Source organism: Lysobacter sp. H21R4, assembly GCF_015277535.1.
GTDB lineage: Bacteria > Pseudomonadota > Gammaproteobacteria > Xanthomonadales > Xanthomonadaceae > Novilysobacter > Novilysobacter ciconiae.
The window spans coordinates 2,361,558-2,592,243 of the sequence record NZ_CP063772.1 but is presented as its reverse complement, the minus strand read 5'-3'; the positions used below and the strand labels follow the sequence as shown (position 1 = coordinate 2,592,243).

Genomic DNA, 230,686 nt, shown 5'->3' with positions numbered 1-230,686 from the left:
AGGCCGCCGAACAGGCGCCCGCCAGCGAGGCGTTGCCGGTACCGCCGCCTCCGGCGATCGTCGGCACCGCGTGGATCCTGATGGATGCCGCCAGTGGCAATGTCCTGGCGGGCGAGAACATCGACGAACCGCTGGAGCCGGCCAGCATCACCAAGGTGATGACCAGCTACGTCATCGCCGCCGAGATGGCCGGCGGCAAGGTCAAGCCGACCGACCAGGTGATGATGACCGAGAACGCCTGGCGCAAGGGCGGGGCGGGCACCGACGGCAGCTACTCGGGCTTCCAGGTCAACCAGACCGCGCCGCTGCTGGAGATGGAAAAAGGCATGGTCGTGCAGTCCGGCAACGACGCCGCGATCGCCCTGGCCGAGCATGTGGCCGGCAGCGAATCCGCCTTCGCCGCGCTGATGAACCAGTACGCCAAGCGACTGGGCATGAAAAACTCCCACTTCGCCAACGCCACCGGCTTGCCGGACGACGGGCACGTGTCTTCGGCGCACGATCTGGCGCTGCTCGGGATCGCCCTGTCGCGCGACTTCCCCGAGACCTACTCCTACAACAAGATCAAGGAGTTCACGGTCGGGCCGATCACCCAGCCCAACCGCAACGTGCTGCTGTGGCGCGACAGCACCGTGGACGGCATCAAGACCGGCCACACCTCCGGCGCCGGCTACTGTCTGATGGCCTCGGCCAAGCGCGACGAGCAGCGCCTGGTGTCCGTCGTCATGGGCTCCACCTCCGAGAAGCAGCGCGCCAGCGACAGCCAGGCGCTGCTCAACTGGGGTTTCCGCTTTTACGAAACCCACAAGCTGTACGACGGCGACACCGAGGTGGCGACCCACAAGCTGTGGAAGGGCGCCGTGGACACGCTGGAGCTCGGCGTCGCCGAGCCGTTGCTGGTGACCGTGCCGCGCGGCCGCTACGAGCAGCTGCAGCCGACCATGGACGTGCCGGCCACGCTGGTCGCCCCGATCGAGAAGGGCCAGGCGATCGGCACGGTGAAGGTGATGCTCGATGGCAAGGTCGTTGCCGAGCGCCCGCTGGTGGCACTGCAGGCGGTCGAGCGCGCAGGCTTCTTCAAGCGCCTGTGGCACGAGCTGCTGCTGTGGTGGAAATCCACCTGAGCCCCGATATCTGACCCCCACCCTGACCCGGACCACAGCGAAGTGAGCGATGGAACTGATATCCGACAACCCCGAGCACGGTTTCCAGTTTCCCGGTGAGTTCGAGCTCAGCGCGATGGGCGCGGCCGACGCTGGGCTGGAGACGGAACTGCCGCAGCGCCTGACCGATGGCGGCATCGAGGTATTGACCGAGCGCATCCACTGGAAGCACTCCAGCAACGGGCGCTACGTGTCGGTGCGCCTGACCTTCCGCGCCGAAAGCCGCGAGCAGTACGACCATGCCCACCAGTTGTTGCGCGATCACCCGGAAGTGAAGTGGACGCTGTAACGCCGGCTGCCACCGCCTCGGAATCCGGCGATGGCGGATTCGCCTTGAACGCACCCGCGCCTGCATCCGCACTCGCGCCCACGCCCACGCCGGCAGCCCCGGTAGGAGCCGCGCGAGCGCTGCCGCACGCCCTGTTGCGCGACCTGGGCCGGCAGCCCTACCAGCCGGTGTGGCGCGCGATGCAGGACTTCACCGATCGCCGCACCGCCGACACGCCCGATGAGCTGTGGCTGGTGGAGCACGACCCGGTGTTCACCCTCGGCCAGAGCGGTCGCGCCGAGCACGTCCTGGCGGCTGGCGACATCCCCGTGGTCCAGGTCGACCGCGGCGGCCAGGTGACCTACCACGGCCCCGGCCAGCTGGTGCTGTATCCGTTGCTGGACCTGCGCCGGGTCAAGGTCGGCGTACGCGACTACGTGGCCCGGGTGGAGCAGGCGGTGATCGACACGCTGGCGGACTGGAACATCGAGGCCGGCCGCCGCGACGGCGCGCCCGGCGTGTACGTGGCCGGGGCCAAGATCGCCGCGCTCGGCATTCGCGTCCGCCGCGGCTGCACCTTCCACGGCCTGGCGTTCAACATCGACATGGACCTGTCCCCGTTCACGCGCATCAACCCCTGTGGTTACGCGGGTTTGCGGGTGACCTCGATGGTAGACTTGGGCGGTCCCTCGGGGCTGCAGGCCGTCAAGCCGGCGCTGGTCGAACACTTCGCCGCGCAGTTTGGCCTGAAGGTCGACGAGGCCCCGTCGCCGGCCCTGCCCACGCTCTGACCGGCACCCCCGCATTCACGTCCCGGATTGTCCATGAGCGATAGCGCCAGCAAGTCCATCCCCCTCGCGATTGTCGGCGGCGACGCACCGGCGTCCCTGCAGCCGGGCGTGAAGCAGCTGGCCGGCGACAAGATCAGCCGCTCGCCGGTGCAGTTCGCTGAAGCGCCGGTGCTGCGCAAGCCGTCCTGGATCCGGGTGCGCATCCCGTCCGGCAACGCGGTCGCCAAGCTCAAGGAAAAGCTGCGCGCGAACCGCCTGGTCACGGTCTGTGAGGAAGCCAGCTGCCCCAACATCCACGAGTGCTTCGGCCACGGCACCGCGACCTTCATGATCTTGGGCGAGGTCTGCACGCGCCGTTGCAGCTTCTGCGATGTCGCCCACGGCCGGCCCAAACCGCCGGACGCCGCCGAGCCGGCCAACCTGGCGCGCACGGTCGCCGACATGGGCCTGAAGTACGTGGTGGTGACCTCGGTCGACCGTGACGATCTGCGCGACGGCGGCGCCGGCCATTTCGTCGAGTGCATCGCCGCCATCCGTGCCCAGAGCCCGGGCACGCGGATCGAGATCCTGACCCCGGACTTCCGCGGCAAGGGCCGGATGGAGCGCGCGCTGGAAATCCTCGCGGCCAACCCGCCGGACGTGTTCAACCACAACCTGGAAACGGTGCCGGAGCTGTATCGCAATGTGCGCCCGGGCGCCGATTACCAGTGGTCGCTGACCCTGCTGCAGAAGTTCAAGGCCCAGCATCCCGACGTGGTGACCAAGTCCGGGATCATGCTGGGGCTGGGCGAGGAGCGCGAACAGGTCGAGCAGACCCTGCGCGACCTGCGCGCCCACGACGTGGACATGATCACCATCGGCCAGTACCTGCAGCCCAGCGCACACCACCATCCGGTGATGCGTTACTGGACGCCGGAGGAGTACAGGCACTTCGAGACGTTCGGTCTGGGATTGGGCTTTACCCACGTCGCGTCCGGCCCGCTGGTGCGCTCCTCCTACCATGCCGACCGCAGCGCGGCGGAGGCGGGCCTGGCGGTTTCAGCCTGAGCCGGACGTCCCTGTCGCATCAGTACCCGGGTGCGGCAGCGGGCGATCGCCGCAGCGATTTGCGCACCTCGTGCGTCGTGCGTACGCGGTCTTCGCATCCACCTGTCTAAGCTTCCGTCTCGGCCTTGCGCGACAAGGCCGTAGCGTTTCCTGACCGTGCCCTGACAACGTGACAGCGCCCGCAACTTTCGGCACTGTCAGGGAGTCCAAGCTGCTTGCAATCTCGATCTTCCCGTACTGCGCCAGTCCGTTGCACCCCCTCCCACTAGTCGGCCGCCCCGCCCCTATTTCATGATCGCCAAGACCCCCCTGCTTGCCCTGCTGTTGACCGCCCCGTTGGCGCTGCTGGCGCGTGCCGACAATGCACCGGTGGTCGCGCCCACCGCGGTGGAAACACCGGCCACCGTGGCCCGCGCCAGCGGCAGCAAGCCGGCGGTGCTGCCCAGCGGCCCGACCGCCGACCAGGCCACCGCGGCCAAGCTGGTCTACGGCCTGCTGTCCGACAGTCGCTACGCGTATCGGCCGCAGCCGCTGGACGACGCGCTCTCGGCGGACATCTACAAGCGTTACCTGGAGGCGCTCGACGGCGGCAAGCAGTTCTTCACCGCCGCCGACATCGCCGGATTCGACCGCTACAAGACCCGCCTGGACGATGCGATCAAGAGCGGCAAGCTGGAGCCCGGCTACGCGATCTTCGCGCTCTACCGCCAGCGCGTGAACGAGCGCATCCGCCACGCCCGCGGACTGCTCAAGCAGGACATCTTCGATTTCAGCGGTGATGAGCAATTCCACTACGACCGCAAGAAGGCGCCGTGGGCGGAAGACACCGCCGAGCTGGACGAGCTGTGGAAGCAGTCGGTCCGCAACGACTGGCTGCGCCTGAAACTGGCGGGCAAGGAGTCCAAAGACATCGCCAGGACGCTGGACAAGCGCTACGCGAACCTGGCCGACAACGTGGCCCAGCTGGAAGGCCAGGACGTGTTCCAGACCTTCCTCAACAGCTACACCAACGCGATCGATCCGCACACCAGCTACTTCACCCCGCGTTCGGCGGAGAATTTCAACCTGTCCATGTCGCTGTCGCTGGAAGGCATCGGTGCGGTGCTGCAGAAGCAGGACGACATCGTCGCGATCCGCGAGATCGTGCCCGGTGGCCCGGCCGACAAGTCCGGCGTGCTTGCTCCCGGCGACCGCGTTGTGGCGGTCGGGCAGGGCACCAGCGGCAACATGGAAGACGTGATCGGCTGGCGCATCGACAACGTGGTCGAGAAGATCCGCGGGCCCAAGGATTCCAAGGTGCGGCTGGACGTGGTGCCGGCGAGCGCCGGCCTGGACAGCGAGCCGGTGCGGGTGGTGATCACGCGTGACAAGGTGCGCCTGGAGGACCAGGCCGCCAAATCCAAGGTGCTGGAGATTCCCGGCATCGGCGATGCGCCGGCCAAGCACGTGGGCGTGATCGAGCTGCCCGGTTTCTACCAGGACTTCGAGGGCCGCCGCCTCAACAACGGCGATTACGCCTCGGCCACCCGCGACGTCGCCAAGCTGCTGGTGGACATGAAGAAGCAGGGCGTGGACGGCGTGGTGCTGGACCTGCGCAACAACGGCGGCGGCTCGCTGAACGAGGCGATCGAGCTGACCGGCCTGTTCATCGACCAGGGCCCGGTGGTGCAGGTGCGCGAGTCCGGTGGCCGGGTCACCGTCAATGGCGACGACGAGCCGGGCGTGGCCTGGGACGGACCGCTGGCGGTGCTGGTCAACCGCGGCTCCGCGTCGGCATCGGAGATCTTCGCCGGTGCGATCCAGGACTACGGCCGCGGGCTGGTGATCGGCGAGAACACCTTCGGCAAGGGCACGGTGCAGAACCTGGTGGACCTGGACCGCTGGCCGGGCGGTGAGGAGGAGCGTTTCGGGCAGGTCAAGCTGACCGTGGCCCAGTTCTTCCTGCCCGGTGGCAGCTCGACCCAGAACAAGGGCGTAGTGCCCGACATCCAGTTCCCGGCGTCGGTGGATGCCACCGAATACGGCGAGAGCACCTACGACAACGCGCTGCCGTGGACGCGGATCGCCGCGGTGCCGCACAAGGTCTACGGCGATTTCAGCCACATCCTGGGCACGCTGGACAAACTGCACACCGCCCGCGTCGCCAACAACCTGGAGTTCCAGTGGTGGCGCGAGGACGTGGCGCGCTTCCGCGAGGAGTCCGCGAAGACCACGATCTCGCTCAACGAGGCCGAGCGGCGCCGCGAGCGCGACGCCAGCGAGGCGCGGCGCAAGAAGCGTCAGGAAACCCGCGAGGAGCTCGGGCTGGCGCTGGATCCGCTGGCGCTGATTTCCGCCGATGACGGGCTGACCGCCAACGAGCGCGACATCGTCCAGGACGCCGCGCGCGAGAAGGCCGCCGAAGACCGTCCCGACCCGTTGTTGCAGGAGTCTGCATCGATCCTGGCCGATGCGATCCACCTGCTGGCCAACGACCGCAAGCTGTCGGCGCTGGTGTTGCCGATCTCGACCCGCGCCGGACACTGGGCCGACTGAGGGCCAGAACCACGGCGGTCGGGCCTGCGGGCCTGTCCCGCTGCAAGCGTCGAACGGGCACCTTCGGGTGCCCGCTTTGTTTCAGCCGTCCCGAAGCGCGACCGTCACCGGCAGGCGCGCGGCGCGCAATGCCGGGAACAGGCCGCCGACCAGGCCGATGCCCAGCGCCCATTTCAGGCCGGTCCACAGCAACTGCGGCGAGACCTTGAACTGGAACACCACCTGGCTGAAGTTGTTGCCCAGCGTAGACACCGTGTAGCCGTTGAAGATCGCCCAGGCGATCAAGCCGCCCAGCACGCCGCCCAGCAGCGCCAGCAGCATCGTCTCCAACATCACCGCGAGCACGACGGGCAGGCTGCGGAAGCCGATCGCACGCATGGTGGCGATCTCGCGCGCACGCCCCGCCACCGCCGCGTACATCGTATTGAGCGCGCCGAACACCGCGCCCACTGCCATGATCGCGCCGATCACCGTGCCAAGCACGTTGATCAGCGTGCTCAGCTGGCCGGACTGCTTGCGGTAGTAGCTGCGGGTGGTCTCCACGTCGAGCTTCAGGCGCGGGTCGGCGTCCATCGCCGCCTTGAGGCGCTGGAAGCCGTCCGCACCCTCGGTGCGCACGGTGATCGACTGATAGGCATTGCGCCGGTAGGTCGAGGCGATGGTCTGCGCGTCGCCCCACAGCTCCGAATCGTAGGCGTCGCCGGAGGCGAACTTGCCCACCACCGTCCACTGCTGGTTGGCGAACTCCAGCGTATTGCCCACTTCAAGGCCGCGGAACTGCGACTGCGCGCCCTGGCCGACCACCAGCTCCTGCAGGCCGGGCTGGAACCTGCGGCCTTCCACCAGGCGCACGCCCGGACGCACCTGCCAGGCTTCCTCGCCGACGCCGCGCAGCTGCGCGTTGGAATCGCTGCCATCGGATCGTGCCTTCAGCGCCACCACCTGCGAGAGCTCGGCGGTCAGCAGCGGCTTGCCATCCGCGTCGCGGGCGATGCCCGGCAGGCTGGAGACCAGCGGCACCTGGTCGCGCAGGATCACCGAGTTGGTTTCCGCCTGTGACCCGCCGCGCAGGATGATCGCGGTGTCGTCGCTGCCGGTCGCCTGCAGGGTCGACTTGAAGCCTTCGCCCATCGCCAGCATCGCGACCAGTACACCGACCACCCCGGCGATGCCGACGATGATCACCGAACAGGCGCCCCACCGCTGCGGCAGGCTGGAAATACCGATCCGCGTGGCCGCCAGGGACAGCCGCCCGCTGCGGGTCAGCACCAGCCAGGTCGCCAGCGCGACGGCAAGGGCAAGCAGGCCCCACCACGGCAGCACGATCCACGCGGCCAGTCCCGCCGCCAGCAGCGCGACGGTCAGCAGGTTCCACAAGCGCTGCCTGTTCACGGCCCGCATCCTCACCTCCCCGCCAGCGCGTCGACGATTTTCAGCCGCTTGGCCCGCAGCGCCGGCAGCAGGCCCACCACTACACCGATGGCGACCATCAGCCCGATGCCCACCAGCCAGGTCTGCGCCGGCACCTGCGGCAGGCCGATCATCCCGCCGCTGGCAGCCGAGATCCCCGGCATCGCCAGCGCGGCCAGGGTGAGCCCGGTCAGCCCGCCGATCATCACCAGCAGCACCGACTCGGCCATCACCAGCCCGAGCATGGTCGAATCGCGGAAACCCAGCGTCTTCAGCGTGGCCAATTCCGGCACCCGCTCGCGCACCGCCTGGGCCATGGTGTTGCCGGTGAGCAGCAGCAGGGTGAAGAACACCGCGCCCATGATCGCGGTGACGATCAGGCCGATGTCGGCGAACTGCTTGGCAAACGACTGCTGGAAGGCCGACTCGGTCTGGCTCTTGGTCTCGTGGTCGGAGTTGGCCGAGAGTGCGTCGATCGCCTGCGCCACGCGCGAGGCCTGGCCCGGGTCGGCCAGCTGCACGGTGAAGAAGCTGACCTGGTTCTTGATGTAGTCGTTGGCCTCGTCGAAGTACTTCCAGTGCATCAGCAGCTGCTGCTCGGCGCCGACGTTGTCGCGGTCGCGCGCGCGGTAGATCGCCTCCAGCTGCAGCGGCCAGTCGTTGCTGCCGCTGCGCGGAAAGATGGTCGCCTGCAGCGGAATGGTGTCGCCGATCTTCCAGTCGAACTTCTGCGCCAGCGCGTCGCCCACCACCGCGCCGGTCTGGTTGGCCTGCCAGGCTTTCAGCTGTTCGGCGGAAAGGTCAAAGTCGGTGTAGACGTCAAAGTAGTTGTCGGCCACGGAGAAGTTGGGGAAGAAGTTCTTCGGATCCTGGTAGATGCCGCCGAACCACATCGCGTAGGTCGCCTTGCGCACGCCCGGCACGCCCTCGATCTGGCGCAGCAGGCGGATCGGCAGCGTCTGCGTGATCGACAGCCGCGAGGCGACCACCAGCCGGTTGGCACCGTCCACGCTGCCGCCGGAATTGAAGGCCACCCGGACCGAGTCGAGCATGCCGAACAGCAGGAAGGCGGCGACCACCGACAGCAGTGTCAGCAGCGTGCGGGTCTTGCTCCGCCGCAATTGGGCCCAAACCAGCCAGAGGTATTTCATCGCCGCCTCAGCGCACCAGTCCGGGCGCGTCCACCAGCTCGCCCTTGTCGAGGTGGACGGTGTGGCTGGCGTATTCGGCCGCCTTCGGGTCGTGGGTGACCATGATGATGGTCTTGCCGTGGTCGCGGTTGAGCGACTGCAGCAGGGCCAGGATCTCCTCGGCGGAATGGCGGTCCAGGTCGCCGGTGGGCTCGTCGCAGATCAGGAAGGTCGGGTCGGACACGATGGCGCGCGCGATCGCGACGCGCTGCTGCTGGCCGCCGGAAAGCTCGTTGGGCTTGTGCGAGGTGCGATCGGCCAGGCCGACCAGTTGCAGGGCGATGCCGGCATTGCGCTTGCGCTGCGCGGCCTTGAGCGAGGTCAGCAGCAGCGGCAGCTCGACGTTCTTCTGCGCCGTCAGCATCGGCATCAGGTTGTAGAACTGGAACACGAAGCCCACATGCCGGCTGCGCCAGTTGGCCAACTGGCCGGCGCCCATGCGGTCGATGCGCTCACCTTCGATCGCGATCTCGCCGCCGCTGGGCGTGTCCAGGCCGCCGATCAGGTTCAGCAGCGTGGTCTTGCCCGAGCCGGACGGCCCCATCAGGGCCACGAAGTCGCCCTCGGCGATGTCCAGGTCGATGCCGTGCAGCACCTCGATCTTCTCCGGCCCGCGCTGGTAGGTCTTGGTCAGGTTGCGCAGGCTGACCAGCGGCGTCATGGCGCCGCGTCCCTGGCCACGCGGACCTTGTCGCCGTCCTTGAGTTCCGCCGGCGGGTCCAGCACGACGGTCTCGCCGGCCTTCAGGCCCGCGAGCACCTGGCGGTCGCTGCCGGTGGTGATGCCTGCTTCCACGGGCCGCAGGGCGACGGTGTCGTTGGTGTCCAGCACGAAGACGACGTCCTTGCCGTCCCGGCTCGCCACGGCTGCCGCCGGCACGCGCACCCCTGGCGGCGCTTCCTCGCCGGCCTTTTCCATGAAGCTGACGCGCACGCCCATGTCGGGCACGATCCGCGGGTCCTTCTCGTCCAGCGCGACCCGCACCTTCACCGTCGCCTTGCCGCGGTCGGCGGTCGGGATGATCGCGATCACCGAGCCGGGAATGCGCCAGTCCGGGTAGGCGTTGAGCACGGCCTCGACCGGCATTTTCGGCGTCACCCGGCCGATGTAGGCCTCGCCGACATCCACCTCCACCTCCAGCGAGTCCATGTCGACGATGGTGCCGATGCCGGTGCGGGTGAAGCCGCCGCCGGCTGACAGCGGCGAGATGATCTCGCCGGGCTGGGCCGCCTTGGCGATGACCACGCCGGTGAACGGCGCGCGCACCACGGTGTTGTCCACGCCGTTGTCGGCGATGGCCAGGCGGTCGGCGGCGACCTGCGCGTTGCGCTGCGCGGTCAGCAGTTGCGAGCGCAAGGCGTCGCGCTCGGCCACGGCCTGGTCGTACTGCGCGGCGGGCACCAGCTGTTGCCGCGCCAGTGGCGCGAGGCGGGCGGCGTTGGCGGCGGCTTCGCTGGATTGGGCCTGGGCGGCGTCGATCTGGCTGCGCGCGGCGGCAAGCTGGGCCCGGGCCAGGCTGCGCTCGGCGTTGGCATCGATCGGGTCCAGCGTGGCCATGATGTCGCCGGCCTCGACCTGCTGGCCCTCCTCGATCATCACCTCGCGCACCTTGCCGGTGACCTTGGAGGACACCGTGGCCATGCGTCGGGCGACGACGTAGCCGGTGGCATCCAGCACCGCCGCGCTGCCGCTCGACATCGGTACCGCGGCCGCGGTGCGTACCTCGATACCGCCCTGGCCGCGCAGGAAGAACCCGGCGGCGAGGATCAGCACCAGCAGCACGCCAGCCGCGACCAGCCAGGGCCAACGTTTCCGTGGCTCCGGCGGAGCCGAGCGGTCGATCTTGAGCGACTTGAGCAGCTCGGCCGAGTCGTTCATATGCGCCCTCGCAGTGGTGGTCGCCCGAGTGTGACGCGCGCCCCGATCACTGCCAACCGCCCTCTATCCGGCCGCCGTCGCGATCATCGCCTGCAGCGCCGCCAGATGGCTGTCGAGGGCGTCGCGTCCGGCCTCGGTAAGGCGGTACCAGGTGACCGGCTTGCGTTCGACGAAGTCGCGCCGCAGCGCCAGGTAGCCGGCGTCTTCAAGCTTGCGCAGCTGCGCTCCCAGGTTGCCATCGGTGAGTGACAGGCTCTGCTTGAAACGCGCGAAGCTGATCTCTTCGTGGCGTGCCAGCAGGACGCCGATCGCCAGCCGCGCGCGGTGTTCAAACGCGCTGTCGAGGCCGTCCAGCGCCTTCATTCCGGATGGACCGGCGACCGCGAGCGCTGGCTGCTGAAACCTGCCCAGGCCAGGGCGATCGCGACCAGCAGACCGGTGGCGGTCCAGGTGTAGGGCCAAGCAAACATCGTCAACACGACATAGGCGGCGAGCATCAGCAAGCCGGTCCACAACAGCGGTCGCTCCAGATGCACGCCGGCCAGCGCGTAGGAAATCGCGGCCACCAGCATGAAGTTGCCGACCGCGGTCTCGATCGGCGCGCCGCGCATCACCGGCAACCAGCAGACCAGGAAGGCGGCGCCCGTCACCAGCCAGTGCAGGCCGTGGCGACGCCCGTGCGCCTGATCCACCGAACCGCTGTGTTTTGTATCCCGCGCCGCCAGCCAGATGCTGACCAGGCCACCGCCGATCCCGAACAGCACCCAGAACGGCGCCGCCAGTTGCGGGGCGAAGTCGGGCAAGGCCCAGCCAACCGCGATGATTGCCGCCCACATGAAGTAGATCGACGGCACGCCTGCGCTGCGGTCGTGCCGGCGTACCGCGCCGACCACGTAATCCAGATCCTGTTTGAGCTGCTCAGCCTGTTGCATGGTCCTGCTCCTTCGGTTGATGGGTGACAAAGTACTCTGGTTTACAGAGTTGTCAAGCGGCAGAATATTCCGCCCCACCAATCAAACGCGCCGTCGCGTCGCTGGAGACCGCGGCTTTATCGGCTCTCGTCGTGCACGGGGCCGCGCGCCATGCTGGCGAACACGCCGTCGCGCCGCACCCATGCGTGGAACAGCGCCGCCGACAGGTGCAGCAACACGGTGGCGAACAGGAGGTAGGCCAGCAGTTCGTGGGCGCCGCGGAGCAGGGCGAACAGCGTCGGCGAATGCGGCAGGATGGCCGGTAGGCTGACGCTGCCGAACATCACGATGGGATAGCCGCCCGCCGAGAGCATTCCCCAGCCGATCAGCGGCATCGACAGCATCAGCGCGTACAGCAACCAGTGCGAGGCGCGGGCGGCGGTCTTCTGGATGGGGGGCAGGTCGGCGGGCAGCGGCGGTGGACGGTGGGTCAGGCGGTTGCCCAGCCGCAGCAGTGCCAGCAGCAGGATGGCGATGCCGATCGGCCGGTGCAGCTCGATCAGCATCGGGCGCAGGGTCAGGGAGGCGACCATGGTGACGCCGACAAACAGCATGGTCAGGATCAGCACCGCCATGCTCCAGTGCAGCAGGCGCGCCAGCAGGTTGAAATGCGCAGGCGGACGCGGGTTCATGGCGACACCGCCTGGTTCATGGCATCGGCGGCCTTGCCGCTGGCGATCTCGCGCTCACGGCGGAAGAAGGATTGCGCGTACACGCCCGAGCGCGCGGCCAGAATCGGGTCATCCGACGCCGCGATGCCGGTGGGCAGGATCAGCGGATCGAAGTTCACGTCGCGGCACGGGCCCGTGGCCTGCGGCTGTGCCTGCTCAAGGCTGAGCGTGCCGACGGTGACCTGGCGGCGCGCTTCGGGCCACGGTTGCGACGGGTCGTCCAACGCATCGCCGGTATCGGGCAATGTCACCACCATGTCCCAGCGCAGGGGGCCCGTCGCCAGTCGGCGGTCGAGCTCCTCGGCGAGGTAGTCGGCGGAGGCCTGCTCGCGCTGCGCCTTGTCCATCTCGACGAAGGGCGCCCGTGGCCGCATCGACCAGCGCACCGGCTGGCGCTCGCCGGCAGCGTTGACGAAATAAAAGGTGTGGACGCCGTTGTAGGCGGTGTTGGCCCAGCTGTCCGACCAGGGGGCCGATTTGGCCCAGGCCTGGAAGCGACGTGCCTGCGGGTATTTGGCCAGAAACGCGGTCATTTTCGCCGGGTCGGGCTTGCCGGTCGCCGGATCCGGGATCCCCGCGCGGGTCTGCTCCATGAAGGCCTGAAGCGTGGGCGCGCCGAAGAACGGAAAACTGTTCATCGCCATGCGCCATTGCTGGCCGTCGTCGGTGCGGATCAGCAGCGCCATGCTGCGCACGCGCGCTGCAGCATCGGCGCCATGCGGATCGCCGCCACCGATCGACATCCGCCCGAGCACCGGTACGGCGGGCTGCGCGAACGCGCGTGCGCTCGACAGGGCCGCGCCGTCCGCGCTGCCCTGGAAGCTGCCGCTGACGCAGACGCCCTTGCTGTGCGCGCGCCGGAAGCCGGGATGGTCGGCGCCGGTCGCCTCGATGGTGTCGACGAACCCCTGCGACGTCAGGCGTCCGCTGCTGCCGATCCAGCCGGCCGCCCAGGCAAACCCCGCGGCCCCGCCGAGGGCAATCAGCCCGATGGCGGCAAGCGGGAGCAAGGAACGTCGTGGCGGGCGCCCGTCGGGCGTGGGGATCTGTGAGGTCATCGCAAGGTCCGGTGGATGCCACCCGTGATACACCCGGACAGCCGGGAACGCCGTGACGAGGAGGTTCGTCCGCCCCAACTACACCAGGTTGTGCGCACGGATCTGTCGTCGGCGCGCAGCGCGCCTGAACGGCTCAGCGGCCGTAGCGTTGCGTGAGCATCGTCCACGCCGAACGCAGCGCCAGCGCCTCGCCGCCCGCCGGGCGTCCCGGTCGATCCTTGTCGTTCCAGGCGTACACATCCAGATGGGCCCACTTCTGGCCCTCGCTGATGAAACGCTCCAGGTACAGCGCCGCCGTGACCGCGCCGGCCATGCGCGAACCCGCGTTGGCGATGTCGGCGATGCTGCTGTCCAGGTAGCGCAGGTACGGTCGCCACAGCGGCATGCGCCAGACCGGGTCCCGGATCGCTTCGCCGGCCTCCAGCCACTGCCGGGCCAGCGTGTCGTCGTTGGCGAACAGCGCCGGCAGGTCCGGCCCAAGCGCCACGCGGGCGGCGCCGGTGAGGGTGGCGAAGTCGATGATCGTGTCGGGGTTCTGCTCGCAGGCGTAGGCCAGCGCGTCGCACAGCACCAGCCGGCCTTCGGCGTCGGTGTTGTCGACCTCCACCGTGATGCCCTTGCGCGTGGTAATGACGTCGCCGGGGCGGAACGAATCGGGGCCGACCGCGTTCTCCACCGCCGCCACCAGCAGGGTGAGTCGCACCGGCAAGGCCTGCGCCATGACCAGCCCGGCCAGGGCGAGCGCGTGCGCGGCGCCGCCCATGTCCTTCTTCATGTTGCGCATGCCGTCGGCGGCCTTCATGTCCAGCCCGCCGGTATCGAAGCACACGCCCTTGCCGACCAGGGCCAGATGGGGATGCTCCGGCTTGCCCCAGCGCAGGGCGATCAGGCGCGGCGCGCGATGCGAAGCGCGACCGACCGCGTGGATGGTCGGAAAGTTCTGCTCCAGCAGGGCGTCGCCGGCGGTCACTTCCAGCGTCGCGCCGTGGCTGTCGGCGAGCTCGCGCGCGGCATCTTCCAGCTGCTGCGGACCCATGTCCTCGGTGGGCGTGGTGACCCAGTCGCGCACCCGCAGGCACGCGGCGATGACATCACGCACTTCCTGCGACGCAGCCGCCGCCAGCTCGGCCGGCGCGCGCCTGGGCTTGCGGTAGCGTGCGAAGCGGTAGCTGCCCAGGCCCCATCCCAGCTGCAGGTTGCTGGCGTCCTCCGCGTTGAGTTCTTCGGCGGGCTTCCACACCGTGCCGGCGGGCAGCGCGAAAGGCGCGTGCGCGTAGCAGTACGCGTCGGCGCGGTCAGCCACGCCGATCACGGCACCCGCGATGCTGCCATCGTCCGCCGACAGCAACGCCACCGAACCGGCGCTGGCATCGAATGCCTGCGCGTCCAGCCATTGGCCATGCGCCGGTGATTGGGCCGCGCGCCACTGCTCCAGCCGGTCAGGGCTGACGATGTGCAGGGGCAGGGCATCGGTGGTGGCATCGGTAAAGCCGGGCGGCAGGCTCATGGGCGGATCGACTCCTTGGAGTGCGTCGCGTCGAGCCAGTCGGCCAACGCGGCAAGTGTGGGGAATTCAAGGTCGGGACGGGGCCGTGCATCGGGCCACGGCGGGAACCGGCCGTGCTCGTCGGCGCGGTTGATCCAGCAGGCGCGCAGTCCGGCCTGGCGCGCGCCGATCACGTCCATGTAGGGATCATCGCCGACGTGCAGGACGTGCTCGCGGGGCAGGCCGAGGCGCTCGGAGGCGGCATGGAAAATGCTCGCGTCCGGCTTGGCGGCGCCGTGCTCGCGCGCGCCGAGCTGGAACTGGAACAGGTGCATCAGGCCGATCGTGTCCAGGCAGGCGTTGCCGTTGCTGACGGCGGCCAGCGGTACCCGCGCCGCCAGGCGCTCCAGCGCGTCGACGCTGTCGGGGTAGTGCGTCACATCGCAGCGGGCGGCGAAGTACGCGTCGTAGGCCGCCTCGGCCAGGGCGACGTCCTCGTCGGCGAGCACCAGCATGCGTTCGATCATCCACCGGCGCTGCGCGGTCATGTCGTGGGCAAGCCGCGGACGCTCGCGGTTGGCCAGTTCACGCAGGCGCTGGCGCTCGCTGGCCGGCCACATCCGTGCCGCGCGGGGCGCGTTTTCCGCCATCCATGCTTCCAGCGCCGCCTCTGCGCCCACGATGGCCGGCGCGATGGGCCAGATCGTGTCGTCGAGGTCGAGGGTGATGGCGTGGACGGGAAAGCTCACGCGGTCATTCTAGCCCGTCGAAAAATGCCGATCATTCCAGCAGGCGCGCCCAGCCTTCCAGGCCCTCGATGCGCGACAGGGTGATTTTCACGCAGACCAGCAAAGGCACCGCCAGCAGCAGGCCGATGATGCCCCACAGCGAACCGAACGCCATCAGCGCCATGATCAGCACCAGCGGCGACAACCGCATCTGCCGGCCGAGAATCACCGGGGTCAGGATCTGACCCTCCAGCGTATGCAGTCCCAAGTAGATACCCGCGGGCACCAGCGACATCCAGGCCTCGTCGAAAGCCACGAACCCCATCAGCAGCATGATGATGATGCCGATCAGGGGCCCGACGTAGGGGGCGAAGTTGAGCACCGCCGCCATGGTTCCCCACAGCAGCGCTTCGGCCAGAGGCACGCCGAGCAGGTAGAAGGACCCGGCCAGCGCCAGGCCGAGCATAAGGTTGATCGCACTGATGGTGAGCACGTAGCGCGATATCTCGCGCTCGATGGACTGCATGATCTCGACGGTGACGCGCTTTTGCTGGCGACTGGGCAGCAGCGAGATGGCATTGCGTTGCAGGTTTTCCCCGTAGACCATGAAGAAGAACGTCAGCAGCACCACCGCCAGCAGCGAGGTCAGCATCATCGGCGTGGCGGTGAGCGACTTGTAGGGGTCGTTGACCTCGGTGCGCACCACGTCGACCTTTTTGCCATCGCCGGCCTCGGTGGCGCGCGCGATGCTTTGCGCCGCCTCGCTGGCGGCGTGGACCGGCTTGCTCATCTGGCGGAGTTTGGGTGCCAGCCGGCTGAGTTCCTTGGGTACCTGGCGGGCCCATTCGGCAGCCGGTTGGGCCAGCTGGTAGCCCAGCGCAAGCGCGGCCGCCAAGCCGCCGAGCAGCACGATGGTCGCGCACAGGACCCGCGGCAGGCGCAGGCGCCGCAGTCCACGGAGGATCGGGTTGCCGATCAGGGCGAAAAACATCCCCAGCAGAATGGGCAGCACCACGCCCTGGGCCAGCCACAGCGTGTAGCCCACGGCCAGGGTGGCGAGCAGATTGAGCGCATGCGACGCGCGTGGACGCACCGCCGAGAGCGGGGGATCGGCGTCTGGCGCAAATTCATCGGTCCCGGAAGCGCTCGCGCCGGGCAGCGTCAGGTCCTGGTCTTCCGGGGCGGCAGGGGACCCGGGTTGCGCGGGTCCCGCGGCCATGGTCAGCCGTTGCCTCCGGCCTGGCGCGCGGCGGAGGCCAGCCGCTCCAGATAGTCCTGGGCGGCGTTGTCGCTCGTTCCGGCGGGCAAGCGGCGCCGCTGCCGGCGCGCCGAGTCGGCGCTCGCCGCTACGCCTGCAGACTCCGCTGCGACCGAGGCAGCTGCGGCGTGCGTTTCCTCCGCGGATTCTTCGGCGGCTTCGGCATCGCTGGCGGCCGAGGCCGCGGTCATGCCGGAGAACAGGGTCATCAGGGTGCTGCTCATGCGCAGCAAGCCGCCGCCACGGGCGACGGTCTGCAGCGGCTCGGCCCGCCCGATCAGGAATCCGCTGGCCAGTCCGACCACGATGATCCGGCCCGGGGACCACATGGCCAGCCACGAGTCCTTCAGCTGGCGCAGGTCAGCGCCCACCCGGCGCTCGTTCGCCTCCAAGGTGTTTTCGGCCTGGTCGACCTTGTTCTTCAGCTTTTCAAAATTCATGAGTTCCGCCTTGGGCCGACGGCGGCACGCGCCGCGCGTCGGTTGCATTTATCGGATTTCATTGGCGGGCTGTTACCGGGAGACCGGATACCTGCCAGCCTCACGTGCCCGCCTGCTCGGTGGGAGGGCGGCGGGTCTGCGCCGCAGCCGGCTCACGCGGCGGCTTGCCCTGCTCCGCATCGCGGGCCGTCTCGGCCGAATCCGGTGAAGGCATCAGCTCCGACAGCTCGCCGATGCCCAGCCGGGCCAATTGGCGACGGGTCGCGTCCAGCCGGGTATGGCCGAAGTAATGCACCGCCGCCCATGTGGCGATCGCCGCCGCCAGCAGGCTGAGGCCCGCCGGGATCAACAGCGCCGCAGTCCAGGTGAGCACGGTCGCTCCGTTGAGGAACACCACCAGCGCGCCCATCAGGAACAGCCATGCGGTGGCGCCGCAGATGATCGCCACCCCGCTCATGGCCAGGGTACGGCCAAGGGCGCTGCGGGCGAGCGAGACATCCGCTGCCACCAGTGCCCGCAACGCCTTGGCCGTGTCGCCTGCGGCGGAGAGACTGGCCCGACCGGTCAAGCCGATCTGGCGCAGGGCCTCCCGCAGCTCGTCGGCCACGGGGGGATCGTCCTCGTAGGGTCGGTCGTCTTCGCCGTGGCTGTGCATTGCGGCGGCTTAGTCGTTGTTGCGGGTGAGCTTGGCCAGCACCCAGCCCGCAGCAAGCGCGGCACCGAAGGCGGCCATCGGACGCTCGCGGATCAGCTCCGACGCGCTGTCGATCAGGTCGCGCCCCTTCTCCATCAGCTCGTCGGCCTGCTCGCGGGCGGCGCCGGCCACTTCGCTGGCTGCGGCTCTGGTCGCCGATGCGCTCTCGGACAGCTCGGACTTGATGCCGGCCTGACCGGTGCGCAACTCTTCGCCGGCGGCCGATGCCGCACCCTTAAGGGTCTGGCCGGTGTGCTGGGCCGCCTGCTTGAGGTGGGTACCGGCTTCGCCGAGGTTGGACTTCATGGACTCGGTGGGCTTGGTGGCAGTGGTGCCGGACGTGCCGCTCGTGCCGGTAGTGCCGGTGGTGCTGCCGCTGCTGCCAGTGGTGCCGGAGGTCTGGTTGGAATTCATGGATGTCGCTCCTGATGGGGGATCGTGGGGTTTATTGCATCTGCAGCACACCGCGTTGATTGCCGCGAACGATCTGCAAGACCAACTGTGCCGGAGGCCGTGTGAAGCCCGTGCGGAAGCCGGCCAGATCCTCGAACGCCCCCGCACTGGACCCCATCACCACGTCACCCTCTCGCATGCCGCTCGCCGCAGCGCGGCTGCCCTGGGCCACCGACTCGACCAGTACGCCCGAGATGCCGGCCTGGCGCAGGCGCTCGGGCAATTCGCTGAAGCCGGCGCCGGCCAGTCGTGGATCCAGGCTCACCCCGGCCAGCGCCCGCGGCTGCTCCCTGAGTTTGGCCGACAGCCGCAGCGGCTTGCCGTCGCGACGGATGTCGAGTTGCACCTGGCTGCCGATGGCGTGCAGGCCTTCGAAGTTGCGCAGCCCGTCGCGGTTGTCGATGCGCTCGCCGTCGGCGGCAATAATCACGTCGCCGGATTTGAGGCCCGCGGCGGCGGCGGCCGAATCGGCGTGCACGCGTGTGACCAGGGCGCCACGCGGGTGATCCAGTCCCAGCGCCCTGGCCAGCCGCGCATCCACGTCCTGCGCGTCCAGGCCGAAGCTGCCCCGACGCACCTCGCCGCTGGTCACCAGCTGGTCCATCACGTTGCGCGCAAGGTTGACCGGGATCGCAAAGCCCAGGCCGATGTTGCCGGCCATGCTGCCGCGCGGGTTGAAGCTGGCCGTGTTGATGCCGACCAGCTGACCGTTGAGGTTGACCAGCGCGCCGCCGGAGTTGCCCGGGTTGATCGACGCATCGGTCTGGATGAAGCTCTGGTATCCCAGCCCGCGCAGGCCGGTGCGGCCGACGGCGGACACGATGCCGGAGGTGACGGTCTGGCCGATGCCGAACGGATTGCCGACGGCGACCACGAAGTCGCCCACGCGCAGATCGCCCGAGTCGGCCAGCGGTATCTGCTGCAGCCCCTCGGCGGGGATGCGCATCACCGCCACGTCGGTGTCCGGGTCGGAGCCGACGAATTCCGCCGCCAGCGTGCGCCCGTCCGCGAGGGTGACGGTGACCTCCTCGGCGCCCTCGATGACGTGGTGGTTGGTCAGCACATAGCCGCGCGTCGCATCGACAATGACGCCCGAGCCCAGTGATTGCTCGATGCGTTCCTGCGGAATGTGGGGAAACATGCGCCGGAACATCGGATCGTTGGCAAACGGGTTGTTCAGCCGGACGCGTTGCTTGGCCTGCACGCTGACCACCGCGGGCGTCACCTGCGCGAGCATCGGCGCCAGCGATGGCAGCGGCTGGCCGGCGACCGCGGAGGGCAGCGATGTGGCCATCGGCGTGATCGCCGGTGCGCTGGACTGCGCGGTCGGCGCGGCCACGGCCGGTGCCTGCAATCCATGCAGGACGGCGGCGGCCACCACCCCGCCGAAACAGGCGGCGAATGCGAGCATCGCCAGCATGCGCATGGAAGGTCGTGGCGGATTCCGATCGGTGCTCATGGGCGGTCCCCGGCAAGGCTGAAAAAGGCAAACACCAAGTGTGGTTCAAGCGCGGTAAATCGTCGATGAAGCCGGGCTTTGCCCGTCCGCGTGGCGCGCCAGGCCCTGCCGTCCATAGCCGCAAATCGCGCGCTCCGCCAGCGTTGACTTGGCCGGGGGGTGTCGGTAGCGTTGACCTCCTTGGCAGCCACAACATGTTGTGGTCAGGCACGCCGGATACGCCCAGCACTTGGGTTCATCCGCTTATGTCGCCAAGGCGTTCGGATCCGTGTCAAGCGGTGCCGGAGGACCCCTGCGAAGCTGACGCGAGTGCGGCGCTGCCGGGTTCCAGGACATCGTCGACACCCATCAACGCGGCGCCGGTCCACCGGTTCCGCACCCGCTTTCCGGCCGCGCCCAGCAGCGGCCACCCAGGAGAAAGATCAGGCATGAGCACGGTGCGCCTCGAGGCAGCAAGCATGGAAACTTCCGGCAATTCCAAGACACCCGGCGTCGACACCCCGGCGGTAATGAAGATCGCCATGCAGCCCGCGTCGCTGGACATCTGGGACAAGAAGTACCGGCTGGTGACCAAGGACGGCACGCCGGTGGACGCCGACATCGACGCCACCTACCGCCGCGTTGCGCGCGCACTGGCCGATTCGGAGTCCACCGACGAGCTGCGCGCCTACTGGCATGAGCGCTTCACCTGGGCGCTGCGCCACGGCGCCATTCCCGCCGGCCGCATCACCTCCAACGCCGGCGCGCTGGAGCACAAGCCGGCGACCAGCACGATCAACTGCACCGTCTCGGGCACCATCGAGGATTCCATGGACGGCATCCTGGAGAAGGTCCACGAGGCCGGCCTGACCCTGAAGGCCGGCTGCGGCATCGGCTATGAATTCAGCACCCTGCGCCCGCGCGGTGCGTTTGTTGCCGGCGCCGGTGCCTATACCTCCGGGCCGATGTCCTTCATGGATATCTACGACAAGATGTGCTTCACCGTGTCCTCGGCCGGCGGCCGTCGCGGCGCGCAGATGGGCACCTTCGATGTCTCGCATCCGGACGTGAAGGATTTCATCCGCGCCAAGCGCGAGGACGGCCGCCTGCGCCAGTTCAACCTGTCGCTGCTGATCACCGACGGCTTCATGCAGGCGGTGGCCGACGATGAGGACTGGCCGCTGGTGTTCCCGGTCAACCTGAAGGAGAAGGGCGACGTCGACGTTGACGATCCGTCCCAGGTGGTCTGGCGCGACTGGCCGACCCACCGCAACTACATCGTCCGCGACGATGGCCTGGTCGCCTGCAAGGTCTACGGCCACATCAAGGCCCGGCACCTGTGGGACATGATCATGGTGTCAACCTATGACTACGCCGAGCCGGGCTTCATCCTGATCGACCGCGTCAACGAGATGAACAACAACTGGTGGTGCGAGGACATCCGCGCGACCAACCCCTGCGGCGAACAGCCGCTGCCGGCCTACGGCGCCTGCCTGCTGGGCTCGATCAACCTGACGAAGTTCGTGCGCAACGCCTTCACCGAACAGGCCAGCTTCGACTGGGACGAGTACCGCGAAGTGGTGCGCGTGTTCACCCGCATGCTCGACAACGTGGTGGAGATCAACGGACTGCCCTTGCAGCAGCAGCGCGACGAGATCATGCGCAAGCGCCGTCACGGCATGGGCTTCCTCGGCCTGGGCTCGACGGTGACCATGCTGCAGATGAAGTACGGCTCGCCCGAGTCCTGCGAGTTCACCGAGCAGGTGGCCCGCGAGATGGCCGTCGCCGGCTGGGAAACCGGCCTGGCGCTGGCGAAGGAGAAGGGTCCGGCGCCGATCATGGACGAGCAGTTCACCGTCGATGCCGAGATGCTGCGCAAACGCCCGGAAATGGTTGCCGATGGCTGGAAGATCGGCCAGGAAGTCGCCGGCAAGGTGCTGCATGCCAGGTACTCGCGCTACATGCAGCGCGTGGCCGAAGTCGCCCCCGAACTGGTTGCCGAGCTGGCCGAGGTCGGAGCCCGCTTCACCCACCACAGTTCGATCGCGCCCACCGGCACCATCTCGCTGTCGCTGGCCAACAATGCCTCCAACGGCATCGAGCCGTCGTTTGCCCACCACTACAGCCGCAACGTGATCCGCGAGGGCAAGAAGTCCAAGGAGAAGGTGGACGTGTTCTCCTTCGAGCTGCTGGCCTACCGCAGCCTGGTCAATCCCGGCGCGATGCCGTTCTCCGATGAGCCGGCCACGCGCCTGCCCGAGTACTTCATCGCCGCCGACGACGTCACGCCCAAGCAGCACGTGGACGTGCAGGCCGCGGCGCAGAAATGGGTCGACAGCTCAATCTCCAAGACCGCCAACGTGCCCACCGACTATCCCTACGAGGATTTCAAAGACATCTACACCTACGCCCACGCGCAGGGCCTGAAGGGCTGCACCACGTTCCGCTTCAACCCGGCCGCCTTCCAGGGCGTGCTGGTCAAGGAAGCCGACCTGGAGAACACCACCTACCGCTTCGAGCTGGAAGACGGCAGCGTGGTGGAGGCCAAGGGCAACCAGGAAATCGAGTACGACGGGGAGATGCACTCCGCCGCCAACCTGTTTGATGCCCTCAAGGAAGGGTATTACGGCAGGTTCTGAGCCACGCATCCCCGCGCGCGGCCCACCCGGGCCGTCGCGTCGTCCACCAATGCACCAGGAGTCTGGCCCATGGCCATCAAGATCGACCAGAAAATCAAGGGTTACAGCGTCGTCAGCGCCGAGGACCGCGTCCGCGAAACCGCGGCGCAGGATGCCGCCCAGGCCGCCGACAGGGACAGCAACGTGGTCCAGATGCACGAGAAGATCGAGCGTCCGGAGACCCTGATTGGAACGACCTACAAGCTGAAGACGCCGTTGTTCGAGCACGCGCTGTACGTGACCATCAACGACATCATCCTCAATGCCGGCAGCGAGCACGAGCACCGCCGGCCGTTCGAGATCTTCATCAACTCCAAGAACATGGACCACTTCCAGTGGATCGTGGCGCTGACCCGGATCATGTCGGCGGTGTTCCGCAAGGGCGGCGACGTGACCTTCCTGGTGGAGGAGATGAAGGCGGTGTTCGATCCGCGCGGCGGTTACTTCAAGGCCGGTGGCGTCTACATGCCATCGCTGGTCGCCGAGCTGGGCAGCATCGTGGAGGAGCACCTCAAATCGATCGGGATGATCCAGGACCCGGAGATGAGTGCTTCCCAGCGTGAGCTGATCGCCGAGAAGCGCGCGGCGTACGCGGCCATGGAGGCCAAAAAAAAAACTGAGGTAACCCCGCTCGCGGAGAAGGTCGCCACCGCCGAGCTGCCGCCGCGGGACGAACTCAGCGGCCACCTGTTTCCCGAGCCGCGGGTCAGCGACACCCCGCGCAGCGAGGATGTCGAGGTCACCGGCGACGGCGGGGTGGCCTTTCCGCCCTCCGCCGCGATGTGCCACAAGTGCAGCACCAAGGCGATCGTGATCATGGACGGCTGCGCGACCTGCCTCAATTGCGGTTATTCCAAGTGCGGCTGAGTCCAGGGCCCTCCCGCGCGCAGCGGCACCGCGCCGATTCGCGCGCGTTTCACGGAATTTTTGGGACGTCTCTGCGAGCATCCCCCGACGCGTAATCCACGCGCGTTAACGGGAAGCCCGCTCGCATGCCGCAATCCACGTTGCCGTCCGGCCGGAAGTCGGGCCTGCTGCGCAGACTCGCGCGCCGGCCCTCCCTGGCGCCGATCGCCGAGGAACTGCCGCTGCGCGATTCGCTGTTCAGTGCCCAGCGCATGGAAGAGCACGGTCGCCAACTGGCCGGCATGCACCAGTTGCAGTCGGCGCTGGAGCCCCATACCGAGTCACTGCTGGAGCGGCTGAGCGAGAACCAGCGCGTGCTGGACCACACCTGCACCATGCTGACCGCATCGGCGCAGGCCAACCGGCGCATCACCCCGGCCAGCGACTGGCTGCTGGACAACATCTACCTGGTCCAGGAGCAGGTCGCGATTGCGCGCCGGCATCTGCCGCGCGGCTACAGCCGCGAACTGCCGCGCCTGGCCAACGGACCCTCGGCCGGATTGCCCCGCGTCTACGACATCGCCCTGAACGCGATCTCGCACGGTGACGGCCGCCTGGAAATCGAAAGCCTGGGCCGCTTCGTGGCCGCCTACCAGGAAGTCGCGCCGCTGAAGCTGGGCGAGCTGTGGGCGATTCCGATCATGCTGCGCCTGGCGCTGATCGAGAACCTGCGCCGGGTCGGCCTGCGCATCGCCGCCGACCGCGTGCACATGGACCTGGCCGACATCTGGGCCGACCGCCTGATCACGGCCGCCGAGGAGCGGCCCAAGGACCTGGTGCTGGTGATCGCCGACATGGCGCGCAGCCAGCCGCCGATGACCCCGGCCTTCGTGGCCGAGCTGGTGCGCCAGATGCAGGGGCAGGGCACGGTGCTGGCGCTGGCGCTGACCTGGGTGGAGCAATGGCTGGCCGACGGCGGCACCGACGTGGAGCAGGTGGTGCATGCCGACGGGCAGACCCAGTCGATCGACCAGATGTCGGTCGGCAACAGCATCAGCAGCCTGCGCTTCCTGACCCTGGTGGACTGGAAAGAGTTCGTCGAATCCTCCAGCCTGGTCGATGCGGTGCTGCGGCAGGACCCGACGGCGACCTATTCGCGCATGGATTTCGCCACCCGCGATCGCTACCGCCACCTCACCGAGGAGATCGCGCGGCGCAACCGGCTGGAGGAGATCGCGGTCGCGGAAAAGGCGCTCGAGCTCGCCCGCCAAGGCGGAACGGAGGCCGGCGGCATCCGCCGCCACGTGGGTTTCTACCTCGCCGATGACGGCCGGGCAACGCTCGAGCACGCGCTGGGCGCGCGACCCACCCTGGAGGCATCGGTGCGCAAGACCGCACGCCGCGTGCCGCTGCTGGCGTACCTGCTGCCGATCATCCTGATCGTGGTGTTCTTCACCCAGGGACTGGTGGTGGAAGCGGCGCGCTTTACCGCCAGCGACGGCATGGTGCTGCTGGTCGGGCTGCTGGGCATGATCGCCTTCAGCGAGCTGGGCGTGGCCTGCGTGAACTGGGGCGCCACCCTGCTGGCCACCCCGCGCACCCTGCCGCGCATGGACTACTCCGACGGGATACCGGCCGAAGCGCGCACCGTGGTGACGGTGCCGACCATGCTCTCGAGCCTGGCCGCGGTGTCCGAGCTGGTGGAGGCGCTGGAAGTGCGCTTCCTGGCCAACCGCGATGCGCAACTTCGCTTTGTCCTGCTGACGGATTTCCTCGACGCGCCCGAGCAGGTGATGCCCGGCGACCAGGCCCTGCTGGACGCGGCGCGCACGCAGATCGCCGCGCTCAACGAGCGCTACGCCAACGGCCACGACCTGTTCTTCCTGTTCCACCGGCCGCGCGTGTGGAACCCGCGCGAAGGCGTGTGGATGGGCCACGAGCGCAAGCGCGGCAAGCTGTCGGCGCTGAACCGTGTCCTGCGCGGCGGCACCCGCGCCGCCTTCATGGAGATCACCGGTGACCTCGCCGCGCTGGAAGGCGTGCGCTATGTGATCACCCTGGACAGCGACACCGACCTGCCGCGCGATGCGGCCCGCAAGCTGGTGGGCACGCTGGCCCACCCCTTGAACCACCCGGTGTTCGACCTGGCGCGCGGCGTGGTGGTGCGCGGCTACGGCATCCTGCAGCCGCGCGTGGGCATCAACATGAGCGGGGAGGTCAGTTCCTGGTATGCCCGCCTGTTTGGCAGCGAGCCGGGCATCGATCCGTATACGCGCGCCGTGTCGGACGTCTACCAGGACCTGTTCAAGGAAGGGTCCTACGTCGGCAAGGGCATCTACGACGTGGATGCGTTCGAGCGCGCCCTGGAAGGGCGGATCCTGCCCAACCGCGTGCTCAGCCACGACCTGCTGGAAGGCTGTTACGCCCGCGCCGGCGTGGTCAGCGACGTCCAGCTCTACGAGCAGTACCCGTCGCGCTACGCGGTGGACGTCAAACGGCGGCAACGCTGGATCCGCGGCGACTGGCAGCTGCTGCCATGGCTGTTGCCGTGGGTGCAGCGCGCCGGCCGGCAATGGGAGCGCAACCCGCTGTCGATGCTGTCGCGCGGCAAGCTGGTGGACAACCTGCGCCGCAGTCTGGTTCCGTCGGCAATCGTGACCCTGTTGCTGATCGGCTGGTTCCAGGCCCGGCTGCCGCTGGCGTGGTCGCTGTGGGTGCTGTCGATCTACCTGATCCCGCCGCTGCTGGGCGCCATCGTCGACTTCGCCCGCCGCCCGCCCGACCTGTCGGTGCGTGCGCACCTGCGCCAGGCGGCGGCGTCCAGCCTGCGCAGTTTCGTGCAGGTGCCCTTGGCGGTGGCCTGCGTGGCGTACGAGGCGGCGTTCAGCCTGGCGGCCATCGCGACCACCCTGTGGCGCGTGCTGGTGTCGCGTCGCCACCTGCTGCAATGGAATCCGTCCAGCGAAGTGGCGCGCAGCCTGCCGGTGGGCGCGTGGGCGACCGTGCGCTCGATGTGGACTTCGCCGGCCGCGGCGCTGGTCGCCGGCGTGGCGCTGGTGCTGGTGCGCCCCGGCGCGCTCGTGGCGGCCACGCCCGTGCTGGCGGCGTGGTTCGTCTCGCCGTGGCTGATGTGGTGGCTGGGTTCGCCGCGCGCCGAGCCCGCGGCCGCGTTGACGCTGGACCAGTGGCGGTTCCTGCGGCGCCTGGCCCGGCGCACGTGGGCGTTCTTCGAGAGCCACGTCACCGCGCAGGACCACTGGCTGCCGCCCGACAACGTGCAGGAATACCCGAGCCATGTGGTCGCCCGGCGCACTTCGCCGACCAACATCGGCCTGTCCCTGCTGGCCGACCTGGCGGCCTGGGATTTCGGCTACGCGACCACGGCCACCCTGATGCAGCGCGTGGGCGCCACGCTGGCGACGATGCAGGCCCTGCCGCGCTATCGCGGCCACTTCTTCAACTGGTACGACACCCAGACCCTGCAGCCGCTGCCGCCACGCTACGTGTCCGCGGTCGACAGCGGCAACCTGTCCGGCCACCTGTTGACGCTGCGCCAGGGTTTGCTGGCGATGGTCGATGCGCCGGTCCACACCGCGCAGTCGTGGCAGGGCGTGGCCGACACCTTGGACGTGCTGCGCGAATCGCTGGGCGACGTTCCGGCCGTGACCGCGATCAGCGCCATGGCCGACGAACTGGACAGAGTCCTGCTGGAACCACCGGAAGAACTGGCCGCGGCTGCCGGTCTCGCCGATCGCCTGCAGGCCCACGCCGCCCAGGTGCGCCAGCATACTGCCGGCAGCGAGGCATCGGCCTACTGGGCGGCGGCGCTGGAGACGCAGTGCACGGCGCTTGCCTCCGAACTGGCGTGGATGGCAGGTGCTGCGCCCTTCCACGCTGCGCCCGGCGCGGCGCAGCCGTCGGCGATCCACGTCGCCGCTCCCATCCCCAGCCTGCGCGAACTGGCGAGCAGCGCGCAGCCGGCGGTCGCCGATCAGGCCAGCGACCGCATCAGCGAACTGGAGCGCCTGGCCCATATCGCCGGCCAGTGCGCGCAGGCCGAGTTCGGCTTCCTCTACGACCCGGCGCGGCGCCTGTTGGTGATCGGCTACAACGTCGACGAGCAGCGTGCCGACAACGGCTACTACGACCTGCTCGCCTCCGAGGCGCGGCTGGCCAGCTTCGTCGCCATCGCCCAGGGGCAGTTGCCTCAGGAGACCTGGTTCGCACTGGGCCGGCTGCTGACCGAGGTCGACGGGGATCCGACCCTGCTGTCGTGGAGCGGCTCGATGTTCGAGTACCTCATGCCGCAACTGGTCATGCCCAGCTACCGCGGCACCCTGCTGGACCAGACCGCACGCAACAGCGTGGAGCGGCAGATCGAATACGGGCGCCAGCGCGGCGTGCCTTGGGGCGTGTCGGAGTCGGGCTACCAGTTGTTCGATGCGCGCATGAACTACCAGTACCGGGCGTTCGGCGTGCCTGGGCTGGGGCTCAAGCGCGGCCTCGGCCATGACCTGGTCATCGCCCCCTACGCCAGCATGATGGCGCTGATGGTGGCGCCTCAGGCCGCGTGCGAGAACCTGCGCCTGCTTACCCGCCAGGGCTTTACCGGCCGCTTCGGCCTGTACGAGGCGATCGACTACACCCCGGCGCGGCTGCCGCCCGGCCAGGACCACGCGGTCGTGCAGTCGTTCATGGTCCACCACCAGGGCATGGGCCTGCTGGCGCTGGACTACCTGCTGCGCGACCAGCCGATGCAGCGCCGTTTCATGGCCGACCCCGAGCTGCAGGCGACCTTGCTGCTGTTGCAGGAACGCATCCCGCGCACCGGCATGCTGCACCTGCATTCGGCCGAGGCGGCCAGCGCCGGCAAGCGCTCCGAACAGGGCGAGACCCGGCTGCGGATCTTCCGCACCCCCAACATGGAGCTGCCGGCGATCCAGATGCTGTCCAACGGCGGCTACCACGTCATGGTGGGCTGCGCGGGCGGTGGCTACAGCCGCACCGACGACATCGCCGTGACCCGCTGGCGCGAGGACGCGGTGCGCGACCACTGGGGCAGCTTCTGTTACGTGCGCGATGTGGAGGACGGCGATTTCTGGTCGACCTCCTACCAGCCCAGCCTGGTGGCGGTGGATGCCTACGAGGCGATCTTCTCCGACGCCAAGGCCGAGTTCCGCGGCCGTAGGCGCGACTTCGAGATGCACACCGCGATCGCGGTCTCGCCCGAGGACGACATCGAACTGCGACGCCTGCGTATCGCCAACCGCGCCAGCACCACGCGCACGGTCGAGATCACCACCTACGCCGAAGTGGTGCTCGCGCCCGCCATGGCCGACGAGCTGCATCCGGCCTTCAGCAACCTGTTCGTGCAGACCGAACTGGAGCGCAGCCGCCAGGCGATCCTGTGCACCCGCCGCCGGCGCGAGCTGGACGAGACGCCGCCGTGGATGTTCCACCTGGTCGCGGTGCACGACGCGTCGGTGGACGCGATCTCCTACGAGACCGACCGCTCGCGCTTCATCGGCCGCGGCAACACGCTGCAGAATCCGGCCGCGCTGACCACCCCCGGCGACCTGTCGGGCAGCGAGGGCTCGGTGCTCGATCCGATCGTCGCGATCCGCTGCCGGATCACCCTGGAGCCGGGACAGGTGGCCAGCATCGACATGGTTTCCGGCGTCAGTGCCACCCGCGCGGACGCCAGCGCCATGATCGACAAGTACCGCGACCGAGGCCTGGCCGACCGGGTGTTCGACATGGCCTGGACGCACAGCCAGGTGGTGCGCAACCAGATCAACGCCACCCAGGTCCACGCCCAGCTCTACGAGCGCCTGGCCGGCCTGGTGCTCTACACCAGCCCCGCGCTGCGCGCCGACCCGGCCGTGCTGCGGCAGAACCGGCGTGGCCAGTCGGGCCTGTGGGGGCAGTCGATCTCCGGCGACCTGCCGATCGTGCTGGTGAAGATCGCCGACGTCGCCAACATCGAGCTGGTCCGCCAGCTGGCCCAGGCCCACGCCTACTGGCGCCTGAAAGGGCTGGTGGTCGACCTGGTGATCTGGAACGAGGACCAGGCCGGCTACCGCCAGCAGCTGCAGGACCAGGTGCTGGGCCTGATCGCCGCCGGTGCCGGCGCGCACCTGATCGACCGTCCCGGCGGCATTTTCGTGCGCCCCACCCAGCAGATGTCGCAGGAGGACCGCATCCTCATGCAGGCCGTGGCGCGTGTGGTGCTCAGCGACCAGCGCGGCACCCTGGCCGAGCAGCTGCAGGTAATCCCGCCGGCGCCTCCGCTCGCGCCGCTGCTGGGCCCGGCACCGGAGCAGTACGAGCTGATGCCGCGCCAGGTCACCGACGGTCCGGCCACCCGGGCGGGCTTCGATGCCTGGCCGTTTGATCCCGGCCCGCGCGAGCTGATCCTCGACAACGGGCTGGGCGGATTCTCCCCGGACGGGCGCGAGTACGTCATCGACCTGGCCGATGGCCAAACCACTCCGGCGCCGTGGTCCAACGTGATGGCCAACGCGCTGTTCGGCTGCGTGGTCAGCGAAAGCTCGCCGGGCTACACCTGGGCCGAGAACGCGCACGAGTTCCGGCTGACGCCCTGGCACAACGATCCGGTCAGCGACCCGGCCGGCGAGGCGTTCTACCTGCGCGACGAGGACACCGGCCACGTCTGGTCGCCCACGCCGCTGCCCTGCCGCGGCACCGGGCCGTATCGCACCCGCCACGGCTTCGGTTACAGCGTCTACGAGCACGAGGAAAACGGGATCATCAGCGAGCTGTGGGTCTACGTGGACCTGCACGACGCGGTGAAATTCAGCGTGCTGAAGCTGGTCAACCGCTCCGGCCGCCCGCGTCGCCTGAGCGCCACTGGCTACGTGGAGTGGATCCTGGGCGACCTGCACGGCAAGACCGGCATGCATGTGATCACCGAGATCGACGGCGACAGCGGCGTGCTTACCGCGCGCAACGCCTACAACACCGAGTTCGAGGGTCGCGTCGCGTTTTTCGACACCGACGCCGGCGGCGACGAGCGCAGCATCACCGGCGACCGCCTGGAGTTCATCGGCCGCAACGGCACGTTGCAGGCACCGGCCGGCCTCACCCGCGAGCACCTCTCCGGCCAGATCGGCGCCGGGCTGGATCCGGTGGCCGCGATCCAGGTGCCGATCACATTGGAGCCAGGCGAGCGCAGGGAAACCGTGTTCCGGCTGGGGATGGGCAAGGACTGGGGCGAGTGCGTGGCCGTCGCCCGCCGCCATCGCGGCAGCGGGGCGGCCCACGATGCGCTCGACCGGGTCCGCATGTACTGGCTGCAGACCCTGGGCGCGATCCAGGTCGACACCCCCGAGCCGGCCTTCAACGTGCTCGCCAACGGCTGGCTGATGTACCAGACCATCGCCTGCCGCTTCCTGGCGCGCAGTGGCTACTACCAGTCCGGCGGCGCCTACGGATTCCGCGACCAGCTGCAGGACTCCATGGCGATGGTGCATGCCGAGCCGGCGCTGGTGCGCGGTCACCTGCTGCGCAGCGCCGCGCACCAGTTTCCCGAGGGCGACGTGCTGCACTGGTGGCATCCGCCGCAGGACCGCGGGGTCCGCACGCGCTGCTCGGACGACTACCTGTGGCTGCCGCTGGCGGTCTGCCGCTACGTGGAGGCCACCGGCGACCGCGACGTGCTTGACGAGCCGGTCAACTACATCGAAGGCCGGCCGGTGGGTCCAGACGAGGAGTCCTACTTCGACCTGCCGCTGCGCTCGACCCTGCGCCAGAGCCTGTACCAGCATTGCGTGCGGTCCATCCGCCGGGGCCTGGAGCTGACCGGCGAGCGCGGCCTGCCACTGATCGCCACCGGCGACTGGAACGACGGCATGAACCGGGTCGGCGAGCAGGGCCGCGGCGAGAGCGTCTGGCTCGGGTTTTTCCTCTACGACGTCCTCCAGCGCTTCGCCCCGCTGGCCGAGGCCCACCACGACCACCGCTTTGCCACCCATTGCCTGCAGGCCGCCGATACGCTGCAGCAGAACCTGGAGAAGCACGCCTGGGATGGCGAGTGGTACCGGCGCGCCTGGTTCGACAACGGTGCGCCGGTGGGCTCCAGGGACAGCGACGAATGCCGGATCGACTCCATCTCGCAGAGCTGGGCGGTGCTGTCGGGGGCGGGGGCGCCGGAGCGCACCACCCAGGCGATGGCCTCGCTGGACAAGCACCTGGTGCGCGAGGAGGCCGGCCTGATCCAGCTGCTGGACCCGCCCTTCGACAAGACGGCGCAGGACCCGGGGTATATCCGCGGCTACGTGCCCGGCGTCCGCGAGAACGGTGGCCAGTACACCCATTCGGCCGTCTGGGCGACGATGGCCTTCGCCCGCAGCGGCCACACCGAGCGCGCGTGGGAACTGATGCGCATGATCAACCCGGTCAACCACGGCGCCGCGCAGTCACTGCAGACCTACAAGGTCGAGCCCTACGTGATGGCCGCCGACGTCTACGCCGTCGCCCCGCATGTCGGTCGCGGCGGCTGGACCTGGTACACCGGCTCGTCGGGCTGGATGTACCGGCTGATGGTCGAGTCGCTGCTGGGGATCCACCGCGAAGGCGGCCGCCTGCACCTGGCCCCGACCCTGCCGGCCGATTGGCCGGGCTTCCGGATGCGCTACCGCTACGGCGACGCCGAATACCGCATCGAGGTGGCGCGCGCCGACGAAGGCGGCGCCACGCGGCTGCTACTGGAGGGCGTGGAACAGCCGGAGATGTCCATTCCGCTGCTGGATGACCAGATCCCGCGAGAGGTCCGCATAGTGCTGGCAGATGGCCCTGGTGTTGCCCCGTAGACAGAAGAACGCCCGCAGCAATGCGGGCGTTCCATTGGGCCGGGGTTGGCAGTGGTTCAGAACGCCAAGGTGATACCCGCGATCGGTCCCTTGAACTCCTGCTCCAGGCCGAGCATGCCGTCGCTGCCACGCTTGTCGACGTCCAGCTTGAACCAGTCATAGCCGGCGTGGATGCCAAAGCGCGGGGTGAAGCGATATTCGACCAGCGCATTGGCCCGGCTCAGGTCGCCGCGGTAGTCACCGAAGCTGCCCCAGGACGCGTTCAGATACTGGCCCTGGGCGACCACTCGCCATGCATCGGCAGGCGCCCAGGTAAAGCGCGTACCGATGACCGGCGCGAAGCCGTCTGAGCTCTCGCGCTCGCGGTAGCTTTCGTCACCCGCCTCGGCGTACACCTTGGCTTCGAGCTTGGCGTACTCCGCACCCAATTGGAGTCCCCAGCTGAAAGTCTCGGTCTCGGCCACCGCGAAGTCGTAGACAACGCTTGCGACTTCAAAATCCACCTCGCCCTTGGCGAAGCTGCCGGCGGGAATGAGGCTGCCGTCGTAGACCACGTCCTCGTCGAGCGTGATCCGGCGATCCTTCTCGTAATTGAAGTAGTTGAACAGCAGGCGGTTGCGCTCGCTGAACCGAAACTGGCCTTCCAGGCGGGGCACGGTTTCCTTGCCGCCAAAATCGAAGTCCTCGCTGAAGCCGATCGAATCGCCGGCAAAACCGGTACGGCCGCGCAACGTGCTCTGGGCATCGGCGTTCATAGCGCCAATACGCAAGGTGAAACGGTCGTCATCGATCGCGTGGGCGGGCAGGGCGAGGGCGACGCCAGAGGCGAGCAGCAGCAGTTGCAGCGGGAAACTCTTTGACATGGTGCTGGTCCGTGGGGAGGGGGCCGTCATGAGAACCGAACCCCGGTCGCGCGGACGTGAATAAGCCGCGGTGCCCGCACTTGGCTTACCGTAGTGCGTTCCGCCGCGTCTGTTTCCGATACCGATGAAATCCGTGCGACTTCTTGCCGTTCTGCTTGGCCTGCTGGTGATCAGCGCCTGTGCCACCGCGCCGCCACGCAATCCGTTGGCGGACTGGCACGCGTCCCCCAATCACGAGCCGCGGCGTGCGCGCATGGTCGTGATCCACCACACCGCGATGCGCAGCGCCGAGGGCGCCCTGCTGGTGCTGCAGACGCGCAACTCCGGTGGCCGTGTCAGCTCGCACTACCTGATCGGTGAGGACGGCCGCCGCTACCAACTGGTCGCCGAACAGGAGCGCGCCTGGCACGCCGGGTCCAGCCGCTGGGCCGGCATGGACGACATCAACTCGATCTCCATCGGCATCGAGCTCGACAACGATGGCAGCGAGCCCTTCAGCGATGCGCAGATCGGGTCGCTGCTGGAGTTGCTGGCCGACCTGACCGACCGCCTGGGCATCCAGCCGCACCTGGTCGTGGGCCATGGCGATGTCGCACCGACCAAGAAAGACGATCCCAGCGTGCACTTTCCCTGGCAGCGCCTGGCCCTAGCCGGTTATGGCTTGTGGCCGCGCGACGCACTTGGTCCGGTGCCGGCGGGCTTCGATGCGTGGGCGGCGTTGCGCCTGGTGGGCTACGACCTGCGCGACCCGCGAGCGGCGCTGGCGGCATTCCATCGCCATTTCCGTGGCCGCGAGGACCGCGAGTGGCTTGAAGGGGATGCCGCGATCCTCCATGACCTGCAGCTCCAGTTGATGGAGCTGCCGCAAGCGACGGCGGAGTAGTTCCATCCGCGCGGCGATATGTCGCAACGCAACAACCGGCGCACTGCAGGGCGCCCTGAACAGGCCGATTCGTGAAGCCCGCGTCGCGAGCCGGTGAGGGTCACGTCAAGGCCGGCCCGGCTCATGGGCGGTACAGCAAAACCGGCGAACCCTCGACCCACACACCACAGGAGATCCGCCGATGAAAACCTCCCGAGTTGATCGATCCGTCCTGCCCGCGCGCGCGGCCGGTCTGGCGTGCCTGGGCCTGTTCGCCGCCGGCATCGCCATTGCCGTGCCGGCCTTCGCCCAGGACCAGAGCTCCACCGCGCTGGACAAGGTGGAGCAGGAGATAGCGCCGCCGCCGGTGATCAGCGACAGCGACAAGACCCTGCAATCGCCCCCGTCCGAGGTGCGCGACGACTTCCAATGGAATGAGCTGGACACCGACGGCGACGGCCGGATCAGCCGCAGCGAAGGCAGCGTCAATCCCGATCTCGACAGCAACTTCGAGATGACCGACACCAACGGCGATGGCTACATCACCCAGGCCGAGCGTGAGGCCCATGACCGGAGCCACGCCGTCGAGCCGGAAGAGACGGACAATCAGGACTGAGTGACAACCACCGGTGGCCGTGCAGGTCGCGGTCGCCGGCGGTGTTTCAGCGCACCCCCGCGCCGCGCCAGTTGATCACGCGCGGGATTTTACGGCGGTGTTCTACGCGTGGGTTCCAAGCAACCGTCCTGCGGTCACTCGGCCGCGGGCGGCGGTGAGAGGCGCAGCAGGCGTCCGCGCCGCCCGTCCTCGAGCAAATAGAGGTCGCCGTCCGGCCCCTGGGCCACCGCCCGGATGCGCTCGCCGATGTCGAAGCGTTCCGCCTCGCGCGTGTTGTCGCCGTCAAACGCGATGCGCACCAGCGACTGGGATGACAAGCCGGAGGCGAATGCACTTCCGGCCCACGCGGGGAAGCGCTCACCGTTGTAGAAGATCAGGCTGCTGGGCGAGATCACCGGGGTCCAGCTGATGGCGGGCGCCCGGAACTGCGGCTGGGTGTCGTGGTCGGGAATCGGTCGACCGTCATAGTGGTCGCCATTGGAAACGATCGGGTAGCCGTAGTTGGCGCCGCGCTCGATCCGGTTGAGCTCATCGCCGCCCTTGGGTCCCATCTCGATTTCCCACAGCTCGCCCTGGGCATTGAACGCCAGCCCGAGCGGGTTGCGATGGCCCAGCGACCACACCTGTGCGGCCACCGGGCCCTCATCGACGAAGGGGTTGTCGGCCGGCACCGTGCCGTCCTCGTTGAGGCGCAGGATCTTGCCCAGGTTGGACGCCATGTCCTGCGCGGGGTCGAACTTCTGGCGTTCGCCGGAGCTGATCCACAGATAGCCGTCCGGCCCGAAGGCGATCCGGTGGCCGTAGTGGCCATCGCCCTGGACCTTGGGAACCTGACGCCAGATCACCTCCAGCCCGGTCAGCTTGCCGCCGCCCTTGCCGTCGACGGTCAGGCGTGCGCGCGCCACCGCGGCGCCGCGGGTATCGCGCTCGCCTGCTTCCGCGTAGCTCAGGTACACCAGCTGGTTGCGGCTGAAGTCCGGATGCAGGACCACGTCGCCCAGGCCGCCCTGGCCGCCGTAGGCAACCTCCGGCAGGCCGGTGATGTCGGCGGAGGTACCGTCCAGGCCGATCAGCTTCAGCTCCCCGCGCTTCTGGGTGACCAGCAGGTGCCGGCCGTCGGGCAGGAAACTCATCGCCCAGGGCTCGTCGAAGCGGGTGATCTCATTGACCACAAACGGCCGCTGGTCGGCGGGGTGCTGCGGCGCGCTGTCGGCGGCGGGCGGCGCCGAAGGGGTGCCATTGCCCGGGCTGCAGGCGACGAGCAGCCCCAGCGCAAGCAGGGTGGGGAGGGAGTGACGCATGGTGGACCTCGGCTGGGACGACGCGGCGGTGATCAAGAGGCGATGATCAAGAGGCGGTGATCTAGAACGGTAGCCGTTCGCCGCCCGCATTGACAATGCCGCGCGTCGCGGCCTCCAGCGTTTCCGGATCGCCGTCGATGACAACCAGGATCTCGCCGGCCTCGATGCGATCCTCGAACTTCTGCCGCACCGGGTCGGGCATGGCCGAACCGAACAGCGCCGCCGCCCAGCCCCCGGCTGCGGCACCGACGAGCGTGGCCGCGGCGGCTCCGGCCAGGGTGATCCCCAGCGGCGGGATGGCGACCGCCGCCAGGCCCGCCAGCAACCCGGCGCCGGCGCCCAGGCCGACCCCGCGGGCCGCCGCGGGCAGCATGTCGGTCTCCGCTTCCTTTCGCTGGTCGGGGATCTGGCCCAGCTCGATGTCCGACCGGGCGACGAGCAGGATCCTGTCGTCCTCGACCCCGGCGGCGCGTGCGGCAGCCATCGCTTCGGCGGCGGCGCTGATGTCGGGCGTGCTGAACACGTAGCGTGCAGTCATGGCGGCTCCCGGTCGTCGGCGGAGATCCGAGCGTGGAACCGACGCGGTTAGGCGTGCGTGACGGGTCAGGCGGGCGCGCGAGGCGGGCATAATCGCGCCATGGCTAAAACGATCGGCATGGTCGGCTTCGATGCCGATGACACCCTGTGGCGCAGTCAGGACTACTTTGACGCGGCCCAGGAGGAATTCGAGCGCATCCTGGGAGCCTGGACGGACCTGGAGCGCAGCGGCGCCCGCGACCGCCTGTACCAGGTCGAGAGCGGCAACATCGGCGTGTTCGGCTACGGCGTCAAAGGCATGGTGCTGTCGATGCTGGAGGCCGCCATCGAGCTTTCCGAGGCGCGCATCAGTGCGGCCGACCTGGAGCGCATCCTCGGCCTGGGCAAGGAGCTGCTGCGCCACCCGGTCGAGCTGTTGCCCGGGATCGCCGAGGCGGTCGAGGCGATCGCCAGCGAGCACCCGGTGGTGATGATCACCAAGGGCGACCTGTTCCACCAGGAGGCCAAGGTCCGTGACTGCGGCATGGCCGACCTGTTCGGCCGCATCGAGATCGTCAGCGAGAAGGACCCGGCAACCTACCGCCGGCTGCTCGACGAGTTCGGGCTGCCCGCGTCCCGGTTCCTGATGATCGGCAACTCGCTGCGCTCCGACGTGCTTCCGGTGCTTGAGCTGGGCGGCTGGGGCATCCATGTGCCCTACCACTCGACCTGGGTGCATGAACGCGCCGCGCCGGTGGCAGAGGGAAAGCGGCGCTTCCGTCAGGTCAACGACGCCGCCGAGCTGCCGGCGGCCGTGGCCGAGGTGGTCGCGGCCGCCCGGCAGGCGGATTAGCACCGCCTTCCGACGGGCATTTCTGAACGGCGATTCCGCGGCGTGAGGGATGTTGGAAATCCGTTCAGTAACGGGCCGGCATGGTCGGAACAGGGCCGGAACGCCGGCGTAACCAAGGAGTAGCCCACATGTCGCATCTTTCCCGCTGGCTCGCCCCGCTAGTGCTCGCAGCCGGTTTCGGCACCATGGCGCTGGCACCGACCGCCGCGCGCGCGGACAGTGGCGATGACCTGGTGCGCGTGCTCGTCGACGTGGCCGATGTGGTGCTGCGAGGCGACCAGCCGTACTACCGCAATGGCAACTACGGTTACAACGACCGCCTGATCCTGGTCCGCGATGATCGCGGCAACCGGCGCTACTACCGCAACGTTCCACGCCGCGCCTACGTCAACAATTACGGTCGTTCGAACTATGGCAGCTCGTCGCGCTACCGCGGCCACGGCGACCGCGAAGTGAAGTGCAACAAGCATGGCAAGTGCAAGGTCAAGACCCAGACCACGTACTACGATCCGCGCTACGACCGCGACCGTCGCGGCAAGCGCCACCACCGCTGGGACGACTGAGCCTGCCGGGCGCCGCCGGGCCTCACCTCCCGGCAATGCGTGCATCCATTAGTCTGGCGGCATCCCCCTTCAGGAGATCGGTCATGCCCCGTCCACAACCTCACACCCGTCTGGCCCCGCTGCTTTTCGCCACCCTGCTGGCCGCTGCAACGTTCCCGGCCGCGGCCGCAGGCAACGCCGATTGCGAGCTGCGCTTCAACCTGTCCGGCTGGTCGGCGTTCTACAAGACCGGCTCAGGCACCGGCACGGTGACCTGCGACAGCGGTGCGTCGATGGCGGTGAAGATCCGCACCAAGGGTGGCGGCATCACCTTTGGCAAGACGCGCATCACCGATGGGCGCGGCGAATTTTCCGGCATCAGCAACATCAATGACGTGCTCGGCACCTACGTGACGGCCGAGGCCCACGCCGGTGCCGGTAAATCCGCCAAGGCGCAGGTCATGACCAAGGGCGATGTATCCTTGGCACTGGCCGGCAAGGGGGAGGGTTGGGACCTGGGCGTGGCCTTTGGCAAGTTCGTGATTTCGCGCTGATCAGGTCCGTTTGCACGACGCACGACCGCCCTGCCTGAACGGCTCCGGCCGAGGCCGGGCGGAGTTCGGCAGGGGTTCACCCCCGGAATCCGAACATGGTCATCGGCCGCTGATCATCCGCGGCGTCGCCATCGAGGTAGCCCATGTCTGTCCAGATCCCCATCGCCGGCAAGTTGCGCACACGCGTGTTCGCGCTCGCGGCCGCGGTTGCCACGCTGGCGGGCGCTGGTGCGGCCAGCGCCCAGGATTTCCGCTTCGACTGGAATCCGCGCAGCGGCGATCCGTGGGTGGACAGCCAGCTGGAGGACGTCAACCGCTACGGCGCGCGCTACCGCCAGTCCTTCATCGATGAGATGGTGCGCTACTACGGCGCGCCGCGGAACCTGGTCGAGACCCTGCTGGAAGACGAGCGCTGGGCGCCGGGGGACATCTACTACGCGTGTGCGGCCGCGGACGTGCTCGGCCGCCCGTGCCGCCATGTGGTGGAGCTTTGGCAGCGCGACCACGAACAGGGCTGGAGCGCGGTCGCCGAACAGCTCGGGATTACGCCCGGCTCGGCCCGGTTCGACCGCATCAAGCGCGGTTTCGTGCCGACCTACGATCGCTGGGGGCGCCCCATCCAGATCGACGAGGACCTCTCGCGTCACTACCCCAAGCGGGCCAGCGCCGCCAGGTAGGCCCGGATCCGCTTGGCGTTGGTGCCGGCGTCGCTCTTGCCGACGCGGGAGACCGAGCGCACATCGATCCGGCTGCCGCCACCTTCGGCTTCCACCCGGATCACGACGTCGTCGGTGAAGCCGAACCACATGGTCGTGTCGCTGGCCTCGATGCGCCCGCTTGCCGGATCGCTGGCGACGATATCCCAGCCCATTTTCCTTGCCGCCTCCAGCGCCTGTTCGAACGCCTGCGCTGGCGGTAGCGCGCTCTTGTACGGCCGCAGTTCCGGGTAGGCGGTCCGCTGCTGCTGGGCGATTTCCGCGCCGCCGTATTCAGCCGGATTGGCTGCATCGGCGCGCAGGGGAAGGATGTCCATGAACTGCGGCGGTCCCGCTGTATCGGTGCTGATGTCGTGAATCGGCGGCACCTGCCTGGCAGCGCGCATCGCGTTCCAGGGCACGAACGCAACGCCAAGGCCGATGAGCAGCGCTCCCGCCAGCACCATTCCCCCCGCACGGCGGACCGAGGGCGCCATCAACAGCAGCACTGCCGCAGCTGCCGCCCCGAGGCCGATGTAGGCCGCCCAGCGCATCAAACCGAAACCGGTGCGGAAGTCCCACAGGCCCATCCTGGTGCCCGGGCCGGCGATCAGCAGCACGAGCACGGCCAGCAGTGCGACGACGAGGACCAGGCGGGGAAGGCGCATGCAGGACTCCATTCGGATGGGCGGCGCGGTGGAGTAGCCTCTCGGACTTCGACCTTAGCCTGCCTTGCCCCAGATTTCCTCCAGCCGCCGATCGCGGCCACAGCTGTAGCGGTAGTACTTGTAGCGCACCGGATTCTTCCGGTAGTAGTCCTGATGGGTGTCCTCGGCCGGATAGAACCTGGCCGCCGGTTCGATCCGCGTCGCGATGGTCTGCTGGCGGAAGCGCGGGTCTGCCTGCAATGCCTTCCTGCTGGCCTCGGCCAGGCGGCGCTGCTCATCGTTGACCGGGAAGATCGCGCTGCGGTACTGGGCGCCGACGTCGCAGAACTGCCGATCCACGGCGACCGGATCGATGTTGCGCCAGAACACCTGCAGCAACTTCGGGTAATCGACCCGGCTCGGGTCGTAGGTGATCTTCACCGCTTCGGCGTGGCCGGTACGCCCGGCGGACACCTGCTCGTAGGTCGGGTTGGCCACGCTCCCGCCGATGTAGCCCGATTGGGTGGACACCACGCCGGACAGCGCGTCATAGGGCGGCTCCATGCACCAGAAGCAGCCGCCGGCGAAAATTGCGGTCTCGGTCGCCGGTGGGGCTGCGGCTGGCGGCGCGGGTTTGTCCGTGACGGTGGCCTGCGCGGAGGTTGGCCCGCTCGCGCGCGTCGTTTCAGCGCCTGCGACGGCCAACCGGGAGGACGCGGTCGCAACGCCTGGGCCGGCGTTCGCGCCGGCACTCGCGCGCGCGCCGGCGTCGTGCTCGGCGCAAGCGGCCAGCAGCAACAAGGCGGCCAGACACCCGGGCCACGCGAGGCGGCGTCGAGAGGCAGCCGAAAACGGGGAAGCAATCATGTTCAACCCCTCAGGGCCGGAAGTGGTTCGGAGCCGGGCACGAAGCGCAGCGCCAGGCCGTTGTTGCACCAGCGCTTGCCCAGCGGAGGCGGGCCGTCGTTGAACACGTGGCCCTGATGGCCGCCGCAACGGGCGCAGTGGTATTCGGTGCGAGGAATCAGCATCACGAAGTCGCGCTTGGTCTGCATGCTGCCGGCGATCGGCTGGGTGAAGCTGGGCCAGCCGGTGCCGCTCTCGTACTTGTGCGCGCTTTCGAACAGCGGCAGGTAGCAGGCGGCGCACACGAACGTGCCGTCGCGCTTTTCCTCGTTCAGCGGGCTGCTTCCGGCGCGCTCCGTTTCGTCTTCGAAAAGCACCCTGAACGCCGCGGGGCTGACCATGTCGCGCCAGAACGCCGGCGCGTGCGCCAGCGAGGTGACCGCCGCGGTGCCGGCCGGGGCTGCCGGCGCGGCCGCGCGGGAACAGGCTGGAAGCAAGGGCAATGCGGCGAAAGCAGCGAGGCCCTGCAATACGGTGCGTCGATTCATGGAGGTCTCCGGTTGCATTGCCGACCTGACGGACTCGAGCATCCGCTTTATCGAGTCGCACGTGGACGCTTCATACTGGGCGTCGTGGGATGGCCGGCGGGTGAACGCGTCCGGCAAGCCCGATCACCACCACTCCGGAGGCAGGATGGACGACCGCGCGTTCCAGCGACGGTGGGGCTGGCTCGCTTTGCTGCTTGCCATCTCGGCGCTGCTGTGGGCCTGGCAAGCGGGGCTGGCCGACCTGCTGACCCTGGAGCAGCTCAAGGCCCGGCAGGCCGACCTGGGCGAGTGGGTCGGGCAGAACCGCTGGCTGGCGGCGGGCACGTTCTTCCTGGTCTATGTCGCGGTTGCGGCCACATCCGTGCCTGGCGCGGCCGTGCTGACCATTGCCGCGGGCGCGCTGTTCGGGCTGCTGGAAGGCACGGTGCTGGTCTCCTTTGCCAGCAGTATCGGCGCCAGCCTGGCGTTTCTGGTGGCCCGGTTTGCCCTGCGCGAGCGCCTGCGGGCGCGCTACGGCGAGCGGCTGAAGAAGATCGACGTCGGCATCGCCCGTGACGGCTGGCGCTACCTGATGACCCTGCGCCTGGTGCCGGTATTCCCGTTCTTCCTGGTCAACCTGCTGGCCGGCCTGACCGCGCTGCCGCTGCGCACGTTCTACTGGGTCAGCCAGCTGGGCATGCTGCCGGCGACCGTGGTGTACGTCTACGCCGGCACCCAACTGGCGCGGATTGATTCGCTGGCCGGCGTGCTTTCCCCCGGCCTGCTGCTCGCGCTGGTGTTGCTGGGTGCACTGCCGCTGCTGGCCAAGGGATTCACCGCGTGGCTGGCGGCGCGCCGGGTATACCGCCGCTACCGGAAGCCGCGGCGGTTCGACTACAACGTGGTGGTGATCGGGGCGGGGTCGGCGGGACTGGTCTCGGCCTACATCGCCGCCACGGTGAAGGCGCGGGTCGGGCTGGTGGAAAAAGACGCCATGGGCGGCGACTGCCTGAACACCGGCTGCGTACCGTCCAAGGCCCTGCTGCGCACCGCGCGCCTGCTGGCAGAGGCAGCTGACAGCCAGCGCTACGGCGTGCGCGGGATGTCCGCGGAGTTCGATTTCGCCGACGCGATGGAGCGGGTGCAGCAGGTGATCGCGCGCATCGCCCCGCACGATTCGGTCGAGCGTTACACCGGCCTCGGCGTGGAGGTCATCACCGGCGCGGCGAGGGTGCTGAGCCCGTGGGAGGTCGAGGTCGACGGGCAGCGCCTGAGTGCGCGCAGCCTGATCATCGCCACCGGTGCACGTCCCCTGGTGCCGCCGATTCCCGGGATGGACGGCGCGTACTACCTGACCAGTGACACGCTGTGGGGCCTGCGCGAACTGCCGAAACGGCTGCTCGTGCTCGGCGGCGGGCCGATCGGTTGCGAGCTGGCGCAGGCCTTCGCGCGCTTCGGCAGCGCGGTCACCGTGGTGGAGATGGCGCCGCGCCTGCTGGGACGCGAGGATGCCGACGCCGCCGAGGCGGTCGCGCGGCAACTGCAGCGGGACGGGGTGCATCTGGCGACCGGCCACAAGGCGTCGCGGGTCGAGGGCAGCGGCGCGGGCGGACGCCTGGTGTGTGACCACGGCGGCGCCGAGGTGGTCTTCGAATACGACGCCCTGCTGGTGGCGCTGGGCCGCAGCGCCAACGTGGAAGGCTTCGGACTGGAGGAGCTGGGCGTGCGCCTCAGCGAGCGCAAGACCATCGATGCCGACCCGATGCTGCGCACCAATTTCCCCAACATCCTGGTCTGCGGCGATGTCACCGGTCCCTATCAGTTCACCCACGTCGCCTCGCATCAAGCCTGGTATGCGACGGTGAACGCGCTGCTGGCGCCGTGGTGGTCGTTCAAGGTCGACTACCGGGTCATTCCTTGGGCCACATTCACCGATCCGGAAGTGGCGCGCGTGGGCCTGTCCGAGGATGAGGCCCGCGATCAGGAGATTGCGGTCGAGGTCACCCGCTACGCACTGGACGGCCTGGACCGGGCGATCGCCGACGGCGCCGATGCCGGCTTCGTCAAGGTGCTCACCGCGCCGGGCAGGGACCGCATCCTGGGTGCCACGATTGTGGGCGCGCATGCCTCCGAGATGCTGGCCGAATTCGTGCTCGCCATGAAACACGGCATCGGCCTGAACAAGCTGCTGGGGACGATCCACGTCTATCCGACTTTTGCCGAAGCCAACAAGCACGTTGCCGGCAACTGGAAGCGCGCCAACGCGCCGGCCGGTGTGCTGCGCTGGGCAAAGCGCTACTTCGCCTGGCGGCGGTGCTGAGCCGTGGGTCCGGTTATGGAGCCAGACACCGTGCTCGCGCCGCTGGCCCGGCTGACCGTCGTGGTCCCGGTGGGTCCCGGCGACAGCCTGTCGCCGCGACTGCGCGAGCAGCTCACCCAGCTTCCGCCGGGTGCGCAGGTGGTCGTGGTGGAATGCGAAGCGGGGCCCGTGCGCCGGGAACAGTCTGCGGTGGCAGCCGTAGATGCGCCTGCCGGACCGCGCTGGCACGCATTGCACTCACCCGCGGGCCGGTCGCTGCAACAAAACGCCGGCGCCGCGGCGGGAGACGGGCAGTGGCTGTGGTTCCTGCATGCCGATGCCGCGCTCGCGCCGGAAACCCTGCCGGCGCTGGCGCGCTTTGTCGCTGAAGGTCGATCGGCGCTGGGTTACTTCGATCTGCGCTTTCTCGGCGACGGACCCGCGCTGATGCGACTCAACTCAGTGGGCGTCTGGCTGCGCAGCCGGGTGCTGCGCCTGCCATTCGGCGACCAGGGATTCGTGCTGCCGCGAAGCCTGTTCACTGCGGTCGGCGGGTTCGATCCGGCGACCAACCGCGGCGAGGACCATCAACTGGTCTGGCGCGTGCGTCGCGCCGGCGCGCCGGTTGTCGCCGTCGGCGCGCCGCTCTACACCAGCGCCCGTCGCTATGCTGCGCGTGGCTGGGCCGCAACCACGATCCGGCACGTCGGCGAGACCCTGCGCCAGGCGTGGCGGTTCTCGCGCACGGAGCAGCCGCGGTGAGCGGTGCACTGGCGATCTTCGTCAAGACGCCGGGACGATCGGCGCTGAAGACACGCTTGGCCGCCGGCACCGGAACGGCCTACGCGCAGCGGTGGTATGAGCTTGCAGCCGAGGCGGTCGCCTCGGTGGCCGCCCAGGCGCGCGAGCAATTTGGACTGACCGTGTACTGGGCCGTGGCTGAAGCCGGCGCAGAAAGTGCGTGGACCGGCCTTCCGACCCTGGCCCAGGGCGATGGCGATCTGGGAACGCGCATGGCGCGCGTGCATTCGGCGCTGGTGGAGCGGCACGGTTTTGCGCTCCTGATCGGCGCGGACGCCCCGCAACTGACGGCGTCGTTGCTCGGCGAGGCGACGCGCTGGTTGGCTGTCGCCGGCGCGACCGAGCCGCGACTGTCGTTGGGCCCGGCCAGCGACGGCGGCTTCTGGCTGTTCGGCAGCAACACGGTGGTCCCGCTGCAGGCCTGGACCCGGGTCGGCTACAGCCAGGCCGATACCGCGAACCGTTTCCACGAATCCTTGCGGCCGTACGGATCCTGGCAAACGCTGGCAACGCTCACCGACGTCGATCGCGCCGGGGACCTGAAGCCTGTGCAACACGCGCTGGCCGCGCTGGCCGCGCCCACCCCCGCGCAGCGCACACTGGCGCAATGGATGCACGACACCCCTGCGATGCGGGACAGGGACGCGAGCCAATGACGCCCGCGCACGCGCCGATTCGCGCCCGCCCACGCGTGCGCCGCCCGAGCTTGCGTTCCACAGTGCCGGCTGCGCCGCAATGAATCCGAGCGACTGGGTGATGCAGCACGAAGCCGCCCTGCGTCTGGGCAGCTTCGTCGCCGTGCTCGGCGCGCTGGCCATCGCCGAGCGCATCTGGCCCGCGCGCGGCGACGCCCGCCCGGCGCGCCGGCAGCTGGCGAACCTGGGCCTGATGCTCATCAACACCGGGCTGCTGCGGCTGGTCTTTCCGGTGCTGGCCGTCGCGGTGGCGATGTCGGTGCACTCACGCGGCGGCGGCTTGTTCGGCCTGCTGGGGTTGCCGGCGTGGCTCGAGATCGGGCTCACGGTGCTGGTGATGGACGCCGCGATCTACGCCCAGCACCGATTGCTGCATACCGTCCCGCTCCTGTGGCGGATGCACCGCGTGCACCACACCGACCTGGGCTTCGACGTCACCCTGGGGGTGCGCTTCCACCCGCTGGAAATGGCCTTCTCGATGGGGATCAAGCTGACCCTGGTCTATCTGCTGGGCGCGCCGGCGCTGGGCGTGGTCGCGTTCGAGATACTGCTCGCGGCCGCCAGCCTGTTCACCCACGCCGACTTCGCGTTCCCGCCGCGCGTCGAGCCGTGGCTGCGCGCGGCCGTGGTGACCCCCTCGATGCACCGCACCCACCACTCGGTGCTGCGCCATGAGACCGACAGCAACTACGGCTTCCTGCTGTCGGCCTGGGATCGACTCTTTGGCAGCTACACGCCACGCCCGCTGCGTCCGGAGCGCGAGATGCCGATCGGCCTGAGCCAATGGCGCACGCCTGACGGGCTCGGGCTGCCCGCGCTGCTGCTGCAGCCCTTCCGCGCCGCGCCGGTGGCCGGACCAGCGCCGGCTCGCTTCGCCGACAAGGAAACCCCCGATGCATGACACCTGGCCGCTGCTGCGCGACAGCGATTTCCCGCGCATCACGCGTGGCCGGCTGCAGACCCTGCAGCTCAACCTGGGCTATCTGTGCAACCTCAGCTGCATCCATTGCCACGTCGCCGCCGGCCCGCGCCGGACCGAGCTGATGGACCGGCCGACGATGGAGCTCGCGCTGCAGGTGGCCGCCCGCCACGGTGTGGGCACGCTTGACGTGACCGGCGGCTCGCCGGAGATGAATCCGCACTTCCGCTGGCTGGTCGAGCAGGCCCGCGATGCCGGCCTGCATGTCATGGACCGGCTCAACCCGACCATCATGGAAGAGCCTGGCTACGACTGGGTGGGCGAATTCCTGGCCCGCCATAGCGTGGAGGCGATCGCCTCGCTGCCCTGTCACAGCGAGCAGAATGTCACCGAGCAGCGCGGCAAAGGCGTGTTCGAGGCCTCCATCCGCGCGCTGCGGACCCTCAACACGCTGGGCTACGGGCAGCCCGGCAGTGGGCTGGTCCTGAACCTCGTCTACAACCCCAACGGTGCGTTCCTGCCGCCCCCGCAGGCGCAGCTGCAGGCCGACTACCGGCGCCTGCTGCAGGACGACTTCGGCATCGTGTTCAACCGGCTCTACACGATGGCGAACATGCCGATCCAGCGCTACGGCTCGTGGCTTGTGTCCAAGGGCGAGTTCGCCCCCTACATGGCGACCCTGAAGCAGGCGCACCGCACGGAAAACCTGGCCGGGGTGATGTGCCGCTCGTTGATCAGCGTCGACTACCTGGGCCATGTCTACGACTGCGATTTCAACCAGATGCTGCACCTGCCGCTGGGCGCGCGCGAACCCTCCGCCCCCGATGCACCCCGGCCGCACCTGCGCGACCTGCTCGGCGGTCCGGTGACCCGCGCGATCGCCACAGCGCAACACTGCTACGGCTGCACGGCGGGACAGGGCTCCAGCTGCGGCGGCGCACTGGTGTAGGCGTCCGGCCGGGCAGGGCGATCAACCGGGCGTCCGGTCAGCGGCCCTCCGGCGCATCTCGCCTGCTCGCGTCCGATCACTCGCCGCCGCTGCGCACCTGGGCGTGGCTGAGCAGGGCGAAGATCAGGCTGCCGCCGACGACGTTGCCGGCCAGGGTGGGCAGGGCGAAGCGCAGCGCGGCGTCGGCAAACGAGGACTCGCCGGCGAACACCATGTACATCGCCTCCGCCGAACCGACCACGATATGGGTGAATCCGCCTATCGCGATCAGGTAGGTGCAGATCAGGATAATTGCCACGCGTGCGCGCTCGGTGGCCTCCATCATCCAGACCATCATCGCGATGATCCAGCCGGCCAAGATGCCCTTGGTGAACATCTCCAGCGCACTGTTCTCCATCAGCTCGTGCCCGATCGCGACGAAGGCCGCCTGCCCGGCGGCATCGAACTGCTGCATATGCAGCAGGCCGAAGGCAAACACGGTCGCCCCGACCAGGTTGCCCGCCAGCACCACCGACCACAGGCGCAGCAGGCGACCGAAATTGTGCGCGCTGGGCTTGGTCATCAGCGGCAGCACGGCGGTGAGCACGTTCTCGGTGAACAGCTGCTGGCGGGCCACGATCACCGCCAGGAAGCCGAAGGTGTAGCCCATCGAGTCGATCAGGAACGCGCCGGGCAACCCCTCCATGTGCCGGTGCAGCACGCCGCGGGCGAGGAAGGAGAACCCCATCGTCAGCCCGGCCGCAAACGCCGACCAGGCCAGCGTGGCGATGTTGCGCTTGAGCTCCTCTTGGCCGGCGCGGCGGATGATCTCGTGCAACAGCGCCGCGCGCGGCGCACCGCGCTCCTCGACGTCGCGCCGCTCCTCGTCCGAGAGCGAGAATCCGCTGTCGGATTCCTCCTTCAGGGTTTCCTCGACCTCGGCTTCGTCACGCGCCTCGGCCGCCTCGTCGTCGCGCTTGCGCGCGTCCTTGTCGATCTCGTCGGGCATGGGTCACCTGGTGCTGGCGCAGTGGCTGCGCCGCACTTTTATCGCACAGGTGGCTGTGACGCCGATGCATCCCCGCGGCGCCCCCGTCGCATGCACGGATGCAATGCGGCAAGGGCAGGGGGGGAGTGGATCATCCATGCAGGATCAACCGCTCAGGGTCAGTCGCCCAGCGTCAGCAGCGAGGCGTTGCCACCGGACGCCGTGGTGTTGATGGTGACGGTCTTCTCGGTGGTGAAGCGGGTCATGTACTGCGGTCCGCCGGCCTTGGGGCCGGTGCCCGACAGTCCCTGCCCGCCGAAGGGCTGCACGCCGACCACCGCACCGATCTGGTTGCGATTGACGTAGCAGTTGCCAACGCGCGCGCGCGCCGCGATCCGGTCCACCGTGGCATCGATGCGCGAGTGCACGCCCAGCGTCAGGCCGTAGCCGGTGGAGTTGATCGCGTCGATCACCCCGTCCAGGTCGTCGGCCTTCCAGCGCAGCACGTGCAGCACCGGCCCGAACACTTCCTTCTTCAACTGGTCGAGCGAGCGCAGCTCGTAGGCGCGCGGCGCGAAGAACGTGCCGTGCGCGGTGTCCTCGTCCAGCTGCACCACCGCGATCGGGGTGGCTTCGCGGTCCATGCGGTCGGCGTGTTTCTGCAGCATCTCCAGCGCGTCGTTGTCGATCACCGGGCCCACGTCGGTGGACAGCAGGCCGGGGTCGCCGACTTTCAGCTCGGCCATCGCGCCGGCGAGCATCGTCACCACCTTGTCGGCGATGTCCTCCTGCACGAACAACACCCGCGCCGCCGAGCAGCGCTGGCCCGCCGAGGTGAAGGCCGAGTTCATCGCGTCCTGCACCAGCTGCTCGGGCAACGCGGAGGAGTCGGCGATCAGCGCGTTCTGGCCGCCGGTCTCGGCGATCAGGGTGCCGATCGCGCCGTCGCGTGCGGCCAGCGCGCGGTTGATCGCGTTGGCGGTCTCGTTGGATCCGGTGAAGGCGACGCCGGCGATGCGGCGGTCCCCGGTCAATGCCGCGCCCACGGTGGCGCCCTCGCCGGGCACGAACTGCAGCACCTCCTCCGGAATGCCGGCTTCGTGCATCAGGCGCGTGGCGGCATAGCCGATCAGGTTGGTCTGCTCGGCCGGCTTGGCGATCACGGTGTTGCCCGAGGCCAGTGCAGCGGCCGCCTGGCCCAGGTAGATCGCCAGCGGGAAGTTCCACGGGCTGATGCAGACGAACACGCCGCGCCCGCCGATCTCCAGGGTGTTGGACTCGCCGGTGGGACCGGGCAGCGGCTCGGGCTCGAACATGATCCGCGCCTGGCTGGCGTAATAGCGCAGGAAGTCGACCGCCTCGCGGACCTCACCGACGCCGTCGGCAATCGACTTGCCCGCCTCGCGCGTGCACATCGCGATGAACTCGCCCATGCGCGACTCCAGCATGTCGGCGGCGCGCTCCAGGATCGCCGCGCGGTCCGCCGCCGGGGTCAGGTTCCACTTGGGGAACGCGGCCACCGCGTTGCTGAGCGCTTTCTCGACCACCTCGGTGCTCGCCGGCAGCCAGTGGCCGACCACCTGCCGGCGATCGGCCGGATTGGTCACCGCGCGGGTGTCGCCCGACGGGGTGGCGCCCGGCACCAGCGGCGCGGCGCGCCATTCCTGGGCCGCGGCGTGGTTGACCTGCTCGGCCAGCTCGCGCAGCCGGTCATCGTCGGCAAGATTGACGCCCATCGAATTGCTCCTGTCGCAATACTTCAGTGAATCGGCGTAACTACGGAAGACATCCACCGGCAGCGGGATGCGCGGGTGGGGGATGCTGTCGAACGCGGCCACCGCCTGCAGCGGATCGCGCACCAGGTCGGCAACGGGCACGCTCTCGTCGGTGATGCTGTTGACGAAGCTGGAGTTGGCGCCGTTCTCCAGCAGCCGGCGGACCAGATAGGGCAGCAGGTCCTCGTGGCTGCCGACCGGCGCGTAGACCCGGCAGGGCACGTCCAGGCGGTCGGCGGGGATCACCTCGGCATACAGGTCATCGCCCATGCCGTGCAGCTTCTGGAACTCGAACTCGACGCGCTGGCCGTCGCGGTTGGCCATTGCGTGCACGGCGGCGATGGTCTGCGCGTTGTGGGTGGCGAACATCGGGTAGATCGCATCGGCCGCCGCCAGCATGCGCCGTGCGTTGGCCAGATAGGACACGTCGGTGTTGGGCTTGCGGGTGAACACCGGATAGCCGGGGTAGCCATCGACCTGGGCACGCTTGATCTCGCTGTCCCAGTAGGCGCCCTTGACCAGCCGGACCGGGATCCGGCGGCCGGTGCGGCGGGCCAGGTCGGCGATGAAGTCGATCACTTCCGGCGCGCGCTTCTGGTACGCCTGGATCGCCAGCCCGCAACCGTTCCAGCCCTCCAGGGAAGCGTCGGTATAGGCGGCGGCAAACACGTCCAGCGACAGCTCCAGGCGGTCGGCTTCCTCGGCGTCGACGGTGAAGCCGATGCCATGGCGCCGCGCCAGCTGGGCCAGCTCGAGCACCCGCGGGGTCAGCTCGGTGAGCACGCGCCTGCGCTGGGCGTGCTGGTAGCGCGGATGCAGCGCCGACAACTTGACCGAGATGCTGGGCGTGGCGAACACGTCGCTGCCGACGTAGCTGGCGCTGCTGCCGATGGCCGTGATCGCGTCACGGTAGGACTGCAGGTAGCGCGCCGCGTCGGCGGCGGTCAGCGCGGCTTCGCCGAGCATGTCGTAGGAGTAGCGGTAGTGGGCGTTGTCGCCCTTCTTTGCCCGCGCCAGGGCCTCGCCGATGGTGCGGCCCATGACGAACTGGTGGCCCATGATCCGCATCGCCTGGCGCACGGCCAGGCGGATCACCGGCTCGCCGAGCCGGCCCACCAGCCGCGAGAACGCGCCGTGCACGTCGCGCTTGGTGCCATCGGCGAGGTCGACCAGCCGCCCGGTCAGCATCAGTCCCCAGGTCGATGCGTTGACCAGCACCGAATCGGACTGGCCGACGTGGCGCTTCCAGTCCGCATCGCCGAGCTTGTCGCGGATCAGCTTGTCGGTGGTGATCGGATCGGGAATGCGCAGCAGGGCCTCGGCCACGCACATCAGCAGCACGCCTTCCTCGCTGCCCAGGTCGTACTGGCGCATGAAGGCCTCGATGGCGCCCTGCTCGGATGCGCGCGCGCGCACGCGACGGACCAGGTCGGCGGCCATCGCCTGCACCGCGGCCTGTTCGGCCGGCGGCAGGGTGGCCTGCTCGGCCAACTGGCGCACGTGGCTGGCCTCGTCGCGCGACCACGCGGCGGCCAGCGCGGCGCGGGAACCGGAACCGGCGGGGGGCAACTCGGGACTGATCAACGGCACAGGCGGCGTCGACAGGCCGGGAAAAGGAGATGGGATGGTCATCGATACCGCTCAGGCAGGGCGACGGAAAGCCGCCAGGAAATGGCAGGGGCATAGTCTAGGGGCAAACCCTGCCCGATGCCTTGCACAGTGGGGCTTTCAGGCCGTCCGGGCGACACCGGCCACGGGCGGTTCAGCTGGGCGTCGACGCGCGTTCAGCGGGCAGACGGCTCGCCGGCGATGATCCGGATCAAGGACACTGCGGCGTGACTCTGGCAGGGGATCGCTTGCCGCGATCCATCCACGGGGATACCCTTCTGCGGACTATCCGTAGCGTCTGCATCGACGTGACGGGCCCCGGGCGGGCTCGCCGGCACCCTTCGACCACCCGCGGCACTCCGGCGCGGACCTCGCAGTGGCTACCCGCGGAGCGGAACAGCATCACCACCTGACTAACAAGCGGATCTTGGGGCTCGAATTGATGAAAGCCGGTCGTTTCACGTAAACCGCCATGGCGCTCGCCGCAATGGCGACTCCGATGTTGGCGTTCGCCCAGAGCGCGGACCCCGTGCGCTGGCAGCTCAACATGGGCCGCGGCGTCACGCCGCTGTCCAACAACGCCTATGACGCGCACATGCTGGCCCTGTGGATCTGCCTGGGCATCGGCGTGGCGGTGTTCATTGCCATGGGCATCGCGATGTTCCGCTTCCGCAAGTCGCGCGGGGCGGTCGCCGACACCAAGTTCGTCCACAACACCCGCCTGGAGATCGTCTGGACCCTGATTCCGGTGATCCTGCTGGTGGCGATGGCCGCGCCGGCGACCACCAAGCTGGTGAAGATGTACGACCACCGCGATTCGGAGATGACGGTCAAGGTGACCGGTTACCAGTGGATGTGGGAATACGAGTACCTGGGCGAGGACGTCAGCTTCGTCAGCCGGCTGGACCGCGAGCACGACCGCATCCGCCAGAGCGGCATCGTGCCCGGCCATGACGAGCACCCGACCTACCTGCTGGAAGTCGACAACGAGCTGGTGCTGCCGGTCGACACCAAGGTCCGCTTCGTGATCACCGCCGACGATGTCATCCACTCCTGGTGGGTGCCGGCGCTGGGCTGGAAGCAGGACGCCGTGCCGGGAATCATCAACGAAGCCTGGGCCGACATCGACACCCCGGGCATCTACCGCGGCCAGTGCGCGGAGCTGTGCGGCAAGGACCACGGCTTCATGCCGATCGTGGTGCGCGCGGTGCCCAAGGAAGAGTTCCAGCAGTGGCTGGCCGCCAGGAAGGCCGGCGCGGATGTCGCGACCGCGGTCCCGCAGAGCGCCCGGCCCAGCACTGAATCCACCACCCAAACCGACCCCGCGGCTGCTGTCGCGGTCGCCCGCTGATCGCCATGCCGGCGTTTGCACCCAACGAATCCCAGAGGTAGGCCATGGCTGCCACGCACCCCGTCACCGATACGCATGACGACCACGCCCACAAGCAGGGTTTCGTCGAACGCTGGCTGCTGTCCACCAACCACAAGGACATCGGCACGCTGTACCTGCTTTTCAGCTTCGTGATGTTCATCATCGGCGGCGCTTTCTCTGTGGTCATTCGCAGCGAACTGGCGCAGCCCGGCCTGCAGTTCGTCGACCCGGAATTCTTCAACCAGATGACGTCGCTGCACGCGCTGGTGATGATCTTCGGCGGCGTGATGCCGGCCTTTGTCGGCCTGGCCAACTGGATGATCCCGCTGCAGATCGGTGCGCCGGACATGGCCCTGCCGCGCATGAACAACTGGTCGTTCTGGATCCTGCCGTTCGCCTTCGCGATGCTGCTGATGACCCTGTTCCTGCCGGGCGGCGCGATGGGCGGTGGCTGGACCATGTACCCGCCGCTGTCGTTGCAGGGCGGCTCCAACGTGGCCTTCCAGATCTTCGCCATCCACATGATGGGCGTCAGCTCGATCATGGGTGCGATCAACGTGATCGCCACCGTGCTCAACATGCGCGCGCCGGGCATGGACCTGCTGAAGATGCCGATCTTCACCTGGACCTGGCTGATCACCGCGTTCCTGCTGATCGCGGTGATGCCGGTGCTGGCCGGCGCGGTCACGATGCTGCTGACCGACAAGTTCTTCGCGACATCCTTCTTCAACGCCGCCGGCGGCGGTGATCCGGTGATGTACCAGCACATCTTCTGGTTCTTTGGGCACCCGGAGGTCTACATCATGATCCTGCCGGCGTTCGGCATTGTCTCCGAGATCATTCCGACCTTCAGCCGCAAGCCGCTGTTCGGCTACCAGGCCATGGTCTACGCGACCGCGGCGATCGCGTTCCTGTCGTTTATCGTCTGGGCGCACCACATGTTCACCGCTGGCATGCCGCTGGGCGGCGAGCTGTTCTTCATGTACGCCACTATGCTGATCTCCATCCCCACCGGGGTGAAGATCTTCAACTGGGTCACTACCATGTGGCGCGGCTCGATCACCTTCGAGACGCCGATGCTGTTCGCCGTCGCGTTCGTGATCCTGTTCACCATCGGCGGTTTCTCCGGCCTGATGCTGGCGATCGTGCCCGCGGACTTCCAGTACCACGACACCTATTTCGTGGTCGCCCACTTCCACTACGTGCTGGTGACCGGCTCGGTGCTGGCGCTGATCGCGGCGGTGTACTACTGGTGGCCCAAGTGGACCGGCCGCATGTACAACGAGACCTGGGGCAAGATCCATTTCTGGTGGACGATGGTGTTCGTCAACCTGCTGTTCTTCCCGCAGCACTTCCTCGGCCTGGCCGGCATGCCGCGCCGCATCCCCGACTACAACGTCGTGTTCGCGGACTGGAACCTGGTCAGCTCGATCGGCGCGTTCGGCATGTTCGTCACGCCGTTCCTGATGTTCGCCATCCTGCTGCATTCCAAGAAGTACGGTGCCAGGGCGGCCATGCGTTCCTGGGAAGGCGCGCGTGGTCTGGAGTGGACGGTACCCAGCCCGGCGCCGCACCACACCTTCACGCTGCCGCCGGTGATCCGCGACGGCGACCTCGCCCACGGCGATGTCACCCACTGATTCGCCCGGAAAATGACCGACCAACGTCCCCAATTGCCCGATGACCTGCTCGCGAGCCGCCGCAAGGCGGCCGTGCGCACCGCATTGTGGATCTGGTTGGTGGCGGTCGTGATCTACGTCGGTTTCATCCTCAGCGGAGTGATCGGCCGATGAGCGGGCAGGATCCAAGCCCGGCCCCGCGCCGGGCCACGACCGGGCTGGCGAAGATGCTGGTGGCCGCTGCGATCGCCTTCGCCTTCAGCTTCAGCCTGGTGCCGCTGTACCGCATCGCCTGCCAGAAGGTCTTCGGCATCCGCATCGACAACACCGCCAGCGACGCGCGCCGGCCGGGCGTGGTGGATGAGGACCGGATGATCACCGTGCAGTTCGACGGCGGCGTGAACTCCAAGCTGCCGTGGGCGTTCAAGCCCGGCGAGGCGAGCATGCAGGTGCGTCCGGGCCAGCAGTACGAGACGACCTACTTCGCCCACAACAAGAGCGACCGCACCATCGTCGGCAGCGCGGTGCCCTCGGTGGCGCCGGCGCGGGCGTCGGGCTACTTCAGCAAGACCGAGTGTTTCTGCTTCACCGCCCAGACCATGGCGGCCGGCGAGTCGCGCGACATGCCGGTGCGCTTCATCGTCGACCCCGGCCTGCCCAAGGACATCAAGACGCTCACCTTGTCCTACACCTTCTTCAAGAACGACTCGCTCACCGCCCAGCAGGCGTCTGCGGACCACCCGGCACCCGTGCCGGTGTCCGCGCCCTGATTGCACCATCGCACCCATTGCATAACGGAACCGCCGCCATGGCCCAAGCCCAAGTCCAAGCACCAGAAGCCTATTTCGTCCCGCACCACAGCCGCTGGCCGATCCTGGGGTCCATCGCCCTGTTCGTGATGATGACCGGCGCTGGCGCCTGGTTGAACCAGACCAGCTGGGGCCGCTGGACGTTCATCGTCGGCGTGGTGCTGATGATCGCGGTGTTCTTCGGCTGGTTCGGCGATGTGATCCGCGAGTCCGTCAGCGGCAAGTACAACCGTCAGGTCGATGTCTCATTCCGGATGGGGATGATCTGGTTCATCTTCTCGGAGGTGATGTTCTTCGGCGCTTTTTTTGGCGCGTTGTTCTACGCCCGGCAGTTGTCGCTGCAGTGGCTGGGCGGCGCGGGCGATGGGATGATGACCAACGCGCTGCTGTGGGACGGGTTCAGCGCGGCGTGGCCGAGCAACGGGCCGGCCGCCATCGGCGGTACCTACCAGACCGTGCCGGCGTGGGGACTGCCGCTGGTCAACACCCTGATCCTGCTGACCTCGGGGGTGACCATCACCGCCGCCCACCACGCGCTGAAGGCCGGCCGCCGCACCGCGCTGCTGGTCGGCCTGGGGCTGACCGTGCTGCTGGGTTGCACGTTCCTGTTCTTCCAGGCCGAGGAGTACATCCACGCCTACTCCGAGCTCAACCTGACCATGGGCTCGGGCATCTACGGTTCGACCTTCTACCTGCTGACCGGCTTCCACGGCGCCCACGTGACCCTGGGCACGATCATGCTGGCGGTGATCTGGTTCCGTTGCCTGAAGGGCCATTTCAGCAAGGACGACCACTTCGGCTTCGAGGCCGTCGCCTGGTACTGGCACTTCGTGGACGTGGTGTGGCTGATGCTCTTCATCTTCGTCTACGTGCTGTAGGCGAGGCGTCCGCGACACGCATCGGAACGACGCGCCGCTGCCGCCCCGAGGGCAGCGCTGCACGCGCAGGCGTCATCCGCCGTCATCACTTGGCGCGCCCGTTAAGCCGACGGTTGGAACCGCGGCCGTCGGCCGCAACGATCGTGGCTACCGTCCCGGCGCGCGGTCTCTCCCGAGCCGGACGCTCAGCCGTTGACGCCGTGAAACTGGATCCAGCCCATCTTGGCGGCGATGACCACCACCAGGATCATCGCGATCGACAGGGCGACGCGGCGGGTCAGGGCGTTGACGGTGCGCTTGCTCTCGCCCTTGTCGACCAACATGTAATACAGGCCGGCGCCCAGGTTCCAGAGAATCAGGATCAGGAAGCCGACGATCACCAGGGTCTTCATCAATATGCTCCAGCGCCGATGCGCCCAGTCCGGCCTTCGGCCTGCGGGTCGACATTATCGCAGCGTGGCGTGGACATGACATGAGTCGCAGGTCGCAGCTTATCGTGGGCTGGTTGCTCGCCCTGGCGGTCATCGCCGGCTTTGCGCGGCTGGGGGTGTGGCAGCTGCAGCGGGCGGTGGAAAAACAGGCGATGCTCGACCAGGCCGCGCAGGTGCTGGCGTCGCGCCAGCCGCTGGGACTGGATACTGCCGCCGATTCGCACTCGCGGGACGGCTACCAGTGGGCGCGCGGCAGCGGCGAGTTCGCTGCGGGCCCGCAATGGCTGCTCGACAACCAGCAGCGCGAGGGGCGCGTCGGGGTCCAGGCCTACCGTATCTTCCGGCCGGACCACGGAATGCCATTGCTGGTCGACCTGGGCTGGCTGCCCCTGCCGGGCGACCGGACGATGCCCTCGGTGGAGCGCCCGGCGGGCCACCTCACCATCGAAGGGCTGCTCTCGCCGCCGCCGTCGGGCGGCATAGCGCTGGGCGCCGGCATGGCCGAGCAGGCCGAGGGCTGGCTGATGCTGCGCGTGGACCTCGCGGCGATCAGCGACGCCGCCGGAACGCCGCTGGCGCCGCGGGTGCTGCGGCTGGACCCGGCCTCGCCGCTGGGATACGAACGCGACCTCGCCCTGCTGCCCAACACCCTGCCACCGGCCAAGCACCGCGGCTATGCGCTGCAATGGTTCGGCCTCGCGCTGGCGGTGCTGGCCACCGCGTTGATCCTCACTTTCCGCACCCCCCGGCGCCGCAGGCGCCTGCCGAACATGGACACCACTGATGAGTAATCCTGAGCCCCCGCCGCCGGTGGATGTGCGCGCACGCAACCGCAACCGCGCGATGCTGGTCGCGATCGGCGTGCTGTTCTTCGGCAGCATGCTGATTGCCGGCGCCCTGCGGTTTTCCGGCTGGCAGCCCGAAGGCCGCAAGAACCACGGCGAGTTGTTGCAGCCGCCGACCGACCTGCGCGAGCTGGTGCCGCAGACGGCCTCGGGCGGCGCGTATCCGTGGAATCCCGGCGAGCGCACGTGGCGGATCATGCTTGCCCCGCCCGACGACTGTGGCAGCGAATGCGAGCGGCTCGCGCACGATCTGGATACGGTCTGGCGCCTGTTCGGCAAGGACGCCGACCGGGTCCACATCCTGTGGGTCTGCGACGGCGCCGCCTGCCTGCCGCCCGGGGATGCGCAGGTGCCGCGGACGCTGCAGGTGGTCCGCGGTGCCGGCCAATGGCGCGAGCGCATCGCTGGCCTGGACGACCCGGCCGGCGTCCCGGTCTACGTGATCGATCCCAACGGGTTCGTGGTGCTGCGCTACGCGCCCGGATTCGACCCCGGCGGACTGCGCGCCGATCTGGCCAAACTGTTGAAGTTGATGTGATCGCGATACTGTCCGCGACACCTTCCAGCCCGCGCCACCGCATGAGACCCGCATGACCGCCGCCCTCCCCGAGCTTCCCTCCGCCCGCGCCGCCATGGTCCGCCCCGCCCGCAACTTCCACCGCCTTGCGTGGATGGCGGTGCTGCTGGCGGTTGGGGTGATCGTGTTCGGTGCGTTCGTGCGCCTGTCCGATGCCGGCCTGAGCTGCCCGGACTGGCCCACCTGCTATGGACGTGCGGCGTGGCCCACCACGGTGGACCAGGGCGACGGCCACGCGGCGCTTGCGATCCGCCCGGTCGAGGTGCACAAGGCCTGGCGCGAGCAGTTCCACCGCATGATCGCCGGCGCGCTCGGTGTGCTGACCCTGGCCTTGGCGCTGCTGGCCGCCCGCCGACGCCAATACGGGATGGCGCAGATCATCGCCGCCTCGCTGATGGTGGCCATCGCGATCCCGCTGTACATGCGCGGTCTGCATCCTCCCGCCGCCGCGCTTGCCGTGGCCGGCGAGGCGGTGCTGCTGTTTGCCGCGCTGCGCTGGAGCAATCTGGACCTGGCGCGGGTCGCGGTCGTCACCCTTGCGGTGATCGTGTTCCAGGCGTTGCTGGGCATGTGGACGGTCACCTGGCTGTTGAAGCCGCTGGTGGTGATGGGCCATCTGCTGGGCGGACTGCTGACGTTCTCGCTGCTGCTGTGGATGGCGTGGCGCGCCACCGACCTGCCGATCCAGCTGGCCGATGCGCTGAAGCTGCGCCGCTGGCTGATGGCCGGGCTGGCGCTGCTCACCGTGCAGATCGCGCTGGGGGGCTGGACCAGCGCCAACTATGCCGCGCTCGCGTGCGGCGTCGACTTCCCGACCTGCGTGGGCCGCTGGTGGCCGCCGACCGATTTCCGCGAAGGCTTCGTGCTCTGGCGCGGCATCGGCGTGGACTACGAGGGCGGGGTGCTGGATGGCGCCAGCCGCATCGCGATCCAGATGGCCCACCGCCTGATGGCCGTGGTGCTGGCCGCCTACCTGCTGTGGCTGGCGTGGCGCCTCGCACGGCGGCCGGGGATGCGCGGATGGGCCAGCCTGCTGGGGCTGGCGATCATCGCGCAGGCCAGCCTCGGCATCGCCAACGTGAAGCTGGCGCTGCCGCTGTGGACCGCGGTGTTGCACAACGCCGGCGCGGTGCTGCTGTTGTTTGTCCTCGTCTCCCTGCTGGCGCGGATTCGCGCTCCGGACGCGTGATGGAGCGTACGTTTGCGACGCTGTGTCGGGAGTACTGGTCGCTGACCAAGCCGCGGGTGGTTGCGCTGATCATCTTCACCGCCGCGATCGGCATGTTCCTGGCCGTGCCCGGATTGCCGCCGCTGAAGGAATCGGTGCTGGGCTTTCTCGGCATCTGGCTGGCGGCGGCCTCGGCGGCGACCATCAACCAGTTGCTGGATGCGCGCATCGATGCGGAGATGGCGCGCACCTCGTGGCGGCCGATCGTGGTCGGCCAGGTCACCCCGCGGCAGGCGCTGGTGTTCGCGCTGGCGCTGGCCGGGCTGTCGATGCTGATCCTGCTGGTGTGGGTGAACGTCCTCACCGCGGTGCTGACCTTTGCCTCGATGATCGGCTACGCGGTGATCTACACCGTCTACCTCAAGCACGCCACGCCGCAGAATATCGTCATCGGCGGGCTTGCCGGCGCGGCGCCGCCGCTGCTGGGCTGGTCGGCCGTGACCGGCATGCAGAACCCGTGGGACTGGGCGCATGCGCTGCTGCTGGTGCTGATCATCTTCGTGTGGACGCCGCCGCATTTCTGGGCGCTGGCGATCTTCCGTCGCGCCGATTATGCCAAGGCGCTGGTGCCGATGCTGCCGGTCACCCACGGGGTGGAATACACGCGCTGGCAGATCCTGTTCTACACCGTGTTGCTGGTGCTGGTGACGATGCTGCCGCGGATCATCGGCATGAGCGGCGATCTCTACCTGGGCGGCGCGGCGGTGCTGGGCGCGGCGTTCCTGTATTACGCCTGGCGCCTGATGGACCCGCCCGACGAGCTGTACGCGATGAAGGTGTTTGGGTTCTCCATCGTCTACCTGATGGCGCTGTTCGCGTTCCTGCTGCTGGACCACTGGCTGCTGCCGTTCCTGCAGCCCGGCTCGCCGCTGGAGTTCGTCCCGGTCGGTTGAAGGCCCTGGAAGCCCGGTGGTCGGAGTGCGGCTGCCCGCAGAGCTGTCGCCGCTAGTCGAAACGGGTGCTCAGCAGCGCGCGCAGCTCGGCCTTGTCCTCATCACTGAGGGTTGCCAGCCGGCCCTGCAGTTCGGTCAGGCGCTGGTGCCGGCTCTGCCGGTCGAGCTGGGCGATGGTGTCAAGCAGGATCGTTCGCGGCGCGGTGTCGTCGCCGGGCACCGTGGTTGCCGCCAGCTTCTGCAGCGCCGCGTGCTCCTCGCGGCCTTCGAAGTGGGCGACCAGAGCGCCGGTGGTGATGTCGGGCCGTTCGAAGATCACCCCCAGCACGTCCAGCAGCAGGTCCACGCCGGGCTGCTGCAGGCTGGCAAACGGGAAGGGCGGCTCGAGTTCCATCGCCAGCGCTGGCTGGTGCAGCAACAGCATGATCGCCGTGCGCACCAGGCTGCGACGCGGTGCCGCCACGCCATGGCTGTTGCGGCTGCGCAGCGCGGCCGGTCGCGGCGCAGATGCCGGCTCGCGTGCGCCTACCCCGGTCAACGCGGTCAGGCGCTGCTGCATCAGGTCGGCGAAGGCGCCGTCGGGGATCTGCGCCAGCAGCGGTTTGGCGCGCTCGGCCAGCCGGCCTTTGCCCTCCAGCGTGGTCAGGTTGGCGTCGACCGACAGCGAATCAAACAGGAACTGCGACAGCGGGGTGGCCGCGGCCAGGCGCTTGTCGAACCCGGCGGCGCCTTCGGCGCGCACGATGCTGTCGGGGTCCTCGCCGTCGGGCAGGAACAGGAAGAACGCCTGGCGGCCGTCCTTCATCCGCGGCAGGATCGATTCGACCGCCTTCCACGCCGCGGCGCGGCCGGCGCGGTCGCCGTCGAAACAGAAGAAGACGTCCGGAGCGTTGCGGAACAGCAGTTCGGCGTGATCGGGCGTGGTGGCGGTGCCCAGGGTCGCCACCGCGGTGTCCACGCCGTGCTGGAACAGCGCAACGACATCCATGTAGCCCTCGACCACGATCAGCCGCGGGATCTTGTTGTGCGCTTGGCGCACCTGCCACAGGCCGTACAGCTCGCGGCCCTTGTGGAACAGCTCGGTTTCCGGGGAATTGAGGTACTTCGGGTTGTCCTGGGCATCCAGCACCCGGCCGCCGAAGGCGATCGCGCGGCCGCGGCGGTCGTGGATCGGGAAGATCACCCGGTCGCGGAACTTGTCGTAGCTGCGTCCGCTGTCGTTGCTGGAGAACAGCCCGCCGCGTTCCAGCAATGCCAGCCGGCGCGGATCGGTGCCCAGCGCGTCGCGCAGCGCGGTGAAACTGTCGGGCGCGTAGCCGATCCCGAAGCGCTCGCGGATGCCGGCATCGACGCCGCGTCCGTCCAGGTAGGCCTGCGCCCGTGTGCTGTGGACCAGCTGGCGCTGGAAGAAAGTCGCCGCCGCGCTCATGGCGTCGAACAGGGCCTGCCCGTCGGGGCTGGCGTTGCGCTGCAGGGTGTCGCGCGGGACTTCCATGCCGGCGTGGCGGGCCAGCTCGTCGACCGCGTCGAGGAACTCGAGCCGGTCGTAGTTCATCAGGAAGCTGATCGCGGTGCCGCTGGCCTGGCAGCCGAAGCAGTAATAGAACTGCTTGGCCGGGGACACGGTGAAACTGGGCGTGCGCTCGTCGTGGAACGGGCAACAGGCGGAGTATTCCTTGCCCTGGCGCTTCAACGGCACCCGCGCGCCGATCACCTCGACCAGGTCGGAGCGGGCGAGCAGGTCGTCAATGAAGGCGTCGGGAATACGGGCCATACAGGGGTGTCCGGCGTGTCCGTCGGACATCCGTCTCGTCAGGAAGGGGACGTTAGGATGCCACCGACGCCGTACCGGTGCGCGCCGGCTGGGCTCAGGCAGTGGGGGCGTGGTTGGTCGCCGCCGGATCCGCCGCGGCGGTCGCCTCGGCGGCGTCGCCGGCTGCGTGCTCGTCGGCCAGTCGGCGCTTTACCCGCGCGTGTTCATCCAGCATCGCGGTGATCAGCGCGCCGACCAGGAACACCACCGCGCAGTAGTACAGCCAGACCAGCATCACCACCAGGCCGCCGGCCGGGCCGTAGGCGTTGCCCAGCGTGGACTGGCCCAGGTACAGGCCGATCGCCCAGCGCCCGACCATGAACAGCGCCGAGGTCATCGCGCCGCCCAGGAGCGCCCGTCGCCGGCTGACCGGGCGGTCCGGCAGCAGGCGGTAGATCAGCGAGAACACGACCGTATAGAGCAGGAACGACACCAGTTCCGCCAGCACCGGCATCAGGTCGGGCAACCAGCGCAGCATGATCGCCAGCGCCGCCTGCGCGGCCATCGAGACCACCAGCAGGAAGCCCACCCCCAGCGCCATGCCGAAGGACAGCAGGCGCTTGCGCAGCCAGGCCAGCATGCCGCCCAGTCGCGCCGCATCGCTGCGGAAGACCCGGTTCAGCGCCACCTGCAGCTGGCCGAACACCATCGATGCACCCACCAGCAGCGCGATCGCGCCCAGGCTCGCCGCCAGCGAGCCGGTGCCGGGCCGCTCCTCCGCATTGGCGACGATCAGGCGCGCGGTCTGCTCGACCTGCGGGCCGACAAGCAGGCCGATCTGATGGAAGAACTCGCCCTGCGCGGCGGGGTACAGCGAGGTCGTCAGCCACAGCAGCATCACCACCAGCGGCGCCAGCGAGAGCAGCGTGTAGAACGACAGCGCCGCGGCGAGGGCGAGGATGTCGTAGGCGATGAACCGCTGGACAAACTTCGCCGGCCAGCTTTGCTGGAGTCGCTCGGTGAGCTCGCGGATGCGCATATGACGGTCCGTCATGGCTTGGTGGTCGGTTGCCGCAAGACGCGCTTACGCGCTCAGGCGCTGCTTCACCAGCTTCGACACCAGGCCCATGTCGGCCTGGCCGGCGAGTTTGGGCTTCAGCACGCCCATCAGCTTGCCGATGTCGGCCGGCCCGGTCGCACCGGTTTCGCTGACGGCCGCGTCGATGGCGGCGCTGATCGCCGCTTCGTCCAGCTTGGCCGGCAGGTAGCGCTCGATCACCAGGATCTCCTCGCGCTCGATCACGGCCAGGTCCTCGCGCGCGGCCGCTTCGAACTGGCTGACCGAGTCGCGCCGCTGCTTGACCATCTTGTCCAGGATCGCCAGCACCTGGGCGTCGTCCAGTTCGATGCGCTCGTCGACTTCCTTTTGCTTGATCGCCGCCAGCATCAGGCGGATCACGCCCAGATCGTGCTTGGCACCGCTCTTCATCGCGGTCTTCATGTCGTCGGTAAGCTGTTGTTTCAGGGGCATGGCGGGTTCTCGGCGGGAAATCGGCGAACACAAAAAGCCGGCGGCGCATCGTGGCGCGGCCGGCTTGCTGCTTGAGGCCCGGACCGCGGCGTTGCCGACGGGGTCAGGGTAACTGGGTCGAACGGATTCTGATCAACAGCGCCTTCACAGCGCCGGATCGGATCCATTCGACCAGGCGATCAGTACAGGCGCTGACGCTTGGTCACATCGCGGGCGACGCGACGGGACTGGCGCTTGACGGCGGCTGCGGCCTTGCGCTTGCGCTCCTGGGTCGGCTTTTCGTAGTACTCGCGCTTGCGGGTCTCGGCGAGGACGCCGGCCTTTTCGCAGGTGCGCTTGAAGCGACGCAGGGCAAACTCGAATGGCTCGTTTTCGCGGACTTTAACGGCGGGCATGCGGGATCTCGGTTCGGGTGAACTGCCCGGCAAGTCCGGGCGAGCCGCATATGATAGCGAGACAGGCATCGCCAGTGCAAGTCGCCGCCCGGGCGCGACCCGGATACGTCCCGTTGTGGTGGCTGGAGTACCCTGCTGGCATCCCCGATTGCGGTCAGGCCGCATACCGCCAATGAAAGTCCTGGGCATCGAAACCAGTTGCGATGAAACCGGCGTGGCCGTCTACGACACCCGCGACGGCCTGCTCGCGCATGCGCTGTACAGCCAGATTTCGCTGCACGCGGAGTATGGCGGCGTGGTGCCCGAGCTGGCCAGCCGCGACCACGTGCGCAAGCTGCTGCCGCTGATCCGCCAGACGCTGGACGAGGCGGGCATGGCCGTGTCCGACATCGACGGGGTGGCCTACACCGCCGGTCCCGGTCTGGTGGGCGCGCTGCTGGTGGGCGCCGGTGTCGCCCGGTCGCTGGCCTGGGCGCTGGACAAGCCGGCCATCGCCGTCCACCACATGGAAGGCCACCTGCTGGCGCCGCTGCTGGAGGACGACCCGTTGGGCCGGCCGGAGCCGCCGTTCGTGGCCCTGCTGGTGTCGGGCGGGCACACCCAGCTGATCGCGGTGGAGGCGATCGGCAGCTACCGGCTGCTGGGCGAGACCCTGGACGATGCCGCCGGCGAGGCCTTCGACAAGACCGCCAAGCTGATGGGCCTGCCGTATCCCGGCGGGCCGCAACTCGCCGCGCTCGCGGGCCAGGGCACGGCCGGGGCGTACCGTTTCCCGCGGCCGATGACCAATCGCCCGGGGCTGGATTTCAGCTTCAGCGGGCTGAAGACCCAGGTCATGCTGGCCTGGCGCGACAGCGACCAGTCCGGCCAGGCCCGGGCGGACATCGCGCGCGCGTTCGAGGAGGCGGTGGTGGACACGCTGGCGATCAAGTGCGAGCGCGCCCTGGAAGCGGCCGGCTGCGAGACGCTGGTGGTCGCCGGCGGGGTGGGCGCGAATGTGCGGCTGCGGGAGAAACTGCAGGCCATGGCCGTCCGGCGCGGCGGCCGGGTCAGCTTCCCGCGGCCGGCGTTCTGCACCGACAACGGCGCGATGATCGCCTTCGCCGGCGCGCTTCGCCTGCAGGCCGGCCAACACGGCGATGCCGCCGTTCAGGTCTGGCCGCGCTGGGACATGGCGACCCTGCCGGCGCTCTGAGCGGCGGTACGACGGGGTATCGACCGACCGCGCCCGCGCGCATCTCCACGCGCACGACGCCCAATCTATTTTTTTCATGCACTGCTCGATCGCGCAGTTGACACACACAGGTAACCGTTAATGGACAAGGTATTCATCGAAGGGCTGCAAGTGGAGGCCCTGATCGGCATTTACGACTGGGAACGCCGGATCCGGCAGCCGCTGGTCTTCGACGTCGAGATGGGCTTTGACAACCGGATTCCGGCCGCCAGCGATGCCATCGAGGACACCCTCAACTACAAGGCGGTCAGCAAGCGGATCATCGCCTACGTCGGCGAGTCCGACTTCGGCCTGGTCGAGACCCTGGCCGAGCGCGTCGCGGCGCTGATCCTGGAGGAGTTCGGGGTGGCCCATGTGCGCCTGAAGCTGGGCAAGCCCGGCGCCGTGCGCGGTGCACGCTCGGTCGGCGTGATGATCGAACGCTCGGCCGCTAGGGTGGCGCCATGACCCTGCTCGAAAACCTGGCCTTCCTGGAGCCGCTCCAGGCCTACCCCTACACCTACACCGTGCTGCAGCTGGCCGGCCTGGCGCTGGCTGCGTGGCTGGCCAACTGGCTGACCCGGATGATCCTGGTCCGGGTCGTCACCCGCGTGGTGCAGGCCACGCCGATGCGCTGGGACGATGCGCTGATGTCGCCCAAGGTGCTGGCACGGCTGGCCAATATCGTGCCTGCGCTGATCATCGCCAGCGGCATCGCCGCGATCACCGACCTGCCCGCGGGGTTGGAGACGGTGGTGCGCAATGTGGCCTGGGCGTTCGTGGTGCTGACCATCACGCTGGCGATCAGCAATGTTCTGGACGCGGTCAACGAGCTGTACGTGAGAGGCAGCAGCCGCGCCAACGAGCGGCCGATCAAGGGCTACCTGCAGGTCGTCAAGCTGGTGGTCTACGTGTTTGCGGTGGTGGTCATCATCGCCACCCTGATCGACCGTTCGCCGCTGCTGTTGCTGTCGGGCTTCGGCGCGATGAGCGCGGTGGTGCTGCTGGTGTTCAAGGACACCATCCTGTCGCTGGTCGCCAGCATCCAGCTGGCCAACAACGACATGCTGCGGGTGGGCGACTGGATCGAGATGCCCGCCCTGCAGGCCGATGGCGACGTGATCGACATGGCGCTGAACACGGTCAAGGTGCAGAACTGGGACAAGACCGTCACCACCATCCCGACCTACCGCCTGATCAGCGACAGCTTCAAGAACTGGCGCGGCATGCAGGAGTCCGGCGGGCGGCGGATCAAGCGCTCGCTGCTGATCGACCAGTCCTCGGTGCGCTTCCTGGAACCCGAGGAGCGCTCGCGCCTGCGCCGGATCGCCCTGATCGACGAGTATCTGGACGACAAGCGCCACGAGCTGGAGGCCTACAACGAGAACCTGCTGGCCAAGGGCAAGGACCCTGTCAACACCCGCCGGGTGACCAACATCGGTACCTTCCGCGCGTATGTCTATCACTACCTGCGCGCGCATCCGGGCATCCACCAGGACATGACCCTGCTGGTGCGACAGCTGGAGCCGGGGGCAACCGGCCTGCCGCTGGAGCTCTACTGCTTCACCAACAGCGTGGCCTGGGCGGTGTACGAGAACACCCAGTCGGACATCTTCGACCACCTGATCGCGATGCTGCCCGAGTTCGGCCTGCGCCTGTACCAGGCGCCCAGCGGCGCGGACGTGTCGGCGCTGGTGACGGGTCGGCAGTCGCCGATGGCGGATGCGATCGATCCGGGCATCGGTGCCAGGCTGGACCAGCCCGACGGGGATGACGAGGCGGCCACGGACGAGGGCGACGGCGCGCCGCGGGCATTGCGGCCCCACGCCGGTACGTCGGACAACCTGGAATCATGACCGGAGCGCCGGCGTGAGCCGCGCCTACCTCAGCCTGGGCAGCAACCTGGAACCGGTGCTGCACCTGCGCCGCGCGGTGCAGGAGCTGCGCGAGCGCTTCGGCGACATCGTCCTCTCGCCGGTGTACCGCACCCGCGCGGTGGGGTTCGAGGGCAATGACTTCCTCAACGCTGCGGCGGTGATCCAGACCGACCTCGACCCGGTGGCCCTGCACGACTGGCTGCACGCGCTTGAGGATGCCCACCTGCGCGATCGCAGCGGGCCGCGGTTCGGCGATCGCACGCTGGACGTCGACATCGTGCTGTTCGATGACCGCGTGCTGTCCGGGCCCGGCAACCTGCGCATCCCGCGCCCGGACCTCCAGCACGCCTTTGTGCTGCGTCCGCTGGCGGACATTGCCCCGGAGGTGGTGGTGCCCGGCGATGGCCGCACGCTGGCGCAGCTGTGGCAGATCCACCCCGATCGCGACCTCGCCCTGGCGACGGTTGCGCTCGCCCCCGCGGCGGCGATTTGATCGTGCTCAAGAACGCGGCGGCGCATTAGGGCACGATGGATGCATCGACACCGCCACAAGGAGGCGCGCGATGCATCCGATCCTGGTTGAACTGTTGACCAAGCCCGTGGGTTGGCTGTCCCTGGGCGGCTCCATCTTTTTGCTGGTGATGGTGCCGCTGGGCATCCACCTGTTCCTGCGCCGGCAGATCCGCAACGACGAAGGCGGGGAGGAGGCGAAGGCCTACGAGCTTCGCCGCCGCGCGCGGATGACCCCGGGCGAGTAGCCCGGCGTCAGCCGGCGAGCATCCGGCCACCGTCCACGTGCACGACCTGGCCGGTGCAGTAAGCCGCATCCTGCAACAACCAGCGCACCGCCTCGGCCACCTCGGCCGGGGTTCCCGTGCGCTGCAGCGGCGTGCGCGCCAGTTTTTCCGCCTGGTCCGCCGTGGTGGGCGGGGTTTGGGACCCGTGCGCGGCGGCCGCGGAGTCCTCGGCGGTGGCGTCGTGCGGCCAGAGGATCGCGCCGGGGGCAACGGCATTGACCCGCACCTGCGGTCCCAGTTCCAGGGCCAGCGAGCGGGTCGCCATCAGCAGCGCGGCCTTGGCCATGCAGTAGATCGTGTGGCCGGCCAGCGGGCGCTCGGCGTAGATATCGACCATGTTGACGATCGCGCCGCCATGGACCGCCAGATGGGGCGCGGCGGCCTGGGCGAGGAACAAGGGCGCGCGTGCGTTGCTGGCAAACAGCGTGTCCCACTGCTGCGGCGTCGCCTGGCCGATCGGCGTTGCGGTGAACCCGGAGGCGTTGTTGACCAGCGCGTCCAGTCGGCCGAAGTGGCCGACGGTGCGGGCGATCATTTCCGGAAGCCGGTCGAACTCGCCCAGGTCGGCCTGCACGATCAGGGTGCTGCCGGGACGCGCCGTCTCCAGTTCCGCCGCCAATGCCTCCATCTCGGCGCGCGAGTGGCGGTAGTGCAGCGCGAGGTCGTAGCCGGCGGCGTGCAGGGTGCGGGCGATCTGCGCGCCAATGCGTTTGGCGCTGCCGGTGACCAGGGCGACGGGGCGGGGCATGGCGTCTTCCTTAAGGCACGAGCCGTTATCCTGCGCGACTGCCCACCGCAATGCCAATGCGAGCGATCCCCGTGAGCCACGCCTCTTCCAACCCGTTCGACCTCCCGCCACCGGCCGCCGAAGCGCTCGCTCACAGCGCGCAGCTGCAGGCCGTCATCGAGCAGCAGATTGCCGACAACGGCGGCGCGATCCCGTTTTCCCGCTTCATGGAGCTGGCCCTGTACGCCCCCGGGCTGGGTTATTACAGCGCCGGGGCGAGCAAGTTCGGCGCCGAGGGCGACTTCATCACCGCCCCGGAGCTGGGGCCGATCTTCGCCGCCTGCGTGGCCGAGTCGATTGCCCCGGTCATCCAGCAATGCGGGCCGGAGGCACGCATCCTCGAGCTGGGCGGCGGCACCGGCGCGTTTGCCGAGGTCGCGCTGAAGCGATTGATGGAGCTGGACGCGCTGCCCGACCGCTACGCCGTCCTGGAGCCCAGCGCGCAGCTGCGGGAACGCCAGCGCGAGCGGCTGCGCGAGTCGCTGATCGGGCCGGTCTTCGACCTGGTGGACTGGCTGGACGGCCCCTTCGACGATGACTGGGACGGGGTGGTGTTTGCCAACGAGGTGATCGATGCCCTGCCGACGCCGCGCTTCGTGCTGCAGGACGGCCAAGTGCACGAGGAGCACGTGGTGGCGACCGCGCTGGGGTTCGCCCGCGAACTGCGCCTGGCCGACGCCTTCCTCGCCAGCGCGGTGCAGCATGTCGGCGTACGCCTGCAGGAGCCCTTGCCGGACGGCTACCGCTCCGAGGTCCTGCCGCAGCTGCCGTACTGGATCCAGGCGGTCGCCGGCGGCCTGCGCCGCGGCGCGATGCTGTTTGTCGACTACGGCTATCCGCGCGGCGAGTACTACCAGCTGGAACGCAGCGACGGCACCCTGCGCGCCTACTACCGTCACCGCATGCACGCCGATCCGCTGCTGTGGCCGGGCCTGCAGGACATCACCGCGTCGGTGGATTTCACCGCGCTGGCCGAAGCGGGGGATGCGGCCGGTTTCGATTTTGCCGGGTACTGCAGCCAGGCCAGTTTCCTGCTCGGCAACGGCATGGCCGGCGTGCTGGAGCGCATCGAGTCGATCAAGGACGATGCGCTGCGCCAGCGCCGGATCAACGAGGTCAAGCGGCTGACCCTGCCCAGCGAGATGGGCGAGCGGTTCCAGGTAATGGGCTTCCAGAAGGACGTCGAATTCGGCGCCGCCTTCCTCGCTGGCGACCTGAGTTTCCGTCTGTGACCACGGCGCCGCAGCATCTGTCGGTGATGCGGCCGTTCCGGCGGCCGTGGCTGTGGCTCTCGCTGTGGCTGCTGCTGTTCGTGCTGGTGGCGGTCGGTTCGCTGATGTCCCCGGACAAGCTGCCGCCGGTGGATATCTCCGGCTTCGACAAGGTGCAGCACTTCGTCGGTTATGCGGTGCTCTCGGCCGGTGCGGTCGCGCTGTTCGCACGCCTGCGCACCCAGGCCCTGATCGCACTGGTCATCATCGGCTTCGGCATCGGCCTGGAATTCGCCCAGGCCAGCTTGACCACTGACCGGATGGGCGATGTGGCCGACGCGCTGGCCAATTCGCTGGGCGTGCTCGGCGGGCTGCTGCTGTCCTCGACGCCGGCTGCCCGGTGGCTGCAGCGGCTGGACGCGCGGTTGCCCTGAGCCGCAATCGCGAGCGCCGGGGGGCGGCTTCTAGGGGCGCTTGCCGGTCGCGGCGGCCACTGCCGCGATCCGCGCCTCACGCATCGCCTTGCCGATGGCCGGGCCGGTGAGGCCTTCGGGCAGGGCGTCGGTGCGCACGGCCCGTGCCGCCGCATGGGCGGCGCGCAGGCTCTCGCCCTGCGGGTAGGGGTCTTCGGCATGTCCCGTGCGACCGCGCTTGTCGGCCTCGCAGACGGTCGCGAGCTGGTCGATCCGGCCCGGTTTGCGGAAGCCGTCGCAGCGCTCGATCAGCGCCACCACGGTGCTGGCGCGCAACTCATCAAAACGGTGCACATTGAGATGCTCGCGGCAGGCGATGGCCGCCAGCTGGTGATGCTCGGTCGGGACTTTCAGGCGTTCGCACAGCGCACGCAGCGGCGCGATGCCGGCCTGCTCGTGGCCGATGTGGCGCGGCAGCACGTGCGCGGGCGTCAGTGCCTTGCCCAAGTCGTGGGTCAGCGCGGCAAACCCGATCAGCTCGTCGCCGGGCGCCAGCCGGGCGGCCATGTCGCAGACCAGTTCGACGTGCACGCCGGTATCGATCTCGGGGTGGAACTCGGCCCGCTGCGCGACCCCATACAGCGCGTCGACTTCCGGCAGCACGACCGCCAGTGCGCCGGCCTCGTACAGGGTGCGCAGGAACGCGGAAGGGCGCTGGCTGGCGAGCGCGCGGCGCAGTTCCTGCCAGACGCGCTCGGGCACCAGCTCGGCCAGCTCGCCGGAGGCGGTGATCTCCTCCATCAGGGCCATGGTCTCCGGCGCGACGGTGAAGCCGAGCGGGGCAAAACGGGCCATGAAACGCGCGGCCCGCAGCACCCGCAGCGGATCCTCCACGAAGGCCGGGCCGACGTGGCGCAACACCCGCGCCTGGATGTCGGCGACGCCGCCGTGCGGATCGACCAGGTCGCCCTGGGCATCCTGGGCAATGGCGTTGATGGTGAAATCGCGCCGGCCCAGGTCTTCCTCCAGCGATACCGATGGATCGGCGTCGACCACGAAGCCGCGGTAGCCACGGCCCGACTTGCGCTCGGTTCGCGCCAGTGCGTGCTCCTCGCCGGTGTCGGGATGCAGGAACACCGGGAAGTCGCGGCCGACCGGTTTGAAGCCGGCCGCTTCCATCGACGCCTGGGTCTCACCGACCACCACCCAGTCGCGGTCGCCCGCCGGCAGGCCGAGCAGGCGGTCGCGGACCGCGCCGCCAACCAGGTAGATCTTCATCGGCTCACCGGTTGCGCCTGTCGTGCCGTCACCCGGCTCACGAGCGGCCCGCCGCCGGCGTGGGGCAGGCGAAGGGCTTGCGCGCTGCGTTGGTGCGACCGTGCATGCGGTCCTCCAGGCGCAGGGCATCGCCGTCCAGACGCCAGTCATAGATGACGCTGAAGGCGAGCACGCGGGCAACGTATTCGCGCGTTTCCTTGTAGCTGATGGTCTCGATCCAGAAGTCCGCGTCCATGTCGGGGCGCTGGGTCTGCCAGCGCGTCAGCGGGGCCGGACCGGCGTTGTAGCCGGCGATGGCGAAGTAGGGCTTGCCGCCGTACTGATCCAGCATCTGGCGCAGGTAGGCCGTGCCCAGGACGATGTTGGTGTCCGGGTCATACAGGCTGGAAGCGCCGCCCCAGCCGCGGCCGATGCGGCGCGCGACCGCCTCGCCGGTGCTCGGCAGGACCTGCATCAGGCCCATCGCGTTGGCGCCGGAACGCGCCTTAGGGTTGAAGATGCTCTCGGCGCGGATTTCCGCGGCGACCCAGGCAGGATCGATATTGTTGCGCCCGGCCTCACGCCGGATAGTTGCGTCGTGGTGCAGCGGAAAGCGCATGTCGTAAAGCTGCAGCTCCCCGGGCGCCTTGCCCAGCCAGAACACGGCCCGGTCGAACCAGCCGTTGGCCTGCCCTATCTGCACCGCGACCTGGCGCTGGGTGTCGTTGAAACCTGCCACCGCGTCGGCCCATTCCTTCGCCGCCCAGCCGCTGCGGCCGAGCAGGTGCAGGCCGATCGCGCGCTGCAGCGCCGGGTTGGCTGCCACCGCGGCGCGGGTGGCCGCATCGGCCTGGACGGTCGCCGGACACAGCGCATAGGGCTGGTCGATGCGGTCGGCGGCAAGGAAGCCGTGGAACTCGGGAAAGCGCGCGGCCTCGCGGTACTTCGCCTGCGCGGTGGCCTTGTCGCCGGCCAGCTCGGCCAGGCGCGCCTCGAAATAGGTGTAGCGCGAATCGCTGCGCTGCTCGGCGCCCATCTTGCGGATAGCGGCCAATGCCGCCGGCCAGTCCGAGCGCGCCAGCGCGTTGCGCACGCGCCACTCGTGCAGGCGCGGGTCGTAGCTGGCCGTCGGCACCGCGTTCAGGCGGCGCGCCGAATCGGGCAGATACGACGCCACCGTCCACAGGGCGATCTGGTACAGCACGCGGCCGCGATCGGCTTCGCTGAAGTTGAGCGCGCGGGCGTATTGCGGCAGCAGCGACTCGGCCCGATCCGGGTCGGCCTTGCCCAGCTTGGCCAGGCCCTGCGAGGCGACGCGGCGGCTGCGGTCGGTCTTGGGCCATTGCAGCGCGCGCGGATGCGGGGTATCGATGAACGCCGCGTAGTCCTCGGCCAGCCCGCGCTCGGCGGCGGGCAGGCCCCGTGCAATCGCGCGCATGACCGCGCCGTCCCATTCGTCGGCGGCCAGCTCCAGTCGTTGCCAGCGCAGCGACGGGGGCAGCTCGCCGCGGCTCTCCAGGGTTGCAAACACGGGGTCGCAGGCATCGAGCAGGGACTTGCCGGTGCTGGTCCACACCGCTTGCGCCTGCTGCGTCCAGTCGGTGTCCACCCGGCCCAGCGCGTGGCGCGCATCCAGCCACGCGCAGCGCAGGGCCGTGCTCTTGATGTCCTCGCTCCACGCCGAAAGCACGGCGGATGGATCGTCGCGACGGTCGCTGGCGGCCAGCCACGCCTGGCGGAATACCCCGGCGACGGCGGTGCCCTGGTGCTGCTTGAGGAAGGCCTCGGCGCGCGCACGTGGCAGCGTGTTGATGTCGCGCGCGATCGCCGCGTATTCCACCCACGGGAACAGCGGATGGCCGGAAAGATCCGCGTATAGGGCCGCACTGAACTGGCCACGCTCGGCGGCGGCAATCGCGCTGCCGATGCGCTCGCGTTGCGGGTCGACCTGGACCGCGCCAGGCGGCGTCGCCACCGGTCGGGACACGCCGGGCCCGGCCGCGGGTCGGACGGCGGCGCTGGACTGGGTGAACGCGGCCGACGGAATCGCGAGCGCGGCGAGAAGCACGGGCAGGAGCAGGGTCTTGGGTCGCATCGGGCGACTATATCCGAGCGTCGATGAACTCCGCGGGCCGCGGCAGAAGCCGGTTGCGCCGCACGCGGTAGGCGGAACCTGCCGGATGCGACGCGCGGCTGTGTTCCACTATCGGCACTTGATGACGGGAAGTGCGATGAGCGCGTGGTGGCTGTTGTTTCCCCTGTTGGGCGTCGTGGCGGGCGTGCTCGCCGGCCTGCTGGGCGTGGGCGGCGGGCTGGTCCTCGTGGCGGCGCTGGTGTACCTGCTGCCGCTGGTGGGGGTGCCGCCGGAAGCGGCGATGCACGCCGCGCTGGCCAGTTCGCTGGCCAGCATCATCCTTACCGCGGCCGCGTCCGCCCGTGCCCACGCACGCCGCGGCAGCGTGCTGTGGCCGACGGTGGCGTGGATGGTGCCGGGGCTGTTGCTGGGCGGCTGGCTGGGCAGCGGGGCGGCGGTCCAGATCGGTGACGACGTGCTGCGCTGGATCGTCGCCGGCTACTGCCTGCTGGCGGCGGCGCAACTGCAGTTCGGCCGGCCGCGACAGGAATCCGCAACCGGGCAGGCGGCGCCGCGAGGCTGGCCCATCCTCGCCGCCGGCGGGGGCATCGGCGCGCTGTCGGCAGTGGTCGGGATCGGCGGCGGCAGCATGACGGTGCCGCTGCTGGTGTGGCGCGGCGTTGCGCCGGTGCGCGCGGTCGGTACCTCGTCGGCGTGCGGCGTGGCGATCGGATTCGCCAGCGCGGTGGGTTATGCGATGCACGCGCCGGCCGGGGCCTTGCCCGCGCATGCCATCGGCTATGTCTACCTGCCGGCGGCGATCGGCGTGGCCATCGCCTCGATCTTTGCCGCGCCACTGGGCACGCGGCTGGCGCACCGCCTGCACGGGGATGCGCTGAAGCGGATATTCGCGGTGTTCCTGGTGGTGGTGGCGGTGAGCCTGCTGGTGACCGGCGCAATTTGAGTTGGGACACCTCTCGACCGCTCATGCAGGTTCCGGCGGAAAGCTTTGCAGCTTGTGGCGGGCCCCGGGATTGTTTACAACAGTGCCTCGTCGCAGACAGGGGTGTGGCGCTTCGAAACATTCTTAGGGAGAGAGAAGTCGATGAACGCACCTTGTCGCCGCCCACTGGTGGCCGCTGTCGCGCTGTGCCTGTTGGGCGCATCGCTGCCCGCCGCCGCGCAGCAACCCCCAACCGCCGACGGCCAGCAGGACGGCCGCAGCGCGACCACCCTGGACAGTGTCCAGGTCACCGGTACCCGTATCCGCAAGGCGGAGATTGAAAGCCAGACGCCGGTGCAGACGCTTACCCGAGAGGACATCGACCGCACCGGCCTGACCTCGGTGGGCGACATCCTGCAGGAGCTGACCGGCTCGGGTTCGGCGCTCAACACCAAGTTCAACTCCTCGGGCAACTTCGGTTTCTCGCCCAATGGCGACGGCGTGGGTGCCGGCTCGTCCCAGGTCGACCTGCGCAATCTGGGCGCCAAGCGTGTGCTGGTGCTGGTCGACGGCGTGCGCTGGGTCAACGAGTCCTCCGCGTCGGGGGTCGGCGCAACCACCGACCTGAACACGATCCCGCTGGCGCTGGTGGAGCGCATCGATGTGCTCGAGGACGGCGCGTCCTCGCTGTACGGCTCGGACGCGATCGCCGGGGTGGTCAACATCATCACCCGGCGTGATTTCGACGGTGGGCAGGTAACCCTGAACTACGGCCAGTACGGCAAGGGCGACGGCACCCAGAAGGGGCTGGACCTGGCCTGGGGCATGAACACCGAGCGCAGCAATTTCTTCATCGGCGCCAGCCGCGTGGAGCAGGACCCGATCTACGCCAGCACCCGCGAGCAGTCGCGCTTTCCCACCCCGGGCACCGGGCTGACCTTTGGCAGCTCGGGCACGCCGCGCGGGCGATTCATCCTGATCGATCCCAACACCGGCGCCGAGCTCGACCTGACACCCAACCAGGGCGACAACGACCCGTTCTACGACCCGGCCCAGACCGGCTGCGATCGCACCGACGGGTTCCACTGCTTTGCGACCGCCGACCGGTTCAACTTCGCCGAATACAACATGCTGCTGACGCCGTCCACGCGCACCGGCGTGTTCGGCCAGTACCGCTTCTACTTCAACGACAGGGTGCAGGCCTACGCCAAGGTGCTGGCCAACCGGCGCGAGTCGGTCAACCAGGCCGCGCCGGAGCCGCTGTTCCTGGGCGCGGATGCCGGCACCGGCAATGCGATTGCTGACGGCATGTTCGTGTCGGCGGCCAATCCGTACAACCCGTTCGGCTTCGACCTGGTCTCGGTGGATGATCCGAACACCCCGCAGAATGACATCAACCTGGTCATGATCGGCCGGCGCCCGGTCGAGGGTGGACCGCGCGTCTACGAGCAGAACGTCGACACGCGTTACTTCGCTGCCGGGCTGGAAGGCCGGTTGGACGCGGGCGATCGCTCGTGGTTCTGGGACGCCAACTTCTCCACCGCCAAGAACGAAGCGCGCCAGACCAACTACGGCAGCTACGACATCCGCAACATCGCCATCGCCCTGGGTGACCCGGCGGTCTGCGCGGCGACCCCGGGCTGCGTGCCGCTGAACGTGTTTGGCGGGCCGGGCACACTGACTCCGGACATGCTGGCCTGGATCCAGCCGGTGGTGCGTGATCGCAGTGAGCAGACGCTGGACGTGTTCAGCGCCAACATCTCCGGCGACCTGGCGGAGCTGTGGGCCGGTCCGCTTTCCTTCGCCGCCGGCGCCGAGCACCGCCGTTACGAGGGGTCCTACCAGCCCGACGCGCTGACGGTCGCGGGTTTCTACAACGGCGTCCCGTCGCTGCCGACGTCGGGGGACTACAACGTCAGCGAGGCCTATCTCGAACTCAACGTGCCCCTGCTCAAGCCCGACACCTTCGGCAAGAGCCTGGAGCTGAGCCTGGCGGGGCGGTACTCGGACTACTCGACCTTTGGCAGCCAGTTCACGCCCAAGTACGGACTGCGCTGGCAGGTCGCCGACGAGCTGCTGCTGCGCGCGACCTATGCCGAGGGGTTCCGGGCGCCGTCCATCGGCGAGCTGTTCGGCTCGGCCAGCCGCGCCGACCTGCAGATCAGCGATCCGTGCCTGATCGGCCTGGATGGCAGCGCGCCGCAAGGCAATCCTGCCAACTGCGCCGCGCTGGGCGTGCCCACCGGCGCGGTGCAGGCCAACAGCCAGATCTCGGTCACCACCGGCGGCAACCGCGACCTGGAGCCGGAAACCGCACGCAGCTTCACCACCGGGCTGGTGTTCAGTCCCGGAATCGCCAGCGGCGCCTCCTGGTCGGACCGGCTCGACCTGGAGCTGACCTACTACCGCCACAGCCTGGAGGGCGCGGTGCAGGCCATCGACGCCCAGACCCAGCTGGACCTGTGCGTGCAGACCCTGGACCCGCTGTACTGCGATGGCATCACCCGCTCCTCGATCGGCGGCATCAACAGCTTCAGCAACCGCCTCACCAACCTGGGATCCATCAAGACCGACGGTTGGGACGCGAACCTCTTCTGGTCGTTGCCGGAGACCGCGGCCGGACGGTTCAAGCTGTCCTGGCAGAACACGCTGGTCACGCGTTACGAGGCAGTCGGTGCCGCCGGGCAGGTGCAGCCGCGCGCGGTGGGGATCGAGGTCAATGACAGCGCGATTCCCGACTGGACCTCGACGGCGCGGCTGGATTGGCGCCGCGACCAATGGAACGTCTCATGGAGCGTGCGCCACATCAGCGAGCTCAAGGAGGACTGCGGCGATGCGGTCGCCTTTGCGGTATGCAGCCATCCGGCTGACGGCACCAACACCCTGCCGGCCACCACCTACAACGACCTGCAGGTCGGCTACCGTTTCGACTGGCAGCAGGGCCTGCAGTTGACCGCAGGCGTCAACAACCTGGCCGACAAGGATCCGCCGATCTGCCTGTCGTGCTCGCTCAACGGCTATGACGCGTCGGCCTACGACATCCCGGGCGGCCGTTATTTCTATCTGCGTGCCGACCTGAGGTTCTGACCGCGCGCAATGCGGCCGCGGCCGGACAACCGGTCGCTGTCGCTTCGTCGGAAGGACTTGATGGTCGCCAGCGCGACAGCGGCTCAGCGCAGCGCCGCGTCCGGCACGTCGAGCTCCAATGACAGCGCCAGATGGTCGGACTGTGCGGCGGGCATCGCCTGTGCGCCCGAGCAGCCTAGGCCGCTGCTGATCAGGATGTGGTCGATCGCGCGCTGCGGCTGCCAGCTGGGGAAGGTGGGCACCGCGCAGGCGGGTGGTTGCAGTCGGGTGTTGCGGAACAGGGCCTGCATTTCCGGACGCTCGACCGCGCAGTTGAAGTCGCCCATGAGGACCGCGTGGCGGTGGTCCTGCAGCAGCTCGGCGATGAAGCCCAGCTGGGTGCTGCGGGAGTTGGCGCCCAGCGACAGATGGGCGATGGCGACCACCAGGCCGTCGTCGCCTTCGCCGAAACGCGCCAGCAATACGCCGCGGCCGGAAATTCGCCCGGGCAGCGAGTGGTCGGTGACCTCGATCGGCTGCAGTTTGCTCAGCAGGCCGTTGGCGCTGGACGCGACGCCGCCCATGCGCCGGTTGGGCTGGTGGCTCCAGTAGTCGAAGCCGCCATGCCGTGCCAGGTACTCGGTCTGGTTGGTGAAGCCCGAGCGCAGGCTGCCCGGATCGGCCTCGTTGAGGCCCACGATGTCGTACTGGCCGGCCAGTTTGGCGATCAGGTCCAGGCTGCCGCGCTTGTTGCCGGCCGGCAACACGTGCGACCAGCTGCGTGCCACGTAATCATGATACCCGCGCGTGCTGGAGCCGGCCTGGATGTTCGCGCTGAGCAGCCGCAGCCGCCGCGAACCCGCCGGCGGGCCGGCGTCGACGGGGGCGCCGTCTTCGGTCGGGCGGTTGGGGTCGGGAGCGGGCATGGCAGGCAAGGCGGGCGCGGATCAGTCCTGGTCGGTCGCGGCGTCCGCATCGACCGGGGCGGTGTCACCGCCCGCACCGGCGGTGGACCTGGCGGCCCGTTCGGCGGCAATAAGGTGCTCGGCGATCTCCAGGTTCTGCTCCCAGCTCTTGCCGGTGATGCGGTACTTGCCGTCGACGACGAGATTCGGGGTGGAATCGACCCCCGCGCCCTGGATGAACTTGCGCGCGCGGCTCATCTTCGCCTTCACGCCGAAGCTGGCCATGGTGTTGGCGAACTGCTTGGGGTCGGCGCCGAAGCGGCTGTAGAACTGGGCAATCTGGTCCTCTTTCGCGTCCGGCGCCAGGCTGCGCTCCAGGTGGACGGCATTGAACATCGCGTCATGGCTCTGGGTGAGCAGTCCGTTGGACTGTGCGGCGTAGAAGGCCTTCGCAAACGGGTCCCAGAAGCCGCCGAACGGCGCCGCCAGCGGCGTGAACTGCACGTCCTCGGGCAGCTTGGCGGCCCACGCGGTCACCAGCGGCTCAAAGCTGGCACAGGCCGGGCAGGTGTAGCCGAACACTTCCACCACTTCGATCTTGTTGGTGCCCGGCTGGAACGGCTCACCGTTGGGGATTTCCACGTAGTCGACTCCCGCAACGGGCGCCGGACCCCTGGGAGGGACGATCGGACCCGGAGTGCGCACCAGGGTTTCCGAGCCGCCGGCCTGGGCGTTTCGCGGCGCGGTCTGGGTACCCGTCGCGCCACCGCCGTTGGCCGCGGAGGTCGCGGTGGACGGCGAGGCATCGCTGCCGGCGGTCTGCGCGGGCGTCGCCGCAGGCGCGGCATCGCCGTTGGCACCGGAGGGCGCCTGCGATGAGCAGGCCGAAAGGGCGAGCAGGGCTGCCAGGGTCAGGCCGAAGCGGGGCAACAAGGACATCGGTGATTCTCCAGAAAATAACGTGACGGTCGCGAGCGCGGCCGCCCGGTTACGGTGTCAAAAGCCTATTTCTTTTGCCGGACCAGCGCGGCGCGCTCGCGGTTGACCAGCGCGTCGGTGATGCGCAGGACGTCATCGGAACTCTTGCCCATCACGCGGTACTTGCCAGCCACGATCAGCGTTGGCGTCCCTTCCACCTCACTGCGCGCAAGGAAATCCCGCGCCGCGACCAGTTTTTCCTGGACCGGCTTGCCGGTCATCGCGGCGGCGAAATCGTCCGCGTCCACGCCGTAGCCGGCGTAGAACTTCGCGATGACCTGCGGGGTGGCGCCGCCGATCGGCAAGCGGTGCTCCTGGTGGATGGCCCGGAACAGGTCGCGGTGGGTGCGCTCGACCAGGTTCATCGATTGCGCGGCGTAGAACGCCTGCGCGTAAGGGATCCAGTACCCACCGAAGGGTGCCGGTACCGACACCACGTTGACATCGGGCTTCTGCCGCTGCTTCCACTCCTGCAGCGCCGGCTCGAAATTCGCGCAGTGCGGGCAGGTGTAGCCGAAGACCTCGACCACTTCGATCTTGCCCGGGCGTGTCTCGAACGGCTTGCCATCGGGGATCACGGCGTAATCGGTGCCCGCGACCAGCGCATCCGGCGCGGGCGGCGCCGCGCAGGCGAGCAGGGGGACGACGGCAAGCAGGACGGTGGCGGCCAGTCGGGCAAACCGGGCGCGGCCGGAGGTGGGCAGGGTGGGGCAGAACTTCATGGACAGATTCCCTCAAACAAGAACGCCGACCGTAACGATACGGCCGGCGCGATGAACGACAAGCGCAGAACTCGGGAGTCGGGCTCGCAAGCCTCAGCCCTGGGAGTCGTCCGGCTTGGCGTCGGTGGCGGGCGCAGCCTCGGTCGCCGGTGCTTCGGTCGTCGGCTCGGGAGCCGCTTCCGGCGCCGTTTCCGGCGCGCTTCCATCAGCACTGGCGTCGGCGTCGGCGTTCGCTTCGGCGCCAGGCGCTTCAGCGCTGTCGGCCGCGGCGACGGGCGCCGGCGCCACGGCCACGGCCTTGGGATCCACGCCGATGTCGTCAGCGGTCGGATGCAGGCCCTGCATGTAGCTGGCCAGACTGCCGATTTCCTCATCGGTCAACGGCTTGGCGATGCTGGCCATGATGTTGAACAGGCGCGGATCTGTGCGCGAGGTGGTGCCGGCACGGTAGAGCTCCAGCCGCTGCTTGGCGTAGTCCGCATGCTGGCCACCGACGTGCGGGTATGCCGGGCCGGGGTTGCCGCTGCCGGCCGGGCCGTGGCAGGCCATGCAGGCGGGAATGCCGCGGGCGGGATCGCCGCCGCGGAACAGTTTCTCGCCGATCTCGTAGAACTTCTTGTCGGCATAGGGACCGCTGGTCACCAGGGTGTCGTCGGCAACGCCGGCGCCGGATTTCTGGGTCGCAAAGTACGCGCCCAGGTCATGCGCGTCCTGCGCGCTGAGCATGTCGGCGAAGGGCTTCATCACCGCGGCCATGCCGGCGTTGCGCTCGCCGCTCTTGAACAGGGCCAGCTGATGGGCGGTGTAGCGCTCGCTCTGGCCGGCCAGGCGGGGGTACATCGGAATCTCGGAGTTGCCGTCCAGCCCGTGGCAGGCGGCGCACGTGCCCGCGAGGGTCTGGCCGTTCTGGGCGTCGCCCCAGGTGGCGTGCTCGGGCGCTGCGGGTTCCAGCGGAGAGGTCTCCACCGGTGCGGCGTCGGGGACCGGGGTCACGGTGGTCTGGGCATAGGCAACGGCCGCCGCCGCGAAGACGACAAGACCTGCGATACCTAGGACGCGGGCGTGGCTCATGGGGCTGGGCTCCGGAAAACGCTGAAGTGGCGGTCTGTTAACGGCCGCCGAACTGCAGAATTATCATCGGGGCGACGCATGGGGTCAACGCGAGTGCCGGTGGCGCCAGCATTTCGCCGCCGTTGGCCGCACGATACCCACGCGTGGGACGGTGATTCCCGCACGTCGTCGCCCCGGCCATGCGATCCTAGCGCCATGGCCAATCCCCTTATCCGTGCGCAGTACCTGCTGGCGGCGCACACGCCGGCGCAACTGCCGCCTGACGGCGGCTACGAGGTCGCGTTCGCCGGCCGCTCCAACGCCGGCAAGTCCAGCGCGCTCAACGCGATCTGCCAGCAGAACGCGCTGGCGCGGGTGTCCAAGACCCCGGGCCGCACGCAGCAACTGGTGTTTTTCGAACTCCCGCCGAGCACCGACCGCTTCCTCGTCGATCTGCCCGGCTATGGCTACGCCAAGGTGCCCAAGGACCTGCAGGCGCACTGGCAGGCGTTTCTTGACCGCTATTTCCGAACCCGCGAGGCGCTCAAGGGTCTGGTGGTGGTGATGGACATCCGTCATCCGCTGAAGGAGTACGACAGGCAGATGCTCGGCTACGCGGTCAGCCGTGGCCTGCCGGCGCACGCGATTCTTACCAAGGCCGACAAGCTCAGCCGCGGCGCGCAGGGCACCGCCCTGCTGGAGGTGCGCAAGGCGCTCAAGGCCGAGCATGGCGATGCGGTCACCGCGCAGCTGTTTTCCGGCGAGTCCAAGCTCGGTGTGGACGAGGCGCGGCGCGTGATCGAGGGCTGGCTGGAGCTGTGACCGGGACGCTCCGCGCCCGGACCGTCGCGCGGCGGTCATTGCAATGCAGGCCTGATCCCGCACATTCGGCAGTGCAATCCCCCAGAGCAAAGACGAGGTGCAAGTGTCCGGTCCCAGTCATGTAGAACAAGCCGTGATCGAATCCCGCAACCAGTTGGTGGATTACCTCAGCTCGGGCGTTCGCGAGCGCGACGACTGGCGGATCGGTACCGAGCACGAGAAGTTCGGCTTCCATTTCGATGACCTGCGTCCGCCGACCTTCGACGGCGAGCGCGGCATCGAGGCGCTGCTCAAGGGCCTGGTCCAGTTTGGCTGGGCGCCGGTGGAGGAGCACGGCCGGGTGATCGCGCTGACCCGCGATGCCGCGTCGGTGTCGCTGGAGCCGGCCGGGCAGCTGGAGCTCTCCGGCGCGCCGCTGGAGAACCTGCACGAGACCTGCCGCGAGGCGTCCTCGCACCTGCGCGAGGTGCGCGCGGTGGCCGAGCCGATGGGTCTGGGCTTCCTGGGCATGGGCTTCCAGCCCAAGTGGCGCCGCGACGAGATGCCGTGGATGCCCAAGGGCCGCTACAAGATCATGCGCGAGTACATGCCCAAGGTCGGCAGCCTCGGCCTGGACATGATGACCCGCACCTGCACGGTGCAGGTCAACCTGGATGTCGCCTCCGAGGCCGACATGGTGAAGAAGTTCCGCGTGTCGCTGGCGCTGCAGTCGATTGCGACCGCGCTGTTCGCCGACTCGCCGTTCACCGAAGGCAAGCCCAACGGCTTCCTGTCCTACCGCTCGCACATCTGGACCGACACCGACAACGATCGCAGCGGCATGCTGGATTTCGTCTTCGAGGACGGATTCGGTTACGAGCGCTACGTCGACTACCTGCTCGACGTGCCGATGTACTTCATCCAGCGCGGCGACAACTACATCGATGCGGCCGGCCAGTCGTTTCGCGACTACATGGCCGGCAAGCTGCCGGCGTACCCGGGCCAGCTGCCGACGCTGCAGGACTGGGCCGACCACACCACCACGGCGTTCCCCGAGGTGCGGCTGAAGAAATACCTGGAGATGCGCGGCGCCGACACCGGGCCGTGGAACCGGATCTGCGCCCTGCCGGCGTTCTGGACCGGCCTGCTGTACGACGACAGCGCGCTGGATGCCGCCTGGGACCTGGTCAAGGACTACAGCCTGGAGGAGCTGCACGCGCTGCGCAACGGCGTGCCGCGGCAGGCGTTCAAGCTGCCGTTCCGCAAGGGCACCGTGCTGGACGTCGCCCGCGAGGCGCTGCAGATCTCCGCCCACGGACTGGCCCGCCGCGCGCGCCTGAACGATGTGGGCAGCGACGAGACGATCTTCCTGTCGCCGCTGATGGAGCTGGTCGAGGCCGGCGAGACGCCCGCCGAGCGCAAGCTCGCGCTGTACCACGGCGTCTGGGGCGGCAGCGTGGACCCGGTATTCCGCGAGTTCGCCTACTGAGTCGGCGTGCATCTTGCCCGGCGCGCACGAAATGATGCACCGCAACACCAGCTGCGTTAACGTGGCTGGATGAGCACAGACAACGATTCCACTACCGCTACCAACGACGATTCGCTGCGCACGGTGACGTTCGCGGCGGTCGATACGTTCCTGCGCGAGGACGTCAACCTGCTGGGTGGCATGGTCGGCAGGATCCTCGCCGAGCAGCGCAGCCCGCACTTCCTCGCCGAGGTGGAAGCGCTGCGCCGGGCCGCGATCAGCCGGCGCGAGAACGACCAGCCCGTCACCGAACTGGCCGAGGCGCTGGCCGGCCACGAGTTGCAGAAGGCCAGCGATCTGGGCCGCGCCTTTTCCACCTATTTCCAGGCGGTGAACCTGGCCGAGCGCGTGCACCGCATCCGCCGCCGGCGCGACCACGAGCGCGCCGAACAGGGCGCCCAGCCCGGCGGCTTGCTGGACGTGATCGGCTCGCTGGCCGGGCAGGGTGTGGAGGCCGCCGAGCTGGCCGACCTGCTGCCGCGCATGCGCATCGAGCCGGTGTTCACCGCCCATCCGACCGAGGCCGTTCGCCGCGTGCTGCTGCACAAGGAGCGCCAGATCGTGCGCAGCCTGGTCAACGACATCGACCGCAACCGCACGCCCGCCGAGCGCCGCGCCGACCACGGCCGCATCCGCATGGCCCTCACCGCCAGCTGGCAGACCGTCGAGGCGCCGGCGGCCAAGCCCAGCGTCGCCGACGAGTTCGAGCACGTCGGGTTTTACCTGTCCGAGGTGTTGTACCGGGTGCTGCCGGTGTTCTTCGAGCACTTCGAGACCGCGTTGCGCGAGCACTATGGCGATGCGGTCGAATTGCCCGACGTGCTGGGTTTCGGCAGCTGGGTCGGCGGCGACATGGACGGCAACCCCAACGTGGGCGCGGACACCATCGCCGACACCTTGGCCGGACAGCGCGCGCTGGTGCTGGCCGCCTACCGCCGTGACATCGCCCGCCTGGCCGACCTGCTCAGCCAGTCGCTCAGCCGGGTGTCGGTGAGCGATGCGGTGATCGGGCAGGTCGCCGCCTACCGCGAACTGCTGCCCGAGGCGGCCGCCGAACTGCACCCGCGCCACGCCGACATGCCGTACCGGAACCTACTGATGCTGATGGCGGCCCGGCTACGCGCGACCAGCCACGACGAGGCCAGCGGTTATCCCGACGCCGCCAGCTTCGTCGCCGACATCGAGTGCATCCACGCCAGCCTGATGGCCAACCGCGGCGAACATGCCGGCGACTTCGTGCTGCGACGCCTGCTGCGGCGCGCGCGCTGCTTCGGCTTCCACCTCGCCAGCCTCGACCTGCGCCAGGACTCGTCCGTGCACGACGCCGCGCTGGCGGCTCTCCTGCAGGATCCGCAATGGCCCGAGCGCAGCGCGCAGGAGCGGGCCGACCGCCTGCATCGGATCATGGCGGGCGATCTGGTTCCCGCCGACGCCGACGCCAGCGAGGCGGTGCGTACCCTGGATGTCTTCCGCGCCGTGGCCCGGTTGCGGCCGCGCTACGGCGAGCGCGTGTTCGGTCCCTACATCATCAGCATGAGCCGCAGTGCCGCCGATGCGCTGGCGGTGTTGGCGCTGGCGCGCGTGGCCGGTTGCGTGGAGCCCCCAGACGCCGGCGCGGACGCGGCGCCGGTGGTGCCGCTGGACGTGGCGCCGCTGTTCGAGACCGTGGCCGACCTGGAGGCGGCCGATGCCACGATGCGGGCGCTGTTCGGCGACCCGGTGTACCGCGCCCACCTGGCGGCGCGCGGCAACCGCCAGCTGGTCATGCTGGGGTACTCGGACAGTGCCAAGGACGGCGGCATCATCGCCTCGCGCTGGGCGCTGCAGCAGACCCAGGTGGCGCTGACCGCGCTGGCCCGCGAGAGTGGCGTGCGCATCGTGTTCTTCCACGGCCGCGGCGGTTCGGCCAGCCGGGGCGGCAGCAAGACCGAGCGCGCCGTAGTCGCCGCGCCGCGTGGATCGGTGGATGGCGTGCTGCGCCTGACCGAGCAGGGCGAGGTGATCCATCGCAAGTACGGCACCCGCGCCATCGCCTTGCGCAACCTGGAGCAGGCGGCCGGCGCGGTCATGCGGGCCACCCTGAGACCGCGGCCTTTGGATGCGCGCGCGCCGCGCTGGCGGGCGCTGGCGGCCGAGCTGGCCCGCGATTCGAGCGCCCACTACCGGGCACTGGTCCACCAGCATCCGGATTTTTCCGCCTACTTCCGCGCCGTCACCCCGATCGATGTGATCGAGCGGCTGCGGATCGGCTCACGCCCGGCCAAGCGCATCGGCAGCGGCGGGGCGGAATCGCTGCGGGCGATCCCGTGGGTGTTTTCGTGGTCGCAGAACCGCTCCGGGCTGACCACCTGGTACGGCGTGGGCACCGCTCTGGAGCGCGGCCTGGAACGCCACGGCACCGACGCATACGCCGAGCTGGCGCGCGACTGGCCGTTCTTCGCGACCCTGATCGATGACGTGGAGATGGTCCTGGCCAAGTCGGACCTGGGCATTTTCGAGTGCTATTCGCAGCTGGCCCGAGACACCCCGTCGGTCACCGGCAAACCGGACGTGCACGCGCAGATGTTCCCGGCCATCGCCGCCGAATTCCGCCGCACCCGCGACGCCGTGCTGGCGATCAAGGGCGAGGACGAGCTGCTCAACGGCGACCAGCGCCTGCAGCAGTCGATACGGCTGCGCAATCCCTACGTGGACCCGATCAGCCTGTTGCAGGTCGACCTGCTGAAGCGCTGGCGCGCGAGTGGGCGCGAGGATGGCAAGCTGCTGCAGGTGTTGATGGCGACCGTCAACGGCATCGCCGCCGGGATCCAGAACACCGGTTGAGCCCGCGGCGAGCGCGGCGCCGGGTTCATGGCGGAAAAACCGTACCGATGAAACGCGGAACCGGCAGGCGACAAGCCCGGCCGGTTCCGCGAACTGTCAGCGCCGACGCGCCGCCCGGATCTGCGCGTCCACCGCCGCGATCGCGGTCAGGTTGACCACCCGGCGCGAGGTGGAGTCGTTGGTGAGGATGTGCGCCGGCTGGTCCAGGCCCATCAGGATCGGACCGATGGCGACGCCGTCGGTGGCCACCCGGAACATGTTGTAGGTGATGTTGGCCGCGTCCAGGTTGGGCAGGACGAACAGGTTGGCGCGCCCGTGCAGCGTGGTGTTGGGGAAGACCCGCTTGCGCAGCGCCTCGTTCCACGCGGTGTCGGCCATCATCTCGCCGTCGACTTCCAGCTTGGGCGCGCGCGCGCTGAGGATCTCGCGGACCCGGCGCATCTTGCTGGCGGACGGATTGTCGTGGCTGCCGTAGTTGGAGTGCGACAGCAGCGCGACCTTGGGTTCGACCCCGAACAGCTTCAGGCGATAGGTTGCCTGCAGGGTCGCCTCGGCGATCTGCTCCGCGCTGGGATCCAGCTGGACGTGGGTGTCGAGGAAGAACCAGGCGCCGGCGTCGTTGATCACCCCGGTCATCGCCGAGGTGCCGGTGATGCCGCGGTCGAAGTCGAACACGCTGCGCAGGTAGCCCAGCTTCTTGTTGAAGCGGCCGACGATACCGCAGATCATCGCGTCCGCCTCGCCGCGCTCGACCATCAGCGCCGCGATCAGGGTCGGGCGCGAGCGGATCAGCGCCTTGGCCGCCTCGATGGTCACGCCGCGACGCTCGGTCAGCGCGTGGTACTGCTGCCAGTACTCGTGGAAGCGCGGGTCATCGTGGATGTTGGTCAGCTCGAAGTCCACGCCCTGGCGCATGCGCAGGCCCAGGCGTTCGATGCGGTGCTGGATCACGTCCGGGCGGCCGACCAGGATCGGCGTCGCCAGGCCTTCGTCGATCACCGTCTGCACCGCGCGCAGGACGACTTCCTCCTCGGCCTCGGCGTACACAATCCGCTTGCGGTCACGGCGGGCGCGGTCGTAGACCGGCTTCATCAGCAGGCCGGTGCGGTGGACGAACTGGCCCAGCTGCTCCTCGTAGGCGGCCATGTCGGTGATCGGCCGCGAAGCCACGCCCGAATCCATCGCCGCGCGGGCGACCGCCGCCGACACCATCACCATCAGGCGCGGGTCGAAGGGGCGCGGGATCAGGTACTCGGGGCCGAAGGTCGGCACCTCGCCGCCGTAGGCAGACGCCAGATCGCCAGCTTCCAGCCGCGCCAGCTGGGCGATGGCATGCACGCAGGCGAGCTTCATCTCCTCGTTGATCACCGTCGCGCCGACATCCAGCGCGCCGCGGAAGATGTAGGGGAAGCAGACCGCGTTGTTGACCTGGTTGGGGTAGTCCGAGCGGCCGGTGGCGATCACAGCATCCGGGCGCACCGCCTTGGCGTCGTCGGGCAGGATCTCCGGGTAGGGGTTGGCCAGGGCCATGATCACCGGGCGCTCGGCCATCGTGGCGACCATCTCCGGGGTGAGGATGCCGCCGGCCGACAGGCCGAGGAACACGTCCGCGCCGTCGACGATTTCCGCCAGCTCGCGCAGCTTGGTGTCGCGCGCATAGCGGGTCTTTTCCGGGTCGAGGTTCCCGCGGCCGGTGTAGAGCACGCCATCACGATCGAAGGCGAGGATGTTCTCGGGACGCGCGCCCAGCGCCACCAGCATGTCCAGGCAGGCGATGCCGGCGGCGCCAACGCCGGTGGTGGCGATGCGCACGTCCTGGAACTGCTTGCCGACCACTTCCAGCGCATTGAACACCGCCGCGCCGACGATGATCGCGGTGCCGTGCTGGTCGTCGTGGAAGACCGGGATCTTCATCCGCTCGCGCAGCTTGCGCTCCACGATGAAGCACTCCGGCGCCTTGATGTCTTCCAGGTTGATGCCGCCGAAGGTCGGCTCCATCGCCGCGATCATGTCGACCAGCTTGTCGGGATCGCGCTCGTCCAGTTCGATGTCGAACACGTCGATGCCGGCGAACTTCTGGAACAGCACGCCCTTGCCTTCCATCACCGGCTTGCCCGCCAGCGGCCCGATGTCGCCCAGGCCGAGCACCGCGGTGCCGTTGGTGATCACCCCGACCAGGTTGCCGCGCGCGGTGTAGTCACGGGCCGTGTTGGGGTCGGCGACGATCGCTTCGCAGGCGTAGGCCACCCCAGGCGAGTACGCCAGCGCCAGATCGCGCTGGGTCACCATCGCCTTGGTCGGTGCGACCTTGATCTTTCCCGGTGGATTCTGGCTGTGGTAGTCGAGGGCGGCTTGCTTGAAATCGTCGTGAGTGGCCATTGCGTACGCGAGGCGGAAGAAGCCATCGATTCTATCGCTCTGCGCCGGCGGCGCCACCGGCGCCGGCTAAACCGCCCATAACGCGGGGTTATGGACGGGCCGCGTTTTATCAGTGTCGCCAGCGCAGGTGCTGACCTATGGTCGAGTGCACTGCATCGCATCAGGGGGTTTGCGCTTGCCACGCTTTGCTGGATTTACCGTCGCCCGTCTGATTCGCGTCGCCGTCATTGCGGGCGCTTTGGCGGCATGCGCCCACGGGCCCGCGCCAGAACTGCCGCAGGCGGACCTGCTGATCGTCGGCGGCTCGCTGCATGACGGCGGCACCGGCGCGATGCGCCAAGCCGACGTCGCCATCGTCGATGACCGCATCGTCTGGGTCGGACCGGACGCAACGCAGCGTTATCGGGCCGCGCGCACCATCGAGGCCGCCGGGCAGGTGGTCGCACCGGGCTTCATCGATCCGCACTCGCATCCCGATACCTACATCCGTTCCGACGACCCGGCGCAGCGGCGCAACGCGCCGTGGCTGTACCAGGGCGTGACCACGATCGGGATCGGCGTCGACGGTGGCGGCAGCCCGGATATCGCCAGGCAGCGGGCGTGGTTCGACCGCCACGGGGTGGGGACCAACCTGGTGCCTTACGTCGGATTTGGCGCTGTGCGCTCGCGGGTGCTTGGGCAGAGCGCGCGTGCGCCCGACGCGGCCGAGCTGGCGCGGATGCGCGGGCTGGTCGCATCGGCGATGTGCGAGGGCGCGTTCGGCCTGTCGAGCGGGCTTTTCTACGTGCCGCAGAGCTACGCGAGCACCGACGAGGTGGTCGCCGTCGCCGGCGAGGCCGCGCGCCGCGGCGGGCTGTACGACACCCATCAGCGCGACGAATCGTCCTACGGGGTCGGCCTGGTCGAGTCGACCCGCGAGGCGATCGAGATTGGCCGCCGCGCCGGGATGCCGGTGCACATCGCCCACATCAAGGCGCTGGGGGTGGACGTGCACGGCAAGGCCGCCGAGCTGGTCGCGCTGGTCGAGCAGGCGCGCGCGGACGGCCAGCGGGTGACCGCCGACCAGTACCCGTGGCTGGCCTCCGGGACCGGACTAGCGGCCGCGTTGCTGCCGCCGTGGTCACGCGAGGGCGGGCGCGAGGCGATGCTGCAACGCTTCGCCGACCCCGCGCAGCTGGCTGGCATCCGCGAGGAAATGGACGACAACCTGCGCCGCCGCGGCGGTGCCGACGCGATCCTGCTCACTTCCATCGGTGAGGAATGGACCGGGAGGACGCTGGCGGAAGTCGCTGCCGACTGGCGCGTGTCCGCCATCGATGCCGCACTGCGCATCATCGGCCAGGACCAGCGTCCTCCCGGCGTGCGCAGCAGCGCCTCGATCGCTTCCTTCAACATGCGCCAGGACGATGTCGACCTGCTGATGCAGCAGCCCTGGGTGGTGACCAGCTCGGATGGATCCAACGGCCATCCCCGCCAGTACGGCAGTTTCCCGGAGAAGTTCGCCCGCTACGTGCGCGAGCGCGAACTGCTCGACATCGCCACTTTCATCCACCGCTCCACCGGCCTGAGCGCCGATATCCTCGGCCTGCAGCAACGCGGTTACCTGCGGCCGGGCTACTTCGCCGACGTGGTCGTGTTCGATCCGGCGACGCTGGCGGCGCGGGCCACCTACGTCCAGCCGCGCGAGCTCTCGGTCGGGGTCAATCACCTGATCGTCAATGGCGTGGTCGCGATCAGCGACGGCGCGCAGACGGATGAGCTGGGCGGCCGGATGCTTCACCATGTGCCAACCGAAGGCACTTGTCCGTGACTGCGGATGCGCGTTTGATCACCTTTCACAACCAAGGGAAGAACCCAATTGCTTCAACTTGACGCGGTGGAAACCGTCGCCCTGGGCGGCTTGGCTCTTCTTGGTGGGTACGCGCTGTGCCGCGCCATTCCGGTTTTCCGGCGCTACAACCTGCCCGAACCGGTGGTCGGGGGGCTGGTGATCGCGCTGATCGTGCTGTTCGCGCACGGCCAGGGCACGACCCTGTTCGAGCTCGACACGACCCTGCAGACGCCGCTGATGGTGGCGTTCTTCACCACCCTGGGGGTCAACGCGAGCCTGGCCCTGCTGCGCATCAGCGGACGCCAGGTCGGCATCTTCCTCGCGCTGGCGACCGGTTTTGTCGTGGTCCAGAACCTGGTCGGTCTCGGCGTGGCCTCGATGTTCGGACTGCATCCGCTGTTCGGCGTGCTGGTGGGCTCGGCGACGATGGCCGGCGGGCCGGCGACAGGCCTGGCGTTCGCGCCGTTGTTCGAACAGGCCGGTCTGGCAGGCGCGGAATCGATTGCCATCACCTCGGCCATGGCCGGCATCGTCTGCGGCGGCATCGTGGGCGGCCCGGTCGCGACCGTGATCATCCGCCGCTGGCGGTTGAAGACGCCCGGCGGCCATCCCACCGAGGTCCCGGACGTGACCGAGTCCAAGGTGGATCCGCCGCAGACCGAGGGTCAACGCGAGTTCAGCGCGCTCAAGAGCATCATCTTCATCATGGTCGCGATGTGGCTGGGCGCCTGGATCGGCAAGGGCTTCGAGGCCCTCGGCCTGACCCTGCCGGCCTACATCGGCGCGATGCTGATCGGCGCCGTGGTGCGCAACGTGGACGACGTGACGGGCTGGATCGGGCTTCCGCTTCGGACCATCGACCTGATCGGTAACATCTGCCTGGCCCTGTTCCTGTCGGTGGCCCTGATGAACCTGAAGCTGTGGGAGCTGGCCGGCATGGCGCTGCCGCTGGCGGTGAACATGGTCGTCCAGGTCGCCATCGTCGTGGCCTTCTGCGTGGTGGTGTTCCGCGCGATGGGCAAGGACTACGACGCGGCGGTGATGGGTGGCGGCTTCATCGGTTTCATGCTCGGCACGACGGCCAACGCGATGGCCGTCATGCGCACCTTGGTGCAGCGCTACGGCATGGCGCCGCGGGCGTTCCTGGTGGCGCCGCTGGTGGGCGCGTTCTTCATCGACTTCACCAACGCCCTGATCATCACCGGGTTCATGAACTTCGCCCGCTAGCGGTCTTTGCGCGGATCTGCCGTCAGCGCCAGCGCCTGCTCGCTACTGGGCGACGGCGGCGGCGCCCGGACGGCGCGGATCCGCGGCGCCTTCCACGCCGTGCTCGCCCACCGACAGGATCTGGGTGCTGCCGATGGTCTCGCCGGTCTCGATCCGGTGACCACGCTGCTCCAGCAGCCGCAGCGTGTCGGGACTGATGCCGCGCTCCACCCGCAGCACGCCGTCGCTGTCCATCTCCTGATGGATGCGCGGCAGGCTGGTGGCCTCGGCGATGTTCAGGTCGAAGTCGACGACGTCCACGATGCTCTGCATCACCGTGCCGGGGATGGTGTTGCCGCCCGGGCTGCCGGTGACCATCCGCAACCGGTCGTCCTTGAACAGGAAGGTGGGCGCCATGCTGGAGACCGGGCGCCGGCCCGGATGCAGTGAGTTGGGCGGCTCCGGCTGGCCGGATTCGCGCGCCTGCAGCTGGGCGCGCATGGAGAAGTTGCCGACCAGGTTGCCGAGCAGGAAGCCGGTGCCGTCGACCATCACCCCGGAGCCGAAATCCGAACCGAGCGTGTAGGTGATCCCGACCGCGTTGCCGTCCCCGTCGATGACCGAGAGATGGGTCGTCTGCGGGCTCTCATGCGCCCATGGATCGCCGCCGGGCACCTTGGATGCCGGCTTCGCGCGGCGCGGCGAGATGCGCTTGGCCCGTTCGGCGGCGTAGGCCTTCGATACCAGCCCGCGCAGCGGGAGGTCGACGGCGTCCGGATCGCCCAGGTGCAGCCGGCGGTCCGCCCAGGCCAGCTTGATCGCCTCGCTCATGTAGTGGATCGCATCGGCGGAACCGGCGCCGTAGCCGGCCATGTCGACGTTCTCCAGGATGTTGAGCATGCCGATGATGCCGGCGCCACCACCGCTGGCCGGTGACATGGTCACCACCTCGTGGCCGCGGTAGCTGCTGCGCAGCGGCTCGCGTTCGGCGGCCCGGTAAGCGGCCAGGTCGTCCTTCCGGATCAGGCCGTCATTGGCGATCATGCCCGCGACCAGCCGCTCGGCGATTTCGCCCTCATAGAAGGCCTTTGCGCCGTGCGCGGCGATCTGCTTCAGCGACCAGGCGAGATCGGTCTGCACCAGCCTCTCGCCGGCCCGCAGGGCGCTGCCATCGGGATGCAGGAACACCTTCGCGCCGGCCGGACTCAGGGCCAGGCGCTTGCGTCCCCAGTCCAGCGCGAAGGCCTCGTCGCGGCTGAGCACGATGCCGTCCTCGGCCAGGGCGATCGCCGGCTGCAGCAGCTGTGCCCAAGGCAGGCGACCGTACTTGCCGTGCGCGGTGGCCAACCCGGAGACCGTGCCCGGGATGCCGGCGGCCCTGTAGCCCTGCTTGTCGCCGGCGATCGTGCCGTCCTCGCCGATGAAGCGGTCCAGCGTGGCCAGCGCCGGCGCCTTGGAGCGGAAGTCGATTGCCACCGTCCGCTTGTCGCCGGCCAGGTGCACCAGCATGAAGCCGTCGCCGCCGATATTGCCCGCGCGCGGCAGGGTCACCGCCATGGCAAAGGCCGTCGCCACCGCCGCGTCCACCGCATTCCCGCCGTCGCGCAGGATCTGCGCGCCGACTTCGCTGGCGGCCTCGTTCTGGCTGGCGACCATGCCCTTCTCGCCGTGGACCGGCTTGTGGATCGCGGCGTAGTTCAGCAGTTGCCGGGTCTGGGCGGTGGCCTGCACGGAGCAGAGCGCCAGCGCGGCACTGACGAGTAGGGCGACCAGGGCGCGCGACGTAATCGCCTGAGACGTTTTGAAGGTCATTGCGGGATCCTTTTCTATGGCCAACGCCCCGCGCGCAGACAGCGTGCGCAAGGGCGGAGTGCTCCCGAGCATGCCGCCGCGTCAGGCCGATGTCCCACAGTTTCTTTGGGCCATCCCATAACCCCAGGCTATCCCCTGGCAAAGCATTGGTGGCCTTGTGCGCTCACCGCCGTGGCTACCATCGGGTCAGGCGTTGCCAAAGTCAGCCGCTCTCCGGGGGATACACCAAAGATGAACTACGCACCCAAACGCACGATTCTCAGTGTGATGCTCGCCTCGGCGATGCTCATTGAGCCGGCCACCGCGCTGGCCCAGGACACGGCCCAGACGGCCGCCACGCCGGTTGCGACGGACGCGTCCCCGGCAGCGGCCCAGCCAGCGGAGGCCAAGGCCAAGGAGCTCGATCGCGTCGTCGTGGTCGGAAGCCACCTCGCCGGCAACAACGACACCGGCATGCTGCCGGTGTTCGTGGTCTCGGAGGAGGACGTGGCTGCCACCGGCGCCGTCTCCGGCGAAGACCTGCTGCAGTCGCTTCCGCAGGTCGGCGACATGATGTTCGACAACACCGATACCGCGGGCAACCTCAACGCCGCGCGCGGCGACGTCGGCTCGGTCAACCTGCGCAACCTGGGCACCGGCAACACGCTGATGCTGGTGAACGGTCGCCGCATGGTCAACCACCCCGGCACGCAGACGGAAACCTATGTGCCGCGCCAGACCGCCAACATCAACGCCATCCCGCTGTACGGCGTGCAGCGCATGGAAACCCTGCTGGGCGGCGCCTCCGCGCTGTACGGTTCCGATGCCGTGGCCGGCGTGATGAACGTGGTCATGGATACGCACTTCCAGGGCCTGCGCGCCCAGGCCCAGTACGGCGGCTCGGAAGGCACCGATTTCCGCCAGGGCAATTTCAACGTGAAGGCCGGCCGGTGGTTCAACGACGGCCGCACCCGGGTTTCCCTGCTGGGCGGCTACACCTACCGCAGCATCTTCGAGAACTCCGAGCGCGATTACGCCGCCAGCCAGGATCACCGGCCGTTCTTCGAAGGCACGCAGTGGGAAGGGATGACCGCGTTCGATGACCGGATGACCGCCAGCGCCTGGGGCGCCTTCCAGACGGTCGACCGGGTGCGCGTGCGCCAGGACGGCAAGGCGATCACGACCGCCGCCGGCAGCTTCCACATCGAGCCCATCGCCAACGGCTGCGTGACCGCGCTGTACGAGGACGTGTGCATCCAGACCGGACTGCAGAACAGCACCATCGACCGGCCGCTGCGCTTCAACGCGAACTCGCAGCGCTACCTGATGGGCGGCGTCGACCGCGGCAACCTGTTCACCACCATCGAGCACGACCTCAACGACGACTTCGTCGCGTTCGGCGAGGTCAGCTACTACACCTCGACCTACGAGGGCATGCGGGAGCAGGCTGCCTCGCTCGCCGCTGCGCCGATGATCGTGCCGGGATCCAACTACTGGAACCCGTTTGGCGCCAAGTACCTGCCCGACGGAAGCCTCAACCCCAACCGCCTGCCGGGCATCGATGCGCCCGACGAAGGCCTTGACGTGCGCATCAGCAGCTACCGCGCCACCGAGACCACCCGCCCCTACGAGGTCGATGACACGTCGTATCGCGTCCTGGGCGGCGTCCGCGGCGACGTGGGCGGGTTCGATTGGGAAAGCGCGGTGCTCTACTCGCGCGCCCGCACCGTGGATACCCAGTTCGGCACCATCAGCAACACTTTGTTCGCCGAGGCCCTCGCCCGCGCTGACGAGAGTGCCTACAACCCCTTCACCGGCGGCAACCTGGACGACTGGAGCCAGCCGCCGGCGATGACCAACGCCGACACGGTCGCCGGCTTCCTGGTGCCGGTGGTGCGTCGTAGTACCGCCTCGCTGTTCCAGGTGGATACCCGTTTCGCCCGTCCCGACGTGTTTGAATGGTGGGCAGGCGATGTTGGGCTGGCGTTCGGCGCCGAGTGGCGTCACGAAAAGCTCGACGACCAGCGCGATCCGCGCCTCAACGGGCAGATCGGCTACACCAACCCGCTGACCGATCTCCCGACCAGCGACGTGCTGGGGGCGAGCCCGTCGGGCAACAACGGCGGCTCGCGCTCGGTGGCCTCGGCCTATGCCGAGATAGCGGTGCCGCTGGTGTCGCGCGAGATGGCGATTCCGCTGGTTCGCTCGCTTGATCTGCAGATCGCCGGTCGCTACGAGCGCTATTCGGATTTCGGCAGCGTGGCCAAGCCGAAGGTCGCGTTTGCCTGGGACATCCTCGATGGCCTGATGATGCGCGGCAGCTGGTCGGAGAGCTTCCTGGCGCCCAACATCCTGCAGATCCATTCCGACGGGACCGTGGTCAGCAACACACGCCTTGACTACTACCAGTGCGAGGCGGACCTGCGCGCCGGCCGCATCTCCAGCTTCAGCGCGTGCGGCAAGTCCTTCAGCACCCAGGCCGTACGCGAGGGCAACCTCGACCTCAAGCCGGAAACCTCCGAGGCGACCTCGGTCGGTCTGGTGTTCCAGCCCCGCTTCCTGCCCGACGCCATGGGCGACTTCACCTTCACCGCGGACTACTGGAAGATCGACCAGGAGCAGATGATCGCCATCACCGGCGAGCAGACCCACCTGGCGCTCGACTACCTGATGCGCATCCAGGGCTCGTCCAATCCCAACGTGATGCGTGACGATCCCAGCGACGAGCAGATCGCCAACTTCGCCGGCACCGGGCTGGAGGCGGTCGGCAACGTGCTGCAGGTGCGCGACCAGTACACCAACCGCCTGCCGCGCCGGACCCGGGGCATCGACTACGGCATCTCGCATCGCCTGCGCACCGCCGACTGGGGCACCTTCACCACCAACCTCAACGGCAGCCGGCTGCTTGAGCAGATGCAGATGCCGTCGGACCTGGAGGATCTGGTGATGAACGCCCAGCAGGACGGCGTGATCAATGACGGCTTCACGATCCGCAACGCCGGCAGCCTGCTGGGCATCAACGGCACGCCGGAATGGCGCGCGACCCTGAGCAGCAGCTGGCGCTACCGCAACTGGAGCCTGGGCGCGTTTGTCCGCTATGTCGGCCCGTTTGATTCAACCGGTGCCAGCTTGCCTGACGGCACGCTGTTCCGCGTGCCGTCCTGGACCACGACCAACCTGTGGGCCGAGCACCGCTTCAAGAAGACCGGCAACGTGTTCGAAGACACGACCGTGCGCTTCAACGTCCGCAACATCACCGATCGTGATCCGCGCCTGGCGCCGCGGAGCCTGGGCTTCTACTCGGGCCTGCATAACGCACTGGGCCGGGGCTACTACCTGACTGTGACCAAGACGTTCGACTAGGCAGCATTACTCCGCAACAGCTGACAGGCCCCGCGCGGGGTCTGTCAGCTGTTCGGCCGGTGCTGCACCTGGCCGCGAATATTGAAAGATCGACTCCACCACGCATCGGAAACAACGTGCTTCCCATGATCAAGATACTGCGGTCGGGCACCGTGCCAGCCCCGCTGAAGGCCCGGCTCTCCTTCGATAGACGGCTGCCGCTGGGAGTGCTGTTGCTGACCGCGCTGCTGGGCGCCTGCCAGACCACGCCCGAACCGGTTGCCGACGACGTCCGGACCAGCGCCGTCGTCGTCGCGGCCAACCCGCTGGCCGTCGATGCTGGCACCGCCGTCCTGCGCCGCGGCGGCACCGCGATGGACGCCGCGGTCGCGGTGCAGCTGATGCTCGGCCTGGTGGAGCCGCAGAGTTCCGGTATCGGTGGCGGCGCGATCATCATGGCCTACGATGCGCGCAGCCAGGCGGTGACCAGCTACATCGGTCGCGAAGCCGCGCCGGCCCTGGCCGACGGCAGCCTGTTCCAGGACGCGGACGGCAAGCCCTTGTCCCGCGCCGACGCGATGCTGTCGGGCGGATCCACCGGCGTGCCGGGCGCGGTCGCGGTGTTCTCGCAGGCCCAGCGCGAACACGGAAAGCTGGCCTGGGACCAGCTGTTTGCAGAGACCATCGAGAAAGCCGAGCAGGGCTTTCAGGTCACGCCGCGGCTGGAGCAACACATCGATGGCGCCTTCCCGCAGGCCTCGGCGCCCGACGTGCGCCGGTTTTTCTCCCACCCCGATGGGCGCCCGATGCGGACCGGGGATCTGGTGCGCAACCCGGAATACGCCGCGACCCTGCGCAAGCTGGCGCAAGGCAACGCGTCGGCGTTCTATCGCGGCGAGCTCGCCGAGGCGATCGTCGCGCGCACCCACGCGGCGCCGCGGCCCGGCCGGCTGAGCACGCGTGACCTCGCCGGCTACGCGCCCGAGAAGTCCGAACCGCTGTGCCGCCTGCTGCGCACCTACATCCTCTGCGTGCCGCGGCCGCCGACCAGTGGCGTCGGCCTGCTGCAGCTGATGGCGATGCTGGACGCGACCGACATCGACCGGCGCGGTCCGGAGGACCCGCAGTCGTGGTTCCTGTTCGCCGAGGCCAGCCGGATCATGTACGCCGACCGCGACCAGTACGTCGGCGATCCGCGTTTTGACGAGGTGCCGGTCGACGGCCTGCTGGCGGCGGCCTACGTCGACCAGCGCCGCGCACTGATCGGCAAGACGGCAGCCCCTTCGCACGCGCACGGGCAGCCTGCAGGAGCCGCGTCGCACGGTCCGGACCGGACCGAGGAACCCGGCGGCACCAGCCATTTCGTCGTCGTCGACCGGTGGGGCAACGCGGTGTCGGTGACCACCACGATCGAGTCCTTCTTCGGCTCGGGGCGGATGGTGGACGGCTTCTTCCTCAATAACCAGCTGACCGACTTCTCCTGGTCCAGCGGCAGCGATCCGGACGCCGCCAATGCGATCGAAGGCGGCAAGCGCCCGCGCTCTTCGATGACCCCGGTCATCATCCTCGACCGCGACGGGCGCTTCGTCGGCGCGCTCGGCTCGCCTGGTGGTTCGGCGATCCCGGCGTATATAGCCAAGACCCTGGTCGGTCTGGTCTATTGGGACCTGTCGCTGCAGGACGCCGTGGCGCTGCCCAACCTGGTCGCGCGGGGGCAGCGGTTCAACGGCGAGGCGTCGCGGTTCGCCCCGGACATGCTGGACGCGCTGTCGCAGCGTGGCATGACGGTCCGCGCCGGGTCGGGTGAGGACTCGGGCCTGCACGGTGTCTTCTACCGCGATGGCGTGCTGGAATGGGCCGCCGACCCGCGCCGCGAAGGCGTGGGCAAAGAGGTCGTCCAGTGATGAGCACCGTTGAAGCTTCCCATCCGACCGACGGTGTCGACGATGCCCTCGTCGATGTGACCGTGATCGGTGCCGGCGTGGTCGGCATCGCCACGGCCTACGCGGCGGCGCGCCGCGGGCTTTCGGTCCGGATCATTGATCGCGCGGCGGGCCCGGCGATGGGTGCGTCCTTCGCCAACGGCGCCCAGCTCAGTTACGCGTACACCGAATCCATGGCCAGTCCCTCACTGTGGAGCAAGCTGCCCTCGATCGCCCTGGGCAGGGACCGCGCGCTGTCGATGCGCTGGTCGCTGGATCCGGATTTCCTGCGCTGGGGCGTCGCGTTCCTGCGCAATGCCACGTCGGAACGGTTCCGCGAAAACACGCTTGCGGTGCTCGAGCTGGCCACGGAATCGCGCGGCGCGATGGACGCCCTGCTGCGGCAGCACAACATCGAGTTCCAGCACACCGCACCGGGCAAGATGCACCTGTACCGCGACCCGGCTGCGCTCGACGATGCGGCGGCCATGGTGGCGGTCAAGCGCGAATACGGCGTCCAGCAGAGTCTGCTGAGTCCCCGCGAGGCGGTCGCGCTGGAGCCGGCGCTTGCCGGTGCCACCGGCCTTGCCGGCGTGGTGCATTCCCCGGCCGAGGAAGTCGGCGACCCGTTACGCTTTTGCATCGGTCTGCTGGCGATCCTTCGGGCCGATTACAGTGTAACGACCTGCTTCAATTTCGAGGTCGCCAGCGCGACTCAGGCAAGTGACGGCTTGATGCTGACCTCGCGCGACGGGTGGCAGCTGCGCTCGCGACAACTGGTGTCCTGCGCCGGCGTCGACGCCGTTGCGCTCTCGCGCCGCAACGGTTTGCGGCTGCCATTGATGCCGGTCAAGGGCTACTCGTTCACCGCCGCGCCGGGATCGCTGGCGCCGGTGGTCAGCATCACCGACACCGACCGCAAGCTGGTGTTCTGCCGGCTCGGCGACAAACTGCGTGTCGCGGGGCTGGCCGAGGTTGGCAACCACAGCGCCGCGGTCGATCCGCAAAGGGCGCAGCGGCTGGTGGCGATGGCGCGGGAATCCCTGCCCGACGCCGCCACCTACGACGCGATCGAAAGCACCTGGGCGGGTCTGCGCCCGATGACCCCAAGCTCGGTCCCGATCATCCGGCGTGTCCGTCCAAACGTGGCGGTCAACGTCGGCCACGGCATGCTGGGCTGGACGCTGGCAATGGGATCGGGTGAGCGCGCCGTGGATGCGCTGCTGGCGAAGTAGGCCGGGTCGGCGGCTTTCCTCGGCGCTACGCGGTTCGCGCTTTGTCGTCCGTCAGAGCGGTAGCCTAAGATCAGCGCATGCGCCTCCGCCAAATTGAAGTCTTCCACGCCGTCTACACGACCGGCTCGATCAGCGCGGCCGCGCGGGCGTTGCACGTGTCCCAGCCCTCGGTCAGCAAGGTGCTCCACCACACCCAGTCCAAGCTCGGCCTGAAGCTGTTCGCGCTGGTGCGCGGACGGCTGGTCGCCACCGACGAAGCGCACGCGCTGTTTGTCGAGGTCAACGAGATATTCGAACGTCTCGGCTCCCTGCAGAAGACGATCAGCAACATCAAGAACATCGGGGGCGGCCACATCCGCCTCGGCGTGGTGCCGTCGCTGGGCCTGCACGTCGCGCCGCTGGCCATTGCGCGCTTTCGCCGCTTGCATCCGGAAGTGACGTTCGATGTTCAGACGCTGCACCACGACGAGCTGTTCCAGGCGCTGTATGAGCGCACCTGCGACATCGCGATCGCCTACGCGCCACCCTTGCACCCGCGAATGAAGCGGCGACTGCTGAAGACCGCGCAGATGGTGCTGCTGTTCCAGCACGGAGACATCCCGGACGTGGGCGATTCGGTATCGCTGTCCCTGCTGGACGGGCGCGACGTGGTCGGCATGACCGCCAGCGGCCCGGTGGGCGACGCATTGGCCCGCGAGATGGTGAGACGAAAAGTCGAGGTCCATGAGGTGGTTTCCAACCAGACGTTCTACACCGCCGCCGCGCTCACCAGCCACGGCGCCGGGATGACCGTGGTGGACGAGTTCACCGCACGCGCCTCCGTCCACCACGGCGTGGCGTTCCGACCCTTCGCGCCGCCGATCCGGTTCAACGTCGACTGCGTGTTCCTGGAAGATCGCCGGCCATCCAAGGCCGCTGAGGAGTTCATCAGCCTGTTCAAGTCGGTTATTGGCGAGATCCAGGAGGGGACGGGCGGAACGGAGAATGCGGACGAGTCTCCGGCTTTGTTGGCCGGCGGAATCTAACGGCTGACCGCTTGCTTACGGGTCGACGCGGAAGGATCAAATATCCGCAAAATCCGTATCGTCGATCGTATCCAGCCGGATCTGGTTGGCGAAGAGCGAGAACGCGAGCATGCCGCCCAAGCCGTTCGCCCGCGCCACCCAGCTCGGCAACCAGCGCGGCGGCACCAACACGCCGGATTCGAACATCGGCGCCAGGCGCTGCACGTCTCCCAAGGTCATCTTGCCGGCAAACAGCCAACGGCACAGGCGCAGTTGCTGCCGGCGCAGGGCCCAGCGGAAGAAGGTGTGCACGCCGATCAGGCCGCGCAGGTAGACGGTGTCCTTGGTGAAGGCGTGGCCACCGGTGGTCGGTACGCCGCGGAACACGCGCTGGGCGGAAGCGAAGCCCTCGTGCGGACTCTGGCCGGCGTCGAGGAACAGGCGGAACACCTCGATGAAATCCGCGCCGTCCAGGGCGCAGGCGATGGCCTCGATGCGCAGGCTGAGGCGCTTCATGCGGGCGATGTCGATGTTGCCGGTGATCTGTTCGGCGAAGGTCGCCATGCCTTCCTGGGTCGCGGTCGCGCGAGGCGATGCCAGCGCAAGGCTGCCGAGCACCGGCTGCTCGCGGCCATTCAGGGCGCTGAGCGAGTGGACGAAGGCTTCGTGCTGCAGCAGCTGTTGGCGATCGTAGTCGGTGAAGGCGGCGCTGGTGCGCAGGCGGATCCGGGTCGCGCCGGCCGCGGCCTTGGCGATCAGGTCCGGGTCCAGTACGACCTCGATCACGCGCTCCTTGAAGTAGTCGTCCAGATCGCGCTGCAGTTGCAGTTGCAGCGCAGTGGCGGATATCTCCACTTGTTCGGCGGGGGAGGCCAGCTCATGGTCGAACTGGTCGGCGATCGCGATGAAGTGCTGCGCCGCCACGCGGGCGCTGGGGCCGTTGCCGGGCAGCGGGGCGTCCACGCTGCCGTAGAGCTGTTGCGAGAGGTCACTGACCGCGGCCGTGCCCAGAGCTTCGCACAGGCGGGCAGCGGTATCCCAGCTGGCGGTCGCGTCGATCAGGTATTGGCCCAGCGGGTGGCTGGCGTCCGCTTCGCGCGCAATCGCCGCCAGCTCGGCGCGTGCCTCGCGGAAGTCGTGCTGCGGGTAGTCCACATGCGGCAGCCGGGTCACCCCGCGGGCATGGTCGGCGAGGAAGGCCGCGCCGTGATTGGCCGGCCAACTGGCCAGCGTCAGCACCTTGATCCCGCGTGCGGCCTGGACCATGCGCGCATCCAGCGCGGCGTGATGGACGATGTCGGGTTCAGTCCTCGCCGTAGTCATCGTCGATCCGCGGTCGTTGCCGCGACGGCTTTCCGGGTGCTTTCTCCACGGGCTTGCGCGTCGGGCGGGCGGGCGCGGGTGGCGCAGCGGTTCCATTGGTTGTCGCGGCGGCGTGCTGGGTCTGCCGCTCGGCCAGCTTGTCGGCGGCGCCGGCGACTTCGTCGTGCAACTTCACGTAGTTGGCGAAGCGGCGCGGGTCCAGCTTGCCGTCCTCGATCGCGGCGCGGATCGCGCAGCCCGGCTCGGTGGCGTGGCGGCAATCGCGGAACCGGCAGTTCGCGCCCAGCGCATCGATGTCGCTGAAGTTCTCCGCCACGTCCTCCTCGCCGGTCGGCTTGAGTTCGCGCATGCCGGGCGTATCGATCAGGCAGGCGCCACTTTCCAGCGGGATCAGCGCGCGATGGGTGGTGGTGTGGCGCCCGCGCTCGTCGCTCTCGCGCACCGCGCCGGTTTTCATGCGTTCGCTGCCAACCAGGGTATTGGTCAGGGTCGATTTGCCCGCGCCGGAACTGCCTACCAGCACGGCGGTGGTGCCCGGCCGCAGCCACGGGTTGAGGCTGGCGACGCTGTCGGGGTCGAGCGCGTTGACCGCGCGCACGGGCACGTCCTGCGCGGCCAGGTCGATCAGCGCCTCCAGCGAGCCGGGCACGTCATCGGCCTGGTCGAGCTTGGTCAGCACCACGACGGGGACGGCGCCGCTGCCGCTGATCAGCAGCAGGTAGCGCTCGATCCGGCGCGGGTTGAAGTCCGAGTCCAGCCCGCACACGACGAACACCGTGTCCACGTTGGCCGCGATCAACTGCTGCTTGTAGTGCTCGCCGGCCGCGCCGCGCTTGATCGCGGTGCGCCGCGGCAGCAGGGCGACGATCTGGTCCTTGGTGACTATCGCATCCTCGGGCGCGGGCTCCACCAGCACCCAGTCGCCGACGCCGGCGCGCTGCTCCGTCGGGGTCGCGCCTTTCTTGTAGCTGGGCGCGCGCTGCCAGTGCGGCGGCGATTCCACCGCGACGCCGTCTTCGGGCCCGACCGCAACCACGTAGCCGGTGCGGTGCTGTTCCACGACACGGGCGGGGTAGGCGGTGGGGAAGTCCTCCAGCATTTCGCGCCAGGCTGCAACGGCGGGCCGGCCGTGCTCGTCCAATGGCCAACCGATCGCCTGCAGGGCGTGGTTATCGTTCATGCAAGAGGCGGGCACCGGTCCATGCCGCGATTCTACATAGCGGGGCGGCAAATCCGGCATGCCGGCCGCTGTCCGTGGGCGGCGAATCGGCTACGCTGGCGGCCCCTACGTCGCTGTTCCCTATCAGAATGTCGTCAAACCGCCTGCAGACCCGTGCCCGCCTGTCCGAAGTGCGCTACGAGATCCGGGGTGAGCTCGCCCGGCGTGCGCGTGACCTGGAAAGCCAGGGTCGGACGCTGATCAAGCTCAATATCGGCAACCCCGGGGCGTTTGGATTCCGCGCGCCCGAGCACCTGCAGCGCGCGATCACCGAAGGCATTTCCGGCACCGATCCCTACACCCACCAGCAGGGCCTGCCCGCCGCGCGCGAGGCGATCGCCGCGTTCCATCGCGACCGTGGCACCGACGTGACCGCGGACCAGGTGTTCATCGGCAACGGCGTCAGCGAGCTGATCGACTTGTCGCTGCGCGCGCTGCTCAATCCCGGGGATGAGGTGCTGCTGCCGTCGCCGGACTACCCGCTGTGGTCGGCCTCGACCATCCTCAACGACGGCCGTCCGGTGTATTACACCTGCGCGCCGGAAAACGCGTTCATGCCCGATCCGGCCGAGATCGAGGCGCTGATCACCCCGCGCACCCGCGCGATCGTGCTGATCAACCCCAACAACCCGACCGGCGCGACCTATCCGCGCGCACTGCTGGAGCAGATTGTCGACATCGCCGCCCGCCACGGGCTGCTGCTGATGTGCGACGAGATCTACGACTCGATCCTGTACGACGGCGCGACGTTCCAGCCGCTGGCGCCACTGGCCGGCGACGTGCCGTGCCTGTCGTTCGGCGGACTCTCCAAGGTCCACCGCGCGTGCGGTTGGCGGGTCGGCTGGGCGGTGCTGTCGGGTGATCGCGCGCGCACTGGCGACTTCCACCACGCGATGGACCTGCTGGGCGCGCTGCGCCTGTGTTCCAACGTCCCGGGCCAGCTGGCGATTGACGCTGCCCTGCATGGCGCGGACACGATCTCCGCGCTGTGCGCGCCCGGCGGTCGCCTGCACGCCGCGCGCCAGGCGGTGATCGAGGGCGTCGCGGCCAGCGCGCACATGCAACTCGTGGCGCCCGGCGGTTCGATGTTCGCGTTCCCGGCGGTCGTCGGCGCGGCGGCCGTGGGTTTCGATGACCACGCCTTCGCGCTGGAACTGCTGGAAACCGAAGACGTGCTGGTCGTGCCGGGTTCCAGCTTCAACGTGGCGTACCGCAACCACTTCCGTATCACCCTGTTGCCCGAACCGGCGCAACTGGCCGAAGTGTTCCGGCGCATCGAGCGGGTGCTGGACCGGTCCGCCGAACGCGGCCGCGCGGTGCAGGCCGAGGAAATCGCCGAGCCTGCGTCACGGGTGGCGGTGGCCTGAGTGGAGGCGCCCCCGCCCGACGCGCTCCGCTGGCTCGCCCTCGGCGACAGCTACACCATCGGGGAAGGCGTGGCGGAGGACGGGCGCTGGCCGGCGTTGCTGGCCGGGCTTCTGGCTGCTGACGGGTTCCCCGTCGGCCCGCCGCGGATCATCGCCACCACCGGCTGGACCACCGATGAGCTGTCCACCGCCATGGATCTGGCCGAGCCGCTCGGGCGCTGGGATCTCGTCTCGATGCTGATCGGGGTCAACAACCAGTACCGCGGACGCAGCGTCGCCGACTACCGCGGCGAGTTCCAGGCCTTGCTCAAACGTGCGATCGCATTGGCCGGAGATCGCCCCGACCGGGTGCTGGTGCTGTCGATTCCCGACTGGGGCGTGACCGCCTTCGCCACCGCCCAAGGCCGCGACGCGGAACAGATCGCCGCCGAGATCGACCAGTACAACGCCGCGGCGGCGGACTTCTGCGCCCGCCACGGCGTCGGCTTTGTCGATATCACGCCGCTCAGCCGGGAGCGCGGCGGCGAGGCGGCCATGCTGGTCGATGACGGCCTGCATCCGTCACAGGCGATGTACGCGCTGTGGGCCGAGGCGGCCTTGCCGATGGTCGCGCAAATGCTGGGTGCGAGACCGGATGCAAACCGGGAAGTCGTGCCCGATGCCGAAACCGGCGGGATCTCCCCGCGCTGATGGCCGTCGTTGGCGCGCCGCTGTCGGCTGACCAGGCGCGCGCGATCGCGGGTGCATTCGCCCCGGAACGCGGCTTCCGCCAGCACTGGGACTACCACTACAGCCTCGCCAAGCTGCGCAGCGACCCGTTGTATCCGGGTGTCTGCGCGGCACTGCGCGGGAGCACGCAGCCGTTGCTGGACCTGGGGTGCGGGCTGGGCCTGCTCGCCCATGCCCTGCGCGCCGACAGCATCGCGCTGGCGTACCGCGGCGTGGACAACGACGCCGGCAAGATCCTCGGCGCAACCCGGGCCGCGGGCCGGCGCAACCTGGACGACGTGGTTTTCGAATGCCTGGACCTCGCCGCCGCACTCCCCCGTCACCACGGCAGCGTGGCGATCCTGGATGTCCTGCAGTTCCTTCTGCCTGACGCCCAGCAGCGCACCCTGGATGCCGCAATCGCCATGCTCGTCCCCGGCGCGCGGCTGGTGATCCGTACCGGGCTGGATGACGGCAGCCGGCGCGCCCGCATCACCCGCGGCGTGGACGTGTTTTCGCGTGCGATTGGCTGGATGAATGCCGGACCGTGCGCCTATCCGGACCCAGACGAGCTGCGCCGGCGCTTCGACGCCGCGGGGCTGAGCTCCAGTTTCACCCCGCTGTACGGCAACACGCCGTTCAACAACTGGCTGGTGGTCGCCACCGCTCCGGGCGACGAAACCGCGTAGCTGCGGTCACTCAGCCAGCGCGCGTCCCAGAACGGGTAATCGCCGACGCGCTGCACGAGGCCGGCGCGCACCGGGGTCATGACAAGGCGGCGCGCGGCGGCCAGTCCGTCGTCCACGCGCGCGGCGTCAAAGTCGCATGCCCACAACCCGGCCAGGCCGGGATGACGTCCGGCCAGCACCCGCTCGCTGCGCAGCTTCAGCCGCGCGACGCAGGCGCCAAGATCGTCAAACCCGCCGAGCGCCAGCAGCCCGTGCCAGCCGTCGGGCATCAACACCCAGGCGATCAGCTGCGAGCGTTGCCACTGCGCCGGTGCCGTCATGACGCGGCACGCTTCGGCGGCCACTGCCCAGTCGGCGAAATGCGGCGCATGCCCGACCGTCGCGATCATGACCTGGTGCAGCCGCGCCGCGCGCCCGACCCGGCGCTGCGGCGCGGGCTCGCTTTCGAACGAAGCAGCAGGAATCGTGATCATGCGAGCCAGCCTGCCGCCCGCACCGGGCTGCGTGGATCAGGAGAAGCACCATCGCGGGGTCGGTAATGAACACCTGCGCACCTGGTCACGCCAGCCGCCAGGCCCCAACAGCCGCGGCTTGCCCCCCGCGCGTTAGAATCACCGGCAGAGATCCCACCTGATGATGAGGCGTGGCCACGGGGCCGCGAGGCGCATGACCCATACCTATGAAAGCCCGCTCAACGAGATGATGCAGAACGATCCGGATCCGACCGAAACCCGCGAGTGGGTCGAGTCGGTCGAGGCGGTCATCCAGCGCGACGGTCCCGAGCGCGCGCACCAGCTGCTTGAGCGCATGGTCGAAGTCTCGCGGCGCGCTGGCGCGCACATGCCGTTCGAGCCGACCACCGAATACATCAACACCATTCCCACCCAGCTGGAGGCCAAGAGCCCCGGCGACCATGCGCTGGAGTGGAAGATCCGCTCGATCATCCGCTGGAACGCGATGGCGATGGTGGTGCGTGCCAACCGCAAGCCGGGCGACCTGGGCGGCCATATCGCCACCTTCGGTTCGTCGGCGACGCTGTACGACGTCGGCTTCAACCATTTCTGGCGTGCCCCGTCGGAGGACCACCCGGGCGACCTGCTGTTCATCCAGGGCCACGGCTCGCCGGGAATCTACGCCCGCTCGTTCCTGGAAGGCCGCTTCACCGAAGACCAGCTCGACAACTTCCGCATGGAAGTCGATGGCCGTGGCATCAGCTCCTACCCGCATCCCTGGCTGATGCCGGACTACTGGCAGACCCCGACCGTGTCGATGGGCCTGGGCCCGATCAGCGCGATCTACCAGGCGCGCAACTTCAAGTACCTGGAAGGCCGCGGGCTGATGCCCAAGACCGACCGCAAGGTCTGGTGCTTCCTGGGCGACGGCGAGACCGACGAGCCCGAATCCCTCGGCGCGATCTCGGTCGCCGGCCGCGAGGGCCTGGACAACCTGGTGTTTGTCATCAACTGCAACCTGCAGCGTCTGGACGGGCCGGTGCGCGGCAACGGCAAGATCATCCAGGAACTGGAAGGCCAGTTCCGCGGCGCCGGCTGGAACGTGATCAAGAACATCTGGGGCAGCTACTGGGATCCGCTCCTGGCCCGCGACACCTCCGGCAAGCTGCGCCAGCTGATGATGGAAACCGTCGATGGCGAGTACCAGAACTGCAAGGCCTTCGGCGGCGCGTACACGCGCGAGAACTTCTTCGGAAAGTATCCGGAGACCGCGCAGCTGGTCGCCAACCTCAGCGACGAGGACATCTGGCGGCTGAACCGTGGCGGCCACGACCCGCACAAGGTCTACGCCAGCTACCACGAGGCGGTGAACACCAACGGCATGCCGACGGTGATCCTGGCCAAGACGGTCAAGGGTTACGGCATGGGCGTGGCCGGCGAGTCGCTGAACCCGGCGCATGGCACCAAGAAGATGGACGATGACGACGTGCGCGCGTTCCGCGACCGCTTCAACATCCCCATCAGCGACGCCCAGCTCAAGGACGGCAAGGTGCCGTTCTACCACCCGGGCAAGGACTCGCCGGAAATCGAGTACATGCTGGAGCGCCGCAAGGCCCTCGGTGGCTTCCTGCCGCAGCGCCGGCGCAAGGCCAGCCAGGAGCTGGAAGTGCCGCCGCTGGCCAACTTCGAGCGCCTGCTCAAGTCCACCGGCGAGCGCGAGATCAGCACCACCATGGCCTTCGTGCAGATGCTCAACATCGCCCTGCGCGACAAGCTGACCGGCCCGCGGCTGGTGCCGATCGTCGCCGACGAGGCGCGCACCTTCGGCATGGAAGGCCTGTTCCGCCAGATCGGCATCTACGCGCCGTTCGGCCAGAAGTACAAGCCGGTCGACCGCGACCAGCTGATGTATTACCGCGAGGACACCGCCGGGCAGGTGCTGCAGGAAGGCATCACCGAGGCCGGCGCGTTCGCGTCATGGCTGGCGTGCGCGACCAGCTACAGCACCAACGACTTCGCGTTGATGCCGTTCTACATCTACTACTCGATGTTCGGTTTCCAGCGCGTCGGCGATGCCGCCTGGCAGGCGGGCGACATGCGCGCACGCGGCTTCCTGCTGGGCGCCACCGCGGGTCGCACCACGCTCAACGGTGAAGGCCTGCAGCACGAGGACGGCCACAGCATGGTCCAGGCCGGGCTGATCCCGAACTGCCGCAGCTACGATCCGACCTTCAGCTACGAAGTGGTCACCATCATCCAGCACGGCATGCAACGCATGCTGGCCGAACAGCGCGACGAGTACTTCTACGTCACCCTGATGAACGAGAACTACGCCCACCCCGACATGCCCGAGGGCAGCGCGGAGGGGATCATCAAGGGCATGTACCTGTTCAAGGATGCCGGCAAAACGAAGAACGGCGAGCTGCGCGTCCAGCTGATGGGCAGCGGCACGATCCTGCGCGAGGTCATCGCTGCGGCGGAACTGCTGGAGAAGGATTTCGGCGTGACTGCCGACATCTGGTCCTGCCCCAGCTTCAACGAGCTGGCCCGCGACGGCGCCGACGTGGAGCGCTACAACCGCTTCCACCCGGAGGCCAAGAAGCCGCGCAAAGCACACATCACCGCGTTGCTGGAGGGACGGGCCGGCCCAGCGATCGTCGCCACCGACTACATCCGCGCCTACGCCGAGCAGGTCCGCGCCTATGTGCCGATGACCTACAGCGTGCTGGGCACCGATGGCTACGGCCGCAGTGACACCCGCGCCAACCTGCGTCGCCACTTCGAGGTCGACCGCTACTACGTCGCCCACGCCGCCATCGCCGCCCTGGCGGAGGACGGCAAGATGACCGCGAAGGACGTGGCTCGGGCGATCAAGACCTACAAGATCGATGCGGAGAAGCCGAATCCGCTGGGGGCTTGAGACGGGTCATGCAGTAAGGAAAAGGCGGCCGCTGGTCGCCTTTTTCGTTCCTGCCGCTCGTATGGCCGGCAGAGCATAGCGCTGGCGTTGCGGGTCCGCCGCCAGGCATCTGCTGCGCTCACGGCGAAGACGCACCCTCATCCGGCATCGCCGCCAGTTGCTTGAGGATGTCGGTAAAGGTCTCCACGCCCTGCGCACCGCTGACCAGGTGGCGCTGGTTGAAGATCACTGCGGGCACGCCACGGATACCCTGGTCGGTCCAGAACTGCTCGGCTTTGCGCACGTCGTCGGCAAACCGCTGGTCGGCGAGCACGGCCAGCGCTTCTTCGCGATCCAGTCCGATTTCCGCCGCGACGTCGGCCAGAACGGCATTGTCCGAAAGGTTGCGACCGTCGGTGAAGTGCGCGGTGAAGAACGCCATCTCCAGATCGTGCTTGCGGCCCTGCTGGTCGGCCCAGTGCATGAGCTGGTGCACCTTGAAGGTGTTGTGCATCCGCATGTCGTTGGTGAAACGGAACTCGAATCCCAGCTCGGCGCCTGCCCTGGTCATGGCCTCGCGGTTGGCGTTCGACTGCTCGGTGGTGGAGCCGTATTTCTCGGCCAGATGCTCACGCATGTTCTGGCCCTCGGCCGGCATCTGCGGATTCAGTTCAAACGGGTGCCAGCGGATCTCATACGGCGTGCCGGTGTCTTCCAGCGCCTTTGCCAGCTGCTTGTAGCCGATGACGCACCAGGGGCACATCACGTCGGAGACGATGTCGATCTGAAGTTTTTCTGGTTCGGGAGTCATGGTGTTTCCCTTGGGTTGAAGTGGGCGTGCCGCGCGAACGCAGCGCTGAGGGCGGGATCCGGGCGCGAACGGGCCTGGAGGGCAAGCGTAACGCCGGCGGTTGAAAGCCTCCGGCAAGGGGAGGCGGCGGACGCGGTTGGGGCATCAGTAGAATGGCCGCTCCGCCCGCTCGCGACGCTCGCCGCCATGCCCTTCAACCTTGCCGCCCGCTCTCTGGTTTTCGCGATTTGTCTGGCTGCGGCCTCGCCAGCCGTTGCGCGGGAAGCCACGACGCCGACGATCGGCGAGCAACGCGAAGCGGTGCTGTTCTGGCCGCAAGCGCAGCGCGAAGCCGAGTTCCGCGACATGGGTGCGCGCTTCCCCAGCGACCGCGCGCAGGCCGGCCCGCATGTGCGCGAGTTGCCGGAGGGCGAAGCGCTGAGTCTGGCGGACGCGGGCAAGGGCCCTTGGCTGGACGCCTACATGGCCGAGCACCACATCGCCGGCGTGATGGTCCTGCACAAGGGCCGCGTCAGCATGCAGCAGTACGCGCTCGACTTCGGCCCGGCGCAGCGCTGGGAGTCGTTCTCGGTCGCCAAGTCGGTCACCTCGGTCCTGCTCGGCATCGCGTTGCAGCAGGGCCACATCGCCAGCCTGGACGACACCCTCGTCACCTACATCCCCGAGCTCGCCGACAGCGCCTACGCCGACGTCACCGTGCAGCAGTTGTTGACGATGACGTCCGGGGTGAGGTGGAACGAGGACTACGCCGATGACCAGTCGGACGTGGCCCAGATGTATCGCGGCGCCTGCGTCGACGGGAAGGCCCACGTGCTGTCCTACCTGGCCCGGCTCCCACGGCAATGGCCGGCCGGCAGCCACTGGAACTACAACACCGCCGAGACCGACCTGCTCGGGATCGTGGTCGAGCGCGCGACGCGTCGTTCGCTGGCGAGCTACCTTTCGGACACGATCTGGAAGCCCTACGGCATGGCCGCCGACGCGTTCTGGATCCGCGACGAGTGCGACGGCAGCAACACCGGCGGCAGCGGTCTGTCGGCAACGCTCGCCGACTACGCGCGGCTGGGCCAGTTCATGCTCGAGGGCGGCCGCATCGATGGCGAGCCGGTGATCGCCGAGGCCTGGCTGCGCGGGGGAACCCGCGAGCAGGCCAGCACCGACGCGCCCGAGCGTGGCTACGGCTATCTGTGGTGGACCGATACCGACGGCAGCTACGCGGCGGTCGGCATCTTCGGCCAGATGGTGTACATCGATCCGGCGCGCGAACTGGTCATCGCACAGGTGGCGGCGTGGCCGAAGGCGACGTCCAACGAGCTGGTCGCCGCGCGGCGCGACCTGGTCAACCGGGTGAAGCAGGCCATCGACGCGGAACAGGCACCGGTCGACGACCGATCATCAGGATCAGGGCGCGTCGATCTCGTAACCCAGCGCCCGCAGGCGGGCGACGTAGCCGTCGGGCGCGACCAGGTCTTCCAGCGGCAGCACGGCAAACGTGGTCGTGTTTTTCGCCAGTGACGCTTCGGCCGCCCGCAACCACTCGTCGCGGGTGCTCGCGCGGATGTCGGGGATCCCCCACTTGCGCGAGAACTCCGCGTTCGAGAACACGTCAGCGCAGGTGTTGTTGCGCCGATCCAACTGGTCGAAGCGGATCTGCGCCAGATCGCCGGTGGCCCACGCATTGGCGTTGGTGATCATCCGCGGCAGCAAGCGGTCGATCGCATCCAAGGTCGCTTCCAGGCACGCCGAGTCGTTGAGCGACATCCTGCGGACGTCCTTGATCGCTCCCGCCGGGTCCTCGATTTTCACGCTGACCTTCGGGGTCGTCTCCTTGATGCCATCGGCCTGCGTCACCGCGCGGATCGGAGGGCTGATGATTTTGGGAAAGCCCAGGCCGGCCTCGCCAATGGCGGCGAGGAAGACTTCCCGCGCGGCCACCATCGGACGCTTGCGTTCGATCCCGCGATCGCGCGGCAGGTAGCGCTGCTTCGCGGCCGCCCAGCGGGCATACAGCTCCGGCGAAAGCACGTCCTCCAACGTCGCGCCGTCCGGATTCTTCTCGGCCTTCAGCATCCCGTAGCCGAGCGACAGCTTGCGAAAAAAACCGACGTCGGCGTCGACCACGAACCTCGGTCCCCAAAGCACCTCCTGCGACTGGCCGACCAGGTCCACCACCGAATCGGCGTTCCAGGTGATGCCCTCGGGGAGCGGCGACAGCGCTCCAAGGATCCACAGGTCGTGCTCGCCCCTGGAGACCCGCCACAGTCCCGGTCCGGGCTGCGGGCCGGACACGGTGAGCGGATCCAGATTGACGATCCCGGCCGCGGGCTGGGTGGGGCCGGTCGCGCCGGACACCGGAACCGCTTGCGCGTCCGTCTGCACAGCGGCGCCGCAGGGAGCGGAGAGAAGGGCGGTGAACACGCCGGCCAAAATGAGCGTCCTGATCATCGTTATCCCTTCTCGGTCCATTGAAAGAAGACGCATCCTAGGGCCTCTCCTGTCGAGTTGTGTTCGCTTTTCGTAAGCCGGATGCCGTCTCTGTTGGCCGTGCTGTTTACGGTTTCTTGATGAGGCGTTAATCCGCGCCGGCGCAGCGTGGAATTTCGGTCCGCGGGCGGTCCCGGACCCAGTCGGGAGAATGGAAATGGCTTACATCGATGGCTTCGTCATTGCAGTGCCGACCGGCAACAAGCAGGCCTTCATCCAGCACGCAGAGCAGTTCGACCCGCTGTTCATGGAGTACGGCGCGCTGCGCTGCGTGGAATGCTGGGGCGATGATGTCCCGCCGGGCAAACAGACCGATTTCAAACGTGCGGTGCAGGCCACGGATGAGGAGGAGGTTGTGTTTTCCTGGATCGAATGGCCCGACAAGGCGACCCGCGATGCCGCGATGGAGAAAATGATGAAGGACGAACGGATGGATCCCCAGGCCAATCCAATGCCCTTCGACGGCAAGCGGATGATCTACGGCGGCTTTAAGCCTGTCGTCTCGTTTGGATCGGACGGGGGTACGCCGGCCGGGGCGTGAGCCGTCCCATCGCGGGCGGCGATGAAGGGTGACACCGGGTCGCTGGCGGGAAAGGTCTCCTCCAGCGCCTCGTCCTGGTTGTCGCTGTCGTGCTGTTTCCTGTCCGGCTCGCGAACCGGCTGGCCCTGTGCGCCGCCGGGCTCGGTAACTGGCGCATCCGGCCCGGTTCCGGGCACCGGCGGATCCCGTCGGTCCTCATTGGGCGGACCCTGATCGGGTGGGGGCTGGATGGGTGGGCGGCTCATTGCGGTCTCCACGATACGTCGGTCCTCACCGTCGCCCATGTGCCGTTAGCGCGTCGTTGACAAGCTGTTTGAAAGCACCACAGCGGGCGCGTCGCCATGGCGGTCCTTGCCTGAACCCTTCGCATAATCGTGACATTTCTTGCACGCGGTCACGACGCGGACGGTGTCAATTTCGGCTGACCAGCGGCGCTGCCGCGGCCACCCCCAACGAGGACACACCATGACGAAGGACCCCAACGAATCCCGTGACATGAACCGCGATCCGATCACCAAGGCGCCCGGATCCCATCCAGTCGGCGTGGGCGTGGGCGGGCTCGGCGGCGCCGCCGCGGGAGCCGGAATCGGCGCCCTGTTTGGCCCGATCGGCATGCTGGTCGGCGGCGCGGTCGGCACGCTCGCCGGTGCAAGCGCTGGCAAGAGCGTTGCCGAGAGCATCGACCCGACCGGTGAGCACGAGTACTGGCGCAACGAATACAGCAACCGCCCGTACGCCAACCCGCAGTACAACTACGACGATGACTATGCGCCGGCCTACGAGTACGGCAACACCGTGCGCGCCCAGTATGCCGACCGCCAGTGGGACGACTCGCTGGAGCAGGACATCCGCAGGGGCTGGGAGAAAGCCAAGGCCAAGTCCCGCCTGACCTGGGAGGAAGCGAAGGACGCCGCACGCGACGCGTTTGACCGCAGCGACCGCACCTACCGCACCTATAGCGCGACCGACAACTACTACCGCGACCAGTACAAGAACGCGGTGTATTACAAGCCCGAGTACGACTACGACACCGACTACCGCCCGGCGTACCGCTACGGCACCCAGGCGCGCAGCGCGCATCCGGGTCGCGAGTGGAATGACGAGCTGGAGTCCGATCTGGGCAACCGTTGGGACAACGCCAAGGCCACCTCGCGCATGAGTTGGAGCGAAGCCAAGGACGCGGTCCGCGACGCCTGGCACAACGTTGAACGCGCCCTGCCCGGCGACTTCGACCGTGACGGTCGCTGATCCAGACGAGTAATCCCGCCCCCGCCTCGTGCGGGGGCTTTCCCGCTGACGGAGAAGGAGGAAGTCGAAATGTCCCGCGGAGACAAGTCCAGCTACACGGACAAGCAGAAACGCCAGGCCGAGCACATCGAGGAAAGCGAGAAGAAGGAAGGCCGGAGCGAGAAGGACGCCGAGCGCATCGCCTGGGCGACGGTCAACAAGCAGGACGGCGGCGGCAAGAAAGGCGGCTCGAAAAAGAGCGATGACTGAGCCGTCATGACGCCACCACCTCGACGGAGGGTCTGCAGTGGATGACAAGGTCGACCCCCTGGAGTGGGGGCGGGTACTGCTCGGCCCCTATCCGCCGCTTTTCTACGCGGAGATAGCGGTACGCATCCTGATGCTGCTGGCGTTGTTGCTGCTCGTGGTGCACATCCTGGGCAAGCGCGGCCAGCAGAACCTGAGCCCGATGCAGCAGCTGTTGCTGGTGGCGCTGGGCTCGGCGGCAGGCGACGTGATGCTCTACCCGGAGCTGTCCATCGGCTACGCGGCGATGGTGCTGGTCGGCGTCACCCTGCTCACGATCGGGATCGAGAAGTCCGCCAACCATGCTCGATGGTTCCGCGACTACCTGGAATCGCGTCCGTGCGTACTGGTGCAGGACGGTGAGATCGACGTGGCCGTGCTGAAGCGCGAGCGCACGACGCGCCGCGAGCTCTACGCCATCCTGCGCCAGAACGGCGCAACGGCGCTGTCGCAGGTCGAGCTGGCGGTACTGGAAGTCACCGGCGACGTCAGCGTCATCCTCAACGATTCCATACCGCTGGAACGCGACCTGATCGAGTACCTGAAGGTACGCAAGGTGGGCGATGTCGCCGCCCCGCCACACACCGCTTCAGCCTGACCACGTACAGCCCTTTCCCCACCACGCATCACCACCCTGGAGACCACCATGGCAGCCGATATCCTCAAGACCCTGAAAGACGAGCACGACCAGCTCCGCGAGCTGTTCAAGGAGATGGAAGGCACCACCGAACGCGCCGAGAAAGGGCGCATGGACCTGCTGGAGAAAATCAAGCAGGGCCTGATCCCGCACGCGGTGTGGGAGGAAGAGGTGTTCTACCCCGAGTTCAAGAAGCGCGCCGATCGCGACGGTCGCAAGACCCACGCCGAAGCGGTGGCCGAGCATCGCGCGGTCGAGTTGCGGGTGCTGCCGGATCTGGAAGCCGCCTCGCCCACGACCACCGAGTTTGCAGGGCGTGCCAAGGTGCTCGGGGAGTTTGTGAAGCACCACGCGACTGAAGAAGAAGACACGATGTTCAAGATGGCCCGCAGCATGTTCAGCGCCGAAGAAAGGGCGCAGCTGGACGAGCAGTACAAGAACTGGAAAGGCACGCCGGCGGCTGCGCAGGCGATCGAAAAAGCGTTGCTGAAGGGCGCGGAGGCGAACAAGGCCAATCCACCGCCTGCGGCGTGATTGGGGGGTGCCGTGCGACCGCGAGGTCGCACGGTTCTTTAAGCGTTTACGGCTCCAGCAGCCGCCGGTAGCCCTCCAGCCCGAGTCGCTCCAGGCTGGCGATGTTGCGTTCGACAATCTCCTCCGGGTCCGGGAAAGCCGCCACGGCGCGGTCGATGCTCTCTTCGCGCAGCAGGTGAAGCATCGGGTAGGGCGAGCGGTTGGTGCAGTTGGCGACATCGTCAAAGCCGCTGCCGGCGAACCGGTAATCCGGGTGGAAGCTCGCCACCTGGATCTCGCCCTCCAGTTCCAGGGCATCGATCGCGGCGTCGACCGGATCGAGGAAATCGTTGTAATCCTCAAAATCCATGAGCACGCGCGGATGGATCAGCAGGGTGGTATCGACCACCTCCGGATCGGCCTCGTGCAGCCACAACAGCTCATCGGCCAGGTCGGCCAGCAGCGCATCGGGCGTGTCCGCCTCGCTGACCACGTAACGGATCTGATCCTTCACCTGCACCGCCTTGGCGAACGGGCACAGGTTCAGGCCGATCACCGCGCGCTTCAGCCAGCGACGGGTCGCGGCGATCGGGTCCTCGGCAGGCATGGACTCAGTCGCGGAAGTTGTCGAACTGCAGCGGACGCTCGAACTCGCCGCCCTTCAGCAGCGCCATCGCGGCCTGCAGGTCATCGCGCTTCTTGCCGTTGACACGCAGCTTGTCGCCGTTGATCTGGCTGTCGACCTTGATCTTGGATTCCTTCAGCGCGGTCTGGATCTTCTTGGCCAGTTCGCGCTCGATGCCCTGCTTGACGCTGATCTTCTGCCGCGCGCCGGCCAGGTTGGTCTCGATATCGCCAAACTCCAGGCAGCGCGCGTCGATCCCGCGCGCGATCAGCCGCGCGCGCAGGATGTCGGTCATCTGCTGCAGCTGGAAGTCGCTGGGCGCCGACATCGAGATCACCTCGTCCTCCAGGCTGAAACTGGCGTCCACGCCCTTGAAGTCGAAGCGCGTGGTCAGCTCACGGCTGGCCTGGTCGACCGCGTTGGTGAGTTCGTGGTTGTCGACTTCGGAGATGACGTCGAAGGAAGGCATTGCGGTACTCCGTGGGTGGAAGCAGGCGTGGGGTGGAAGCAGGTGTGGGGGGCAGGCAGGTTTGTCCCATCAAGGGTAGCGCAGACGCCGTCGCGCACGCCGTCTGGCCGCGCGCGATGGTGATCGTCGCTGCGGACAGGCGGGTCTACACTGGCCAACCCACGCCGATGCGAGCCATTCCATGCTCAAGACCCCCGCCTACGCCGCCCCCGACGGCCAGTCGCCGCTGGCGCCCTTCACCATCGAGCGTCGCGCGCCGCGTGCCGGCGAGGTGCTCATCGACATTCTGTATTGCGGTGTCTGCCACTCCGACCTGCACCAGGTGCGCGCGCAGTGGGGCGGCAACGGGATCTTCCCGATGGTGCCCGGCCACGAGATCGTCGGCCGCGTCGCCCAGGTGGGCGAGGGCGTGGAGCGGTTCAAGGTCGGCGATGCGGTGGGAGTGGGCTGTTTCGTCGACTCCTGCCGCCACTGCGCGCAGTGCAGGGCGGGCGAGGAGCAGTACTGCGCCGAGGGCATGACCGGCACCTACAACTCGCGCGAGCGTGACGGCGGCGCGCCGACCTACGGTGGCTATTCGACCCGCATCACCGTCAGCCAGGACTTCGTGCTGGATATCCCCGGCGCGCTGCCCCTGGACCGCGCCGCGCCGCTGCTGTGCGCCGGTATCACGACGTATTCGCCGCTGCGCCAGTTCGGCGTCCGCGCCGGTCACGACGTGGCGGTGGTGGGCCTGGGCGGCCTGGGCCACATGGCGGTCAAGCTGGCGGCGGCGATGGGCGCCCGGGTGACCGTGCTCAGCACCTCGGAGTCCAAGCGCGAGGCGGCGCTGGAGCTGGGCGCGCACGACTTCGAGGCGACCCGCGAACCGGGCACGTTCAAGAAGCTCGCGCGCCGTTTCGACCTGATCATCGATACGGTCTCCGCCCCGCACGATTACAACGCCTACCTGGGCCTGCTGAAGTTCGACGGCTCGATGGTGCTGCTGGGCATCCCCGACGAGCCGGTCCCGGTCGCGGCGGGCGCGCTGATCATGCAGCGGCGCAAGCTCTGGGGCTCGCTGATCGGCGGCATCCGCGAGACCCAGGAGATGCTCGACTTCTGCGCCGAGCACGGGATCGCGGCGGATATCGAGCTGATCAACATCGACCAGATCGAGACCGCCTACGAGCGGATGCTCAAGGCGGACGTGCGCTACCGCTTCGTCATCGACATCGCCAGCCTGCGAGAATGACCGCGGCCGCTGCGCCGACGCCGGTGGCGCGTCCATGACGGGGGCGCTCCCGGTCCGGGTGCCGGCGCCGGTGATGATGCTGCTGGCGGTGGCGACGTTTGCGTTCATGGACGCCGGGATGAAGGCATTGGCCGGGACCTATCCGGCTATGCAGGTCGCGGCGCTGCGCGGTGCCGCTTCGCTGCCCTTCATCCTGGTCTGGGTGATGGCGACCAGCGGCCTGCGCCCATTGCTGCGGGTGCGTTGGCCCTTGCACCTGCTGCGCGGCGCGATCGGCATTGGCATGACCGCATCCTTTGCGTTTGCGCTGCGGACGCTGCCGCTGACGACGGGCTACTCGATCTACTTCGTCGCCCCGCTGCTGATCACCGCGTTGTCGGTGCCGGTGCTGGGCGAGAAGGTGGGGCCGCGGCGCTGGACCGCGATTGCCATCGGCATGGTCGGGATGCTGGTGCTGCTGCGACCGAGCGGCGAGGGCATGTTCAGCTGGGCGGCGCTGGCGGTGCTGCTGGCGGCGACCGGCTACGCGGTCAGCGCGATCACGGTGCGGGTGCTGGCACGCACGGACTCGAATGCCTCGATGATCGTGTGGTTGCTGGTGATGCTGTCCATCGGCGCCGGTGCGCTGGCGTGGCCCAACTGGGTGCCGCTGCGGGCCGAACATGCGTGGATCATCGTGGGAACCGGACTCGCAGGCGCGATCGGCCAGTACGCGATCACCGCGGCATTCCGCTCCGGCTCCGCATCGCTGCTGGCTCCGCTGGAGTACACCGGCCTGGTATGGGTCGTCCTGCTGGACGTCACCATCTGGGGCGTGTTGCCGGACGCGATCACCTGGCTGGGAGCGGGCATCATCGTCGCCAGCGGGCTTTACATGCTGCGCCGCGAGCGCGTGCGCGCGGAAGACACACACAACGACGGGCCCGAAGGCCCGCCGCGGATCATGCGCTGACGCCCGGGACCCCGACGGTCCGGAACGGCAGCGGCACGATCAACCCATAACGACTGGATTGGTCTTTTTCGGGAACGCCTTAGAAGCGCACGCCCAGGCCCAGGCCGACCACGACCGGGTTCAGCTTGGCATTGCCGACTTTGTCGCCGTTGACCTTCACGTCGGAATCGCCGTGCAGGTAACGCAGGTCGGCGCGGGCGAACCAGCTCGGGCTCAGGGTGACGTCAACGCCGGCGGTCGCCATGGCACCCTTGGCGGTCTCCACGCCGATGCGCTGGCGGGCGAGCGGGCCGGTCGGCTCGGGCGTCTCGTTGTCGAAGTTGCTCTCGTAGTAACCCAGGCCCAGGAACGGACGCACGATCTGCTCGCTGTTGCCGAAGTGGTACTGGGCGCTCAGGGCATACGGCTGCGACTCAACGCTGCCGATCTTGTAGTTGTTGGCGTCGCGCACGCGATGGTCGAACTTGTCCGCCGCGCCCCAGGCCTCGACGGCGAAATTCTCGTGGAAGTACCAGCTCGCGCTCAGGGTCGCGGCGGTGCCGCCGTCGAACTGCGTGCTCGCGCCGGCAATGGTGGGATCGCTGGTCGGCTCGCTGACGGCAAAGCCGCCAACCACGGCGAAGCGCTTGCCGTCATTGGTCGAATCGAAATTGCTGTCCTGGGCGAAGGCGGCCGGGGCAATGGCCAGGGCGCCCAACAGGGCAACACTAAGATGGCGGAAACGGATCATGGGGAACTCTCCAGGCTTCTTTTGACTTGTGGGGGAACCGGCCGGTTGCCCGGCAGGCGTGGCCACCCTAGCCACCGGAAAATGAATGCGGCTTGTGCGAGCTCACCTGTTCCGCGGAACTTTCAGCGATGACGGCGGCGCAACGACGCCGCGCGCGTGCCGGAGCGGTGGTGAAAGTCGCGTTGACGCCGATTTTGCCGACGAATAACGATGCTAATCAGTGGCTTGCGACACTCGCGCGGACTCTTTGCGGTCCGGCAAGGGCCTGGGCGCCGAAGTGCACCGGGCAGCTGAACAGATCCCGAGCCGCCAGCTGCGCCATCGCCGCCGGTCTGTGCCGATGACAGTGCGAGGGTGCCAAAACGCCGCGCCTTCGCAAGCCGGCGCTATTGGCGCGTCCCGTCGCCAGCGGCCACAATAGGGTTTTGGTGCTAGTCGGAGCCGCACATGGCTGAGTTGAAGGAAGCGCGCGTCCCGGATATCGGCGGATACGATGGCGTGCCGGTGATCGAGGTGCTCGTCGCGGTCGGCGATACGGTGCAGCTGGACCAGGGCCTGGTCACGCTGGAGTCCGACAAGGCGACGATGGAGGTTCCTTCCCCGTTTGCCGGCGTGATCCGCGAACTGAAGGTGGCCGTGGGCGATGAGATCGCCGAAGGCAGCGTGGTCGCGATGATCGAGCCGGAAGCCGCGGACGAGCCCGCCGCCCCGGACAAGGACGCGGCAAAAGGCGACGGTAAATCCGCTTCGGGGTCTGCGGCCAAGGGCACGGCTGATGCCGAGCCGCCGCGCGCGCAGCCCGCTGCCGCCTCCGAGGAGACGCGCACTGCAGAAACCGCCACGGCCGTGGAGCCTGACCACGTTGGCACTCCCAACAAGCTGGCGCAGCGTGAAATCGCCCGCGCTGGCGGCGATGCCTCCGGCGAAGCAGCCACCGCTGATGATGCGGCCGGCCCGCATTCCCCGCCGGTGAGCTTCGACGCCGACGAGCTGCTGCCGGGCAAGGTGCCCTACGCCAGCCCCGCCGTGCGCCTGTTCGCGCGCGAGCTTGGCGTGGACCTGATGCAGGTCGAGGGCAGCCAGCGCGGCGGCCGGATCAACAAGGACGACGTGCAGAAGTTCGTCAAGCAGGCGATGCAGTCCGGTGGCGCCACCGCGGCGGCCCCCGGTGCCGGCGGTGCCGGACTGAGCCTGCTGCCGTGGCCGAAGGTCGACTTCTCCAGGTTCGGGCCGGTCGAGACCCGTGAACTGAGCCGGATCGAGAAGATCTCCGGGGCGAACCTGTCGCGCAACTGGGCGATGATTCCGCACGTCACCCAGTTCGAAGACGCCGACATCACCAAGCTGGAAAAGCTGCGCGTCGAGCTCAACAAGGAAAACGAGCGCGCCATCGCCAAGGGCGGCGCGACCAAGCTGACGATGCTGGCGTTCCTGATGAAGGCCAGCGTCAGTGCCTTGAAGCAGTTCCCCGACTTCAACGCCTCGCTGGACGCGACCGGCGAGAACCTTGTCCTCAAGCAGTACTTCCACATCGGCTTCGCGGCCGATACGCCCAACGGGCTGGTCGTACCGGTGGTGCGCGATTGCGACACCAAGGGCGTGATGGAGATCGCCATGGAAACCGGCGAGCTGGCGGCCAAGGCGCGCGAGGGCAAGCTGGGGCCGGCGCAGATGAGCGGTGGCTGCTTCACCATCAGCTCGCTGGGCGGCATCGGCGGGACCAAATTCACCCCGATCGTGAATGCGCCGGAAGTGGCCATCCTGGGCGTGTCGCGCGCATCCATGCAGCCGGTCTGGAACGGCGAGAAGTTCAAGCCGCGCCTGATGCTGCCGCTGTCGCTGAGCTACGACCACCGCGTCATCGACGGTGCCGCCGCCGCGCGATTCACCACCTACCTGGCCCAGTTGCTGGCGGACATGCGGCGGGTGCTGCTGTGATGCGAGCCGCGCTCGCACTGGTGGCGTTGCTGGCCTTCTCGCCCTTGGCGTTGGCCAAGAGCGAGTGCCAGGTCGATCTCGGCCAGGGCTGGCCGCCGGCCACCCGCAACCACGGGACCGCGGTGGAAGCGCTGTTTGCCGCCGGCGATACGCCGGTGTTGAGCCTGGTGCGGCTGCCCCCGCGCGGCAAGGAGACCGGCGTGATGCTGGTGCGCTCGGCCGATGGCCGGACCTGGACGGTTCGCTCCGCGGTCGCTGCCGAGCGCGTGGACGCGATGACCACGATTCCCGGCGGCATCGAGCGCACGCTCAAGGTCGACAAGCCGGCGAAGCTGCGCGAGTCCGTCATGCCGGCAGCGCTGGCCGAGCGCGTGGTCGCCTCGTGGGGACGCGCGCTGACCGCGGTCGTTCCCGAAGACCGCGCCGCCGCCTTCCAGGAAAACGAATTGCTGGTGTTCGCCGTCAATGACCGCCGCGTCAGCGGCACCGAGCCGAGCTGCGGTCCCAGCCGTCTGCTCGCCCGTCAGGCGCAGGTGCTCATTGACGCGGCCGACTCCAAGGACAAGCACCTGCCCAAGCGCTGGAGCGCGCTGGTCAAGCTGCTCGACCAACTCGACACCCAGCTCGCCACCGCCCCTTAAGCGGAGGCGAGCGCCGGGCAAATCCCACACCGTGGCCGCCCGCCGGGCGCCCGGGTCCCGCTACCGTCGCTGCACCCCTGCAGGTGCGCGACCCCAGGAGGCACAGGCATGGCAAAGATCGAGATCAAGGTTCCCGACATCGGCGACTACGACGGCGTACCCGTTATCGAGGTCCTCGTGGCGGTGGGCGACACCGTGGAGGTCGACCAGGGCCTGGTCACGCTGGAATCGGACAAGGCCACCATGGAGGTGCCCTCCAGCGCCGCCGGCGTGATCAGCGAGTTGCACGTCAAGGTGGGCGACACGGTCGCCGACGGCGCGGTGATCGCGGTGCTCGAAACCGCCGACGCCGGGGCGACGGGGGACAAGCCGGCCGCAGACGCCGAGGAGGCCGGCGCCGCCGCCCCCGCAAAGCAGGACCAGGCTGCCAAGGCCACAAGCGACAAGACCACAAGCGACAACGCTGCGAGCAAAAAGAGCGCCGACGACAAGGCTGACGCCGGAGACGAAAAACCGGGCAAATCGCCATCGGATGGGCGCGGTCCGGCGAGCACCGATGACGCCGCAGGCAAACACGCCGCCCAGGGCCCCCAGCCCGCAGCGGCGAGCGGACGCAAGGCCGATATCGAGTGCGGGATGCTGGTGCTGGGCGCCGGTCCCGGCGGCTACACCGCCGCGTTCCGCGCCGCCGACCTGGGCCTGGACACCGTGTTGGTCGAGCGCTACCCGGATCTGGGGGGCGTTTGCCTCAACGTGGGCTGCATCCCGTCCAAGGCGCTGCTGCATGCCGCAGCGGTGATCGATGGCGCCAGCCATGCCGGCGAGATGGGCATCGAGTTCGGCAAGCCGAAGATCGCCCTGGACAAGCTGCGCGACTACAAGAACAAGGTCGTCGGCCAGCTCACCAAGGGCCTGGGCGGCATGGCGCGCCAGCGTAAGGTGCAGGTAGTCACCGGCGTTGGCCGCTTCCTCTCCGCCAATGAGCTGGAAGTCACCGGCGAAGACGGCAAGACCCAACTGGTCGCGTTCCGCCAGTGCGTGATCGCCGCCGGCAGCCAGGCCGTCAAGCTACCCGGCTTCCCCTGGGACGACCCGCGGGTCATGGATTCCACCGACGCGCTGGAGCTGGCCGACGTGCCAAAGAAGCTGCTGGTCGTGGGCGGCGGCATCATCGGATTGGAGATGGCGACCGTCTACAGCGCGCTGGGCAGCGCGGTCACCGTAGTCGAGTTCATGGACCAGCTGATGCCCGGCACGGACAAGGATCTGGTCAAGCCCCTGGCCGACCGGCTGAAGAAGCAGGGCGTGGAGATCCACCTGCAGGTCAAGGCCGCAGGCGTGGAAGCACAGAAGAAGGGCCTGAAGGTCACTTTCGAGCCGGCCCAGGACGGCGGCAAGGCGCCGGATGCGCAGTTGTTTGATCGCGTGCTGGTGGCCGTGGGCCGCGCGCCCAACGGCGGCAAGCTGGACGCTGAGAAAGCCGGCGTCAAGGTCACCGAGCGTGGCTTCATCCCGGTCGATCGACAGATGCGGACCACCGCGTCGCACATCTTCGCCATCGGCGATCTGGTGGGCAATCCGATGCTCGCCCACAAGGCCAGCCACGAGGCCAAGCTGGCCGCAGAAGTCGCCTCGGGTGAAAAGAAGGAGTGGGTCGCGCGCGTGATTCCCTCGGTGGCCTACACCGATCCGGAAATCGCCTGGGTGGGCGTCACCGAGAACGAGGCCAAGGCGCGCGGCCTCAAGGTCGGCGTCGGCAAGTTCCCGTGGGCGGCCTCGGGCCGGGCGATCGGCATCAGCCGCACCGAAGGGTTCACCAAGCTGCTGTTCGACGAGGCCAGCGGCCAGGTCATCGGCGGCGGCATCGTCGGCGTGCACGCGGGCGAACTCATCGCCGAGATCGCGCTGGCCATCGAGATGGGCTGCGAGGTGGGCGACATCGCCCACACCATCCACCCGCACCCGACCCTGTCGGAATCGGTCGCGATGGCGGCGGAGATGTTCGACGGCACCATCACCGACCTCTACGCGCCGAAAAAGAAGGCCTGAGCGGGGCGCGGACAAGAGGAAGCCCCGGCGGATCAGGCCGGGGCTCCGGACCCGCCGCTTGCCGTTTGCCTTGACGAGGAGAGAGGGCGACGGGGGTCAGGAACATTGACCCGTCCGCCGCGGCAAGGTTCCCGGCCGATCGAAATAATCAGTGCGCACTTCAGGTTGGTTCAGCTGCGCGACCCTGAACAGCGCGCGACGGTTGCCGCCGGCGTCGCTGCAACCTATAATTCGGCGGCTTCATTGGGCGTTTATCTGCCCACCCTCCAAAACCGACGAGCCGAGCGTGCACGATCCCATGTCCGCAGGCCGCCGGTTGGCGTTTCGCGCGATCGCCTTCCAGGCGGGCGCAACGGCGTTGACCGCGTTGGCCTTCCTTGTGCAGGGTGCGGATTCCGCACTGGCGGCACTGGTCGGCGGGTTCGCACTGGTGGCCGGCGGTGGATTGTCGGCGCTGGTGTCGCTGGGTGGCGGTGTAAAGCCCGCGGGCTCGGTCATTGGCCTGATGCTCGCCGGTGTGCTGGTGAAGTGGTTGGTGGTATTTGCCGTCCTCGCGGTTGGTCTGGCGGGGTTCCAGTTGCCGCCGCTGCCGATGCTGGCAGCGGTCGTGGCAACCATGCTGGCCTACGTGCTGGCTCAAATCCTGAATCGAGAAGGTGTCCTTCGTGAGTGAACAGACCGGCTCTGGCGGCCTGAACGAATACATCCAGCACCACTTGCAGCAGTACGCCATCGATTTCGGTGGCGGCACCTTCCACGTCGATACGTGGGTGGTGTCACTGTTCTGCGGCCTGGTGTTTATCGGATGGTTCGGCTTTTACGCCCGCAAGGCGACCTCCGGCGTGCCCTCCAAAGGCCAGGCCTTTGTCGAGATGGCGATGGAGTTCGTCGACAACCAGGTGAAGGACAACTTCCACGGCGACCGCAGCTCGATCACGCCGCTGGCGATCACGATCTTCATGTGGGTCGTGCTGATGAACGGCATGGACCTGCTGCCGCTGGACACGCCCGGGGTGGCCATCCAGGCCGTTGCCGGCGCTGACGTCGCCGCGCATACGTTCTTCCGCTGGGTGCCGACCGCGGATCTGAATACCACCGCGGCCATGTCCGTCGTCGTGTTCTTCCTGATCCTGTACCACTCGCTCAAGGCCAAGGGCGGCTTCGGCTTCGGCAAGGAATTGCTGACCTCGCCGTTTGCCGCCGAGAACCCGGTGACCCGCGCGGTGCTGATGCCCGCCAACCTGGGCCTCAACATCATCGAGTACTGCGTCAAGCCGGTATCGCTGGCCATGCGACTGTTCGGCAACATGTACGGTGGCGAGCTGGTGTTCATGCTGATCGCCGGGCTGCTGGGTGGCGGGCTGCTGATGTTCGTTCCCGGCGTGATCTTCAACCTCGCCTGGGCGATCTTCCACATCCTGATCGTGCTGCTGCAGGCCTTCATTTTCATGATCCTCTCGGTCGTCTACATCGCCGGCGCCTACGAGAGTCATTGATCGCGTCATCGCTCCACGTTGCACCGTTTTTCACCGCTTCATCCTTCCGCCAATCAAACCAACGTTTCAGTAGGAGAAAACCATGGAATTTATCGCCAGTGTGCAGGGCCTGACCGCGATCGCGATCGGCATGATGGTCGGTCTGGGCTCGATCGGCGCGTGCCTCGGCATCGCCATCATGGGCGCCAAGTTCCTCGAGTCGGCCGCGCGTCAGCCCGAGCTGGTGCCGATGTTGCAGGGCCGCATGTTCCTGCTGGCCGGCCTGATCGACGCCGCGTTCATCATCGCGTTGGCCGTCGGCCTGCTGTTCGCCTTCGGCAACCCGCTGCTGGCCGCACTGAACGCCGGTTGATCGACTTGTTTGAATCCGCGTGCCCGGAGTTCCGGGCGCGCTTCCCGGGCGCCCGCGCCCGCAGCCCGCATACGGAGCTGTCATGAATATCAACATGACCTTCTTTGGTCAGATGATCTCGTTCGCGTTGCTCATCTGGTTCACCATGAAGTTCATCTGGCCGCCCATGAACCGGGCGATTGAAGAACGCCAGAAGAAGATCGCCGACGGACTGGCGGCTGCCGAGCGCAGCCAGCACGACCTGGCCCAGGCCCAGCAGAGCGTGGACGCCGCGATGCGCGAAGCGCGGACCAAGGCCAACGAAGTGATCGACCAGGCGCACCAGCGCGCCAACCAGATCATCGAACAGGCCAAGACCGACGCCATGGTGGAAGCCACCCGCCAGAAGGCGATGGCCGATGCCGAAATCGTTGCATCGCAGAACCGCGCCCGCGAGGACCTGCGCAAGCAGGTGTCGTCGCTGGCCGTCAGCGGTGCCGAGAAGCTGCTGCGCCGGGAAATCGACGCCAACGCCCACAAGGCGCTGCTCGATGAACTCGCCGCCCAGCTTTGATCCAGCCAACGACCGGATGCCCTGAGCAATGAGCCAGACCATGACCCTCGCCCGACCCTACGCCCGCGCTGCGTTCGCAGCGGCCAGCGGGGCCGGCCAGGTGGCCAGCTGGTCGCAGGCGCTTGCGCTTGCCGCCCGCGTCGCCGCCGATCCTAAGGTGGAGGCGCTGCTGAAGCATCCGCAGCTGTCGACCACCGAGGCCGCGTCGCTGCTGGCCGTCGACGGTGCCGGCGAGGACTTCGGCCGCTTCATCGAGCTGCTGGCGTCCAACCGCCGCCTGCCGTTGCTGGCGGAGATCGCCGGCATGTTCGAGCAGCTGCGCGCGGAAGCCGAGCACGTGGTCAAGGCGCGCGTCACCTCCGCCAGCGAAATGCCGGCCGCCGAGCTGGAGTCGATCCGCGTTGGCCTCAAGCGCCGCTTCGGCCGCGAGGTCGAGCTGGAAACCGCGATCGACGAGTCGCTGATCGGCGGCGCGGTGATCGATGCCGGCGACGTGGTCATCGACGGCTCGCTGAAGAGCAAGCTCTCGCGCATGCAGTCGGCGCTGGCCGGCTGACCGGCTCCAATCGACGATCCGAATCATCTACTTCCGGCGCCCGCGCCGGGTACCAGGGAAACACCCATGCAAACCACGCTCAACCCGTCCGAAATCAGTGAACTGATCAAGACCCGCATCGAGAAGGTCAAGCTGTCCGCAGAGTCGCGCAACGAGGGCACCGTGACCTCGGTGGCCGACGGCATCGTGCGCATCCACGGCCTGGCCGATGTGATGCAGGGCGAGATGATCGAACTGCCCAACAGCATCTTCGCGCTGGCCCTGAACCTGGAGCGCGACTCGGTCGGTGCCGTGGTGCTGGGCGGATACGAGAACCTGCGCGAAGGCGACGTGGCCAAGACCACCGGCCGCATCCTGGAAGTGCCGATCGGCAACGAGCTGCTGGGCCGCGTGGTCAACGCGCTGGGTGAGCCGATCGACGGCAAGGGCCCGATCGACGCCAAGCTGACCGCCCCGGTGGAGCGCGTCGCTCCCGGCGTGATCTGGCGCCAGTCGGTCGACCAGCCGGTGCAGACCGGCTACAAGTCCGTCGATGCGATGATTCCGATCGGCCGTGGCCAGCGCGAGCTGATCATCGGTGACCGCCAGACCGGCAAGACCGCGATGGCGATCGATGCGGTGATCAACCAGAAGAACACCGGCATCAAGTGCGTGTACGTGGCGATCGGCCAGAAGGCGTCGACCGTTGCGAACATCGTGCGCAAGCTGGAAGAGAACGGCGCGCTGGCCCACACCATCGTGGTTGCCGCGACCGCGTCCGAGTCGGCGGCGATGCAGTACATCAGCGCCTACGCCGGCTGCACCATGGGCGAGTACTTCATGGACCGCGGCGAAGATGCGCTGATCGTCTATGACGACCTGTCCAAGCAGGCCGTGGCCTACCGCCAGATCTCCCTGCTGCTGCGCCGCCCGCCGGGCCGCGAAGCGTATCCGGGCGACGTGTTCTACCTGCACTCCCGCTTGCTGGAGCGCGCCGCGCGCGTGTCCGCGGACTACGTGGAGAAGTTCACCAACGGCGAAGTGACCGGCAGGACCGGCTCGCTGACCGCGCTGCCGATCATCGAGACCCAGGCCGGCGACGTGTCCGCGTTCGTGCCGACCAACGTGATCTCCATCACCGACGGCCAGATCTTCCTGGAAACCGACCTGTTCAACGCCGGCATCCGGCCTGCGGTGAACGCGGGCATCTCGGTGTCGCGCGTGGGTGGCTCGGCGCAGACCAAGATCATCAAGAAGCTCTCCGGCGGCATCCGTATCTCGCTGGCGCAATACCGTGAGCTGGCGGCGTTTGCCCAGTTCGCGTCCGATCTGGACGAGGCGACCCGCAAGCAGCTCGAGCGCGGCCAGCGCGTGACCGAGCTGATGAAGCAGAAGCAGTACAGCCCGATGTCGATCGCCGACCAGGCGCTGTCGATCTACGCGGTCAACGAAGGCTTCCTCGACGACGTGGCCGTGGCCAAGATCCTCGCGTTCGAGGAAGGCCTGCACGCGCACTTCGCCAACACCCAGGGCGAGCTGATCGGCAAGATCAACAGCAGCGGCGCGTGGAACGACGAGATCGAGGCGGCGTTCAAGCAGGGAATCGCAGAGTTCAAGCAGACCGGCACCTGGTAAGGCGGAAAAGACGATGGCAGGCGGACGTGAAATCAAAACCAAGATCAAGAGTGTGCAGAACACCCGCAAGGTGACGCGCGCGCTCGAGATGGTCTCGGCTTCCAAGATCCGCAAGGCGCAGGAGCGGATGAAGGTCTCGCGCCCGTATGCGCGGGTGATGAGGCAGGTCATCGGACACCTGGCCCAGGCCAACTCCGACTACCAGCATCCGTACATGATCGAGCGCGCCGATCCCAAGCGCGTGGCCTACGTCATCGTGTCATCCGACCGTGGCCTGGCCGGCGGGCTCAACAACAACCTGTTCCGCAAGCTGCTGGGCGAGATCCACAAGTGGCAGCAGCAGGGCGTCGAGGTCGACGTGGTCACCATCGGCCAGAAGGCCTCGGTGTTCTTCCGCCGGATCAAGGTCAACATGCTCGCCACCGTCACCCACCTGGGCGACCAGCCCCGGGTGGAGCAGCTGATCGGGGTGATCAAGGTCGTGCTGGACGGTTACAGCGCCGGCAATATCGACCGCGTGTTCATCTGCTACAACGATTTCATCAACACCATGGTCCAGCGCGCCGCGTTCGACCAGTTGCTGCCGCTGCCGCCGTCCGAGGAGGCGATGTCGCGCCACGACTGGGACTACATCTACGAGCCGGACGCCGAAACGGTCCTGGACCATGTGATGACGCGCTACATCGAGTCGCTGGTCTACCAGGCGGTGCTGGAGAACGTGGCGTCCGAGCATGCCGCGCGCATGGTCGCGATGAAGTCCGCGTCCGACAACGCCAACAACCTGATCGGTGACCTGCAGCTGGTCTACAACAAGGCCCGCCAGGCCGCGATCACCCAGGAAATTTCCGAGATTGTCGGCGGCGCGTCTGCGGTCTGACCGCGGCACCGCCGGCTTCCGTCCGGAACTCCACACCCCAATCCCGCGGCCGCGATGTGCGATCCGCAAGCAGCTTCAGAGATACGAGGAAACATCATGAGCCAGGGCAAGATCGTTCAGATCATCGGCGCCGTCGTCGACGTCGAGTTTCCGCGCGACGCGGTCCCGCGCATTTACGACGCGCTGAAGGTCGACAACACCGAGATCACGCTGGAAGTGCAGCAGCAGCTGGGCGACGGCGTGGTGCGTACGATCGCGCTGGGCTCCACCGACGGCCTCAAGCGCAACCTGGTGGCCAGCAACACCGGCAAGGGCATTTCGGTGCCGGTCGGTCGTGGCACGCTGGGACGCATCATGGACGTTCTGGGTCGCCCGATCGACGAGGCCGGCCCGGTGGAAGCCACCGCGCAGTGGGAAATCCACCGCGAGTCGCCGAGCTATGAAGAGCAGGCCGCGGCCAACGCGCTGCTGGAAACCGGCATCAAGGTCATCGACCTGATGTGCCCGTTCGCCAAGGGCGGCAAGGTCGGCCTGTTCGGCGGCGCCGGCGTCGGCAAGACCGTCAACATGATGGAACTGATCAACAACATCGCCAAAGCGCATGAAGGCCTGTCGGTGTTCGCCGGCGTGGGCGAGCGCACCCGCGAGGGCAACGACTTCTACCACGAGATGAAGGACTCCAACGTCCTCGACAAGGTCGCGATGGTGTACGGCCAGATGAACGAGCCGCCGGGCAACCGCCTGCGCGTTGCGCTGACCGGCCTGACCATGGCCGAGTACTTCCGCGACGAGAAGGACGAGAGCGGCAAGGGCCGCGACGTGCTGTTCTTCGTCGACAACATCTACCGCTACACCCTGGCCGGTACCGAGGTGTCCGCGCTGCTCGGCCGCATGCCGTCGGCGGTGGGTTACCAGCCGACCCTGGCCGAGGAAATGGGGGTGCTGCAAGAGCGCATCACCTCCACCAAGACCGGCTCGATCACCTCCGTGCAGGCCGTGTACGTGCCCGCGGACGATCTGACCGATCCGTCGCCGGCGACCACCTTCGCCCATCTGGACGCCACCGTGGTGCTGTCGCGTGACATCGCCTCGCTGGGCATCTACCCGGCGGTCGATCCGCTGGATTCGACCTCGCGCCTGCTGGATCCCAACGTGATCGGCCACGAGCACTACGACACCGCGCGCAAGGTCCAGGCCACGCTGCAGAAGTACAAGGAGCTCAAGGACATCATCGCGATCCTGGGCATGGACGAGCTGTCGGAAGAGGACAAGCAGGCCGTGTCGCGGGCGCGCAAGATCGAGCGCTTCTTCAGCCAGCCCTTCCACGTGGCCGAGGTGTTCACCGGCTCGCCGGGCAAGTACGTGCCGCTGAAGGACACCATCCGCGGCTTCAAGGGCATCGTGGACGGCGAGTACGACCACCTGCCCGAGCAGGCGTTCTACATGGTCGGCAGCATCGAGGACGCGGTCGAGAAGGGCAAGAAGATCATCGGCGAGGCCGCCTGATCCCGCTCCTTCTTCCGTTGGCGGAAGAAGGACGCCCCACCTTCGATCCACGCAGAGAATTCTATGGCTAGCACATTCCGTTGCGACATCGTCAGCGCCGAAGAGGAAATCTTCCGCGGCGACGCCACCATGCTGGTGGCGACCGGCGAGATGGGCGAGCTGGGCATCGCGCCCAAGCACGCCCCGCTGATCACCCGCCTGAAGCCGGGCAAGATCGTGGTGACCCTGCCCAATGGCGAGCAGCTCGACTTCGCCGTCACCGGCGGCATCCTCGAGGTGCAGCCGCAGGTGGTGACGATCCTGGCCGACACCGCGATCCGCGCCCAGGACATCGATGAGGCCGCGGTGCGTGCCGCCAAGGAAGAGGCCGAGCGCATCCTCGCCCGTCGTGCCGAGCCGATGGAAGTGGCCGAGGCGCAGGCGCGCCTGGCCGAGGTGACCGTGCAGTTGCAGGCGCTGGAGCGCCTGCGCCGGAACATGAAGCACTGACGTACGCTGCGCACACGCGGCACCGACGACGCCGGCCCCGCGCCGGCGTTGTCGTATCTGCGCTTTCCATCTCTGTGCTGTCGAGGCGGGCGCGTCAGCGGCGGTATACCCAGTGGCGCGACAGCACGAAACCGACGCCGCCCAGGGCGATTTCCACCGCCGGCTTTGCCAGCCACGCCCACTTCAGGCCGCCGAGGTGGTTGATCGCGCCCATGGCCCACGTGCTGATCGCCGTGGTCAACGCCCACATCAGCACGAAGCGCAGCAACTGGCGGCGGCCGATCACGGTGTCGTCGCCGGCAAACGTGATGCGCCCGTTCAACCAGAAGCCGATCAGCGCGCCACTGACCCGGCCAGCGATGTTGGCCAACTCGACCGACAGCCCGTAATGGCTCAGCGCGACCATCACCGCCCAGTCCAGCAGCCACTGACCCAGCCCGATGACCAGGTAGTGCTGCCCCTGTCGGGGCAGGTTCATGGTGACCACGCCACTGCTTCGCGTGGGATGCGCCACCACTGGAGCTCGTCCACGGTCAGCTCGAGGCCGAAGAAACAAACTCCCGCGGCCGCCCAGATCAGCGCTTGGGCAAGCATTGGACTGCGCGAAGAGGCAGCAGGGCGGGGCACCGCGGAATCCTAGCAGATGGCCGGGTGGCCGGAAGGGGAGCGTGGCGGGCGCGTCGGCACAAACCAGCTACTTATCGAGTCCTGGATTTCCCGGTCCTTTCAGGAACGATCTAGAATCACTGGCGCGAGAACAAGTTCCCCGAGCTCGCCCGCGCCCATCCTGTTTTGTCGCTGTTTCCGGAGTCCGCATGCCCGCCCCCCTGCACGTCGTCATCCTCGCCGCCGGCGAGGGCAAGCGTATGAAGTCAGCCTTGCCCAAGGTGCTGCAGAAGATCGCCGGGGTCCCGATGCTGGGCCACGTATTGGCTACCGCGCGTGCGCTGGAGCCGGCCGGCATCCACATCGTCTACGGGCACGGCGGCGAGCAGGTGCGCGATGCGTTCCGCGACCATTCCGGCCTGCTGTGGACCGAGCAGACCGAGCGGCTCGGGACCGGCCATGCGGTGCGCCAGGCGATGCCGGCGGTGCCGCAGGACGCGCGTCTGCTGGTGCTCTACGGCGATGTGCCCCTCATCCGCGCGGAGACGCTGCAGCGGTTGCTCGAGTCCAACGGCCGGGTGGGCGTGCTGGTCGCCGATCTGGAGGATCCCACCGGGTACGGGCGCGTGCTGCGCGATGCGCAGGGCATGGTCGCGCGCATCATCGAGCAGAAGGATGCCAGCGAGCAGGAACGCGCGATCCGCACGGTCAATACCGGCATCCTGGTCGCCGACGGCGAACCGCTGCGACGCTGGCTGGAGCGGCTGGAGAACAACAACGCCCAGGGCGAGTACTACCTGACCGATATCTTCGCCTCTGCCGCAGCGGAGTTTGCGCCTGCCGGCATGGTCCACGTCGACGATCCGGTCGAGGTCGAGGGCGCCAATGACCCGTGGCAGCTCGCCCAGCTGGAGCGCGCCTTCCAGCTGCGCGCGGCCCGGGCACTGACCGTCGCCGGAGCGCGCCTGGCCGACCCGGCACGGGTCGACATCCGCGGCCAGGTCACCGTCGGCCGCGATGTGGAGATCGACGCCAACGTCGTCCTTGAGGGCCGCGTGGACCTGGGTGACGGCGTCCGGATCGGCCCGTTCTGCCGCCTGCGCGACGTCACCCTGGGCGCGGGCACCGAGGTGCGTGCGCACTGCGACCTGGACGGCGTGGTGGTCGAAGGCGCCGCCGCGATTGGTCCCTACGCACGCCTGCGACCGGGCACGGTGCTGGCCGATGGCGCGCACGTGGGCAACTTCGTCGAGATCAAGAACACCCGCATCGGGGTGGGCAGCAAGGCCAGCCACCTGAGCTACCTGGGCGACGCGGTCATCGGCAGCGGGGTGAACATCGGCGCCGGCACGATCACCTGTAACTACGACGGGGTCAACAAGGCGCGCACCACGATCGAGGATGGCGCGTTCATCGGCTCCAACAGCTCGCTGGTGGCGCCGGTCAGCATCGGCAGGGATGCGACGATCGCGGCGGGCTCGGTGATTACCCGGCCCGCGCCGGAGGGCCGGTTGAGCGTCGCGCGCTCGCGCCAGTCGGTGGTCGAGGGCTGGCAGCGGCCGGTCAAAAAGCCGCGCAGCTGAGCGCTACCGCTGCGGGTCGGACCTCACGCCCTCAGCGGGGCAGCACCATGCTCACGCACAACCCGCCGCCTTCACGGTTGAGCAGCGCAATGCGGCCGCCGTGGGCCTCGGCGATCTCGCGTGCCAGCGCCAGGCCCAGCCCGGTGCCGTGGCGCTTGGTCGAGTAGAACGGCAGCAACGCGTTGGCCAGCACGGCCTCGTTCATGCCGGTGCCGCGGTCGAGGATGTCGATCCGCCAATGCGCCGGCAGGCGGCGTACCGCCAGGCCCACACCATCTGCGGGCGATCCCGACTCGTGGGCGTTCTTGAGCAGGTTGATCAGGCACTGCTCCATCTGCGCGGCGTCGCACCTGACGGTGTCGTCGGCCGGGATGGCCTCGGCAACGAACTCGACCTGGGAGCGCAAGCGTTCCACGAACGATGACCACGCCACCGGCTGCAGCCGCGGCGCCGGCAGCTTGGCGAAGCGCGCGTAGTCGCGGATGAAGCCTTCCAGATGGCGGGCGCGCTCCTCGATGGTGGACAGCGCAACGGGCAGTCGCTCGAGCTGGCCACGCCGCAGCAACTCGGCGCTGGAGTGCGCCAGCGAGGCGATCGGCGCCAGGGAATTGTTGAGTTCATGGCTGATGACGCGGATCACCTTCTTCCAGGTCTGCACTTCCTGGCGGCGCAACTCGGCGGTGAGCAGGCGCAGCAGGACCAGCTCGTGGCGGCGCCCGTTGAGGCGGAACTGGCGTCGCGACAGGTGGTAGGTGTCCTCGATGCCGTGCTCGATGTCGTTGGCGTCGCCGACGGTGAACAAGCCGTCGCCGCCCCGGTCCAGCGCTTCGCGCATCGCCGCCGGAGCGTTGTCGACCAGCTGCTCGAAGGACTGGCCCTCCAGCCGGCGCCCGCCGCCCAGCATGCTGCGGGCGGCCAGGTTGGCGTGGACGATCCGCCGCGACGGGTCGATCAGGACCATCGCCACCGGCGTGTTCTGGACCATCGTGTCGAGCAGCAACTCGCGCTCCACCAGGGCCTGACGCTGCTCGCGCAGGGTGTCGCCCAGGCGGTTGTGCGCGGCCACCAGTTCGGCCAGTTCCCCGTGCACGCTGGACGAGAGGCCGAAGTTGTAGTCGCCGTCGCGGTAACTTGCGACCGTGCCGGCCAGGGCGCGGAACAACGAGCGCATCGGCGCCAGCAGGCGCTGCACGTGATAGACGAGCAGCGGCAGGTCGATCGCGACCGCAGCCGCCCAGGCCATCCACGGCTGCGCCAGCCATTGGCTCAGCGCCAGCGCCAGCGCCGCGACACCGGCGACGTGCAGCAGGGCCAGCGCAGTGAATACGAGGCTGATCGGCAGTCGGCGCAGCCAGCTCATGCCGTCAGTCGCGCTTGATGCCGAGGCGGTCCAGACGCCGATACAAGGCCTGGCGCGACAGGCCCAACTCGCTCGCCGCCTGCGCCAGCACGCCGCCGTGGCGGTGCAGGGCGGCTTCGATGCGCTCGCGGTCGGGCTCATCGACCGCCCCGGCGGCCGGCAGGCGTGCCACGGCGCCGGTTGAGGCCGGCGGCAGGCCGAGGTCGGCGGCGCCGATCCGCTCGCCGCGACCCAGCAACGCGGCGCGCTGCAGCGTGTTGCGCAGCTCGCGCACATTGCCCGGCCAGGCGTGGGTGAGCAGCGCGCGCTCGGCTGCGCCATCAAGCTGCTTGCCCGGCGGCAGGAAGTGGCGTGCCAGCGGCAGGATGTCCCTGGGCCGGTCGGCCAAAGCGGGCAGTTTCAGCTCGATCGCATTCAGGCGGTAATACAGGTCCTCGCGGAAGCGCCCGTCGGCGATCAGCGCCGGCAGGTCAGCATTGGTCGCGCTGATGATGCGCACCTGCACGCTGCGCTCGCGGTTGCCGCCCAGGCGCTCGAAGCGGCCGGTTTCCAGCACGCGAAGCAGCTTGACTTGGCCGGCCGGGGACAGCGTGCCGACCTCGTCCAGGAACAGGGTGCCGCGGTCGGCGGCCTCGAATTTGCCCTCGCGCGCACGCGTCGCGCCGGTGTAGGCCCCGGCCTCGGCGCCGAACAACTCCGCCTCGATCAGCTCGGCGGGCAGCGCGCCGCAGTTGAGGGCGACAAACGGACCGTCGCGCACCGCCGAATTGGCATGCACGATCTGCGCGAACTTCTCCTTGCCGGTGCCGTTGGGCCCGGTAATCAGTACCGGCAAATCCGAACGCGCCACCTGGCAGGCCAGCACCAGCACGCTCTCGCTGGCGGGGTCAGCGTAGACCAGCCCGCACAGGTCGTACTCGCGCGCCAGCGCATCGCGCCGGCGGCGCTCGCCCTGGCGGTGGCGCTCCAGCTCGCGCCGCGCCTGCGACAGCTCCAGCAGGTTGTTCACGGTGAGCAGCAACTTGCGGTCGTCCCAGGGTTTGGCCAGGTAATCGGCAGCGCCGGCCCTGACCAGGTCGACCGCCGACTCCAGGTGGGTCCAGGCGGTCAGCAGGATCACCGGCAGGTCCGGGTGCCGCGCGCGGATCTGGCCGAACAGCGCCATGCCCTCCGCGCCGGAGGTGGTGTCGGCGCGGAAGTTCATGTCCTGCACGACCAGGTCGATGTCCCCGCTTTCCAGCGCGGCGAGGCCGGCCTCCGGGCTGGTCGCCGCGCGAGTGTCGATGTCGTGCAGCGAGAACAGCACCTCCAGCGCGGTGGCGACGGAGGGGTTGTCATCGATGACGAGGACCGTGGGCATCCGGAAAACTCTACACGCTGCGCGTGGCGACGGCGGGCGGCACGGCGGCGGCGCGGCGCGCGGGTCCGAACACCGCGACCTGGCCCAACACCCACAAGGCCACCGCCCCGACAGGCAGATACAGCGCCGGCAGGCGGGCGAGCTCGTAGTGCTCCATCAGCAGCAGGTTGATGCCGTAGGCGAGCGCCATGCCTAGCGCGATGCCGACCGTGGCCAGCAGGAAGTTCTCGGTCTGGAAGTAGCGCAGGATCTGGCCGCGGGTCGCGCCCAGCGCCCGGCGCACGCCGATCTGCTTGGTGCGCTGCTGCACCCAGAAACTGGCCAGCCCGACGATGCCCAGCGCGGTGACCACCAGCAGGCCGACGATCACCGCCACCAGCAGCCACGCCATCGAGCGTTCGCGCTGGTAATAGGTCTCGCGCAGCGCCTGGAAGGTCGTCGTCGCGTCCTCCAGGACGATCCGCTCCGGTCCGTTGCCTCGAAGCGCGGCCACTGCGGCGGCCAGGACTTCTTCGCGCCGGTCCGGGTCGGTGCGAAGCACGTAGTTGCCACCAAGGCTGTAGGCCGGCCTGAGCGGCAGGATCATCGAATATTCGCGCGCCTCGGGTCCGCCCTGGCGGCTGGGTCGAACCAGGTGCTCGACCACGCCAACGATCCGGATCGGTTCATCGCCCCAGCTGTAGAAGGTCTGGCCGACCGCATTGCCGGCGGGGAACAGCCTGTCGGCCATGCTGCGGGTGATGATGGCAGCGGGAATGACGCCGGGGGAGTCGGGACGGCTGACCACCGAGTAATCAGCGTACTCGTCGGCGGTGAAATTGCGCCCGGCAACCAGGTTCAATCCAAAGGTGTCGATAAACGCGCTCTCGGCCATGTACACCGTGGCGCTCAGCGTTGGTTGCCTCTGGTCTTTCTGCAAATTGACGCTGCTGTTCCAGGAGGAATTGAGGAAAGGCACCTGGTTGACGACGGTTGCCTGTCGGACGCCGGGCAGGCCGCGCAGCGCGGCCAGGTCGGACAAGGTCTGCGCATCGGCATTCGCGTTCTCGCCGATGCCGGCCAGTTGCACGCGGACCAGCTCGTTCTCGGCCAGGCCGCTGATTTCGTTGATCTGGGTGATGCGCGTACCGATCAAGAACAGGGCGTTGCAGATGATCGCGCAGCTGAGCGCGATCTCCAGGACGATCAGTGCGGCCGCGGTCTTGTGGCGCAGCAGGGTGGAGAGGATGGGGCGGATGTTCATCGTGTTCTCCGTCGGCTTATTGCGACTTGAGTTGCATGGCGGGCGACACCTGCATTGCGCTCCATGCAGGCAACAGGCCCGCCAGCAGGCTGGCGAGGATGGCAATCACGAAGGTGGTGACGAGCATCGCCGGGTCCAGATGGGCAAGATCGGCGTAGTCGGTCGGTTGCTGCCGCACCGCCCACAGGCCCAGCCACGCCAGCAGCAGCCCGAGCAGCCCGCCGGCCAGGCCGACGGTGCCCGCTTCGGTCAGGCCCTGCAGGAAGATGTCCCGGCGCGATGCCCCCAACGCGCGCCGCACGCCGACCTCGCCGCTGCGCCGCATGAACTTGGCCAGCAGCAAGCCCACGGTGTTGACCAGGCAGACCAGCAGGAATCCGAATGCCAGCCATACCTGCATCACCACATCACGCGGCACCACCTTGTTGAACGCCAGCCATTCGCTCACGTTGCGCAGGCGCACGTTGGTGGGCCGCTGGAACCGGCCGGCGGCACGCTGCTGGTCGGAGTAATTGGTCAGATACTGGAGATACGCATCGGCATCCTCCGGTGAGTCCAGTTCCACCCAGTACTGGATCCAGGTGCAGGGCGCGTTGAGCGAATCCTGGCCTTCACGGCTGTCGCCCCAGCAATCCATGCTGCCGTTGCGGTCCATGTCCAAGTCGCGCGAGGTGGAAAACGGCAGGAAGACCTGGTCGCTTTCGCCATAGCCGCTGTTGCCGTACATGTCGTAGAACTTCGGCGTGGGACGCCATTCGTCGAGCACCCCGACGATCTGGAAGGTGCTCTTGTCGATCCGCAGGGTCTTGCCGGTAGCGTCCGTGGCGCCGAACAGCTTGTCCTTGAGCGCCTTGGTTATCACCGCGACCCGCGCGCTGGCCTCGTCTTCGGCGGCGCTCCAGCCACTGCCCGACAGGAACGGCATCGCAAACATCGGGAAGATGTCCGCGCTGGAGTAGCGGGCGTCGACCCGGAACGGCGGCAGCTGGCTTTGCCCCGGTTCGATGGAGACGCTGCCGCCGGTCATCATCGCCTGGCGAACGCCGCGCTTCTCGCGCAACAGCGTCTCGGCATCCAGGCGCGTCATCTGCCCGTTGGGTTCCTGCCCCGGCGTGTAGCCGGTCATCTCCGCCGGGTCGAGTTGCGGATAGAACAGCACCGCGCTCTTGCCCGGGATGGGGTCGCCCGACAGCACGTGCAGGACGGTCAGCGTCGTCATGCTGGCGCCGATGCCCAGCGCGATCGCCAGCACCATCAGCGCGGTCAGGACCTTGTTGCGCCGGAAGCTGCGCAGGGCGAGGTCGAAGTAGTAGCCGAACATGGCGGTGCTCCGGGTTTGTATGGCGGCGGAAATGGGCGCCGACGAGCGGCGTGGGCGTGTCAGGGCGCGGCGGCGGTGGCCGGTTCATCGTGCGGACGCAGCAGCGGTGCCCCGGCCGCCAGGTCGGTGGCCATGCCATCGACGATGTGGACGTTGCGCTGCGCGCGCGCGGCCAGCTCCGGATCGTGGGTGACCATCACCACGGTCGTGCCGGCGGCGTTGATCTCCTCGATCAGCTCCAGCACGCTGCGCGCCATCTGCGAGTCGAGGTTGCCGGTGGGCTCATCGGCCAGCAGCAGGCGCGGGCTGCCGGCGAGCGCGCGCGCGATGGCGGCGCGCTGCTGCTGGCCACCGGACAACTCGGCGGGAAAGTGCTTCATGCGCGATCCGAGGCCGACCTTCTCCAGCGCCTCCTCGATGCGCTGCTTGCGCTCGGCCGCCGGCATCCTCCGGTAGCGCAGCGGTACATCGACGTTGTCGAACAGGTTGAGGTCGGGAATCAGGTTGAAGCTCTGGAAGATGAAGCCGATCTTGCGGTTGCGCAGCCGGGAACGGGCGTCATCGGACAGCGTGCTCACGTCTTCGCCGTCCAGCCTGTAGACGCCGCCGGTAAACGGCTCCAGCAGGCCGGCGATATTGAGGAAGGTGGTCTTGCCCGATCCGGACGGGCCGGTAACGGCGACGAACTCGCCTTCGCGCACATGCAGGTCGAGTGCGCGAAGGGCGTGCGTCTCGACCAGTTCGGTGCGGTAGACCTTGGTGACCTGGCGCATGTCGAGCATGGGGTTGTTCCTTGTGGTTGGTGAAGGGCGGTGTGGGATGGGGCTCAATTGACCCGAACCCGTTCGGCATCGCCGAACTGGTCGGCGCCGGAGACCACCACGCGGTCGCCGACGCCCAGGCCGTCGACGATCTCCACCTCGCCCAGGCTGCTGGCCCCGATGCGGATCGGCCGGCGGACTGCGACGTTGCCGTCCATGACGTAGGCGACGCTGCCGTTGCCCTGTTCCACGAACGGGCCGCGCTCGACCATCAGCACGTTTTCGCGGGTATCCAGCACGACGCGCGCGCGCATGCGCTGGTTCTGCCGCAAGCCAGCCGGTTGCCGGTCGGCAAAGCGCAGGCGCGCGGTGACCTCGCCGTTCACGACCTCGGGCGACACCGCCGAGACCGTCGCCGCGAGCGGTTGACCTCCGCTGCCGCTGAGCTGGGCCGACATGCCGATGGCCAGGTCGCGCGCGAAGCTCTCCGGCACCTTGATTTCCACCTCGAAGCGGGACAGGTCGACCACGCCCAGCACCGGCGCATTTGCCGCGACGTTGGCGCGCTGGTCCACCAGCACCTGGCCGACCTGGCCGTCGAACGGCGCGCGCAGGGTCAGCAGGTCCACCTGCCGCTGCAGTTCGCTCACCACCGCGCGCTGGCGATCGGCCAGCAATTGCTTGTTGCGGCTGTCGAGCGTGGCGCCCTGGCCCTGCAGGGAAAACTCGCGACGGGCGTGGCCGAGGCCGAGCTCGCTCTTTTTCAGCGCGTCCTCCGCGCGGGCGACGTCGATCTGCGAGACCGCGCCGCCTTCAAATCCCCTCCGGTAGCGCTGCAGATCGCGCTCCGCCGCCTGGCGGTCGACGCCGGCCTGGTCCAGAGCGCGACGTGCAGCCGAGCGTGCGACCTGCGCATCCAGCGTCGCGCGTCCGGCTTCGGCTTCCGCACTGGCCAGGGTCGCCTGCTCCTGGGCCAGGTTGCTGAGCAGTTCGGGACTGTCGATCACCGCCAGCGGCTGGCCCTTTTTCACCACGTCGCCGGCGACCACGTTGAGGGTGACCGTGCCACCGGCGATGGCATACAGGGTCGGGCTGTTGGCCGCGATCACCCGGCCGTCGGCGGAAATGTCACGGACCAGATCGCCGCGGGTGACCGTCGCCACGCGCAGCCGGTCCCCGGCAAACGAGCGGCTGCCGGCGCTCCAGTCGGCCACCAGCCAGCCGCCCAGCAGCAGGACGCCGAGCGCGATGGCGCCAGCCAGCAACCAGCGACGGCGCTGGCGCACTTTTACTGATGGCGCGGCGATGGATTGGTCCTGGCCGGAGGTGTCGCGGATGCTCATCGGGGTCCTGTGCTGATCAATTTGCGCACGAAGAACACAGCAATAACCGTGCCAAAGCGCAAGCCATTGATTTACATAAGGTCCTGTCGCTGCTCGAGCGTCCGCCGGTCGGTTCCGGGTGTCCGTCCGGACGCTGCGACCAGGCGGCAGGCGAAACCGGTTGACCTTCCCGGCTAAACTGTGGGGCTACCTGCAGGAGTCCGAGTCATGTGTGGAATCGTTGGTGCGATCGCCGATCGCGATGTGGTCCCGGTCCTGATCGAGGGACTGAAGCGGCTGGAGTACCGCGGCTACGATTCCGCCGGCATCGCGGTGATCAACGATCAGCAGGTGCAGCGCGTGCGGCGCACCGGCCGGGTCTCCGAGATGGAGGCCGCGGCATTGGCACAGGGCCTGCAGGCCCGGCTCGGCATCGGCCACACGCGCTGGGCCACCCACGGCGGCGTGACCGAGGCCAATGCCCATCCGCATGTGAGCGAGGGCGTGGCGCTGGTCCACAACGGCATCATCGAGAACCACGACCAGCAGCGCGAGAAGCTGATGGCCATGGGTTACGAGTTCGAGTCACAGACCGACACCGAGGTCATCGCCCACCTGATCCACTCGTTCCTGACCCACGGCGCAGACCTGCTGACCGCCGTGCAGGCCGCGGTGCGCGAGTTGCACGGCGCCTATGCGCTGGCCGTGGTCAGCCGCAAGGAGCCGGGCAAACTGATTGCCGCGCGCATGGGCTGCCCGTTGCTGATCGGCGTCGGCGAGGGCGAGAACTTCATCGCCAGCGACGTGTCCGCGATCCTGCAGGCGACCCGCAACGTCATCTTCCTGGAAGAGGGCGACACCGCCGAGATCACCCGCGACAGCGTGAACGTGTTTGGCGCGGACAACCAGCCGGTCGAACGCGCGATGCACCAGTCCGACGTCTCGCTGGCCTCGCTGGAGCTCGGCCCTTACAGCCACTTCATGCAGAAGGAGATCCACGAGCAGCCCCGTGCGGTCGCCGACACCATCGAGGGCGTGATCGATGCCGGCGAGTTCTCCGCCGAGCTGTTCGGGCCCGATGCGGCGGAGGTGCTGGAGGGCATCGAAGGCGTGCTGATCCTCGCCTGCGGTACCAGCTACTACGCCGGCATGACCGCGCGCTACTGGATCGAAGGCATCGCCGGGCTGCCCTGCTCGGTGGAGATCGCCAGCGAGTACCGCTACCGCGATGCCGTGGCCAATCCGAAGACGCTGGTGGTGACGCTGTCGCAGTCGGGCGAGACCCTGGACACGATGGAGGCGCTGAAATACGCCAAGTCGCTGGGCCAGGAGCGCACTCTGTCGATCTGCAACGTGCCCGAGAGCGCGATCCCGCGCGCCAGCCGGCTGGTCTACTACACCCGCGCCGGGGCCGAGATCGGGGTGGCCTCGACCAAGGCCTTCACGACCCAGCTGGTGGCGCTGTTCACCCTGACCGCGACCCTGGCCAAGCTGCAGGGCCGCCTGGACGAGGCCGGCGAGGCGGACTACATCGACGCGTTGCGCCGGTTGCCTGGCAGCGTCCAGCACGCGCTCAACCTGGAGCCGCAGATTACCGCCTGGTCGGAGCACTTCGCGCCCAAGGAGCACGCGCTGTTCCTCGGCCGCGGCGTGCACTACCCGATCGCGCTGGAGGGCGCGCTCAAGCTCAAGGAAATCTCCTACATCCACGCCGAGGCCTACCCGGCGGGCGAGCTCAAGCACGGCCCACTGGCGCTGGTCACCGACGAGATGCCGGTGGTGGTGATCGCGCCCAACGACAGCCTGCTGGAGAAGGTCAAATCCAACATGCAGGAAGTGCGCGCGCGCGGTGGCCAGCTGTTCGTGTTCACCGATGCCGACAGCAACTTCCATCCCAGCGAGGGCGTGCATGTGATCCGCGCCGCGCGCCACGTCGGCGTGCTGAGCCCGATCATCCACACCATTCCGGTCCAGCTGCTGGCCTACCACGTGGCCCTGGTGCGCGGCACCGACGTCGACAAGCCGCGCAACCTGGCCAAGAGCGTCACGGTCGAATAGCACCGCTTAAAAGTGCTATTCAATGGGTAAAAGCGCGTGCTAGTCTGCGCGCTCGAAGGGGAGTAGCTCCCACACGCTGTACCCGTCAATACGAGCCCCGGCTCCGGCGCAGCGGCATGGCCACCACGGCATGTGAGCAAGACCTTCGCGAGTCACTGCAAGACGCCTGACGGCTTTTGCAGTGGCGACCGACCAGACGCTGGCATTCCGCCAGCCGGTCGGCAACGCGAAGGAATAATCCGATGGAACTGCTCGCCAATCCCGAAGTGTGGGTCGCGCTCGCCACCCTCACCGCCCTGGAACTCGTCCTGGGCATCGACAACATCATCTTCATCTCGATCCTGGCCGGCCGCTTGCCGGTGCAGCAACGCGATCGCGCGCGCAAGCTGGGAATCCTGCTGGCCGCGGTGACCCGGCTGGGGCTGCTGTTCACCATCGCCTGGATCATCGGCCTGACCGCGCCACTGTTCACCGTATTCGGCCACGCGTTTTCCTGGCGCGACCTGATCCTGATCGGCGGCGGCTTTTTCCTGATCGCCAAGGCTACCCACGAGATCCATCAGAGGGTGGACGGTGCACCTGTCCACGTCACCGCGGCGGCGGCGGCGACGGCAACCTTCGGCGGCGTGCTGGCGCAGATCATGGTGCTGGACATCGTGTTCTCGCTGGACTCGATCATCACCGCGGTCGGCATGGTCGAGCAGCGCTGGGTAATGGTGACCGCGATCGTGATTTCCATCGTCTTCATGCTGGCCTTTGCGCGGCCGATCAGCGAGTTCGTCGAGCGCCATCCGACGGTCAAGGTGCTCGCGCTGAGCTTCCTGCTGATGATCGGTCTGGTCCTGATCGCCGACGGCTTCGGGCTGCACATCCCGAAGGGCTACGTCTATGTGGCGATGGCGTTCTCGGTGTTCGTCGAGCTGGTCAACCTGTGGATCCGGCGGCGGGAGCGGGCGGCGGAGGCGACGGGAGGCGAGCCCGCGTAGTTCCAACAGGTGCGCTACCCTGATCCCACGATGATGCGCATGCCCTTTCATTCACGCCGTTCCGGACGAACGCTGCGCCTGCTGGTCTGGCTGGTGTTCGCGCTGGGCGTGGTTGTCCAGCCGGTGATGGCGGCAGCGGGGGAACTGCACGAGCTGGCGCACGACCCTTCTGGCAGCCATACGCATGCCCCGCACGGTGTCATCGCGGATCCCGTGGCCGCTCCCGAAGGCGCATCCGGGACGCGGGAGAATCCATCCCTGCACCTGCTTCTGGATCTGGCCCATTGCTGCGGAGGCGCGGTGGCCGTGCTGCCGATGTCGAGGGTCGTCGTGATGGCCCCGGCCGAGGCTCAAGACCTGGCCCTGGGAACGGCCGCAATGCTGCTCACAACGCGACTGTCCTCGCCGTTAAAGCCTCCGATCGTCGGGTGACTGTGCAGCCGGCCGCGCGCCGGCAGTCCGCAATCCCGCATCATCCGGAGCTTTCCCATGCGTTTTTCTTCCGCGGCCCTGGCCGTGCTTGCTGGCGTGTCTGCGGTGGCGATTCCCGCACGCGCGGCCGAGCTGTTGACCCTCCAGGACGCGTTCACCCGCGTCGCCTCCAGCCATCCGGCGCTGCGCCTGTTCGGCAACCGGGCCGACGTGCTTGCGGCCGAACGGGACATCGCCTCCCAGCGTCCGCCAATGCAGTTGGCAGTGGACGTGGAGAACGTCCTGGGTACCGGCGAACAGAACGGCGTGGAGCAGGCCGAACTCACCGTCAGCCTGGCCTCGGTGCTGGAGCGCGGTCGCAAGCTGGACGCCCGCCGCACGCTGGTGCAGAGCCGGATCGACGCGCTGGCGATCGAGCGCGAGACGCAGCGTCTGGACCTGCTGGCCGATGTCGCCCGACGCTACGCGCTGGCCGTTGCAGCCCGGCGCGAGGACGCGATCGCAACGGAGGACGTGGCACAGCGCAAGCGCGCAGTCAGTGAGGCGCGCAGGCGATGGCAGGCCGGCGCCTCGCCCGAATCGGTGGTGTTCTCCGCCCAGGCCGCGCTGGCGCGGGCGGAGATGAGCCAGGCGCGCGCGCAGGCACAGGCCGCTGCCCGGCGGCAACACCTGGCAGCCCTGTGGGGCGAGCGCGCACCGGAGTTCACACTGGGCAGTGCCGATGAATCCACCCTGCCGGCGCTGGCCGGGTTTGCGCAACTGGAACAGTGGTTGGAGCGCACGCCGGAGATTGCGAGGTTTGCCGATGAACTGCGCATCGGCGAGGCGCGATTGCGGCTGGCCCGCGCAGAAGCCAGAGCGGACATCGACTGGCAGGTCGGTATACGCCACTTCCGCGACAGCAACGATGCGGCACTGATCGCCAGCGCGTCGATGCCCCTGGGCGCCAGCCGCCGGGCGCAGCCGGCCATCCACGCCGCCCGCGCTGGCCTCGCCGGACTGGAGATAGAGCGTGAGAGTGCCGCTCTTGCCTTGTACTCGACCCTGGCCGAGGCACACGGCCGTTACGAGGTGGCGCGGATCGAGGCTGCGCGCCTGCACGACGAAGTGCGGCCACGCCTGGCGCAGGCCGAGCAGGCGACCGCGCACGCTTACCGGGCCGGCGCGGCGAGCTATCTGGAGTGGGCCGCGGTCCAGGCGGAGTACATCGCCGCGCGCGAGGAGGAGGTCGACGCGGTGCTGCGGGGCGAGCTCGCCCTGATTGAGATCCAGCGATTGACCGGACAGCCGCTGCTTGCCGTGTCGGGTTCACCGACCCTGGGGGCGCAACAATGAAGCCATACGCACTGTTGCCGATGCTGCTGGTGATGCTGGCATTGGCTGGCTGCAGCCGCGGACCTGATGGCCGTGGACCGGGCGGGAACGACGTTGCCGACCACGCCCACGAGTCGGCCGACACGCACCCGCCAGCACCCGGTGACGCGCACGGCGCTGGTCAGGAGGACATCAGGCAGACCACCATTCCCGCAGCGACCGCGGCCGCATCGGGCATTCGGGTAGAGCCTGTCGGCGCGGGCGTGATCGCCGACGAGCACGAGGTGCGCGGGCTGGTGCGCCCGATCGATGGCCGGGTGGCGATGGTTGTCGCGCGCTTTCCCGGCGCGATCCGGTCGCTGTGCGGCGAAGTCGGCGACGCCGTACGCGCCGGGCAGGTGCTGGCGACGGTGGACAGCAATCTCAGCTTGAGCACCTACAGCGTGCGCACGCCCATCGGCGGAGTGATCACCGCGCGCAATGCCTCGCTGGGCGGCGTGGCCGGCGAGGGCGCTGCGCTGTTTGAAGTCGCCGATCTGTCGCAGCTGTGGGTCGACCTGCACATCTTCGGCGCCGATGCGGGCCACATCGGACCGGGCGTGCCGGTGTCGGTCACCCGCATCAGCGACGCCCTGACGGTGCAGACCACGCTGGAGCGGGTCCTGCCCGGCATGGTGAGCGCCAGCCAGAGCGCGGTGGCACGGGCGACGCTGGACAACGACGACGGCCTCTGGCGGCCGGGCGCCGCGGTCAAGGCGCGGATCACGGTTGACCGGCAACCGGTGAAGCAGATGGTGCCCTTGGCCGCGCTGCAGACGATGGAAGGAGAAGAGGTCGTCTTCGTCCAGACAGGCGAGGTCTACCGCGCGCGCGAGGTTGAGACCGGCGTGCGTGACGCCCGCAACGTGGAGATCCTGTCCGGCCTGGAAGAGGGCGATCTGGTCGTGGTCGGGGAAAGCTACCTGATCAAGGCGGACATCGAGAAATCCGGTGCGGCACATGACCACTGAGCCCGGCCTGGGCAAAAGCGGGGGCGTGCTCGCGGCAACCGTCCGCTTCGCGATCCGCCATCGCTGGCTGATGATGGTGGCCACGTTGGCGTTGATCGGTTTGGGAATATGGAGCTTTTCCCGCCTCTCGATTGACGCCACCCCGGACATCACCAACGTGCAGGTGCAGATCAACACCCATGCGCCGGGCTACTCGCCGCTGGAGTCCGAACAGCGGATCACCTACCCCATCGAGACCGCGCTGGCGGGATTGCCGGGCCTGGACTACACCCGGTCCCTGTCCCGCTATGGACTGTCGCAGGTCACCGTGGTGTTCGAGGACGGCACCGACGTGTATTTCGCACGCGAGCAGGTCGCGCAACGCCTGCAGCAGATCCGCGGCCAGGTTCCGGCCGGGCTGGAGCCGCAGATGGGACCCATGTCGACCGGTCTGGGCGAGGTCTTCATGTACACCGTCGGCGCGGCGCCGGAGGCACGCAAACCCGACGGCAGCCGCTGGACAGCGACCGACCTGCGCACCCTGCAGGACTGGGTAATCCGTCCGCAGATGCTCGCTACGGCCGGCGCCACCGAGGTGAACACGCTGGGCGGATTCGAACGGCAGATCCACATCACCCCGGACCCCTCCCGGCTGGTCGCGCTGGGGTTTACCTTGCAGGACATCGTCGAGGCGGTCGCGGTCAACAACCAGAACATCGGCGCCGGCTATATCGAGCGCAACGGCCAGCAGTACCTGGTGCGGGTGCCGGGTCAGCTGGGTGAAGCCGGCACCGACCTGCTGGACGAGATCGGCAGCATCGTGCTGGACCGGCGCGAAGGGATGTCCATCCGGGTTGGCGACGTCGCCGATGTGGGCGAAGGGCCCGAGCTGCGCACCGGGGCAGCCACGCAAGGCGGCGAAGAGGTCGTACTGGGGATCGTGGCGATGCTGGTCGGGGCCAACAGCCGCGATGTCGCCCGCGAAGCGGCCGAGCAATTGGAGGTCGCCAATCGCAGCCTGCCGGAAGGGGTGGAGGCGCGCGCAGTGTATGACCGCACCGCGCTGGTCGGCCGCACCATGCAGACCATCTCCAGGAACCTGCTGGAAGGCGCTTTGCTGGTAGTCGTGGTGCTGCTGCTTCTGCTGGGGAATTTCCGCGCGGCGCTGATCACCGCGGCCGTCATTCCCCTGGCGATGCTGCTGACCATCACCGGCATGGTCCGCGGCGGGGTGTCGGGCAACCTGATGAGTCTGGGCGCGCTGGACTTCGGGCTGATCGTGGACGGCGCGGTGATCATCATCGAGAACTGCCTGCGGCGCTTCGGCCAGATGCAGCAGAAGCTTGGGCGGATGATGACGGCTGATGAGCGCAACGAATTGACGGCCACGGCGACGGTCGAGGTGATCCGGCCCAGCCTGTTCGGGCTGTTCATCATCGCCGCCGTCTACCTGCCGATCTTTGCGCTCACCGGCATCGAGGGCAAGATGTTCCACCCGATGGCGATCACGGTGGTGCTGGCCATCACCGGCGCGATGGTGTTGGCGCTGACCTTCGTCCCGGCGGCGATCGCGATCTTTCTCGGCGGCCGGGTCAAGGAGCGGGAGAGTCGGGTCATCGCGTGGTGCAAGGCACGTTATGCCCCGGCGCTGGCGTGGTCGTTGCGACGCCGCGGACCGGTGCTCGGCGGGGCCCTGGTGCTGGTGCTGGTGAGCGGCTGGGGTGCCACCCGCCTGGGCGGTGAGTTCATCCCCAGCCTGGACGAGGGGGATATCGCCATGCACGCCCTGCGCATCCCCGGCACCGGGATCGAGCAGGCGGTGAAGATGCAGCTCGCGTTGGAGCGGCGGCTGATGCAGGTGCCGGAAATCGAGCGCGTGTTCAGCAAGATTGGTACCGCCGAGGTGGCCAATGACCCGATGCCGCCCAACGTCGCCGACACCTTCTTGATGATGAAGCCGCGCGCGGCTTGGCCCGATCCGCGCAAGTCCAAGCAGGCACTGATCGAGGAAATCCGTACCGCCGCCGAGGAGGTGCCCGGGAACAATTACGAGTTCACCCAGCCCATCGAGATGCGCTTCAACGAGTTGATCTCCGGCGTGCGCGCGGACGTCGCGGTCAAGGTGTTCGGCGATGATCTGGACACCTTGGCGCGGGTCGCCGCGCAGATCGAGGCGGTGGCGGGCCAGGTCTCCGGCGCGGCCGATGTCCAGGTGGAGCAGGTCGCCGGCCTGCCGATGTTGAGTGTAGAGCCCGATCGCGAGGCGTTGGCCCGCTTCGGCCTCAATCCCGGGATCGTGCAGCAGACGGTGGCGACCGCGGTGGGCGGGCAAGTCGCCAGCCAGCTGTATGAGGGCGACCGACGCTTCGATATCGTCGTCCGCCTGCCCGAGTCGCTGCGCGTGGATCCGGCTGCGTTGCAGGACCTGCCTATTCCGCTCGGCGGACCCGCCGCGGCAGTTGCCGGCGATGCCTGGAGCCGCTCACCGCAGACCATACCGCTGCGCGAGGTGGCGACGATCCGGACCGTGACCGGGCCCAACCAGGTCAATCGGGAGAATGGCAAGCGCCGCGTGGTGGTGACGGCCAACGTCGGCGATCGCGACCTGGGCGGGTTTGTCAGCGACCTGCAGGAGCAGGTCCAACAGCGGGTGGCAGTGCCTGATGGCTACTGGATCACCTACGGCGGAACGTTTGAGCAGCTCACATCCGCCAGCCGACGTCTCGCTGTCGTGGTGCCGCTGACCCTGCTGCTGATTTTCGGATTGCTGTTCATGGCGTTCGGCTCGCTGCGCGACGCGGCCATCGTCTTCAGCGGTGTTCCGCTGGCGCTGACCGGTGGGGTTCTGGCGCTGGCGCTGCGCGGCATCCCCCTGTCGATTACCGCCGGGGTCGGCTTTATTGCGCTGTCGGGCGTGGCGGTGCTCAACGGCCTGGTCATGATTGCCTTCATCCGCAGTCTGCGCGAGTCGGGATCGTCGCTGGACGCGGCGATTGTCGACGGCGCCATGGGCCGGCTGCGCCCGGTGTTGATGACCGCGCTGGTGGCGTCCCTGGGTTTTGTGCCGATGGCCTTCAACGTGGGTACCGGCGCGGAGGTGCAACGACCGTTGGCGACGGTGGTGATCGGGGGAATCGTCTCCTCGACCCTGCTTACCCTGCTGGTGCTGCCGGTGCTGTATCGGTGGTGGCACGGCGGAGCGGAGGCGCTGCCTTCGGTCCGGCCCTGAGCCAGTGGCGCTGGCCGGGCAGCTTGCGCCTCCTGCGTGCCCGAGCGCGGAAGCCGGCACGCTTGTGCAAAAAAGGAAACCGGCGGGATGTGCCGCCGGTTCCGGTGTTGCATCAGAGTCGGCGCCGCAGCGCCTGCGCACTTACTGGCGCGGGGTCCAGCGAAGGGTCAGGTGCCATTCGCGACCGGCCTGGTTGTAGTAGGCGGCGGTGCGGTAATCGCGGTCGAACGCGTTGGCCAGCTTCGCCTGCACGCTCAGCGCGTCGGTGAGCGCGTACTCGGCGCGCAGGTCGAGGGTGGCATAGCCCGGCAGCGACACGGTGTTGGCGACGTCGTCGTAGCGCGAGCCTTCGGCAATCCCGGTCAGGCCGAAGCGGAAGTCGCCGAACGCGCGGTCCAGCGAGGCCCGTGCGCTCTTGCCGGCGCGGCGTGGCAGCTCGTTGCCATCCTGGAAGCCGCCGCTGCGGTTCTCGGTATCAACGACGCTGAAGCTGGCATCCATCGTCCACTCGGCGACCTCGCCGCGGACGCCCAGCTCGGCGCCACGCATGCGCGCGCGGTCGACGTTGCCGGGCAGACCGATGGCGCCGTCGAAGGCGATCAGGTTGTCGACCTTGGTGTGGAACGCATCCAGGTCCACGTTCCAGCCGTGCCCGCTCCAGCCCAGGCCGATCTCGGCCGTCTCGGACTCCTCGGGCACCAGGTCGGGGTTGCCGAAGTAGGGGTAGTAGAGATCTAGGAAGTTGGGCGCCTTGAACGCGGTGCCCCAGCCGGCCTTGATGCGCCAGCCGCCGGCGATGTCCATTCCCCAGCCCAGGCCGCCGGTGGTGTGGCCGCCGAACTGGTCATTGTCATCGCGGCGCACGCTGGCCTCCAGGCGATGTGCGCCCAGGCGGGACTGGACCTGGGCGAAGGCGGCGCGGTTGGAGCGCGAATCGACCTCGTAGGCGGTGTCGCCGGAGACCTGGTCACGCGACCAGTCCGCGCCCAGCGTGAGCACGTGGGCGGGGGCGAGGGTCAGGTCGGCCTGCAGCGTCGCGCTGTCGCGATCGGTGCTGAAGCCCCCCATGAAGGCCTCGTCCTTGTACTGGTCGGAGGAGTCCACGTTGCGGCCGGCGGTCAGGCTCACTTTCGCGCGCTCGCTGGCCTGCCACGACAGGCTGCCGCCGACCACCTGCTGCACGGTCTCGGCGTAGTTGGTGTAGTCGCCGTCGTACTCGTTCTCCCCTTCGCTGCGCATGGCGTGCAGTTGCAGCTGCCAGGCGTCATTGAAGTCGTAGCCGCCGCGCAGCGAGATCGCATTCTGGATGTAGCCATCCTTGTCAGGCTCGGGCGCCGCAAGGCCGCAGCCACCGAACGGGCTGGGCGCGGGGTCGCAGGCATTGAAGCCCTCGGTGCGCTGGAAGGCATAGTCCGCGCCGAACCAGCTGCGCTGCGTCCGCCCGCCAAAGCCGGTGCCGAACTCGTGGGCGCCATTGCTGCCGCCGCCCACGTGCATGCGCGGGGCGAAGCCGGCGTCGCCGTCGCGGCGGGTGAAGATCTGGATGACGCCGCCGATCGCGTCCGCGCCGTACAGGCTGGAACGCGGCCCGCGCACGATCTCGATGCGCTCGATCAGCTCGACCGGCAGGTTCTGCCATGCCGCAAGTCCCGAAGTCGAGGAGCCGATGCGCACGCCATCCACCAGCACCACGGTGTGGTCGGAATCGGCGCCGCGCAGGAACAGGCTGGTCAGCTTGCCGGCGCCGCCCTGGTTGGAGATCGAGATGCCCGCGCGGCCGCGCAGCAGGTCGGTCACGGATCGGGCCTGGCTGCGCTCGATGGCGTCGCGGTCGATCACCTCCACCGGCGCCAGGACATCGGCGACCGGGTTGACGGTGCGGGTGGCGGTGACGATGACCTGGTCCAGGTCGGTGGCCTGCGCCAGCGGCGCGGGCGTGGGCGCCGCGTTGGCGGCGGGGGCGAAGGCGGCTACGGCCAAGCCGGCCGCAATGGCTGCGGCAAGCGCGGTGGGGGTGGATCGCATGGGTGGTTCTCCTTGCGCATGCCCCTCCGTCCCCGGGGTGGCGATGCGTTGCATTGCGGGAGTCGCAACGCGGGAACCGGGCAGCAGGCGGGCGCAGGGCGCAATCTCGCCGCCGCCATGCCCTCCGCATCGCAACCAGTCGACTTCGTGGCCGGTCTCCGGACTTGCGGGGTGTCAGAACCACGACACCAACCACGGCGCCTTCCCATGCCGGAGCACAGTGGCGGTGAGCCGTGACGGGACCTGCCAATGTGGCCGATCCCCTCGCTTACCGTTGCGGGGGCAGTGCCGGCATGGCCGCTTTGGCGACGTCACCGGCTTCCCGTTTCAACCCGTTGGCATGAAGCCGTCAGGTCACCTCGAAGCGGGCGCATTGTACGCCATCGCGCAGCCGCTCAGTCGGGATCGTGATCGTCGGGGCGCGGGGCGACGGTGTCGGCGGTCAGCACCGTGGTGGTGACCGGACCGGCGGGCGGCGCATGGCGCGGCGGCGGCAGCTCGTCGATCGCGGCCTCCGCGGCGGCGACCAGTTCGCTGCGCCGTGCCAGCGGCACGTCCTGCCAGTGGCACTCCTGCAGCGCCCCTTCCAGCGCATACAGCAGGTTGAGCGTGGGCCGGAAACCCGCGCGCTTGACCCGCATGAAGGCCTCGACCGGGCCGGTCGCCACCAGCTCCTCGCGGCTGCGCAGGCCGACCTGATGCAGCCACGCAGCGGACTTGGGCCCGATGTTGCGCAGCTTGTCCTTCAAGCCAGCGAGTCCACGAAAACGGCGGCGAGCGTCTCCAGCCCGTGCTGGTCATCGGCGTCGAAGCGGTTGAGCTGTGGACTGTCGATATCGAACACGCCGATCAACTCGCCACCGGCGACCAGCGGCACGACAACCTCCGAGCGCGACGCGGAATCGCAGGCGATATGGCCGGGGAAGGCGTCGACGTCCGCAACGCGCTGGGTCTGCCGGGTACTGGCCGCGGCACCGCACACGCCCTTGTCCAGCGGAATGCGGACGCATGCCGGCTGGCCCTGGAACGGCCCGACCACGAGCTCGTTCCCGTCATAGAAATAGAACCCGACCCAGTTCAGCGCGGGCAGCGCGTGATAGACCAGCGCGGACAGATTGGCGGCGTTGGCAATACGGTCGCGTTCGCCGGCGAGCAGCGAGCGCGCCTGGGACGCCAGCTCGGCGTATTGCTCCGGCTTGCTGCCGGAAAGCGTGGTGGCTGTAAACATGGCAACCAGTCTAGCTGACAATAAAAAACCCGGAGGCTTGCGCTTCCGGGTTCGTTCTTACCGCCGGGGCGGGAAGCGGGCCAGTCTTACTTGGCCTTGGAGGCCTTGCCGGCGCCCTTGGCGAACGACTGGCTCTTCTCGTTGACCGCATTGGCGACCTGCTCGGCGCTGGACTGGGCGGTCTGCGCGGCCGAGGCAAGCTGCGACTTGGTGATGTCGGCGATCTGCTCGTTGGTCTTGCTGCTGTGCTCCATCACCTTCTGGCTGACGGCAACGCCGCGCTCGAGGTTCTCGCGCGCCACCTGCACGCCCTTGGGCCAGATGTTCTTGATGCCGTCGGCGTCGCGCACTTCGGCCGCTTCGCCCAGGAAGGCGAACGTGGCGTTGGCGCGGTCCTGGATGGCGGCCAGCTGCAGGGCGAAGATCGACTCGGTGCTTTCGATCGCCAGGCGGTTGACCTGGGCGGCGGCATCGGCGAACTCGCGGGTAGCGGCGGCAAACTGCTCGTTGAATTGGCTGTACATGACGGACTCTCCTGTGATTCTCGACAAGAGGTTTGTCGATTTGTGCGTTGCAGCATATCGCGCGGTATGGTGCGATGCAACATATGGCGTTCAGGTCCGTTCAGCAAGGGTTTCAGCGGTGTCAGCGAACTCGCAGCAGCAATCAGCCGCGGTAACGACACCCCGAGGTGCAGGTCTCATGCACGACCACTTCACTGAGCAGGGGCAGCGCCGGCTTCAGGCGGTCCCAGATCCACAACGCAAGACGCTCGCTGGTCGGGTTCTCCAGCCCGGGCACCTCGTTGAGGTAGTGGTGGTCGAGCTGGTCATACAGCGGCTGGAACGCGGCCTTGATGTCGGAGAAATCCATGATCCAACCGGTGTGCTCGCCGGGCTCGCCTTCCACGTGGATCTCGATACGGAAGGAGTGGCCGTGCAGGCGCGCGCACTTGTGCCCTTCCGGCACGTTGGGCAGGCGGTGCGCCGCCTCGAGGGTGAAGCTCTTGAAGATGTTCATGGCGCCATTGTATCGGCAGGACGCCGCGCACCCGGTTCCACACGCTGAACTGGCGAGCAGGGCGATTCGTCGCGCGCGCCGGTGTGGTGGCAAGATGAGCGCACATGGAAACCCTATCCAAGCCGACCGCGGTCATCGACCTGGCCTCGCTGCGCCATGGTTGCGCCCAGTGTTCGCTGCGACAGCTTTGCCTGCCGGCGGGAATCGGCGCCGGCGACCTGCAGCAGCTGGACGAAATCGTGAAACGCCGGCGCCCGGTAGAGCGCGGCGACTTGCTGTTCCGCGCCGGCGACCGGCTCGGGGCGGTGTACGTCGCCCGTAATGGCGCGTTCAAGACCGTCAGCACCAGCGAGGAGGGCGACGCGCAGGTGGTCGGGTTCCATATTGCCGGCGAGCTGATCGGCCTGGATGCGCTGGGCGAGGGGGTCCACCGCTGTGATGCGGTGGCGCTGACCGCGGCCAATGTGTGCGAGGTGCCGTTCGAGCAGTTGACTGCCGTGGCTGCCCAGGTGCCAGGCCTGCAGCAGCAGTTGATGCGGGTCATCGGCCACAGCATGTCGCGCGACCAGGACCACCTGCAGATGCTGGTGCGGCGCCAGGCCAACGAGCGCATTGCGCTGTTCCTGGTCGGCCTGTGCGAGCGGTTGCGCAACATCGGCGAATCGGCCACCCAGTTCCGGCTGCCGATGCGCCGCGAGGACATCGCGCATTTTCTCGGGCTGGCACTGGAAACCGTCAGCCGCGGCTTCAGCCGGCTGCAGGACGATGGCGTGATCGCCGTGGTCGGGCGCAAGGTGGAAATCCTCGATGCCGCGGAGCTGCAGCGACTGGCGCAGGGCGGCGAGCTGCCATGCCCGGTGAAGCGGGGCGCGACCGGCTGAATCGATTGCCGGAGGCTTCGAGCGGGCGTTGCGCGCGGGCGATGTCCCGGATAGCTACACGGTGCGCGGCAGGCATCCCAGCGCGCTCAGCAGCCCGTGCAGCGCCGGCAAATGCATCAACCATGGCGAGGCGATGGTGAGCAGGCCGGCGGCAAGCACCAACAGGCCCGCGCCCATGCGCCATCCGCCGCGCTGCAGACGCTGGCCCAGCCGTGCACCCGACCAGGTCAGCGAGACCATCAGCGGCAGCGTGCCCAGGCCGAAGGCGGCCATGGTCAAGGCGCTGTTGCGCGCATCGGCCTGCAGCCACGCCGCGGCGAGCATGGTGGTGCTCAGGCCGCACGGCATCCAGCCCCACAGCATGCCCAGGCCGATCCGCTTGGCACTGGTGTTGGCCGGCAGCAGGCGGCGCTGCAATGGCCGCAGCTTCGACCACAACGTCCCCGTGCCGGGGCCTGACAGGAATGCCAGGCGCCCCTTGCGATCCAGCAGGCGGATGGCGACCACCACCAGCACCAGGCCGACTCCGGCGCGCAGCGCCATCGCGAGCCATTCCACCCGCGCCAGATCCAGGATGCCGTGGCCGAAGCCACCGACCAGCGCGCCGGCCAGGGTGTAGCCAAGGACGCGGCCGAGATTCGGCTCGACCGCGTATTTCCAGCTCGCCCGCGGTCCCATCGCCGAGAAACCCGTCGCGATGCCGCCGCACATTGCGGCGCAGTGGACGCCGCCCATCAGGCCGGTGAGGAGGGCGGCGCCCAGCGTCAGCCAGTCCAGCGGCATCGTCAGTCGATCCGGTCCTGCGCGGCGGCGTCCCCGTCGGCACCGGCACTGGCCAGAGGCGGCGCGGCGGCAGACGTCCCTGCGCCCGGCGGATGAGTCTTGTCGGTGCGCGGACCAGCAACCGGCCGGTCGTGCTCGTCCTCGCGCAGGATGTCCAGCGCCGGGGTATCCATGTCCTCGAACTGGCCGCGCTTGACCGCCCAGATGAAGGCCCACAGGGCCACGCCCAGCCCGAGCATGCTGACCGGAATCAGGAACAGCAGGATGTTCATGGGCGACCCTCCGCGGCCGTCAGTCGGGGACGCGGCAGCGCCGGTGCGCTGGTCGGCGCGCGGGTCAGGCGCAGTGCGTTTGCGGTCACGATAAGCGAGGACAGCGCCATGCCCAGCGCGGCGATCCATGGCGTGACCATGCCTGCCGCCGCCAGCGGCAGGGCGAGCACGTTGTAGCCGATCGCCCAGGCAATGTTCTGGTGGATGATGCGGCGCGTCCGCCGGGCCACCGAGATGGCCTCCGGGATGCGCGACAGCGAGGATCCGGTCAGCACCAGGTCGGCGGCGCGTTGGGCCAGCGCGGCGCCTTCGCCGATCGCCAGCGAGACATCCGCGCCGGCGAGCACGGGCGCGTCGTTGAGGCCGTCGCCGATCATCGCCACGATGCGTCCTTGGGCCTGCAGCGCGCGGGCGTAGGCGAGCTTGTCCTCCGGGCTCTGCCGCGCATGCGCGTCCTCGATGCCGACCTGGTGGGCGAAGCGCTCCACCGCGCCGGCGGCGTCGCCGCTGGACAGGTGGACCGAGAGTCCCAACCCGCGCAGCGATGCCACCGCGACGCGGGCGTCGGCGCGTTCGGACTCGGCCAGCTGGAAACGGGCCACGGCCTGGGCACCGTCGCCGAGCCAGAGCCAGCCGTCGTCGCTGGCACCGGCGGCGAAACCCGCCTGCCCCAGGCGCCACCGCCGGCCGTCGACCACGCCCTCGATGCCCTGGCCGGGGACCGCGCGTACCTCGCGGGCCAGCGGCGCGTGCTCCACGCGTGCGAACGCGCGCGCGATCGGATGGCCGCTGTCGCGCTCCAGCGCCGCGGCGATGCGCAGCACCTGGCTGCGATCCAGATCGGCGGATACCTCGACCGCGGCCAGCGCGGGCTTGCCGTCGCTGAGGGTGCCGGTCTTGTCGAACACGATGTCGGTGGCGTCGGCCAGCCGGTCCAGGGCGTTCTCGCGCACCGCCAGCACGCCAAGTTTGGCCAGCGCGCCGTGCGCTGCCGCCAGCGCGGCGGGCACGGCCAGTGACAACGCGCACGGGCAGCTGATCACCAGCAGCGCCAGGGTGACCTCGAAGGCGCGCGACGGGTCGTAGGCGCGCCAGCCGACGTACACCGCGACCGTCGCCAGCAGCAGGCCGCTGACGAAATAGTGGGCGATCCGCTCGGCGGTGCGGGCCAGCGCCGGGCGCTGCGCCTGCGCCTGTTCGACCAGGCGCGCCAGTTGCGACAGGCGGGTGGCGCTGCCGGTTTCGGTGACCGCCAGCCGGGCCGGGTGTTCGCGGCAGACGGTGCCGGCGTACACCGGATCGCCCGCGGACTTGTCGACCGGGCTGGACTCGCCGGTGAGCAGCGCTTCCTCGAAGCGTGCGTGGGCATCCAGCAGGCGTCCGTCGGCGGGAACGACCTCGCCCACCGCCACGCAGGCGATGTCGCCGATCACCAATGCCGGCAACGGGATCGACTCCCGGCTGCCATCGGCCAGCTCGCGCGTGGCGAACGCCGGACGCGCGCGGGCCAGCGCATCGACCTGGGCGCTGGCGATGTTGCGGGCCCGTTGCTCGAGCATCCGCGCGATCGAGAGCAGGAACACGAACATCACCGCGGCGTCGTACCAGACGTGTTCGCTGCCGCGGACGGTACCGACCACGCTGGCGAAATACGCCAGCAGGGTGGAGCCGGCGATCAACGTGTCCATGCCGAGCTGGCGGTGGCGCAGCTCGCGCCAAGCGCCGTTGATGAACGGCCAGCCCGCGTAGAACACCACCGGCGTGGAGACCAGGAAGGTCAGCCAACGGAAAAAGTCACGGGTCGGGATCGGCATCGAGCCGGTCGTGTCCAGGTACAGCGAGCCGGCCAGCATCATCGCCTGCATCGATCCCAGGCCGGCGACGCCGATGCGGATCAGGTCGCGGTTGCGCTGGCGCCGATGCGCGCGCTCACGCGCCTCGCCACTGGCCAGATAGGGCCGGTAGCCCAGCGCCACCAGCCGCTCCAGGGGTGCCGACAGCGCGGTTTGCGCCGGATCCCAGGCCACCCGGATCCGTCCGGTGACCGCGTTCGCGCCGGCCTCCAGCACGCCGGCCTCGCGTGCCAGCACGCGGTCGATCAGCCACGCACAGGCCGCGCAGCGCATGCCGTCGGTGAGCAGGGTGATCTCGCGGCCGCCGGGGATGTCGTGGGCGTGTTCGGCGAGCAGCTCGTCGCGGTCCCAGACCGCCAGGTCGACGGGATCGGCATCGACCCGGCCGGCGTGCTGGCTGCGCAGCTGGTAGTAGTCGCCCAGGTCGGCTTCGCGGATCCACTGCGCGGCCGCGGCGCAACCGTCGCAGCAGAACCGGCGCGATGAGCCATCCAGTTCAACGCGTGCGGGCGCTGCCGGAAGTTCTTCGCCGCAGTGGTAGCAGCCGTCGGTCTCCGCGAGCAGCGAATCGTTGCGCCCGCTGGCGCCTGCGCTCATCGCCGCAGCCATCGCACGGCTACTCGGCCTGCAGGGAAGGCCGCAGGTTGGTGGCCTGCTGGCCCTTGGGGAGACGCCCTTTCAGGCGCCAGTGCGCGTCTTCCGGTCCCAGCTCGACCTTCCAGTCGTGGCTGTCGTCCAGCCTGGCGTCGACCCGCCAGCCCAGCTCGCCCGGGGCAAGCAACAGCACGGTATCGCGCGCCGAGTCGGCCGGGTGGGCGAGGGTCAGCCGCAGCGGTGCGGTGTGGTCGAAGCTGCCACTGACCGGGAGCACTTCGATGAAGCCGCCCTCCAGGTCGGTACGCACGATCGCGCTGAGCTTCTGCTCACCGGCCACCGCATCCGCGCTCAGGTCGGCGGTCTGGATCTGCGCGGTGCGCTGGACATCGTCACGGACCACGTCATTGCCATCGCCGCCGGCGATGAAGATCAGGCCGATGCTGGCAATCACCACGACCGCGGGCAGCGCGATCACCAGCCAGACGATCGGCATGCGCCAGGGCGATTCGGGCTTGTCGCCGCCGTCGACCGGCGTACCGCGTTTTTCCGGGGAGTTGCTCATGGGTTGGGTCCAAAGAAGCTGCTGTCGGCGACCTGGCGGATCTTGCCGTCGGCGGACTCGATGATGAACCGCACCTCGTGGCGGCCGTGCACGCTGGACGGTGCGGTCACCTCCACCGGCACCGATGCCACCTGCGCGCCGAGCACGTGCACGTCGGTGCCCGCCTCGCGCAACTGGATCCCCGGCGTGTCGGTTTCCAAGGTGATGCGGTACGCCTGCTCCAGGTCGGTCTTGTTCACCAGCTTCAGGGTGTAGCCGTTGTCGACCCCGTCGGCGGTGACGCGATAGAGCGCGTTACGGTCGCGCAGCACGTCTACGATCAACGGACTGCGCGCGGCGATGCCCCAGGCCCAGGCGCCGACCAGGACCAGCAGCAGGGTCGCGTAGACGAACACGCGCGGGCGCAGCACGCGGGCCGGCTTGCCATCGATCGCGTTCTGGGTGGAGTAGCGGATCAGGCCTCGCGGGTAGCCCATCTTGTCCATCACCTCGTCGCACACGTCCACGCAGGCACCGCAGGCGATGCAGTCGTACTGCAGGCCGTTGCGGATATCGATGCCGGTCGGGCAGACCTGCACGCACAGGGTGCAATCGATGCAGTCGCCGGCCAGCTCGGGATCCGGACGCGGCAGGGCGACCTCCAGGCTGGCGCCAAATTCCGCGTCGTTGGGCAACCCGGCATCGGCGCGCGCCACTTCCATGGCGTTGCCGGCGGCGTCGTGGCCACTGGCGCGGAACACCAGCTCGTAGGCCAGCACCTTGTCGAGCAGCCCGCGGCCGCGCGAGACCACGTCGCCCAGGCCACGACGTCGCGGCCCCCGCGGCTCGCCGCGCATCGGGTCGTAGGCGATGATCAGCGTGTCGCGGTCGAACATCGCGCTCTGGAAGCGCGCGTACGGGCACATGTAGCGGCACACCTGCTCGCGCAGGAAGCCGGCGTTGCCCAGCGTGGCCAGGGCGTAGAAAAACACCCAGAAGGTCTCCCAGCCGTTCCAGCCAAACGGCCAGATGCGCTGGCCGAGGCTGACGATCGGCGTGAAGAAGCCGACGAAGGTGAAGCCGGTCCACAGCGCGAACACGATCCACAGGGCGTGCTTGCTGCCCTTGCGCAGGATCTTGTTGCGGTTCCACGGCCCGGCATCAAGCTTCATGCGCTTGGCGCGGTCGCCCTCGGTCCAGCGCTCCATCCACAGGAACACTTCGGTCCAGACGGTTTGCGGGCAGGCGTAGCCGCACCAGATGCGTCCGGCCAGGGCAGTGACGAAGAACAGCACCATCGCCAGGATGATCAGCAGCATCGCCAGGAAGGTGAAATCCTGCGGCCAGAAGGTCAGCCCGAAGACGTAGAACTTGCGCGCCGGCAGGTCGAACAGGACCGCCTGGTGGCCGTCCCACTGCAGCCACGGGAACACGTAGTACATGCCCAGCAGCCAGAACACCGCGGCCTTGCGCAGGCGGTCGAACCGGCCGGTGACATCGCGCGGATAGACCTTCCGCTCCTTGACGTAGACGGAGCTTCCGCTGCCGTCGTCAAGGAGGTCGATGTCGATTTTCTTGCTCACCGCAGACTGCCTGTATTGGATTTACTTCGGGGGTAACGACTGGTTGAACCGGCTTGCGGGCCGCAGCAGCAGCCAGGTGAAGAGGCTGGACGACGCGGTCGCCAGCCAGAACATGAAGAAGCCGATCGTGTAACCCAGGCCGGAGGTGATGGACACCTCCGGGAAGGTCATGTCGCGCAGCTGCAGGGGATCGACGAGGGCGAAAAACACCATCGTGGCGACTCCGGCGGCAAAAAAGCTCGGCCACAGGATCGCCCCCACCCGCTGCGCCATCGGGCGTGGCGGGTGGTCCATCGGCGTGGGCTGCGCGTACCGGCTCATGGCGCGGTCGCCGCCGGTTTGTTGGACAACGACCACACGTAGGCGGCGACCAGACGCGTGCGGGTCTCGCCCAGCAGGTCACGGTGCGCCGGCATCACGCCATGGCGCCCGTTCGCAATCGTCTCGTAGAGGCTTTCCTTGCTGTCGCCGTACATCCAGTAGTCGTCGGTCAAATCGGGCGCGCCGAGTGCCTGGTTGCCCTTGCCCTCGACCCCGTGACAGGCCACGCAGACACCGTCGTAGAGCTTCTTGCCGCGCGCGGCCATGAAGTCGTTGCGGGTTGACTGGTCGGCGGTGCCGAGCGCGCGGACATAGGCGATCACGTAGTCGACCGCGTTCTCGCCGCCCATGCCGGTCAGCACCTTGCCCCATTCGGGCATCACGCCTTCGCGGCCGTCCAGGATCGTCTCCAGGATGGTCTCCGGCTCGCCGCCCCAGTGCCAGATGTCGTCGGTCAGGTTCGGGTAGCCGATCGCGCCCTGCGCGGAGGAGCCGTGGCAGGTCGCGCAGGTGTTGGCGAAGATCGAGCGGCCCAGGTTGAGCGCGACCGGATCACCGGCAAGCTGGTCGATCGGCTGGCCCTCGTAGGGACGGAAGGTTTCGGCCAGGGTCTCGTCCCAGACCGCCTTGTCCTGGGCGTGTTCCTGGGCCGAGCTCCAGCCGCTGAAGCCGGGGTACTTGCCCAGGCCGCCATACCAGAAGAAGTAGGCCAGACCGAACACCAGGCTGATGTAGAAGCCCTGGATCCACCAGCGCGGCATCGGCTTGTTGTACTCGGTGATGTCCTCGTCCCAGTAGTGGCTGGTTTCCTCGGGCTTGGGGTCGCCGGGGCGCCGCTTGGAGGTCCACCACAGCAACCACGCGATACCGATCAGGTTGAGTGCCGCCAGGGCAATGACATACCACGACCAACTGGTGCTCATGCGTCCTGTTTCCTTGCATGGTGGGCAGCGACGCCAAGGTCGTCCGGTTCGTCCTCGAGGGCGAGGCGGGCGGTCTCCTCAAACGACGCCTTGTTCTCCGGGCGCCAGGCCCAGATCCAGATGCCGATGAAGACCAGCATCAGGAAGACGGTGATGAATCCGGAAAGCATGGCTCAACCTCCGCGCGGCGCATGCAGGCCGAGGCCCTGCAGGTAGGCGACAACGGCGTCCAGTTCGGTCTTGCCGGCGACGTCCTCGGCGGCACTGGCGACTTCCTCGTCGGTGTACGGGTCGCCCAGGCGCTGCAGCGCCTTCATGTGCCGGGTGATCTTGGCGCCGCTGACCTCGTTCTTCGCCAGCCACGGGAAGGCCGGCATGTTCGACTCGGGCACCAGCGCGCGCGGGTCGACCATGTGCACGCGGTGCCAGTCGTCGGAGTAGCGCCCGCCGATCCGGGCCAGGTCCGGCCCGGTGCGCTTGGAACCCCACTGGAACGGGCGGTCGTAGACCGACTCGCCGGCCAGGGAGTAGTGCCCGTAACGCTCGGTCTCGAAGCGCAGCGTGCGGATCATCTGCGAGTGGCAGTTGTAGCAACCCTCGCGCACGTACACGTCGCGCCCGGCCAGTTGCAGCGCCGGGTAGGGTTTCACGCCGGGCAGCGGCTCGATCGCCTCGGCCTGGTACATCAGCGGCACGATCTCCGCCAATCCTCCCAGCGAGACCGCCACGGCGACCAGCACCGCGAGCAGGCCGACGTTTTTCTCGATTTTTTCGTGTCCGATAGCCATCTTTTCGTCCTCAGCCCTGTGCCTCGGCCGCATGCGGCGGCAGTACCGGGTGTGCAGCAGGAACCTGCACGCTCTGGCGCGTACGCCACATGTTCCACGACATCAGGCAGACGCCCGCCAGCACCATGACCCCGCCGAGCAGGCGGCCCAGGTAGTAGGGGTAGGTGACGGCCAGCGACTCGACGAAGCTGTAGGTCAGCGTGCCGTCGGCGTTGGTCGCCCGCCACATCAGGCCCTGGGTGATCCCGGCGATCCACATCGAGGCGATGTAGAACACCACGCCGATGGTGTGCAGCCAGAAGTGCGCGTCGATCCACTTGATCGAGAACATCTCCTTGGCACCGATCAGGCGCGGATACAGCGAGTACAGCGAGCCAAACGAGATCATCGCCACCCAGCCCAGGGTGCCGGCGTGGACGTGGCCCACGGTCCAGTCGGTGTAGTGGCTGAGCGAGTTGACGGTCTTGATCGACAGCAGCGGGCCTTCAAAGGTCGCGATCATGTAGAAGCTGATGGCGACGATCAGGAACTTCAGGATCGGGTCGGTGCGCAGTTTGTGCCACACGCCCGACAGGGTCAGGATGCCGTTCATCGCCCCGCCCCAGCTGGGAGCCAGCAGGATCACCGAGAACACCATGCCCACCGACTGCGCCCAGTCGGGCAGGGCGGTGTAGTGCAGATGGTGCGGGCCGGCCCACATGTAGACCGAGATCAGCGCCCAGAAGTGCACGATCGACAGGCGGTAGGAGTAGATCGGGCGCTGGGCCTGCTTGGGGACGAAGTAGTACATCATCGCCAGGTAGCCCACGGTCAGCAGGAATGCCACCGCGTTGTGCCCGTACCACCACTGCGCCATCGCATCCACGGCGCCGGTGTAGAGCGAGTAGGACTTGAACAGCCCGGCCGGCATGGCCAGGTTGTTGACGATGTGCAGCATGCACACGCCGATGATGTAGGCGCCGTAGAACCAGTTGGCGACATAGATGTGCTTGACCCTGCGCTTGGCGATGGTGCCGAAGAACAGCCAGCCGTACGCCACCCAGACGACCGCGATCAGGATGTCGATCGGCCATTCCAGCTCGGCGTATTCCTTGCTCTGGGTGATGCCCAGCGGCAGGGTGATCAGCGCGCTGACCATGGCCAGCTGCCAGCCCCAGAAGACGAAGCTGGCGAGCCTGTCCGACAGCAGGCGCACATGGCAGGTGCGCTGGACCACGTAGAGGCTGGTGGCAAACAGCACCGAGCCGCCGAAGGCGAAGATCACCCCGTTGGTGTGCAGCGGACGCAGCCGGCCGTAGCTGAGCCACGGCGTGTCGAAGTTGAGCGCCGGCCAGTACAGCTGGGCGGCGATGAACACGCCGACCGCCATGCCCACGATGCCCCAGAACATTGTCGCCACCACGAACTGGTGAACCACCTTGTCGTTGTAGTAGCCGCGCGGAGCGGCAGCCTCGGGCACGCCGGGAGCGCCCGGCCTTGCCATGGCATCGTGATGCACAGTCATGAATGGACCTTCATTTGCGTTAGCACCTATTTTCCCGAATGCAAGCTGTCGGGTACTTGATCTGGATCAATCCGGTGGGGTGTGGTCGGTGGTAGGGGTGCCTGCGGGATGCCGGGGCCGACCACTTTCCGATGAGTCCGTGGCACGTCTTGGCGCGCACCGGCATCAGCACGGAGGAACGCATACCGCATCGCCGTGATGGACCGGCTGGGCGCATTGACTGCCCGCCTTCCTGCCGCCGCTGGAGACCAGCGCTGCGCGCGGCCAGGTACGGACATTGTAGATGATCGCGCAGAGGAAGCGCAGCCTCGCGCGCCCCGCGCGGCGGCGGGCCGTGGCGAAATAGGCGCCACCTGCGGCGGGCCCGGGTGGCGCGGGGTTTACCTGAGGGCCTTGCGCACTGCCTCGACGAACTCGGGGTCCGGCTTGCTGCCCATCTTCTCGGTACGCGCCAGGATCCGGCCTTCGCCGTCGAGCAGGACCAGGGCGCTGGTGTGGTTGAACTCGCCGTCGGCCAGCGCGCGATAGCGGATGTTGAGCACGCCGGCCACCGATCGCACGTCCTCGGCCGCGGGACTGGCCAGGGTCCACTGCGCCGGATCGAGCTTGCGCTGGGTAGCGACCTTGGCGAGCGCCTGCGGTGTGTCCCGGGCCGGGTCCATGCTGATCAGGGTGATGCCGAGCCGAGCGCGCTCCGCGTCGCTGAGCTGCTTCTGCACCGCCTTGCCACTGTCGATGATCAGCGGGCAGATGTACTGGCAGGAGGTGTAGAACATCGACACCAGCTGCGGCTGGCCGCGCCTGTCGCGCCACGCGCTGGTGCGGCCGGCCTGGTCGGTCAGTTGCACATCCAACTGGTAGACCGAATTGCCCGGCAAGGGCATCTTCGGCATCTTCTGCGAGGCGGGGGAGGCGGCGATGGCCGAAGCCGGGATCGCCACCGTGCCGCCGGCCAGCACGGCCATGGCGATGGAAAGGGCCAGTGATTTCATGGTGAGTCCTTGACGCAGCGGAAACCCAGGTTGGCGGTGGTCGCCTCGGCGCTGAGCGAGGACAGCATCGCCACGCGCATCAGTACCGCGTAGTTGTCACGGTCGTTCATGGACAGCGCGCCGGCGCCGCAGAAGCGCGCGTTGTCAGGGTCGCCCTGGTTGCGGTTGTCGGCGTCCATCAGCATCGATGAGAAATCCTCGGTCCACTCCCAGACCAGCCCGTGCAGGTCCTGCACGCCGTAGACGTTGGCCGGTTGCAGGCCGGCGCGGGGCAGGGCGGTGTTGGAGGGACGCGAGTACCAGCGCAGGATGCGCTCGCGCCAGATGCGGTCGCTGCGGGCGTCGCGCCGCGTCTCATCGGCGGCCGCGGCGTATTCCCATTCCGTCCAGGTCGGCAGGCGCGCGCCCTGGGCAGCGCAGTAGGCATCGGCGGCGAACCAGCTGACCTGAACCACCGGCTGCCCAGGCTTGGCGGTATCGCCCAGCTCCAGCGGACCGGCCCAGTGCGAGAGGTAGCGCTTCTCGGCCATGACGGTCGGGGCGCGGCCGCGCTGCCACTTCGGGTTGGCCTTCACGAACGCCAGGTACTCGGCGTTGGTGACGGGGGTGCGCATCATCGAGTAGGCCGCGACCGGCTGTTTGCCGGGCGCGTCTTCGTAGTTGAGTGCACTGGCAAACCGTCCGGCGGGTATCGGCAGGTAGCTCCCTTCGCCGGCGAGCACGCCGACGAAAGGGCTGGCCACCAGTACCGCGGCGGCGATTACGCGGATCACGTCAGTGGCCCGCCGAGGCGTTGGCCGGCTTCTGCTTGCGGATTTCGGCAACCTCGTCCTTGCTGATCTTGCCGCCCGGATTGTTCCAGCTGTTGAGCACGTAGGTGGAGATGTTGGCCACCTCGTCGTCGGTGAGCTGGTTCATCGGCGGCATGATCGAGTCGTAGTCCTCGCCGTTGACGGTGACCTTGCCCTGCAGGCCGTGCAGGATCACCCGCGGCAGCGATTTCGGATCGGCCTTGATGTAGTCCGACGCCGCGATCGGCGGAAACACACCGGCCATGCCCTCGCCGTTGCCCTGGTGGCAGGTCGAGCAGGTGCCCATGAACAGCTCCTTGCCGGCCGCGATCTGCTCCTCGACGGTCAGCTCGCCACTGGCCTGGGCCTTGGCCGCCACGGCCACCGCACCCAGGCTGTCGCCGGCGCGATCGCCGATGTACATCTCGTCGACTTCCAGGCCCGAGTAGATCGCCTTGTTCTCCGGGCCGTCGGCCTTGAGGATCGCCAGCGCGCCCTTGTTGAACGCGCGGAATATGCTGTGGTCGACCAGCACGTAGCTGCCGGGGACTTCCAGGTGGAACTCCATCATCGCCGCGCCGCCCGCCGGGATCAGCGTGGTCTGCACGTTTTCCTGGTAGTTGGTGCCGCCCTCGTACCAGACCTTGTCGAAGATCTCGCCAATGACGTGGAAGCTCGACACCAGGTTGGGGCCGCCGTTGCCGACGTACATGCGCACGGTCTCGCCGACCTTGGCGGTCAGGGAGTTGTCACCGGTGGTGGAACCTTCCGAGCCGTTGAACAGGACGTAGGTCGGGTTCTCGTCGATCGCCTTTTCCATGTCGAAGGGCTGCAGGCCCTTCTCGCGGTACTTGCCGGTGGTGTAGAAGTCGCCCTGCATCACGTAGTACTCGCGGTCGACCTCGGGCAGGCCCTCCGGCGGCTCGACCAGGATCATGCCGTACATGCCGTTGGCGATATGCATGCCGACCGGCGCGGTTGCGCAGTGGTACACGAACAGGCCGGCGTTGAGCGCCTTGAAGGTGAACTGGGTGCGGTGACCGGGCGCGGTGAAGCTGGATGCGGCGCCGCCGCCCGGACCGGTCACGCCGTGCAGGTCGATGTTGTGGGGCATCTTGCTGTCGGGCATGTTGCGCAGGTGGAACTCGACCGTATCGCCCTGGCGCACGCGGATGAAGCTGCCCGGCACGGTGCCGCCGAAGGTCCAGAAGGTGTAGTCCACGCCCTCGGAGATCGGCATGACCTTCTCGATCACGTCCAGCTCGACGATCACCTTGGCCGGCGCGGTGCGCCCGGTGGCCGGCGGCACCATCGGCGGGCTGGTCAGGATCGCGTTGACCGGCTCGCCCTGCGGCGGACCGAAGTCGCCCTTGCGCGAGCCGACGATCCTGTCCTGGCTGGTGCCGGCGGACGCGTTGTCGGTGGCGGGGCCGGAGCGGTCGCAGCCTGGCAATGCCAATGCCAGAGCCGCCAGCAGCGGTATCAAGTAGATGGTCTTGCGCTTCATGCAGGGCTCTCTGTGCTGGACGATGGATGTGCGCGTTGCCGGTCCGCTGGCGTTCCGGCGGCTCGACGTTGGGTTCGCGCTAGGGTCGCAGCAAGCGCGCCGGGTAATTTGATCCGGATCAAATTTGCACCCGTGGGACGCGCGTATCCGCCCGGTTCTTGACCGGGGTCACGTGGCGGCGTTTTCCTCGCCGCTTGGCTGGCAAACCCGGCGCGCGAGCGTAAAGTGACCGGCAAGGACCGGCTGGGCGCATGTCGCCGGTGCGGTCGCGCCGCCGCACCGCACCGCGGTCACGTACGGATACGTACGGCGGAGTGCATTGATGCCGGTCAACACATTTGTTTCGCCAAACCGGCAGAATCCAAGGTTTCCCCTGCGCTGTGTGACTACATGAATCGACCTTCTTCCTTTGATCGCGAGCAGTTGTTGTCCTGCGCCCGCGGCGAGATGTTCGGCCCCGGCAACGCGCGACTGCCGGCGCCGCCGATGCTCATGTTCGATCGCATCACCGAGATCAGCACCGAGGGTGGCAAGTACGGCAAGGGTTTCGTGCGCGCCGAGCTGGATATCCGCGCGGACCTGTGGTTCTTCCCGTGCCACTTCGAGGGCGATCCGGTCATGCCCGGCTGCCTTGGGCTGGACGCGATGTGGCAGCTGTGCGGGTTCTACCTGCCGTGGCTGGGCGCCCCCGGCCGCGGTCGCGCGCTGGGCGTGGGCCAGGTGAAGTTCAGCGGCCAGGTGCTGCCCGATGCGAAGCTGGTGACCTACGAACTGGACATCCGCCGGGTCATGCGCGGCAAGCTGGAACTGGTGATCGCCGACGGCCGCACCCTCGTGGACGGGCGCGAGATCTACGTGGCCTCGGACCTGCGGGTGGGGCTGTTCACCTCGACGGAGGGGTTCTGAGCATGGGCGGTGTGGCAAACAGGCGCGTGGTGGTGACCGGCATGGGCATCGTGTCCTGCCTGGGCAACGACCAGACCAGCGTGACCGCGGCGTTGCGCAGCAGCAGCCCGGGTATCCGCTTCATCCCCGAGTACGCCGAACTGGGCCTGCGCAGCCAGGTCGCCGGCGAGCCGCAGATCGACCTGAGCGAGGAGATCGACCGCAAGGTGAAGCGCTTCATGGGCGACGCGGCCGGGTTCGCCTACGTCGCGATGCGCGATGCGATTGCCGATGCCGGGCTCAGCGACGACCAGGTGCGCGACGTGCGCACCGGGCTGATCGCCGGGTCCGGTGGTGGATCACCGCAGTGGCAGATCGAGACCGGCGACCTGCTGCGCAACCGCGGGGTGCGCAAGGTCGGTCCGTACATGGTGCCGCGCACGATGGGTTCGACCGTGTCGGCGACGCTGTCGACCGCGTTCGGTATCCGCGGCTTGAGCTATTCGATCTCCGCCGCCTGCGCGACCTCCGCGCACTGCATCGGCGCCGGTGCGGACCTGATCCGCCACGGCGCGCAGGACATCATCATTGCCGGCGGCGGCGAGGAACTGCACTGGGGCATGACTTCGCAGTTCGATGCGATGGGCGCCCTGTCGACCAAGCGCAACGACACTCCGGAAAAGGCCTCGCGTCCCTATGACGCGGACCGCGATGGCTTCGTCATCGCCGGCGGTGGCGGCATGCTGGTGCTGGAGGAGTACGAGCACGCTGTCGCCCGCGGCGCGAACATCATTGCCGAGCTGGTTGGCTACGGCGTGACCTCCGACGGCGTCGACATGGTCGCCCCGTCGGGCGAAGGGGCCGTGCGCTGCATGCAGATGGCCATGGCCGGCATCCACGGCACCCCGGTCGGCAAGGTGGACTACCTCAACACCCACGGCACCTCCACGCCGGTCGGCGACGTGGTTGAGCTGCAGTCGATCCGCACCGTGTTCGGTGACGACGTGCCGCCGCTTTCGTCGACCAAGGCGCTCAGCGGCCACTCATTGGGCGCCGCCAGCGTGCACGAGGCGATCTACTGCCTGTTGATGATGCGCGAGGGCTTCATGGCCGGCTCGGCCAACATCGACTACCTGGACCCGCGCGTGGAGGGCTTCCCGATCGTGCAGCAGAGCCGCGACGCGACGCTGGACACGGTGATGTCCAACAGTTTCGGTTTCGGCGGTACCAACGCCAGCCTCGTGTTCGCGCGGGTCTGATTGCGCCCCCGTTTTTCAAGGAGATGGATCGTATGAAGACACAGACCACTTTGGCCGTTGCGCTCGCTGCCGCGATCGGACTCGGCGCGGCAATCGCGCCGTCGGCGGCCCAGGCGCAGGACAATACGCACAGCCACGCCCAGCACGAGCAGGCCAAGCCTGTGACGGCGGCGCACGCGCATGGCAGCCACGCGCAAGACACCCACGCGCACGACCCCCAAAAGCACGACACCCACGCCCATGCCGACCATCACCCCGAAGCGGCGGTGATGCCGATCCCGGCCGACCACGTCAAATGGGAGCCCGACGCGCCGCTGATGGAAGGCATGCGCCGCATGCGCGAGGCGATGGCCGGCCTGCATCACCACCAGATGGGACACCTGAACGATACCCAGGTTGATCAGCTGGCCACCCAGGTGGACGAGGCGGCGGCGTACATGTTCGCCAACTGCAAACTGGAGGCGGAACCCGACGTGGCCCTGCACGGCGTCCTCGCGCGGCTGATGGCGGGCGCCGAAGCCCTGCACGCCGACCCGGCCGATCCGGCACCGGTCGCCGACATGAGCGCGGCGCTGGCGGACTATCCGCGGCTGTTCGACGATCCGGGCTTCAGCGATGCGAAGTCCGGCGGGGAGCACGTCGAGCACTGAGTGCTTCGACGCGGGCCCGGGCTTTGATCGGCCCGGGCAGGCCTAAGCCGGCCCGATAGTGGCGCGCCGCCGTCAGCTGATCGGATGCCACTCGCCGGTGGCCAGCGTGGCGCGCAACGCGACCTGCGCCGGGGCCGGGTCGATGCCGTTCTCGGCCAGCCACGCCGGGTCGTACAGCGTCTGGTCGTAGCGCTCGCCGGGATCGCACAACAGGCTGACGATGCTGCCGCGCTCGCCGGCGGCGCGCATCCGCGCAGCCAGCTCCAGGCACGCCACCAGGTTGGTCCCCGACGAGCCGCCGTAGCGACGGCCCAGCTGCTCTTCCAGCAGGTGCATCGCGGCCACGGAGGCGGCGTCGGCCACCTCGATCACCTCGTCCACCACCTCGAACAGGAAGCCCGGCTCCACCCTCGGCCGGCCGATGCCTTCGACGGCGGTCGGCTGGCTGGCGATCGCGCTGCGGTTGCGCGTGCGCCAGCCGTGCACGAAGGCGCTGCCGGCCGGTTCCGCCACGCACAGGCCGGTCTCCAGCGCGCGGTAGCGGATGTAGCGTCCGATCGTTGCCGAGGTGCCGCCGGTGCCGACGCCGCAGACGATCCACGCCGGCTGCGGGTGCGGTTCGCAGGCCAGCTGGCCGATGATCGACTCGGCGATGTTGTTGTTGCCGCGCCAGTCCGTCGCGCGCTCCGCGAGGCCGAACTGGTCCAGGTGGCACGCGCCGTTGGCGGCATGCCAGGCGGCGCGCTCGTGCACCTGCGCGGGATCGTCGACCAGGTCGCAGTGGCCGCCCAGCGCATGCACGTCGGCGATCTTGCGCGGTGCGGTCGCGGTCGGCATCACCGCGGTGAAGGGCAGGCCGAGCAGTCGTGCGAACCACGCCTCGGAGATCGCGGTGCTGCCCGAGGACGCGTCCACCACAGGCTGGCCCGGGCTGAGCCGGCCATTGCACAGCGCATACAGGTACAGCGAGCGGGCCAGCCGATGCTTCAGGCTGCCGGTGGGATGCGCCGCCTCGTCCTTGAAGTAGAACTCGATGCCCGGGAAGCCAGGAAACTCCAGCCGCAGGAGGTGGGTGTCAGCCGAACGGGCCGCCTCCTGGCGCAGGCACAACAGGGCCCGCGCGGTCCAGCTGCGCATCGTCGCGCTGTCACAGACGGCGGCCGGCGGCTTGGCCGCGCTGGCCGGGAGGAAGTCATTGCCTGGATGGAATGCGTCGGGACTCATGGGCTTGGGCTCCCCAGCAACGCCCGGATCCGTCGGCCCAGGTGTGCCAGATACAGGTCGATGTAGCTGATGCCGTTCTCGTGATCGATCAGATACGGGTTCATCAGGGTGTGACGCAGGATCACCAGCCGATCGGCATCGGTGTCCTCGTCGTCATCGACCAGTGTCGCAGGGTCCAGCTGCAACTGCCTCAGGATCCGGTTCATCTCCGTGTCGCCGAGCGCCTCCGGGCGCAGCGTGGTCATCGAGCCGAAGAACTGCTTGAGCTGGAGGGGCTGGCTGGCGTCGGCGCGCAGCTCATCGTGCAGGCGGCGGACGAAGGCGTTGGCCCGTGCCAGGTCCGCGTTGCCGGCGGGGTTGATCGCCACGCAGACCAGGTTGCTGTCGGGCGCGAAGGGCACGGTGACGCGGGCGATGCCGTCCAGTTCGACGGCGAGCCGTTCGGCGCGGGCGTGGAAGGCTTCGGCGGCAAGCACCGTCTGCCGCGGCAGACGACCGAAGTTGGCGTGGTCCAGCGGCAGCACCTTGTGGGTGACATACACCGCCGCCGCGGCCGCGCCGGATTTGGAGCCTTCCGGGACGAACTGGCCAAGTCGGCGGTAGCGGCTGAGGTAGTCGGTGGCGCGGGTGTCGTGGAAAACGTAGTCGGCGGCCTCCGCCAGCAGCGCGGTGGCGCGGTGGTCGCGGCAGATGAACGCGCCGGCGCCATAGGGCAGGTAGCCCAGCTTGTGCGGGTCGACGGTGACCGAGTCGGTGCGGCCCAGTGCAGCAAAGGCGGCGTGTACTTCGGGCTGGGGAAAATGGGCGAAGCCGGCGCGGACCTCGTCGATGCCGCGCAGGCTGCCGTCGGGGTTACGGAACAGGGTCGCCAGGTAGCCGCCCCAGGCGGCATCGATGTGCACGCTGAAGCCCAGCCCTTGGGTCTGGAACAGATCGCGCAGATCGACCACCGCATCCACCGGGTCCACGGTGCCGTACTCGGTGGTGCCCAGCACGGCGACGGTCATCAGCACCGGCTGGCGCTCGCGCCGGCACTGCTCCAGGGTCTGCTCCAGCGCCTGCGCATCCAGACGCATGCCTTTTTCCGGCAACAGGCGCAGTTGTTCCCGGCCCAGGCCGAGCAGCTTCAGGCCCTTGCTCCAGGAGTAGTGGGCGGTGATCGGGGCCAGCACCAGCGGCACCCTGAGCTCACGGTGGCGGGCAAAGAACTCCACCATCCCCAGATGCTCCAGCCGCTGGGTCTGCACCGCATCGCGCCACCGCCGGCGATCGCGCGCGGGTTGCCCGGCCAGCCACAGCTGCCACTGGCCGAGCAGCTCGATGCCGGCGTCCGGACCGAGGTTGAACGCCTTCCAGTCATCGTCCGGCAACGCCAAACCCGGCACCTGGGCAGCGCGCAGGGCGACGGGAAACGCCTTCAGTGCCAAGGCCAGGCGCAGCGCCTGGTAGTTCGCCACGGTGCCGCCGGAGGTCAGATGGCCGAACGCGCAGTCGGGGCGGTCGGTGTCATCGGGGTAGCCGAGCATCCGCGCCAGCTGCAGCCCGACCTGGACTTCCAGATCGATGGTGACGGGGGCCGCGTCCTCGCTGACGTTGTTGGGGTTGTAGGGCAGGGTGAGGATCTGCGCCGCCAGGCCGGGCAGCAGCAGGTCTGAGGCCATGTGACCGATGTAGCGCGGGCTGTGGAAGGGCACCGAGCGCTTCAGCGACGCGGAGAGCTGGTGCAGTTCCCGACGCAGGCGCGACTCGAACGCCTTGTAGTCGGGGTGCTGGGCGGCGTGGGTCGGGATCGCCGGCGGGTCCTCGGGGTGGAAGTTGCGCCGCCAGTAGACGTGGTCGCGCAGGAACTCCACGACGAGCTTTTCCAGCAGGGTGTCGTTCTCGCCGTAGGGGCCCAGGAACAACGCATCGAGCATCGGCCGGTCCGGATCGGCGACCCCGGGGGTGCCGGCGGCGAGGGCCAAGGCGTTGCCGGACACCGCGGCAGCGGCGCGCTCAGCCGAGGAAGGCATTGAGGAACCCCCACGGGCTGTGCGCGCGCGCAATCGAATAGACCATGCCGAACGTGAGCAGGGCCGCGACGTAGAAGCCCGCCTTTGCCAGGCGGGTGCGGCCGCGCTTGATGGCGAACACGCCCAGCACGATGTAGACGACGAGCAGCAGCAGTTTCACCGTCAACCAGCCGTTGGCGAACATCGCGCCTGGCAGCATGGTCAGCAGCATCAGCGCGGCGGTCAGCAGCGCGGTATCCACGGTGTAGCTGGTCCAGCGCACCGGCAGCCAGTGCGGCCACCGCATGCCGGCCAGCACGCCAGCGCCGCGCAGGGCAAAGACCAGCCCGCTGGTGATGGCCATGGCGATGTGGATGCTTTTGATTTGCGGGTAGAACTCGATCATGGGGTTTCCGGTGCGTGACTCAGCCCGGACGGCCGTCGGAGCGCGGGGCCAGGTAGATCCGCCCAACATGCGCGACCCAGGGCAGGAAGGCGACCAGCCAGCCCACCGCAGCGACCGCCTGCCACGCCGTGCTGTCGGGAAACACCTCTGCCGCCACGCGGATCACCGCCACCAGCTGGATCGCGACGAAGGCGAACCAGGCCACGGGGTACATGGTCAGTGGCCGGCCGGCGTGACCCTCGGTGACCCGGGTGACCATCGCGATGAGGATGCTGCCGAAGAAGCCGATGAACAGCGCATGCGCCGGGCCGCGACCGAGCCAGTACACGCCGGTCAGGACATAGCTGATGCTTTGCGCCGAATACAGCGCGAATGCCAGCGGCAACCACGACAGGCCGACAAACAGCACCGACAGCAGGCCCGGATTCTTTCCGCGTGGCCACCAGCGCCACACCATCGTCGCCGTCAGCGCCAGCAGGGGCAGGTCGACCAGCCACAGCCAGCCGTAGAAATGAAACAGCTCCAGCAGCAGATGACCGATAAACAGCGGCCAGGCCGCCGCCAGCAGCCACATCGGCCGCCACGGCTGGTAGCCGGGCACCACGCGGCTGGCGAAGAACGGGAACATCCGGTGGGCCACGGTGAAATACACCGGCAGCAGCAGCCCGAAGCTGCCGATCTTGATGCTGGCGAACACCCAGACCGGCGAGGCGCCCAGGACGTAAGCACCCCACGCCAGCACGCCGAGGAAGCCCAGACACAGCGCGGCGAAGCACGAACGCGCATGCCAGGTGGTGCCGCTCTCGCGCCACAGCAGCGGCGCCATTACCGTCAGGCCGGCGAGCCAGCCCGCGGCGGTCATCAGGACCCCGACGATGATTCCGGCCTCCCAGCCCAGCGCACCCAGCAGGGTCGCGATCTGGCCGCCAAAGATCCCCAACCCGACCGGCACGTAGCGCCAGCGGTCGATGTCCGGCAGGCCCAGCCATTTCGGGAAGGTGGTCAGCAGGAAGCCGAAGAAGAAGCTCGGCAGCACCTGGTACTGCATCACGAAGGCGTGCACCCAGCCGGTATGCAGCGGTGCCTGCGGTATGGCCAGATCGGGCCAACGGGCACCCACCAGCCAGGCCGCCCACCACGCCATGGCGATCAGCAGGTTCATCGAGCCGATGAAGAACAGCAGGCGGTGCGGTGCGGTGGCTAGCCGGCCCGGCGAGAGCGCAGCGGGCCTGGGTTCGGGATGATTGTCCATGGGTGTCAGTGTGCCTTTGATGGGTGCTGGCGTTATTGACCTGGGTCAGCCGGACGGCGTGCATGAGCGCGCTTGCATGAGCGTGCAGATACAGGCAGGCGCATGAAACCACGCGCATGAAAAAGGGGCGGCCTGAGCCGCCCCTTCCCTTGTCAGCAGTCGGGCCGGGTCAGAGGCTCGACTCGGTCTCCAGCACGCCGGCGACCGGCTCGCGTGCCCGCCGTGGCCCCAGCCACAGCGAGAGCACGAACAGGGCGATCATGAAGGCACCGGCGGCGAACACCGTATCGCCCGGCACCCGCAGCCAGACCAGCACGTCGATGATCGGACGGGTCATGAACTCGGCCGAACGTGCGTACCAGTAGCCGTTCTCCAGGTTGGCTTCCAGCTGCAGCACGCCCATCGGCAGCAGGGTCAGGGTCATCATCAGCAGCAGGCCGATGTTGAGCGCCCAGAAGCCGCTGCGCAGCAGGCCCTCACGCCAGACCAGATCCGGCTTGAGGCCACGCAGGCAGTACAGCATCAGGCCGATGCCGAGCATGCCGTACACGCCGAACAGCGCGGTATGGCCGTGGGCGGCGGTCAGGTTGGTGCCCTGCATGTAGAACAGCGCCAGCGGGGTGTTGATCAGGAAGCCCAGCAGGCCCGCACCGATCAGGTTCCAGAAGCTGACCGCCAGGAAGAACATGATCGGCCACTTGTACTGCTGCATCCATGGCGTGGCGCGGCTGCTCTTCCAGGTCTCGTGCGCCTCCAGGCCGATCAAGGCCAGTGGGACCACCTCCAGCGCGGAAATGCTCGCACCCAGCGCGATCACCCCGGTGGTGACACCGGCGAAGTACAGGTGGTGGAACATGCCCAGGACGCCGCCGGCCATGAACACAATGGTCGCGAACAGCACGTTGATCGTCGCCGAGCGCCCGCGCACCAGGCCGAGCTTGACGAAGATGAAGCTGATCACCGCGACAGCGAACACCTCGAAGAAGCCCTCCACCCACAGGTGGACGATCCAGAACTTCCAGTAGGTGACGATCGAGATGTGGGTGTTCTCCTTCCACATCAGGCCGGCGGCGTAGAGGATGCCGATGGCCACGGTAGACAGGAACAGCAGGCCCGCGATCGAGGACGTCTGGTTCTTGGCCCGCATCGCCGGCCACAGGGCGCGACCGACCAGGGTCAGCCACAGCATCAGGCCGATGAACAGGTAGATCTGCCAGAAGCGACCGATGTCGACGTATTCCCAGCCCTGGTGGCCGAACCAGAAGTTCGGGATCTTGCCCAGCTTGCCCATCACCGCCATCCACTGGCCGGCAAACGCGCCCACGACAATGATGATCAGGCTGATGAAGAGGAAGTTGACGCCGAATTTCTGGTATTTCGGCTCATGCCCGGAAATCGCCGGCCCCAGGTACAGGCCGGTGGCCAGCCACGCGGTCGCAATCCACAGGATCGCCAGCTGCGTGTGCCAGCTGCGGGTGACCGCATACGGCAGCCACTCGGAGAGGGCGAACCCGTAGGCCTCCTGGCCTTCGACCTGGTAGTGCGCGGTGGTCGCGCCCATCAGGATCTGCACCAGGAACAGGGCCATCACCAGCCAGAAATACTTGGCGGTGGCGCGCATTGACGGGGTCACCACGATCGCCCGCGCGGGATCCTGGGACGGCGGCGCCAGCGGCTTTTCCTTGCCGTGATACGCGGCGTAGTGCCACGACAGCAAGCCGATGCCGGCGATCATGAACAGGATCGAGAACATCGACCACATGAAGCTGCTGGACGTGGGCACGTTGCCCACCAGCGGTTCGTGCGGGAAGTTGTTGGTGTAGGACTTGACGTCGTCCGGGCGGTTGGTGACGGTCGCCCACGAGGCCCAGAAGAAGAAGCCGGTCATCAGGCGGCGGCTGTTCTCGTCGGGCACCGGGTTCTCGCGGATCGCGTAGGCCTCGCGCAGTTCCTGCGTGGCCGGATCGTTGGAGAACACGCTCATGTAGTGGGCGGCGACCTGCGAGATCGCCTGCGCGCGCTCGTCGCTGACCACGATGGAGCCGGTCTGGGGATCGTAGGTGTTGGCCCGGATCTCGGGCTTGATCTCCGCGTGCAGCTTGGCCTGCTCGCTCTCGTTGAGCTGCTCGTAGGGCATGCCGAACTCGATCCGCGAACGGATGTCGAGCATCGCCACGACTTCCTTGTGCAGCCACTCGGCCGACCAGTCGGGAGCGACGAGGGCCCCGTGGCCCCAGATCGAGCCGCTCTGCTGACCGCCCATCTCCTGCCAGACGCGTCGTCCGGCCTCGATGTCAGCCCTGGTGTAGAGCACCTCGCCACTGTCGGTGACCACCTGCTCGGGCATCGGCGGCGCCGTCTGGTACAGGTCCTTGCCGATCCACAACATGATTCCGAAACTGACGATGAGCAGGGCCCCCAGGCCCAGCCATAGTCGCCTCGTTATCTGCACGCTCTTTGGTTCCATCGATGCTTCTCCCGGATAATGGCCGTCATAGTGGCCAGTCGGAGTTCAGGTCTCGTTGACCTGGATCAAGCACCCAACCCGCGATCCACGCGCGCTCGCCTCCCGCTCACGTCCAGCAAGGCCGGACGCCCGTTGCAGCGGATTGAAAACCGCGCGTGGATCGGGAGTTCGGGCACAGCGTCCTTTCTTCCCGCGCCCAACCGTGCCGTACGGTCGCCGCAGGCGCAACCCCGCCGCTCGCATAGTGCGACCGGCGTGCGTGGTTCAGTCGCGTTGCGTGATCCCCTTCGGGAAAACGCACGCGCGGAGGCGGTGCCTCAGCGGTGCAGGATCGGGTCGGCGAGCGCGGCCAACTGGTCGCGGTCCAGCAGTTCCACTTCGCGGCGATCGACCATCAGCAGGCCGTCCTTCTGGAAGCGGCGCAGCACGCGGCTGACCGTTTCGGGTGCCAGGCGCAGGTAGTTGGCGATGTCGGTGCGCGCCATCGTCAACTGGAAGCGGTGCGACGAGAAGCCACGCGCCGCCAGCCGCCGCGACAGGCCGATCAGGAACGCCGCCATACGCTGGTCGGCCGACCAGTCGCCGGCCAGCAGCGCGGCGCGGCCGATGTCGCGGCTCAGCAGCCGGAACAGGTGGCGCTGCAGTCCCGGCAGTTTGGTCGCCAGCACCGCGATCTTCGGGAACGAGAACCGGCACAGCATCGCCGTATCCAGCGCGACCGCGTTGCACGGGTAGGTCTCGCCGTCGATCGCGTCCAGGCCGATGACCTCGCCGGGCAGGTGGAAACCCAGCACGTGCTCGCGGCCGTCGCGGTCGATCATGTACGTCTTGACCGTGCCGGCGCGGACCGCGGCGATCGCCTCGAACGGGTCGCCCTCGCGGAAGATGTGCTCGCCGGCGTGGAAGGGACCGACGTGCTCGACGAGCACGTGCAGGTCCATCAGCGAGCGCTTGTCCATGCCCTCGGCCAGACAGGCCTGGGAGAACGCGCAGGTCGAGCAGAACGTCAGCTCATCGCCGTCGTCCGCCATCGTGCTCGCGTCCTGGCGCGGGAACGCGGTCGGGCTCACGCGCGCCTCCACGCCGCGTCTAGATGGCGCGGGAGAAGCGGGGCGAGGCGGTCGGTTGGGTCAGGTAGTGGTCGAAGCACATCGCTATGTTACGCAGCAACAGGCGTCCGCGCGACGTTGCGGTGATGCGGGACGGCTCCACCTTGACCAGCCCGTCGGCGACCAGTGGCTCCAGCTGGGCGATCGCGTCGGCGAAGTAGTCGTGGAAGTCGATCAGGTAGCGCCGTTCCAGCGCGTCGATGGGGATCTCGCCCTGGCACATCAGGCGCTGGATGACGTCGGCGCGCAGCTGGTCGTCCTCGCTCAGGCGCATGCCGCGGAACACCGGCAGCCGGCCCTCGTCCAAGGCGATCTGCCAGCTCGGCAGGTCGCGCGGGTTCTGGCTGAAGCTGTCGCCGATATGGCTGATGGCGCTGACGCCCAGGCCGATCAGGTCGGTATCGGAATGGGTGGTGTAGCCCATGAAGTTGCGGTGCAGCCCGCCACGGTCCTGCGCGGTCGCCAGGTCATCCTCGGGCAGGGCGAAATGGTCCATGCCGACATAGGAATAGCCGGCGTCGGTGAGTTTCTCGATGGCCAGTTGCAACAGCCCCAGCTTGACCTCCGGCGAAGGCAGGTCCTCGGCGTTGATCTGGCCCTGGGCCTTGAACAGGTCGGGCAGGTGGGCGTAGCTGTACACCGCCAGCCGGTCCGGACGCACCTTGATGACCGTGTCCAGCGTTTTGGAGAAGCCTTCGAGCGACTGCTTGGGCAGGCCGTAGATCAAATCCACGTTGACCGAGCGCATGCCACTCTGACGACAGGCATCGATGATCGCGACGGTCTCCTCGACCGACTGGATCCGGTTGACGGCCTGCTGCACGGCCGGGTCGAAGTCCTGCACGCCCAGGCTGGCGCGGTTGAAGCCGATCGCGGCCAGTTCGGCGATGTCGGCGGGTTTGACGAAGCGCGGGTCCAGCTCGATCGAGAGGTCGCGCTTGGGCGAGTCGGAAAAATGGAAATGGCTGCGCAGCGAGTCCACCACCTCGCCCAGCTGCGCCGGCGAGAGGAAGTTCGGCGTGCCACCGCCGAAGTGCAGCTGGATGACCTCGCGGTCGCGGTCGAACATCGCCGCCGTCATCGCGATCTCGCGGTACAGGCGCACCAGGTAGGTCTCCCCACGCGCCAGGTCGCGGGTGATGATCCGGTTGCAGCCGCAGTAGAAGCACGGGCTCATGCAGAACGGCACGTGCACGTACAACGACAGCCGGCGCGGGATCGGATCGCCATTGCTCGCCAGGATGGCGTCGCGCAGCGCCTCCTCGCCGAAATCAGCGGAGAATTGCGGCGCGGTCGGGTACGAGGTGTACCGCGGACCGGGCCGGTCGTAGCGCTGCAACAGCGACGCGTCGAATTGGAGGGGGCTGGACATGACGCTCAGGCTATCGACGGCCGCGGGGGTGCGCCTTGATCGGGGTCAAACGCGGTCGTGCCGCATCCACGGTCGTCCGGCCGCGCGTGCGCCGCTAGTGGGAGGTCATCGCCCCCATTAATCTTGTAACTAGGCGCGATCGCGCCTGTTAACGTAGTGCGCCCGCCCACGAATAGTGCGCCCGCCCACGAACGCCCCGGGAGAGGCTGGAGCAAGGAATGGATAGTTCAGTCAAACCCTGGGTGATGGTCGTCGAGGACGACCTCGAGCTGCGTGAACAAGTTATTGTCCCGGCGCTGACGCAAGCGGGGTTCCACGTCGCCGCGGCGGGAAGCGCGTTGGAGATGTACCGCGCCATGCTGACCCAGCAATTCAACTTTTTCGTTGTCGATGTGGGTCTTCCCGACGAGAACGGATTCAACGTCGTGCGTCATCTACGCGGTGTGACCCACGCGGGAATGATTCTTCTGACCGGCCGCCATGCGCCCGCTGATAAGGTGCATGGCCTTGAAATGGGCGCGGACGCATATCTGACCAAACCTGTGGATCCCGCTGTTCTTGTGGCCACGGTGCGGAGCGTCGCCCGCCGGGCATTCACCGAGCCGGTCAATACGCCGACCGTTCCGCAGCTGCCCCGTGTTGGCGGGTGGACATTCGACCTCGATCGCTGGCGTTTGCTCACGCCCGACGATTCGACCGTCAAGCTCTCCATTGCCGAGCGCGAGCTGTTACGGATATTGCTCGACGCCTCCGGGCAGGTCGTCCCGCGCAAGCGCATCATCGAGGGCCTAACCGCGAAGATCAGCGATTTCGAAGAAGAACGGCTGGAGATGCTGGTGTTCCGGCTCCGTCGCAAAGCCGAGGCTGCCGCGGCAGGAGAGTCGCTGCCCCTTCGAAACGTTCGTGGCGTGGGATACGTCCTGTTGGGCTAGCGGGCCCAGCGGCACCGCCTTTCGTTTAATTTCAAAAGCTTTCGCTTTATATCCAACGCTTCGTGTTTCGCAATGAAGCGCGAGTGTTTTTCGTGACGCCCGTCTATATGCTGCGCCCCCAATCGGGTGGGTTTGCGTTTTGCAGCGACATTGAGTGCGCGTAGTTTCCACGCGCAGCCGAGCCGACCCTAGTTACCAGACATTCTGCGGGCCTTCCGGCTCGCCGGGGCGGGCGTGTTCGTGCGCGCCGTGACGAAAGCAGGGCGAGCGCAAATGGTGTTTATCCAGGTAGCCCCGCTCTCCCATTTCAGTTGGGCCAGCGGCGATCCCACGCATCGCGCAGCGTGTCGTACAGCGGGCTCTCGCATCCCTATTTCGAATCACTGAGAGGAATTCAGATTGAACAAGATCCATAGCAAAGTTTGGAGCAGGAAGCTGGGCCGGATGGTAGTGGCTTCGGAGCTCGCCAAAGGCGGCGGCGGTGCAGGTACGTTGCACGACGGCACCGCCGGAAGTGGACGGCGACCCGGCGCGCTTGCGTTGGCGATCGGATTAGTGCTGGGTCTGACGGCGTTGGCTGGCATGCCGGCATTTGCCCAGCATGCGCCGAGCTGGACCGTGACCGACGGCAGCAACGGCGCCGTGATCGGTGATAGTGGGACGGTGACGTTCCAAGGCGACAGCAACATCCATGTCGCGCAGTCGGGAGCCGATGACGCCGGCGTCATTGAGATCACCCTCGGCGACGATATTGATCTCGGTGCCGATGGCAGTGTCACGATCGGCGACACACGGGTGGACAACACCGGCGTGGCGATCGGCAGCAATGTCGTGCTTGACAACGCCGGCCTCACCATCAGTGCAGGCCCCAGCGTGACCGCCGCGGGCATCGATGCCGGCGGCAAGGTGATCACCGGCGTGGCCAGTGGCACCGCCAGCGACCACGCGGTGAACTTCGGCCAGCTCAGCACCGTCAGCGCCGCAGCTTCGGTCGCGCAGTCCACGGCGACCAACGCGGCGGCTGCTGCGGCTGCCGCGCAGATTGCTGCCGATGCAGCAGGCTGGATCATCAGCGACGGAGCCACTACTACCGATATCGGCTCCGGTGGCACCGTGACTTTCCAGGGCGACGGCAATATCAGCGTGGCGCTCACCGGCGTTAACGACGACGGCAAGGTGACCGTCACGCTCGACGAGAATCTGACGGTAACAAGCATCACGGCAGGCAATGCGACCCTCGATAATGGCGGACTGACCTTCAGCAGCGGCGGTCCCAGCGTCACCGCCTCAGGGATTGACGCCGGTGGCTTGCGGATTACCGGCCTCGCCGAGGGCGCCCTTACGGCGACCAGCAGCGACGCGGTCTCCGGCAAGCAGATCTTCGACCTGTTCATCGAAGAAGGTGCCGGTGGCGTCCGCTATTTCCGCGCCCGTTCGGCACAGCCTGACTCCCAGGCCATGGGCGATGAGTCCATCGCCATCGGGCCCAACACCGTGGCGGAAGGCGTCAGCAGCTTCGCAGCCGGTGACGGTGCGGCCACCACCGCAAGCGCTGAAAGTGCCATCGCGATCGGGCAGGGTGCGACAGCTGGGGGTGAGCTGACCGGAGGCGAAGCCGCAATTGCCATCGGCCGTGACAGTGAGGCAACGGGCAACAGCTCGGTGGCACTCGGTGACAACGCCAACGCTGGCGGTGCCAATGCCACGGCGCTGGGCGCACGAGCAGCAGCGGGCGGTGCCGGAGGAGTGGCGCTGGGCCAGGATGCGGTGGCAGCAGCGACCAACAACATTTCGATCGGTAATGCCGCGGGGCAGGGCACCGGCCAGGTCCTGCCTGGCGATCAATCCCACAACATCGCGATCGGCAACCAGTCCGGCCAGAACGTGGCCGGCCAGTTCAACGTGGCAATGGGCGATGGCGCCGGCAGCAACGTGGATGGCGACGACAACGTGGCCATGGGGCGTGGCGCGGGTGTGGGCATTGCCGGTGAGCAGAACGTCAGCATCGGCCTGGACGCGAACAGCGGGGTAACTTCGAATCGCGCCGTCGGCATTGGTCAGTCAGCCCGAGCGGAGACCGAAGGCGTGGCAGTCGGCTTCAACGCCTCTGCCGGCAACACCGGCGTCGCGCTGGGGCGGCAGACCACGGCGCTTGGGACAGGAACGGCGATTGGCCCCAACGCCCACGCGGACAGCAATTTCGTCGCCTTGGGTCTCAACTCGTGGGCGACCCAGAGCGACGTGTCGGGGAGCAGTGAGTTTACCAACCGGACGTTCAACGGCAGTGCCGTTTCCGTCGGCAGCAGCCAGAGCGGCGCCTCGTTCACGCGCCGAATCGTCAATGTGGAAGACGGTGCGAATGACACCGATGCAGTCAACGTCCGCCAGTTGAAGCAGGCCGTGTCGGGCATCGATCTGAGCGACATCGACTTTGCCGGCGGGGTCATCGCCAATCTCCAGGACCAGATCGACCAGAACATGCTGAACTACGTCAGCATCAATGACGGCGGCATCGACAAGGGCAACAAGAACAACAACGGCGCCGATGCTGCCGCCGTCGACTCGGTCGCGATCGGCCCGGACGCAACGACCAAGAACCGCGACTCGATCGCCATCGGCCATCAGGCTGGCGCCGAAGGCGATTCCGCGGTGGTGCTGGGCCACAACATCAAGGGCCTGGGCAAGAACTCGACCACCATCGGCAACTCGCAGTCCGAGGCACTCGGTGAAAGTGGCATCGCCATCGGCACGCGCGTGGAGAGCCGTGACCAGAATTCGATCGTGATCGGTCGGGATTCCTATACCAACCGCCAGGCCAGTGGCCCGGCAGTCGATAACTCGATCGTCATCGGCACCCAATCGTCCTCGACCGCGGTCGAAGGCATTGTCATCGGCAAGGACTCCTTGGTGAATGCACCCCGGGGCATTGCCCAGGGCAGCGGCGCGCATTCGACGGCGAGTGACGCCACGGCGTTGGGTACCCGCGCCAGCGCGAGCGCGGCAAGTGCGCAGGCCAGTGGAACCGACGCAAGGGCTAGCGGCGTCAACGCCATTGCCACTGGAACCGGCGCCACCGGCTGGGCCAATGACGGCATCGCCATGGGCACGGGCGCGGTGTCCGGTTTCAACGACCCTGCAAACCTGCAGCCGCGCCGCAACATGGGCGGCGTCGCCATCGGCCAGAGCACGCTGGCGGACAACTACCATGCGTTGGCGATTGGCGTGGAGGCCCGCGCAACCGATGAATCGGCTACCGCCATTGGCGACGCTGCCGAGGCCTCCGCAGAAGATGCGTTGGCAATAGGTTCCAGCGCACGCGCCAGCGCGGAAAATGCGGCCGCGTTCGGTCAGGACGCCACGGCCGAGGCGGAAAATGCGCTCGCGGTCGGATCCGGCGCACGCGCCTCGGCCCGGAACGCGTCCGCATTCGGCCAGGGCGCGCAGGCGTCGCATGCCGGCTCGGTCGCGCTTGGCAGCGGTGCCATCACCGCAGCGCCCATCGGTACCGCCAGCATTTCGGTCGACAAAAACACCTACAACTTCGCCGGCACCAGCCCGGTGGCGACCGTCAGTGTCGGCGCCGCGGGTGCCGAGCGCACTCTCACCAACCTTGCAGCGGGCCGCATCAGCGCCACCAGCACCGACGGTATCAACGGCAGCCAGCTGCACGGCACCAACATGGCGCTGGAATCGCTGGCCGATGACCTGGATGCCGCAGGCGACTCGATTGCCGACGTGCTGGGCGGCAACGCCGTATACGATCCCAACACGCATCAGGTCACAATGAGTAATGTCGGGGGCACCGGAAAGGGCACGGTGCATGACGCGATCGAGTACGCCGCGCAAGGCTGGGCGGTAGCGGCAAACGGCGAGGTGACGGGCGCCAACGTAGCACCAGGCGGTTCGGTCGACTTCAGCAACACCGACAGCAATATCATCATCGCGCGCGACGGCACCGACCTCACCTTCGACCTGGCCGAGAACATCGACTTGGGGGCGAACGGTAGTCTGACCACCGGCGACACCGTGGTGAACAACGACGGTCTGGCGGTGGACGACGGCGTAGGCAACAGCACTACCGTGGGTGCCGGTGCGATTGCGGTGACCGACGCTGCCGGCACAACGACGATCGGTGGCAACGAGATCTCGGTGGGTGGGGCCAACCCGATCGTGATCAACGGCGACGCCGGCACCATCGGCGGGCTGACCAACACCACGTTCGACCCCAATGCCCCCTACACCGGAGGCATTGCAGCCACGCAGGAGCAGCTGGGCCAGGTCAACAACGACCTGACCGCGGCGGGTCTGGACTTCGTGGGCGACGATGGCCGGGTCGTGCATCGCGACTTGGGGGAGCAGCTCTCGATCACCGGCGGTGCGACGGGCACCTTGTCCGAAGGCAACATCGGCGTGACGCGAAATGCGGATGAAGACGGTCTGGTGATCGAACTGGCCGACAACATCGCGCTGACGGAAGACGGCAGCCTCGCGATCGGCGACGGTGCCGATGGCAGCACGCTGGATGCCGACGGTCTGGCAGTGGTTGATGGCGACAACGAGACGGTGGTGGGTGCCGGCACGATTGCAGTGACCGACGCAGCCGGCACGACGACGATCGGCGGCAACGAAATCTCGGTGGGCGGGGCCAACCCGATCGTGATCAACGGCGACGCCGGCACCGTCGGCGGGCTGACCAACACCACGTTCGACCCGAACAACTACACCAGCGGCCAGGCAGCCACGGAAGACCAGCTCAAGCAGGTCAGCGACGTGGCCAATGCGGGCTGGAATGTCAGCGCGCAGGGCGCAAACGCCACCAACGTGGGCGTCAACAGCCCGACTGGCAATTCGGTCGACCTGAACAACGCCGACGGCAACATCGTCATCACCAAGGCCGACGACAGCAACGACGTCACCTTCGACCTGGCCGAGAACATCGACCTGGGCGCGAACGGCAGCCTGACCACCGGCGATACGGTGGTGAACAACGACGGTCTGGCGGTGGACGACGGCGTAGGCAACAGCACTACCGTGGGTGCCGGCACGATTGCAGTGACCGACACTGACGGCACGACGACGATCGGCGGCAACGAGATCTCGGTGGGCGGGGCCAACCCGATCGTGATCAACGGCGACGCCGGCACCATCGGCGGGCTGACCAACACCACGTTCGACCCCAATGCCCCCTACACCGGAGGCATTGCAGCCACGCAGGAGCAGCTGGGCCAGGTCAACAACGACCTGACCGCGGCGGGTCTGGACTTCGTGGGCGACGATGGCCGGGTCGTGCATCGCGACTTGGGGGAGCAGCTCTCGATCACCGGCGGTGCGACGGGCACCTTGTCCGAAGGCAACATCGGCGTGACGCGAAATGCGGACGAAGACGGTCTGGTGATCGAACTGGCCGACAACATCGCGCTGACGGAAGACGGCAGCCTCGCGATCGGCGACGGTGCCGATGGCAGCACGCTGAATGCCGACGGTCTGGCAGTGGTTGATGGCGACAACGAGACGGTGGTGGGTGCCGGCACGATTGCAGTCACCGACGATGCCGGCACGACGACGATCGGCGGCAACGAAATCTCGGTGGGCGGGGCCAACCCGATCGTGATCAACGGCGACGCCGGCACCGTCGGCGGGCTGACCAACACCACGTTCGACCCGAACAACTACACCAGCGGCCAGGCGGCTACGGAAGACCAGCTGAAGCAGGTCAGCGACGTGGCCAATGCGGGCTGGAATGTCAGCGCGCAGGGCGCAAACGCCACCAACGTGGGCGTCAACAGCCCGACTGGCAATTCGGTCGACCTGAACAACGCCGACGGCAACATCGTCATCACCAAGGCCGACGACAGCAACGACGTCACCTTCGACCTGGCCGAGAACATCGACCTGGGCGCGAACGGCAGCCTGACCACCGGCGATACGGTGGTGAACAACGACGGTCTGGCGGTGGATGATGGCGCCGGCAAAATGGCGAGCCTGACGGTGGAGGGTGCTTCGGTAAGTGACGACGAAGGCAACGTGACCACACTCGCCGCCGACGGAACCACGGTGGAAAACGCCGACGGCAACAGCACCGTTGTGGGTGCGGGCTCCGTCGCGGTGACCGACGCAGCGGGCACGACCACCATCGGCGGCGGTGCCATCGTGGTGGGTGGCGCCAGTCCGATCCTGATCAGCGGTAACGCCGGTACGATCAGTGGCCTGCAGAACCAGACAATCAACTATCCGGGGTTCGCCGATGGTTCCGGTCGTGCGGCGACCGAGGAGCAACTTGTTCTGGTAAACCAGACGGCCACCGCGGGGTGGAATTTGACCGGCGCGGGCGTCGATCAGGTCAATATCGGGCCAAACGGTTCGGTGGACTTCCAGGGTGACCAGAACATCACCGTCGCCCAGACAGGCGATGACCAGGACGGCGTGATCGCCGTCACCCTTAACCGTGATGTCGACGTGGACAGCGTCACCGTTGGCGATACCGCTATCGACACCTCCGGCGTTGCGGTCGGCGGCGACGTGCACCTCGGCAACACCGGCCTGGTGATCAATGGCGGGCCAAGCGTGACAATGAGCGGTATCGACGCGGGCACGTTGGTAATCACCAACGTGGCGGCGGGTGATGTCAGTGCCACCAGCACGGATGCGATCAACGGCAGCCAGCTCCACGGCATGGGTCAGTCGATCGTGAACGTGATTGGTGGCAACGCCGGGCTCAACCCGGACGGCACCATCACCACCAGCGACATCGGTGGCACCGGTCACGACAATATTGACGATGCGATCCGATCGGCGAACGAGGCCGCCAATGCGGGCTGGACGGCGACCGATGCCAACGGCAATGACGCCAACATCGGCCCCAACGGCACGGTGAACTTCACCGGCGACCAGAACATCACCGTAGCCCAGACCGGCGCGGACAACCGCGGCCAGATCGAGATCACCCTCAACCGTGACCTGGACGTCGACAGCCTCACTGCCGGCGACACCGTGGTCGATACCGACGGCGTGCACGTGGGCGACGACGTGCACCTGGGCGATACGGGCTTGGTGATCGAGGGTGGCCCGAGTGTGACCACCGATGGCGTTGATGCCGGCGGCCAGGTCATCGGCAACGTCGCGGCGGGTGTGGCTGACACCGATGCGGCCAACGTGGGACAGCTCAACGACCTGGCCTCCAGCATCGTCGACAACAGCAGCCGAGTGACAAACCTGGAGGAGGGTGCGACCGGTCCGTTCCAGGTCAGCCAGGAAGCCCCGATCGTCCCGCCGACCCCGACCGGAGCCAACTCTGCGGCCGGCGGCAGCGGCGCGGACGCCAGCGGTGACAACAGCACCGCGCTGGGTAACCAGGCCGTGGCCGCCGGTTCCAACAGCACCGCGGTCGGCCAAGGCGCAAAGGCCACGCACGACAACAGCGTGGCGCTGGGCCAAGGGTCGGCGACGACCGTGGGCGCCCAGTCCGGTTACGACGCGGCCTACGTGGGCACCAGCAACTCGTCGGGCGAGGTCAACGTCGGCAACCGCACCATCAGTGGGGTCGCTCCGGGCGTGGCCGGCAACGACGCCGTCAACGTCAACCAGCTCAGTGCCGGAGTGGACCATGCGGTCGTTACCGCGAACAACTACACCGACCAGCGGTTCAGCCAGATCCACGGGGATGTGTGGGACCTGGGCCAGCGGATCGACGGGCTCGAGCGTGACCTCAACGCCGGCATCGCGACCGCAATGTCGATGCGGCAGGCGCCTTACGTGGCCGGGGCGACGACCTACTACGCAGGTTTCGGAGCCTACAAGGGTGAAGGCGCTGTCGGCGTCAGCCTGCGGCGTACCGCCGACAACGGACGCTGGAGCCTGGAGGGCGGCTTCTCGTCCAACCGCGAAGGCACCGGCGGCTACGTCGGCGTGAGTGGCGTACTGGGCGGGAAGTGACGCAGCGCCGGCCTTCCGAAACAAACGGAAGGCTGGCAGCGAATCCAATCGGAACAAATCAGGAATGACACACATGGTAATCAGGAACATGCTTCGCGGAGCCCTCGCCACCTCCGTTTGTGCGCTGTTGTCTGTCCCGGCCGGGGCTTTGGCGCAGGATGTGGGGCTTCCCTCCACAGCGGTGATGCCGGTGCAGGGCGTGGTGGGCGATACCGATTTTCCGGAGGCCTCCCGCAGCCGGATCCGGAATGGCGACTTCGTCAACGTCGACAACCTGCGTCAGATGGGGCGCGGACTCGGCAAGAGCCAAGTCAGACGACTGCTCGGTAATCCGCACTTCAGTGAGGGGGTCGCCGGTGTCTCGCGCTGGGACTACGTCTTCAACTTCCGGACCGGGATCGACACCCACGTCACCTGCCAGTACCAGGTCAACTACGAGCGCGCCAACGGAAACTACGTGGTCGACTCGATGCATTGGGATGGGCCGGCCTGTCTGGACGCATTGAATGACCGGCCGGACCCGGTTGTTGGGCCGGACCCGGTTGTTTCCACGGCCGCACGGGCAGTGCATACCCTTTCGGCCGATGCGTTGTTCGCGTTTGACGGTTCGCGTCCACGGGACATCCTCCCGCAGGGGAAGGAAGAGATCGCGGCACTGGCACAGGAGCTGTCCCGCTCGGGAGCGGAGCAGATCACCGTCGTCGGCCACGCCGACAGGCTGGGCAGCCATAGCTACAACCAGGCGCTGTCGGAACGGCGGGCGGCAACGGTCCGGCAGTTGCTGGTCGAACAGGGCCTGCCCGGAGCCGGCATCACCGCAGCCGGGCGCGGCTCTTCGGAGCCGGTCACCAGCTGCGACCGGTCCTTGCCACGGGCCGAGCTGATCGAATGCCTGAAACCTGATCGACGGGTGGAGATCCGGGTGGCCGGAACGCACTGATACGGCGAAACAAGAACGGGGCGGCTTGCGCTGCCCTTCCGTTTTGTCCGGCCATTTGTCACACCCGGACCCGGTCTCCAGCACGCTGGCGACCGGCTCGGGTGCCCATGCCGAGCGTGCCGTATACGCCGAGCAGCGCGGTATGACCGTGGGCCCCGGATACGACGCCTACCATCAACCTGGTGGGCAGCTACTGACAGGGGAAGGCGGACGCCGCGCGCGCCTGGAAGGGTGCCGCGGCGTGCAAGCCCGAACGGCAACGGATGACCGCATCGCGCGGCCGCGCTAGCCTATGGCGCTTCGAGGTTGGCGCGAGGTGGGCGCTCGCCGCATCCACTGCCATCCGAGCCGCTTATGGAACCTGTTGCAACGTCTGAGGCTGCCATCGTCAGGTCTGCCCGACTGCCGCCGTGGCAGGCGTTGATGCGATGGCTTCGCGACGTGCCTGTGGCCGACCCGGTCGACCGGCGCAACGCGCCGGTCCTGCAGGTGGTCATGCTGGTCATTCTCGGCACGGCACCGCCGATCTGGGCGTACCGGTTCAGCCTGCTCAAAGACGTCCCATGGCGCGAAGACGAGACGCTCGGCTTTGCCCTGAGCATGGGCTTCTATGCGTTGGCGGGCTTCAGCCTGTATCTCGTGCGTACCGGCAGGTTCCAGTGGGCGGTCAGGCAGCTGATGGTGGTGACGGCGGTGCTGATGCTGGTGTCCCACTCAAGCGTGGGTTTCACAGGCAACCGGTTCGAGCACCCGTTGCTCACCGTCTGGATCGTCACCACCGGGCTGATGATTGGCCGGGCAGCCGTCTGGACGATGTGTCTCGCCGTTCTGGGTGCGTTCGCGCTGGGCGTGCGGGTGGATGTCATGGCCGGCGAGCCCGCGAGCGGGATGGTGACCGACGGGATCATCAGCGGTCTGATGTTCGTGCTCATCACGGCGGTGGTGGACCGGGCCGCGACAGCGCTGCGCGAGAGCCTTGCCGCTGAGAAGCTCCGCAGCGATCAACTTGTGGTGTCAAACGAGCAGCTGGAGGCGGAAATCCGTGAACGAGAGCGCGTGATGGACCAGCTCGTCCACGCCCGCAAGATGGAGGTGGTGGGACGACTGTCCAGCGGACTGGCGCACGATTTCAACCATCTGCTCGGACTGGTGCAGGGATACGCCGGGAAAGGGCTGCAGAGTGCGGAGCCGGCTGCCATGCGTGAAGCACTGCAGGGTGTGGATGGCGCATCGCGTCGGGCCGTCGCGGTCGCCACCCGCTTGCTCGACTTCGGGCGCGCGGATGCCCGCTCCCTGGAAACGATTGACGTCGCAACTGCGGTCAATGACCTGCGGCCGATGTTGCGGCAACTTCTGAGCCCCGACATCGCGATCGATATCGAAGCGCCGATGGTCCCGGTCCATATCCGGTTCGACCCGGCGCAGTTCGAATTGATGGTGTTGAACATCGCCGCCAATGCCGGCGACGCCATGCGTGAGGGCGGGCACTTCAGCATCTCCGTGGATGCCAGCGACGGGCACGCGCGGATCCGTTTTTCCGACACGGGTATCGGCATGAGCGAGCCCGTTCGCCGCCAGGTGCTGGAGCCGTTCTTCACCACCAAGGCGCGTGGAGAAGGAACCGGCCTGGGCCTTGCCCTGGTCTCCTCGATGGTCGGCGACGCCGGCGGGAGGATCGATGTCAGCAGTGCCCCCGGCGAGGGGACCGACTTGGTCATCCGAATCCCGGCGATCGCACCGGACACCCCCACGCGTGCGCGGCGCGAGTTGGCCGGGAGTGCCGGTTAGGGACCGCTTGATTGCGCGCCATCCCGTCGCGTACCGGCTCCCGAACCGCTACAGTACGGTGATGACTCCAAGGGCGAACCTGCATTTCCGCAATGCCGACACCGGTTGGCGATGGTCGCTTGTCGCCGTCGTTCCCGATCCGTCGCATCCCCAGGAAATGCCGCATGTCCCCGCCAGACAGTCCGCAGTACCAGCAATACCAGCAGCACGTCGCTGACGGTCACACCCGCATCCCGGTGGTGCGCGAGGTCCTGTCTGACCTCGACACGCCGCTTTCGGTCTACCTGAAGCTGGCCGACGGGCCGCACACCTACCTGTTTGAATCCGTCGAAGGCGGCGAGCGCTTCGGGCGCTACTCGATCATCGGCCTGCCGGCGCGCCGCGTGTACGCGTTTGCCGGCAACACCCTGTATGTCACCGAGCACGGCGAGCGGGTCGAGGCGCGCGATGTGGCCGATCCCTTCGCCGAGGTCGAGCGCCTGCGCTCGCAACACTCGGTGCCGCGCATCGACGGCCTGCCCGGTTTCACCGGTGGCCTGGTCGGCTGGTTCGGCTTTGAGTGCATCCAGTACATCGAGCCACGGCTGAGCGGGCCCGGCGCGGACGGCCAGGCCAAAAACGACGAGCTGGGCACCCCCGACATCCTGCTGATGCTCAGCGAGGAAGTCGCCGTGTTCGACAACCTCAAGGGCCGGCTCTACCTGATTGTGCATGCCGACCCGGACGAGCCGCAGGCGTGGGCGCGCGCCAACCGGCGCCTGGACCAGCTGGTCCACCGCCTGCGCAACAGCGGCACCGCGTATCCGGAAACCCTGGATTCCTATGGTCTGGACGAGGCGGACTTCGTCTCCGGTTTCACGCGCGAGGGCTTCATCACGGCCGTCGAGCAATCCCAGCAATATATCCTCGATGGCGACATTTTCCAGGTCGTCCTCAGCCAGCGCCTGAGCGTCCCCTTCAAGGCGCGTCCGGTGGACGTCTACCGCGCGCTGCGGGCGCTCAACCCGTCGCCCTACATGTACTTCCTCGACGTCGGCGACATGCAGGTGGTCGGCTCCTCGCCGGAGATTCTCGTGCGCCTGCACTTCGACGAGGCCGGGCAGGGCACGGTGACGGTGCGGCCGATCGCGGGCACGCGCCCCCGTGGCGCCACGCCGGCCGAGGACGAGGCGCTGGAAGCCGAGCTCCTGGCCGATCCCAAGGAGCGCGCCGAGCACTTGATGCTGATCGACCTGGGCCGCAACGATGTCGGCCGGGTCAGCCAGCCGGGCACGGTGGAAGTCGGCGAGCAGTTCGTGATCGAGCGCTACAGCCATGTCATGCACATCGTCAGCGAAGTGACCGGCACGCTGAAACCGGGGCTGTCCTATGCCGACGTGCTGCGCGCAACCTTCCCGGCCGGCACCGTCAGCGGCGCGCCGAAGATCCGCGCGCTGGAGGTCATCCGCGAGCTGGAGCCGGTCAAGCGCAACGTCTACGCCGGCTCGATCGGTTACCTGGGCTGGCATGGCGATGCCGACACCGCGATTGCGATCCGCACCGCGGTGATCCAGGACGGCCGCCTGCACGTGCAGGCCGGCGCCGGCATCGTCCACGATTCTGACCCGCAAAAGGAATGGGAAGAGACCATGAGCAAGGGCCGGGCGCTGTTCCGCGCGGTCGCCGAAGCGGCAAGGGGGCTGTGACGTGCTGCTGATGATCGACAACTACGACAGCTTCACCTGGAACCTCGTCCAGTACCTGCAGGTGCTCGGCGCGGAGGTCAAGGTCGTCCGCAACGACGAGCTGTCAGTGGCCCAGATCGAGGCGCTGGCGCCGGAGCGGATCGTGATCTCGCCCGGCCCGTGCACACCCGATCAGGCCGGCGTCTCGCTGGCGGTCATCCGTCAGCTGGGCCCGAGCACGCCGCTGCTGGGCGTGTGCCTGGGTCATCAGGGCATCGGCCAGGTCTACGGCGGGCAGGTCGTGCGCGCCGGCCGGATCATGCACGGCAAGACCTCGCCGATCCGCCACCTCGGCACCGGCGTGTTCGCCGGGCTGCCCGATGGCTACACCGCGACGCGCTACCACTCGCTGGTGGTCGACAAGGCGAGTATTCCGGACTGCCTGGAAATCACCGCATGGACCAACAACCAGGACGGTTCGATGGAGGAGGTCATGGGCCTGCGCCACCGCGAGCACCCCGTGCAGGGCGTGCAGTTCCATCCCGAGTCGATCCTGACCGAGCACGGCCACGCCCTGCTGAAGAACTTCCTCGACGGCTGAGGCCGCGTCCACCTCGACAACACGAGCCAGCAATGCCCATCACCCCGCAAGAAGCCCTGCAACGCACGATCGAACACCGCGAGATCTTCCACGACGAGATGGTCGAGCTGATGCGCCAGATCATGCGCGGCGAGGTCAGCCCGCTGATGACCGCGGCGATCATGACCGGCCTGCGGGTGAAGAAGGAAACCGTCGGCGAGATCGCCGGCGCGGCGCAGGTGATGCGCGAGTTCGCGGTTCCCGTCGAGGTCGCCGACCGCACCCATCTGGTCGATATCGTCGGCACGGGCGGCGATGGTGCCAACACCTTCAACATCTCCACCGCGAGCATTTTCGTCATTGCCGCGGCCGGCGGCCGGGTCGCCAAGCACGGCGGTCGCAGCGTGTCCTCCAAGTCCGGCAGCGCCGACGCGCTGGAGGCCCTGGGCGCGGCGATCGAGCTGAGCCCGGGGCAGGTCGCGCAGTGCATCGCCGATACCGGCATCGGCTTCATGTATGCGCCGATGCACCACCCCGCGATGAAGGTGGTCGCGCCGGTGCGCCGCGAGATGGGCGTGCGCACCCTGTTCAACATCCTCGGCCCGCTGACCAACCCGGCGAGTGCACCGAACATCCTGATGGGCGTCTTCCACGAGGACCTGGTCGGCATCCAGATCCGCGTGCTGCAGAAGATGGGCGCCGAGCGGGCGCTGGTGGTCTGGGGCCGCGACGGCATGGATGAGCTGTCGCTGGGCGCCGGCTCGCTGGTTGGCGAGCTGCGCGACGGCAAAGTGCGCGAGTACGAGCTGCACCCGGAGGATTTCGGCATCGCCATGTCGGCCAGCCGCAACCTGCGCGTGGACAGTCCGCAAGCGTCCATCACCATGCTTTCCGAGGTGCTCGACAACCGGCCTGGCCCGGCGCTGGACATCGTCGCCCTCAATGCCGGCGCCGCGCTGTATGTCGCCGGCGTGTCCGAATCCATCGCCGCGGGCGTGGAACTGGCCCGTGCAGTGCTCGCCTCGGGCGCGGCGCGGCGCAAACTGGACGAGTTCGTGGCCGCAACGCGCGCGCTGGCGAAGCCGTGATGTCCCCCATTTCCGGAGTTCGTTGCACACCATGAGTGACATCCTCGACACCATCCTCGCCCGCAAGCACGAGGAGATCGCCCAGCGCAGCCAGATCCGCACCCTGGACAGCGTCCGCGCGCGGGCCCAATCGCAGCCACCCACGCGCGGCTTCGTGGACGCGCTGAAGCAGCGGCACCTGGCCGGCGAGGCGGCGGTGATCGCCGAGATCAAGAAGGCCAGCCCCTCCAAGGGACTGATCCGCAAGGACTTTGATCCGGCGGCGATCGCACGCAGTTACGAGGCCGGCGGTGCGGCCTGCCTGTCGGTGCTGACCGACGTGGATTTCTTCCAGGGCAGCAACCGCTACCTGGGCGAGGCACGCTCGGCCTGCTCGCTGCCGGCGCTGCGCAAGGATTTCATCGTCGATCCCTACCAGGTCTACGAGGCGCGGATGATCGGCGCCGACTGCATCCTGCTGATCGTCGCGGCGCTGGAGGACGGGCCGATGATCGAGATGGCCAACCTCGCCCACGAACTGGGCATGGACGTGCTGATGGAGGTCCACGACATCGACGAACTGGAGCGCGCGCTGCAGACCGACTGCGAACTGATCGGCATCAACAACCGCAACCTGCGCACCTTCGAGGTCTCGCTGCAGACCAGCATCGAGCTGAAGGCCGCGGTGCCGCCGGACCGCATCACGATCACCGAAAGCGGTATCGCAACACGGGATGATGTGGCGAAAATGCGCGCCGCCGGCATCGACACCTTCCTGATCGGCGAGAGCTTCATGCGCGAAGCCGACCCGGGCGCGGCGCTGCGGCGGATGTTCCAGGGGTGAGCAGCGCCGTTCCGCCAGTCGCAGGCGATTCCCCGCCGCTGGTCGTGTTCGACTTCGATCACACCCTGTACGACGGCGATTCTGGCAGCCACCTGTTTGCCTGGATAATCCGGCGACGCTGGTGGCGGATAGCGCTGGCGCTGCTGCTGGCGCCGCTGTTCGGGCCGATGGTCGCGTTCCAGCCGACCCGGCGTGTCGGCATCTCCGGGTTCGTCTGGGCCGGTACCGTCGGTCTGCACGGTCCGCGCGAACTGGATGCGTTGATCGACCGCTATGTCGAGCTGCACGCCGAGCAGATCCGAGCGCGCCTGCTGCCGGTCGCGCTGGAGGTGTTCCAGCAGCACCGCGTTGCCGGCGACCAGGTCGTGGTGGCCACCGGTGCCCCGCCCGAACTGGCGCGCGCGATCCTGGCCTTCGTCGCACACGAGGACGTGCCGGTGGTGGGAACGCTGGTCGGTCCGCGCCTGGGCGGGCTGGGAGCGGCGCGCCACTGCCATTTCCAGATGAAGATGACGATGCTGCGCGAGGCAGGCTTCACTGCGCCTGTGGCGGTGGCCTATTCCGACAGCAGCGCGGACCTGCCGCTGCTGCTGGCGGCGGAGCGGCCGGTCGTGGTCAACCCCAAGCAGGCCAACGTCGCGATGTTCCGCAAGGTGCTGCCGCCGGCCACGCCGATCCTCAACTGGGGTTGCCGGGGGCGGGCCGGCGAACCGGTGCCCCGGTCAGTCGAAACCGCGCCTCAGCGCGTGCCGTAGAGCACGATGGTCTTGCCGCGGGCGTGCAGCTTGCCGTCCGCTTCGAGCTTCTTCAGGACCCGCCCGGCCATCTCGCGCGAGCAGCCCACCAGCCGCGACAGTTCCTGACGCGAAACCCGCAACTGGGTGCCGTCGGGGTGGCTCATCGCTTCGGGTTCCCGGGCCAGGTCGTGAAGCGCGCGGATGATGCGGTCGGTGACGTCCAGGAACGCCAGCCGGCCGGCCTTGCGGCTGGTGTCGAGCAGCCGCTGGGAGATCTGCGAGGCAATCGAATACAGCAGCTTGGGCGCATCGTCGGCCAAGCGCGTCAGCATCAGGTCGTACAGGCGCTCGTGGCCGATTTCGGCCAGTTCGCAGGGCGTGCGGGTGCGCAGGATGACCTCGCGCTGCTCGCTTTCCACGAACAGGCCAAGCTCGCCCACGAACTCGCCGGGGCCGAAATAGCCCAGCACCAGCTCGCGGTCCTCGTCCTCCTCGGCGATGATGCTGACCGATCCGGAGATGATGTAATAAAGCGTGCTGGCAGGATCCCCGGGCCGGAACACGTCCGTCCGCGTCGGGTAGCGACGACGGTGGCAGTGAGCCAGGAAGCGTTCGATCGTGGGGCCGTCAGGCGTCAAGGGGCTGTTGAATTTACGCAAAGCATTCAAATTGATCCACCGGGATGGCGTGATGTCGGAAAATTCGTATCCGGGCAGCTTAGGGTGAATGGGCGCTGAGTGGCAAACTCTGCCATTTCGCGGCATGTCGGGTGAACCGTCGCTGGACGCGCATTTTCAACCGGCGGCCAATTGCCGCATAATCGCGCCTCTTGTCATTGTCCGGATAAAGCCTAGTGGTCAAGCCGTTGCCGCGTCTGAGGTTGCAGGGGTTCAACAACCTCACCAAAGCGCTCTCGTTCAACATCTACGACGTCAGCTTTGCCTACTCCGAAGAGGAGCGGCAGCGCTACATCGAGTACATCGACGAGGAATACAACGCCGATCGCCTGACCCAGATCCTGACGGATGTGGCGGACATCATCGGCGCCAACATCCTCAACATCGCCCGCCAGGACTACGATCCGCAGGGCGCGTCGGTGACGATCCTGATCTCCGAGGAGCCGGTGGTCGACAAGTCCGATGCCAAGGGCGTGATCTCCGAGGCGGTGGTCGCGCACATGGACAAGTCGCACATCACCGTGCACACCTATCCGGAAACGCACCCCGACAACGGCATCGCGACCTTCCGCGCCGACATCGACGTGGCGACCTGCGGGGTGATCTCACCGCTGAAGGCGCTCAACTACCTGATCGAGACGCTCGAGTCAGACATCGTGGTGATGGACTACCGCGTGCGCGGCTTCACCCGCGACGTGAAGGGCAAGAAGCACTACATCGACCACCGCATCAACTCGATCCAGGACTACCTGGCCAAGAACATCAAGTCGCGCTACGAGATGCTCGACGTGAACGTCTACCAGGAAAACATCTTCCACACCAAGATGCACCTGAAGGACTTCGACCTGGACCAGTACCTGTTCGAGGAGAAGGCGCGCAACCTGTCGTTCAAGGAGCGGATGAAAATCGAGGCGCGCCTCAAGCGCGAGATCGAAGAGCTCTACCACGGGCGCAACCTGGTCGACTGATCGGGCTCAGACCCGGTAGGCAATCGCCTTCATTACCCGCGAGGCGGCCGACATGATCGACGGCACCGGCGGCGGCAGGATGCGCGCGCCGGCGGCCTGGGCATTGTCCGCATGCCGGGCCTCGTCCTCCTTCATCACCTCCAGGATCGCCCGGCTGCGGGAATCGGCCGCTGGCAGCGAGGCGAGGTTTTCGTCGATATGGGCCTCGACCTGGCGCTCGGTTTCCACCACGAAGCCCAGGTTCCAGCCGTCGCCGCGCAGGCCGGCCAGCACACCGATCGAGAAGCTGCTGGCGTACCACAGCGGGTTGAGCAGGCTGGGCCGGTCGTGCAACTCGACCAGGCGGTCGGCGCACCAGGCCAGGTGGTCGGTCTCCTCCTGCGCCGCCTCCAGCAGGTGGGCACGGGTGGCCGGGTCGCGCGCGACCGCCGCCTGGCCGCAGTACAGCGCCTGCGCGCAGACCTCGCCAACGTGGTTGACGCGCATGAGGCCAGCGGCATGGCGCCGCTCGCTTTCCTCCAGCACGACGTCCGGTTGGCCGTCCGCCGGGTTGGGGCGCATGGCGGCGGGGGAGCCCAGGACGGTTTCCAGCGCACGCTGGGCATCGTCGAGGATGCGGTCGATCCGGCTGAGACGGCGGGTGGTTTCCATGCCGCCAGTTTAGCGCGCGGCGCGGGCGCCCGAGGTGTCGAGGTGCGGGTCAACGACATCCTGTCGAATCAACGCCTCGGCGAGGAACTCCAGCGGGTGCTGCACCGGCAGCGCCGCGCCGTTGCCCAGGTGCAGGCGACAGCCGATGTTGGCGCTGAGCAGGCGCGTCGCGGCAATGGTGGCCAATTGATCCAGCAACGGCTGGCGGTACTCGCCGGCGCGCGCCGGGTCGGTCAGCATCTGGTTCCCCGCCGCGCCGCAACAGCCGAAGCCGGCATCGATCTCGATCACCGTTAGTTCCGGTATCCGGGCCAGCAGGCGACGCAGTGCCGGCACGCTGCCGCTGGCATTGCGCTGGGTGCAGGGCAGGTGCAGGGCGACGCGTTCGGGTTTTGACTGGAAAGTGAGCTCATCGCCGCGCGCGTCCAGCAGCGCGAGCGCGTCCATCGCGGTGCCGTCGATCGCAGCCGCGACGGCCCTGTGGCAGCCGCTGGCGAGCGTGAGCACCGTCGCGTGTCCGGCAAACGCCTCGCGATTGCGCGCCGCCAGCTGCGCCGCGCCGTCGAGATGGCCGGCGTGGGCGTGCAGGGCGCCGCAGCACGTCTGCGCGTCCGGCACCGCCAGTTGAATGCCCGCCGCGGCACAAAGCCGGGTCAGCGCGTCCCGGGCCGGACCCTCGTAGGAGCCCGCAATGCATCCGATGAAGAGGGCGGCCGATGGCGTCGACATCGCAGGTTGCGCCGCCGTTGCGTCGCCCGCCGGAAGCATGCCGTCGCGTGCGAGTGCCGGCGGCGCGGGCAATAGCTGCAGTCGGTGAGGAAGGAGGCTGCGGGTGCGGCGGTAAAGGCCCACAAGTGCGCCCAGCAGTTGGGGCCGGACCACCAGGCTTTCCAGCGCCTTTTGAAGCACGCTGGCACCGCGCCGCTGGCGTTGCCGGCCGCGCGCGGACACCAGTAGCGCGTCATACTCAACGCCGGCCGGGCAGACCGCCTCGCAGTTGCCACACCCCAGGCAGTGGTCCAGATGGGCATCGCCCAGCGGCCCCGCCTCGATCGTTTCAAGCGCCCATGCCCGGGCCAGCGCGATGCGCCCGCGCGGCGATTCGGCTTCCATCCGCTCGCGGCCGTAGGTCGGACAAACCGGCAGACACAGGCCGCATTGGACACACCGGTCAGCCAGTGCGACCAGCGGGTCGGAGGCAAGCGGACGGCTGGCAGCGGGCATTTCGGGATGCTAGCATGTGCGGCTCGATGGCTTGCGCTGCGTTGCGGCGACCGTTATCATTCCGCCTCTTTACGCTCCATAGCGCATCTTTCACCACAACGCGTGGCGAAGTTCCGGCCATCTCCCTTCCCGGGACATGGGCGCAACAAGCCCGGCAAGGTACCCAAGAAGATCAGTCATGAAGACATTTAGCGCCAAGAACGAGACCGTCCAGCGTGACTGGTACGTGGTCGACGCCTCCGGCAAGACCCTGGGCCGCCTGGCCGCCGAGCTTGCCCACCGCCTGCGCGGCAAGCACAAGCCGGTCTACACCCCGCACGTCGACACCGGCGACTACCTGGTAGTCATCAACGCCGAGAAGATCGTGGTCACCGGCAACAAGCTGGCCGACAAGAAGTACTACCGGTTCACCGGCTACATCGGCAACCTGAAGTCCGAGACCCTGGGCCAGGCGCTTGAGCGCCATCCCGAGCGCGTCATCGAGATCGCGGTCAAGGGCATGCTGCCGAAGAATCCGCTCGGCCGCGCCATGTACCGCAAGCTCAAGGTCTATGCAGGCCCCGAGCATCCGCACACTGCCCAGCAGCCGCAGCTGCTGGAACTCTAAGGTCAACGACATGGCAATCCAGCAGAACTACGGCACCGGCCGCCGCAAGTCCTCCACCGCTCGCGTGTACCTGCGCAAGGGCGAGGGCAAGATCACGATCAACAAGCGCAGCATCGAAGAGTTCTTCGGTCGTGAGACCGCTCGCATGATCGTGCGCCAGCCGCTCGAGCTGACCAAGTCCACCGACAAGTTCGACGTCAATGTCACCGTTGCCGGCGGCGGCACCACCGGCCAGGCCGGTGCGATCCGCCTGGGCATCTCGCGCGCCCTGGTCGAGTACGACGAGTCGCTGAAGAGCGAGCTGCGTCAGGCTGGCTTCATGACCCGCGACGCCCGCGAAGTCGAGCGCAAGAAGGTCGGTCTGCACAAGGCACGCCGCGCGACCCAGTTCTCCAAGCGCTAAGATTCCTTGCGTTACAATCCGCTTTATAGCCCCGTCGCCAAGCGGTAAGGCACCTGACTCTGACTCAGGCATTCGGTGGTTCGAATCCATCCGGGGCTGCCATACAACGAAGAACCCGCCCACGTGGCGGGTTTTTTGTTGCCTGCGCGCCAGCGGTTACAATTGAAACCATCGCGCCGCGGCGCCGTTATAAGGAGTTCCCGATGAAGCTTGGTTCCCTCAAGGAAGGCGGCCGCGACGGCACCCTGGTGGTGGTTTCACGCGACCTGACCCGGGGCGTCCGCGCCACCGGTATCGCCGACATCCTGCAGCGCGCGCTGGAGGACTGGAGCAACATCGCTCCCCGGCTGAATACCCTCTACGAATCGCTGAATGCCGGCAGCGCCCAGGGCGCCTTCGACCTCGACGTGGCCGCACTTGCCGCGCCGTTGCCGCGTGCCTACGAGTTCGTCGATGGCAGCGCCTACCTGCCGCACGTGGAGCGCGTCCGCCGCGCGCGCGGTGCCGAGGTGCCGGAGAGCTTCTACACCGACCCGTTGATGTACCAGGCGGTCAGTGCCGGCTTCATGGGGCCGCGCGATCCGGTGCGGGTGACCAGCGAGGAATTCGGCATCGACCTGGAGGCCGAGCTGGTGGTCATTACCGATGACGTGCCGATGGCGGTGTCGCCCGAAGCTGCAGCCGGGCACATCCAGCTGGTGGGCCTGGTCAATGACGTGTCCCTGCGCAACCTGATCCCGGGCGAGCTGGCCAAGGGCTTCGGCTTCCTGCAGGCCAAGCCGCGCTCCGCGCTCAGCCCGGTGTTCGTCACCCCGGACGAGCTGGGTGACGCCTGGTGCGACACCAAGCTGCACCTGCCGATGCTCACCCACGTCAACGGCAAGTGGTTCGGCGCCCCCGAAGCCGGCGTCGACATGCAGTTCAACTTCGCCCAGTTGGTCGCCCACGCCGCGCGCACCCGCCCGCTGTCGGCAGGGACGATCGTCGGCTCGGGCACCATCGCCAACGAGGACACCTCGCTGGGCGCCTCGTGCTTCGCCGAGCTGCGCACGGTGGAGGCGCTGCGCGACGGCAAGCCCAGCACCCCGTTCATGTCCTTCGGTGATACCGTCCGCATCGAGATGCTGGACCGCGACGGAGCCAGCATCTTTGGCGCCATCGAGCAGCGCATCGAACGCCAGGACGGCTGACCCGCATACGCCCAGGAGACAGGCATGACCGAGCAGTTGACGCTGTATTCGTACTGGCGCTCGAGCGCGGCGTACCGCGTGCGGATCGGTCTGAACCTGAAGGGGCTGCCCTACAGGACCGTCCCGGTGCACCTGGTCCGCGACGGCGGCCAGCAGCACGCCGAAGCCTACCGCCAGCTCAATCCGCAGGAACTGGTGCCGGTGCTCATGCACGGCGACCGGGTCATGCGACAGTCGGTGGCGATCCTGGAATACCTCGACGAGACTTGGCCCTCACCGCCGCTGTTGCCGGCGGCGAGCCGCGACCGGCAGCGCGCCCGGGCGATCGCCCAGGTGCTCGCCTGCGACATCCATCCACTCAACAACCTGCGCGTGCTGCAGTACTTCGACCGGACCTGGAGCGTGCCTCAGCCCGAGCGTGAGGAGTGGGTCAGGCACTGGGTGACGGAGGGTTTCGCGGCGATCGAGACGATGCTCACCGACCACCCGTCCACCGGCGTGTTCTGCGAAGGCGACATCCCCGGCCTGGCCGATTGCTGCCTGATACCGCAGATGTACAACGCGCGCCGGTTTGCGGTGGACCTGACGCCGTATCCGACCCTGGTCAGGGTCGAGCAGGCCTGCCTGGCGCTGCCCGAGTTCGACGCGGCCCGGCCGGAAAACCAGCCGGATGCGCCTGCGCCGGAGCCCGCGCCCGCCTGACAACGCCCGGCGGCGCGGCTGGCCCTGATCACAGGGCCGACGCGGCTCAGAACACCGACGCGTACTGGTCGTGTTCGGCGTCGGCGCCTTCGGACAGGCGGAACTTCAGCGCCAGCCCGTCGCGTGAGTCGGCCGCGCGCAAGGCCTCGTCGATGTCGATCTTGCCCTGCTTCTGCATCCGGAACAGGCACTGGTCGAAAGATTCGATGCCTTCCTCCAGCGACTCCTCCATCGCCTGCTTGATCTCGTGGATCTGGCCGCGCCGGATCAGATCGCGGATATGCGGGGTATTGATCAGAACCTCCGCCGCAGGCACCCGGCGCCCGTCCACGCCCACCACCAGGCGCTGGGAAATCACCGCCCTCAGGTTGAGCGACAGGTTCATCAGCACGTTCTTGTGCGCCGCCTCGGGGAAGAAGTTGAGGATGCGCTCGATCGTCTGGTCGGCGTTGTTGGAGTGCAGGGTGGCCAGGCACAGGTGGCCGGTCTCGGCAAACGCGATCGCCGCCTCCATCGTCGACTGGTCGAGGATCTCGCCGATCAGGATCACGTCGGGCGCCTCGCGCATCGCGTTCTTCAGCGCGCTGCCGAAGGCGTGGGTGTCCAGGCCGACCTCGCGCTGGTTGACCAGCGAACGCTTGTGCCGGTGCAGGTACTCGATCGGGTCCTCGATGGTGAGGATGTGGCCGGAGACGCTGCTGTTGCGGTGATCGATCATCGAGGCCAGCGTGGTCGACTTGCCCGACCCGGTGGAGCCGACGATGAGGACCAGGCCGCGCGGCTCCAGGATGATGTTCTTGAGCACCTGCGGCAGCTGCAGTTCCTCGATCGAGGGGATCACGCTGCGGATCGCACGGATCACCATGCCGACTTCGCCGCGTTGCCTGAACACGTTGATGCGGAAGCGGCCGGTGTCGGGCAGCGAGTACGCCATGTTGAGCTCCAGCTCTCGCTCGAACTGCGGCACCTGGCCTTCGCCCATCAGCGAGTAGGCGATCTTCTTGACCATGCCGGGTGGCAGGCCGGTATTGCCCAACGGATGCAGCCGGCCCTCGATCTTGATGTACACCGGCGCGCCGGTGCTCAAGAACATGTCCGACGCGTTCTTCTCCGTCATCAGCTTCAGAAAATAGCCGATGTCCATGCACCCACTCCCCTTGACGGACGCCGTCGTTGCAACCTTGACGCCGGATTGCCCACAATGGCCGGGCGATACACCTCCGCCACGGCTCCCCATATGCATCCAAGCTTCGCACAATTCCGCCATTTGCTCGCGTGCACAGTTCTCGCTTGCGTGCTCGGCGCATGCGCCACCTTGCCGCCGCCGACCAGCGAGTTGGCCGATGCACGCCAAGCCGTGTCCAGGGCGACCGATCTGGACGCGGACCAGTACGCCAGCCAGCCGCTCGCTTCGGCGCGCGATGCCCTGGGCCGGGCCCAGGCGGCGATGGCGGAAGGGCGCAACGACGCCGCACGCGCGCTGGCCCACGCCGCCAGTGCCGATGCCGACCTCGCGATCGCCCTGAGCGCCAAAGCCAAGACGTCCGCCGAGCTCGCCCAGCGCCGCAGTGAAGTGCGCGAGTTGCGCGACCGCTTCGAGGGAGGGAACATCCGATGAGGATTTCCACCGATATCCGCTGCCTTGCCATCGGCCTGTTGCTGGCGGCGTCCATCGTTCCGGTCCACGCGCAAAGTCGCACCGATGCCGGCGTTGAAGCGCTGGGTCGCAAGCTGGTCGCACTGGATGCCAATCCGGACTACGCCAATGCCGCGTCCTTCGAGCGCCTGCAGGCGCGCAACGCGGTGGATGCGCTGGCCAATGCCCGCCAGAGCCAATACGAGGCGGCGTACTACGTCGCCGACCGCCGGGTGCAGATCGCCGAGGCGGCGGCCGAAACCGCGGCCATGCAGCAGGAAATCCGCGAGCTGGGCCGGGAGCGCACCGAGCTGCTGCTGGAAGCCAGCCGCCGCGATGCCGCCGCCGCACGCGCCGAAGCCGAGCGCCTGCGCATCCAGGCCCAGGTCCGCGCCGAGGAGGCCGAGCGCCTGCGCATGCAGACCCAGAGCGACGCCGACGCCATGGCCGACGTGGAGACCGCGTTGAAGGACGTCGCCGGTGCCCAGGCGGCCCGGCTGAAAGCCGCCCGCGCCCGCCAGGCCGAACTGGCCCGCCAGGAAACCGAGCTGATGGGCGGCAAGCCCGACGAGAGGCCGAAGAAGAAGTAGTTCGGCCTCGCCGTCGCGGCGATTCGTCAATAAATCGTTGGTTGTCAGCGGTTTAACTACGCAGAGCGTGTCCTGGCAAGGGCCGTGCCGGTTTCCGGCATGCGCGCCGGCAGCCGCCATACGAACGCGTGTTGCCGCCCCTGGATGCGCGGAGTAGGGTCGATTCACCGGGCGATCGATTCCCGCCCGGCGGTATCCATGCGCTGAAGGAGGCTTCAATGTTCGATGATCAACCCCAGCCCGAGATCGATGCCCTGATCGACTCCAACCGCGAGTTCAAGCAGCTGTACCAGCGTCACAAGAAGCTCGACAAGAAGGTGATGGACGCCGAGTTGGGCGTGTTGCCGATCGACCCCACCACGTTGGCCCAGATGAAGCGCGAGAAGCTCGCGGCCAAGGACCAGCTGGTCAGGATGTACGCCGCCCAGAGCACCTGAGCCGCGCTGCGCTGCCGACGCCGGCTGCCACTTACCCGGCCGCCGGTGCCGGCATCCCTTAGAATCCCCGGGTCAGCCGCGATTGCGGCGCCAGAAGCCCGTTACCCGCATGCCAATTGCCAGCTCCGTACTCGACCTGATCGGCAACACGCCGATCGTCAAGGCGCAACACCTCGATACCGGTGTGTGCGAACTGTATTTCAAGCTGGAATCTCAGAACCCTGGTGGCTCCATCAAGGACCGCATCGGCCTGCAGATGATCGAGGCCGCCGAGGCGCGCGGCGATATCGCTCCCGGCGACACCCTCGTGGAAGGAACGGCGGGCAACACCGGTCTGGGATTGGCGCTGGTCGCCCAGCAGAAGGGCTACAAACTGGTGCTCGTGGTTCCCGACAAGATGAGCCGGGAGAAGATCTTCAACCTCAAGGCGATGGGCGCGCAGGTGGTGCTGACCCGCTCCGATGTCGCCAAGGGCCATCCCGACTATTACCAGGACCTCGCGGCGCGCATCGCCAGCGAGACGCCGGGCGCGTTTTTCATCAACCAGTTCGGCAACCCGGACAACCCGGCCGCACATGAGCAGGTCACCGGCCCTGAGATCCTCGCCCAGATGGCCGAGGTCGGTGGCCTGGATGCGATCGTGTTCGGCTGCGGCAGCTCGGGCACCATGACCGGCCTGTCGCGCTGCTTCGCGGAGAAGTCCCCGCACACCGAACTGATCCTGGCCGATCCGGTGGGCTCGATCCTGACCGAGTACATCAACGAGGGCACCCTCAGCGACAAGTCCGCCAGCTGGATGGTCGAGGGCATCGGCGAGGACTTCCTGCCGTCGATCTCCGACTTCAGCCGGGTCAAGCAGGCTTACGCCATCAGCGACAAGGAGAGTTTCCTGACCGCACGCATGCTGCTGGAGAAGGAAGGCATCCTCGGCGGATCCTCCACTGGCACCCTGCTGGCGGCGGCGCTTAAATACTGCGCCGCGCAGACGGTCCCCAAACGTGTGCTGGTGCTCGTCTGCGACACCGGCAACAAGTACCTGTCAAAGATGTACAACGACTACTGGATGCTCGACAACGGCTTTCTGGAAGCCGAGCGCCACGGCGACCTGCGCGACCTCATCCTGCGCCCGTTCTCGCGCCGCGACACCGTCGTCATCGGCCCCGACGACCTGCTGGTCACGGCCTACCAGCGCATGAAGCTCTATGACGTCAGCCAGCTACCGGTGATGCGCGACGACGAGTTGGTCGGCATCATCGACGAGTCGGACCTGCTGCTGCATGTCTACGGCAATGAAGCGGGTTTCCGCGACCCGGTGTCCACGGCGATGGTGGGCAAGGTGAACAAGATCGATAAGGACGCGACGGTCGAGGCGCTCCTGCCGGTGTTCGAGCGCGGGCATGTGGCGGTGATCGTGGATGGCGGCAGCTTTTTGGGGCTGATCACACGGATTGACTTGCTGAACCATTTGCGGCGGCGGGTGGAGTAGGGGGGGGGAGCGCGGCCGTGGCGCGCCGCTTGGTCGTCCGCGCGCGCCCGTCGCGATGCGGATTTTCCAGTTGACGATCGCGGACAGCGGTGAGGGACCCTTCAGCCGACGGTGATAAACTTGCCGGCTGATTCGTTGCGGTTATGGGAGTGCCTACAATGAGCGGTGACAATTCCGATGGCGCTAGCCGAAAGCCGGGCTTGGGCACTCTCGCCATACATGCGGGACAGTCGCCGGACCCAAGCACCGGCGCGGTGATGACCCCGATCTATGCGACGTCCACCTATGTGCAGTCCAGCCCGGGCGTGCATCAGGGCTTCGAGTACTCGCGCAGCCATAATCCGACGCGCTTCGCCTACGAGCGCTGCGTGGCCGCGCTGGAAAGCGGCACGCGCGGGTTCGCGTTTGCGTCCGGCTCCGCCGCCAGCTCGACCGTGCTGGAGCTGCTCGACAGCGGCAGCCACGTCATCGCGATGGACGATGTCTACGGCGGAACCTATCGCCTGTTCGAGCGCGTGCGCCGCCGCAGCGCCGGGCTGGACTTCAGCTGGGTCGACCTCACCGATTGCGCGGCTTTCGAAGCCGCAATCCGGCCCGAAACCAAAATGGTCTGGATCGAGACGCCGACCAACCCGCTGCTGAAGCTGGTCGACATCTCAGCCATTGCGGCCGTCGCGCACAAGCACGGACTGATCGTGGTGGTCGACAACACGTTTTCCTCACCGATCCTGCAGCGACCACTGGAGTTGGGCGCCGACATCGTCGTTCACTCCGCTACCAAGTACCTCAATGGCCACTCCGACATCGTCGGCGGCATCGTTGTGGTGGGCGCTAACGCCGAACTGGCCGAGCAGGTCGCGTTTCTGCAAAACGCCACCGGGGCTGTGCAGGGGCCGTTCGACAGCTTCCTCGCACTGCGGGGTCTGAAAACGCTGCATCTGCGGATGAAGGCGCATTGCGAGAACGCGCATCGCCTGGCGGAGTGGCTGCAAGGTCATCCGGCAGTGGAGAAAGTCCTCTACCCCGGTCTGGAATCGCACCCGCAGCATGAGCTCGCAAGCCGCCAGATGGACGGCTTTGGCGGCATGATCAGCTTCTACCTCAAGGGTGGTGCGGCGGCCGCGAGCCGGTTCTGCGAGCGGACTAAGCTGTTTGCGCTGGCCGAGTCACTCGGCGGCGTGGAGAGCCTGGTGAATCATCCGGCGATCATGACGCATGCGTCGGTGCCGGCGGAAAGGCGGGCGGCGCTGGGCGTGACCGACAATCTCGTGCGGCTGAGCGTGGGGGTCGAGGCGGTGGCGGACCTGCGGCGGGACCTGCATGACGCCTTGATCGAATGAGCCATCGTCTCGGTTCAGCTGCGTGAGTTCGTTGATGAAGCATTCCGGCACTGGTTTGGCGCTGTTGAGTCTTTCCGCTTGGCTCCGGCAGCAGAAATGGCTCAGATTTTTCTTTCAGCACCTTCCACAGGGGTTACGCGATCGTGTTTCGGCCTTGCTCGCCGCGCGCGCACTCGCGAGCGCGCGTTTCGCGCGTACGCCTGCTTGGGACCGTTTCGTCGTGCCCGCCCCCTCCAAGTCTAGGGAACCTGCCGGCCAGGTCGGCGTCAACATTTTGGGTTATCTTCGTGGTCAATTTGGTCTGGCAGAAAGCGCCCGCATGTACGCGCGTGCACTGATCTCTGCCGGCGTGCCTGTCTCACTGTTCGACATCGACTTGAAGCTGCGCCACGGTTGGAATGACCGATCACTCGATGCCTGGATTGGCGACGATTTGCCTCATCCGATCAGCATTCTGTTCGTCAACCCCGACATGTTGCAGCCGGCCCTCCAGCACATCGGGCAGGCGCGTCTGCAGGGCCGCTACCTGATCGGGTGCTGGTTCTGGGAATTGGAGACCGTGCCCGCCGAGTGGCTGTCGGCCATCCAAGAGGTGGACGAAATACTTGTGGCCTCAAAGTTCGTGGAGGATGCGTTTCGCCGTGTCACAGACAAGCCGATCCTGCGTGTGCCGCTGCCCTTGAGCTATGTTGCGGACAGTGGCCTGCAGCGTGCGGACTTTGGCCTTGAGGAAGAGTGCTTCACCTTCCTCTGCACATTCGACTTCAACTCATGGATTGCGCGCAAAAATCCGTTCGCAGTGGTTGAGGCCTTCCGGCTTGCATTTGCTAACAAGGGCGACAGTGTCCGTCTACTGATCAAGACCAGTAACGGCTTCCGGCACCCAGAGAAGTTCCATCAACTGCTCGCTCTGATTAACAGGGACCGCCGTATCATGGTGCGCGATGACATCATTGATGGTGACCACGTACGCGCCTTGCACCGTTGCTGCGATGCCTACATATCACTGCACCGCGCCGAGGGCTTTGGTCTGGGGCTCGCCGAGATGATGCTGGCAGGCAAGCCGGTGATCGCGACCCGCTGGTCGGGGAATCTGGAGTTTATGGACGACGACAACAGTTGTCTGGTTGGCTGCCAAATGGTGCGGGTCGCGGAAGGTGATTATCTGGGGAGCACCGACCAGCAATGGGCGGAAGCCGACACGGCGGAAGCGGCTGAGTGGATGTGTCGTCTGGTGACCGAGCCAGGCTTGGCTGCCCAGCTCGGAGCGAAGGCAAGAGACAGTGTGCGACGCACCCTGTCTCCGGAACATGCAGCTGAGACGATTAGCAACCATCTAGCCCTGATCCGCCAGCGACTGCCGACGATCCCCTATATCCACGCGCCCGCAAAAGTCTTCCGAGGCCGCTCATGAAAGACATGTTCCGGGCCGCATGGGCCTATCGCTACTTCATCTTCTCTTCGATAAAAAACGACCTGAGACTCCGCTTCATTCGAAGCAAGCTCGGCGCGCTGTGGATGGTTATTCATCCGCTGATGCAGGTGCTGATTTTCGCGACGATCCTGTCCGAGGTACTGTCCGCGAAATTGCCCGGCGTCGAGAACAAGCATGCCTATGCCCTGTACCTGATGGCAGGAATTCTGTGCTGGACGCTTTTCGCCGAAACTATCTCGAAGTGCCTCAATCTTTTCATTGATAGCGGTAATTTGATGAAGAAGATGGCGTTCCCGCGTATATGCCTGCCCTTGATCGCCGCAGGCACGATGCTCGTTAACAACCTGCTCCTGTTGCTAGCGATATTCGGAGTCTTCGCGGTCATGGGACACTATCCGCCCGTCGAGGCGCTATGGCTTCCGGCATTGATACTGCTGACAATCGCATTTGCAATGGCGATTGGCCTCTTGCTGGGCGTGCTCAATGTGTTCATGCGCGATATTGGGCAGGTGGTCCCGGTTATCCTACAAGCCATGTTCTGGCTGACACCCATCGTCTACAGCATGACGATCCTGCCGGAACGTGTACAGCACTTATTCAAGTTCAATCCCATCTATCCCCTCGTCGCCAGTTACCAGAACGTACTGCTATTCGGCCGTCCTCCAATGTGGAGCGAGCTCCTGATGCTTGTGGCTGGTTCCATTGGCATCGCCGCCGTGGCGCTGGTGGTGTTCCGGAGGGCCAGCCCGGAAATGGTGGACGCACTATGAGTGGAGAAATGCGTGTTGGGGGCGTTGGCAAGGCGTACCGCGTTTGGCGCAGCGAATGGTTGCGCGCCGCATCCTGGTTCGGACTGCCGGTCCACCCCATGGAGGAACACTGGGTTCTGCGCGATGTCTCGTTCACGATCGCACCCGGAGAGGCGGTGGGCGTAATCGGTCAGAACGGTGCCGGCAAGAGCACCCTGCTGAAACTCATCACCGGGACGTCGCAACCGAGCGAGGGCCGGATCACCCGGAGCGGGCGGGTGGCGGCGATCCTTGAGCTCGGGATGGGCTTCAATTCCGACCTGAGCGGGCGGCAGAACGCTTTCCACTCCGCTGGGCTGATGGGCTATTCGCAGAATGAGATTGAGGGAGTGATGCCGGAAATCGAGGCGTTCGCCGAAATTGGTGAGTACTTCGACGAACCGGTGCGTACCTATTCAAGCGGCATGCAGGTGCGCGTTGCATTCGCAGTGGCCACCGCATTCACTCCCGACTTGTTGATCGTGGATGAGGCTCTTTCAGTCGGCGACAGCTACTTCCAGCACAAGAGCTTCGAGCGAATGCGCAGGTTCCGTGAGCAAGGCACGTCCATCATGCTTGTTTCGCACAGCATGTCGGACGTTAAAGCCTTGTGCGACCGCGCGATCTTGCTTGAAAAGGGGAGGGTCCTCCGGGATGGCACCCCCGACGAGGTCGTCGACTACTACAACGCGTTGATCGCGAAGAAGGAGAACGAGAGTCTCTCCCTCGAGCAGCGGCGCACCAAACAGGGTTGGGTTGTGACCCGGAGCGGCAGTGGCCAGGCCAAGGTCCAGTCGCTGCGGCTGGTGGATGCGGGGACGGGACAAGACGTCGCGATGGCGAAGGTCGGGCAGAGGCTCCGACTGGAGCTGCACGCCGGCGCCGAACAGCCGATCGAGAATCTCGTGCTTGGCTTCATGATCCGCGACAAGCAGGGGCACGTCGTCTGGGGCTCCAACACCTGGCACACCGGTCAGGTCCAGCGGAACATTGGGGGCGGAGAGAGCGTGAGGTACACGCTTGAATTCATGTGCCGGCTCGGGCCGGGGTCCTACTCAGTTTCGCCTGCTCTCGTAAGCACAGAGACGCATCTGGTCGACAACTTCGAATGGGTGGACAACTTCCTCGTGTTCGATGTCATGAATGCAAGCGAGCCCACGTTCATCGGGTCGAACTGGCTGGATGCTCGGTTCTCAATAGAGCGGGATCCGGCGGCCTCGGCCGGCAAGTCGCTTCCAGACCAGATCGAATGAGCGAGCACATGATCCAACTCATTTCCTACGCACAGAACTTCGAGGACATCATCCTCTGGCGCGCGCTCGGCCACGTGGAGGAGGGGTGCTATGTCGACATTGGAGCGCAGAGCCCGGATGCCGATTCGGTTAGCCGCGTGTTCTTCGAACACGGCTGGCGCGGCTTGCATGTCGAGCCGACCGCGCAATATGCCGCGGAGTTACGCGAGCGGAGGCCTGACGAGACTGTGCTGCAGGCGTTGATCGCTGAAGACGCGGGTGTGTCGCGCTTCTTCGAGATCACAGGGACCGGCCTGAGTACGATGGACGAAGCGATCGCGAACACGCACAAGTTGGCGGGTTTCGAAGTCCGCGAATCGCTGGTCCCGGTGATGACGATGGATACGCTGCTGCCGCAGGTCGGCGATCGCGATATCCATTGGCTGAAGATCGATGTCGAGGGCGCGGAGCTGGCCGTCCTGCGTGGTTGGAAGACGGCGCCGCACCGGCCGTGGGTCCTTGTCATCGAGAGCACGCGTCCCTTGAGCCGCGAGCAGACACATCAGCAGTGGGAGCCGTTGGTACTGGAGAAAGGCTACAAATTCGCGCACTTCGATGGCCTTAACCGCTTTTACGTGTCGGTCGATCGGCCCGAGTTGCTTCCTGCATTCGAGTCCGGGCCGAACGTGTTCGACGGTTTCAGCTTGGCCCCCACTTCGGAGTTCTGCGCGAGCGTGAATATCGCTTATCACGCCCTGGAGCTGCGCCGCGAGGCCGAGGAACAGGCGGCCCATGCCAGCCTGGCCGAGATTCAGGGGCATCTCGGCGTCGCGGATGCGGAGATCGGGCGCCTGGGCGCGGAGAAGCTGGCGCAGCAGGCGGAGTACGAGGCACTTGCCCAGGCGGAACAGCAGCGCGCCGAATCAGCGCTGCGACGCGTAGACGAGCTCGAGATGCGCTGTGCCGAGCACTTGCGGCGCGAGGAGGAGCTGACCGAAGAGATCGGTCTGCGAGAAGCCGAGGTCACCAAGCTCTCCGCGCAGGCGCGAATCGAACAGGCGAGGATCTCGGGCCTTCGGGACGCGCATATGGCGCAGATCGACAGGTTTCAGACCCACGTCGCCTGGCTCGACGGGGTGGCCGAGGGTTACAGGCACGACAAGCAGGCGGCCCAGTCGAAGGCGGATGACGCCAAGCACGAGGCGCATCGCTGGTGGGTCGAGGCTGAGCAGCTTCGTCACGAGTTGGCCCAGATCAAGGGCAGTCGCTCCTGGAGGTCGACTGCGCCATTGCGGACCGTACGACGCCTAGCCAGCACCCTCGTCCGCTCGCCGATCCAGGGCGGCAAGCACGTGGCACGTCCGCTCGTTGTCCGGTGTATGCGGGCTGTCCTAGGCGTCGGACCCCTGCGCGTGGTGATGCTCCGCGCGCTTGATGCACATCCCGGCCTGAAGTCCAGGCTTCGCGACCTGGCGCAGCGTGCTGGACTGATCGAGGCACCGGCCGGGGGGCTCGTTGCGATACAGCACGCGCTGCCGTCAAGCGTTGCGCGCGCCCACGCCATACCGAAATCCGTCCTTCAGGTTCGCGCGGATCAGGTCCTCGCCGATCTTCGGCACGCAATACAAGAGAAGCACGGCTGATGCGCATCCTCATTGACCTCCAGGGCGCCCAGACCGAGAGCCGGTTCCGGGGCATCGGCCGCTACTCGATGTCGCTGGCGCAAAGCATGGCGAAGGAGGCTGGAGACCACGAGGTGTGGGTCTGCCTGAATTCGATGATGCCCGAGAGCATTGAGGCCGTCCGCCAAGGGTTCGAGGGATTAATTCCGCCGTCGCGTATCGTCACGTTCGACTCCCTTGTCCCCGTGTCGTGGCCGGACCCCAACAATGCCTGGCGCCGCAGCGCGGCCGAGTTGATGCGGGAGGCGTTCATTCACGGATTGCGACCCGATGTGGTCCACGTCTCGAGCCTGTTCGAAGGCGCGCAGGATCCAGCGATGCTCTCGATCGGAAAATTCGCGCACCGGCCCCGGACCGCGGTAACACTCTACGACCTCATCCCGCTCCTAAATCCGGAGGATTACCTGAATTCGGACTGGACGCGGGACTGGTACATGGACCGGGTGGCGTCGTTGAAGCGCTCCGACATCATGTTATCGATTTCCGAGCATGCGAGAGAGGAGGCCATTGGCGCGCTGGGAATCGAAGGTTCCCGCATCGTCAACATCTCGTCCGCGATCTCGGACATATTCGTCCCGCGCCATATCGGTGCCGCCGAGAAGGATATTCTACAGTCGCGCTTCGGGATCCACGACCGCTATGTCATGTACAGCGGAGCGATGGAGTCGCGCAAGAACCTCGAGCGTCTGCTTGAGGCGTTTTCGCTGTTACCCGCTGCGCTCCGCGCTGATCACCATCTCGTGATCGCCGGAAACGTCTCCGACACACATCAGGAGCAGTTGTCACGGGCGGCGCGGCATCTTGGCATCGCCGACCGGCTTGTGCTCACCGGCTACATCTCCGATGACGAGCTGATAACGCTATACAGCGCTTGTTCGCTCTATGTTTTTCCGTCGCTGCACGAGGGGTTCGGACTTCCCGCGCTGGAGGCGATGGCGTGTGGCGCACCGACGATCGGCTCCGGCACGACCAGTGTGCCTGAGGTCATCGGGCGGGATGACGCTTTGTTTGATCCCACCGATTCGGTCGCGATTTCTACCATCATCCACCGAGCCTTGGTGGATGACGATTTCAATCGGACGTTGCGTGAGCATGCTCCCGTCCAAGCCGCGAAATTCTCGTGGACGGAAAGTGCCAGACGTGCAATCCAGGCGCTCGAAGAAGTTCATGCCCGCGACAAGCGGTCCGGAATGACGGCTTGGTCGACGCTGCAGGTCGAACGGCAATCCGACTATCGCGACCTCATCGAGGCGGTCGCGGGCATACCACACGAGCCGTTGTCCCCGAGCGACGCAGACCTGGTCGCGACAGCTGAGGGCATCGCGCGCAATCTAGTCGAAACGGACCTCGCGACTCGTCCCGGGGACTTGCCGGAACACATCACGTGGCGAGTCGAGGGACCTTTCGACAGCACTTACAGCCTTGCGCTGCTGAACCGTGAGACGGCCAGGGCGCTGGATGCGCTTGGCCACCACGTCGTTCTGCATTCCACGGACGGGCCGGGGGACTTTGACGCAAACGCAGGATTCTTGGCGGCAAATTCCGACCTGGCCGAGATGCACGACCGGGTGGCTGGCATTCCTCCAGCGCAGGCGGACGTCACGAGCCGCCTCTTGTATCCGCCCCGTGTGGCTGACTTGTGTTCGAGACTGAATCTCTTGCATCACTATGCTTGGGAAGAGTCGAGCTTGCCCCAGGAGTGGGTGCTCGAGTTCAACGAACACCTGCAGGGGATGACCTGCCTGTCGCGTCATGTCGAGAAGATCATGATCGACAACGGGGTGTCGGTGCCTCTTTCGGTGTCTGGATGCGGAGTGGACCATTGGGAGCGCATCGTCGGCGACAGCGACTACCGCATCGTCGCCAAAGACTTCCGTTTCCTCCACGTGTCTTCGTGCTTCCCCCGCAAGGGAGCCGACGTGCTATTGCGCGCGTACGGGCAAGCGTTCACGAGTTGCGATGATGTGACGCTGGTGATCAAGACTTTCGCTAATCCGCACAACGAGATTCGCGCGTGGCTGGAGGAGGCGCGCGCCGGTCGCGAGGATTACCCGGATGTCGTCATCATTGAAGACGACGTATCCGATGCCGAACTCAAAGCGCTCTACGGACAATGCCAGGTGCTGGTATCTCCCAGCAGGGCGGAGGGCTACGGTCTGCCCATGGCGGAGGCGATGTTGTCGGGCCTCGGCGTGATCACCACCGGCTGGGGCGGGCAGCTGGATTTCTGCTCGCCGGAAACCGCATGGCTGGTGGACTACGCGTTCTCGCCGGCGCAAACCCATTTCGACCTGTTCAACTCCGTGTGGGCGGAGCCGGACGAGGACCATCTGGCACAAGTCATGCGCGAAGTCCAAGCGTTGCCGCTGGATGCAGTGCGGGCCCGCTCCGACGTGGGACGAGCCACGCTGCTTGCCGATTCAACCTGGACGCACGTCGCCGGTCGCTTGGTCGAGTCCGCGCGCAGATTCGCCAAGCTGGAGGCGCCGCGCGATCCAAAGATCGGTTGGATCACGAGCTGGAACACGAAGTGCGGCATTGCTACCTATTCGGCACACCTCATCGATGCGATGCCCGAGGCCGACCTGATGATATTCGCAGCGCGCACCTCCGCCCAGACCGAAGCGGATGCTGCGAACGTCGTGAGGTGCTGGGATACCAGTGATGGCAATTCTCTCGACGAGCTCGCCATTGCCATCGAGGTGAGCGGCGTGTCGACGCTGGTCGTGCAGTTCCAGTACGGGTTCTTCGACTTCGACCGCCTCGCGACCTTCCTACTCGGTCAGAGGAAGGCCGGTCGAGTCGTGGTGCTAATGATGCATGCGACGACGGATGCGCCCGAGACGCCACACAAATTGCTTCGCAACCTTGCCGCGCCTTTTGCGCAGTGCGACCGCCTGTTCGTACATTCCGTTGGCGATCTCAACCGGCTCAAGGGCATTGGTCTGGTAGAGAACGTCTCACTGTTCCCGCACGGCGTCATCGACGTTCCGATCCGCGAGCGCGAGGACCATGGGGGACCATTTGTGATCAGTTCCTACGGCTTTCTCCTGCCTCACAAGGGATTGCTGCAGCTGATCGAGGCGACGTCCCACCTTGTGCGGCAGGGGCGTAATGTGCGCCTGCGCATGATCAATGCCGAATACCCGGTGCCGCAATCCAAAGCCCTGCGCCAGGAAGCGTGCGCTATGATCGCCGCGCTCAGTCTAGGAGATCGCGTTACGCTCATGACAGACTTCCTACCCGATCACGAAAGTCTGGCCGCACTGGAAGAGGCCGACCTAATCGTATTCCCTTATCAGTCGACCGGGGAATCGGCCAGTGGGGCCGTCCGGTATGGCTTGGCGACAGGAAAGCCGGTCGCGGTTACCCCGTTGCCCATTTTCGACGACGTACGCCGCGCCGTATGCGAACTGCCGGGCCAGACGCCCACAGAGATCGCCGAAGGGATTGCCGCTATCATGGACGAGGGCATGCCCCCAAACGACGCGGAGCGGTGGCGCGACGCGCATCGTTACTCGAAACTGGCACAGCGTCTCCAGGCGGTGCTGACGCAGCTGACATATCGTCGTTCGCTGGGGTGATCTTTCCCTACTCTACCGACCTGTTTAGGTCCTCCGGGCTGGTTTCGGTTTTTCGTCGAATTCGGTCGCCAATTCCACCTAAATCATCAAAGCGGAAGCCATGAAGAAAGCAATTATCACGGGGATTACCGGTCAAGACGGCGCCTATCTGGCGGAATTTCTTCTCCAGAAGGGCTACACCGTCTACGGCACTTATCGCCGGAGCAGTTCTGTCAATTTCTGGCGGATCAACGAGCTAGGCTGCCAAGCCCACCCTAATCTGCATCTGGTCGAATACGATCTGACGGATCTGGGGTCCACGATCGGCCTGATCCAGAAAGTGCAGCCGGACGAGATCTACAATCTCGCTGCACAAAGCTTCGTGGGAGTGAGCTTCGACCAACCGACGGCGACCTCACATATCACCGGGATCGGGGCTCTGCATCTGCTTGAAGCCATTCGACTGGTGAACCAAAAGATCCGGTTCTACCAGGCGTCGTCTTCCGAGATGTTCGGCAAGGTGCAGGCCATCCCCCAGAATGAGAACACACCGTTCTATCCACGCAGTCCGTACGCGGTGGCCAAGCTTTACGCGCACTGGATTACCGTCAACTACCGCGAAAGTTATGATATTTTCGGATCGAGCGGCATCCTGTTCAACCACGAAAGCCCGCTCAGGGGCCGAGAATTTGTCACCCGCAAGATCACCGACAGCGTTGCCAAAATCAAGCTGGGACAGTTGGATTGCCTCGAACTGGGCAACCTCGATGCGAAACGGGATTGGGGATTTGCCAAGGAGTACGTCGAGGGCATGTGGCTGATGCTGCAGGTCGACGAGCCCGATACATACGTCCTCGCCACCAATCGTACCGAGACAGTCCGGGACTTCGTCAGGATGGCGTTCAACGCCGCCGATATCGAAGTCGACTTCCGCGGCACCGAAGACAGCGAGACTGCTGTCGACACGGCCACCGGCCGTACGGTGATGAGGATCAATCCGCATTTCTATCGTCCGGCGGAAGTCGAACTGCTGATCGGGGACCCTGCGAAGGCCAAGTTGAAGCTCGGTTGGTCGCCTTCGACCAATTTGGAACAGCTCTGCACGATGATGGTCCAGGCTGACCTGGGCAGGAACAAGCGTGGCTTCTCCTTCTGACCTAGCTGGCAAGCGAGTTCTGGTCACTGGGTCGTCCGGGTTTACTGGGCGCTACGTGATGCAGGCCTTTGCTGAACAAGGCGCAATCGTCGTCCCGTTCGGGACCGGCGACGGGCGTTCCGTTGACCTCCTGAACCGAGGCAGGGTTCAGTCCGCGGTAGCTGCCGCCCAAGCGGACATCGTTGTTCACTTAGCCGCGATCTCTTTCGTTGCGCACGGCGATGCGGAAGAGATCTATCGGGTGAACATCGTGGGTACGCGGAACCTGCTGGAAGCGCTCGCGCAACAGGACCTGCGGCCAGCACACGTGGTGCTGGCAAGCAGTGCGAATGTGTACGGAAACACCGAGGGCATGCTCGAGGAATCATTGCCTGCGGCGCCAGTGAATGATTACGCTGTCAGCAAGTATGCGATGGAGTTGATGGCCCGCCAGTTTGCCAATTCGTTGCCGCTTACAATCGTACGCCCGTTCAACTACACAGGCGTCGGGCAGGTGGATCGCTTCCTCATCCCGAAGATCGTCGGGCATTTCAAGCGGCGTGAGCCGCGGTTGGAGCTGGGAAATCTGGAGGTTTCCCGTGACTTCAATGATGTGCGCAACGTAGCCGGCTGCTACATCAGGTTGGCGACGCTGCCGGGGCAAGGCGAGGTATTCAATGTTTGCTCCGGAATCGAAAACACGTTGATGGACGTGGTCGAGATGATGCACGAGATCTCGGGATACCATCCGGAGATCGTGGTGAACCCTGCATTTGTCCGCACCAATGAAGTCAGAACGCTCGTGGGAAATCCCGGGAAGCTCCGTTCGGCAATAGGGCCCGTTGAACAGTGGACATTGCGCGAGACGCTTCGTTGGATGTACGAGAAGGCATGAGTGGTTAACCTGGGTTGGACAACGGGGAAGTGGTGATGCAGAGTCGGAAAGCGTTGGGTGTGGACTACGTGGCCGATGCCATCGAAGTCGCGGCAAGGATCGGTCGTGGGGTGCTGGTCGCCCTTTTCGTGGTCAGCCTAGTCGCGTTGGTCTATTACCTGTTCAAGGGCTACATCCCGGAATTCCACACCGACTCAGCGGTAAAAAGCCTTCTGGCTGAGGAGGCGATACGCCAAGGGTCGTATTTCCCGCCAGAGTGGAACTATGTCAACGGGGATCTTTGGGTCTTGTTCGGCCAGATCTTCATCATTCCCCTGTTGCCTTTCTTCAAGAACAGCTATTGGCTCCACGCCATTTCCGGGCTGATCTCCTCGGCCATCGTGCTGACATCGCTGTGGTGCGTATCCGGCATGGTGGTGCGTTCTCGCTGGATGCGTCTTCTCACCGTGACCATCTTCGCCGGCGGCGTGTCCTGGTTCGTTGCCGAAAACCTGTTTGGCCAGGTTTCGTATGGCAACGTCCTCTATCTTGCGGTGTTCACCCTTTACTTCGCCTGGCGCTGGTTGGAAAGCAGCCGCCGCCGTGGGCGTATTGGCTGGGCCCTTGCCCTGTTCGTACTGAGCGCGCTCACCGCGTGGGGCAATCCCCAGCGGGCGGCCGCCTACAACCTGGCGCCGATGCTCGCTGCTATCCTGGCTTGGGCCTCCACACGTGACGCGTTGCTGGTCTGGGTCCCTGGCGCGCGCCGCTGGCAGCTCACAGGCGACAGCTGGCGCATTGCCGGCCTGCTTGCCATCCTGTTCGGCGCGATGGTGGTGGGCGTCACGTTGCACTCCATTGCCATCGCGCATGTTCACAACAACGCGGGCGCCGGTTCGGCCCGGTGGCTGAGTTTCGAGGCGGCTCGCGAGAACCTGTGGTTCACGCTCCAAGGGATCCTCGGCATGTTCGGTGCCTTGCCGAGCCCGGAGCGGTCTGTGATGTCTCTTGGCGGTGCCTATGAGGGGGCAAGGTTGCTGGGAATCCTGGTGATGCTGGTGATGCTCCCGGTTGCGTGCTGCATGGCGCTTCGCGATCTCCGTCCCTCGGCGCGGATGCTGGGTGCGTTTGCCGCATCCGGACTCTGCATGTTCGTATTCCTGCAGGTTACCACCACGACCCCGGACATGACCGGGCCGAGCATCAGCGCCCGTTACATGCTACCGTCCCTGATACTGGGCGTGGTGCTGCTGGTGGGATACGCGGAGAATCGTGGCGTGCGCCGGCCAGGGGGCATCATTGCGTGGGGCGTGTTGCTCGTGCTGCTGAGCAGCATGCTCTACGCGGGCAATTCGTTCACCCGGATCTACAGGGGTACGCCGCCTTCCGTCCATGTACAGACGATGGAAGCGCTGAAGGCCGCGGGGCTTCAGTACGGCTACGCGTCGTACTGGAACTCGGGTGTGATAACCATCCTCAGTGGCGGCGACGTCAAGGTCCGACAGATCGATTTCCTGCGCGGCCTTCCCGTGCCCCGTCCGCATTTGGCATCCAATACCTGGTACCGCTCGGATGCGTGGAAGGGAGAGAGCTTCCTCATGCTGACCAGCGAGGAAGTGGCGCAGGTGGACAAGGCGGTCATGTTCGCCTTTACCGGCGAGCCACTACGGCAGTTCATGGTCGGCGGCTTCTTGGTGCTGGTGTTCAAGGACAACATCGCGACGAAATTGCCCGGTTGGGGCGTCGAGGCCGCCCAATCGCGGCACATCGGCGAGCCGCTCGGGATCACCACCCAGCATGAGATCGGACGCTTGGAGAATGAGGGTGGGCGGCTTCGCCTCCTGGCTGCCGAGGGAGAGACCGGCTTCCTTCACTTCGGGCCCTACGTGAAGCTGCAGACCGGCGAGTACCGCGTCGATGTCGATGTCGTCGCGCCTGGCTCTGGAGAGGTGGGATACGTGGATGTGGTGAGCGGCCTGGGGGCAAAAGTGCTCGGCAAGAGCCCGATCACCGGCGGTGCCGCGAGCCCGGTCAGCCTGCGGATCGCAACCGCCGAGGACCTGGAGAACGTCGAGGTCCGCGTGTACACTAATGGATCGAGCGCCATGACGCTGAGCAGCATCACCCTGGCGCCCGCTGACGCGGCCAAGCTTCCCGAATAATCACTGAATCCCTTCCCTGGGGAGGTAGGTGTGGTGTCCTGGCGACGCGTGCACCTGCTCACGTCAGGAGTGTGCGCCGCCACGTCCAGCCCGGACGGCGGTGGCTCGGCGCGCGGGGCGCGTCAGCGTGTCCGGCGCAGCCGTGGCCCGCCGATCTGGGCAGGCTGGTCAGATGGCCGGCTGCTCACGCATGGCCCAGCGGGAGAGGGCGAAGGCCAGTGGGAAGGTGAGCACGATGCTGAAGGCCATCCCCAGCCATTCCGGCATCGCCAGCCTCTCGATGCACACGCGCAGGATCAGCATACCCATCAGGAACTGGACGAGGTAGATCAGCGGAAAGAGTATCGCCGATCGCCGCGTTATGGGCTGCTTGAACACCACCAGTGAGTTGATGACGTACGAGAGCACGATTCCGGCCACGTAGGCGATGAAGTACGCGACGTCGTAGCTGAGCCAATACAGCAGGACCACGTAGACCAAGTAGCTGACTACGGTTGATGCCACGCGCGCGGCGATGAACTTGACGACTTCGGACACGAATTACTCAGGTCAACGGATCAAGGGTGTGCATCATGCGCGGGCATGGACGTAGTACTGCGCACCGAGTGGCAACCACCACAGCGATCGCTCGGCCGAACGCAGAAACGCAAGCGTCTTGGGGAAGAAGACGATGTAGCGGGCCCGTACCTCGTTGAATGGCTGGCCGACCAGATCGAGCAGCTCCCTGCGGGGGAGCAGAATGGCGTCTTCGTCGAACGCGCAGTCGCGAACGACTTTCATAGTGAGGGGGTTCAGCATGTTGTGCTCGAAGACCAGGATATGGCCACCCGGCTTGAGCACGCGGTGAATCTCGGTCGTCCAATGTCCGCGCTGCTCCACCGGGATATGGTGATAGACGCACGCGACGAACACCATGTCGAACGAGGCATCAGCGTAGGGTAGTTTGTCGTCGGCGATCACCGAAAATATCGCGTGGTCGCCATGCCGCTCCTGTGCCATGGCCACGCTTTCCGATGAAATATCCGCGCCATGAAGCACGGCATTGGGGAGTGCGCGCCGCAATGGGCCGATCGAGCCGCCGATGCCCGTGCCGAAATCCAGCACGCTGATGGGGGCTTGCGCCGCCTCACCCAACTCGACCATAGCGACTTTCGCCTTGTACTCGGCGAAGTACTTGGACTCTTCGCCGCTGGCCGCGATGCTTGCGTTGTGCAGTTCGCGATATTGCGTTGCGTAGCGATCGAACTCAGGCTGCTCGTTCTTGTTGTCCATTACGGTTCTCTGGCAGGGCACTCCAACGACTATGCCGGGGTGGTGGCTTGTACGGCGAACGCAGGCTTCTTGTTGGCCACACCCATCAGTCGCCCGATGTACTCGCCGACGACGCCCAGGATGACCAGCTGCACGCCGCAGGTGAACAACACCACGGACATCAGGGAGGCATATCCGGGATTGGTGATGCTGCCGGTGAGATGCGCTATGACGATGTAGGACAGATACAGGAAGCTGATCGCGGCGATGGTGGTGCCGAAGTAGGTGGCCATCCGCAGAGGAAGGTGCGAGAACGTAATAAAGATGTTCAGCGCATGCGAGATCAGCTTGCGGAGGGTGTAGGCGCTCTCTCCATGACGGCGGGCGCCGTGTTCCACCTGAGCCGTCGCCACGCTTGCGGTCAGCCAGGACAGCATGCCGTCCAAGTATGGCCTGCTCAGTTCGAATGCGCTCAACTGCTCTGCCAGGACATGATGGATGCATCGGAACGAGGTGTAGCTGTCGTTGAGATCTGGAAACGAGACTTTGAGCGTCTTGCGCATCAACTCTGAGCTGATGTTCCGGTACCAGGCGTGCGTCCGAACGGGAAATACGCCATAGACTAGGGGCGTTTCCTGGGTACAGGCGGCCAGCATGGTGGGGATGCTTTCCGGCGGGTGTTCCAGGTCATCATCCATGGTCACCACGGCATTGCCACGCGCACGCACGATGCCACACAAGGTGGCGGCGTGCTGGCCGAAGTTCCGCGACAGCCGGATGCCTTTAACGTTGGGGTCGGTCGCTGCAATCGACTGGATGGTCGCCCACGCACGCTTGTCGCCCCGATCGTCCACCAGGATGACTTCGTAATGCAGCCCTTCCCCCGTCAGACAGGAACCGACGCGCTTACACAATTCGGAGAGCGCGGTTACGCCACCGTAGACGGGGACCACTACCGACACGTCCAAAGCGGAAGCATCAACCATAATATTTCTGCAGCACTTTCCTGGCGTATTCGTCGCCGCCGTCGAGGCCAAGCCCCAAGCGGTCCGCGACGGCAAGCGCCGTCGTTGAATCCACATTGAACGCCTCATCGCGCGGAATGACCCGGGCGTGCGCCGCTTTTTCCAGTATATCTTCCAACAGAGACACCAGCTTCGGTACCGCTACCGGATAACGGGCTGCGATGCTGGTAACGCGGGCCACCGACAGGGGGTCTGCAAGCAGTTCAGGCACGATCGCAACGATGTCGTCGACGTCCACCAGATTTCGCTGGGCGCCGCTGTAGATGGTGAAGGGCAGGCCTTCACGGATATGCGACGCGAGGTAATTGGTCAGCGTATTGGGGTTCCCGGTACGTCCGACCACTTGCGGCAACCTGAATACGACGCCGTGGGGCGAAGCCAGCACCAGCGCCTCCATCCTTGCCTTGTGCGCGACGTACGGCGACGGGGCAACCGCCTGCAGTCCGACCACGCAGCTGCTGAAGTACACAAAACGGCCAGTGGCAGCGGCGAGACCGGTCGACAGTGCTTCGCGTTCCCGCGCGAATGCCAGCACGCTCGTCTCCGACGAGTTGGACACCCCTGACGCATGGATGGTGACGGTGGGATCGCTGCCATAGCGCGGACGAAACGCCTCCGCCAGCAGGCCTGCGCCAACGATCATTCAGCTTGGTTTCCGCGACGGACAGGGGCGCACAATGTTTCCATGGGAGTCGATGCCTTCAATGCCGGGATGGTGTGCCTAGTGGACGGGCCCGACACAGTGTATTCGTTGACGCGATCCCAATGCTAGGGAGGTTCCTGCGGGGCGCCTGCCGGTAGCTGGGTGGCGTGATTGACGTCATAATTGCGGCCATTCACGGCGCCGCAGGACGGCAGGACGGGGGGATGAGCCTCAAGTATAGGGCGGATATCGATGGACTGAGGGCCATCGCCGTCCTCGGCGTACTGCTGTATCACCTAGATGCAGGATTGGTTCCAGGAGGGTATGTCGGCGTCGACGTGTTCTTCGTGATCTCCGGCTTCCTGATCTCAAAGATCATCTACGGCGAGATTGAGGCCGGCACCTTCTCCATCACCCGCTTCTACGTACGTCGTGCCCGGCGCATCCTGCCGGCGTTGCTCTCGGTCGTCCTGTTCACATCGGTCGCGGCGATGGCGGTGCTTTATCCCACCGAGCGGATGGAGTATGCAAAGTCCGCTGTCGCCTCGATGCTGTTCTCGGCGAACTTCTATTTTTTTGCCACGCTGAACTACTTCGCCCCGGCTGCGGACGAGATCCCGCTGCTGCATCTGTGGTCGCTAGGTATCGAAGAGCAGTTCTACATTGTATTCCCCGTGCTCGCCCTGTTGTTGACGCGATTGCGCAGGCGCCTGTTCACGCTGGCGCTCGGGGTGCTTTTCCTGGCTTCGCTCGTGGCGTGCATCAAAACACTCCACGTGGATCCATCGCGCGCGTTCTACTTGTTGCCGTTCCGCGCCTTCGAACTGCTGGTGGGCAGCCTGGCTGCATTGGTTCCGGCAACGTGGCGCCCGCAGCGTCTTGGCGCCAGCAGTCTGTCGTGGCTGGGTATCGCGGCGATCGGAGGCGCCATGTACGGATTCGACAAGGACACCCCTTTCCCGGGGGGGCTGCACTGCTGCCCTCCGCCGGCGCGGTCTTGCTGATCTTGGCACATGGCCACGGGCGGGTGGGGCATGTCCTGTCCTCAGCGCCGATGATATGGATAGGGAAGCGATCCTATTCCCTGTATCTGGTCCATTGGCCGATCATCGTATTCGCACACCGCCTGCAGCCCGAAGCGGCCACCTTGGCGTGGGCGCCGGGTCTGGGACTGGCGGCGCTGCTGTTAGCACACCTTAACTACCAGCTTGTGGAGCAGAAGCTTCGCAGTGCAAAGCCGCTGTGGTCCAGCCGCAGGGTTCTGGGGGCGTCCGCGCTCTCGGTCCTACTATTTGCCGGGGCGGGCATAGGGATCGTCCAGCAGAAGGGCTTCCCCGGGGCGCCGGATTCGGATGTAGCCCATGTCTTGGCATCGCTGGATTACGATCCCAGCGTGGATTACCGCTCTAGGACGTGCTTCCTGGATCCGGACCAGGGGCCGGAGCAGGCCGATGTATCTTCCTGCTTGCCTGCAAAGGGGCGTTTGATTGCCATGTTGTGGGGAGACAGCCACGCCATCCACTTTCTGAAGGGGTTCCAGCTCACGTTCGCGAAGAAGGGCTACGAGGTCGGCGCGCTGACGGCATCGGCGTGCCCGCCGCTGGTCGGGGTGCAAATCGGCGAGCGGCCCCACTGCAAGGCGTTCAATGATTTTGCGCTTACAAGGCTGGTGCAGGAGAAGCCCGAGGTGGTGATTCTGTCTGCGCTCTGGTACGCGGATCCGGCCTGGATGCCGGCTTTGGACAAATCCATCACAGCACTGCAATCTGCGGGCATCCGCGTCGTGGTACTGGGAATCTCACCAATGTTCAAACAGCGAGTACCGTTGCTTGTTGCCAACAAGATGCGCGCCGGCAGCGATCCGTATTATTCGGCCGAGGATCTGGATCCAAAGTGGTACGAGGCACCGGAGGCCATGATGAAGGCGCATTTCGCCGATCGCGCAGACGTTACATTCATCTCCGTCATGGACCACGCGTGCGTGGCGGGACGCTGCCTACTGTTGGATGGCAAGCAGCGTCCGCTATATTACGACATCGCCCACCTGACCCCGGAGGGGTCGCGGTATTACGCCGAAATGCTTACGCCCATGATCATGGACTGACTGTGACTCGGAAGTTCCGGACGTCACGCTTTCTCAGCTCAGCCGGCTACGCGGCCGTACTGGTCTTCGAACCGAACGATATCGTCCTCACCCAGATAACTGCCCGACTGCACTTCGATCAGTTCCAGCGGCAGCTTGCCCGGGTTCTTCAGTCGGTGGGTCACACCCAGCGGGATATAGGTGCTCTGGTTTTCCGTGAGTAGGATGACTTCTTCGCCGCGCGTGACCTCGGCCGTTCCGCTGACCACGATCCAATGCTCCGCGCGATGATGATGCATCTGCAGGCTCAGCGTAGCGCCCGGTTTGACGGTGATGCGCTTGACCTGAAACCGGTCGCCGTTGTCAATCGAGTCGTAGGCGCCCCAAGGTCGATAGACCTTACGGTGTGCCGCCGCTTCGCTGCGGCCGTCACGCTTGATCCGGTTGACGATCTCCTTGACCTCCTGAATGCGGTTGCGGTGGCCGACCATTACCGCGTCGTCGGTCTCCACGACCACAACATCCTGCAATCCCACCATGGCGATCAGGCGCGAGCCATGGGCATAGGTGTTGTGGCAACCGATTTCGATGACATCGCCATGGTGGGCGTTGCCATTGGCATCCTTGTCCGACACCTCCCACAGGGCGGCCCAGGAGCCGACATCGCTCCAGCCTGCATCAAGCGGCACGACGGCCGCGTCGCGCGTCTTCTCCATAACCGCATAATCGATAGAGTCGTTCGGGCTCTGGGAGAATGCCTCTGCGTCGAGCCTTATGAAGTCCGTATCGCGGGAGGCTTTCGCGAGTGCCTGCTCGCAGGCGGATAACATAGCCGGCTGCAGGGTGCGCAGTTCATCCAGATAACGGGAAGCTTTGAACAGGAACATGCCGCTGTTCCAGAAGTAGCCACCGGATGCAAGGTAATTCTCAGCCGTCGCCAGATCGGGCTTCTCGACGAAACGTTCGACCGCACGCACTCCCTGTCCGGCGGTCGCCTTGATATACCCGTAGCCCGTTTCCGGCGCGGTCGGCACGATGCCGAACGTAACCAGCTTGCCGTGCTGCGCAGCCGTTGCAGCCTCGTGCACTGCGTCATGGAAGGCGGTGTCGTCGCGTACGACGTGATCTGATGGTAGAACAAGCAGCAGCGCGTCCTCGCCTGCGGCCAAGGCCTGGAGTGCAGCGATCGCGATGGCCGGGGCAGTGTTGCGTCCGACCGGCTCCAGGATCAAGGCGGCAGGAGTGACGTCGCATTCGCGCAACTGTTCGGCAGCCATGAACCTGTGCTCCTGGTTGGCCACCACGATGGGTGCGGTACCGGCAATGGCAGCCACGCGCTTCCAGGTAGCCTGCAACATCGTGGCATCGCCCACCAGCGGCAGAAACTGTTTGGGATAGGCCTCACGCGACAACGGCCACAGGCGGGTACCGGAGCCGCCGGAAAGGATCACGGGAAGAATCGGGAGCATGGGAACGGTCCTGGGATCAATGTTGGGGAGCGCTGCCGCCGATCAGGGCGGACAGCTCGTCGGTACGTGCCTTGAGCAGCGCCGTGTCCGCACGGGTCTCGACATTGAGTCGCAGCAGCGGCTCAGTGTTGGAGGTGCGCAGGTTGAATCGCCACTGGCCAAAATCGGCGCTGACACCGTCGGTATGGTCGAGAATAGGGTCCTGCTGCGCGAAGTGTTCGATTACACGGGTCACTGCTGCTTTGGCATCATCGACAACGAAATTGATCTCACCGCTGCAGGGGAACGCCCGCATACGGTCAGCGACCAAATCGGTCAATGATGTACCACTGCGTGACATCAGTTCGGCGATCAGCAGCCACGGAATCATGCCCGAATCGCAATAGGCGAAATCACGGAAGTAGTGATGTGCACTCATCTCGCCGCCATAGATGGCGTCTTCGGCGCGCATGCGCTCCTTGATGAAAGCATGTCCGGTCTTGCACAGAACGGGGATGCCACCAGCTTGTTCGACCATGTCCACGGTATTCCAGACCAGGCGCGGGTCGTGGATCACCTTGCCGCCAGGGCTTTTGAGCACCAACGCACTGGCCAGCAGGCCAACCAAGTAGTAACCCTCAATGAAGTCGCCCTTGGCATCGAAAAAAAAGCAGCGGTCGAAATCGCCGTCCCACGCGATGCCGAAGTCGGCGCCACTGTCACGCACGGCATCGGCAGTGGCAGCGCGGTTTTCCGGCAATAGCGGATTCGGGATTCCATTGGGAAACGTGCCATCCGGCTCGTGCTGGATGCGCACGAACTCGAACGGCAGATGCCGGGCGAGCTCGTCGACCACGATGCCAGCGCCGCCATTACCGGAGTTTACGACGATCTTGAGCGGCTTCAATGATGGTCGATCGATATAGGTCAGCAGGTGATCGATATAGGCCTGCTTGTTCGGCGCGTCCCGGCGGGCGGCGTCAGCCAGTGCCGGCGGTTCTTCAGTGCCGGCGGCAAAATTGCGGATGTCCAACAGACCGGTGTCGCCACTGATCGGCTTGGCGTCCTCGCGTACCAGCTTCATACCGTTGTAGTCCATTGGATTATGACTGGCGGTCACCATCACGCCGCCGGCTGCACCCATATGCGCGGTCTGGAAATAGACCTCTTCAGTTCCACACAACCCGATGTCAATCACTTCTCGACCCGCGTGGCGAAGGCCGCTTTCAAGCGCGCTCTGAAGTTCATGGCTCGTCAGACGGACATCCCGACCCAACACGACGGGGCCTGGACCCAGTAGCATCGCCATGCCGAGACCAATCCGACGCGCAAGGGGGGGGTTAAGTTCAGTCGGTACGCGACCACGGATGTCGTAGGCTTTGAAGCAGGGAAGATGCATTGCGATTCTCGAAGTCGAGGTGGCTTTAAGACAAGGCGGCTTCCAATTCCGGCAAAATCTGGAACAAATCCCCGACCAGCCCGATGTCCGCAACCTCGAAGATCGGCGCATCGCCGTCCTTGTTGATCGCCACAATCGTGCCCGCATCCTTAATGCCGGTCAGGTGCTGGATGGCGCCGGAGATGCCGATGGCGACATACAGCTCCGGCGAGATGATCTTGCCGGTCTGGCCGACCTGCATCTCGTTGGGGCAGTAGCCCGCGTCCACCGCTGCGCGCGAGGCGCCGACCGCGGCACCGAGCTTGTCGGCGAATTCGTAGACGATCTTGAAGTTCTCTTTGGAGCCCACGCCACGTCCGCCTGACACCACGCGCTTGGCGCTCTGCAGGTCGGGACGGTCGGAGCTTGCGCCGGCCAGTCCGATGAAGCGGGTGTGCTCGGGCAGAGAGGCTTCCACGGACACGGCTTCAACTGGAGCCTCCCCTCCCTGGGCGGCCTCCGACCAGGAGGCGGTGCGGATGGTCGCGACGACGGTGTCGGCGGCGGGCGCCTCCACGGTGATGATCGCGTTGCCGGCGTAGATCGGTCGCCTGAAGACGTGGCTGGACTCGATTTCCATCACGTCCGACACCTGGGCGACGCCGAGCAGGGCCGCCACGCAGGGCATCAGGTCCTTGCCGAACGTCGTGGACGGGCCGAACACATGGGTGTAGCCATCGGCCAGCTTGGCGATCTGCGGCGCCAGGGTCTGCGCGATGGCCTGCGCGTTGGCGGCATTGGCCACGGTCAGGACACGGGTGACGCCGGAGATGGTGGCCGCCTGTTTGGCGACGTCGTCGGGCGAATCGGACAGCACGACGATGTCGATGGACTCGGGCGACAGCGCCTGCGCAGCGGTGACGCATTTGGCGGTGGCCGAGTTGAGCGCGCCCTCGTGATGCTCCGCGATGATCAGTACCTTGCTCATTACAGCAACCCCTTCGACTTGAGTGCGGCGACCAGTTCGGCCGCATCCTTGACCATGACGCCCTTGCTGCGCTTGGCGGGCGGCGCGTAGTGGGTGGTCTTGAGCAGGTTGCCCGACTCCACACCCATCTCGGCAAACGCGATGGTCTCCATCGGCTTGCTCTTGGCCTTCATGATGTCAGGCAGCTTGATGAAGCGCGGCTCGTTCAGGCGCAGGTCGGTGGTGACGACGGCGGGCAGGTCCACTTCCAGGGTCTCAAGGCCGGCGTCAACCTCGCGGGTCACGGTCGCTTTGCCGTCCGCAATCTCCAGCTTGGAGGCGAAGGTCGCCTGCGGGCGGTTCCAGATGGTCGCCAGCATCTGGCCGGTCTGGTTTGCGTCATCGTCGATCGCCTGCTTGCCCAG

The 230,686-nt window shown here is 67.4% G+C and carries 196 protein-coding genes, 1 tRNA gene, 2 pseudogenes and 1 riboswitch (2 of these 200 only partly in view); of the genes and pseudogenes, 111 read left to right on the top strand and 88 right to left on the bottom strand.

Features of this window, described 5'->3' with window-relative positions:
• The 5 genes from INQ40_RS11785 to INQ40_RS11765 all read left to right on the top strand — a co-directional run.
• Window positions 1-1,124 carry the 3' portion of a D-alanyl-D-alanine carboxypeptidase family protein gene (locus INQ40_RS11785; RefSeq protein ID WP_193984796.1) on the top strand. It extends 112 nt beyond the left edge of the window, so only the last 1,124 of its 1,236 coding nucleotides appear in the window; its start codon lies off the left edge, out of view; it ends in the stop codon at window positions 1,122-1,124.
• Between the two features lie 49 nt (window positions 1,125-1,173).
• Complete coding sequence (locus tag INQ40_RS11780) at window positions 1,174-1,452, top strand: DUF493 family protein (RefSeq protein ID WP_193984794.1); 279 nt, start codon at window positions 1,174-1,176, stop codon at window positions 1,450-1,452.
• Window positions 1,453-1,571: 119 nt separating this feature from the next.
• On the top strand, window positions 1,572-2,222 hold the full coding sequence (gene lipB / locus INQ40_RS11775) for a lipoyl(octanoyl) transferase LipB (RefSeq protein ID WP_228482212.1): 651 nt from the start codon (window positions 1,572-1,574) through the stop codon (window positions 2,220-2,222).
• Between the two features lie 33 nt (window positions 2,223-2,255).
• Entirely contained in the window at window positions 2,256-3,269 is a 1,014-nt protein-coding gene (lipA, locus tag INQ40_RS11770) for a lipoyl synthase (RefSeq protein ID WP_194340575.1), read from the top strand.
• Window positions 3,270-3,560: 291 nt separating this feature from the next.
• Window positions 3,561-5,804: a carboxy terminal-processing peptidase gene (locus tag INQ40_RS11765; RefSeq protein ID WP_194340574.1), complete on the top strand. Its 2,244-nt coding sequence runs from the start codon at window positions 3,561-3,563 to the stop codon at window positions 5,802-5,804.
• Between the two features lie 81 nt (window positions 5,805-5,885).
• Here INQ40_RS11765 and INQ40_RS11760 read toward each other — a convergent pair whose 3' ends face one another.
• From INQ40_RS11760 to INQ40_RS11690, 15 genes are all read right to left on the bottom strand, one after another.
• Window positions 5,886-7,205, bottom strand: a complete 1,320-nt coding sequence (locus tag INQ40_RS11760; RefSeq protein WP_194340573.1) for an ABC transporter permease — start codon at window positions 7,203-7,205, stop codon at window positions 5,886-5,888.
• 2 nt (window positions 7,206-7,207) lie between these two features.
• Window positions 7,208-8,365: an ABC transporter permease gene (locus INQ40_RS11755; protein WP_194340572.1), complete on the bottom strand. Its 1,158-nt coding sequence runs from the start codon at window positions 8,363-8,365 to the stop codon at window positions 7,208-7,210.
• 7 nt (window positions 8,366-8,372) lie between these two features.
• Window positions 8,373-9,065 carry an ABC transporter ATP-binding protein gene (locus INQ40_RS11750; protein ID WP_194340571.1) on the bottom strand — a complete coding sequence of 231 codons (693 nt, stop codon included), beginning with the start codon at window positions 9,063-9,065 and terminating at the stop codon, window positions 8,373-8,375.
• Window positions 9,062-10,282: an efflux RND transporter periplasmic adaptor subunit gene (locus INQ40_RS11745; RefSeq protein ID WP_194340570.1), complete on the bottom strand. Its 1,221-nt coding sequence runs from the start codon at window positions 10,280-10,282 to the stop codon at window positions 9,062-9,064. Before INQ40_RS11745 ends, INQ40_RS11750 begins: the two co-directional genes overlap by 4 nt.
• Window positions 10,283-10,345: 63 nt before the next feature.
• The gene (locus INQ40_RS11740; protein ID WP_194340569.1) at window positions 10,346-10,645 is read right to left on the bottom strand and encodes a transcriptional regulator; all 300 of its coding nucleotides are present in this window, start codon (window positions 10,643-10,645) and stop codon (window positions 10,346-10,348) included.
• Complete coding sequence (locus INQ40_RS11735; RefSeq protein ID WP_193984776.1) at window positions 10,642-11,214, bottom strand: hypothetical protein; 573 nt, start codon at window positions 11,212-11,214, stop codon at window positions 10,642-10,644. The genes INQ40_RS11740 and INQ40_RS11735 overlap by 4 nt, the downstream gene beginning before the upstream one ends.
• Window positions 11,215-11,330: 116 nt before the next feature.
• A complete protein-coding gene (locus INQ40_RS11730) occupies window positions 11,331-11,885 on the bottom strand; it encodes a cytochrome b/b6 domain-containing protein (protein ID WP_194340568.1) in 555 nt (184 codons plus the stop codon).
• Complete coding sequence (locus INQ40_RS11725; protein WP_194340567.1) at window positions 11,882-12,982, bottom strand: catalase family peroxidase; 1,101 nt, start codon at window positions 12,980-12,982, stop codon at window positions 11,882-11,884. Before INQ40_RS11725 ends, INQ40_RS11730 begins: the two co-directional genes overlap by 4 nt.
• 133 nt (window positions 12,983-13,115) lie before the next feature.
• Window positions 13,116-14,489 (bottom strand): leucyl aminopeptidase family protein, encoded by a 1,374-nt coding sequence (locus INQ40_RS11720; protein WP_194340566.1) that lies wholly within the window; start codon window positions 14,487-14,489, stop codon window positions 13,116-13,118.
• Complete coding sequence (locus INQ40_RS11715; RefSeq protein ID WP_194340565.1) at window positions 14,486-15,217, bottom strand: HAD-IA family hydrolase; 732 nt, start codon at window positions 15,215-15,217, stop codon at window positions 14,486-14,488. Before INQ40_RS11715 ends, INQ40_RS11720 begins: the two co-directional genes overlap by 4 nt.
• Before the next feature lie 31 nt (window positions 15,218-15,248).
• Window positions 15,249-16,361, bottom strand: a complete 1,113-nt coding sequence (locus tag INQ40_RS11710; RefSeq protein WP_194342555.1) for an AI-2E family transporter — start codon at window positions 16,359-16,361, stop codon at window positions 15,249-15,251.
• Between the two features lie 56 nt (window positions 16,362-16,417).
• A complete protein-coding gene (locus tag INQ40_RS11705) occupies window positions 16,418-16,894 on the bottom strand; it encodes a hypothetical protein (RefSeq protein ID WP_194340564.1) in 477 nt (158 codons plus the stop codon).
• A gap of 100 nt (window positions 16,895-16,994) precedes the next feature.
• Window positions 16,995-17,549, bottom strand: coding sequence for a phage holin family protein (locus INQ40_RS11700; RefSeq protein WP_194340563.1), 555 nt, complete (start codon window positions 17,547-17,549; stop codon window positions 16,995-16,997).
• Between the two features lie 9 nt (window positions 17,550-17,558).
• Entirely contained in the window at window positions 17,559-17,894 is a 336-nt protein-coding gene (locus INQ40_RS11695; protein ID WP_193987374.1) for a hypothetical protein, read from the bottom strand.
• 139 nt (window positions 17,895-18,033) lie between these two features.
• Complete coding sequence (locus INQ40_RS11690) at window positions 18,034-19,500, bottom strand: Do family serine endopeptidase (protein WP_228482020.1); 1,467 nt, start codon at window positions 19,498-19,500, stop codon at window positions 18,034-18,036.
• A gap of 458 nt (window positions 19,501-19,958) precedes the next feature.
• On the opposite strand from INQ40_RS11690, the gene INQ40_RS11685 reads away from it, so the two are divergent.
• The 3 genes from INQ40_RS11685 to INQ40_RS11675 all read left to right on the top strand — a co-directional run bounded on the left by INQ40_RS11685 (window position 19,959) and on the right by INQ40_RS11675 (window position 31,834).
• Complete coding sequence (locus INQ40_RS11685) at window positions 19,959-22,118, top strand: adenosylcobalamin-dependent ribonucleoside-diphosphate reductase (protein WP_228482211.1); 2,160 nt, start codon at window positions 19,959-19,961, stop codon at window positions 22,116-22,118.
• A 69-nt stretch (window positions 22,119-22,187) separates the two neighbouring features.
• Entirely contained in the window at window positions 22,188-23,024 is an 837-nt protein-coding gene (locus INQ40_RS11680) for an NrdJb (RefSeq protein WP_194340561.1), read from the top strand.
• 125 nt (window positions 23,025-23,149) lie between these two features.
• Complete coding sequence (locus INQ40_RS11675; protein ID WP_194340560.1) at window positions 23,150-31,834, top strand: glycoside hydrolase family 94 protein; 8,685 nt, start codon at window positions 23,150-23,152, stop codon at window positions 31,832-31,834.
• A gap of 56 nt (window positions 31,835-31,890) precedes the next feature.
• Here the strand turns inward: INQ40_RS11675 and INQ40_RS11670 are convergent, their stop codons facing one another.
• Window positions 31,891-32,697, bottom strand: coding sequence for a hypothetical protein (locus tag INQ40_RS11670; RefSeq protein WP_193984753.1), 807 nt, complete (start codon window positions 32,695-32,697; stop codon window positions 31,891-31,893).
• A gap of 124 nt (window positions 32,698-32,821) precedes the next feature.
• Between INQ40_RS11670 and INQ40_RS11665 the strand changes: the two genes are divergently transcribed.
• Window positions 32,822-33,580 (top strand): N-acetylmuramoyl-L-alanine amidase, encoded by a 759-nt coding sequence (locus INQ40_RS11665; RefSeq protein WP_194340559.1) that lies wholly within the window; start codon window positions 32,822-32,824, stop codon window positions 33,578-33,580.
• 181 nt (window positions 33,581-33,761) lie between these two features.
• A complete protein-coding gene (locus INQ40_RS11660; RefSeq protein WP_194340558.1) occupies window positions 33,762-34,175 on the top strand; it encodes a hypothetical protein in 414 nt (137 codons plus the stop codon).
• Window positions 34,176-34,309: 134 nt separating this feature from the next.
• Here INQ40_RS11660 and INQ40_RS11655 read toward each other — a convergent pair whose 3' ends face one another.
• A complete protein-coding gene (locus tag INQ40_RS11655) occupies window positions 34,310-35,476 on the bottom strand; it encodes a PQQ-dependent sugar dehydrogenase (RefSeq protein WP_194340557.1) in 1,167 nt (388 codons plus the stop codon).
• Between the two features lie 61 nt (window positions 35,477-35,537).
• Entirely contained in the window at window positions 35,538-36,014 is a 477-nt protein-coding gene (locus tag INQ40_RS11650; protein WP_193984746.1) for a hypothetical protein, read from the bottom strand.
• Window positions 36,015-36,113: 99 nt separating this feature from the next.
• Here INQ40_RS11650 and INQ40_RS11645 point away from each other — a divergent pair, with 99 nt between their 5' ends.
• The 4 genes from INQ40_RS11645 to INQ40_RS11630 all read left to right on the top strand — a co-directional run bounded on the left by INQ40_RS11645 (window position 36,114) and on the right by INQ40_RS11630 (window position 38,618).
• Complete coding sequence (locus INQ40_RS11645; RefSeq protein ID WP_228482019.1) at window positions 36,114-36,845, top strand: HAD family hydrolase; 732 nt, start codon at window positions 36,114-36,116, stop codon at window positions 36,843-36,845.
• A gap of 128 nt (window positions 36,846-36,973) precedes the next feature.
• On the top strand, window positions 36,974-37,408 hold the full coding sequence (locus tag INQ40_RS11640) for a hypothetical protein (protein WP_194340556.1): 435 nt from the start codon (window positions 36,974-36,976) through the stop codon (window positions 37,406-37,408).
• Between the two features lie 83 nt (window positions 37,409-37,491).
• Window positions 37,492-37,941, top strand: a complete 450-nt coding sequence (locus tag INQ40_RS11635; RefSeq protein ID WP_194340555.1) for a hypothetical protein — start codon at window positions 37,492-37,494, stop codon at window positions 37,939-37,941.
• 143 nt (window positions 37,942-38,084) lie between these two features.
• Window positions 38,085-38,618, top strand: a complete 534-nt coding sequence (locus INQ40_RS11630; protein WP_194340554.1) for a hypothetical protein — start codon at window positions 38,085-38,087, stop codon at window positions 38,616-38,618.
• Here the strand turns inward: INQ40_RS11630 and INQ40_RS11625 are convergent.
• The 3 genes from INQ40_RS11625 to msrB all read right to left on the bottom strand — a co-directional run bounded on the left by INQ40_RS11625 (window position 38,588) and on the right by msrB (window position 40,677).
• Window positions 38,588-39,304, bottom strand: a complete 717-nt coding sequence (locus INQ40_RS11625; RefSeq protein ID WP_194340553.1) for a DUF1499 domain-containing protein — start codon at window positions 39,302-39,304, stop codon at window positions 38,588-38,590. The genes INQ40_RS11630 and INQ40_RS11625 overlap by 31 nt on opposite strands.
• A gap of 54 nt (window positions 39,305-39,358) precedes the next feature.
• Window positions 39,359-39,847: a peptide-methionine (S)-S-oxide reductase MsrA gene (gene msrA / locus INQ40_RS11620; RefSeq protein WP_255524257.1), complete on the bottom strand. Its 489-nt coding sequence runs from the start codon at window positions 39,845-39,847 to the stop codon at window positions 39,359-39,361.
• 305 nt (window positions 39,848-40,152) lie between these two features.
• Window positions 40,153-40,677 carry a peptide-methionine (R)-S-oxide reductase MsrB gene (gene msrB, locus INQ40_RS11615; RefSeq protein WP_194340551.1) on the bottom strand — a complete coding sequence of 175 codons (525 nt, stop codon included), beginning with the start codon at window positions 40,675-40,677 and terminating at the stop codon, window positions 40,153-40,155.
• Here msrB and INQ40_RS11610 point away from each other — a divergent pair.
• The 5 genes from INQ40_RS11610 (at window position 40,676) to arsS (ending at window position 46,319) form a co-directional block, all read left to right on the top strand.
• Window positions 40,676-42,976 (top strand): bifunctional TVP38/TMEM64 family protein/FAD-dependent oxidoreductase, encoded by a 2,301-nt coding sequence (locus tag INQ40_RS11610; RefSeq protein ID WP_228482018.1) that lies wholly within the window; start codon window positions 40,676-40,678, stop codon window positions 42,974-42,976. The genes msrB and INQ40_RS11610 overlap by 2 nt on opposite strands.
• Window positions 42,977-42,991: 15 nt before the next feature.
• A complete protein-coding gene (locus INQ40_RS11605) occupies window positions 42,992-43,717 on the top strand; it encodes a glycosyltransferase (RefSeq protein ID WP_194340550.1) in 726 nt (241 codons plus the stop codon).
• A complete protein-coding gene (locus tag INQ40_RS11600) occupies window positions 43,714-44,412 on the top strand; it encodes a DUF2064 domain-containing protein (protein WP_228482017.1) in 699 nt (232 codons plus the stop codon). Before INQ40_RS11605 ends, INQ40_RS11600 begins: the two co-directional genes overlap by 4 nt.
• A gap of 79 nt (window positions 44,413-44,491) precedes the next feature.
• Window positions 44,492-45,352, top strand: coding sequence for a sterol desaturase family protein (locus INQ40_RS11595; RefSeq protein WP_194340548.1), 861 nt, complete (start codon window positions 44,492-44,494; stop codon window positions 45,350-45,352).
• A complete protein-coding gene (arsS, locus tag INQ40_RS11590) occupies window positions 45,345-46,319 on the top strand; it encodes an arsenosugar biosynthesis radical SAM (seleno)protein ArsS (RefSeq protein ID WP_194340547.1) in 975 nt (324 codons plus the stop codon). The genes INQ40_RS11595 and arsS overlap by 8 nt, the downstream gene beginning before the upstream one ends.
• Before the next feature lie 76 nt (window positions 46,320-46,395).
• Here arsS and INQ40_RS11585 read toward each other — a convergent pair whose 3' ends face one another.
• Both INQ40_RS11585 and putA read right to left on the bottom strand, forming a co-directional pair.
• Window positions 46,396-47,307, bottom strand: coding sequence for a formate/nitrite transporter family protein (locus INQ40_RS11585; RefSeq protein ID WP_194340546.1), 912 nt, complete (start codon window positions 47,305-47,307; stop codon window positions 46,396-46,398).
• Between the two features lie 158 nt (window positions 47,308-47,465).
• Window positions 47,466-50,693 (bottom strand): bifunctional proline dehydrogenase/L-glutamate gamma-semialdehyde dehydrogenase PutA, encoded by a 3,228-nt coding sequence (putA, locus tag INQ40_RS11580; protein ID WP_194340545.1) that lies wholly within the window; start codon window positions 50,691-50,693, stop codon window positions 47,466-47,468.
• 448 nt (window positions 50,694-51,141) lie between these two features.
• Here putA and coxB point away from each other — a divergent pair, with 448 nt between their 5' ends.
• The 5 genes from coxB to INQ40_RS11555 are packed head-to-tail and all read left to right on the top strand — an operon-like array spanning window position 51,142 to window position 55,347.
• Complete coding sequence (gene coxB / locus INQ40_RS11575) at window positions 51,142-52,020, top strand: cytochrome c oxidase subunit II (protein WP_194340544.1); 879 nt, start codon at window positions 51,142-51,144, stop codon at window positions 52,018-52,020.
• A gap of 44 nt (window positions 52,021-52,064) precedes the next feature.
• A complete protein-coding gene (ctaD, locus tag INQ40_RS11570) occupies window positions 52,065-53,681 on the top strand; it encodes a cytochrome c oxidase subunit I (protein WP_194340543.1) in 1,617 nt (538 codons plus the stop codon).
• A gap of 12 nt (window positions 53,682-53,693) precedes the next feature.
• The gene (locus INQ40_RS11565) at window positions 53,694-53,834 is read left to right on the top strand and encodes a hypothetical protein (RefSeq protein ID WP_194340542.1); all 141 of its coding nucleotides are present in this window, start codon (window positions 53,694-53,696) and stop codon (window positions 53,832-53,834) included.
• Window positions 53,831-54,430, top strand: a complete 600-nt coding sequence (locus tag INQ40_RS11560) for a cytochrome c oxidase assembly protein (RefSeq protein ID WP_193984719.1) — start codon at window positions 53,831-53,833, stop codon at window positions 54,428-54,430. Before INQ40_RS11565 ends, INQ40_RS11560 begins: the two co-directional genes overlap by 4 nt.
• A 38-nt stretch (window positions 54,431-54,468) precedes the next feature.
• Window positions 54,469-55,347, top strand: a complete 879-nt coding sequence (locus INQ40_RS11555; RefSeq protein ID WP_194340541.1) for a cytochrome c oxidase subunit 3 — start codon at window positions 54,469-54,471, stop codon at window positions 55,345-55,347.
• A gap of 185 nt (window positions 55,348-55,532) precedes the next feature.
• Here the strand turns inward: INQ40_RS11555 and INQ40_RS11550 are convergent, their stop codons facing one another.
• Window positions 55,533-55,739 (bottom strand): twin transmembrane helix small protein, encoded by a 207-nt coding sequence (locus INQ40_RS11550; RefSeq protein ID WP_193984715.1) that lies wholly within the window; start codon window positions 55,737-55,739, stop codon window positions 55,533-55,535.
• Between the two features lie 80 nt (window positions 55,740-55,819).
• On the opposite strand from INQ40_RS11550, the gene INQ40_RS11545 reads away from it, so the two are divergent.
• From INQ40_RS11545 to cyoE, 4 genes are all read left to right on the top strand, one after another.
• A complete protein-coding gene (locus INQ40_RS11545; RefSeq protein ID WP_194340540.1) occupies window positions 55,820-56,569 on the top strand; it encodes an SURF1 family protein in 750 nt (249 codons plus the stop codon).
• Window positions 56,562-57,161: a hypothetical protein gene (locus tag INQ40_RS11540; RefSeq protein ID WP_194340539.1), complete on the top strand. Its 600-nt coding sequence runs from the start codon at window positions 56,562-56,564 to the stop codon at window positions 57,159-57,161. The genes INQ40_RS11545 and INQ40_RS11540 overlap by 8 nt, the downstream gene beginning before the upstream one ends.
• A 94-nt stretch (window positions 57,162-57,255) precedes the next feature.
• Entirely contained in the window at window positions 57,256-58,389 is a 1,134-nt protein-coding gene (locus tag INQ40_RS11535; protein ID WP_194342551.1) for a COX15/CtaA family protein, read from the top strand.
• The gene (gene cyoE / locus INQ40_RS11530) at window positions 58,389-59,321 is read left to right on the top strand and encodes a heme o synthase (RefSeq protein WP_194340538.1); all 933 of its coding nucleotides are present in this window, start codon (window positions 58,389-58,391) and stop codon (window positions 59,319-59,321) included. The genes INQ40_RS11535 and cyoE overlap by 1 nt, the downstream gene beginning before the upstream one ends.
• A gap of 52 nt (window positions 59,322-59,373) precedes the next feature.
• Here cyoE and dnaG read toward each other — a convergent pair whose 3' ends face one another.
• The 4 genes from dnaG to rpsU all read right to left on the bottom strand — a co-directional run bounded on the left by dnaG (window position 59,374) and on the right by rpsU (window position 63,000).
• The gene (dnaG, locus tag INQ40_RS11525; protein WP_194340537.1) at window positions 59,374-61,095 is read right to left on the bottom strand and encodes a DNA primase; all 1,722 of its coding nucleotides are present in this window, start codon (window positions 61,093-61,095) and stop codon (window positions 59,374-59,376) included.
• Window positions 61,096-61,189: 94 nt separating this feature from the next.
• Window positions 61,190-62,113, bottom strand: a complete 924-nt coding sequence (locus tag INQ40_RS11520; RefSeq protein ID WP_228482016.1) for a YihY/virulence factor BrkB family protein — start codon at window positions 62,111-62,113, stop codon at window positions 61,190-61,192.
• A 45-nt stretch (window positions 62,114-62,158) separates the two neighbouring features.
• Window positions 62,159-62,605, bottom strand: a complete 447-nt coding sequence (locus tag INQ40_RS11515) for a GatB/YqeY domain-containing protein (protein WP_194340535.1) — start codon at window positions 62,603-62,605, stop codon at window positions 62,159-62,161.
• 179 nt (window positions 62,606-62,784) lie between these two features.
• A complete protein-coding gene (gene rpsU, locus INQ40_RS11510) occupies window positions 62,785-63,000 on the bottom strand; it encodes a 30S ribosomal protein S21 (RefSeq protein ID WP_043959185.1) in 216 nt (71 codons plus the stop codon).
• Window positions 63,001-63,172: 172 nt separating this feature from the next.
• Here rpsU and tsaD point away from each other — a divergent pair, with 172 nt between their 5' ends.
• From tsaD to INQ40_RS11485, 5 genes are all read left to right on the top strand, one after another.
• Entirely contained in the window at window positions 63,173-64,195 is a 1,023-nt protein-coding gene (gene tsaD / locus INQ40_RS11505) for a tRNA (adenosine(37)-N6)-threonylcarbamoyltransferase complex transferase subunit TsaD (protein WP_194340534.1), read from the top strand.
• 120 nt (window positions 64,196-64,315) lie between these two features.
• The gene (gene folB / locus INQ40_RS11500; RefSeq protein WP_194340533.1) at window positions 64,316-64,681 is read left to right on the top strand and encodes a dihydroneopterin aldolase; all 366 of its coding nucleotides are present in this window, start codon (window positions 64,316-64,318) and stop codon (window positions 64,679-64,681) included.
• Window positions 64,678-66,069, top strand: coding sequence for a mechanosensitive ion channel domain-containing protein (locus tag INQ40_RS11495; RefSeq protein WP_228482015.1), 1,392 nt, complete (start codon window positions 64,678-64,680; stop codon window positions 66,067-66,069). Before folB ends, INQ40_RS11495 begins: the two co-directional genes overlap by 4 nt.
• Before the next feature lie 13 nt (window positions 66,070-66,082).
• Window positions 66,083-66,583, top strand: coding sequence for a 2-amino-4-hydroxy-6-hydroxymethyldihydropteridine diphosphokinase (gene folK / locus INQ40_RS11490; protein ID WP_194340532.1), 501 nt, complete (start codon window positions 66,083-66,085; stop codon window positions 66,581-66,583).
• A 70-nt stretch (window positions 66,584-66,653) separates the two neighbouring features.
• Window positions 66,654-66,848, top strand: coding sequence for a hypothetical protein (locus INQ40_RS11485; protein ID WP_193984697.1), 195 nt, complete (start codon window positions 66,654-66,656; stop codon window positions 66,846-66,848).
• Window positions 66,849-66,855: 7 nt separating this feature from the next.
• Here the strand turns inward: INQ40_RS11485 and INQ40_RS11480 are convergent, their stop codons facing one another.
• Complete coding sequence (locus INQ40_RS11480; protein ID WP_194340531.1) at window positions 66,856-67,635, bottom strand: pteridine reductase; 780 nt, start codon at window positions 67,633-67,635, stop codon at window positions 66,856-66,858.
• A 56-nt stretch (window positions 67,636-67,691) separates the two neighbouring features.
• Between INQ40_RS11480 and INQ40_RS11475 the strand changes: the two genes are divergently transcribed.
• On the top strand, window positions 67,692-68,906 hold the full coding sequence (locus INQ40_RS11475) for an SAM-dependent methyltransferase (protein WP_228482014.1): 1,215 nt from the start codon (window positions 67,692-67,694) through the stop codon (window positions 68,904-68,906).
• Window positions 68,903-69,319 (top strand): hypothetical protein, encoded by a 417-nt coding sequence (locus INQ40_RS11470; RefSeq protein ID WP_194340529.1) that lies wholly within the window; start codon window positions 68,903-68,905, stop codon window positions 69,317-69,319. Before INQ40_RS11475 ends, INQ40_RS11470 begins: the two co-directional genes overlap by 4 nt.
• Before the next feature lie 30 nt (window positions 69,320-69,349).
• Here the strand turns inward: INQ40_RS11470 and INQ40_RS11465 are convergent, their stop codons facing one another.
• Window positions 69,350-70,576, bottom strand: coding sequence for a multifunctional CCA addition/repair protein (locus INQ40_RS11465; RefSeq protein ID WP_194340528.1), 1,227 nt, complete (start codon window positions 70,574-70,576; stop codon window positions 69,350-69,352).
• Window positions 70,577-70,613: 37 nt separating this feature from the next.
• On the bottom strand, window positions 70,614-72,650 hold the full coding sequence (locus INQ40_RS11460) for a lytic transglycosylase domain-containing protein (RefSeq protein ID WP_194340527.1): 2,037 nt from the start codon (window positions 72,648-72,650) through the stop codon (window positions 70,614-70,616).
• Window positions 72,651-72,735: 85 nt separating this feature from the next.
• Here INQ40_RS11460 and INQ40_RS11455 point away from each other — a divergent pair, with 85 nt between their 5' ends.
• A complete protein-coding gene (locus INQ40_RS11455) occupies window positions 72,736-73,593 on the top strand; it encodes a sulfite exporter TauE/SafE family protein (RefSeq protein WP_228482013.1) in 858 nt (285 codons plus the stop codon).
• Between the two features lie 141 nt (window positions 73,594-73,734).
• Entirely contained in the window at window positions 73,735-76,659 is a 2,925-nt protein-coding gene (locus INQ40_RS11450) for a TonB-dependent receptor (RefSeq protein ID WP_194340526.1), read from the top strand.
• An 83-nt stretch (window positions 76,660-76,742) separates the two neighbouring features.
• Here the strand turns inward: INQ40_RS11450 and INQ40_RS11445 are convergent, their stop codons facing one another.
• From INQ40_RS11445 to INQ40_RS11430, 4 genes and pseudogenes are all read right to left on the bottom strand, one after another.
• Window positions 76,743-77,480, bottom strand: coding sequence for an endonuclease/exonuclease/phosphatase family protein (locus INQ40_RS11445; RefSeq protein WP_193987368.1), 738 nt, complete (start codon window positions 77,478-77,480; stop codon window positions 76,743-76,745).
• 105 nt (window positions 77,481-77,585) lie between these two features.
• A complete protein-coding gene (locus INQ40_RS11440; RefSeq protein ID WP_194340525.1) occupies window positions 77,586-78,482 on the bottom strand; it encodes a thiol:disulfide interchange protein DsbA/DsbL in 897 nt (298 codons plus the stop codon).
• 65 nt (window positions 78,483-78,547) lie between these two features.
• Window positions 78,548-79,243, bottom strand: a complete 696-nt coding sequence (locus INQ40_RS11435; RefSeq protein WP_194340524.1) for a thiol:disulfide interchange protein DsbA/DsbL — start codon at window positions 79,241-79,243, stop codon at window positions 78,548-78,550.
• 315 nt (window positions 79,244-79,558) lie between these two features.
• Window positions 79,559-80,314 (bottom strand): annotated as a pseudogene (locus INQ40_RS11430) (c-type cytochrome); the annotation flags it as partial.
• A 195-nt stretch (window positions 80,315-80,509) separates the two neighbouring features.
• Here INQ40_RS11430 and yihA point away from each other — a divergent pair.
• The 3 genes from yihA (at window position 80,510) to ppc (ending at window position 85,445) form a co-directional block, all read left to right on the top strand.
• Complete coding sequence (gene yihA, locus INQ40_RS11425; RefSeq protein ID WP_193984677.1) at window positions 80,510-81,115, top strand: ribosome biogenesis GTP-binding protein YihA/YsxC; 606 nt, start codon at window positions 80,510-80,512, stop codon at window positions 81,113-81,115.
• Window positions 81,116-81,218: 103 nt separating this feature from the next.
• Complete coding sequence (locus tag INQ40_RS11420; RefSeq protein ID WP_194340523.1) at window positions 81,219-82,583, top strand: glutamate--cysteine ligase; 1,365 nt, start codon at window positions 81,219-81,221, stop codon at window positions 82,581-82,583.
• 69 nt (window positions 82,584-82,652) lie between these two features.
• The gene (ppc, locus tag INQ40_RS11415; RefSeq protein ID WP_194340522.1) at window positions 82,653-85,445 is read left to right on the top strand and encodes a phosphoenolpyruvate carboxylase; all 2,793 of its coding nucleotides are present in this window, start codon (window positions 82,653-82,655) and stop codon (window positions 85,443-85,445) included.
• A gap of 96 nt (window positions 85,446-85,541) precedes the next feature.
• On the opposite strand, the gene INQ40_RS11410 is transcribed toward ppc, so the two are convergent.
• Complete coding sequence (locus INQ40_RS11410) at window positions 85,542-87,824, bottom strand: NADP-dependent malic enzyme (RefSeq protein WP_194340521.1); 2,283 nt, start codon at window positions 87,822-87,824, stop codon at window positions 85,542-85,544.
• 238 nt (window positions 87,825-88,062) lie between these two features.
• On the opposite strand from INQ40_RS11410, the gene INQ40_RS11405 reads away from it, so the two are divergent.
• Together INQ40_RS11405 and gltS are read left to right on the top strand one after the other, a co-directional pair.
• Window positions 88,063-89,634: an amidohydrolase family protein gene (locus tag INQ40_RS11405; RefSeq protein ID WP_228482012.1), complete on the top strand. Its 1,572-nt coding sequence runs from the start codon at window positions 88,063-88,065 to the stop codon at window positions 89,632-89,634.
• Between the two features lie 48 nt (window positions 89,635-89,682).
• Window positions 89,683-90,882 carry a sodium/glutamate symporter gene (gene gltS, locus INQ40_RS11400; RefSeq protein ID WP_194340520.1) on the top strand — a complete coding sequence of 400 codons (1,200 nt, stop codon included), beginning with the start codon at window positions 89,683-89,685 and terminating at the stop codon, window positions 90,880-90,882.
• A gap of 42 nt (window positions 90,883-90,924) precedes the next feature.
• Here gltS and ggt read toward each other — a convergent pair whose 3' ends face one another.
• A complete protein-coding gene (gene ggt / locus INQ40_RS11395) occupies window positions 90,925-92,673 on the bottom strand; it encodes a gamma-glutamyltransferase (protein ID WP_194340519.1) in 1,749 nt (582 codons plus the stop codon).
• A 231-nt stretch (window positions 92,674-92,904) separates the two neighbouring features.
• Here ggt and INQ40_RS11390 point away from each other — a divergent pair, with 231 nt between their 5' ends.
• From INQ40_RS11390 to INQ40_RS11375, 4 genes are all read left to right on the top strand, one after another.
• Window positions 92,905-96,015 carry a TonB-dependent receptor gene (locus INQ40_RS11390; protein ID WP_194340518.1) on the top strand — a complete coding sequence of 1,037 codons (3,111 nt, stop codon included), beginning with the start codon at window positions 92,905-92,907 and terminating at the stop codon, window positions 96,013-96,015.
• A gap of 125 nt (window positions 96,016-96,140) precedes the next feature.
• The gene (locus INQ40_RS11385) at window positions 96,141-97,898 is read left to right on the top strand and encodes a gamma-glutamyltransferase family protein (protein ID WP_194340517.1); all 1,758 of its coding nucleotides are present in this window, start codon (window positions 96,141-96,143) and stop codon (window positions 97,896-97,898) included.
• Entirely contained in the window at window positions 97,898-99,151 is a 1,254-nt protein-coding gene (locus INQ40_RS11380; RefSeq protein WP_194340516.1) for an FAD-dependent oxidoreductase, read from the top strand. The genes INQ40_RS11385 and INQ40_RS11380 overlap by 1 nt, the downstream gene beginning before the upstream one ends.
• 77 nt (window positions 99,152-99,228) lie before the next feature.
• A complete protein-coding gene (locus INQ40_RS11375) occupies window positions 99,229-100,176 on the top strand; it encodes a LysR family transcriptional regulator (protein WP_194340515.1) in 948 nt (315 codons plus the stop codon).
• Between the two features lie 36 nt (window positions 100,177-100,212).
• On the opposite strand, the gene INQ40_RS11370 is transcribed toward INQ40_RS11375, so the two are convergent.
• Together INQ40_RS11370 and rsgA are read right to left on the bottom strand one after the other, a co-directional pair.
• The gene (locus INQ40_RS11370; RefSeq protein ID WP_194340514.1) at window positions 100,213-101,478 is read right to left on the bottom strand and encodes a flavohemoglobin expression-modulating QEGLA motif protein; all 1,266 of its coding nucleotides are present in this window, start codon (window positions 101,476-101,478) and stop codon (window positions 100,213-100,215) included.
• On the bottom strand, window positions 101,459-102,658 hold the full coding sequence (rsgA, locus tag INQ40_RS11365) for a ribosome small subunit-dependent GTPase A (RefSeq protein WP_194340513.1): 1,200 nt from the start codon (window positions 102,656-102,658) through the stop codon (window positions 101,459-101,461). Before rsgA ends, INQ40_RS11370 begins: the two co-directional genes overlap by 20 nt.
• A gap of 128 nt (window positions 102,659-102,786) precedes the next feature.
• On the opposite strand from rsgA, the gene INQ40_RS11360 reads away from it, so the two are divergent.
• The 4 genes from INQ40_RS11360 (at window position 102,787) to aceE (ending at window position 108,833) form a co-directional block, all read left to right on the top strand.
• The gene (locus tag INQ40_RS11360) at window positions 102,787-104,064 is read left to right on the top strand and encodes an aminotransferase class I/II-fold pyridoxal phosphate-dependent enzyme (protein ID WP_194340512.1); all 1,278 of its coding nucleotides are present in this window, start codon (window positions 102,787-102,789) and stop codon (window positions 104,062-104,064) included.
• Window positions 104,065-104,754: an SGNH/GDSL hydrolase family protein gene (locus INQ40_RS11355; protein WP_194340511.1), complete on the top strand. Its 690-nt coding sequence runs from the start codon at window positions 104,065-104,067 to the stop codon at window positions 104,752-104,754. It abuts the gene before it with no gap.
• Window positions 104,755-104,774: 20 nt separating this feature from the next.
• Window positions 104,775-105,461, top strand: a complete 687-nt coding sequence (locus INQ40_RS11350; protein ID WP_194342547.1) for a methyltransferase — start codon at window positions 104,775-104,777, stop codon at window positions 105,459-105,461.
• A gap of 666 nt (window positions 105,462-106,127) precedes the next feature.
• On the top strand, window positions 106,128-108,833 hold the full coding sequence (gene aceE / locus INQ40_RS11345) for a pyruvate dehydrogenase (acetyl-transferring), homodimeric type (protein ID WP_194340510.1): 2,706 nt from the start codon (window positions 106,128-106,130) through the stop codon (window positions 108,831-108,833).
• Between the two features lie 118 nt (window positions 108,834-108,951).
• On the opposite strand, the gene INQ40_RS11340 is transcribed toward aceE, so the two are convergent.
• Entirely contained in the window at window positions 108,952-109,623 is a 672-nt protein-coding gene (locus INQ40_RS11340) for a DsbA family oxidoreductase (RefSeq protein WP_194340509.1), read from the bottom strand.
• A 186-nt stretch (window positions 109,624-109,809) separates the two neighbouring features.
• On the opposite strand from INQ40_RS11340, the gene INQ40_RS11335 reads away from it, so the two are divergent.
• The gene (locus INQ40_RS11335) at window positions 109,810-111,138 is read left to right on the top strand and encodes a serine hydrolase (protein ID WP_194340508.1); all 1,329 of its coding nucleotides are present in this window, start codon (window positions 109,810-109,812) and stop codon (window positions 111,136-111,138) included.
• Here INQ40_RS11335 and INQ40_RS11330 read toward each other — a convergent pair.
• Window positions 111,025-112,068, bottom strand: coding sequence for a TraB/GumN family protein (locus tag INQ40_RS11330; RefSeq protein ID WP_194340507.1), 1,044 nt, complete (start codon window positions 112,066-112,068; stop codon window positions 111,025-111,027). The genes INQ40_RS11335 and INQ40_RS11330 overlap by 114 nt on opposite strands.
• Window positions 112,069-112,264: 196 nt before the next feature.
• On the opposite strand from INQ40_RS11330, the gene INQ40_RS11325 reads away from it, so the two are divergent.
• From INQ40_RS11325 to INQ40_RS11305, 5 genes and pseudogenes are all read left to right on the top strand, one after another.
• Window positions 112,265-112,648 (top strand): DUF1428 domain-containing protein, encoded by a 384-nt coding sequence (locus INQ40_RS11325; RefSeq protein ID WP_194340506.1) that lies wholly within the window; start codon window positions 112,265-112,267, stop codon window positions 112,646-112,648.
• A gap of 465 nt (window positions 112,649-113,113) precedes the next feature.
• Entirely contained in the window at window positions 113,114-113,896 is a 783-nt protein-coding gene (locus INQ40_RS11320) for a hypothetical protein (protein ID WP_194340505.1), read from the top strand.
• Window positions 113,897-113,965: 69 nt separating this feature from the next.
• Window positions 113,966-114,127, top strand: a pseudogene (locus INQ40_RS11315) (HupB); the annotation flags it as partial.
• Between the two features lie 55 nt (window positions 114,128-114,182).
• Complete coding sequence (locus INQ40_RS11310) at window positions 114,183-114,779, top strand: YetF domain-containing protein (protein WP_194340504.1); 597 nt, start codon at window positions 114,183-114,185, stop codon at window positions 114,777-114,779.
• A 48-nt stretch (window positions 114,780-114,827) separates the two neighbouring features.
• Window positions 114,828-115,352 (top strand): hemerythrin domain-containing protein, encoded by a 525-nt coding sequence (locus INQ40_RS11305; RefSeq protein WP_193984628.1) that lies wholly within the window; start codon window positions 114,828-114,830, stop codon window positions 115,350-115,352.
• 46 nt (window positions 115,353-115,398) lie between these two features.
• Here INQ40_RS11305 and INQ40_RS11300 read toward each other — a convergent pair whose 3' ends face one another.
• Window positions 115,399-115,938 (bottom strand): DUF1415 domain-containing protein, encoded by a 540-nt coding sequence (locus INQ40_RS11300; RefSeq protein WP_194340503.1) that lies wholly within the window; start codon window positions 115,936-115,938, stop codon window positions 115,399-115,401.
• A 4-nt stretch (window positions 115,939-115,942) separates the two neighbouring features.
• Complete coding sequence (locus INQ40_RS11295) at window positions 115,943-116,425, bottom strand: YajQ family cyclic di-GMP-binding protein (protein ID WP_194034310.1); 483 nt, start codon at window positions 116,423-116,425, stop codon at window positions 115,943-115,945.
• Window positions 116,426-116,606: 181 nt separating this feature from the next.
• Between INQ40_RS11295 and INQ40_RS11290 the strand changes: the two genes are divergently transcribed.
• Together INQ40_RS11290 and INQ40_RS11285 are read left to right on the top strand one after the other, a co-directional pair.
• Complete coding sequence (locus INQ40_RS11290; protein WP_194340502.1) at window positions 116,607-117,659, top strand: NAD(P)-dependent alcohol dehydrogenase; 1,053 nt, start codon at window positions 116,607-116,609, stop codon at window positions 117,657-117,659.
• A 76-nt stretch (window positions 117,660-117,735) separates the two neighbouring features.
• Window positions 117,736-118,611 carry a DMT family transporter gene (locus INQ40_RS11285; RefSeq protein ID WP_194342546.1) on the top strand — a complete coding sequence of 292 codons (876 nt, stop codon included), beginning with the start codon at window positions 117,736-117,738 and terminating at the stop codon, window positions 118,609-118,611.
• 79 nt (window positions 118,612-118,690) lie between these two features.
• On the opposite strand, the gene INQ40_RS11280 is transcribed toward INQ40_RS11285, so the two are convergent.
• The gene (locus INQ40_RS11280; RefSeq protein WP_194340501.1) at window positions 118,691-119,341 is read right to left on the bottom strand and encodes an OmpW family outer membrane protein; all 651 of its coding nucleotides are present in this window, start codon (window positions 119,339-119,341) and stop codon (window positions 118,691-118,693) included.
• A gap of 447 nt (window positions 119,342-119,788) precedes the next feature.
• Here INQ40_RS11280 and INQ40_RS11275 point away from each other — a divergent pair, with 447 nt between their 5' ends.
• The 12 genes from INQ40_RS11275 to INQ40_RS11220 all read left to right on the top strand — a co-directional run bounded on the left by INQ40_RS11275 (window position 119,789) and on the right by INQ40_RS11220 (window position 131,412).
• On the top strand, window positions 119,789-121,279 hold the full coding sequence (locus tag INQ40_RS11275; protein WP_194340500.1) for a dihydrolipoyllysine-residue acetyltransferase: 1,491 nt from the start codon (window positions 119,789-119,791) through the stop codon (window positions 121,277-121,279).
• Window positions 121,279-121,920, top strand: a complete 642-nt coding sequence (locus INQ40_RS11270) for a hypothetical protein (protein ID WP_194340499.1) — start codon at window positions 121,279-121,281, stop codon at window positions 121,918-121,920. The genes INQ40_RS11275 and INQ40_RS11270 overlap by 1 nt, the downstream gene beginning before the upstream one ends.
• 108 nt (window positions 121,921-122,028) lie before the next feature.
• A complete protein-coding gene (gene lpdA / locus INQ40_RS11265) occupies window positions 122,029-123,969 on the top strand; it encodes a dihydrolipoyl dehydrogenase (RefSeq protein WP_194340498.1) in 1,941 nt (646 codons plus the stop codon).
• A gap of 286 nt (window positions 123,970-124,255) precedes the next feature.
• Window positions 124,256-124,642, top strand: a complete 387-nt coding sequence (locus tag INQ40_RS11260; protein WP_228482011.1) for a hypothetical protein — start codon at window positions 124,256-124,258, stop codon at window positions 124,640-124,642.
• Window positions 124,635-125,465, top strand: coding sequence for a F0F1 ATP synthase subunit A (gene atpB / locus INQ40_RS11255; protein ID WP_194340497.1), 831 nt, complete (start codon window positions 124,635-124,637; stop codon window positions 125,463-125,465). Before INQ40_RS11260 ends, atpB begins: the two co-directional genes overlap by 8 nt.
• Window positions 125,466-125,547: 82 nt before the next feature.
• The gene (gene atpE / locus INQ40_RS11250; RefSeq protein WP_193984612.1) at window positions 125,548-125,817 is read left to right on the top strand and encodes a F0F1 ATP synthase subunit C; all 270 of its coding nucleotides are present in this window, start codon (window positions 125,548-125,550) and stop codon (window positions 125,815-125,817) included.
• 82 nt (window positions 125,818-125,899) lie between these two features.
• Window positions 125,900-126,370 (top strand): F0F1 ATP synthase subunit B, encoded by a 471-nt coding sequence (locus tag INQ40_RS11245; protein ID WP_194340496.1) that lies wholly within the window; start codon window positions 125,900-125,902, stop codon window positions 126,368-126,370.
• Window positions 126,371-126,398: 28 nt separating this feature from the next.
• Window positions 126,399-126,926 carry a F0F1 ATP synthase subunit delta gene (locus INQ40_RS11240; protein ID WP_194036483.1) on the top strand — a complete coding sequence of 176 codons (528 nt, stop codon included), beginning with the start codon at window positions 126,399-126,401 and terminating at the stop codon, window positions 126,924-126,926.
• Between the two features lie 66 nt (window positions 126,927-126,992).
• Window positions 126,993-128,540, top strand: a complete 1,548-nt coding sequence (gene atpA / locus INQ40_RS11235) for a F0F1 ATP synthase subunit alpha (protein ID WP_193984608.1) — start codon at window positions 126,993-126,995, stop codon at window positions 128,538-128,540.
• A 13-nt stretch (window positions 128,541-128,553) separates the two neighbouring features.
• Window positions 128,554-129,417 carry a F0F1 ATP synthase subunit gamma gene (gene atpG / locus INQ40_RS11230; protein WP_193984606.1) on the top strand — a complete coding sequence of 288 codons (864 nt, stop codon included), beginning with the start codon at window positions 128,554-128,556 and terminating at the stop codon, window positions 129,415-129,417.
• Between the two features lie 96 nt (window positions 129,418-129,513).
• On the top strand, window positions 129,514-130,923 hold the full coding sequence (gene atpD, locus INQ40_RS11225; protein ID WP_193984604.1) for a F0F1 ATP synthase subunit beta: 1,410 nt from the start codon (window positions 129,514-129,516) through the stop codon (window positions 130,921-130,923).
• 63 nt (window positions 130,924-130,986) lie between these two features.
• The gene (locus INQ40_RS11220) at window positions 130,987-131,412 is read left to right on the top strand and encodes a F0F1 ATP synthase subunit epsilon (RefSeq protein ID WP_193984602.1); all 426 of its coding nucleotides are present in this window, start codon (window positions 130,987-130,989) and stop codon (window positions 131,410-131,412) included.
• A gap of 94 nt (window positions 131,413-131,506) precedes the next feature.
• On the opposite strand, the gene INQ40_RS11215 is transcribed toward INQ40_RS11220, so the two are convergent.
• Window positions 131,507-131,890, bottom strand: coding sequence for a GtrA family protein (locus INQ40_RS11215; RefSeq protein ID WP_194340495.1), 384 nt, complete (start codon window positions 131,888-131,890; stop codon window positions 131,507-131,509).
• A gap of 337 nt (window positions 131,891-132,227) precedes the next feature.
• On the opposite strand from INQ40_RS11215, the gene glmU reads away from it, so the two are divergent.
• Window positions 132,228-133,601, top strand: a complete 1,374-nt coding sequence (gene glmU, locus INQ40_RS11210) for a bifunctional UDP-N-acetylglucosamine diphosphorylase/glucosamine-1-phosphate N-acetyltransferase GlmU (protein ID WP_194340494.1) — start codon at window positions 132,228-132,230, stop codon at window positions 133,599-133,601.
• Window positions 133,602-133,632: 31 nt separating this feature from the next.
• Here the strand turns inward: glmU and INQ40_RS11205 are convergent, their stop codons facing one another.
• Genes INQ40_RS11205 through INQ40_RS11180 form a run of 6 tightly spaced genes read right to left on the bottom strand, consistent with a single transcriptional unit; the run spans window position 133,633 to window position 140,989 of the window.
• Complete coding sequence (locus tag INQ40_RS11205) at window positions 133,633-134,961, bottom strand: ATP-binding protein (RefSeq protein WP_228482010.1); 1,329 nt, start codon at window positions 134,959-134,961, stop codon at window positions 133,633-133,635.
• A 4-nt stretch (window positions 134,962-134,965) separates the two neighbouring features.
• A complete protein-coding gene (locus INQ40_RS11200) occupies window positions 134,966-136,321 on the bottom strand; it encodes a sigma-54 dependent transcriptional regulator (RefSeq protein ID WP_194340493.1) in 1,356 nt (451 codons plus the stop codon).
• Between the two features lie 10 nt (window positions 136,322-136,331).
• Entirely contained in the window at window positions 136,332-137,564 is a 1,233-nt protein-coding gene (locus INQ40_RS11195; protein ID WP_194340492.1) for an FtsX-like permease family protein, read from the bottom strand.
• Between the two features lie 16 nt (window positions 137,565-137,580).
• On the bottom strand, window positions 137,581-138,885 hold the full coding sequence (locus INQ40_RS11190; protein ID WP_194340491.1) for an ABC transporter permease: 1,305 nt from the start codon (window positions 138,883-138,885) through the stop codon (window positions 137,581-137,583).
• 59 nt (window positions 138,886-138,944) lie between these two features.
• Window positions 138,945-139,667 (bottom strand): ABC transporter ATP-binding protein, encoded by a 723-nt coding sequence (locus INQ40_RS11185; RefSeq protein WP_194340490.1) that lies wholly within the window; start codon window positions 139,665-139,667, stop codon window positions 138,945-138,947.
• Window positions 139,668-139,711: 44 nt separating this feature from the next.
• Complete coding sequence (locus INQ40_RS11180) at window positions 139,712-140,989, bottom strand: efflux RND transporter periplasmic adaptor subunit (protein WP_194340489.1); 1,278 nt, start codon at window positions 140,987-140,989, stop codon at window positions 139,712-139,714.
• 207 nt (window positions 140,990-141,196) lie between these two features.
• On the opposite strand from INQ40_RS11180, the gene glmS reads away from it, so the two are divergent.
• The 6 genes from glmS (at window position 141,197) to INQ40_RS11150 (ending at window position 149,976) form a co-directional block, all read left to right on the top strand.
• On the top strand, window positions 141,197-143,026 hold the full coding sequence (glmS, locus tag INQ40_RS11175) for a glutamine--fructose-6-phosphate transaminase (isomerizing) (RefSeq protein WP_194340488.1): 1,830 nt from the start codon (window positions 141,197-141,199) through the stop codon (window positions 143,024-143,026).
• 242 nt (window positions 143,027-143,268) lie between these two features.
• Window positions 143,269-144,012: a TerC family protein gene (locus INQ40_RS11170; protein WP_194340487.1), complete on the top strand. Its 744-nt coding sequence runs from the start codon at window positions 143,269-143,271 to the stop codon at window positions 144,010-144,012.
• 30 nt (window positions 144,013-144,042) lie between these two features.
• Entirely contained in the window at window positions 144,043-144,444 is a 402-nt protein-coding gene (locus INQ40_RS11165) for a hypothetical protein (protein WP_194340486.1), read from the top strand.
• A gap of 57 nt (window positions 144,445-144,501) precedes the next feature.
• On the top strand, window positions 144,502-145,779 hold the full coding sequence (locus INQ40_RS11160) for a TolC family protein (protein WP_194340485.1): 1,278 nt from the start codon (window positions 144,502-144,504) through the stop codon (window positions 145,777-145,779).
• Window positions 145,776-146,768 carry an efflux RND transporter periplasmic adaptor subunit gene (locus INQ40_RS11155; RefSeq protein WP_194340484.1) on the top strand — a complete coding sequence of 331 codons (993 nt, stop codon included), beginning with the start codon at window positions 145,776-145,778 and terminating at the stop codon, window positions 146,766-146,768. Before INQ40_RS11160 ends, INQ40_RS11155 begins: the two co-directional genes overlap by 4 nt.
• 25 nt (window positions 146,769-146,793) lie before the next feature.
• Complete coding sequence (locus INQ40_RS11150) at window positions 146,794-149,976, top strand: CusA/CzcA family heavy metal efflux RND transporter (protein WP_228482209.1); 3,183 nt, start codon at window positions 146,794-146,796, stop codon at window positions 149,974-149,976.
• 141 nt (window positions 149,977-150,117) lie between these two features.
• On the opposite strand, the gene btuB is transcribed toward INQ40_RS11150, so the two are convergent.
• The 5 genes from btuB to queD all read right to left on the bottom strand — a co-directional run bounded on the left by btuB (window position 150,118) and on the right by queD (window position 154,249).
• Window positions 150,118-152,001, bottom strand: coding sequence for a TonB-dependent vitamin B12 receptor (gene btuB, locus INQ40_RS11145; protein WP_194340482.1), 1,884 nt, complete (start codon window positions 151,999-152,001; stop codon window positions 150,118-150,120).
• A 131-nt stretch (window positions 152,002-152,132) separates the two neighbouring features.
• Window positions 152,133-152,378: riboswitch (cobalamin riboswitch) on the bottom strand.
• An 18-nt stretch (window positions 152,379-152,396) separates the two neighbouring features.
• A complete protein-coding gene (locus INQ40_RS11140) occupies window positions 152,397-152,750 on the bottom strand; it encodes a TfoX/Sxy family protein (RefSeq protein WP_194340481.1) in 354 nt (117 codons plus the stop codon).
• On the bottom strand, window positions 152,747-153,229 hold the full coding sequence (locus INQ40_RS11135; protein ID WP_193984571.1) for a GAF domain-containing protein: 483 nt from the start codon (window positions 153,227-153,229) through the stop codon (window positions 152,747-152,749). The genes INQ40_RS11140 and INQ40_RS11135 overlap by 4 nt, the downstream gene beginning before the upstream one ends.
• Before the next feature lie 86 nt (window positions 153,230-153,315).
• Complete coding sequence (locus INQ40_RS11130) at window positions 153,316-153,753, bottom strand: phasin family protein (protein WP_194340480.1); 438 nt, start codon at window positions 153,751-153,753, stop codon at window positions 153,316-153,318.
• Between the two features lie 142 nt (window positions 153,754-153,895).
• Complete coding sequence (gene queD, locus INQ40_RS11125) at window positions 153,896-154,249, bottom strand: 6-carboxytetrahydropterin synthase QueD (protein WP_193984567.1); 354 nt, start codon at window positions 154,247-154,249, stop codon at window positions 153,896-153,898.
• Window positions 154,250-154,353: 104 nt separating this feature from the next.
• On the opposite strand from queD, the gene fnr reads away from it, so the two are divergent.
• On the top strand, window positions 154,354-155,130 hold the full coding sequence (gene fnr / locus INQ40_RS11120; protein ID WP_194340479.1) for a fumarate/nitrate reduction transcriptional regulator Fnr: 777 nt from the start codon (window positions 154,354-154,356) through the stop codon (window positions 155,128-155,130).
• A 54-nt stretch (window positions 155,131-155,184) separates the two neighbouring features.
• On the opposite strand, the gene INQ40_RS11115 is transcribed toward fnr, so the two are convergent.
• The 13 genes from INQ40_RS11115 to nirK all read right to left on the bottom strand — a co-directional run bounded on the left by INQ40_RS11115 (window position 155,185) and on the right by nirK (window position 167,585).
• A complete protein-coding gene (locus INQ40_RS11115) occupies window positions 155,185-155,913 on the bottom strand; it encodes a sulfite exporter TauE/SafE family protein (protein WP_194340478.1) in 729 nt (242 codons plus the stop codon).
• Between the two features lie 2 nt (window positions 155,914-155,915).
• Entirely contained in the window at window positions 155,916-156,185 is a 270-nt protein-coding gene (gene ccoS / locus INQ40_RS11110; RefSeq protein WP_194340477.1) for a cbb3-type cytochrome oxidase assembly protein CcoS, read from the bottom strand.
• The gene (locus INQ40_RS11105) at window positions 156,182-158,647 is read right to left on the bottom strand and encodes a heavy metal translocating P-type ATPase (protein WP_194340476.1); all 2,466 of its coding nucleotides are present in this window, start codon (window positions 158,645-158,647) and stop codon (window positions 156,182-156,184) included. Before INQ40_RS11105 ends, ccoS begins: the two co-directional genes overlap by 4 nt.
• 7 nt (window positions 158,648-158,654) lie before the next feature.
• The gene (locus tag INQ40_RS11100; protein ID WP_194340475.1) at window positions 158,655-159,197 is read right to left on the bottom strand and encodes a FixH family protein; all 543 of its coding nucleotides are present in this window, start codon (window positions 159,195-159,197) and stop codon (window positions 158,655-158,657) included.
• Entirely contained in the window at window positions 159,194-160,759 is a 1,566-nt protein-coding gene (locus INQ40_RS11095; protein WP_194340474.1) for a 4Fe-4S dicluster domain-containing protein, read from the bottom strand. The genes INQ40_RS11100 and INQ40_RS11095 overlap by 4 nt, the downstream gene beginning before the upstream one ends.
• 21 nt (window positions 160,760-160,780) lie before the next feature.
• The gene (locus INQ40_RS11090) at window positions 160,781-161,053 is read right to left on the bottom strand and encodes a hypothetical protein (protein ID WP_193987362.1); all 273 of its coding nucleotides are present in this window, start codon (window positions 161,051-161,053) and stop codon (window positions 160,781-160,783) included.
• Window positions 161,054-161,076: 23 nt separating this feature from the next.
• Entirely contained in the window at window positions 161,077-162,003 is a 927-nt protein-coding gene (gene ccoP / locus INQ40_RS11085) for a cytochrome-c oxidase, cbb3-type subunit III (protein WP_193984552.1), read from the bottom strand.
• The gene (locus tag INQ40_RS11080; protein ID WP_194340473.1) at window positions 162,000-162,173 is read right to left on the bottom strand and encodes a cbb3-type cytochrome c oxidase subunit 3; all 174 of its coding nucleotides are present in this window, start codon (window positions 162,171-162,173) and stop codon (window positions 162,000-162,002) included. The genes ccoP and INQ40_RS11080 overlap by 4 nt, the downstream gene beginning before the upstream one ends.
• A gap of 3 nt (window positions 162,174-162,176) precedes the next feature.
• Window positions 162,177-162,791 (bottom strand): cytochrome-c oxidase, cbb3-type subunit II, encoded by a 615-nt coding sequence (gene ccoO / locus INQ40_RS11075; protein WP_193984548.1) that lies wholly within the window; start codon window positions 162,789-162,791, stop codon window positions 162,177-162,179.
• A gap of 10 nt (window positions 162,792-162,801) precedes the next feature.
• Complete coding sequence (ccoN, locus tag INQ40_RS11070; RefSeq protein ID WP_194342543.1) at window positions 162,802-164,274, bottom strand: cytochrome-c oxidase, cbb3-type subunit I; 1,473 nt, start codon at window positions 164,272-164,274, stop codon at window positions 162,802-162,804.
• A gap of 401 nt (window positions 164,275-164,675) precedes the next feature.
• The gene (locus tag INQ40_RS11065) at window positions 164,676-165,287 is read right to left on the bottom strand and encodes an SCO family protein (protein WP_194340472.1); all 612 of its coding nucleotides are present in this window, start codon (window positions 165,285-165,287) and stop codon (window positions 164,676-164,678) included.
• Entirely contained in the window at window positions 165,284-166,060 is a 777-nt protein-coding gene (locus INQ40_RS11060; RefSeq protein ID WP_228482009.1) for a formylglycine-generating enzyme family protein, read from the bottom strand. Before INQ40_RS11060 ends, INQ40_RS11065 begins: the two co-directional genes overlap by 4 nt.
• 1 nt (window position 166,061) lies before the next feature.
• Window positions 166,062-167,585, bottom strand: a complete 1,524-nt coding sequence (gene nirK / locus INQ40_RS11055) for a copper-containing nitrite reductase (protein ID WP_194340471.1) — start codon at window positions 167,583-167,585, stop codon at window positions 166,062-166,064.
• Between the two features lie 390 nt (window positions 167,586-167,975).
• Here nirK and fabA point away from each other — a divergent pair, with 390 nt between their 5' ends.
• From fabA to INQ40_RS11040, 3 genes are read left to right on the top strand one after another with little or no spacing between them, the layout of a single operon-like run.
• A complete protein-coding gene (gene fabA / locus INQ40_RS11050) occupies window positions 167,976-168,491 on the top strand; it encodes a 3-hydroxyacyl-[acyl-carrier-protein] dehydratase FabA (RefSeq protein ID WP_194340470.1) in 516 nt (171 codons plus the stop codon).
• Between the two features lie 41 nt (window positions 168,492-168,532).
• Entirely contained in the window at window positions 168,533-169,729 is a 1,197-nt protein-coding gene (gene fabB / locus INQ40_RS11045) for a beta-ketoacyl-ACP synthase I (RefSeq protein WP_255524322.1), read from the top strand.
• 32 nt (window positions 169,730-169,761) lie between these two features.
• A complete protein-coding gene (locus INQ40_RS11040; RefSeq protein ID WP_194340468.1) occupies window positions 169,762-170,379 on the top strand; it encodes a DnrO protein in 618 nt (205 codons plus the stop codon).
• A gap of 72 nt (window positions 170,380-170,451) precedes the next feature.
• On the opposite strand, the gene INQ40_RS11035 is transcribed toward INQ40_RS11040, so the two are convergent.
• From INQ40_RS11035 to hemN, 7 genes are all read right to left on the bottom strand, one after another.
• Window positions 170,452-171,516, bottom strand: a complete 1,065-nt coding sequence (locus INQ40_RS11035; RefSeq protein WP_194342541.1) for a PLP-dependent cysteine synthase family protein — start codon at window positions 171,514-171,516, stop codon at window positions 170,452-170,454.
• 83 nt (window positions 171,517-171,599) lie between these two features.
• A complete protein-coding gene (locus tag INQ40_RS11030; RefSeq protein ID WP_228482007.1) occupies window positions 171,600-173,615 on the bottom strand; it encodes a pyridoxal-dependent decarboxylase in 2,016 nt (671 codons plus the stop codon).
• On the bottom strand, window positions 173,599-174,000 hold the full coding sequence (locus tag INQ40_RS11025; RefSeq protein ID WP_194340467.1) for a SirB2 family protein: 402 nt from the start codon (window positions 173,998-174,000) through the stop codon (window positions 173,599-173,601). The genes INQ40_RS11030 and INQ40_RS11025 overlap by 17 nt, the downstream gene beginning before the upstream one ends.
• 19 nt (window positions 174,001-174,019) lie before the next feature.
• Window positions 174,020-175,252 carry an NnrS family protein gene (locus INQ40_RS11020; protein ID WP_194340466.1) on the bottom strand — a complete coding sequence of 411 codons (1,233 nt, stop codon included), beginning with the start codon at window positions 175,250-175,252 and terminating at the stop codon, window positions 174,020-174,022.
• A gap of 169 nt (window positions 175,253-175,421) precedes the next feature.
• Entirely contained in the window at window positions 175,422-177,719 is a 2,298-nt protein-coding gene (locus tag INQ40_RS11015) for a nitric-oxide reductase large subunit (RefSeq protein WP_228482006.1), read from the bottom strand.
• A 317-nt stretch (window positions 177,720-178,036) separates the two neighbouring features.
• Complete coding sequence (locus tag INQ40_RS11010) at window positions 178,037-178,750, bottom strand: helix-turn-helix domain-containing protein (protein WP_194342538.1); 714 nt, start codon at window positions 178,748-178,750, stop codon at window positions 178,037-178,039.
• Between the two features lie 58 nt (window positions 178,751-178,808).
• Window positions 178,809-180,200 (bottom strand): oxygen-independent coproporphyrinogen III oxidase, encoded by a 1,392-nt coding sequence (gene hemN, locus INQ40_RS11005; RefSeq protein WP_194340465.1) that lies wholly within the window; start codon window positions 180,198-180,200, stop codon window positions 178,809-178,811.
• A gap of 218 nt (window positions 180,201-180,418) precedes the next feature.
• Between hemN and INQ40_RS11000 the strand changes: the two genes are divergently transcribed.
• From INQ40_RS11000 to INQ40_RS10960, 9 genes are all read left to right on the top strand, one after another.
• Window positions 180,419-181,132 (top strand): response regulator transcription factor, encoded by a 714-nt coding sequence (locus INQ40_RS11000; RefSeq protein ID WP_194340464.1) that lies wholly within the window; start codon window positions 180,419-180,421, stop codon window positions 181,130-181,132.
• Between the two features lie 582 nt (window positions 181,133-181,714).
• Complete coding sequence (locus INQ40_RS10995) at window positions 181,715-189,064, top strand: hypothetical protein (protein WP_228482005.1); 7,350 nt, start codon at window positions 181,715-181,717, stop codon at window positions 189,062-189,064.
• A gap of 64 nt (window positions 189,065-189,128) precedes the next feature.
• The gene (locus tag INQ40_RS10990) at window positions 189,129-190,004 is read left to right on the top strand and encodes an OmpA family protein (RefSeq protein ID WP_194340462.1); all 876 of its coding nucleotides are present in this window, start codon (window positions 189,129-189,131) and stop codon (window positions 190,002-190,004) included.
• Window positions 190,005-190,451: 447 nt separating this feature from the next.
• Window positions 190,452-191,792 carry an ATP-binding protein gene (locus INQ40_RS10985; RefSeq protein WP_194340461.1) on the top strand — a complete coding sequence of 447 codons (1,341 nt, stop codon included), beginning with the start codon at window positions 190,452-190,454 and terminating at the stop codon, window positions 191,790-191,792.
• A 164-nt stretch (window positions 191,793-191,956) separates the two neighbouring features.
• The gene (trpE, locus tag INQ40_RS10980; RefSeq protein ID WP_194340460.1) at window positions 191,957-193,477 is read left to right on the top strand and encodes an anthranilate synthase component I; all 1,521 of its coding nucleotides are present in this window, start codon (window positions 191,957-191,959) and stop codon (window positions 193,475-193,477) included.
• 1 nt (window position 193,478) lies between these two features.
• The gene (locus tag INQ40_RS10975) at window positions 193,479-194,057 is read left to right on the top strand and encodes an aminodeoxychorismate/anthranilate synthase component II (protein ID WP_194340459.1); all 579 of its coding nucleotides are present in this window, start codon (window positions 193,479-193,481) and stop codon (window positions 194,055-194,057) included.
• A 32-nt stretch (window positions 194,058-194,089) separates the two neighbouring features.
• Window positions 194,090-195,124 carry an anthranilate phosphoribosyltransferase gene (gene trpD, locus INQ40_RS10970; RefSeq protein WP_194340458.1) on the top strand — a complete coding sequence of 345 codons (1,035 nt, stop codon included), beginning with the start codon at window positions 194,090-194,092 and terminating at the stop codon, window positions 195,122-195,124.
• A 31-nt stretch (window positions 195,125-195,155) separates the two neighbouring features.
• Complete coding sequence (gene trpC / locus INQ40_RS10965; RefSeq protein ID WP_194340457.1) at window positions 195,156-195,947, top strand: indole-3-glycerol phosphate synthase TrpC; 792 nt, start codon at window positions 195,156-195,158, stop codon at window positions 195,945-195,947.
• Window positions 195,944-196,702, top strand: a complete 759-nt coding sequence (locus INQ40_RS10960; RefSeq protein WP_194340456.1) for a haloacid dehalogenase-like hydrolase — start codon at window positions 195,944-195,946, stop codon at window positions 196,700-196,702. The genes trpC and INQ40_RS10960 overlap by 4 nt, the downstream gene beginning before the upstream one ends.
• Here the strand turns inward: INQ40_RS10960 and crp are convergent.
• Window positions 196,687-197,352: a cAMP-activated global transcriptional regulator CRP gene (gene crp, locus INQ40_RS10955; RefSeq protein ID WP_228076590.1), complete on the bottom strand. Its 666-nt coding sequence runs from the start codon at window positions 197,350-197,352 to the stop codon at window positions 196,687-196,689. The genes INQ40_RS10960 and crp overlap by 16 nt on opposite strands.
• A gap of 185 nt (window positions 197,353-197,537) precedes the next feature.
• Here crp and speD point away from each other — a divergent pair, with 185 nt between their 5' ends.
• Window positions 197,538-198,329, top strand: a complete 792-nt coding sequence (gene speD / locus INQ40_RS10950) for an adenosylmethionine decarboxylase (RefSeq protein ID WP_193984512.1) — start codon at window positions 197,538-197,540, stop codon at window positions 198,327-198,329.
• Between the two features lie 6 nt (window positions 198,330-198,335).
• Here speD and coq7 read toward each other — a convergent pair whose 3' ends face one another.
• Window positions 198,336-198,980 (bottom strand): 2-polyprenyl-3-methyl-6-methoxy-1,4-benzoquinone monooxygenase, encoded by a 645-nt coding sequence (gene coq7, locus INQ40_RS10945; RefSeq protein WP_194340454.1) that lies wholly within the window; start codon window positions 198,978-198,980, stop codon window positions 198,336-198,338.
• A 9-nt stretch (window positions 198,981-198,989) separates the two neighbouring features.
• The gene (locus INQ40_RS10940) at window positions 198,990-200,204 is read right to left on the bottom strand and encodes a (Fe-S)-binding protein (protein ID WP_194340453.1); all 1,215 of its coding nucleotides are present in this window, start codon (window positions 200,202-200,204) and stop codon (window positions 198,990-198,992) included.
• Between the two features lie 178 nt (window positions 200,205-200,382).
• Here INQ40_RS10940 and rplM point away from each other — a divergent pair, with 178 nt between their 5' ends.
• From rplM to maiA, 5 genes are all read left to right on the top strand, one after another.
• Entirely contained in the window at window positions 200,383-200,811 is a 429-nt protein-coding gene (gene rplM, locus INQ40_RS10935; RefSeq protein ID WP_194340452.1) for a 50S ribosomal protein L13, read from the top strand.
• A 10-nt stretch (window positions 200,812-200,821) separates the two neighbouring features.
• Complete coding sequence (gene rpsI / locus INQ40_RS10930; protein ID WP_193984504.1) at window positions 200,822-201,214, top strand: 30S ribosomal protein S9; 393 nt, start codon at window positions 200,822-200,824, stop codon at window positions 201,212-201,214.
• 27 nt (window positions 201,215-201,241) lie between these two features.
• Window positions 201,242-201,316 (top strand) — tRNA-Gln (locus INQ40_RS10925).
• Window positions 201,317-201,417: 101 nt separating this feature from the next.
• Entirely contained in the window at window positions 201,418-202,404 is a 987-nt protein-coding gene (locus INQ40_RS10920) for a fumarylacetoacetate hydrolase family protein (protein ID WP_194340451.1), read from the top strand.
• 24 nt (window positions 202,405-202,428) lie between these two features.
• Window positions 202,429-203,106 (top strand): maleylacetoacetate isomerase, encoded by a 678-nt coding sequence (gene maiA / locus INQ40_RS10915; protein ID WP_194340450.1) that lies wholly within the window; start codon window positions 202,429-202,431, stop codon window positions 203,104-203,106.
• Window positions 203,107-203,152: 46 nt separating this feature from the next.
• Here maiA and INQ40_RS10910 read toward each other — a convergent pair whose 3' ends face one another.
• Window positions 203,153-204,250 (bottom strand): PilT/PilU family type 4a pilus ATPase, encoded by a 1,098-nt coding sequence (locus INQ40_RS10910; protein ID WP_193984498.1) that lies wholly within the window; start codon window positions 204,248-204,250, stop codon window positions 203,153-203,155.
• A gap of 171 nt (window positions 204,251-204,421) precedes the next feature.
• On the opposite strand from INQ40_RS10910, the gene INQ40_RS10905 reads away from it, so the two are divergent.
• The 13 genes from INQ40_RS10905 (at window position 204,422) to INQ40_RS10845 (ending at window position 221,466) form a co-directional block, all read left to right on the top strand.
• A complete protein-coding gene (locus tag INQ40_RS10905; RefSeq protein WP_228482004.1) occupies window positions 204,422-204,724 on the top strand; it encodes a DUF4398 domain-containing protein in 303 nt (100 codons plus the stop codon).
• Window positions 204,721-205,332, top strand: coding sequence for a hypothetical protein (locus tag INQ40_RS10900; protein WP_194340448.1), 612 nt, complete (start codon window positions 204,721-204,723; stop codon window positions 205,330-205,332). The genes INQ40_RS10905 and INQ40_RS10900 overlap by 4 nt, the downstream gene beginning before the upstream one ends.
• 218 nt (window positions 205,333-205,550) lie before the next feature.
• The gene (locus INQ40_RS10895) at window positions 205,551-205,769 is read left to right on the top strand and encodes a YdcH family protein (RefSeq protein WP_194340447.1); all 219 of its coding nucleotides are present in this window, start codon (window positions 205,551-205,553) and stop codon (window positions 205,767-205,769) included.
• A gap of 109 nt (window positions 205,770-205,878) precedes the next feature.
• On the top strand, window positions 205,879-207,255 hold the full coding sequence (locus INQ40_RS10890) for a pyridoxal-phosphate dependent enzyme (protein WP_194340446.1): 1,377 nt from the start codon (window positions 205,879-205,881) through the stop codon (window positions 207,253-207,255).
• 158 nt (window positions 207,256-207,413) lie between these two features.
• Window positions 207,414-208,595 (top strand): cystathionine gamma-synthase, encoded by a 1,182-nt coding sequence (locus INQ40_RS10885; RefSeq protein WP_194340445.1) that lies wholly within the window; start codon window positions 207,414-207,416, stop codon window positions 208,593-208,595.
• A 34-nt stretch (window positions 208,596-208,629) separates the two neighbouring features.
• Window positions 208,630-210,009, top strand: coding sequence for a glycosyltransferase family 4 protein (locus tag INQ40_RS10880; protein WP_194340444.1), 1,380 nt, complete (start codon window positions 208,630-208,632; stop codon window positions 210,007-210,009).
• A complete protein-coding gene (locus INQ40_RS10875; RefSeq protein WP_194340443.1) occupies window positions 210,006-210,800 on the top strand; it encodes an ABC transporter permease in 795 nt (264 codons plus the stop codon). Before INQ40_RS10880 ends, INQ40_RS10875 begins: the two co-directional genes overlap by 4 nt.
• The gene (locus INQ40_RS10870) at window positions 210,797-212,071 is read left to right on the top strand and encodes an ABC transporter ATP-binding protein (RefSeq protein WP_194340442.1); all 1,275 of its coding nucleotides are present in this window, start codon (window positions 210,797-210,799) and stop codon (window positions 212,069-212,071) included. The genes INQ40_RS10875 and INQ40_RS10870 overlap by 4 nt, the downstream gene beginning before the upstream one ends.
• A gap of 8 nt (window positions 212,072-212,079) precedes the next feature.
• Window positions 212,080-213,693, top strand: coding sequence for an FkbM family methyltransferase (locus INQ40_RS10865; protein ID WP_194340441.1), 1,614 nt, complete (start codon window positions 212,080-212,082; stop codon window positions 213,691-213,693).
• Window positions 213,693-217,316 carry a glycosyltransferase gene (locus INQ40_RS10860; protein WP_194340440.1) on the top strand — a complete coding sequence of 1,208 codons (3,624 nt, stop codon included), beginning with the start codon at window positions 213,693-213,695 and terminating at the stop codon, window positions 217,314-217,316. The genes INQ40_RS10865 and INQ40_RS10860 overlap by 1 nt, the downstream gene beginning before the upstream one ends.
• 100 nt (window positions 217,317-217,416) lie before the next feature.
• A complete protein-coding gene (gmd, locus tag INQ40_RS10855) occupies window positions 217,417-218,451 on the top strand; it encodes a GDP-mannose 4,6-dehydratase (protein WP_194340439.1) in 1,035 nt (344 codons plus the stop codon).
• A complete protein-coding gene (locus INQ40_RS10850) occupies window positions 218,435-219,325 on the top strand; it encodes an NAD-dependent epimerase/dehydratase family protein (RefSeq protein WP_194340438.1) in 891 nt (296 codons plus the stop codon). Before gmd ends, INQ40_RS10850 begins: the two co-directional genes overlap by 17 nt.
• A 68-nt stretch (window positions 219,326-219,393) precedes the next feature.
• Window positions 219,394-221,466, top strand: a complete 2,073-nt coding sequence (locus INQ40_RS10845) for a hypothetical protein (protein WP_194340437.1) — start codon at window positions 219,394-219,396, stop codon at window positions 221,464-221,466.
• A gap of 168 nt (window positions 221,467-221,634) precedes the next feature.
• Here the strand turns inward: INQ40_RS10845 and INQ40_RS10840 are convergent, their stop codons facing one another.
• From INQ40_RS10840 to INQ40_RS10825, 4 genes are read right to left on the bottom strand one after another with little or no spacing between them, the layout of a single operon-like run.
• Window positions 221,635-222,003, bottom strand: a complete 369-nt coding sequence (locus tag INQ40_RS10840) for a GtrA family protein (protein WP_194340436.1) — start codon at window positions 222,001-222,003, stop codon at window positions 221,635-221,637.
• Between the two features lie 33 nt (window positions 222,004-222,036).
• Complete coding sequence (locus tag INQ40_RS10835; RefSeq protein ID WP_194340435.1) at window positions 222,037-222,738, bottom strand: class I SAM-dependent methyltransferase; 702 nt, start codon at window positions 222,736-222,738, stop codon at window positions 222,037-222,039.
• Window positions 222,739-222,767: 29 nt separating this feature from the next.
• Window positions 222,768-223,703 carry a glycosyltransferase family 2 protein gene (locus INQ40_RS10830; protein WP_194340434.1) on the bottom strand — a complete coding sequence of 312 codons (936 nt, stop codon included), beginning with the start codon at window positions 223,701-223,703 and terminating at the stop codon, window positions 222,768-222,770.
• On the bottom strand, window positions 223,696-224,385 hold the full coding sequence (locus tag INQ40_RS10825) for an NAD-dependent epimerase/dehydratase family protein (RefSeq protein ID WP_194340433.1): 690 nt from the start codon (window positions 224,383-224,385) through the stop codon (window positions 223,696-223,698). Before INQ40_RS10825 ends, INQ40_RS10830 begins: the two co-directional genes overlap by 8 nt.
• 224 nt (window positions 224,386-224,609) lie before the next feature.
• Here INQ40_RS10825 and INQ40_RS10820 point away from each other — a divergent pair, with 224 nt between their 5' ends.
• Both INQ40_RS10820 and INQ40_RS10815 read left to right on the top strand, forming a co-directional pair.
• Window positions 224,610-225,389, top strand: a complete 780-nt coding sequence (locus INQ40_RS10820; protein WP_194340432.1) for an acyltransferase — start codon at window positions 224,610-224,612, stop codon at window positions 225,387-225,389.
• Entirely contained in the window at window positions 225,383-226,489 is a 1,107-nt protein-coding gene (locus INQ40_RS10815) for an acyltransferase (protein WP_194340431.1), read from the top strand. The genes INQ40_RS10820 and INQ40_RS10815 overlap by 7 nt, the downstream gene beginning before the upstream one ends.
• Before the next feature lie 38 nt (window positions 226,490-226,527).
• Here the strand turns inward: INQ40_RS10815 and INQ40_RS10810 are convergent, their stop codons facing one another.
• The 4 genes in view from INQ40_RS10810 to INQ40_RS10795 are tightly spaced (at most 25 nt apart) and all read right to left on the bottom strand, a layout consistent with a single transcriptional unit that may run on beyond the window.
• Complete coding sequence (locus INQ40_RS10810; protein WP_194340430.1) at window positions 226,528-227,937, bottom strand: mannose-1-phosphate guanylyltransferase/mannose-6-phosphate isomerase; 1,410 nt, start codon at window positions 227,935-227,937, stop codon at window positions 226,528-226,530.
• A gap of 16 nt (window positions 227,938-227,953) precedes the next feature.
• Complete coding sequence (locus tag INQ40_RS10805) at window positions 227,954-229,315, bottom strand: phosphomannomutase (RefSeq protein WP_194340429.1); 1,362 nt, start codon at window positions 229,313-229,315, stop codon at window positions 227,954-227,956.
• 25 nt (window positions 229,316-229,340) lie between these two features.
• Window positions 229,341-230,282, bottom strand: a complete 942-nt coding sequence (locus INQ40_RS10800; protein WP_194340428.1) for an electron transfer flavoprotein subunit alpha/FixB family protein — start codon at window positions 230,280-230,282, stop codon at window positions 229,341-229,343.
• Window positions 230,282-230,686 carry the 3' portion of an electron transfer flavoprotein subunit beta/FixA family protein gene (locus INQ40_RS10795; protein WP_194340427.1) on the bottom strand. It continues 348 nt past the right edge of the window, so the window shows 405 of its 753 coding nt (coding positions 349-753); the start codon falls outside the window, past its right edge; it ends in the stop codon at window positions 230,282-230,284. Before INQ40_RS10795 ends, INQ40_RS10800 begins: the two co-directional genes overlap by 1 nt.

Bases quoted from the DNA above. Each gene is read 5' to 3' on its own strand.
- ccoN (WP_194342543.1), bottom strand. From the start codon at position 164,274: ATGGCAAGGCCGGGCGCTCCCGGCGTGCCCGAGGCTGCCGCTCCGCGC.
- INQ40_RS11555 (WP_194340541.1), top strand. From the start codon at position 54,469: ATGGCCCAAGCCCAAGTCCAAGCACCAGAAGCCTATTTCGTCCCGCAC.
- cyoE (WP_194340538.1), top strand. From the start codon at position 58,389: ATGGAGCGTACGTTTGCGACGCTGTGTCGGGAGTACTGGTCGCTGACC.
- btuB (WP_194340482.1), bottom strand. From the start codon at position 152,001: ATGCGATCCACCCCCACCGCGCTTGCCGCAGCCATTGCGGCCGGCTTG.
- INQ40_RS11450 (WP_194340526.1), top strand. From the start codon at position 73,735: ATGAACGCACCTTGTCGCCGCCCACTGGTGGCCGCTGTCGCGCTGTGC.
- INQ40_RS10875 (WP_194340443.1), top strand. From the start codon at position 210,006: ATGAAAGACATGTTCCGGGCCGCATGGGCCTATCGCTACTTCATCTTC.
- INQ40_RS11440 (WP_194340525.1), bottom strand. From the start codon at position 78,482: ATGTCCTTGTTGCCCCGCTTCGGCCTGACCCTGGCAGCCCTGCTCGCC.
- INQ40_RS11460 (WP_194340527.1), bottom strand. From the start codon at position 72,650: ATGCGACCCAAGACCCTGCTCCTGCCCGTGCTTCTCGCCGCGCTCGCG.
- INQ40_RS11680 (WP_194340561.1), top strand. From the start codon at position 22,188: ATGGCCATCAAGATCGACCAGAAAATCAAGGGTTACAGCGTCGTCAGC.
- queD (WP_193984567.1), bottom strand. From the start codon at position 154,249: ATGAACATCTTCAAGAGCTTCACCCTCGAGGCGGCGCACCGCCTGCCC.
- INQ40_RS11330 (WP_194340507.1), bottom strand. From the start codon at position 112,068: ATGATCAGGACGCTCATTTTGGCCGGCGTGTTCACCGCCCTTCTCTCC.
- rpsI (WP_193984504.1), top strand. From the start codon at position 200,822: ATGGCAATCCAGCAGAACTACGGCACCGGCCGCCGCAAGTCCTCCACC.
- atpA (WP_193984608.1), top strand. From the start codon at position 126,993: ATGCAAACCACGCTCAACCCGTCCGAAATCAGTGAACTGATCAAGACC.
- INQ40_RS11335 (WP_194340508.1), top strand. From the start codon at position 109,810: ATGCCCTTCAACCTTGCCGCCCGCTCTCTGGTTTTCGCGATTTGTCTG.
- INQ40_RS10800 (WP_194340428.1), bottom strand. From the start codon at position 230,282: ATGAGCAAGGTACTGATCATCGCGGAGCATCACGAGGGCGCGCTCAAC.
- INQ40_RS11275 (WP_194340500.1), top strand. From the start codon at position 119,789: ATGGCTGAGTTGAAGGAAGCGCGCGTCCCGGATATCGGCGGATACGAT.
- INQ40_RS11290 (WP_194340502.1), top strand. From the start codon at position 116,607: ATGCTCAAGACCCCCGCCTACGCCGCCCCCGACGGCCAGTCGCCGCTG.
- INQ40_RS11565 (WP_194340542.1), top strand. From the start codon at position 53,694: ATGACCGACCAACGTCCCCAATTGCCCGATGACCTGCTCGCGAGCCGC.
- fabA (WP_194340470.1), top strand. From the start codon at position 167,976: ATGAATCGACCTTCTTCCTTTGATCGCGAGCAGTTGTTGTCCTGCGCC.
- INQ40_RS11480 (WP_194340531.1), bottom strand. From the start codon at position 67,635: ATGCCCCGCCCCGTCGCCCTGGTCACCGGCAGCGCCAAACGCATTGGC.
- INQ40_RS11475 (WP_228482014.1), top strand. From the start codon at position 67,692: ATGCGAGCGATCCCCGTGAGCCACGCCTCTTCCAACCCGTTCGACCTC.
- rsgA (WP_194340513.1), bottom strand. From the start codon at position 102,658: ATGAACGATAACCACGCCCTGCAGGCGATCGGTTGGCCATTGGACGAG.
- INQ40_RS10860 (WP_194340440.1), top strand. From the start codon at position 213,693: ATGCGCATCCTCATTGACCTCCAGGGCGCCCAGACCGAGAGCCGGTTC.
- INQ40_RS10865 (WP_194340441.1), top strand. From the start codon at position 212,080: ATGATCCAACTCATTTCCTACGCACAGAACTTCGAGGACATCATCCTC.
- ccoO (WP_193984548.1), bottom strand. From the start codon at position 162,791: ATGGCTATCGGACACGAAAAAATCGAGAAAAACGTCGGCCTGCTCGCG.
- coxB (WP_194340544.1), top strand. From the start codon at position 51,142: ATGGCGCTCGCCGCAATGGCGACTCCGATGTTGGCGTTCGCCCAGAGC.
- INQ40_RS11740 (WP_194340569.1), bottom strand. From the start codon at position 10,645: ATGAAGGCGCTGGACGGCCTCGACAGCGCGTTTGAACACCGCGCGCGG.
- INQ40_RS11190 (WP_194340491.1), bottom strand. From the start codon at position 138,885: ATGTTCGGCTACTACTTCGACCTCGCCCTGCGCAGCTTCCGGCGCAAC.
- INQ40_RS11320 (WP_194340505.1), top strand. From the start codon at position 113,114: ATGACGAAGGACCCCAACGAATCCCGTGACATGAACCGCGATCCGATC.
- INQ40_RS11130 (WP_194340480.1), bottom strand. From the start codon at position 153,753: ATGTACAGCCAATTCAACGAGCAGTTTGCCGCCGCTACCCGCGAGTTC.
- dnaG (WP_194340537.1), bottom strand. From the start codon at position 61,095: ATGGCCCGTATTCCCGACGCCTTCATTGACGACCTGCTCGCCCGCTCC.
- glmU (WP_194340494.1), top strand. From the start codon at position 132,228: ATGCCCGCCCCCCTGCACGTCGTCATCCTCGCCGCCGGCGAGGGCAAG.
- INQ40_RS11765 (WP_194340574.1), top strand. From the start codon at position 3,561: ATGATCGCCAAGACCCCCCTGCTTGCCCTGCTGTTGACCGCCCCGTTG.
- rplM (WP_194340452.1), top strand. From the start codon at position 200,383: ATGAAGACATTTAGCGCCAAGAACGAGACCGTCCAGCGTGACTGGTAC.
- INQ40_RS11515 (WP_194340535.1), bottom strand. From the start codon at position 62,605: ATGCCCCTGAAACAACAGCTTACCGACGACATGAAGACCGCGATGAAG.
- fabB (WP_255524322.1), top strand. From the start codon at position 168,533: ATGGGCATCGTGTCCTGCCTGGGCAACGACCAGACCAGCGTGACCGCG.
- ccoP (WP_193984552.1), bottom strand. From the start codon at position 162,003: ATGAGCACCAGTTGGTCGTGGTATGTCATTGCCCTGGCGGCACTCAAC.
- INQ40_RS10880 (WP_194340444.1), top strand. From the start codon at position 208,630: ATGAAGCATTCCGGCACTGGTTTGGCGCTGTTGAGTCTTTCCGCTTGG.
- INQ40_RS11435 (WP_194340524.1), bottom strand. From the start codon at position 79,243: ATGAAGTTCTGCCCCACCCTGCCCACCTCCGGCCGCGCCCGGTTTGCC.
- INQ40_RS11545 (WP_194340540.1), top strand. From the start codon at position 55,820: ATGAGTCGCAGGTCGCAGCTTATCGTGGGCTGGTTGCTCGCCCTGGCG.
- atpD (WP_193984604.1), top strand. From the start codon at position 129,514: ATGAGCCAGGGCAAGATCGTTCAGATCATCGGCGCCGTCGTCGACGTC.
- INQ40_RS11325 (WP_194340506.1), top strand. From the start codon at position 112,265: ATGGCTTACATCGATGGCTTCGTCATTGCAGTGCCGACCGGCAACAAG.
- INQ40_RS11065 (WP_194340472.1), bottom strand. From the start codon at position 165,287: ATGAAATCACTGGCCCTTTCCATCGCCATGGCCGTGCTGGCCGGCGGC.
- lpdA (WP_194340498.1), top strand. From the start codon at position 122,029: ATGGCAAAGATCGAGATCAAGGTTCCCGACATCGGCGACTACGACGGC.
- arsS (WP_194340547.1), top strand. From the start codon at position 45,345: ATGCATGACACCTGGCCGCTGCTGCGCGACAGCGATTTCCCGCGCATC.
- INQ40_RS11700 (WP_194340563.1), bottom strand. From the start codon at position 17,549: ATGCACAGCCACGGCGAAGACGACCGACCCTACGAGGACGATCCCCCC.
- INQ40_RS11630 (WP_194340554.1), top strand. From the start codon at position 38,085: ATGTCTGTCCAGATCCCCATCGCCGGCAAGTTGCGCACACGCGTGTTC.
- trpC (WP_194340457.1), top strand. From the start codon at position 195,156: ATGAGTGACATCCTCGACACCATCCTCGCCCGCAAGCACGAGGAGATC.
- INQ40_RS11745 (WP_194340570.1), bottom strand. From the start codon at position 10,282: ATGAACGACTCGGCCGAGCTGCTCAAGTCGCTCAAGATCGACCGCTCG.
- INQ40_RS11385 (WP_194340517.1), top strand. From the start codon at position 96,141: ATGATCAAGATACTGCGGTCGGGCACCGTGCCAGCCCCGCTGAAGGCC.
- INQ40_RS11160 (WP_194340485.1), top strand. From the start codon at position 144,502: ATGCGTTTTTCTTCCGCGGCCCTGGCCGTGCTTGCTGGCGTGTCTGCG.
- INQ40_RS11220 (WP_193984602.1), top strand. From the start codon at position 130,987: ATGGCTAGCACATTCCGTTGCGACATCGTCAGCGCCGAAGAGGAAATC.
- INQ40_RS11200 (WP_194340493.1), bottom strand. From the start codon at position 136,321: ATGCCCACGGTCCTCGTCATCGATGACAACCCCTCCGTCGCCACCGCG.
- INQ40_RS11300 (WP_194340503.1), bottom strand. From the start codon at position 115,938: ATGCCTGCCGAGGACCCGATCGCCGCGACCCGTCGCTGGCTGAAGCGC.
- INQ40_RS10900 (WP_194340448.1), top strand. From the start codon at position 204,721: ATGAGGATTTCCACCGATATCCGCTGCCTTGCCATCGGCCTGTTGCTG.
- INQ40_RS11100 (WP_194340475.1), bottom strand. From the start codon at position 159,197: ATGAGCAACTCCCCGGAAAAACGCGGTACGCCGGTCGACGGCGGCGAC.
- nirK (WP_194340471.1), bottom strand. From the start codon at position 167,585: ATGAAGCGCAAGACCATCTACTTGATACCGCTGCTGGCGGCTCTGGCA.
- INQ40_RS11645 (WP_228482019.1), top strand. From the start codon at position 36,114: ATGGCTAAAACGATCGGCATGGTCGGCTTCGATGCCGATGACACCCTG.
- INQ40_RS11215 (WP_194340495.1), bottom strand. From the start codon at position 131,890: ATGAACCTGCCCCGACAGGGGCAGCACTACCTGGTCATCGGGCTGGGT.
- msrA (WP_255524257.1), bottom strand. From the start codon at position 39,847: ATGGAGCCGCCCTATGACGCGCTGTCCGGCGTGGTGTCCACCCAATCG.
- INQ40_RS10830 (WP_194340434.1), bottom strand. From the start codon at position 223,703: ATGGTTGATGCTTCCGCTTTGGACGTGTCGGTAGTGGTCCCCGTCTAC.
- rpsU (WP_043959185.1), bottom strand. From the start codon at position 63,000: ATGCCCGCCGTTAAAGTCCGCGAAAACGAGCCATTCGAGTTTGCCCTG.
- INQ40_RS11185 (WP_194340490.1), bottom strand. From the start codon at position 139,667: ATGCTCGACATGCGCCAGGTCACCAAGGTCTACCGCACCGAACTGGTC.
- INQ40_RS11090 (WP_193987362.1), bottom strand. From the start codon at position 161,053: ATGGACCACCCGCCACGCCCGATGGCGCAGCGGGTGGGGGCGATCCTG.
- INQ40_RS11690 (WP_228482020.1), bottom strand. From the start codon at position 19,500: ATGAGCACCGATCGGAATCCGCCACGACCTTCCATGCGCATGCTGGCG.
- INQ40_RS11360 (WP_194340512.1), top strand. From the start codon at position 102,787: ATGTCGTCAAACCGCCTGCAGACCCGTGCCCGCCTGTCCGAAGTGCGC.
- INQ40_RS11025 (WP_194340467.1), bottom strand. From the start codon at position 174,000: ATGATCGAGTTCTACCCGCAAATCAAAAGCATCCACATCGCCATGGCC.
- INQ40_RS10885 (WP_194340445.1), top strand. From the start codon at position 207,414: ATGAGCGGTGACAATTCCGATGGCGCTAGCCGAAAGCCGGGCTTGGGC.
- INQ40_RS11205 (WP_228482010.1), bottom strand. From the start codon at position 134,961: ATGAGCTGGCTGCGCCGACTGCCGATCAGCCTCGTATTCACTGCGCTG.
- trpD (WP_194340458.1), top strand. From the start codon at position 194,090: ATGCCCATCACCCCGCAAGAAGCCCTGCAACGCACGATCGAACACCGC.
- trpE (WP_194340460.1), top strand. From the start codon at position 191,957: ATGTCCCCGCCAGACAGTCCGCAGTACCAGCAATACCAGCAGCACGTC.
- INQ40_RS11240 (WP_194036483.1), top strand. From the start codon at position 126,399: ATGAGCCAGACCATGACCCTCGCCCGACCCTACGCCCGCGCTGCGTTC.
- INQ40_RS11750 (WP_194340571.1), bottom strand. From the start codon at position 9,065: ATGACGCCGCTGGTCAGCCTGCGCAACCTGACCAAGACCTACCAGCGC.
- INQ40_RS11370 (WP_194340514.1), bottom strand. From the start codon at position 101,478: ATGACTACGGCGAGGACTGAACCCGACATCGTCCATCACGCCGCGCTG.
- INQ40_RS11640 (WP_194340556.1), top strand. From the start codon at position 36,974: ATGTCGCATCTTTCCCGCTGGCTCGCCCCGCTAGTGCTCGCAGCCGGT.
- INQ40_RS11305 (WP_193984628.1), top strand. From the start codon at position 114,828: ATGGCAGCCGATATCCTCAAGACCCTGAAAGACGAGCACGACCAGCTC.
- INQ40_RS10910 (WP_193984498.1), bottom strand. From the start codon at position 204,250: ATGGACATCGGCTATTTTCTGAAGCTGATGACGGAGAAGAACGCGTCG.
- INQ40_RS11755 (WP_194340572.1), bottom strand. From the start codon at position 8,365: ATGAAATACCTCTGGCTGGTTTGGGCCCAATTGCGGCGGAGCAAGACC.
- INQ40_RS11180 (WP_194340489.1), bottom strand. From the start codon at position 140,989: ATGAGCATCCGCGACACCTCCGGCCAGGACCAATCCATCGCCGCGCCA.
- INQ40_RS11020 (WP_194340466.1), bottom strand. From the start codon at position 175,252: ATGGACAATCATCCCGAACCCAGGCCCGCTGCGCTCTCGCCGGGCCGG.
- INQ40_RS11705 (WP_194340564.1), bottom strand. From the start codon at position 16,894: ATGAATTTTGAAAAGCTGAAGAACAAGGTCGACCAGGCCGAAAACACC.
- INQ40_RS11135 (WP_193984571.1), bottom strand. From the start codon at position 153,229: ATGTTTACAGCCACCACGCTTTCCGGCAGCAAGCCGGAGCAATACGCC.
- INQ40_RS11080 (WP_194340473.1), bottom strand. From the start codon at position 162,173: ATGCTTTCCGGATTCATCACCGTCTTCCTGATGCTGGTCTTCATCGGC.
- INQ40_RS11760 (WP_194340573.1), bottom strand. From the start codon at position 7,205: ATGCGGGCCGTGAACAGGCAGCGCTTGTGGAACCTGCTGACCGTCGCG.
- INQ40_RS11380 (WP_194340516.1), top strand. From the start codon at position 97,898: ATGAGCACCGTTGAAGCTTCCCATCCGACCGACGGTGTCGACGATGCC.
- ccoS (WP_194340477.1), bottom strand. From the start codon at position 156,185: ATGAACATCCTGCTGTTCCTGATTCCGGTCAGCATGCTCGGGCTGGGC.
- INQ40_RS11485 (WP_193984697.1), top strand. From the start codon at position 66,654: ATGCATCCGATCCTGGTTGAACTGTTGACCAAGCCCGTGGGTTGGCTG.
- INQ40_RS10940 (WP_194340453.1), bottom strand. From the start codon at position 200,204: ATGCCCGCTGCCAGCCGTCCGCTTGCCTCCGACCCGCTGGTCGCACTG.
- INQ40_RS11035 (WP_194342541.1), bottom strand. From the start codon at position 171,516: ATGCGCAGCTGGACCGCGCGGGCCCTGTTGTGCCTGCGCCAGGAGGCG.
- msrB (WP_194340551.1), bottom strand. From the start codon at position 40,677: ATGAATCGACGCACCGTATTGCAGGGCCTCGCTGCTTTCGCCGCATTG.
- INQ40_RS11635 (WP_194340555.1), top strand. From the start codon at position 37,492: ATGCCCCGTCCACAACCTCACACCCGTCTGGCCCCGCTGCTTTTCGCC.
- INQ40_RS11720 (WP_194340566.1), bottom strand. From the start codon at position 14,489: ATGAGCCTGCCGCCCGGCTTTACCGATGCCACCACCGATGCCCTGCCC.
- INQ40_RS11625 (WP_194340553.1), bottom strand. From the start codon at position 39,304: ATGCGCCTTCCCCGCCTGGTCCTCGTCGTCGCACTGCTGGCCGTGCTC.
- INQ40_RS10890 (WP_194340446.1), top strand. From the start codon at position 205,879: ATGCCAATTGCCAGCTCCGTACTCGACCTGATCGGCAACACGCCGATC.
- INQ40_RS11650 (WP_193984746.1), bottom strand. From the start codon at position 36,014: ATGACTGCACGCTACGTGTTCAGCACGCCCGACATCAGCGCCGCCGCC.
- folB (WP_194340533.1), top strand. From the start codon at position 64,316: ATGGACAAGGTATTCATCGAAGGGCTGCAAGTGGAGGCCCTGATCGGC.
- coq7 (WP_194340454.1), bottom strand. From the start codon at position 198,980: ATGGAAACCACCCGCCGTCTCAGCCGGATCGACCGCATCCTCGACGAT.
- INQ40_RS11155 (WP_194340484.1), top strand. From the start codon at position 145,776: ATGAAGCCATACGCACTGTTGCCGATGCTGCTGGTGATGCTGGCATTG.
- INQ40_RS11000 (WP_194340464.1), top strand. From the start codon at position 180,419: ATGGATAGTTCAGTCAAACCCTGGGTGATGGTCGTCGAGGACGACCTC.
- INQ40_RS11285 (WP_194342546.1), top strand. From the start codon at position 117,736: ATGCTGCTGGCGGTGGCGACGTTTGCGTTCATGGACGCCGGGATGAAG.
- INQ40_RS11670 (WP_193984753.1), bottom strand. From the start codon at position 32,697: ATGTCAAAGAGTTTCCCGCTGCAACTGCTGCTGCTCGCCTCTGGCGTC.
- INQ40_RS10920 (WP_194340451.1), top strand. From the start codon at position 201,418: ATGAAGCTTGGTTCCCTCAAGGAAGGCGGCCGCGACGGCACCCTGGTG.
- INQ40_RS11495 (WP_228482015.1), top strand. From the start codon at position 64,678: ATGACCCTGCTCGAAAACCTGGCCTTCCTGGAGCCGCTCCAGGCCTAC.
- INQ40_RS11735 (WP_193984776.1), bottom strand. From the start codon at position 11,214: ATGCAACAGGCTGAGCAGCTCAAACAGGATCTGGATTACGTGGTCGGC.
- INQ40_RS11780 (WP_193984794.1), top strand. From the start codon at position 1,174: ATGGAACTGATATCCGACAACCCCGAGCACGGTTTCCAGTTTCCCGGT.
- ppc (WP_194340522.1), top strand. From the start codon at position 82,653: ATGAGCACAGACAACGATTCCACTACCGCTACCAACGACGATTCGCTG.
- putA (WP_194340545.1), bottom strand. From the start codon at position 50,693: ATGACCATCCCATCTCCTTTTCCCGGCCTGTCGACGCCGCCTGTGCCG.
- INQ40_RS11105 (WP_194340476.1), bottom strand. From the start codon at position 158,647: ATGGCTGCGGCGATGAGCGCAGGCGCCAGCGGGCGCAACGATTCGCTG.
- yihA (WP_193984677.1), top strand. From the start codon at position 80,510: ATGGCCAATCCCCTTATCCGTGCGCAGTACCTGCTGGCGGCGCACACG.
- INQ40_RS11170 (WP_194340487.1), top strand. From the start codon at position 143,269: ATGGAACTGCTCGCCAATCCCGAAGTGTGGGTCGCGCTCGCCACCCTC.
- hemN (WP_194340465.1), bottom strand. From the start codon at position 180,200: ATGTCCAGCCCCCTCCAATTCGACGCGTCGCTGTTGCAGCGCTACGAC.
- INQ40_RS11390 (WP_194340518.1), top strand. From the start codon at position 92,905: ATGAACTACGCACCCAAACGCACGATTCTCAGTGTGATGCTCGCCTCG.
- INQ40_RS11015 (WP_228482006.1), bottom strand. From the start codon at position 177,719: ATGGAACCAAAGAGCGTGCAGATAACGAGGCGACTATGGCTGGGCCTG.
- INQ40_RS11725 (WP_194340567.1), bottom strand. From the start codon at position 12,982: ATGACCTCACAGATCCCCACGCCCGACGGGCGCCCGCCACGACGTTCC.
- INQ40_RS10990 (WP_194340462.1), top strand. From the start codon at position 189,129: ATGACACACATGGTAATCAGGAACATGCTTCGCGGAGCCCTCGCCACC.
- INQ40_RS11465 (WP_194340528.1), bottom strand. From the start codon at position 70,576: ATGAAGATCTACCTGGTTGGCGGCGCGGTCCGCGACCGCCTGCTCGGC.
- INQ40_RS11040 (WP_194340468.1), top strand. From the start codon at position 169,762: ATGAAGACACAGACCACTTTGGCCGTTGCGCTCGCTGCCGCGATCGGA.
- fnr (WP_194340479.1), top strand. From the start codon at position 154,354: ATGGAAACCCTATCCAAGCCGACCGCGGTCATCGACCTGGCCTCGCTG.
- INQ40_RS11540 (WP_194340539.1), top strand. From the start codon at position 56,562: ATGAGTAATCCTGAGCCCCCGCCGCCGGTGGATGTGCGCGCACGCAAC.
- INQ40_RS10870 (WP_194340442.1), top strand. From the start codon at position 210,797: ATGAGTGGAGAAATGCGTGTTGGGGGCGTTGGCAAGGCGTACCGCGTT.
- maiA (WP_194340450.1), top strand. From the start codon at position 202,429: ATGACCGAGCAGTTGACGCTGTATTCGTACTGGCGCTCGAGCGCGGCG.
- gmd (WP_194340439.1), top strand. From the start codon at position 217,417: ATGAAGAAAGCAATTATCACGGGGATTACCGGTCAAGACGGCGCCTAT.
- INQ40_RS11730 (WP_194340568.1), bottom strand. From the start codon at position 11,885: ATGAACCCGCGTCCGCCTGCGCATTTCAACCTGCTGGCGCGCCTGCTG.
- INQ40_RS10805 (WP_194340429.1), bottom strand. From the start codon at position 229,315: ATGCATCTTCCCTGCTTCAAAGCCTACGACATCCGTGGTCGCGTACCG.
- INQ40_RS11685 (WP_228482211.1), top strand. From the start codon at position 19,959: ATGGAAACTTCCGGCAATTCCAAGACACCCGGCGTCGACACCCCGGCG.
- INQ40_RS11030 (WP_228482007.1), bottom strand. From the start codon at position 173,615: ATGCCTTCCTCGGCTGAGCGCGCCGCTGCCGCGGTGTCCGGCAACGCC.
- INQ40_RS11115 (WP_194340478.1), bottom strand. From the start codon at position 155,913: ATGCCGCTGGACTGGCTGACGCTGGGCGCCGCCCTCCTCACCGGCCTG.
- INQ40_RS10835 (WP_194340435.1), bottom strand. From the start codon at position 222,738: ATGGACAACAAGAACGAGCAGCCTGAGTTCGATCGCTACGCAACGCAA.
- INQ40_RS11560 (WP_193984719.1), top strand. From the start codon at position 53,831: ATGAGCGGGCAGGATCCAAGCCCGGCCCCGCGCCGGGCCACGACCGGG.
- atpG (WP_193984606.1), top strand. From the start codon at position 128,554: ATGGCAGGCGGACGTGAAATCAAAACCAAGATCAAGAGTGTGCAGAAC.
- INQ40_RS11665 (WP_194340559.1), top strand. From the start codon at position 32,822: ATGAAATCCGTGCGACTTCTTGCCGTTCTGCTTGGCCTGCTGGTGATC.
- INQ40_RS11675 (WP_194340560.1), top strand. From the start codon at position 23,150: ATGCCGCAATCCACGTTGCCGTCCGGCCGGAAGTCGGGCCTGCTGCGC.
- ggt (WP_194340519.1), bottom strand. From the start codon at position 92,673: ATGACCTTCAAAACGTCTCAGGCGATTACGTCGCGCGCCCTGGTCGCC.
- INQ40_RS11535 (WP_194342551.1), top strand. From the start codon at position 57,256: ATGGTCCGCCCCGCCCGCAACTTCCACCGCCTTGCGTGGATGGCGGTG.
- INQ40_RS10995 (WP_228482005.1), top strand. From the start codon at position 181,715: ATGCCGGCATTTGCCCAGCATGCGCCGAGCTGGACCGTGACCGACGGC.
- lipA (WP_194340575.1), top strand. From the start codon at position 2,256: ATGAGCGATAGCGCCAGCAAGTCCATCCCCCTCGCGATTGTCGGCGGC.
- INQ40_RS11695 (WP_193987374.1), bottom strand. From the start codon at position 17,894: ATGAAGTCCAACCTCGGCGAAGCCGGTACCCACCTCAAGCAGGCGGCC.
- glmS (WP_194340488.1), top strand. From the start codon at position 141,197: ATGTGTGGAATCGTTGGTGCGATCGCCGATCGCGATGTGGTCCCGGTC.
- tsaD (WP_194340534.1), top strand. From the start codon at position 63,173: ATGAAAGTCCTGGGCATCGAAACCAGTTGCGATGAAACCGGCGTGGCC.
- INQ40_RS10820 (WP_194340432.1), top strand. From the start codon at position 224,610: ATGAGCCTCAAGTATAGGGCGGATATCGATGGACTGAGGGCCATCGCC.
- INQ40_RS11610 (WP_228482018.1), top strand. From the start codon at position 40,676: ATGGAGGTCTCCGGTTGCATTGCCGACCTGACGGACTCGAGCATCCGC.
- INQ40_RS10825 (WP_194340433.1), bottom strand. From the start codon at position 224,385: ATGATCGTTGGCGCAGGCCTGCTGGCGGAGGCGTTTCGTCCGCGCTAT.
- INQ40_RS11550 (WP_193984715.1), bottom strand. From the start codon at position 55,739: ATGAAGACCCTGGTGATCGTCGGCTTCCTGATCCTGATTCTCTGGAAC.
- INQ40_RS11595 (WP_194340548.1), top strand. From the start codon at position 44,492: ATGAATCCGAGCGACTGGGTGATGCAGCACGAAGCCGCCCTGCGTCTG.
- INQ40_RS11270 (WP_194340499.1), top strand. From the start codon at position 121,279: ATGCGAGCCGCGCTCGCACTGGTGGCGTTGCTGGCCTTCTCGCCCTTG.
- INQ40_RS10810 (WP_194340430.1), bottom strand. From the start codon at position 227,937: ATGCTCCCGATTCTTCCCGTGATCCTTTCCGGCGGCTCCGGTACCCGC.
- ctaD (WP_194340543.1), top strand. From the start codon at position 52,065: ATGGCTGCCACGCACCCCGTCACCGATACGCATGACGACCACGCCCAC.
- INQ40_RS11375 (WP_194340515.1), top strand. From the start codon at position 99,229: ATGCGCCTCCGCCAAATTGAAGTCTTCCACGCCGTCTACACGACCGGC.
- INQ40_RS11660 (WP_194340558.1), top strand. From the start codon at position 33,762: ATGAAAACCTCCCGAGTTGATCGATCCGTCCTGCCCGCGCGCGCGGCC.
- INQ40_RS11245 (WP_194340496.1), top strand. From the start codon at position 125,900: ATGAATATCAACATGACCTTCTTTGGTCAGATGATCTCGTTCGCGTTG.
- INQ40_RS11455 (WP_228482013.1), top strand. From the start codon at position 72,736: ATGCGACGCGCGGCTGTGTTCCACTATCGGCACTTGATGACGGGAAGT.
- INQ40_RS11340 (WP_194340509.1), bottom strand. From the start codon at position 109,623: ATGACTCCCGAACCAGAAAAACTTCAGATCGACATCGTCTCCGACGTG.
- INQ40_RS11010 (WP_194342538.1), bottom strand. From the start codon at position 178,750: ATGGCGGACGACGGCGATGAGCTGACGTTCTGCTCGACCTGCGCGTTC.
- INQ40_RS11165 (WP_194340486.1), top strand. From the start codon at position 144,043: ATGATGCGCATGCCCTTTCATTCACGCCGTTCCGGACGAACGCTGCGC.
- INQ40_RS11655 (WP_194340557.1), bottom strand. From the start codon at position 35,476: ATGCGTCACTCCCTCCCCACCCTGCTTGCGCTGGGGCTGCTCGTCGCC.
- INQ40_RS11585 (WP_194340546.1), bottom strand. From the start codon at position 47,307: ATGCCCGACGAGATCGACAAGGACGCGCGCAAGCGCGACGACGAGGCG.
- INQ40_RS11520 (WP_228482016.1), bottom strand. From the start codon at position 62,113: ATGCGCATCCGCGAGCTCACCGAGCGACTCCAGCAAAGCTGGCCGGCG.
- INQ40_RS11195 (WP_194340492.1), bottom strand. From the start codon at position 137,564: ATGAACATCCGCCCCATCCTCTCCACCCTGCTGCGCCACAAGACCGCG.
- INQ40_RS11605 (WP_194340550.1), top strand. From the start codon at position 42,992: ATGGAGCCAGACACCGTGCTCGCGCCGCTGGCCCGGCTGACCGTCGTG.
- aceE (WP_194340510.1), top strand. From the start codon at position 106,128: ATGACCCATACCTATGAAAGCCCGCTCAACGAGATGATGCAGAACGAT.
- INQ40_RS10895 (WP_194340447.1), top strand. From the start codon at position 205,551: ATGTTCGATGATCAACCCCAGCCCGAGATCGATGCCCTGATCGACTCC.
- INQ40_RS11280 (WP_194340501.1), bottom strand. From the start codon at position 119,341: ATGATCCGTTTCCGCCATCTTAGTGTTGCCCTGTTGGGCGCCCTGGCC.
- INQ40_RS11410 (WP_194340521.1), bottom strand. From the start codon at position 87,824: ATGGCCACTCACGACGATTTCAAGCAAGCCGCCCTCGACTACCACAGC.
- INQ40_RS11295 (WP_194034310.1), bottom strand. From the start codon at position 116,425: ATGCCTTCCTTCGACGTCATCTCCGAAGTCGACAACCACGAACTCACC.
- atpE (WP_193984612.1), top strand. From the start codon at position 125,548: ATGGAATTTATCGCCAGTGTGCAGGGCCTGACCGCGATCGCGATCGGC.